This is a genomic window from Ruegeria sp. AN6, assembly GCF_056540425.1.
In genome coordinates this window covers 110629-337483 of sequence record NZ_JBQFWR010000003.1, presented here as the reverse complement: position 1 = coordinate 337483, position 226855 = coordinate 110629, and the positions used below count along the sequence as shown (strand labels likewise).

Here is a 226855-nt window from a genome sequence, read left to right as displayed (position 1 = left end):
AGCTGCCTCCCATAGCAGAGCCAAGGCGAATTTATCGAGTTTGGGTTGCAACGCGGGGTGCAGCCGAATCAGGAAATGACGAAGAAATACACCACTGAATAGCGGTGTTTCAAATCTGGATTATCAGCCAACCTATTTCCGAAAAAAGCTGACCTGTTCACTGCGGCGAGATATATGGTGATCGAAGTTGCTGACGGGCTCACGGATAGGACCACGGCCGTAAACCAGATGTGACAGGCCGAGTTCACCTGCTTCAAGATCATCGGTGAGGGTGGTATTGGCTGAGCTCGATCCCGGATGATCGCATCTATTAGATCATTTTCTGCAAGCTCCGCATAACCATGCGAGAGGGCGAAGTCACTCACTCATCCTGACAACGCACACCGGGGCAAAATCTAGCGATGGAACCGGACCAATAAAAAAACGAGCCTCGCCAGAACTCAACAGTTTGCCTGGTGACTAAGAAAGTCAGTTCGACTCTTTCGTCAATTCCCATAATATCGAGCACAACCACGAGAGCCTTATTAATATATACCCGACGATATCTACTTCGGGCGCGATAAAGTCCCCATCAGAGAAAGGTACAAAATTAAGAAACCAACAATTCAGCAACGCCGCTTGCTACATCAAAAACAAGCGTGCATTCAAACACACAAACACATCAAGTGGGGCACTCCTGCGAACAAAGGCTCAGAAGAGCCGAGCCAATCATGAGCGCACGCCCGTCTTTGAATTGGTTGTTGAGATCAAACAAAGCCAATATGCGTACCAAGGCGAACTTACAGGAGACAAGCTTTGCTTGAACAATTTATACACGACTTCAAGCGAAGCTCCCCGCTAATTCGAATATCGATCATAGCTTTGTTCCCTCTCTACCTGCTGTACAGGCTGCACCGATATCGGCGAGACATTAGGCGCAACCGCATCAACACTTCTTTCAGCGTGCAGCGGATGGGTGACATCAGCGGTACTCTGCGTGATGTGAAACAAGAGCCCATTGATCCAAAACTGGAATCTGAGATCAACGATTTGGCGGATACATTCGCGCTCTGTCGGATTGTCGGCAACGATCTCGAGCCAAGGCACAAGGTTGGCCAAAGCCTCTCAAATGTGCGCTTTATTTTAGACAATGAACCAGAATTCGAGGGCGTAAAAAAGTTATGGTTGCTCAACAGGATATTTAACGCGGAGACTGAAGCAAAGATTATCAGCTTGCTTGAGGAACGAGGGCAGACCTATCGACGTATCGCCTTCGATCCAGAAGAATATCAGTCTATCGGTTACAGCTTCGATACGTTCAAACAGCCTGATATGTTCTACGACGGACATCTTGAAATAGATTCAACCAGTACGCGCACGACGCAGGCGGTTATGCAGGCTTACCGCGCCCGCAATAACTATGTGATGCACAACAACGGTGCACGAAATGCAGCTCTCGAATTTTGTCTGGAATTCGGCAAGTGGGCGCTTCCATTTGATGGGAATTGCTTCCTTACGTCCTCAGGATGGGCACAGCTGCATTCGAACATCTTAGAGGCCCGGGACAAGCGATATTTTGTTGTTCCAATGGCAAGGATCACCAACAATCAAGATTTGCTGGAACCTAACAATACCTTTTCTGCGGAGGAAGAGCCCCAATTGGTTTTTCGATGCGATGCACCATTGAGGTTCAACGAGGACCTTCCCTATGGTCGTCGTCCAAAGGTTGAGCTTTTCATGCATCTTGGTATCGAGGGTCCGTGGACGCGATGGCCTGTGGAAGATTACGACATCCCGCCACGCCGAGTTCACCCCGATGGTCATCGGGTCGGGCAAGCCGGTTGGGTCGCGCGGCTGGCGTCAGGAAAAGCCCACCTTGAACAGGCTGATCGGAAGGCATTTGTTAACCGTGGTCTCGCACGCGCTGCTGCGATCCGTTCGACTTTGGACATGTTGTCGGCGCGCCCAATCCGTGCGGCGTTTGCGCAAGACCAATCCCTAACTTATTACCTGACCACGGCTGATCCGGCGCAGTCAGAAGATTGGGCAGCTGTTCGGGAAGCCGCACAGCAGGCTTTAGACCGAGGGCCATTTTCGGTTACGCAAAAACCCGAGCCCGGCCCCTCTGGCGATCTTCGCGACTATTTCCATCCGGCGCCATATTGGTGGCCGAACCCAAATTCGAAAGATGGTTTGCCCTATATCAGGCGCGATGGTGAACGACTGCCTGGCACTGAACTTTATGAACCAGAGAGTGGCCGCTTCGACCGAACACGTCTGCAACGCGTCTTCGACGACACCACAGCCCTTGCATTAGCGAGTACATTACAAGACGCCGATCCGAGCTTCCACGCACACGCGTGCTCAATTCTGAGGACGTGGTTCCTGGACGCTGAAACTGGCATGAAGCCCAACCTTTCTTATGCGCAGGTTCGGCTGGGTCACCAGGGTAACATGGGGGCTGCCCATGGGGTTATAGAAACCAAAGATTTTTATTTTCTTCTTGATGCGGTTCGGCTTCTTAGAGATTCGCACATAACCGACCGCATGAAAGAGTGGAGCGCGGAGTTCTTTGATTGGTTCACTGATAGTGTGCAAGGTCGCCAAGAATGCAGAGCAGCCAACAACCACGGGACATGCTATGACTTGCAGGCCGCCAGCCTTGCCGCATTTCTGGAAAAAGATGATTATCTGCAAGCCCTCGACTTACGAGCGCAAGCTCGAGCCATTTCTACGATCACCCCTGATGGAGATCAACCGCACGAATTGCAGCGCACACTGACGCAGCACTATTGGGCTTTCAATTTACAGAGTTGGGTTAACCTGTTCGACCTTCTTTCAACTGCAGGGCTGCGCCCTTGGCAGAGTGAAGCTGGCGAGAGGGTGCGGGTTGGACTACGCCGCATGTTGATGCTGTCAAAACAAAACTGGGAGCACCCCCAGATCAAGCCATTCGACAGCAATAGATTGCTACCTTTGAATGAGACACTGAAGAACCAAACAGGTGAGGATATCCTCGGGCGCGCGGAAAGTGATGGGCCTGTCAGTTTCTTTCCTCATGATGGGGTTGCCCCGTTCTGGCGTTTGACAAGGCTAGGGCGCTGAGAAAAAAGTAACTAGCGCATCCTCAAATGCTGCGTCAGGAAAGGCGCTTGCAGTATTGCCGACAGCTGCAATCTCGCCAAAGCGCGAAAGATCATCAAAAACTGCAGGATCGACCATATCACAAAGCGAGCGCGCACTTTTGTTGGCGGGCTAGTTTCAGATTATTAGGCGAATCTCAGTGTAACTCATGCTTGCTTCGTTTGAGTTATTCAGTGGTACCGATTAGCAGACATGGACCACAATTCAATCAATACGAAGAGGCAGAAACGGCTTTTACATCCAAACGATCGGGATCAAGGAGCCGGGTCACAGCTTAGCCTCAGATATTTAGCTTTGAGGCGAAATTCTTATCCATTAAGGTCGTTGCCTTTTAATCGCTGGGCTGTCCACTTTATGACTGCTCTGACTGACTTCTTTTTGATCCGTCTAATTTCGCTCTGCTCGCCCAGAGACATGCATATTCTTGCAACACGGCTGGCTCGTCTTTGTGCAGCGCCATTAAAGCGCAAGCTGCCCACATCGCTACGTCATATTCCGAATTGGAACGTTTCAGCCGGTATGCATTTACGGCTGCACTGTTTGGGGTTGATGGTTCGAACATCAGTTCCTGAGCCGATCACAAAAAAGCATATATTGTTAGAAAGCCGGAAAAAATCCCAATTGAGGCAACCGTGAAGTTTAGAGAGAAGTTTAACATCGGGTCTTCCAATCTAGAAAGTTTGGCAGGTGCCGTATAATCGTCGGCGACATAACATACTGTTAGTATGCCGGAATGTCTTTGAATGGATCGAAAACGCATCGTTAACATTGCGTTAACAATTCGCGCGATTTCGGAGCTTTGTAGGTTGTAATCGTGCAGATCTACTGATCTTCGTCCGCCTCAAGCGGACAGCGCCTTCGTTCGGATCGATGCAAATATTTGAGGAAATGCGCCAACAATCTGCTACTCGACGCATTTCAATGAGTAAAAAGTGTATGAAAAAACTTAACCCTATTAGACGCTTAAGGACGGTTAGAGGAACTCTCCATCAGTCACTGTGCTTGCAATATTCACTCGATGAAATCATAGCTCGATGTTGGCGTGACTCCTCGGGGAACTTGGCTAAAGCATCAATACAATGCGGTTCGTTGATGGGCGCAAACCCCTCCATCTCACTGGCCAGCCGTCAAAATCAATTCACATTGGCGAACATAATTCTCCAACAAAACCATTCACTGAATATCCCGACCGTAACGGGGCACCCCAAAGCGAGCGCTAGATATTTTTGAGGTGCCCGCCGCTCTTGTGGCTCAGAGTAGCATCTCGATTTTCGCCCCTGGAAACCGCGACGCCAGCGCGTTTGCTCCGCTATCCGGAGTCAGGCAAAGGGCGGTTGATAGCCCATCGGCAACAGCGGCCCGCGCCGCGGATACTGATACTGCGTGTTGCGTAACTTTGTGTCCTTTCGGGTTCAGGATATGGCCATGTTTGCCCTGTAACATCGTACCGCCGGGCGCTGAGGTTGCGATAGCTCGATCCTGAAGCCTGAGTCGTTTGGCCACCGTGCCATCGGGGGCGGCAAGCCCCACGCGCCATGGTTCGCTAGTGTGTGGCTGGCCAAGAGCGGCGACCTCACCCATATCCACCAATACATCGCGCAGATCGAAGGACCGGAGCAAAGCAGCAATCCGGTCGGTGATCGCACCTTGCGCAATCCCGTTCAACGTGATCGCCGAATGTCTGGGATATGGCAGGCGGATTTCATCTGAACCGACATGCACGTTGTTCCATCCGATTGTTGCGTGCGCGCGTTCCACACTTGGCTGCTCCGCTCCGCTGGCCAGCGCCAGCCACAGCGGCTGGATCGTCGGATCAAACGCCCCGCCCGAGGCTTCGTGAAGTGCGGAACACAGGCTCAGCACCTCCAGCAGCTCTGGCGCAGGTGCATTCAAGTGACCGGTGCGGTTCAACTGGCTGATCTGCGAATGTGGTCGGTAGAGGCTGAAGATATCCTCAAGCCGGTTCAATTCGGCCTCGACCGCAGCAAAGATCGGCGCGGCCTGTACACCCGTCAGGCCTACAAGCCGCAGGCTTGCAGGTGCGCCCAGCGCGATCCCGCGCCATTGGGTCGAACTGCTGGCGGCTGCGGGCATGGCGGCGCAGGCGGCTGAGATGGTCAGGAAGCGACGGCGGGTCAAAACGGTCATGCGGGGGTCTCCAGAATCAAGTCCAGATCGACGGGTCCAAGGACTTCGGCATCGGGGATCTCGGGCAGGGGCAAAGCGGACCCGCCATAGCGCAGGATAAACGCTTCGGCCTCGTCGAGTTCCGCAAATGGGACGACCTCGCGCGCGCCCATGCCTCCGGCGACATCTGCGCCAACGACAAAGGTCGCGCCATCGGCTGCGATCCAGTTGGAGATGCCCGGCTGCCCCCAGCTGGGGGCGACCCCCATGTCGCTGACGTAAACAGCGGTGATCTTGGCATCGCGTTCGGGGCTTTTTAGATAGGCCAGCATGTCGCGCACCTGCGCAAAGAACAAAGGCGCAGGATAGCCTTCCAGATGAATCTGACCTTTCGGCCCGCCGTGTTCGGCGATGTTCATCTGGCAGAAATAGCTTAGCGCATCGGGGGTCAGATCAACCGGGTCGGGGGCCTCGGCCACCTCTTCCTTGCAGGCCGCCAGCGCGACCAATGCAATCAGGGCGAGGCGTTTCATGGCTCGACCCTCCGGAATGCGATCCGGGCGAGTGCAAAGCCTATCACCGGCCAGATCAACAGTGAGACGGGTGCAGCCCAGACTGGCAGCGCCTGCGCCGCCCCGGTCATGCCGGATGCCATAGCGACGCCTTCGGTCGCGGCGATGTTCCATAGTCGGAAAGCGTCGGCCGGGTTGGCCACCATCACCCATGGAAAGACGGATTGGGTGAAAGTGCCGCCCTTGTCCATGACCACGGCCCCCAACAGGCCCAGATCATAGAGGACGACAAAAACCAGCCAGAGCCCAGCCGACAGACCCGCTGCCGCCGTGGCCCCCTTTGCCAGGGCGGACAACAGGTATCCAAGCGCCAGAAAGACAGCGCCCAGCAGGATGGATGTGAGGATGAGGCGGACCAGCGCCATCAGGCTCTCTGGCCCCGCGCCGCCAAAGAAGGCGGCCACTGCGCCTGCGGTGCCGAAACCGATGGTCATGGCAAAGGCCAGCGCGGCGAGGTGGGCGGTGAACTTGCCCAACAGGATTTCTCCGCGCCCGGCCGGGTAAGACAGCAGCAGCGAAAGGCTGCCGCGATCCACGTCGCCGGCGATGGCGTCAAAGGCAATCATCAGCGCCAGCAGCGGCGCAAGATAAACCGACAGCGTGGTCATCGACGCGACCGAGACGGTCAGCATGTCGACGCCCAAAGTGCCAGTAGGCGCGCTGCCCGCAAAGGTCAGCGCCAAAGCGAACAAAACCATGATCAGAGTTGCGACCAGCAGCCAGCGGTTGCGGCGCAGGATCAGCATCTCAGTCCGAGTGATGGCGAGGAAGCGAATCATTGCAAATCCTCCTGCGCGTAGTGGCGATAGAGATCTTCCAGCTTGGGCGGGGTCATTTCCACATCCGCGACCGCATCGCCCAGTCCAGCGATCCGGCGCAGGGCCTCCATCTTGTCTTCGGGTGTGCAGAGCAATTCAACAGATGCCCCATTGATCCGGCTGCCGCCCAGTTCAGCGGCCAGCACATCCGGATTGGCGCTTGCGCGTACCTTCAAGCGGATCGGTAGACCCGCCAGAGCCGACAGATTGTTCAGGGTGTCGTCGGCGACCATCTGACCCTTGCGCATGATGGCGATCCGGTCGGTGCGCGCCTCGACCTCGGTCAGCGCGTGTGAGGCAATCAGAACGGCGGTGCCTTGGGCAGCCAGTTCGTCGATTATGGCGTACAGGTCCTGCCGAGAAATCGGGTCCAGCCCGCTTGTCGGTTCATCCAGCAAGGCCACTTTCGGTTGGCCCAACAGCACCTGCGCCAGACCCAGACGTTGCCGCATGCCTTTGGAATAGGTGCCGATCCGACGGTCGAGAGCGTCGCTCAGACCAACGCGCTTCAACAGGCCGGGCACATCGGCTCTTGCGCCTGAAAGCTGAGCAAACAGGGTCAACTGCTCACGCCCGGTTAGCGCGGGATGAAATGACACCGCCTCGGGCAGATAGGCCGTCTCGCGCCGTGCCTGAGCACTACCGGGGGTGGCGTCCCCGATCCGAATGGCTCCGCCATGGATCGGCGTCAGGCCGAGGATGGATTTGATCAGGGTCGACTTGCCCGCGCCGTTATGGCCCAGCAGCGCAACGCGCTGACCGGGGGCCAGAGACAGGGTGATATCGTCAAGAACGCGGGTTTTCCCACGGTCCTTGAGAACATGGTCGATTGACAGGGCCTTATCCGTCATGAGGCACCTTTTTCATAGCTGGGGGTTCAGGGGCTTGCATCAATGGGTTGCTGTCCATCACGCCCCCCGGCAAAAGCGCCGGGAAGGCTGATTGCGACCAGCGCACCAGTTGCACGGCAGGGGAGCCGAGCAACAATTTGGCTGAGGGTTGGGTCCACAGCACATGGTCCATACTGTCATTGGGGCGATAGGGGGCATCGGCAATGCCGTTGCCATCCACATCATAGGCGGCGAAATCGGACCAGTAATTTCCGCGCCCGTCTTCGGACCACTCGACCCATTTGGTCGAGACATATTTCACCTGCGTCCGGTTTCCGATGAATGAGTTGCCAACGATACGGTTGCGCTCGGATCCGGCAGTAAAGTGGATGCCGATGCCGCATCCCTGGAACCAGTTGTCGGTGAATTCGTTCTTGTTGGAGTTATAGAGGAAGGTGCATTTTTCCTTGGCACCTTTCACCACGTTTCCGGTGATGGTGCTCTTGTTGGCGTAGTTCAGCATCACTCCGTGTTCGCGGTCGCCGATCGAGACGTTATTGGCCACGGTCACATTGGTGGTGAACATCACCGCATAGCCCAGATCATTGCCGATCGAGACGTTGTCGCTGACCACCGAATTGTCGGCATACATGTAGTGCACGGCAAAGCGCAGATCGCGGAACAGGTTGTTGGTGAAGGTGTTCTTCTTGGACGAGTTCACAAAGATCCCGTCACGCCCATACCGGATGTTATTGCCATCAACCACTGCGCCGGGGGCATTCCAGACATAGACGCCATTGCCGCGGTCGTTCATCCGTTGGTCCAAACGTCCTTCGATCCGGTTGCCACGCACGATGCTGTCTTTGGCCCCGTGAATGTCGACGCCGTAGAGGTTGCCTAGCAGCACGTTATCCTCGACCACGGGCGCCTTAGCCGTTTTGGTCAGCTGGATACCACTGTCGATACCCTCATGGCTTGAACCGGAACCGATAACTGTCAGACCACGCACAGTCACGCCCGGCCCGGTCACGGTGATGACGCTGCCGTTTCCTTGCCCGTCTATTGTGGCCTGACCCAGCCCGTCGAGGGTTACGGGCCGGTCCAGAACCAGTGTTTCGGTGTAGACACCGGGGCTCAGGCGGAGGGTGTCCCCATCCGCCGCCTGCGCCAGTGTTTCTTTGATGGCCCCCGCCCGGTTGGGCACATCCCAGTCCGCCGCCCAAAGGGGCGAGCCGAGCAGGAGCGGTATGAGCAGGGGCCAACGCATGGGTTATGCTCCCTGCGGCTCGACGAGCATCCGGCCGCGCATTTCCATGTGCAGCGCGTGGCAGAACCACTGGCAATAGAACCAGTGCACGCCCGGACGGTCAGCGGTGAAGGTGATCGACGCGGTTGCCATTGGCCCGATCTCGAAGGCGATGCCGTAATTGCCCAGGCAGAAGCCGTGGGTCACGTCGTCCACGTCATCCAGGTTGGTGACAAAGATTGTTACCTCGTCACCCTGTTTGACGGTGAACTTCTCAAGGCTGAAGGTCGGCGCCTGCGAGGTCATGTAGACCCGCACCTTGTTGCCATCCCGGATGGGCTCTTCTGCGCCTTCTTCCAGATCGACGCCATCGGCTTCGGCCTGTTTGCGGGCGTCTTCCCAAGTGACGTCGTTGCGGTCCCATACGTTGACCGGGTTGACGATGTCGCTGCGAACGATGATCGAGTCATGCGGTTCGGCAAAGGTCGGCCCGTCGTGAACCACCTTCATCTCGTCGGAAGAGATGTCGATCAGCTGTTCGTTTTCAGGCTTCAGCGGACCAACATTCAGGAAGCGGTCTTTCGAGAACTTGTTCATCGAAATCAGCCACTTGCCGTCGGCATCCTTGGTCTCACCCATCGATGTCGAGTTGTGACCCGGCTGATAATGCACATCGACCTTCGAGATGATCGGATCGACATCCTCACCCGCATAGGCGCGGATCGCCTTGTCCATGTTCCACTTCACGATCTGGCTGTCGAGGAACAGCGTGGTGAACGCGTTGCCCTGACCGTCATACGCGGTGTGAAGTGGGCCAAGACCCAACTGCGGCTCACCCACGATGCAGGACCGCGGATCGGCATCGCTTTCGAACAGGGCGTCCAGCTTGGTCACATCCATGATCGACACGGTCGGCGACAGCTTACCGTTGATGCAGACGTGCTTGCCGTCAGGCGCGGTGTTGATGCCGTGGGGCGAGTTCGGGATCGGGATGTAGCGGGTGTAATTCTTGTTCTGACCCTTACGTCCATCCAGAACCTTGACGCCTTTCAGCTCCTGATAGTCACCGGCTTCGATGCCTTTTTCGATTTCCGCGAGGTTGAAGACAACGACGTGATCCAGCTCGTTCTCGGTCATCTCGGCCAGGTTCATACCCATTTCCGAGTTGTACGAGGTCGAATAGGCGTATTTGCCCTGATAGTCGCAGTCGGTATTGTCGAGGTTACCCGAAACGATCACCTGCCACGCAACTTCCATGGTGTCACCGTCCAGCGCGGTGAAGATGTTCACGTATTGCGACGGATCGTCCAGCACGGTGCCATCATTGACCAGTGGCGTTTCATCTTCGCCATTGGCAAAGACATAGCCGGTGCGCGGGAATTTCTGCGGACGCAGACCGTGGATCGCTTTGGCATTCGGGATCTCGGTGATCTTGTCGCATTTCATCACATCGCAGCGCACACGGGCGACACGGGTGTTGGCCTTGTCGTTCATGAACAGATAACGGCCGTCATAAGTGCCGTCGGTGAACGACATATGCGGGTGGTGCAGGTCGCCGTTGTCATAGGTTTTCATGCCGCGCTTGGCGAGGAATTCCTTGGTTTCCGGCAGCAGACCATCGGTCATGATCTTCAGCGACTCGTTGGTCTGGCCCCAGCCGGTTGCCGAGCAGCGGTTGAAGACCGGCACCCGCATCAGCTCGCGCATGGACGGGAAGCCCAGGATGCGCAATTCACCGGTCTGACCCGAAGACCAGAAGCCGTAATACTCGTCCAGCTCACCGGGCTCCAGGTTGGCATTGGCCGCAGCGCTGGCCTGTTTTGCGGTCATCAGGGTCGAACCCAGACCGGTTCCGGCCAGCACCGCGCCGGTGGCGGTTGCCCCCAGCATCCCGCGGCGGGTGATATTCAGTTTGTTGTCTTGTTCCGACATGATCGTTCCTCCTTTTTAGGAAACGGATTGCGGTTTGGCGTTCGGATGGTTCGCCGGTGGTTGCCCGAGGGGGGTCTTGAGGTTGACCGACCCTGTCTTGGCCCGCCGCTTAAGCTGGCGGATAACGACGGGACATTTGTCCTCGGACTGGTAGAGCACCTGACAATGCAGGCAGGTGACGCACTCGTTCGGGTTGATCTCACCGGTTGGGTGGATTGCCTGAACGGGGCATTCGTTGGCGCAGGTCTGACAAGGGCTGCCGCATTCCTTGTAGCGGCGCAGCCAGTCGAACATGCGAATTCGGGCGGGGATCGCCAACGCTCCGCCCAGCGGGCAGAGGTAGCGGCAATAGAACCGTTCGATGAACAGCCCGATCCCCAGCAGGGTCAGCGCAAAGACCACAAAGGGCCAGTCGCGCATGAACTTCAGAATGATCGCGGTCTTGAAGGGCTCGATCTCGGCATAGGTCTCAGCCAGCGGGATCGAGACAAAGCTGAGCCCGAAGAGACCAAGGAAGATCATGTATTTCGCAGGCCATAGGCGTTCGTTCAGTCCCCATGGCAGCGTCCATTGTGGCACTTTCAGCGCGCGCGCGATCTTGTTGGTCAGTTCCTGCAGCGCACCAAACGGGCACAGCCAGCCGCAATAGGCCCCGCGCCCCCAGAACAGCAGGGCGGCGGCCACGGCAAACCACTGGATGAAGACCAGTGGATCCAGCAGGAAGGCATCCCAGCTGAAACCGGTGCGCAAGCTGCCCGCCAGAGCCATCAGGTTCACCACGCTCAGCTGCGCATTGGCGTACCAGCCGATAAAGAACAGCGTCAGGGTCAGATATCCGATGCGGAACCAGTAAAAGACCCGGGCGTTCATCGTGGCGTGGAACTGGAAGAAGAAGGTTGCGGTCAGCACCAACAACATGACGCCCAGACCGGCAATCTCGACCGTGCGATCCTTCCAGATGCGTTTCCACAAGGCGGCTTTTGCTGCGGCTTCGCCAGTGGCGTCATCCACAACAATGGGGGCTGCGACCGGCAACAGATATTGCTCGGGCAGCTTGTAGCCCAGATCGAAGGTCAGGAAGGTTTTTTCGACCGCACCCACGGCCCGTTGCACCAGCAATTGCAGGCGGAACGGCTCGGCGGGGTTGAACTCGGCTTCGGCGGGGATCTTGAAGATATCCAGCTCGGTGAAACTGGGCGCATCCGGGGCGGCAACCCGGCCAAGGCGCTCTTGTTGCTTGTCGAAGAACCGCACCGAATTGTCGCCCTGAATAAGCTGAATCCGGTCGAAGATTCCGCCGCGTACGTAGCCTGAACCCTTGAAGCTGTAGGACCCGCGCCCCAGCACCAGAATGGCCTGTTCGCCCTCGTCCAGCCATTCGACAAGGTTCTGATATTCGGCCTCGCCCAACAGTGATTTGCCGATCGATGGAACCGAGACCAGCGCCACGTGCATGTCGATGAATGTGTCATCCGGCTCGCCCGGTTCAGGGCGTTTGATGGCGCGCTGATCGCCAGTGGCTTCAAAAGCCGCGTTGACCTGACCGACATCCAGTGTCAGCCGCCGGATCGAGCCGTCGCCCGAAAGCGTTGCCCAGTCATATACAGCGTCCTTTGCCATATCGACTTCGCGTTTCGGCCCGTCTGCCTGTAGCGGAGACAATCCGCCCAGCCCCAGCGCACGCGCCACCTTGATCCCACCACGCACGAGGCTGTCATCGATCACCATGATCGTCACTGTCGCGCCCGAGATAATGTCGAGGTCATGCCCCTCGCCACCGGTTTCGGCCTCAACCTTCAGGTCCAGACCGGCATAGCCTTCGGTCAGCTCAACCATCCTCGAGTTCGGGATGCCGATCAGAACGATGGGTTCCGAGTGTTTGACCAGTTGCACACCGGTCAGCACCGCTTCGTCATCGATGGCGGCAACCACATGGATCGGTTTGCCGGAATATCCGGTGGTGCCCACGAAGTCAGAAGTCAGGAAGGCCCAAGCGACGGTTTCGCCGCCCTTCAGGACGGGGGCAACCGGAATGTCATCACCTACGGGCCCGAAGGCATCAGCACCGGGGGCCAGATCGGCGGGTTCGATATCGGGCAGGAAGCTGGCAAGGCTGTCGGCTTGGGCGCTGATCGCCATCAGGCAGGACAGGGCAAGGGCCAGCAGGAAATGGATTGGGCGACTTACGACCACGGCGCACCTCCGATACTTAGGGTAGACGCCATGGACACGCGCGGGGCGCGTTCAGTTGTTTTTTGGGTCGGGCACGGGGGTCCCCGGGTTTCGGGCCACAGCCGATCCGAGTTGTACAACACGGAAGATTTGCTGTTTTGAACCTGTACAACACGGAAGATTCCGATTTGCGGCACTTGCGCCAGCTCGGGCACGGGTGCCGCGCTGGTGACAGCGCACAGCGCGCAATTGGCGCATTTCGGGCAGTACGCGGTCGGGTCTTCGGTGTCCTCCTCAAGGTCAACCGCAACCCAGACCGCGCCGCCTTCCGAGCAGATCTCCACCCAGACACTTTTACCGGGACTCGCCAGCGCCGGTCCAAAGGTCTGCAACAAAAGAAGGAGCATGCCCGCCAACCCAACTGCCGCGCGAACCGCACGGGCAGGGAGATTGTGCAAAGGGACGAGGGCAGGCATGGAGACTCCGACTCGGGAAGCTATGCTGCGTGTTCTAGGGGATTCTCTCGGCGCGATACTTGACTTAGGTCAGGTTCTGGAAACTTTCGATTTTAACATTTGAAATCAACCATCTGCCTCATCCATCAACCCTCGCACCCAACGCCCCGCCAACCACGCGGCAGGTATGCCCAATGGGATCGACCACAGGATCGCGGGTACCGGCCCGATGGCACCAAATCCAGCGCTGTGCAGGATCAGCCCGGCCAGAAACAGGTTGATGGCCACGGTCAGAGCCGTGGCCGGGTAAAGCAGCATGGCTAGCTTCCAGACCGGCCATTTATCCTCAGTGGCTGGTGCCTTCCGAGAAGGTGATTTTGTTCCAGACATTGTACTTCCCAGACGGTTTGCGCATCGGCAGGCGGCGGACCTCTTCCAGCGTCTGCGCGTCATAAACGATCACCGCGCCGTCATCTTCCCAGATTGAAACCAGCGCGTGGCTGCCATCCTTGGTGAACTCAACATGCGCCACGGTCTTGCCTGGCGCAGGGCGTAAAGTTTTTACGATTTCAAGGCTTTGCTTATCGATCACATGCATGGCGTCCTTGTTCGGCCCAAAAAACACATCGGCCCAGACGTAAGGCGAATTCTCATGGCTGCGCATGAAAAAGCCGGGCCCTTCGGTCTTGATCCGCTTGACGGTTTCCCATGTCTCCATGTCGATCACCGAGACCGTGCCATCGGTCAGATGCGGCGTCGCCATCACGGTGGAGTCGCCATGTTTCCAGGTAATTCCCGAACCTAGGTGAGGCATCCCAGGCAGGTCCAGATCAGCCACTTTGTGACCGATAACCAGATCGATCACCTGCCCGCCCTTGCCATCGCGCGAGGCGCCCATGACGTATTCATAGCTCTGGTCAAAGAAGAAATCGTCCAGATAGTCCGGCGTGGTAATCTTGCGCACCGGGAAGGGATCGGGGTTCTTGAACTGACCCTCGATGCGGAAGTCATGCCCCAAACCGGATTGCGGTGGGTTCGCCCCGTAGAATACTTCCCAAATCTCGGGCACGTCTTTCAGCGCGAGAACGAAGCTCTCGCGGGGCGGTGCTTGATAGACCGCCGAGACGCGGCTGGGTTTTCCTTTTTTGCTTTTTACATCAATGACTTTCGCTACAGACAGGTCTTCGGTCGACAGCAGTGTCAGAGAGTTCGGCAGATAGTTTGCCACGGCCACCCATTTGCCATCCCCTGACATGGCGATGTTGCGGCTGTTCAGACCCGCACGCACGCGGCCTACCTGTTTCAGCGCCCAGATGTCATATTTCTGCACCCAGCCATCGCGGGACATGATGAAGACGTACCGCCCGTCCGGGCTGAACTTCGGCCCGCCATGCACTGCAAAAGGTGTCTCGAACCGGTCCAGAACCTCGAAGGCATCCCCATCCAGAACGCTGACATGGTGATCGCCGGTCTCAACGGCCAGAGTGATGTTCATCGGGTCGCTGTTCCAAACAGGCGCGCCCACAGGCGCGTAATCCTCGTCTAGAGTACGGCTGGCCATGATATCGGCCTCGCCCCATTCGGGGTTGGTCTCCAGCGGAGATTTCAGCCAACCCGCCAGTTCCTCGATCTGCAGCGCATCCAGTTCATGCGAAAACGCAGGCATCTGTGTCGCGATACGCCCCTCGGCGATCACAGCGGCCACACGCGGCCCTCGCATCCGTTTCAGCGTTTCGGGAATAAGCGCCGGACCGACCCCACCCAGACGGTTCTCGCCATGGCATGAGGCGCAATGCTCGGCGTAATCCGACGGCGCATCGGCCCATGCGGTGCCCGCCAGCAGTAGCGAGCAGAAAGCGCCAATTTTCAGAGTGTCAAAAGAACTGATGCGCCGGATCATGGCTTTTCCCCCGGAACGGCGTGACCTGCAGGCGCTCGCCCGCGCCATTCACGCCGATTTCTTCGTTCGACAGATAGCAGGCCGGATCTTCGGCCCACGGATCACCAGTAAGCTGCAGCGCCCGGATGCGGGTGTTTCCGCCGCAGACGTCCTTTAACTGGCAGGCCCCGCAACGCCCTTTCAAAGGACGCGGACGGGTGCGCAGCATGGCCAGCATCGGGTCGTCACCGGTCCAAAGTTCTGAGAACGATTTGGTCTTCACATTGCCGACCGTGTAATCGGACCAATAAGTGTCGGGATGCACGCGGCCCAGATTGTCGATATTGGCCACGCCCAGCCCGCTGGAGTTCCCGCCCCACGTGGTCAGATGCTCGCGCACATGGGCGGCTTTGTCATCGTCGAAATGCGCCCGGACCCAGTTCAGGAAATACCCCGCATCGGCGTCGTTGTTGCCGGTTACGATATCCAGAGGGCGACCGCCAGACGCAGCCTCCCACGCACGTTCCAGCAGCAGGTCCAGACCCTTACGGGTGCGCAGGTGCTCGGCATCTTCGCCTCGGTTTTTGTCGCCGCGCCCGGCGTAGACGAGGTGAGACAGATAGAACTTGTCGACTCCCTCATCATCGCACAGCTGCAGCAGGTCAGGCAGGTGATGTTGCGTGCCTTCGGTCAGGCAGAACCGCAGGCCCACCTTGATGCCGCGTTTCTTGCATTCGCGCACACCGCGCAGGGCGTCGGCAAAGGCGCCCTCGACACCTCGGAACCAGTCATTCGTGGCCCCGATTCCGTCTAGCGAGATTCCGACATAGTTGAAGCCCACGTCCGCAATCATGTCGGCAGTTTCGTCGTAAATCCGTGTGCCGTTGGTCGACAGTGCCAGCATCGGCACCAGACCGCGCGCACGTTTGGCGATGTCGAAGAAATCGAACCGATCCAATGGTTCCCCACCCGAGAGGATCAGGGCCGGGACGCGGAACTGGCCCAGATCCTCAAGGGTTACCATGGCTTGCTCGTGGCTGAGCTCACCCGGGAACGCGACATCCGCCGAGACGGTATAGCAATGGCGGCATTTCAGATTGCAACGCCGCGTCAAGTTCCAGATCACCACCGGTTTCACCGGGCCGGGGCGGCGTTTGCGCACTGGGGTCGGATTCACGAGCTGGTGCATGTATTCGGTCAGGCGAAACATATCTCAGCCTTTCTTTTTCAGGCGCAGCCCGGTCTTTTTCAGGATGCGCGTGGAATAGAGGATATCTTTGGCCCGGCAGGCATCGCCAAGGATTGCCGTGATCTGGGCGCGCTTGTCCTCGACCTCTTGCGCGTCCGATCCGTGAACCATGGCAAACAGATTGTAGGGCCAGTCGGGCAGGGCGCGCGGGCGTTCATAGCAATGGGTGACGAAGGGTAGCGCACCAATCTGAGCGCCCAATTCAGCGACGCCGTTATCGTCGACATCCCACACAGTCATGCCGTTCGAGGTCATCCCCAGTTTATAGTGGTTGGGGGCGGCCGCGATGCGGCGGATGACGCCACGCGACTTCATATCGGCCAGACGGGACATCAGAATCTCTTCATCCAAGCCCAACCCTTCGGCCGCCTGCGCGTAGGCGGCTGGCACAAGGGGCAGGCCGCCTTGCAGCGCCTCGATGATCTCTCTGTCTTTTGCGTCGATCATGCCGCCACCCGGAAGCCGATGAAGAATTCCTGAAGTTTGGGGAATTGCAGGACCGCGATCCCGGTTTCCCGTTCGATAGCCTCGGCTGTGGCTGCGATCCCTTCGGGTGTTTCGGTCGCCAGAACGAACCACATGTTCAGCCGATGCGTGCGTTCATAATTATGGGCAACCTCGGGATGCGCATTGACTTTGGTCAGGACGTTTTCGAAATCCTGTGAGGGCACGGCCATGGCGCACAGACAGAAGGCTCCACCCATCGCAGCAGCGTCAAAGAAGGGACCAAAGCGGGTGATTACGCGCGCGTCCTTCATCCGTGCGAGACGGGTCAATAGGTCGGACTCTGCAATCCCCAATTCCTCGGCAATTGCAGCGTAAGGATGCGCTGTCAGCGGCAGGTCATCCTGCATCCGGTTCAGAATCGCGCGGTCTGTTTCGTCGAGCGTCATGCGGCGGCCTCCTTCGGTTGGATCAATGCACCGGTCTGTTTGAAACAGCGGGTCGAGAACAGTACTTTGCGCTGCGCGCCAAATAGTTCGGGCAGGGCGGCGGCCCCGGCCAAAACCTCCATTGCCTCAGGGCGCGAACGCGCATGGATCATGGAATAGAGGCGATAGGGCCAGATATCCTCGACAGGGTTGCGCTCATAGCACAGTGTCACACCGGGATGCGCTGCCAGTGCCGGGCCAGCGCTGCTGACCTGCTCGGCCGGCATATCCCAGACCACCATTGCATTGGCGGACCAGCCTAAAGCGCGGTGGCGTACAATGACGCCCAGGCGAGAGACGATCCCGGCCCGGTGCAAGGCGGCTACGCGATCCATCACGTCGTCTGTGTCGCGGTTCAGGGCCCGGGCCAGCGCAGCATAAGGATCAGAGACCAGCGACAGGCCAGAACTGAGGGCCTGCAACAGGGGTCGGTCGCCCTCTCGCATGGCTGAACGATCCACTTTCCGCGGGCCAGGAGCATTGCGGGTCTCGCCCGACATACGAAAGCCCAGATCAATGTTGAACGGCCGCACCAGCCGCAAATCCAGAACCCGCAGCCCCGAGCGCTGCGAGATCCGGGCGAGGGTGTCGTTCACATGTGCCCGGTCCGGGCCGGTGGCCACGAACCAAAGGTTCCAGTCATCCTCGCGCTGGTAATTGTGGTTCACACCAGGTTCCGCATCAATCAGCGCCGCGACCTCTTCCAGTCGTTCTTCCGGAGCCGCCACAGCCGCCAGCGTACTGGCCGACACCGCCCCGGGTGCAATCGTCGCGCCAACCCGCGTTATGCGTCCGGTTTTGCGCATCCGCGCAAGACGGTCGAGCACTTCTGCCTCTTCCAGCCCAAGCGCGTTGGCCAGAACCTGAAACGGGCGTTCTACGATGGGAAAATCACGCTGGAAATCGTCCAGAAGACGGCGGTCGATCGGGTCGGTGATATGCTGCATGTCAAAGCCCCGTTCTGTGCGCACGCGCGGTGAAGAAAATGCCCGAGGGGCTGTCGGCCTCAATCTCGCGCAGCTTTTCAAAGGTCTGGGTGTCGTAGACCATGACTTTGTTGGCATCGCGGACGCTGATCCAGACCTCGTGACCGCGTGGGGTGAATTCCATATGCAGCACGGCGGGCCCCGGTTTGAACTCGTGGATGATTTCTTTGCTCACTGAATCAATGACCTGAATTGTATCGTTCAGCGGGTGCGCAAAGTTCACCCAAACCTGTCTTCCGTCGGGGCGGGCCATGGCAAAGACCGGCTGGCCGTGGGTCTGCGTGCGCCCGGTCTCGGTTAGGGTGTCGGAATCGATCCAAAGAACCTCATGATGGCCGACAGCCGGCAGCACGAATTCGCGCCCGGTCAGCGCCCAGCCTTCGAGATGGGGCATCTTGTAGACCGGCATTTCTTCTTGTCCGCGACCATAGTCAGGCAGCACGCGGATGGGTTCGGGATTGTCGGACCACAGGTCCAGCGCGGTCAGTCCATCCTCACCGAACAGGCCGGTGATATAGGTGCGACCATTGGCGGTGATCAGCGCGTCATAGGGGTTTTTGCCCATGTCAGCGATCTTGGTGATTGCGGGGTCACCCTTGGCGAAATCGGCGATCCAGGTCTCGCCCGTATCCCACATGGTAAAGACAAATCGGCGACCCGGTGCGTCGACCAGACCGATGGTTTTGCTGTCGGTGGGAATGTCGGCGACCATCTCAAGCGTGTCCGCATCAAAGACCCGTACCCCGCCGGGCTCATAGTTCGACACCGCGACCAGTTTGCCGTCATCCGAGATTGCGCCGCCGATGGCGTTGCCCGCCTGGACCACGCGGTTCACGATCTGGCGGGTGACGATATCGACCTTAGTCAGCCCTCCATCGCGCCCGAAGACATAGGCAAAGCGTTCATCGGGGGAATAGACCAATGAGGCATGGGAGAGATCGCCAAGCCCTTCGATCCGGGCCAGCGCGGCGCGGTCGGATTGATCCACCAGCAGGACCGAGCCTTTTGCCCGTTCGATCACAAGGCCGAGGTCTCCGGTCGCGGTGGGCTCAGCCTGCGCTGTTGTCATCAGCAGGGTGGCGGCAAGGGTGAGGATGAGCTGTTTCATTGTGCCTCCTGTGCCAGCAGATAACGCGCGATCCATTCAGCCTCTTCTTCGCTGATCAAAGGCCGCCATGGGGGCATCGCGGTGTCGGGGATACCATCGAGTATTACGCCGGTCAGAATGTCCGCGTCGTAGTGCTCCAGTGTCTCGGATCTCAGATCAGGGCCGAGACCGCCTTTCAGCGATAGTCCATGGCACGAGCCGCAGTCCTGATGGACAAGACGTTTTAGCGCGTTGGGGTCAAGAGTGTCGGCGGCGAAGGCGGATGTGGCCACAAGCACAGCCGTTGTCAGTACAGCGCGCGCGGTCCAACCTGGACCCTTGGCAGCACCATCGGGCAGCGACCGACTGCCCCCTGATCGCCTGGAACCAAACTTAGCCATGCGCCTGCTCCAGAAGTTCAGCCACGGGCCGTTCTGCGTATAGCGAGACGACCTTGCCGATGATGAACAGCGTGGGTGCTTTCAGATCAGCGTCGCGCACATCCGCTGCCAATCGATCCAGCCGGGATACCATGCGGCGTTCATCCGGTGTGGTCGCTTTGCCCACTGCCAGAACCGGAGTCGAGCCGGGCAGGTTTTCGGTCATCAGACCCATGGCGATCTGGCCGATATTGGCGACGCCCATATAGACAACCAGCGTCGAATCCGGGTCGGCCAGACGTTTCCAATCCAGATCCAGCACCTTGTCGGCCTGCCGATGCCCAGTGACATATTGCACCGAGGTCGCCAGCCCGCGATGGGTCAGCGGCACGCCGGTGGAACAGGACGCCCCCTGTGCGGCGGTGATGCCCGGCGCATATTCGACCGGGATGCCGTTGGCCATCAGATGCGCCGCCTCTTCCGATCCACGCCCGAAGATCATCGGGTCGCCGCCTTTCAGCCGCGCAACGGTGTGACCGGCGCTTGCTTCTTCGACCAGGATTTCGTTGATGCGATCCTGCGGCACTGTATGGCATTTGGGGGCCTTTCCCACCGGGATCAGCCGTGCGCTCTCGGCATGCAAGTTGAGGATATCGGCCGAGACCAGACGGTCATAAACAACCACATCCGCCTCTTGCAGCATCCGCAGTGCGCGCAGGGTCATCAGTTCAGGGTCACCAGGGCCTGAGCCAATCAGAAAAACCTTACCGCTCATGTGCAAACTCGCTTGGTCTGAATGTCTTCGGAGCCCGGAATTCCTGCGCGATCAGGGGACGTTGCTGGGTGAGCCGGGCGTGTCATGCGGCCAGACTGGCGAAATCGAAAAGGAACCTCCTTGACTAAAGTTAAGGAGCGCAGGAATTGATCCCGCGCTCCTCTCTCTCATGCCTGTATGGTGCCTCGGCTCAGGGTTCGACGGTGATCATGCCGATCATGTTCTGCGTCTCCCAATGGGGTCCGCACAAATACTCCTGCGGGCCGGGGGTGAGGAAGGTCAGTTCAACCGTTTCCTCAGGAAACAGCCTGTCGCTTTCGGGTTCGCTGCCATCTTTCAGCAGGACCGAGTGGCTGGTGCGTTTGTCCACATTGACCCAGCGCACCGTGGTGCCTGCTTTCACGGTCAGCTCGACGGGGCAGAAGGTGTATTTGTACATCAGCACCACTTCCGCATCCTCAACGGAGGATGAGGGCTGACCAAACAGCTCGGCATAACGCTCTTCGGCTTCAGCGCACAGCTCGGCGGTCTCATCCGCCCAGGCAGGTGCGGCCAGAAACAGCAAAGCGGGAAGAAGGTGTTGGGGTTTCATCGTCCAAGTCTCCTCTTCTAAGCGGAAGGGGCCGGTTTGCCCGGCCCCTGTTCTTTATTGTTTGACCACGTTGATGAAGGCGCTGTCGTCATCCAGTGCCAGGCTGGTATCCAGCGTCACGTGGTGGAACCGTGCGGCGGCAAAGTCATCGTGGATGGCAAAGCCGACTGTGTAGGTCTGACCGACCTCCAGCGGCACGTCACCAGGCGCGCCCGAGTTCAGTGGGCGGGTGAAGACCACGGTCCACATGCCCGCGTCGAGGCTGGCCGAGGCGGCGATTTCGCCGTCATTAACCACGCGCTGTTCCAGCAGATAACCGTTGGTGGCGCTGCCGTCTGCATAGACGCGCATCAGGTCCAGATAGGTGCCGTCGGCCAGATACTGCTCGATCTGCTCAGCGGCTTGCAGTTTGTCCCAGCCACCCAGCGCCTTGCCACGACGGCCCTTGATCTCGACCTCGGTCCGGCTTTCGCTGATGTACTTGGTCACCGTGTCCTGCGTGTTCAACCGACCCGAGACATCGCCATTTGCGGCAATCGCCTCGGCACCCGGATCAAAGGGCATATAGCTGTTGTCGGCGTGGCACGACGCCCAACACCCCACCTGTTCGCCCAGTTCGATCCCTGTGCCGGTGATCATCATGGCAACCTTGATCTGGTTGTCAGGGTCCATTTTGCCACCATCAACGAAAGGTGCGGGATTGTGCCCGGCATCCGGCCACTGCAGTCGGACATAGAGGTTCTGATCATCATGTGCGGCCTGTACGGTCGCATCGATCACGCCCCGTTTGCCGGGGATCGGCGTCGGCTCAAGCTCACCACCTGCGACGATTTTGTTGCCGATGGTATCCAGCTCTTTGGCGTGACAGGTCGTGCACTGATCACCTCCTTTAGTCAGCGGCCGTGCGCCACCGTGGAATTTGCCATTCTGCACCCATTCAAACGAAGCTTGACCGGGGTAGAACAGCTTGAGATCTGCGGCGGCCACAGCGTTCCAATCGATATCCGACCCGACATCGCTGCCAACTCCACCACCTGAAGGCGCTGCGGCCTCTTCGCCGCCGGCTTTGGCGCGCTCTTCGGCCACCGCCGCATCCACAGCCGCGGCAATCTGAGCCTGCATGGCTTCATGCTGTGCCTGTTTGGCAGCTTTTTCGGCCTCAGCTTCGGCAGCTTCTTTGGCTTCGATCCGTTCCAGGCTGGCCAGGTATTCCGGCGGTATCTCGCGGATAAAGGACGGGTTCGGGGCCTCAAGCTTTTCCAGATACTCCTCGTCAGCCCGATCCCGGGCGTCCGAGTGTGCAATCCCTTTGTGACAGTCGATACAGGTTTGCCCGACGGTCATCGCATTCAGGTGCTGCTGACGCGCACGGGGTTTTTGGAACTCGGGCATCATCGACTCGAAGTCATGGCAGTTGCGACACTCACGCGAGTCGGTGGATTTCATCCGCTCCCATTCGTTCATCGCCAGGTGCACGCGTTTGGCTTCGAATTTTTCGCGTGTGTTGATGGTGCCGACCATCTTGCCGTACAGTTCTTTCGACGCCTTGATCTTGCGGATGATCTTATGCGTCCAGTCCTTGGGCACGTGGCAGTCGGAACAGACAGCACCTACGCCTGAACGGTTCACGTCGTGGATCGTGCCCGTGTATTCCTCATAGACGAAATCGCGCATCTCGTGGCACGAGATACAGAAATCCTTGGTGTTGGTGGCTTCCATGGCGGTGTTGAACCCGCCCCAGAAGATGATGCCGCCGACAAAAGCTGCGGCAATACCGGCCACGGGCATTCCCCACAGGAAATACCGGCGCCAGATCGGTTTTTTCTTATCCGGTTCGGAGGTCATATCCGGGCTCCGTTTTGGCTTTCTTATCTGGCCTTTGATGGCAGGCCGGTGAGTTTGGCTGATGGGTCAAACGAGGAAAGGGCGGGCGAGGGGCCCGCCCTTTCCGGTGTTGGTTCTCAAACCGTCAGGTGACGTGGTTCGAACGGTTGTAGACGTTGAACTTACCGGTCGGAGCATAAAGCCCTTCGATGCGACCAATTTCTTCAAGCGTCTTGGCGTCGAAGATCACGATCTGACCATTGGGTTCTTTCGAATCCGACAGGTTCCATTTGGAAACCCAGACCTCGGTCCCATCCGCGTTGAATTCGAAGTGAACAGCAGCGCTGCCTTCGTCTTCGGTGATCTGGATGGTTTTCACGATCTCACCGGTCTCTTTCGAGATGACCTGAACAGACTGCTGAATTTCCGGCTCGGGGTGTTTGGTCTGGTCGGCCCAGATGTAGTCCGAGTTCGGGTGGGTACGGACAAACAGGCCGGGGCCGTCTGTTTCCACTTCGTAGCAGGTTTTCCAGGCCTGATCCGGATGACCTTCGGGGTCGTTACCCCAGACCGTTACGGTACCAACACCAAGGTGGGTTGTACCAGCCACCGGACCACAGTTCGGATCGACCCAGTTGGCGCCCGGTCCCGGGTGCGGCAGGGCTGCAGTGTCGATCATCGCTTCCAGCTTGTGGGTCTCGGTGTCGACGACGACCATCTTGTTCGACGCGTTCGCGGCGATCTGGAAGTACCGGCCTGTCGGGTCGAAGAACCCGTCATGCAGGAACTTGGCCGAGTTGATCTTGTCGATCCGCAGGTTGTCCAGGTCGGTATAATCGACCTGCCACAGCTGGCCGAGCTCTTTCACGGCAACGATCCAGGTGGGTTCGTTCGGCGTGGTGTAGATCGCGGCTACGCGGGCTTCTTCCACATACTCGCCGTCTACGTTGGTACCACGTGTAGAAACGACTTTGACCGGTTCCATGGTCTGCGCGTCAACGATCGCGAAATGCGGCGGCCAGTAGCCGCCACCGATGACGTATTTACCGTCGCCGGAAACGGCAACGTCGCGTGCGTCATAGGCGATTTTGACTTCGGAAACCAACATGTTCTCTGGCTTCTGCCAGAGGTCGATCTTGGTCATCTTGCCGTCGCGGCCCATCGTGTACCAGAAGCGGCCGGGATGCTCAGGCTCAGTGATCGAGTGGTGCTCAGACGCTTTCAGAACGTGTACGGCATAACCAGTCGGGATGTGAGTCAGCACTTCTTTGGTGTCGCCGTCGATAACAGCCACTTTGCCCACGTCACGTTCGATGACGACGAAGAAGTTTTCCCAGTTGCGGCCATGCAGCGGCTCGGTTGGATAGTCGGCCTCTTCCACATAGACCTTGCGGGTCTCCTTCATCTGCTCCAGCGACATTTCCGGCGGCTTGGGGGCCTCCATCATGATGTATGTCGCCATATCCTTGATTTCCTGCTCGGTCATAATGTCCGAGAAGTTGTTCATCCCGCCTTCGGTTCCCCAGGCGATGATCTTTTCAAGGCGCTCCTGACCCAGCTGAAGCGTACCGCCTTCTGTGACGGTGCCGTCTGCTGCAGTTTTTTTCCAGTGTGGTTCCAGGTTCTTACCGGTCGCACCTTTGCGCAGAACGCCGTGACAACCTGCGCATTGTTCAAAATAGAGCTGCTTGGACGACTCAAATGCTTCGTCGCTCAACGTTGGCTCTTCGGCAAATGCTGGCGCGGCGACAGAGCCCAGCAGCATTGCCAAACCGACCCCAAAGGCGCGGCCGGTCTTATCGTAGCTGATTCCAAGTGACATGATCACTCTCCATTTGCGTGGTGAGGCAGGTTGCAGCCTGAAACATTGGCGCCGATCACTCCTTGACGAAAGTCAACGGAAGGGTCGCAAACTGGAAAATGAAGGTCCTGATTAGCCTTTAAATTATGAGAAAAACCTATGTTTTAGGGTCATGTTTCTCCGGGTGCTTGATTTCGGTTAAGTCCGGCGCGGGTCGGTTTTGCTAGACCGAATCCAACAGCCACTAAGGCCGAGGAGAGCAGGCATGCCGGCAATGATCGCGCGGGTACTGGGTGAAGGATTTCGCGTCTTTTTTCTGTCAGCGGGGCTATTCGGTCTATTCGCGGGTGGTGCTTGGGGTGTGTGGCTCACGACTCAGACCGGGTTGGTCGATTACAAAAATCCGACCTATGCCATGAGCCCACCCATGTGGCATGCGCATGAGATGATATTTGGATATGCCACGGCTGCCCTTGGAGGATTTTTACTCACAGCGGTGCCAAACTGGACGGGTACGCCGGAAGCAAGGGTACAGTTTGTTGTTATCGCCGCGGGTATCTGGTTGGCCGGACGGATCGCGATGTGGTTCTCCGGGGCTCTGCCGCCAGGTCCGGTCGCTGTCTTCGATCTGGCCTTTGTACCGATTCTGGCGGCAAAGATCGCAAGCCAACTGATCCGACGCCCCAAGCCGCAGAACATGATCTTTCTGTTGTTGCTCAGCTATTTCTGGATTGCCAATCTGCTGACCCATCTTGATTGGATGGGCATTACCGGCGGTACACTGGACATAGGATTGCGTGTAGGATTGCTGACGCTGTGCAGTATGATCGCGATACTTGGTGGACGTATAACGCCAGCTTTCACCCGGAATGCGATGAAGCGCGCGGGCGAGCCGGAAGCCGCGTGGCCGGTATCGGTAGCTGCATTAGACAAAGCCAGTATGGGATTGGCGCTGCTACTACCGCTCAGCGTTTTTCTCTTCGGATTGGGTAAGATAGCGGGTGGCATGGCGGTAGCGGTTGGCATAACCCAAATCCTGCGCATGTCACGGTGGCGCGCGCGCTGGGCCATACGTCAACCGATCTTGGTTGCCCTGCATCTGGGTCTGGGAATGCTGGCACTGGGGCTGGTTTTGTGGGGGGTGGCGGTTCTGGGTATCGGCAGCGAAATCGGCGCGTTGCACGTTCTGGGAATCGGTTGTGTCGGAGGCATGACCCTAGCCGTGATGAGTCGGGCTGCTTTGGGCCATAGCGGCCGCGCACTTGTTGCCCCGCCACCTATGGCAGTCGCCTACGGTCTTATGGCTTCGTCCGCTATTTTGCGCTGGGTTGGTTCAGTGACCGACCAGGGGTATCTGGTCATGATGTTGGTTTCTGACGGTCTGTGGATAAGCGCTATCGTTCTTTACCTGATCACGATGTGGCCTGCTTTGACAGGGCCACGTATTGCTTCCTGACTGTAGGCGCGCCGATGAATCCGTATCAAGACGGTCGGATCAAGGCCCTGTCGTTTTTTTTGTGCCGTCGTAGCAATGAGTGGATTTTTCTTCCCTGCCTGGGAATCTGGCGCGCAGCCACAGGTTGATGATCCTGCGAGGCCAGTTCAGGGAAAAGCGCAACAATTTCAGCCAGTGCTTCCGGGTGTATAGCCTTTAGCGCCTGCTGCCCGGTGAATAGGCTTTCGGATGGCGCACCTTCGGCCAACACGATCTCATGCCGGTCGAAGAGTATGTGATAGTAGACGGCATTCTGAGCGTCCTCTTCGACAGTAATTCCCGGGATGCCAACAAGCTTGTGGGCTGGGACTAGGACTTCTTCGCTGTCGAACATGCGAATCGCGATGTTCGAACGGATCAGCATGCGGTGCTGGGGTGAGACCAAAAGATCACGACGTGGCAGGCCGCTGCCCAGACTACCGGCAGCGATCCGGATAGGGCGTAATCTGGGTTTGTGAGCTAGTTCAGACGCATCAAGCGTTCGCGATCCAATCCAACGAATAACTTGGGGACCGTGATCCAAGGTGACGACTTTGTCACCAGTGGATAGTGTTTCGATCGCGCGAGGTCCGGTTGGAGCATCTATCAGCGTGCCAGCGCAGAAGCAGGGAACAACGGTATCTACGTCAATATTCGCGCCGTTGTCGACAACCGAGCCAACAGTCAGGGTGGTGTTGAGCGGGGGAATATCACCGATAAAACCAATGAAATAACCTTGTTCAGCCGTTGGAAAATCGAAATCCCCATCGCCATTTTCATCCCAGTCCATCACACCAATCTGATAGGTGTTGACGCCATCATTCACTTCGATTGTGTAGTCCCAGATAAACACCTCTCCCAAGTAGGTCTGGGTCGGGTCGTTCGGGGATTCATTGACGATATTGTCGCCTTCAATAACCGACCCATCCGCACCATCGTCAATCGTGATCTGGCTATATTGGGATATCTGAAACGTGGCCCCAAGCGTCGCGAAGGTCGCGGTGTTGTCTGTCATCGTCGTGTCGGTACGAAAGGCACCGTAGATATTAATTGGCATTGATATTATCCGCCTGGCTTGAGTAGACCACAGGCCGAAGGGAAAACCCCGACCGACAAAGAATTCTGCAAGAGACTGACCACCCTAAATGCAGTTTTCAAGGTTATTATTCGATTAAAAATATCGGTTTAATGAGGGGATTCTGCCGTTGTTTGGTCAAGATAGTTCGTTGTTGGCCTCTGATGACCAAAGATTTGGAATGGGGAACGCTCATCCTCTGCAGTCTTGACTTTCGTTAAGGCAGCTCCACTACCCACGCGGCATTGTCTCCATACTAGCTAATCTGCGCAAAGGAGAGCGCAATGCGAGAAGTCATGACAAAGAGCATGGCTCGCAACATATTCTATGGCGGGTCACTGTTCTTCATCCTCATCTTTCTGGCCCTGTCGGCCCATTCGCACTTGTATATCGTCAACTCCGAGAATTCGGCAAAGCTTGATGAAAGTGTGGTCCGGGGCAAGCATGTCTGGGAAAAACACGCCTGCATCAACTGTCATACTATCATGGGTGAAGGTGCCTACTATGCGCCGGAAGTCGCGAATGTGATGACCCGTTGGGGTGTGCTGGACGACCCGGAATCAGCCTTTGAAGCACTTAAGGGCTGGATGGAAGCACAACCGACCGGCATTCCCGGTCGTCGACAGATGCCCAATTTCAACCTCAGCGACGAAGAGATCCGTGATCTGGCGAACTTCCTGATCTGGACCGACAATATCGACGCTCAGGGCTGGCCGCCCAACGAGGCAGGCTGAGAAAGGGAACGGAGCAATGAAATACGAATCCCAAAAAATAGCCTATGCCTACTTTGCGGTAGCTATGGCTTTGTTCGCGATACAGGTGATCGGCGGCCTTCTGGCCGGTTTCATCTATGTATTCCCGAACTTCCTGAGTGAGCTTCTGCCGTTCAACATCGTGCGGATGCTTCACACCAACTCTTTGATCGTCTGGCTGATCCTTGGCTTTTTTGGAGCGACCTACTTCCTGATCCCAGAAGAGGCGGAACGTGAAATCCATTCACCCAAGCTGGCTTATCTTCAGCTGATCATTCTTGTGGTCGGCACGCTGGGCGTGGTCGTGACCTATGTCTTCAACCTATTCGAAGGCAACTGGCTGCTGGGCAAAGAGGGGCGCGAGTTCCTTGAGCAACCCAAATGGGTCAAGATGGGTATTGTCGTGGCCGCGTTGATCTTCCTTTACAATGTGTCGATGACCGTTCTGAAGGGCAAGAAGACTGCCATCACCAACATCCTGTTGTTGGGTCTGTGGGGTCTGGCACTGCTGTTCCTGTTTGCCTTCTACAACCCGGGCAACCTGTCGCTCGACAAACAGTACTGGTGGTATGTCGTCCACCTGTGGGTTGAAGGTGTGTGGGAGCTGATCATGGCCTCGATCCTGGCCTACCTGATGCTCAAGCTGACCGGCGTTGACCGTGAGATCGTCGAGAAATGGCTATATGTCATCGTTGCCGCTGCCCTGTTCTCGGGCATCCTCGGTACAGGTCACCACTATTACTGGATCGGTACCCCCGGGTATTGGCAGTGGATCGGGTCGATCTTCTCAAGCCTCGAGGTGATCCCGTTCTTCGCAATGATGGCCTTTGCGTTCGTCATGGTCTGGAAGGGCCGCCGTGACCACCCCAACAAGGCCGCGCTGTTGTGGTCGCTGGGTTGTGCCACATTGGCCTTCTTCGGTGCCGGTGTCTGGGGCTTCCTGCACACACTGCATGGGGTGAACTACTATACCCACGGCACGCAGATCACCGCAGCGCACGGTCACCTGGCCTTCTATGGTGCCTATGTCTGCCTCAACCTGGCGATCTTCAGCTATGCGATGCCGATCCTCAAGAACCGTGATCCCTATAATCAGGTTCTGAACATGGGCTCGTTCTGGCTGATGACCAGCGGCATGGTCTTCATGACATTCGTCCTGACTTTCGGTGGTACCGTGCAGACTCACATGCAACGTGTGGTCGGTGACTACTTCATGGACGTTCAGGACCAGATTGCGATCTTCTACTGGATGCGTCTCGGCTCAGGTGTGGTCGTGGTCCTTGGCGCGCTGCTGTTCATCTACTCGATCTGGGTTCCCCGGAAAGAGGTCATTGAACCTGGCGCAGCTGAAACCCCTGCGGAGTGATGGATATGGACGGCTCCATGAAACTGAACGAGGGGGCGGCAAACGCCCCCTTCTACCTCGCCCAAGGTGATGAGTGCGATGTGTTCACCGCCGCTTACAACAACGACCTGCCGGTTCTGCTGAAAGGCCCGACAGGCTGCGGCAAGACCCGTTTCGTGGCCCACATGGCCGCAAAACTTGGCCGCCCGCTGTACACCGTGGCCTGCCACGATGACCTTGCCGCTGCCGACCTGATTGGCCGCTACCTGTTGAAAGGTGGAGAAACCGTCTGGGTCGATGGCCCCCTGACCCGTGCGGTGCGCGAAGGTGCGATCTGCTATCTCGATGAGGTGGTTGAGGCCCGCAAAGACGTGACCGTCGTGCTGCACCCGCTGACCGACGACCGGCGCATTCTGCCGATCGACCGCACCGGCGAAGAACTTGAGGCCGCCCCCGGATTCATGCTGGTGGCCTCATATAACCCCGGATACCAGAATATCCTGAAAACCCTGAAACCCTCGACCCGGCAGCGGTTTATTTCGCTGGAATTCGACTTCCCATCGCCTGAGATGGAAGCCGAAGTCGTCGCGCAGGAAAGCGGGCTGGCGCTGGAGCGCTGCAAGCCCCTGATCCGGTTGGCGAACAAGCTGCGTGGGCTCAAGGGTCAGGACCTTGAGGAAGGCGTTTCCACCCGTCTGGTTGTCTATGCCGCGACGTTGATCGCACAGGGCATGTCAACCGACCGCGCCATCCTTGCCGCTATGATTGAACCTCTGACTGATGACGAGGACATCAAACGCGGGCTCCTCGATCTTGTCACGGCTGTCTTTGGGTGAGGCCGGCCGATGGTCAGGATCGATTTTGAGCCATGGGAACCCGAAGAAACGATCGGGAAACTGTGGCACACCCTTGCCAGCCGCCTTGATGCACCAGAGGTGCATGATGGAGCCGCGGTCGACCTCTCTGAGGTCGCAGGGCGGCTGGCCGTCCTCTTCCGAGGGCTTGGGGGTAGTCCGGGCGTTGAATTGCGCCCGGTCTCACCCGAGGTTTCACGTCACCGTCTAAGCTGGCGCCGCAAGCTGGCAACCGAGGCCGAGCTAATGCCGCGCGCCTCGTTCGATGGCGAAGTTCTGCGCCTGCCGGACCGGCTGGCAGTTTTCCCCGCGCGCGAAGCCAATGGCGCGCTTTTTGTCTGGCTGGCCGCTGCTGCCGCCCATGCCGGAACCCGGATTGATGAAGATGACCCTCTGCGCGCTGACCTGCGCGCGTTGATCGCCGCGCAGAGCATGGTCGAGGCTACTTTGGACGACGCCCCCGGCCTGCGCCCACTTTACACCGAGCTTTGCAAGGGTGTTCTGCATCACCGCGATATCCCCGGCCTGCCTCCTGTGGAGGCCGCGGTCGAGGAACTGGTTCGTTACATGCTGGGCGATCCCGCACCCCTGTCAGAGCGGGCCGAGCAGCTTCTGACCTTGGATGATGATCTGACCGCCCCACGTGGATATCAGCATCTCCGCCCTGTTCCCCTGTGGCCCGAACTGCGCGCCGTCGGATTTTCCGAACACAACGAGGTCGAAAACCCCGATACCGAAGGTCCACCTGAGGAATCAGGGGAGAAAACCCACCGCGCCCGCCGCCGTAAATCGGATCAGGCCAACCGCAGTGACAGTTTCATCCTGCACAAGTTCGAGGCGATCCTCAGCTGGGCCGAGTTCCTGAACATCAACCGGCGCATCGATGATGACGATCCCGATAACGCCAAGAAAGCCGCCGACGATCAGGAAGAAATCGGTTTGGGGCAGATCTCCAAAGCCCCGCCGACCAAGTTGAAACTGCATCTGGACCTTGCGCCCGAGGACGTGAATCGCGAGCGTCTTTCAGGCCGCATCCTCTATCCTGAATGGGACGTGCGCACGGGGCAGTACTTGCCGGATCACGTCAACGTCTTGCTGTCGGATGCCGATATCCGCGAAGACTCGGCTGAATTCGGCAAAGACCCGGCCACCGCCCGCCGCATCCGCGCCGTAAAACGCCAGTTCGAGGCGCTGCGCCCGGGCCGCGTCATGACCCGGGGCCATCTGGACGGCGATCAACTGGATATCGAGGCTGCCGTGCGGGCCGAAACCGACCGCCGCGCCAGCGGAGAAGGCAATGAACGCGTCTGGATGCAATCCCGCCCCGAAGCCCGCGATCTGGCCGTTTCGATTCTACTGGATGTCAGCCGCTCGACCGAAAGCGCCGTGACAGGCCGTGCCGTGATCGACATCGAACGCGAGGCACTGGCCGCGCTGGCCTGGGGTCTGAACGCCTGCGGTGACGATTTTGCCATTCACGCTTTCAGCTCACTGAAACGCCAACGCGTCTTCGTGCAGCGCTGCAAACGGTTCGATGAGCCGATGGGCAGATTGGTAGAACAGCGCATCGCGTCCCTGCGTCCGGGCCACTATACAAGGCTGGGTGCGGCGATCCGCCATTGCTCGGCGGATCTTGCCAGTCAATCGCGCAAACGCCGGTTGTTGCTGGTGATCACCGATGGCAAACCCAACGATCTGGACCATTACGAAGGCCGTCACGGCATCGAAGACACACGCCAAGCCATCCGCGAGGCGCGCCGCGCCGGGCAATCGGTCTTTGGCGTTACCATCGACAAAACCGGTAAAAGCTGGTTCCCGCGCATGTTCGGCCAAGGCGGATTCGCGGTCATCCCCGATCCGCACCGCCTGACTATGGCCCTGCCGCAAATCTACCGCCAACTGGTCGGCGCATGAGTGATACCTCTTTGATCGACGAGCTTCCGGGCGAGTTGTTGATGTGGGTTCTGATCTTCTCGGAACTGCTGGTATTCGGCGCTGGCCTGATTGCCTTCATGGGCGTTCGGCTGACCGATCCGGCCGGGTTCGCCGAAGCACAATCGCATCTTTATCGTACCGGAGCGGCGCTCAATACGGCGGTGCTGGTGACCTCAGGCTATCTGGCGGCGCAAGCGCTGCACTGGCGGCAGATCGCGCGTCGGCTCGCCGCCCGTCTGGCACTGATCGCCGCCGCCGCGCTGGGCGTTGTGTTCCTGATCATCAAGGGCGCGGAATACGCCGGCAAAGCAGCACAGGGGATCACCTACGAAACCCACCCGTTCTTCCTGTTCTACTACCTGCTAACCGGCTTCCACGCCGCTCATGTGTTGGCAGGCGTCGGCATCCTGCTGCTGGTCGCCTGGCGCGATGACCCCCGCAACATCGAGGCAGGTGCGCAGTTCTGGCACATGGTCGATCTGGTCTGGATCCTGCTTTTCCCCGTGATCTACCTGTTGGGATAATACGGATGCCCGCAGCTTCATCTTTTCCTAAATACGCCCGCCGGAGACTCCCGAATGCGCTCACACGCGCATGGCTAACCCTTCTGATGCTCAGCGTCGCATCTGCACTGCTGACTGTGCTGCCCATCCCGCCGGCCGTCCTAGCCGGCGGCATTCTGATCCTCGCACTGGCGAAATGCCGCGTCATCCTGGCTCGTTATCTTGATCTCGCAAACAGCCCGGCCTGGCTGCGGGGATTCACCATGGTGACTACAGGATTTGCCATCATCATCTTCGCCCTCTACCTGATCTGACCAAAAAAACGCCGCCTCCGAAGAGACGGCGAAGTGTCACGCTAGGGGGCGCTTCGTTGTTACTGGGCCGCCATCGGCATCCGGGCGATCTGACAGCGTTGCCAGAGGGTAGACAGCGCGCCGACAAGATGGTCGATATCCTCATCCGTATGGACGGGCGACGGCGTGATCCGCAGCCGCTCGGTCCCTTTTGGCACGGTCGGATAGTTGATCGGCTGAATGTAGATGCCGAACTCTTCCAGCAGCGTGTCCGAGATGAACTTGCACTTCACCGGATCGCCGACCATCACTGGGATGATATGGCTGGGGTTGGGGATATGAGGGATACCTTCCGCATCCAAACGGGCCCGAACCTGCGACACACGGGCTTTCTGCAGGTCGCGTTCAGCATTCGATTGTTTCAGATGCCGGATCGAGGCTGCAGCTCCAGCTGCGATAGAAGGCGGCAGGGCGGTGGTAAAAATGAAGCCGCTGGCGAAGCTGCGCACGAAATCGCACAGCGCAGCTGAGGCAGCGATGTACCCTCCCACCACACCGAACGCTTTGCCCAGCGTACCTTCGATCACCGTCAGGCGACCCATCAGTCCTTCGCGTTCAGCAATGCCACCGCCGCGCGGGCCGTAAAGACCAACCGCATGAACCTCATCCAGATAGGTCATCGCTCCGTATTTATCGGCCAGATCGCAGATCTCTTTGATGGGGGCGATGTCTCCGTCCATCGAATAGACCGACTCGAACGCGATCATCTTGGGTGCATCTGGATCAGCGGCGGCCAGCTTGGCCTCAAGATCTTCCAGATCGTTGTGTTTCCAGATCACCTTCTGCGCTCGCGAGTGGCGGATGCCCTCGATCATCGAGGCGTGGTTCAGGGCATCCGAGAATACGATCAGGCCAGGGATCTTTGCGGCGAGGGTGCCAAGAGCTGCCCAATTCGAAACATACCCGGAAGTAAACAGAAGCGCGGATTCCTTTCCGTGCAAATCCGCCAGTTCGGCCTCAAGCAGCACGTGATCATGCGTGGTGCCTGATATGTTCCGCGTGCCGCCTGCCCCCGCGCCGCAGCGATCCAATGCGTCATGCATCGCGCCGATCACCGAGGGGTGCTGACCCATGCCGAGATAGTCGTTCGAGCACCAGATCCGCACATTCCGCTGGACCGAGCCATCCGTCTGGCGTGCGTTCGGAAAAGAACCACAACGACGTTGCAAGTCTATGAAAACACGATAATTCCCTTCTTCCCGAAGGTCATTGAGGCTTTGGCTGAAATAACGCTCGTAGTCCATGTTACGTGCTCCCCGGAATACTGGCTTTGGGCCGAGAATAGGGCAGCGAACCAACCCGCAACATGACAATAGTCAAGTTTACGCAACATAAAACTATGGTGCACAACTGCCGGCTCTGGCATAGCGTGGGGCAAGGATGGACCAACCGGGCGCGCGCGCCGGCAGGAAGTAACAGGGGTATTCTCTTGTCTCACGAAGCACAAAAAGCGATCGCACGTCAGTCGCTGCTGCTGCGCAGTTTACCGGAACAGCATGTGGAAACTTTGCTGAGCCACGCGATCTGGCGTCAGTATGACCGCGGTGAGACAATATTTCTGCAGGAGGAAACGGCGCAGGCGATCCACGTCGTACTGGCGGGGTGGGTTAAGCTGTTCCGTATGACACCTACCGGTGCCGAGGCCGTTGTGAGCGTCTTTACCCGTGGCGACAGTTTTGGTGAGGCCGTGGCGCTGCGCAACGTGCCCTATCCGGTCTCGGCCGAGGCCGTTTCGGCCTGTGATGTCATGCACATTCCCAGCCCAATCCTGATTTCGCTGATGAAGGAAGACCCCGAGATCGGGATCTCGATTCTGGCCGCGACCTTCACCCATCTGCACTCGCTGGTGGCGCAGCTGGAACAGCTCAAGGCGCAGACCGGCGCACAGCGAGTGGCCGAGTTTTTGCTGAACCTCTGTGACACTGATGCGGGTGAGTGCGAAGTATCGCTGCCTTATGACAAGATGCTGATCGCGGGTCGTCTGGGTATGAAACCCGAAAGCCTGAGCCGGGCGTTTTCAAGGCTTAAGGCGGTGGGGGTAAAGATCAACCGCAACCACGCTGTGATATCGGATATAGCATTGCTGCGGGATTATGCCGAAAGTGATCCGGCGGAAAACTGGGGTCGGTAACCCGGCATTGCTGCCGGGTTGACCTCTTCAGACTGTCGCGCCCTTGCGGCGAATGGCGGTGCCAAGGGTACCGGCACAGACGCCAACGATGATCGCGATGATTAGCGCCATGGCTCCGACATGGGAAAATTGCCACCCGGCAAAAAGCAGTGGTGCGATCAGGCCTACCAGACCGCCCAATAGGGCCCCCAACCAATATTGGCGGGTCATCATGCCCAGTGCCAGACCCAGAATGCCGGGTAGGCCCAATACGTTGCCGCCGATGGTTCCAAGTATTTCTAACATCTCTGTCCCACCTTAATCCGAGCTTTTGTTCAGGAACGCGCGGATGTCGTCTCCTGAAGCGGCTGCGTGTTCCTGCAGAACCTCGCCGTCTATCTCTTTCGCAATCTTTTCATACGTTTCCAGATAGTTGGGTGGGAGGCTGTGCGCGATACCCTGGTGGCAGTCGATACAGGTCATGCCGTTATCGATCGCGCGCTGGTGTTCATTGGCGGCCCGGGTCTCCTGAATCGTGAAGTCCATATAGTCGAAGTTGTGACAGTTACGGCATTCCCGGCTGTCGGATGCTTTCATCTTCTTCCAAACGGCCGTCGCCATAGCGAGACGATGATCCTCATACTTCTCGGGCGTGCTGATCGTGCCTGCCAGTTCGTGGTAGACATCCTTCACGGCCATGATCTTGGCTTTGATCTTATGATTCCACTCGTCCGGGACGTGGCAGTCCGAACAGATCGCCCGCACGCCCGAATGGTTGTTATAGTGGATGGTCTCGCGGTATTCGCCGAGATTGACCTCCATCGTGTGACACGAGGTGCAGAACTCTTCTGTATTCGTCAGTTCCAGCGTCCAGTGGAACCCACCCCAGAACAGGATGCCTGCCAGAAATCCGGCAAGCAGGGTGAAACCAACGCTGAGGACGGCGATCGGGCTCCAGAACCAGGTCCAGAGGCGCCGGATGAGCCTTTGTTTTTCTTGGGAGTCGGACATGTCGCGCTCTCCTTTTCGACCTGAGTTTAGTTTCCGGAGGAAGGTTCAAAAGTGTTGTCGACCAGCGGCAGCGCATCGGCCTGCGGCACGTGGCACTGGTTGCAGAAATACCGAGTGCCTGCGATCTGATCCAACTCACGGCCTTCGCGGTCCAGATAGTGGGTCATCGACAGCGTTGGCGCATTGCGCTCACCGGCTTTGGTCCAGTCGTGGCACGACAGACACTGATTGGTACGCAGGTCGATCTGGTACTGTTCGATCGAGTGCGGGATCAGCGGTGGCTGCTGGCGATAGTTGCGCTGCATGCGGCCTTCGACAGTGCGATGCACCTGATCCACAATGGCGGGTTCATCCACTTCGACACCGCGCAGGCTGTTGACCCCGGCAGATTGTGCAAGGGCCAGGCCACCGAGGAGCAGCGGCGGGATCAGGGCAAGGCCCACTAGGATCGGCTTTTTCATCTTCTCACTCCTTCAAAAAGGTCTTGAGGCGCGCGGCTGAGGCGCGGCGGTTGGTTCCGGTGGTGCGACGGTCAGGGCGTCGAACCGATGGGTGAATTTGAAAACGTCTTCGGCGCAGATATCGATGCAACGGCCGCAATTGGTGCAGTCGGGCGACAGGATCAACGGGGTGTCTTTGCCTTTTAGCGCAGGAGAGATCACGTGGTTTTCCGGGCAGACCGCGTAGCAATCCATGCAGTCGTCGCAAGCGGAGCGGTTGGCGGCGCTGACCCGCAGCATCGCTTTGCTGCCGATCAATCCATAGAACGCGCCTACGGGGCAGACATGGCCGCACCATCCGTGGCGCGATACCAGCAGGTCGAATAGGAAGATCGCGGCGACCATCGCCCAGACAAATCCCATGCCAAAGATCAGCCCGCGATGCAGCATGGTGATCGGGTTGACCAGCTCCCACGCGATGGCTCCGGTCAGGCCGGACACGATCAGTACAGTGACCATGATCCACAGACGAGTGCCACGTTTGGGTTGCCAGCCTTTTTGCAGGCCCAGCTTGCGGTGCAGCCAATGCGCGCTGTCGGTTACGGGGTTGATCGGGCAGACCCACGAGCAATAGACGCGACCTCCGATCAACGCGTAAGCAACCAGGACGATGGCGGCACCGATGGCGGCGGTCAGCTCGGGCCAGTGCCCGGCGATCAGGCTTTGCAGAAAAACAAACGGATCGGTCAGGGGCAGCACGCCCAGCGTCAGCGACCCGGCCAGAGTGCCCTGCACGATCCAGATCCCGAACCATGGGCCCAGCAGAAACAGCACCAGAAAGAACAGCTGACTGGCGCGGCGCAGCAGCAGGTATTTATGGGCACTCAACCAACCTTTGCTAGCGATGGCCTCTTGCCCCAGTGGCATATTTGTGCGGGCGGTCATTGGGTGACCTCCGGCAACTTGAAGCTGGGCTCAAACCCGCCCGGTGCGACAAGGTTATCGGTGCCCGGTCCCGGCAAGCGGTCTGGCAGGTCGATAATGCCTTCGACGACGGGCGCGCCTTTGGCTTCTTTCTCTTCCCAGCCCTTGCGATAGTGATCTGCGCTGCTGCCCCGGGCCAATCGGGTGGGAAGAACTTTGATCGCAGCTTCGGGCAGAACGCAGCTTTTCTCGCAAACGCCACATCCGGTGCAATGATCGGCATGAACGGTTGGAATGAAGATCGCATGGCTGCCTGAGCGGGCGTTGTGTTCGGTTTCCAGAGTGATGGCGTCGTCGATGATGGGGCAGACGCGGTAACAGACGTCGCAACGCAGGCCGAGAAAGTTCAGGCAGTTCTCCTGATCGACCAGAACGGCCACGCCCATCTTGGCGTCGTCTATGTTGTCCAATCCAGGGTCCAGCGCCCCGGTGGGGCAGGCCGCGACACAGGGGATGTCGTCACACATCTCACAAGGCACATCACGGGCGGTGAAATACGGCGTGCCGGTGGCCACCGCATCAACACCCAGTTCGGCCAGTTTCAGCGTGTCATAGGGACATTCCCGCACGCACAAACCGCAGCGGATACAGGCTGATAGAAAGTCTTTTTCCGGCAAGGCACCGGGAGGTCGCAATGCTTCGGCCGGCAACGCCCGTGCGTCCCGCGCCAGCCAGGCCAACAGGGACCCGGCTGCGACGCAGCCACCCGCTGCGCGCGCCGAGTCCTGAAGGAACCGGCGCCGCTGCGGCGAAAGGGGTGTGCCAACACGAGACATGGGGACGACCTTTGCCTTACCAGCCTTTTACGCGCGCTCGACCTTACAGGCGCATTTCTTGAAGTCGGTCTCTTTCGACAGCGGGCAGGTCGCGTCCAAGGTCAGCTTGTTGGTTAGCTGGCCCTCATCGAACCAAGGCATGAAGACAAGACCGCGCGGAACTTTGTTCCGGCCGCGGGTTTCGACCCGGCTGTTGACCTCCCCGCGGCGGGTAGACAGAACGATCTCCTGCCCGCGCCGCAGACCACGCTCGCGCGCATCGTCCGGGTGCATGTAGACAACGGCGGCGGGATAGGCGCGGTGCAGTTCGGGCACGCGGCGGGTCATCGAACCTGAGTGCCAGTGTTCCAGCACCCGGCCCGTGCAGAGCCACAGGTTGAACTCTTCATCCGGTACCTCGGGGGCGGGCTCGTATGGTGCAAAGATGATCTTGGCCTTGCCATCCTTATGGCCATAGAACTTCACATCCGCACCTTCGGGCACGTAAGGATCATAGCCTTCACGGAAGCGATAAAGCGTCTCTTTGCCGTCCACGACCGGCCAGCGCAAGCCGCGGGCCTGATGGTAAGTTTCGAACGGTGCCAGATCGTGCGCATGGCCGCGACCGAAATTGGCATACTCCTCGAACAGGCCCTTCTGCACGTAGAAGCCAAAGTGCTCAGATTCGTCGTTGTCGAACCCTTCCGCGGTTTCAGACAGCGGGAACTGGTCGATCGTGCCATTGGCAAACAGCACGTCATACATGGTTTTGCCGCGATGTTCGGGCATGGTGGCCAGTAGTTCCTCGCCCCAAACTTCTTCAACGGTGAAGCGTTTGGAGAACTCCATCAGCTGCCAGAGGTCCGATTTCGCCTCACCCGGAGCCTTGACCTGTTGCCGCCAGAATTGCGTGCGACGCTCGGCGTTGCCATAGGCACCTTCCTTCTCGACCCACATGGCGGTGGGCAAGATCAGGTCAGCGGACAGAGCCGTTACGGTCGGGTAGGGATCGGATACGGCAATGAAGTTTTCCGGGTTGCGATAACCGGGATAGCCCTCTTCGTTGATGTTTGGTGCGGCCTGCATGTTGTTGGTGCACTGCACCCAATAAGCATTCAAATCACCGTCCTTCAGCTTGCGGTGCTGCAATACGGCGTGGAAGCCGGGTTTGGGCGGGATGGTGCCTGCAGGAATTTTCCACGCAGTTTCGCAGATCTCGCGGTGCTTGTCGTTTGCCACGACCATATCGGCGGGCAGACGGTGCGCGAAGGTTCCGACCTCACGTGCTGTACCACAGGCCGAGGGCTGACCGGTAAGCGAGAAGGGCGAATTGCCGGGCTCTGAAATCTTACCGACCAGCAGGTGCACGTTGTACATCAGTGAGTTCACCCACGATCCGCGGGTGTGCTGGTTGAAGCCCATGGTCCACAGGCTCATCACCTTGCGGTTTGGATCTGCATATTGCTGGGCCAGACGCTCGAGCTGAGATGCAGGAACGCCGGAAAGTTCCGATGTGTATTCCAGCGTGTATTCCGAAACCGCCTCGGCATATTCCTCGAAACTGATCGGTTCCAATTTGCCTGAGTTCGGGTTTTCAGCCTCTTGCTGCAGCGGGTTGTTGTCACGCAGGCCATAGCCGATATCGGTGGCGGTCTTGGTGATGTTCACATGGTTCTTGACGAAGTCTTCGTTCACAGCGCCGTTCTGGATGATGTAATTGGCGATGTAGTTCAGGATCGCCAGATCGGTTTGTGGTGCGAAGACCATGCCGTTATCGGCCAGCTCGAACGAGCGGTGTTCATAAGTCGACAGCACATGCACTTCGGATCCCGGTTTGGTCAGACGCGTGTCGGTCAGGCGTGACCACAGGATGGGGTGCATCTCGGCCATGTTCGAACCCCAGAGCACGAACGTATCGGCATGCTCAAAATCGTCATAGCAACCCATAGGCTCATCAATGCCAAATGTACGCATGAAGCCGACAACCGCCGAGGCCATGCAGTGGCGCGCGTTGGGATCGATGTTGTTGGACCGGAAACCAGCTTTCATCATCTTGGCAGCGGCATAACCTTCCCAAACGGTCCACTGGCCCGAGCCGAACATGCCAACGCTGGTTGGCCCTTTCTCGGCAAGGGCCTCTTTCCACTTGGCGGCCATGACGTCGAAGGCTTCGTCCCAGCTGACGGGCTCGAATTCACCGTTCTTGTCGTATTCGCCGTTGGTTTTGCGCAGCATCGGCGTGGTCAGTCGGTCTTTGCCGTACATGATCTTGGACAGGAAATAGCCCTTGATGCAGTTCAGGCCGCGGTTCACGGGCGCGTCCGGGTCGCCCTGCGTGGCAACCACGCGCCCGTCTTTGGTGCCGACCAAGACTGAGCATCCGGTGCCACAGAACCGGCAGGCGGCTTTGTCCCAGCGAATATCAGGGTTTCCGGCCTGAGCGTTGGCTTGTCCGGTTGCAAGCGGCAGACCCGCTGCCGAGGCTGTCGCAGCGGCGGCGGTTGATTTCAAAAAGGTCCGGCGGGATTCAGAGATGGTCATGACATGGGTCTCCGGCTTTAGATCTGGCGAGAAGCGTTAAGGTGCGGACGGGTCTCCGCGAGGTCTTCGAAATGGTGATAAGTCAGGGTCAGAGAGATCACACCCGGGATCTGATGCAGATCCATGATCGTCTCGGACGCCAGTTTTTCCGGCGTATCCTCGACCACAACAACAATGCGGCCATCCTCGGATGCCGCGTGAACCTCTGCCCCGTTTGTACCTGCAATCGTGGCTTGTGCACTCTGCGTGGTTTCAGGGGTTACATGGACGAGGCATCCACAGATGTTCATAAGGCGACCTCCTGCGTGGGCGGGGTGTGGCGTTCAAAGCTGACGGAACCGGCGGGGCAGGCGCTAGCGCAGGCGCCGCAGCCGTTGCAGGTATCGGTGTCGAGTACGGGTTCGGCGCGGCCACCGGTCTGCAATTGAAAGCGGATTGCACGGTGGTCGCAGACATCCTGACAGACCCGACAGCTGACGCCGTTCATCGACAGGCACGTGGCAGCAACTTTGGCGCGCCAGGGCCAGTCGGCGATATGTTCGGGGTTCAATGCTCCGGTTGGGCAGGCATTGGCGCAATCGCCGCAAAATGTGCAGGGGCTTGCATCCAGTTGGACGACGGGGAAGCCTTGTGTGTCGAACTTGATTATGTCTTCAGGACATGCCTCGCGGCATTCGTCGCATTGCGTGCACAGCTCAAGGAACTCGGCTGCATCTGCCCCAGGCGGGCGGATGGAGTTTTGATCATTGCGCAGCACTTTTCCCTTAAGAAATGCACGGCGGCTGGCTAGCTTGTTCATTCGCTTGCGACCTTATGCATAGAGGGCAAGGAGCAGCCTCAACCCGAGTCGGGTTCTAGTGTAACCCGAACATCAGGATATTGACCTATGTCATTTTCAAAGCTGTTATTTCCCCGCAGAGGCAAAAAAACATGTGCAAGAAATGCACAATTTCAGATGTGTCTATGAAACTTAAATCACGACCACGCGTTTGCGCCAAATGAATTCGCCGATTCAGGCGCGTTTTTCACCAATCGTCGTGACGCCCAGAATCGACAGCACTTTGGCCTCGATCTGCTCTGCATTCATACCAGCGACCGCGTACATATCCGCTGGGTTTGCCTGATCGATGAAGATATCCGGCAACACCATCGAGCGATACTTCAACCCTTCGTCGAACACGCCCTCATCGGCCAAAAGCTGCGCAACATGACTGCCGAAACCGCCAACTGCGCCTTCCTCGATCGTGATCAGCGCCTCGTGGTTCGCGGCCAGATCAAGGATCAAATCCCGATCCAGAGGCTTGGCAAAGCGCGCATCGGCGATGGTGGGGGCGATCCCGCGCGCGGAAAGCGCCTCGGCCGCCTTCTGCACCTCGGCCAGCCGCGTCCCGAAGGACAGCAGTGCTACACGCGCACCTTTTTGGATTATGCGGCCTTTGCCGATCTCCAACACTTCACCGCGCTCGGGCAAGTCAACGCCCACCCCTTCGCCGCGAGGATAGCGGAAGGCGATCGGACCATCATCATAAGCGACGGCAGTGGCAACCATGTGTATCAACTCAGCCTCATCCGCGGCGGCCATGACAACCATGCCCGGAAGGTTGGCCAAGTAAGCAATATCAAACGATCCCGCATGGGTTGCGCCATCGGCTCCGACCAATCCAGCACGGTCGACGGCAAAGCGCACCGGCAAGCGTTGGATGGCTACGTCATGTACCACCTGATCGTAGCCACGCTGTAGGAAAGTGGAATACATTGTACAGAACGGCTTCATCCCGCCGGCGGCCAGCGCAGCCGAGAAGGTCACGCCATGCTGCTCGGCAATTGCCACGTCGAAACAGCGCGACGGATAGCGCTCGGCAAACAGGTTCAGCCCGGTCCCGTCCGGCATTGCGGCGGTGACCGCGACGATCTTGTCATCCCGCGCCGCTTCCTCGACCAGAGTCTTACCAAAGACCGAGGTATAGGACGGCGCGTTGGATGGGGCTTTCTTCTGCTCGCCCGTCACCACATCGAACTTAGCGGTTGCGTGACCCTTGTCGCGTGCCTGTTCGGCAGGGGCATAACCCTTGCCCTTTTTGGTCAATACGTGGATCAGGATCGGACCTGTCGCTTTGGCCTTGACCGCACGCAATACCGGCAACAACTGGTCCAGATCATGCCCGTCGATGGGGCCGAGGTATGAAAAGCCTAATTCCTCAAACAAGGTCCCGCCCATGGCCATGCCCTTCAACATGTCCTTGGCGCGCTTGGCCCCTTCACGGAAGGGTTCCGGTAGCAACGACACCGCGCCTTTGGCGGCCGCTTTCAGATCGTGAAACGGCTCTTCCGCATAAATGCGCGATAGGTAGTTGGACAGAGCACCCACGGGTGGCGCAATGCTCATCTCGTTGTCGTTCAGGATCACGATCAGGCGTTTCTTCAGATGCCCTGCATTGTTCATCGCCTCAAATGCCATGCCCGCAGACATCGAGCCATCGCCGATCACGGCAATCGCATCGCCGAGGCCTTCGGGCGTCACACCGCCCAGATCACGGGCCACGGCAAACCCCAGCGCGGCGCTGATCGAAGTGCTGGAATGGGCCGCGCCAAACGGGTCATAAGGGCTTTCGCTGCGTTTGGTGAACCCGCTCAGGCCATTTTTCATACGCAGGGTACGAATCCGATCGCGGCGCTCGGTCAGAATCTTGTGCGGATAGCACTGATGACCGACGTCCCAGATGATCTTGTCTCTCGGAGTATCGAACACAGCGTGAAGCGCCGTGGTCAGCTCAACCACGCCCAGACCCGCGCCCAAATGCCCGCCGGTAACCGATACTGCAGAGATCGTCTCGGCCCGCAATTCATGTGCGACCTGATGCAGTTGCGCATCCGTGAATTGCTTGAGGTCCGCAGGGCGGTTCACAAGGTCCAACAAGGGCGTATTCGGGCGGTCAGACATTTGGCGTTCCTGGCTTAGCTGTCCCGGGCAATAACGAAGCGGGCAGCCTGCTTCAAGGTTTCTGCCGCGGGGCCATATTCATCCAACGCAGCACAAGCCTGATCCACAAGCTCAGCGGCACGGGATTTAGCCGCATCCAGACCAAGAAGCGAGACAAAGGTCGCCTTGCCCGCCTCTGCATCCTTCTGCAAGCGCTTTCCTGCCTTTTCGGCATCTCCTTCAACATCCATGATGTCATCCGCGATCTGAAAGGCAAGCCCAAGCGCCTGGGCATATTGGCGCAAGGGGGCAGGATCGGCCTGCGCCAACCGCGCGCCTGCACAGGCGGACCATTCGATCAACGCGCCGGTCTTGCCCACTTGCAGTTGCGTAATCTCATCCAGTGTCAGTGGCTCTGCTGCCGTCTCCGCCGCAATATCCAGCGCCTGACCCAGAACCATACCCTGCGCGCCGCTCGCTTTTGCCAGTGTTAGAGCCAGTTCGGCGCGCATTTCAGCATTTCCGACCTCTGGCCGCACGCAAAGCTCAAACGCAAGTGTCTGCAGCGCATCCCCGGCCAGAACGGCTGTCCCTTCATCCCATTTCACATGGACTGTGGGGCGTCCTCGCCGCAGGTCATCATCATCCATGCAGGGCAGGTCGTCATGTACCAGAGAGTATGCATGCAGCGCTTCGATCCCCGTCGCCGGCCAGATCGCCCGAGCCGCATCGACGCCAAGTAACCGCGCGCTTTCCAGTACCAGAAACCCTCGCAGACGCTTGCCGCCCGCGGTGGCATAGGCCATCGCCTGTGTCACATCCAGATCGTCCAACTTCCCCAGAACCAGATCGAAATGGTCTTGAATCAGCGCGGCATCCTGTGCCAGCTTTTCACGAAACATTTACTGACCTTCGACAGGCGTCGTCCCGGTTGGCTGGCCATCTGCGTCCAAAGTGATCGCGGCCACCTTTTCCTCGGCGCGTTTCAGCTCATCCTCACAGCGTTTCTTCAACGCCGCACCCCGCTCATACAAAGCGATCGACTGATCCAGCGCCACATCCCCGCGTTCCAGCTGGCCCACCACGGCCTCAAGCTCTTTCATCGCCTGTTCAAAGGTCATCTGTTCGACTGGGGTATCGGTCATTGTGCTGCCTTCATCAATTCTTCCACATGGGCGCGTGTCGCCTCGGCCAATGCGTTCAGATCATACCCGCCTTCCAGAGTCGAGACGATACGCCCATCACACACTTCATCAGCAATCTTGCACAGCTCCGCCGTGATCCAGGCGAAATCACCCGTGGACCAGTTAAGATTTGCCAACGGATCATCCTGATGGGCATCAAACCCGGCGGAGACAATAATTAGTTCCGGCTTGAATGCGCGCAGTCGTGGAAAAGCTTGCACCTCATAAGCGGCTCGCATCTCCGCTCCGCCTGTGCCCGGTGCCAAAGGAATATTCAAAACCGTCTCATAAGCGCCGGTTTCGTCAGTACGGCCAGAGCCGGGCCATAACGGCATCTGCTGACTGGTGATCACCAGCACGCGCTTTTCGTCCCACAGCAAATCCTGCGTGCCATTGCCATGATGAACATCAAAATCCACCACTGCCACGCGGTTCAACCCGTGATGATCCAGCGCATGCTTTGCAGCTAACGCGGCATTGCCAAACAGGCAGAACCCCATGGCCGTTTCCGTCTCGGCATGGTGGCCTGGCGGTCGTATCGCACAGAACGCATTCGGTGCTTCACCGCCCAGTACCAGATCGACTGCTCGCACCACCGCACCTGCCGCGCGATAGGCCGCATCAACAGATCCTGGAGACATGAATGTATCCCCATCAATCTGCTTGAAACCATCCGAGGGCCTATGGTCGAGAATATCATTGATATGGTTCTGAGGATGCACCCTCAACAGATCATCATCCGCCGCCAATGGCGCAGTCACACGCTGAAGATCCAGACCCTCAAGCGCATGCAGGATATGCTCCAACCGCGCCACCCGCTCTGGATGCCCCTCCGGCGTCACATGGTTCAGGCAATCTGCGTGGGTCAGCAAAGCGGTTTTCATCAGGATTCCATCTTCATCTGGCTAAAAATATCCTCGCCCAAGGCCTAAAAACGCCGCGCGGCGGCTCATCAGTCCGGCGCCAGCATATAGCCCGCACCGCGCACAGTTTGCAGATACCGAGGCTGTTTCGGATCCTGCTCCAGCTTCCGACGCAAGCGGGTGATCTGCACGTCCACCGCACGTTCCTGCGCCTGTCCCTTGTCGCGCCCCAGGTCCTCGACCAGCTTGGCACGGCTAATCGGTTCGCCGGGCTGGGCCGAGAATATCTTCATCAACTGGCTTTCCGTTGCAGTCAGGCGCACCGGATCTTCGCCCTGCCACATCTCACCCCGCTCGATATCGTAGCGAATTGGTCCAAGATGCAGAATCTTGGCCACCGCGTCCTGCGCGGGCGTTTCCGGCATCCGGCGCAGAATGGCATTGATCCTAAGCAGCAACTCTTTGGGTTCGAACGGCTTGGACAGATAGTCATCAGCTCCGGCTTCCAAACCAGCAATCCGATGCTCGGTTTCGCCCTTTGCCGTCAGCAACAGGATCGGGGTGGAATGCGTTTCGCGCAAGGCCCGTGTCAGGCTGACGCCATCCTCACCGGGCATCATCACATCCAGCACAATCATATCAAAATCCAACCCTGACAACACCCGCCGCGCATGGGCCGCGTCGCGCGCAGAAGTCACTAAGAACCCGCTGCGCATCAGGAATTGCTTGAGCAGGTCACGAATGCGCTCGTCATCATCGACGATAAGAAGATGGGCGTCCATTTCGCTCATGAAGTCGTATCCCGCAGTTTTGTATATGCACGACGCATATCAGCATCCATCATCGCTTCAAGCACTTTGCGAAACCCGGCCACTGCTTCGGGGCCCGCATCCTTGTAGGCCGCGCGCATCCGGGCGCGCTGGGCGTCGGAGAGTTTGGCCTCTAACGCCTTCCCCTTATCCGTCAGAAATAGGTGGCGTTCACGTTTGTCCACTGTTCCGACTCGGCTTTCGACCAGACCATCTTCGATGAGGCTACGCAGAACGCGGTTCAGCGATTGTTTGGTAACACCCAATATGGCCAGCAGATTGTTGACCGTCGTTCCCGGCGCTCGGTTGATGAAGTGGATGGCCCGGTGATGCGCCCGACCATAGGCCAATTCTGTCAGGATACGGTCAGGGTCCGCGGTAAAGCCGCGATAGGCAAAGAACATGGCCTCGATACCCTGCCTCAGTTGCTCATCTGTCAGAAACAACAGGCTTTCTCCGCCAAAGACCGGGGCGGGACGGATGTCGGACATGTTGGACCTCATTCGCAATATGATCTGACTTTATGTCAGCCTTATTGACATTCCAAGTGCGCACAGGTATCGAATCGCAGTTTTTGCGCAACATTATGTCCGATGCGGACCTAAACGGCGCAACATTCGGAAATCTAGCCCGGCTCAGGAGGTTTCGCATGGCGGGATATGACGATCGCGACGGTGTCATCTGGATGGATGGCGAACTTGTGCCCTGGCGCGAAGCGAATGTGCACATTCTGTCCCACGCGATGCACTATGCGTCCTCCGTGTTTGAGGGTGAGCGCGCCTATAACGGCAAGATCTTCAAAAGCCGCGAACATTCGGAACGCCTGATCGCCTCGGCTGAGGCGCTGGATATGCCGATGCCTTACTCGGTTGATGAGATCGAGGCGGCAAAGGAAGAGGCGCTGAAAGCCAGCGGTCTTCAGGATGCTTATATCCGAGCTCTGGTCTGGCGTGGCTCTGGTGAGGATATGGGTGTCGCTTCCGCCAAGAACCCCGTTCGGATGGCCATCGCTGTTTGGCCTTGGGGTGCGTATTACGGTGATGCCAAGATGCAAGGTGCCAAGCTGGACATCGCCGAGTGGAAACGACCCAGCCCGGAAACCATTCCGGTACATGCCAAGGCAGCGGGTCTTTACATGATCTGCACCATTTCAAAGCATAAGGCCGAGGCCAAAGGCTGCTCGGACGCTTTGTTCATGGATTACAACGGCAACGTGGCAGAAGCGACGGGTGCCAACGTCTTCTTCGTGAAAGACGGAGAAGTGCACACCCCGCTGGCCGATTGCTTCCTGAACGGCATCACCCGTCAGACGGTGATCCAGATGCTGAAAGACAAGGGCGTCACTGTCCACGAACGCCGCATCAGACCCGAAGAAATGGCAGATTTCGAACAGTGCTGGCTGACAGGTACAGCAGCCGAAGTCACGCCGGTCGGGCAAATCGGTGACTATACGTTTGAAGTAGGCGATCTGACCTGCGAAATCGCCGAAGACTACGAAAAGCTGGTCCGCGCGTAAGTTAATACCGCTTTGAACCCCCGCTCAGGCGGGGGTTTTGATCGCAGGTCGTGCAAATTTTTGTGCAGATCGTCCCGAGATATGGACGCCTGCGTGTGAGACCGTATTCTTGATCTATGTTGGATCTTCTCAGCGATATTCTCACCCGCCTGTCTCTTCGTGGCACGTTTTACTTTCGCACATCCTTTACCCCTCCGTTCGGGATACAGGTGCCGAGCTACGAGAACGTGGCCCGCTTTCACTTTGTTCAGCGCGGTGAGCTTAAGGTTTACCTGTCTGCAACTGGCGAGACGCTGCGGTTGCGGCAGGGCGACCTGATCTTGATCCCACATGGCGCGTCACACGCGCTGCTGTGCAACGAGGTCAAACCCTATGACGCTCTGCCACTTGAGCAGGTGTTGGATCAGTCCGGCTACACGGGCGACGGTGTGCTGGTCTATGGCGGGGCGGAAGAAGAACGCGATACGCAACTGATCTGCGGTCATTTCTCGTTTACGGGACCCGCCGGTCGGAAAGGGACTGGGCATATGCTGATCGATCGGCTGCCACCCTATATTCTGATCGAGAATTACGGGGAGGACGCTGGCACCTGGATTGAGGCGACCCTGCGCATGATCGGATCAGAGGTGTCCGGCGCACGCATTGGCGGCGATTTAATTGCTTTGAAACTGTCTGAAGTGCTGTTTGCGCAAGCAATACGGGCCTATCTGGAACACCAAAGCCCGGATGAGGCCGCGCTGGCCGGGTTTGCCGACCCGCGCATCTCGCGGGCGCTGACGGCATTTCATCAGTCCCCCGCACAGGAGTGGAGTGTTGCCTCACTCGCGCGCGAGGCAGCGATGTCGCGCACCGCGTTTGCCCAGCTTTTTGCCCAGAAGATGGGAACAACTCCGATACAATATCTGACAGATTGGCGGATGCAGATAGCCTGTCATGGGTTGACCGAAAACCGCTGGAATGTTGCGGATGCGGCTGCCGAGGTGGGATATGCCTCTGAGGCCGCGTTTTCGCGCGTGTTCAAGAAGCAGCTTGGCGTATCTCCCGCCGCCTATCGGGCACTGCACTGATCGTTCTTGTATTTCGAACGATCTGCAAGGTTTATCAAACGACCAAGTATACTCCGTTCGGATCGCTGCTCCTATCCTTTAGCCATCACTGATTAAGGAAAGGAAGTTGAAATGTCCCTGCGTTTTGTCACCCGCTCTGTCCATGCGTATCTCGACTACCCGGTTGCGATTGCGCTGATGGTGTTGCCCTTTGTTCTAGGGCTTGGTCAGTCCAACCCCATGGCGCTCTGGCTGTCCGTGGTTACAGGCGTGGCCGCCTTCGTATTGACCGTTCTGACAGATCATCATCTCGGAATCTGGAGGGTGCTGTCCTACAAGTTCCACCTCGCCGTAGATCTTCTTGTTGGTATTACCTTTCTGATGGCGCCCAGCCTGCTTGGATTTTCCGGCATTGACGCCCTGTTCTACTGGGTGAACGGTGCCGCTGTTGTCGCGGTCATATCGCTTAGTGCGCCCGAAAAAGGTGTTGTTGTCTGACCGAATACCAAATCTGTAAATCATTGATGGGCTGTGCGGATTTCTGCGTGGCCCTCTTCCTTTTTTGGCTCTAATAAGGCGATTTGCCCAAATTGAGCTGGCGATGATGTAATCGAATTTAAGGCTTGAAATTTCCGATAAAAACAATCAGATATAATGCAACGCCAGATTTTGATATCAAGCTCCAGGTTCTGGGGCGATCTGTAGGCTCAGCTTGTGCAGATGTGAAGGCCTGCCATCGCCCCGGAAACGACCACAAAGAGGCTGCGATTGCGCGAACGTTTCGAAGAATTGATGGGCGATCCCTGTTGCGCGTCATGTGATTGCGATGCGCTGACCTCAGATGTCGCCGCTTATCTTGATCACAAGACCTGTGATGCCGAACGTTGTCGCAAGCTCGAGGAACACCCCGTCGTGACACCTGAGCCTGTCAGGCGCGCATCACTGCGCGCGCTGAATGAAGGGGAAGTGCGGGTTTAGAAATCCACACCCCGCTGGGCTTTGATACCGGCCTGAAACGGGTGCTTCTCTTCGGTCATCTCGGTCACTAGATCCGCATATTCGCGCAAAGCTTGGGGTGCATCCCGGCCTGTCAGGAATACGCTGGTTTTGTCCGAACGGGCCTTAAGACCGTCAATAACGGTCTCTACTGAAAGGTATTCGTAGCGCAGCGCGATATTGATCTCGTCCAAAACAACAAGATCATAGTCGCCGCTTTTCATCAGATCACACGCCTTGCCAAAGGCTGCCGTCGCGGCAGCAATGTCACGTTCGCGGTCTTGCGTATCCCAGGTGAAGCCTTCGCCCATTGTGTGCCAGGTGACCAGATCACGCTCTTCAAAGAACCTGCGCTCACCCGTCTTCCATTTGCCTTTGATGAACTGAACCACAGCCACTTTCTGACCCCAACCCAAGGCGCGAATTACTACACCAAATGCGGCCGAGGACTTGCCCTTGCCCTTGCCGGTGTTGATCAGCACCAATCCCCGACCGGGATCAACCGCTTCCGAGACTTTTTTGCGGTGCTTCGCCTGCACTTCTTGCATCTTTTCTTTGTGGTTTTGTGCGTCGCTCATCGGGAAACCTCATGGGAATGTCGCGCCCCAACCTAGGGGAAGTTTGCAAAAGGTAAAGTCACGCTTTGGGGTCGGTTACAGATCGCGCCTTGGTCCGATCGAGTCCAAGTTGGCGTTCGCGCAGGATAACCACAACGTTGCCTGCAATCACCAGCGCCGCACCACCCAGCATCACCAAGGTAGGAAGCTCATCAAACCAGATATAACCGATGATGATGGCAAACAGCATCGTCGTATAATCGTAAGGCGCTAACATCGAGGCTTGGCCGAACTTGTACGAGGATGTCACGAGAATCTGCGCCACTCCACCGATCAAGCCCATTGTCACCAGCAATGCGGCTTGTTCCCAGCTTGGGACAACCCAGCCCCAAAACACCGATAGGCTTGAAAGCAAAGTTGCCGTGAGCGAAAAGTAGAACACAATCGCAGCTGGATGATCCACCTGCACAAGTTGCCGAATGTGTATCTGAACAAATGCGCGCGCGACGGTAGCCGCCAATACACAGAGTGCGCCGATCATTGCGGCGGATTCAGCGGTACCCGAGCCCAGGCGCGGCCAGATCATGATCAGAACGCCGACAAGACCAAGCGCAACGGCGCCGATCCGGATCATTCGTATCCGTTCGCCCAACATGATTGCGGCCAGGATCAGCGTGAAGATAGGGGTGGCATAGCCGATGGCCGTGACCTCGGGCAAAGGCAGTAGGCTAAGTCCGGTAAAGGTCAACCCCATGGCCGACGTGCCCAATACACCGCGCCAGAAATGGCCCATGGGCTTCTTTACGATGAAACCTTGCGTCAGCTCTCCGCGCCATGACAACCAAGCAATGATGACCGGAATGGCGAAGAGCGAGCGGAAAAACACCATTTCGCCCGGAGGGAAATCATCCGACAGCGCCTTGACCAAGGCGGACATTACTGTGAACAGCACCAGCGCACTGAGTTTCAGCGCCACGGCTAATGCCGGACGATGCGATGTTAAGGATTTCGCCATGGCGCGAACCTGCGCTTTCGCGCGCAAAAGATCAACGATGGGATTGTACCAATCAGACAGATTTCCAGTTGATTGGGATTGGGTGGCCGATTTCTTCCGAGAGTATCTCAAGAAACCCGAGCATTTGAGTAACCCGCTTGTGCGCTAAATCCCGTCCGCCATCAGTCACCATTTCATCTGGCAGATTCAGCAGCTTGGTCTTCCAATGGTCAATTGCAAATCTCTGGTCATCCAAGTCGCGGTCTTCGGCGAAGGGATCGGCGATATCATACAACGCCCGCCCCAATGCTCCCGACACGGCGAAGGTGCGGGCAATCCCGATCGCGCCAAGTGCGTCCAGTCGATCCGCGTCCCGCAGGATACATGCCTCGGGCGATTCAGGAGGGATGTTGGCGGAGTAGCTGTGCGCAGCAATGGCATGTTGCGTGGCGCAAATTTCCGACGCCGTAAAGTCAAGTTCGGCAAGAATAGGCTCTGATTCAGTGGCCGATTGTTGCGACGCCAGATGCCGGTTGGGATCGTCCTTGGGCAGATTGACCAGATCGTGCAGATAACAGGCGGCAAGCAATACACGCTGGTTGGTGCGCTGGTCAGCAATAGCCTGAGCGATTAACCAAACCCGATCCAGATGCCCCAGATCATGCGCCGGATCGGTCAGCATTCGCTGCGTGACGACCGCCCGAAGCGCCGCGCGATGATCAGCCAATCCGCCCACGGTTCTCGCCGATCTGGCCACGATGCAGAAGCAGGTGATCGAGGATTACACAGGCCATCATCGCTTCTCCTACTGGTACGGCACGGATACCAACGCAGGGATCGTGGCGTCCTTTGGTAATGATCTCGGTCTCTTCACCGGATTTGGTGATGGTTTTGCGAGTGGTCAGGATCGACGAGGTCGGCTTGACCGCAAACCGCACGACGACGTCCTGTCCGGTGGAAATGCCGCCCAAAATGCCGCCTGCATGGTTCGAGCTGTATTGCGGGCCGTTCTGACCCATAAAGATTTCATCAGCGTTGGCTTCGCCGGTCAGTTCTGCAGCCGCCATACCCTCGCCAATCTCGACGCCTTTTACCGCGTTGATCGACATCATCGCGGCAGCAAGATCAGTGTCTAACTTTGCGTATATTGGTGCGCCCAGCCCCGCGGGGACACCACGTGCCACGACCTCGACCACTGCGCCGACCGAGTTTCCGGACTTGCGCAGATCATCGAGATAGACCGCCCAATCCTCGGCAGATTTAGCGTCCGGCGTCCAGAACGGGTTTTGTTCGATTTGCGACCAGTCGAAATTTCCACGATCGATTTTGTGCGGGCCGATCTGCGTCATATAACCAGTGATCTGCACATTCGGGGCGATCTGCTTGATCGCCTCGCGCGCCAACCCTCCAGCGGCGACACGCGAAGCCGTTTCCCGGGCCGAGCTGCGTCCGCCACCGCGATAATCGCGAATACCGTATTTCTGCCAGTAAGTAATATCAGCGTGACCAGGGCGGAACTTGTCCATGATGTCGCCGTAGTCTTTCGAGCGCTGATCGGTGTTCTCGATCATCAATTGTACAGGCGTGCCGGTGGTCTGGCCTTCGAAAACACCGGACAGGATTTTGACCTGATCGGGCTCGCGTCGCTGGGTCGTAAACTTGTTCTGCCCTGGTTTGCGCTTGTCCAGCCAGTGCTGGATCATAGTCTCATTGATTTGCACACCCGGTGGGCAGCCGTCGACGGTGGCCCCCAATGCAGGCCCGTGACTTTCACCCCAGGTGGTGACTCGGAAGAGGTGTCCAAAGCTGTTCATCGACATGGGGCGTGCTCCTTTGCGGAACGTGATTAGCGGGCGCGGGGCTTGGCCTCAAGCGGATTTGCGGTCGAGGGTGACCCCGACCGCTTGCTGTCAGGCTGCAGCAGCGATGTGCGCGCGGGTCTCGGTGACCTTTAGGGCCGCCTGTGCGGCTTCGCGCCCTTTTTGCACAAAGTGCTCGCGGTAGATGGCATTGTGATGATCGGTTTCCTGATATTGATGCGGCGTCAGCGAGACCGACAGCACTGCGACACCGGTGTCCATACCGGCGCGCATCAAACCATCAACCACGGCCTGGGCAACAAAATCGTGCCGGTAGATGCCCCCATCCACCACGAAGGCTGCACAGGCTATGGCCGCGTATTGACCGGTTTGAGCCAGATCGCGCGCAATCAAGGGCATTTCAAACGCGCCGGGGACGTCAAATATATCGACCTGTTCGGCGGGGATGAGTTGCAAGAACCCATCAAGGGCGCGATCCACGATATCAGAATGCCAATTGGCTTTGACCAAAGCATAGCGGGTGTGTGTCATCATGATCTCCTTAGCAAACAGACACTTCACCCAAGGCGATCACGAGCAGACGCACCGTTTCAGCGGTGCGTTCTACACGTTCTCTTTCATCCGGACTGTAACCGTCGGCTCTGGCCTCTCACCAGATCTGCTGACACCCCGAAGGTCGGGGCCGCTCGCGGGCTTACGGGTCATGCCCGCATACCGCCGGTGGGGAATTTCGCCCCGCCCTGAGAACGAGGTGGACCTTGCCAATTCGATACTGGTTCTGCAAGAGAAATTGGACGGAGGACCTAAATGCATCCTAACCCTGCCTTTCGCAACGAAGCGCGTGCGCGTCATATCGATTTTGCCCGAGAGCGCGCCTTTGGCGTTCTGGCGGTCTCGACACAAGAAGCTCCGTTGCTGAGCCACGTTCCATTCCTGCTGAGCGAAGATGCCGGATGGGCGGATCTGCATCTGTTGCGGTCAAACTCGATCGTGCGTGCATTGAAGCAGCCACAATCTGCGCGGATCGCCGTTTCAGGGCCTGATGGGTATATCTCGCCTGATTGGTATGGCGTCGATGATCAGGTCCCGACCTGGAACTATGTTGCGGTGCATCTGACCGGCGTGCTTGAGATGCGCCCCGTGGAAGAGTTGCGAGGCCTGCTGGATCGACAGGCTGCTGATTTCGAGAATCGCCTTTTGCCTAAGCCTCCATGGCTGGCGTCGAAGATGACACCAGATGCGCTGGATCGGATGATGCGGATGATCGTGCCATGCCGACTGACGGTCTCGGACTTAGATGGCACTTGGAAACTTAACCAGAACAAGCCCGACGTTGCGCGCCAACGCGCCGCTGATCACGTCCAATCTGCTGGGATTGGGGCTGAGGTCGGGACATTGGCCTCGCTTATGCGCGAGGCCAAAATTTAAAAATCACCTAGTTTACTGAGTAGTGAAGGTGGCGAGATAGGCAGCTATGTGATCCGCTCCTTTCTTAAGCTTCACGCTCATATTCGGGCGGGCGGTTTCATCATTCAGATATTCTTTGATGAAGTTGATCGGGTCTTGTGAATAGGCGGCGATGTTTTCTTCGGTCCATATCAGCCCTTCTTGCCCGGCGCGTATCATGTCATCGGTAAACATGCCAATGGGCAGACGCTCGCTTCCGTACAGATAATCGCTTTCGGTTCCGGCCACGCGACCAACTACGCCATAGAGATTCGGCCCCGTGATGCCGCCTTTAACCAAAACATCGCCATCCTTGATGATCGCGTGGCAGGATGAGCATCGGTTATAGAGTTGTTTGCCTTTTGCGGGGTCTCCGGCTGCAATAGCTTGTGCTGTACTCAGAATCGTAAATAGAACCGCGGTTGCTGCAATCTTTGGCATTGGAATTCTCCGGCTGCTTGGTGATTTCCTTCGGCCTTTCACGTATTCCCGCAATGAGTGCAATCGGAATTCGATATTCTGCTATATCTTTGAAATATCTATTTTAAATTAATAATTTAATCTCATCATGTTCGCGTTAATTTGGAAAATATCGTGGCAAAACTCTGGCAAATTCAGTGTCATTTCGACGATCTTGAAAGGGAGTGAAGGTGGATAAACCCGGATGCGCCAATCCGCAGGCCAGCCCCGAATCACACCACATGACCACTGGGCCTAGTGGCTGCCCAGAAGACTAAAATCTGCATTTGATATTGAAATTTTACCCTTTCACCGTGAAATGATTGCTTAGATGCGGCGTATTGCGCGTTTAAGAGCGCTGGACGAACTCTATTCTCCCCGATAGATACCCCCTTTAAGACGCCGCAGTTCATGCGGTGCGCGAGCTATATGCCCGTTCGCGGGCGCCAGACAATTCGGAGATAACCTCGTGTCCCACGCTGAAGACCACGAAGGCACCCGCAGAGATTTTCTGTACTACGTCGCTGGCGGCGCAGGTGTCGTTGCGACGGGGGCTGCCGTTTGGCCCCTGGTAAATCAAATGAATCCCTCGGCAGACGTTCAGGCGCTGTCCTCGATCCGTGTTGACGTCAGCGGGGTTGAGACTGGCACGCAGCTGACTGTGAAGTGGTTGGGCAAACCTGTTTTCATCCGCCACCGAACTGGTGCCGAGATCCAGGAAGCCAAAGAGCAGGACGCCGAAGGCGTGGATGCTCTGCCTGATCCGCTGGCGCGTAACTTCAATATTGCAGCCGATGCACCGGCAACCGACGCCAACCGCGTTATGCCGTCGCCAGAAGGCGAAGCGCCGGGCGCATGGATCGTTCAGATGGGCGTCTGTACTCACCTTGGATGTGTGCCGCTGGGCGATGCCGGTGATTTCGGCGGCTGGTTCTGCCCCTGCCACGGTTCGCACTACGATCTGGCCGGCCGTATCCGTAAGGGCCCCGCGCCCGAGAACCTGCCTGTCCCGCCCGCTGAATGGGTGGACAACAGCACAATCAAACTCGGCTAAGGGAGACCCAACTTATGTCCGGAATTCCCCACGATCATTACGAGCCGAAGACAAGCGGCGAAAAGTGGCTGAACAGCCGCCTGCCGATTGTCGGCCTGCTGTATGATACCCTGATGATCCCGACCCCAAAGAACCTGAACTGGATGTGGATTTGGGGTATCGTTCTGACGTTCTGTCTGGCGCTGCAAATCGTCACCGGTATCGTTCTGGTGATGCACTATACCCCGCATGTCGATCTGGCCTTTGCCAGCATCGAACACATCATGCGCAACGTGAATGGCGGCTATATGCTGCGGTATCTGCACATGAATGGCGCCTCGTTGTTCTTTGTCGCGGTTTACATTCACATCTTCCGTGGCCTGTTCTACGGCTCGTACAAAGCCCCGCGTGAGATCACGTGGATCATCGGCATGCTGATCTACCTGATGATGATGGGCACTGCCTTCATGGGCTACGTTCTGCCCTGGGGTCAGATGTCCTTCTGGGGTGCGACTGTGATCACTGGCCTGTTTGGCGCGATCCCGTTTGTGGGTGACGCGATTCAGACCTGGCTGCTGGGCGGACCTGCGGTGGACAACGCCACTCTGAACCGTTTCTTCTCGCTGCACTACCTGCTGCCTTTCGTTATCGCAGCGCTGGTCATCGTGCATATCTGGGCCTTCCACACCACTGGCAACAACAACCCTACGGGTGTTGAAGTGCGCCGTGGTTCGAAAGCCGAGGCCGAGAAAGACACGCTGCCGTTCTGGCCCTATTTCGTGATCAAGGATCTGTTCGCGCTGGCGGTTATTCTTGTCGTGTTCTGGGCCATCGTTGGCTACATGCCGAACTATCTGGGCCACCCGGATAACTACATCGAAGCCAACCCGCTGGTCACACCTGCGCACATCGTTCCTGAATGGTACTTCCTGCCGTTCTACGCGATCCTGCGTGCCTTCACCGGCGAGGTCTGGGTCGTTCAGTTTGCCAGCTTCATCACCGGCGGCATCATCGACGCCAAGTTCTTTGGTGTTCTGGCGATGTTCGGTGCGATCCTGGCAATGGCCCTGGCACCTTGGCTGGACACATCGACCGTGCGTTCGGGCAAATACCGTCCGATGTTCAAATGGTGGTTCTACCTGCTGGTCATCGACTTCTTTGCCCTGATGTGGCTGGGGGCGATGCCCGCGGAAGAACCCTATGCGACCTTCTCGCTGATCGCGTCCGCCTACTGGTTCGCATATTTCTTCGTGATCCTGCCGATCCTTGGCGTGATCGAGAAACCTCTGGCACAGCCGGAAACCATCGAAGAAGACTTCAACGCGCATTATGGCAAGGCTGACGCCGACGCCACGCCGGCCGAGTAAGAAGAGGGACCGGAAACATGTTCAAGAAACTTGCAATCGGTGCCGCGTTCGCTCTGGCCCTTGCGCCCGCCTCGACCTTTGCGGCAGGTGGTGGTGAGCAGCACATCGAAGACTTCGACTTCTCGTTCGAGGGACCGTTTGGAACCTGGGATCAGAACCAGCTTCAGCGCGGTCTGCAGATCTATACTGAGGTCTGCGCGGCCTGCCATGGTCTGCAATACATACCGCTGCGGACGCTTGAGGATCTGGGATACTCGGAAGAACAGGTCATCACCTATGCGGCCGATAATTTCGAAGTGTTCGATCCCGAGCTGGACGATTTCCGCCCAGCAATCCCGACCGACCACTTCCCGGCCAATACTGGCGTTGGCGCACCGGACCTGAGCTTGATGGCGAAGGCCCGTGCCGGATTCCATGGCCCATACGGCCTGGGGATTAACCAACTGGTCAAAGGCATGGGTGGTGCGGAATATATCGCATCATTGCTTGATGGCTATACCGGCGAAGAGAAGGAAGAGGCGGGCACGGTTCTTTATGAGAACAAGGCCTTCCCGGGTGGCTGGATCTCGATGGCACCGCCATTGGCCGAGGATCAGGTTGAATTCGCGGATGGCCATCCAGCAACGGTCGAAGCCATGTCGGAAGACGTTGCGGCCTTCCTGATGTGGACCGCTGAGCCAAAGATGATGGACCGCAAGAATGCCGGGTTCGTCGGTGTTCTGTTCCTGACGGTTCTGTCTGTGTTGCTTTATCTGGTGAACAAGCGTCTGTGGGCACCCCACAAGGGCAAGATCCGCAAGGACTAATATCCAACCGGATTGTCTATTCAAGGACCCCCGCACCTTTCGGTTGCGGGGTTTCTTCTTTGGTGCCTACTGGAATTCAGGCCACGAGTTCCCAGATAGCGAATACAGAAATTCCGAAGGAGCTTATCGATGGCAGACAAAATCGAAGCCACACGTAAACAGATTGTCATTCAGCATTGGGATGGCAGCAAGAAATACATGATGGCCCCGAATGAGTATGTCGGAGTTGTTGTGGGCAAAGAGGCCACCGACGGAGAATACATAATCTCGGACGGCGTTATGGCTCCAGGAGGCGCGGTGCCCGATCATTACCATAAATGGGAGGATCAGACGTTTCACATTCTTCAAGGCACGGTTGATGCGAAGATTGGTGACACGTGGGTCAGCGCCGGCGCAGGGGATACCATTCACTGCCCGCGCGGAGTTTCTCATTACATGAAAAACAATAGCGATCAGACTGTGCGTATGATCAGCTACATTTTCCCCGGCGACCGCGCCGAAGCGTTCATGGCCGAAACCTCCCGGCAGAACGAGGGTGGCGAACAGGACTTTGAGTTGATCGAGCGGGAATTCGGTGTCGTCTATCTTTGACTGACCTGAGTACAGGGTTGGGCCTGCAACTGCATACCTGATGTGCCTGTGATCACCCCGCGCACGATCTGCCCTTCAATTTGAGGCTGGGAAAAAGTGACTTCAGTAAACTGTTCGGTCCGACCCATATTAGGGTTTTCCATCAGTATGTTGTGATACCTTCCAACCTGTTCTGAAAGATGCTTAGCAACCTTGGCATCCCCGGCAGCACGTAAGCGGGCGGCCCGCTCCTTGATTACGTTTCCGTTCACCTGCTGTGGGATGCGAGCAGCGGGAGTTCCTTCGCGTTTTGAATATGGAAACACATGCAGCCAGGTCAGGTCGCAGTCGTTGACCAATTTTAGAGAATTCTCGAAATGGTCTTCGGACTCTGTCGGGAAGCCTGCGATGATATCGGCCCCAAATGTCATATCCGGGCGCAACTTACGAGCCTCTTCTGTAAAGCGGATGGCATCATCGCGCAGGTGGCGACGTTTCATGCGCTTCAGGATCAGATCATCACCATGCTGTAGCGACAGATGCAGATGCGGCATCAGGCGCGGTTCGGTCGCAATGGCTTGCATCAGATTCTCGTCCACCTCGATCGAGTCGATCGAACTGATCCGCAGGCGCTGAAGGTCCGGCACCAGTTTCAGGATGCGCATGACCAGATCACCAAGCTTGGGTTGCGCAGGCAGGTCCGCGCCCCATGAGGTCAGGTCAACTCCGGTCAGGACAACTTCGTTATAGCCCCTATCGACCAGCCGCTTGATCTGGTCTACCACGACGCCAGCAGGGACGCTGCGAGAGTTTCCGCGGCCATAGGGGATGATGCAGAAAGTACACCGATGGTCGCACCCGTTCTGGACCTGTACGTAGGCGCGTGAGCGGGTGCCAAAACCATCGATCAGATGGCCCGCCGTTTCGGTGACAGACATGATGTCATCTACCTGCACGGCTTCGGTCTGACCGATGAAATCAGCAGCCATTCCTTTCCAGGTTTCGGGCCGCATCTTTTCGGTGTTTCCGATTACCGCGTCGACCTCATCCATGCGCGCGAATGTCTCGGGCTCAGTCTGCGCGGCACAGCCGGTGACAATCAGGCGAGCGTCGGGATTTTCCCGCCGCAGCTTGCGAATTTCCTGCCGCGCCTTGCGCACGGCCTCAGCTGTCACCGCACAAGTGTTTACGATCACCGCATCGCTAAGGCCCGCCTGCTGTGACAGCTCTTTCATCGCCTCGGTCTCGTAGGCGTTCAGGCGGCAACCCAGTGTACTGAACTTGGGCGGGTTCATTCCAGAGACCTCAGAAATTCCGGCGTGAGCGTACCCGAAAAAACGTGGACTGTTGGCCCCGTCATCCAGACGCCATCATCGCGCCAGTCGATCCATATAGTCCCACCGTCAAGATCAACTTGTACCTGGCGCCCGGTAAGTCCACGCCGGGCCGCTGCGACGGCAGTGGCACAGGATGATGACCCCGAAGCCAAGGTGATCCCAACGCCGCGCTCCCAGACGCGCATGCGGATTTTGTCTGGCCCTGCGATCTGCGCTACCTGCACGTTGGTACGTTCAGGATAGAGCGGATGGTGTTCATAACGCGCACCGAAATCTTCGAGAGGGATCGCCTCCGCATCGTCGACAAAGAAAGTGCAATGCGGATTACCCATTCCGGTTGCTGTTGGTCCCCCTTCGATGGGGAGTTCAAGCGTGTCCATTTCTTCGGTCAGGGGAATCTCATTCCAAAGAAGCTGAGGTTGGCCCATGTTGACCGATGTCAGGCCATTTCCTGCGTCCCGTGCCTGCAGAATGCCGCGTTCTGTCGTGAGAGTCAGATCCGATCTGCCGGTTTCATCCAGCAAGAATCTGGCAATACATCGCGTTGCGTTTCCACAGGCTGCCGAGGTCGACCCATCGGCGTTGTAGAACACCAGATGCGCATCTGCATTTCCGCTTTCGATCACCGCGAGCTGGTCGAAACCCACGCCAAACTGCCGATGCCCAATTCCCCTGGCCATCTTGGGTGTGATCGGAATCGTATGCGCGCGCGCATCCACAACGACAAAGTCATTGCCCAGCCCGTGCATCTTCATAATGGGCAATCCGGTATCGTTTAGGGTTTGCATTGCGGGCATATAACCCCGGCGACAAAATGAATCCAGCCTGTCCTAAAGATTCCACAAAATAGGGGTTGACCCCCCAGCGCCACCTGCCTAATTAGGCCGCCTATCGGGGCGCTGGACTGACATCAGACAAAAGCGTGCCGAGGTGCAAATTAAGGTCTTGAACCCGGTTGGGTAAATACCTTACAGAGCGCCACGGATCATCGAGATCCAACAAAAGAGTGGGCCGTTAGCTCAGTTGGTAGAGCAACTGACTTTTAATCAGTGGGTCGCAGGTTCGAATCCTGCACGGCTCACCACTGTTTTCAAAGACTTACGAGGCGATCTCATGCCTAACACTCGCTTCGGGTAAGCGTAGGGTAAGCGTAGATGCCGATTTTTCCCTTTACATTCGCCCGAGGGTTGCATGACTCTGCAGACAAGGGAGGAACTGATGGGACACATCAGGCTTGGCACTTTGCCTCGGTCCAGGAAGTGGCGCGAGGTCGTTGATCTGATCGCAACCGATGCGTCAGTCGAAGAGATCGCCGAGGCCGCAGCGGATGCATCTGAGAGCGATCTCGCACGGGCGAGTCGTGACCCCAGGTTTCAGTTTGTAAGTGATCTCCTCGTGAGGCTGCCTTTGCTTGCAAGGGCTCCGGGCTTCGAAGACGCTTTGGCTGACTTGGGCATTACGACGTCGGAACTCGGTTCAGTGACCGGCTTGCTGGCCGGTTTGGATCGTGCCATTGATGGCAGGAGCTTCGATCTCCGAAGTTCCTCAGATGCAGGAGAATTGGCGAAGGCCGCGCTCTTGGAAAGCCTTTCCGTTCAGCTGCACGACCGGTTGCCATCCCTGTTTGAACCGACACCACAAGAAATTCGCCAAGCACTCGCGAGTTTCGCCTCGGGCGATGCTTTTGCAAGACTCGCGCGGGATTTCTTTGCTCGGCTGACATACCGCTCTCTAGACTACTATCTGAGCCGGGAACTCGCCAATCACACCGGCGAGGATCGACGCTTTTCCACCGATGCACAGCGAGTGGCATTTCAACAAGCCCTCGCCCAGCACACATTTGAAGTGTCTAGAATTGTCGAAGAATATGCGGGCGGCTGGTATGGCAAAACCGTCTGGCAGAAGCAGGCGCTTGATCGCGATGCAATAGACAAGTTCACAGCTTACGCGTTCAAAAAGATGCGCTCGGAGTTTGGGCGCCGTCGCGCCGTTGCCTGAAGTTGAAGTCAGATGGTTGCCGCCCCTGACAAAAAGCGGCGGTGATGAAGTCCTGCGTCTCAACATTGCTGGCCGCGAAGTCGCAATGACGCTACGGATTGGACAATTGAACCGTCAATTGGTCGAGGGATTGCAGGATCGTGCGCTCGATTTGCTGGAGATTGCCGCACTTGTCTATTGCGCGGACGCGGCAGTCAGCCGTGGTGGTTTGGCGGATCAGAAGATGGGTGAGAAGTGGCACAGACGGTTCGTAGCCACCATGCCGGTACGCGATCTGGATTTCTGGCAACGGGAGAGCGTAATACAGGTTCTAGAAGAAACGTTGATGTTTCTATCCGGCGACCGCTTTGAATTTTCTTTTTCGACCAAAGACGAACCGGATGCAGAGCGATCGCGCTTCTTCAAATTCGGCCGAAATAGTTCATGGAAGCCCCACCGTGTCTTGATGTTTTCCGGCGGGCTCGATTCCTTTGCGGGCGCTGTGGAAGAAATCGTGGAACAGAAGCATCGGGTTGCTTTGGTCAGTCATGCCTCGTCCACGAAAATAGCGCCGGTCCAGAAACGGCTGATCTCAGCGCTGAGCAAACGGTACGGACCGGAAAAGTGCCGTCACATTCCCATGACCGCCCAGTTGAAGTGCCGATCGACTGCGGAAAGAACGCATCGCACACGCTCATTCTTGTTCGCGGTACTTGGGTCGATCACTGCAAAGGCCTTCGGACTGGACCGCTTGTCGTTTCATGAAAACGGCGTTGTGAGCCTCAACTTGCCGCCGGTTGGCAGTGTCATTGGAACGCGGGCGACGAGAACGACCCATCCTAAGGCACTCAACCTGTTGACCGGTTTTCTGCGGCTTGTTTTCGAGAACGATATGCGCGTCGACAATCCCTACTTCGCGCGCACTAAAGCTGAAGTCGTGGAGCGCATCTCCCAACTTGGGATGGCAGATCAAATTGTCGAGACGCGCAGTTGCGCGGATGTGCATAATCAAACCAATCAATACTTCCATTGCGGTCGCTGTTCGCAGTGTATCGATCGGCGTTTTGCGATGCTCTCAATAGGGCTTGAACGTTTTGACCCTGAAGATGCGTATCGCGTGGACTTGATGTCGGACGCTCGACCGAACGGCATCGACCGGGAGATGGCGTTGTCCTATGTGCGCAATGCAGTATTGTTTGAAAACGCCACGCCAGATGCACTGATCCGAAATTTCCCCGTTGTGTTGGATGCGGTCAATCACCTCGACAATCCGCCGGACACAGCCATGTCGATGATCGCAGATTTGCTGAACCGTCATGGAAAGGCTGTCACATCGGTGATGCGTCAAACTCTTGAAAGCAAGTCACCCGGCGAGTTCCCTGAACAGAGTTTGCCAAGTCTATATGGTGCGATGCAGAGCGGCTTAACCTTACCGGCAGTGCCTGCTGCGTCAGTTGAAAAAAACGAGAAAGAGCAACCACCGCTGACCATAGAAATCGACAAAACCTCACGTTTGGTTTTGATCGGCGAACATATTGAGCTTAAGAAAAACACCACAGTGGATCTGTTGATCGTTTTGGCTGAAGAGTGGCTCCGTGCAGCAGGCAAAGGTCTCGAACCTTTGGAGTATCCCTGCTTAAAGTCTGGCGACCTCGTCGAAAAATTAGGCGTTGAAACCGACGAAGTCGTTAGGCGGAGAATACTGACCGCGCGAAGAACGATTGCAAAGAGATTCGAGTCCGCTGGTCTGTCAGTTGATAAGCCCCAAGAGTTGATCGAAAATCTCTCTTGGAACGGATACCGGCTTGCTCCCGAGCGCGTGGTCGTTCGGGTGCGTCACCGGAGCTGATCATTCATCAATAACCGCGTCCTCGTCTGGCAATGGTCCACGGCGGCGAAACCGCCCCATCAGTTCGACCTGACGGCCAGGTGAAACAGAACCATAGGAGCGGAACGTCGTCATCACGTCGTCGTGTCCCATGTTCTGCGACCAGGCTTAATAGTCCTCTGGTGTCCTGCAGTGAAGTTTTGCCAGCTCTGCGATCGTATCTCGCACGCGGTGCGGCGAAAATGGTGGCAGCCCGGCGTTAACGAAAGCTTGCTTGAAGATCCTGGCCGCAGACGACGGGCCGGCCCACGGCTCGCGCGCGATACCTACTGCCTCAAACCGTCTGGACGGGCCAACAGCTACGCGCGTCTTTGGGAACAGAGGATCCGTGTCCGAGAAAAGATGGTCCTGACGAAGCTCCGTGATCCAGTCTCGCAGAATCCTTTCGACATCATCACCGAAGGGAAAGAAACTGGTCGTGAAAGACTTTCCAAACTTTGTATCCACGGAACGGCCGTCAAACTGCACGCATTTATTGGCTGGATCGACATGACCCAGCCGCAGGGTGATGGCGGCACCTTCGCGTGATCCGGTCAAGAAAAGGAAAGCGATCAGGGCGCGGTCACGGTGCTGGATCACTGTTTCTGCAGGCATGATGGACAACAGGTGGTTTACTTGTTCAGGGGACGGATGCGGCTTCCACAGGGTGCTTCGACGGGCTTGTTCCGATTTGCGATCCGGCGTGAGATAGGCAATGTCTGCGCGCGAGATCCTGGACTTGTACCCCGGTTGGTCCGCCATCCAGTCAAAAAGCTTCATGACATCGCGCAACACTCCGTTGATCGTAGCTGCCGACAGTGGCGCGCCTGTTCGTTCATTGCGCAGACCTTGCAGATGGCGTTTGAACGCGCGCGCCCTTTCTAAATGGAACGCCCTGTAGTCCTTACCTTTGAGCCATTTATCATAGATGGCAATCGATGCTGCGGCTTTGTCGATCGAAGATTGCGACAGCCCCTTTGCGTCCTTCAGCCAGACAAGGTGTTTGCGCTTGATGCGCAGGTTATCCGAGGTGTGTTTTGGCATGGGTCTCGGGCTCCTCTTTCAAGGTCACTTTTAAATGGGGTTCGGTACAGGACACTAATCTTGGGGAGGCTTGTTGAAGTGTGACCTCCAGTTTGGCCTGAATGGCTTCCAGATCTGAACGGCGAATGATCTTGTTCATGACCGCACCACACGTCGGACAGAGGGCTGTTAGGCGGCCGCTGGAAGCTGTTTCCTGAACATAATCCGCAATCTTGCCGTCAGGTTCACGCGGACCTCTGCAGCTGAGGCAGTAGCAGTGATGCAATGCCAACTTGTACCGCGCCTTGCGTTGTCTTTGTCCGAGGAAGTCCTTGAGCACATGTCCTTCGATCAACCAGGGCTTGCTGCTGGTATCAGCCGCAAGTCCGTTGTTCCCAATCCAGCGAATGACGGTCTGGCGATGACAGCCTAAAACGTCCGCCACCTCCCAGACTGTGTAGACAAGGTGCGATTTGACTTTGTGTGAGGGGAAGGACTTTGCCATTACACACCCTCCCCGGAAATCGGTCCGCATGTATTCTGGCAGACCTGCGCCTCCTCAAAGGCTTCGATCACTCCTTCATCGTATAAAACGCGCGCGCCGATCTTCAAAAACCTGGGGCCCTTTCCGAGCCAGCGCCACTGCTCCAGCGTCCGCGGCGACATGTGCCACCGCTCCGCCAGCTGATCTTGTGTCAACTTGGGCATATCAACCTCAATTGCTCACTGCGGCACGAGGAAGTTCGGTCCGCCTCTGTTGAACAAAGTGAGGGTTCGGATCTCTAAAATCTGTGGCCGCCGCCAATAAAGGCGTGACACATGCCAGGGCTAAGTTATTGATATTATGTGGCTTGAATCAGAAAGGTGTGACCCATCCGCAAAATGCGTGACCTTGCCACCCAAATCCCAGGGATTCAGCGGCTGCAAATGACCCGAAAGCTGACGTTAATCAAAAATGCTTGGAAGACGGCTTCGAGCCCGAAGCAGACTCTAGTTCACGACACCCGACCAACTCACGTTCAATAATTTGTCCGCGATCCGAGATGGTCTGCAAGCTGATCAAAAACCAACCTAATCCTTCGCGCTGTTTGTAACTCAGAGTGTGTGGCCAACCAGATAGGAAATTTGAATGGCTCGCGTTCAGGCAGAACACGCTCCACACCGGGTGTAAGGGCCACCACATCGTCTGACATAACACCAATGCCGAAGCCTTGGCGCACAAGCTCCCATGACACTATCCCGCTCTGCGATCCAATCCGAAAATTCTTGCGGGTTACTTCGATGTCAGCCGGATTGAGAAATCCAATCATCGTGTCAACATCGCCAAAGCCGACGAAATCCAGCTTAGCAAGTTCATCTTCATTTCGTGGTCGCCCAACCTGTTCGAGGTATGAAGGGGCAGCGTAAAAATGTGCCGTCGCTTCTGCCACGAGCTTTGCAATCAGGTCCGGCTGTGTCGGGCGCACATGCCGAATTGCGATATCTGCCTCGCGCCGCCGTATGTCTCGTATGTCATTTGCTGCGACAACGTCGATCTCAAGCCGCGGTGCCGCGAGCCTGATCTGTTTGAGAATAGGCGGTAGCTGATAGGCTGACATCACGTCGGAAGCAGTGATCCTGACTTGCCCTTCAACTGCTTGTGACTGGCTTGTTGCGGTCAGAGAAATTCTGTTCGCGACATTTGCCATTTCACTGACATGCACCAAAAGCTCAGCACCGGCTGTTGTCAGATTAAGCGACTTGCCAACCCTTTCAAACAAGGTGACGCCAAGCGCCTTTTCCAGCGCGGCGACTTGACGACCGACGGTTGGCTGGGTCTGCTCAAGAACGCGCGCCGCGGCGGAAAACGAGCCTTCTTCTGCCGTTGCAAGAAAGGACCGAGCCTGGTTCCAATCGAAATTGATAGCCTTCCAATTCATGCATTAATGCATAACAGTTCTGCAATATCTGGCAATTTAATAAATCGGCGTTTTAAGATATTGGCTGCGGTGACACCAAAGGAAAAGAGAAACGATATGGCTGCATCGCCCAAAGATGCCGCATTTTGGAGCAAGATTTCGCGCAAATATGCGGCTGATCCTATTCGAAATATGGAAGGATATCTGAACACGCTCGAACGTACAAAGTCCTACCTGAAAGCCGAAGACAGCGTGCTGGAAATCGGGTGTGGGACGGGGTCAACCGCGTTGCTACTGGCACCACATGTGGCTCAAGTCACTGCCTCCGATCTCGCACCGGGGATGATCGAAATCGCCAACGAAAAACTCGCTGAAGAAGAGCTGGAGAATGTAACGTTCAAAGTGGCCGAGGTTCTGCAGCACGATCCTAACGACGGTTCTTACGACGCTGTCCTCGCACATAATCTACTGCACCTTGTGCCCGATATGGGCCATGCACTCGAACACATTGCGACCCTTACAAAACCCGGTGGGGTATTCATTTCCAAGACCGTTTGCGCTCCAGAGAGTGGAGGGTTCAAATATGGCATAATCAGCCGAATAGCGATCCCGGTTATGCAGGTGCTCGGGAAAGCTCCGTTCGTAAATTTTGTATCCGTAGCTGAACTCCAGCACGCCATTGAACTTGCGGGCTTCGATATCGTCGAAACAGCGGATCAAGCCGGGTTATTGCCGAGCCGGTACATTGTCGCGAGAAAGCTGTGAAACAGTATTTGCGCCATAATTACTTTTCATGCAAGGGACAGCTCGGGCCATCAAATGAGTATAATGATGAAAGATGGGATTTCATTTGCACGCCTTTCGGAAATCGATCCGAATGACATTACGGTTCATATGTCCGACCCCCGGGGAGCAGAGCATATGTCGCTTTTGACGTTCAAATGGAGTGTTGACGTCGCAAGAGAGTTTATCGCCAAGAAGGAAGGTTACTGGGTACGGGACGGTCTTGGACATTGGGCGTTTTTTCTGGCAGTCGGTATGTTGGTTGGGGGGCTTTCAAAAAGAAGATGACGAATGGGATTTTGGGTTGGTTTTACGGCCCGACGCCTTTGGCCTTGGGAAACGGATTTCCAAAATGGCAATCGACTTTGCGATTGCTGACAAACGTATCACCTTTGTCACGTTTCTGCTGCCACCAAGTAGAAAAAATCTGGGCGCGCTCCGGAAACTCGGTGCCAAACACATCGGCGAGATCGAATGCGAAGATGCTCAGTTTCTCAAGTTTCGGCTGGATACGGAGTGAATTCCGTCAAATCTGTCGGGTGTCAGCTTCGAGCGCATCGAAGACGCTCTCGAAATGTCATCGCATGACCGCATCGAGCCCAGGACGGACAGCTGAAGCAGCATTACTTCGCCAAGTCTCCTACGATGCCTACGGCATCAACAACAGTTGAGAGGTCATCCGTAACTTCCAAAATTTCATCATTGACGCGAATATAGCGATTTCCTTTTCCCGGTGGTTTCAATTTCCATTTCGACAGGTCGCTGATGTTTGAGTAGTTTAGGTCGCTGGGAAGCTTTGCACCGCGCGTGTACCTCTTGATTTGCCCTGGCGGCACCGCCTTTTTACCCTTGCTTGGCTTGCCGTCCACTTGCACTTTCTTGTCTTTGGACTTGCCGCCCTTGTCTTTGGCTAACGCTAAATCAACCCCGCCAATTGATAATGCCAGAGCAAGAACCCAAACAAATCCAGTACTAACTCTCATATTCATTCCCTTCACTCAAACCATACCCAGACGCTCATGCTGGCTACTAGAAAGATTAACCCCTGATAAAGTCTTCAAAGATGGAAACGCAGGTTACCACTTCTTAAGTAACAGCCATATGTTACATCAGGACCGATAAGTAGCGTGCGACCGATGCGTCTTTAAGGCAATAGACCAAAATACAAGTCCAAAAAACGAACGCGCTTGCTGGCTGAACAATCCTACTAAAGTTCGACAGGGAGCCATTCCCTTTAACACCGTGGGCCACGGCGCTACTGCCACTTAGCGAAGGGAACAGGTCCCTTTTGTTTTGCTTAACCATGTTTAACTCATAAAAACTTACTACAGGGTTCATATTTTACCCTACATTAACCCATTGTTAACATCAGAGTATTTTGTGTTTTTTCGCGCATTTGCAGCAATTTTCGAAGACAATGTTGTTGAATGTTTCGATATTGTAGAGCCAGAACTGATCACCCCCCATTGAATTGGTCCGCACCTATAGTTGGGAAACGGAGGATCAAAGATGGGGACCAAGCGAACGAGCGCATTCGGACTGTTGCAACTTTTCGAACTGCGTCGCCAAAGCCAGCTTCGTCCGCATAGCGGTCCCTCAGACAGATCGTAGCGAAAGACCGCACCGAGCCCAAAGTGGTCGTTAATTAGAATTGTGCGTGAAGCTCCGCAGCGAAAGACTGTTAAGAGCGCGAAGTGGTCATGCGCTGTTTAGTAAGCTGTGTGGTATTGCTCGTCTATGAAACGTCGCATAATCGCAGTTCTTGACGCCGATATAGGCAACCCTTTTGTTATTGTTGGGTCAGGGTCGACCGGCTCGCGGCGAGTGTTGGGCAGCCTTATCATGGTTGTTTAGCGGCAATGACGTTGGGACAGGTCTGGCGATCAACCCACTGCTTCAATTTCTGCGCCAGTTTCGCCGGCCAGCAATCGACCAAGGTGAAACAAGATCAAGGGGTCGTCTTCGCACTCGGCCAAAAGCGCCGCAAAGGATTGGCGCGCTTTGGGGTCACTCGCCTCTAGCAGCTCATACGCCGCCTTGTAATCTCTCACTTGATCGGTGTCGACAAGCGCCTCTGACAAGGGTTCATAGCAGGTCACCGCTTGCGTTTTGCCTTTCAGCAAGAGTCTTCCAATTGGTCGGCCAGAGAAGTTGTCGATCCCCTTGGCAACACTTTCCGAAGTGCAGATGCGCGTCCCTATCGTCTTGTTGGCCTGTTCCAGCCTTGCCGCAGTGTTCACAGCATCGCCATACGCTGTATAGTCGAAATAGCTCTTGCCGCCGAAATTGCCAATGATCGCATCGCCGCTGTTCACACCTATGCGCGTGTCTCCCAACGCGATGCCGCGATCCAGTAGTTTCTTCTGAAAACCTTGGGCAAATTCGTCGAGCGCCAAGGCGCAGGCCACCGCGTGCGCGGCATGTTCCGGGTCGTCAACTGGCGCACCGAATATTACTTGGATGGCGTCGCCTATGATTTTCATGACTGTTCCGCCGTGCGAAAAGATTGTTCGGGTCATGCCATCTAGGTATTCGTTGAGAATTTCGACGATCAGGTCGGAATCCGAGCTTTCTACCAGCTGAGTGAAATCGGCCAGATCAGTAAATAGAAAGGTTGCTACGCGGCGCTCGCCCTTGGCCTCTATTGCCTCTGGATCACGCGACAACGTCTCAACCACCGTAGGAGAGAAATACCGTGACAGCGTCAATCTCGCTTGCTCAGCTTTATCACGGGCCGTGCGCAATTGGCGGAGCAACTCAAGGTGTTCCAGCGTCTTGGCAATGGTCCGGTCGAGATCTTCGAACTCGATCGGTTTGGTCACGAAATCAAAAGCCCCGCGGTTCATAGCCGCGCGGATATTGTTCATGTCGCCGTAGGCGGAAACCATAACAGTTTGCAGATCAGTTTCCATCTCGCTCAACCGGTCAAGCAAAGTGAGACCATCCATCCTGGGCATGTTTATGTCGGAAAGGACGATATCTATTTTAGGGTTCTCTTCGAGAACTTCGAGGGCGTGTTTGCCGTCATGAGCAAACAATAGATCGAGTTCCCCTTCGCGTACGCGACGCCGAAACTTTTGCGAAATCAACGCTTCAAGGTCGGGCTCGTCATCGACAACAAGAATGCGAGGCGGCGTCACGTCGTATCTCCGACAAATTGTGAGAGCCGCTCTTTCAGTTCAACAAAATCGACGGGCTTGGTCAGGAACTGTTCCGCTCCCAGTTCCCGGACTTTCGCCTCGGTCGCTGCATCACCATAGGCGGTGATCATCATAACCGGTAATTCAGGCCAGCGAGCGCGTAGCTCCTGCAAAAGCTCGATTCCTGACATCCCGGGCATGTTGATGTCCGAAAGCACCAACATCACTTCTTCTTTCGAATGACTTATTGCGTCCAAGGCCGACTCGCCAGACCCGGCAAACCCAAAACTGTAGACTCCTTTTCGTATCTCCCGCCGAAAATTTTGTTGAATCAGGTCTTGTGCGTCGGGTTCGTCATCTACCATCAGAATTTGTCCTGTCATGCTAGGTCCCCCTGAGAATGAACCGGGACCGAAACGACAAAAATTGTGTGATCCCCTGGCTTACTGTCCACAGTCAAAGTTCCACCATGCTGCTTGACGATGGTATCATAGCTCAACGAAAGGCCGAGCCCTGTGCCTTCACCCGCGGGTTTTGTGGTGTAAAATGGTAGAAATATTTTCTCCCTCATTTCTTCTGGAATGCCCGTACCATTATCGCGAATAGTGACGTTGACGCGGTCACCATTGGCTCGCGTCGATAGCCAGATCGTCGGTGAAAAGTCACTTTCTTCCGCGTCTTTACGTTTGTTGGCCGCATACATGCCGTTGCTGATGAGGTTAAGAAAAACACGCATCAAATCCTGCGGATAGCAATCGATTTGGCCAACGTCGGGATCAATGTCGGCTCGTATTTCGACATTGAAACTGGAATCCTCCGCCCGAGCACCGTGATAGGCAAGGTTCAGCGCTTCTTCTGCGATTGGGTTTAGTGCAACACGTTGCAACTCGCTTGGCCCCTCACGGGAATGCAGAAGCATGTTTTTAACGATGCTGTCAGCACGTTGACCGTGTTGGTTTATCTTGCCTAAGTTGCCGCGTACTGTCTGCCATAGGTCCTTAGCTTCCTCGCGATCCTCTTCCTCCAGAGCCGCGATCGGGTCTTCTAATATCTCGTGCAACTCTTCCAACAACTCGCCAGACAATTTGGCAAAGTTGTTGACGAAATTCAGCGGGTTCTTGATCTCGTGGGCAATGCCGGCAGTAAGTTGGCCTAGGCTGGCCATCTTCTCGGACTGGATGAGCCGTTCTTGGGCTTGCCGCAGATCGTTGAGGGCTTGTTCAGCCGCATCACGCGCTTTGGAAATCTCTGCTTCACGCCGTTTTAGTTCGGTGATATCGAAATAGGTCAGCATGCGACCGCCATCCGGCAGGTCCACACATTGGAAACTCAACGTCATGCCATCAGCCCGACACAACTCGCCCGGTGGCATGTTTCCTGCCCGTATTGCCTCGACCCGCATGGACAGCCAGTCATCCCAGTCCTTCGGCGCAACATCATAGACTCCTGTGCCCTTGTTGTACTCTATCAGTTCCTGCATTGTTGGGCGCTGGTCGATGAATTTCTGATCGATGTTCCAAATTCGCGCAAATGCCCGATTTATTATACGCGCACGTAAATCCGGTCCCATGAACAGAATTCCATAGTCGACGTGATCGATGACCGCGTTAAATTCTGCCAGTGCCGCTTTCAGTGCTTCGTCAGCGAGTTTGCGGTCCGTAATGTCAGTGTAAGTTGCAACTAGGCCGCCACCTTGGATAGGGTTGCCGATAATCTCAATCACCGTACCATCAGGACGAATACGCTCAAATTTGTGCGGTAAGAATTTTGCGGCCAGTTCCACCCGCTCGCGCACTTGAGTATCAATGTCGCCCGGCCCATATTCCCCTCGTTCAGCATTGAACCGAAATGCCTCTTCCATTGTGAATCCGGGGCGAAAGCGTTCGCGAGGAAACTCCATGAGGTCGAGGAATTTCGAATTCAACGCAATTGTGCGCAGCTCTTTATCCACCAGCGTAATCCCCTGGCCCATGTTCTCCATTGTTAACTCGAGGATCGCTGATTGTTGTTCGATCTCCAGCTGTTTGGTCTTCAGTTCGGTAATGTCGGTATAGATCGAGACGATGCCACCATCCGAAGTGCGGTGATCCGTAATCTGCAGCCAGTACCCGGCGACTAGCTGTTCGCGTGGTTCGCCCGAGGCTTTCTTGCGTTTTTCGGCAATTCTCTCAAGATACCCTTCTACTTCTCCTTCGGAAAGTGGAAATAGGCCGCGCTTGATGCCGGCACCGATGATCTCTTCGAATTTCACGCCGGGTACGACCTTGTCGGCGAGTTCGCTCATGTAGGTGCGGTAGCGCTCATTACATACAACCAGCCGATCCTCGGCATCCCACAATGCAAAACCAGACGAAATCGCTTCAATTGCGTCTTCAAACCGCTGCCGTGCGGCCTGCGCATCTGCCTCCCTGCGTTTGAATTCGGTTATGTCGTTGTAAACCATGATGCGGCCACCATCAGGCAGGCGACGTTCGTTGAGCATGATCCACACACCGTTGCCCAACTCTAGTTCCCAGTTCGCCTTTGGCTTCTCCCAAGCGACGCGGCGGGCAGCGATCCAACCGTCAACGCCGTCTGGATGTTCGGTAAACATCCCAAGCTCATAGCCGTTGCGGATCATGTCGAAGAATTCGCGGCCCTCATAAATTAGGTTGCTCAAATCGGCGCCGCCAGCGGCGTCGCTGAAGATCTGGACGTAGCGGTCGTTGAATAACTCGACGCGATTTTCAGGTCCCACCAAAAGCAAACCATCGGCGATCGTTTCAATTGCTCCGAGTAGCCGACCTTCAATTCGGGCAATTCGTTCCCGTGCATCCCGGATTTCAGTTATGTCGCGCACGGCACCGACAAGCCGGACGACCCGGCCTTCGGCGTTTCGCACACCAACGCCTCGGTCGTGAACCCAACGGTAACCGCCATCACGCGCCCTCTGCCGGTAGTCACATTCAACAGCATCAGTCTCGCCCTTGAAATGGTTAACGATTGCCTTGACATAAGCGTCGTAATCATCCGGGTGGATCTGCTCGGCCCATCGTGCCGAAGACGAATTGGCCTCGTCCAAACTGAGTAGATCGTTCAGGTCAGCAGAGACAAACAGAACATCATTGGTCACGTCCCAATCATAAATTCCATCGCTGGTAGCTTGAGTGACCAACTGGTATCGTTCCTCACTTGCGGCAAGGGCTGCATCCCGTTCAATCTTGGGTGTAATGTCCCGAATTGCGGCCACCATACGCGTCGCGTAGCCGTTAGTGTCGCGAATCGAGGTGCCGTGATCCGATACCCAGCGCCACTTTCCGCTAGCTACTTTGAGTCGGTACTCACATTCCCATCGTTTCTTCTCGCCGGATATATGCGCCTCCAACTCTGACAAGTAAGAGGGCAAATCGTCGGGATGAATAATGTCTTGCCATACCCACGTTCTCTCCCCCTTAGGACCGGTCTCAAGCCCTAGGAAAGTCTCAAGTCGTGGGGACGCATAAAACTGGTCGTCGGTAATGTGCCAATCGTAGATTGCCTCTTCCGCAGCGTCTGAAACAAGCGCGTAGCGCTCCTCACTTTCTCGCAATGCTCTTTCTGCTTTTCGTTCGGCGGTGCGGTCCTGATAGGTGACCATCGTTCCTCCAGAGGCCGTTCTGCGATAGCTGATCGCTAGAATCTGCCCGTCTGCCATCTCATGCTCGAGCGCGCGCTCACCAGAGGCACCAATCTCATTCATTCGATCGGCCACTAGCCGATCAGTTTTGCCCGCGCCAAAATCTCCGCGTTCGGCGTTGAAATGCAGCAAATCTTCTAGACTAACACCACGGCGGCAGAGCTCTTGTGGGTAGCGTCGCATCTCGCGAAATGCGGGGTTGCAGTAAACCAGTCGGAGTGCGTCATCGAATATGCCGACACCAACATCCAGAAGCGCTATACCTTCTTCGTACCTGTCTGCTTGGCTTTTCTGGTCAGCGCCATTCATATCGCGTTCCCCCCCCTGGAGAAGAATGACTGAGTCAAAGAGTTGAGTCAAAAAACAACCGTAGAAGCTTGGTTTTAGAGAACACGAGCTATTGTAGAAAGTTCTTGCAATTCAAAGGGTGACGTAGCTTGCCGCTCCAGAGCTTACCAAGCCGACCAACCCGTTCCACCAGCCTTTAGGTCACGTGCGTTAGACGGAAACAGGTGCGGCGCGCATGCGGACAGCCTCGGCACTCCAGCTGAACTCGGTTATTATGCCTGATGATCCTTCGTTGCCATCAAAACCTCAGAGACAGGCATGACATGCCGCCATCCAACTTGGCGCAATCGGTGTTGTCGATTTGGACGACCTCATACCCAGCCTTGTCCAAAACATCTGCAGTGCGCGGGAAACCGGCCGCCATGAGCACCAGATTGTTGAAACGTATTGCATTGGCGGACGCTTCTTCACCGTCGGCAACATGCAGAACCCGGTAACCTTTAAAGCACCCGGACGCATCCAATCGCTTGGTTGAAAGGATGGTCTCGGCATCCATCAGCGAACAATCTGTCTTGAAATGCAACACGCCTTCAGGCGTAAATACCTCGCGCAAAGCATGGCCCCACTCATTGGCGATTTCCGCCAGCTCGGCCACTCCTGCAGCGTCGGTTCGATCCGAGCGGCCGACCAGAATCTCCTTTCCGGTCACCAGGATGTCGCCTCCTTCGATATGGCCGGGACCTTTGATCTCGCGGACGTCGTTGTAACAGGCACGGATCGTCGACGATATCTCTGCCACCTCGCCTAGGCGGGAGGGCGCGCCAGGTCGCATCAGTATAGCACCTTGCGGTAGGCACAGCGCAGTGTCCTCGACGAACTGGGCGTCCGGGTACGCTTCAAGTGGATCAAGCTCGATGACTTCTGCTCCGGTGCTAAGCAGAGCGCTTACATAGGCCGCATGCGCCGCCAGCATACCGTCCAGGCTAGGATTGCCGATGTCCTCGGCACGCAGGCCTTCTGCAATAGTCGAGGCGGGCTTGCGAGTTATGGCACGGGTAAATTCAAAGGTGGGATTTCGCATGAGTCACTCCTGATCCGGACGGCGCCCGGCAATATCAATTTCCAGAATCGAGGGGCCATTTTGGGCATTGGCTTCCGTCAATGCAGCTGCAACAGCTATTGGGTTTTGCCGAACGCGCTTGTAGGGGACGCCAAACGCGGCAGCGGTGGCCGCAAAGTCAGGTGGGGTTGGGTCGCAACCGATCACCTCGACGCCCACGTCTTCCATGGAAGTAGCGATCTCGCCATAGCCATGATTGTTCCAAAGAACAAAGGTAATGCGTAGATTTTGGTCCACTGCGGTCATGATCTCGGGCAGTGAGAATTGGGCACCTCCGTCTCCAGCGATGCAAATCACTGACGCCTCAGGGTCGGCAATCGCGGCACCGATGGCGGCCGGAATACCATAGCCAAGCGCTCCGTATCCAGTGGCCGCATTGAACCAACCGCCGGGACGGTCGTGGTCATAGTAGAGGTTGCCCGCATAGATCGGCTGAGTAGAGTCTCCTACAATAAACGCATTCGGGACTGCTGCGCGTATGGCCGCCAGAATCCCGACTTGAGCGCGGTAGTCCGAACCTATCTCTTCGAACGCCGCAGCGCGGGTTCTTTTCGCGCGATCCATTCCATCTCGCTGGTTGGATTTTCCGGGCAATGCCGACAGCAAAGACGAAATAGCCTGATCGGTGTCACCCTCTATGGCTATTGCGGCTTCGTGAAGGGTCAGTTGATCCGGGCAAATATCCACTCGTATGAGCCCCGACATAGATGCCATACCTCCCGTGGCATACATATCATAGTCCGTTGGGCCCAACTCGGTTCCCAAGGCGAGGACGCAATCGGCATCTTCGATCAATGTCCGGACCGCTTTTAAGCTCGGACTAGCGGGGACAGTCAGTGGGTGTCCATGCATCAAACCGCGCGCATTTACGGTTTGTACGACAGGTGCATCGAGCCACTCTGCCAGAGTTTGTAGATCTTCTCTGGTCATTTTCGCTCCGCCACCGGCCAAGATGACGACTTTTCGCGCGGCCGACAGCCGGTCAACAGCTTGTTGGACTAAGTCACTGTCCAGTGCCTGATGAGGATGATCTTTCGAAGGCAGTGCGCTTTCAGCGGCTAACCCTGCTATATCCAATGGGATTTGGATATGGGTGGGGCCCGGGCGTCCAGCGGAATAGGGTGCAAACGAGCGATCCAATGCAGCTGTCAGATCACCGGGCTGGTCCACATGTTCGGACACCAGCGCAACAGTCTTGGCGAGCGTGTGTTGGTTGGGCAGTTCATGCAAGTGTCCAAGACCCTTGTTTAGCGTGCTCTTCTCGTTGACGCCGGAAACCACCAGCATCGGAACGGAATCCGCCCGGGCCTGCGCCATCGGCGTCAGTGTATTTGTAAGGCCGGGTCCTGTAATCACAAAGGCAACGCCCGGCTTGCCTGAGACACGCGCATAGCCGTCAGCCATAAAACCTGCACCTTGCTCGTGCCTTGGGGTCACATGCTGAATGCCCGAGGCAGCAAGACCGCGGTAGAGCTCAACGGTGTGCACGCCGGGAATGCCAAACACACAAGACACGCCCCTTTGCTTCAACTCGGCGACCAGTGCCTCGCCCACTGTTTGGTTGGTCATGCGACATTCCGTTTGTTGAGGTTTGCATGGGCGACGATACGGTCTAGCGCAGTCGCGAAATGGCTGTCGTCGATGGTGAGGGCGACCCGAACCCAGTCCTTGAGGCTTTCACCAAAGGCAGAGCCAGGCATCACCGAAACGCCGTATTCCAGTAGGTCCCAGGCATAGGCGTCACCATTCATTCCGATGCCCGACACCTTGACCAGTGCGAACATGCCGGCATCCGGTTGGTGGACGGTCAGTGGCGTTTCACTATGAAGACGGTGCTCCAGAACAGAGGCACGGGCTGAAAAACGGGACGCCATACCTGCAGCAACCGAAGATCCGTCTCGCACAGCTTTTTCAGTCATGTCTGCGATGAAGGGCTGGTTGCCAAACAGCATCGTTTCCGAAACCGGCAGCAACGCTGTGCAAAACGCGGCGGGACCTACGCACCAACCGCTGCGAAACCCAGGGGCCGCGTGAGATTTGGAAATCGACGAGACCGCGATGACCCTATCGACCAGTTCAGGCTCCGAAAGCGGGGAAACAAATTTTACCCCTTCAAACACCAGATGCTCATACACTTCGTCTGAGATGATCCAGAGGTCGTGCTTGATCGCAAGTTCGCCGATTTGCCGCACTTCTTCCGCAGTCAGGATTGCACCCGTAGGATTGTGCGGAGTTGTCAGAAGTATGGCGCGGCTGCGCGATGTGATACGGGCGGCGATGTCCTTGGCCTGCAATCGAAAGCCGTTTTCCGGGCGGAGCGGCACCGTTACTGGCTCGGCGCCGGATGCTCGGATAACGCCCTCGTATGTGGCATACATCGGGTCACCGACCAACACTTCGGAACCTGCTTCGGCAACGCCTTGCATCACCGTAAAAAGCGCGGTCTGCGTGCCGGGAAAACAGAGAATGTTCTCAGGCAAAAACTGCCGCCCGCGGCTTTGGGTGTACGATTCGGCTAAGGCTTCGCAAAGCCTGGCCTCTCCGCGGCCGTTGGAATATCCTGTACGGCCCGATTGCATCGCCAATGCTGCAGCGTCGCAGAGTTCTGACGGCGTTCGTACGTCTGGTTCGCCGATCGTCATTTCCACCAGATCTGCGCCTGCTTCGACCATTGCTCGCGCCTTCAGGTGTACTTCCCACTTGCCGCCGCCCAATCCGGCCAGCCGTTCGGTAATTGCTGTCAGCCTCATTGGGGCTCGCTCTCCTGTGTTAGATCCACATCGATAATGGCGGAAACGGATTGCAGCCCTATTTCCACCAGCTCACCTTGCTCAAAAGCATCGGGTAATGCGCCGCCCTCCAGCCACAGGCCGTCGATGACCGCATTGCAAGCAATAGCCAATTGCCGCAACTGGACAGGGGCTGCCGAGCGGTTCGCTTCTTTCAGCGAGGCAGCGATCAGCCCTTCAAGCTGGTCCCGAAAGTAAGCGTATGTCCGTTCGTGCGTCGCCTTCATCTGCTGGTCCTGCTGCACCTTGTTCAGAAAACTGGCCCAAAGAGCGATAGCGCGGGGGTCGACAACTGGGGGCATCAACGACGCCTTCACGAAAGTTGCTAATCTGGCTTGGGCACTGGCCGCAGCATCGTTTGCAGGTGCGAATGTTTGATCGGTCATCGTGTTCATGTGGTGCTCATACGCGGCGACGATCAGCTCCTCCTTCGAGTTGAAATAATGTCGGATCAGCCCCTGCGTAACATCTGCGCGGTCTGCGATTCCCCGGACAGTGGCACCACGCACGCCTTGTTCGGCCACCAAATCAAGCGTCGCGAGAATCAGTGCATGCTGCCGGGATTCGGCCGACTCACGCTTAAATTTCTTGCGGTCTTCGCTCACGATCGGTCCTTTTTTGCGGATGCCATAATTATACACTTGCATAATTACTGTGCTCGCGGCTTACTGCAATCAGAAAGTTGGGGTCAAAGAAAAATGGACACAGCCGCCACTGACGCAGTTGTTCAATTACCGGATACGCGCCGAGAGGCGATCCAAGTTGAAGATTTGCACAAGTCTTTTGGAAATCTCGAGGTGCTGAAAGGCGTGGACCTCACCGCGCACCAAGGTGATGTCGTGGCGATCATTGGTGGTTCGGGGTCTGGAAAATCGACCATGCTACGGTGCATCAACTTCCTTGAGACACCGACCTCCGGCAAAATCATAATCGGTGGCGAGGAAGTGGCGATGCGGGCAGATGGCAGCCCGGCGAGCCAGAAGCAGATCGAGCGAATTCGGGCAAAACTGGCGATGGTGTTCCAACAGTTCAACCTATGGACCCACCGAACGCTTTTGGAGAATGTGATCGAGGTTCCGGTACATGTGTTGAAGGTACCAAAACCCGAGGCGATCGAACGAGCGCGCGAATTGCTGGTCAGAGTAGGTTTGGGCGGTAAAGAGGACACGTTTCCCGCTTATCTGTCCGGTGGCCAACAGCAGAGGGCAGCTATCGCCCGAGCGCTAGCGGTAGATCCTTCTGCCATGCTCTTTGACGAACCAACATCCGCTCTGGATCCAGAACTTGTGGGCGAAGTGCTGACGGTGATCCGCGATCTGGCTGCCGAAGGGCGTACTATGCTATTGGTCACCCATGAGATGAAGTTCGCGCGCGAAGTGGCGAACCATGTCGTCTACCTCTACCAAGGGCGTATTGAAGAGCAGGGACCACCTGCAGACCTCTTTGGAAATCCGCAATCAGAACGACTGAAGCAATTCCTCAGATCAGTCGGATAGCACCAATAAACTTAATAAAACCAACCGGGAGAACCCTAATGAAATTGAAAGCACTTTTGACTGCAGCGACTGCCGCAGCCGTCCTAACTGCAAGCGCGGCCGCAGCTGAACAAGTTAAGATCGGCATCGCCGCCGAACCTTATCCTCCATTTGCGTCACCGGACAGCTCGGGCAATTGGGTCGGATGGGAGATCGAGGTGATCAATGCCGTCTGCGCCGCAGCCGAGCTTGACTGCGTAATCACCCCTGTTGCCTGGGACGGTATCATTCCGTCGCTGACAGGCCAGCAGATCGACGCGATCATGGCTTCGATGTCGATCACCGAAGAGCGGCTGAAAACTATCGACTTCAGCGACGCGTATTACAACACACCCGCAGTGATCGTGGCTGACAAGTCGATGGATATCGAGCCCACCGCAGAGTCCCTTGCTGGTAAGATCATCGGGATCCAAGCCTCGACCATCCACCAGGCCTATGCCCAGGAATACTTCAAAGATTCAGAGCTAAAAGTCTATCAGACTCAGGATGAGGCCAACCAAGACCTTTTCGCGGGTCGCATCGATGCTACTCAGGCGGACAGCATTGCCATGGCGGATTTTGTGAATTCGGACAATGGCAGCTGTTGCGAAATCAAAGGTGCTGTCGCGGATGATCCGGCAATCTTGGGCCGTGGCGTCGGTGCAGGCGTGCGCAAGGGCGACACCGAACTTCTTGAAGCGCTTAACAAGGGGATCGCAGCGATCCTTGCCGATGGGACCCACGAGAAAATCACCGCGGGTTATTTCACCACCAGCATCTACTAAGGCGTTGCTGTGACCGGACTGTTAGAGACACTGGGCCTTGGCACCAGCATGGAGTTGCTGTCGCTGTCCAGTTGGGGTGGCAACCTGTTGCGCGGGCTTGCCAATTCCCTGCAAATCGCCTTCGGCGCATTTGGAATGGGGCTGGTTATCGGGCTGTTCGGTGCCTACGGAAAACTCTACGGCGGGAAGGTCACGCGTGACCTTCTTGCCATCTATACGACTGTGATCAGGGCTGTGCCTGAACTGGTGCTGATCCTGATCCTTTATTATGTCGGCAGTGATATCATCAACAAAATCTCTGAGGCGGTCGGAGGCGGCCGGGTTGAGATCAACGGTGTCGCCGCCGGTATTTGGGTGCTGGGCGTTGTACAAGGGGCCTATGCCACCGAGGTTCTGCGTGGAGCCATAAAGGCGGTGCCCGTCGGGCAGATCGAGGCGGCGAAGTCCTATGGAATGCCCGCCTTCATGATCATGCGTCGGGTGACCATACCAGCAATGATGGGCTTTGCAGTGCCCGGGCTGGCCAATCTGTGGCTTATCGCCACCAAAGACACGGCCTTGCTTGCTGTCGTCGGGTTCAGTGAGTTGACGCTGGAAACACGGCAAGCGGCTAGCAGTACCCGTGCTTATTTCACCTTCTTTTTGGCTGCAGGCTTCTTATACCTGATGGTCACCCTTTTTTCAGGGGTCGTTTTTGCGCGCATCGAGAAATGGGCGTGGCGTGGTCAACCTTCGTTGAAGGGGGACTCGGCATGATCACCGTGAAAGCCCTTATGCAACCGCACCGTATCGTCATGATGCTGCTTTTTGCAGCGTTGGTGATCTGGTCTGCGTTCTCGCTGCGTTGGGATTGGATTCCAAAATATGCCCCTTTGGCGTTGCAGGGTCTCTGGACAACAACCTGGCTCTTGGTGGTCACAACCGTATTAGGCTTTCTAATGGCTGTGCCTCTGGGATTGGCGCAGGCGGTGGGCCCATGGTACTTGGCCATGCCCGCCCGCGTGTTCTGCACGATAATTCGAGGCACACCACTGCTGTTGCAGATCTGGTTGCTATACTACGGGCTTGGTTCGTTATTTCCGCAGTTTCCCTGGATACGGTCGTCTGAGCTTTGGCCCTACCTGCGTCAGGCTTGGCCCTACGCCGTCCTAGCGCTGACACTGTCCTTTGCAGGATACGAGGGCGAGGTTATGCGTGGCGCGTTCTCAGGTGTGGCAAAGGGCCAGTTGGAGGCTGCAAAATCTTTCGGGATGCCACGTTTCACAATGTTCCGCCGGGTCTGGCTGCCCCAAGCCGTACGTAATGTTCTGCCAACTTTAGGTGGAGAAACCATCTTGCAACTCAAAGCAACGCCACTCGTAGCAACGATCACAGTGGTCGAGATATATGCGGTTTCGTCCCGAGTTCGAGCAGACACATTTATTGTCTATGAGCCCCTGCTATTGCTGGCATTGGTTTACATGGTCATTGCCGGTTTGATTGCATTGGCCTTCCGACGATTTGAGGAAGTTTGAAATATTGGCAGTAGTGCTTACGTATGGTCGATAGGTGCATTGGGTCAGAAATGCTTGATGTTTGGGTCAGATATGAATGACGTGATGTACTCATTTCTTGAGGTTTTGGCCATCGATTAAGTCAAAGATCTGTGACGTTCCACAATTATCGTGATCAACCACCCTAGCCACCTGGATGGTGTCGCTCTGATGGACGTGGTGTCCGACGCCAAGTGGATCACCTTCGCCGCTAAAAAGGAACTTTGCGACGCGGTTATCCTACGCCACGGGTTCAAGGGTGCAGGGCTGGTGAAGATTGACCGGAAAAGTGGCAATGTGGCGATCGAAACACTCACTGCTGCCGTTCAAGCCATGCCCGCGCGCCGTTCTGTCGTGCTTTTCCCAGAGGGTAAGCGCACTAACTCCGAAAGCCTCGGCAAGTTCAAGTCAGGAGCTATTATAGTCGCGCGAACCACCGGCCGAACAATACGACCCATCGTAATTCACGCATCCGACAGACGCATGCCGCGCGGCAAACACTTGCCCAAAAGCGGAACGATCCGGGTCGAGGTATTGCCGTCATTTAAATGCGATCACTCCGCTTCAGTGGACGAAGATGTCGCTCACCTGCGAAGCGCCATGATGGCCGTTTTCGACGCCGGATTGTGTAGGTAGGTATGTGGTTCTTCGTTGCTCCTGCGACTACAATAGCAAGACAAAGGTCCGCTCTGGGCTCGAAGCAGGCGTTCGCAGCAGTTGGCATGAAGGACTGAATTGCGGACAGAGCAGACATCGAGCGATGAGCAAATTGCATAGGACATGACGCCTGTATACGGCACCACCGCAAGGCGAATGACATTGAAGCTGGTCTTGAGGTGCTTAATTGGCGATTTTTATTTCATAGAGTAAATGCTGCGAAAGCCCCTGCCCGCCGCAACTCTAGTTCTTCTGGAAAGACCCCACCTTACGTCATTTACAAATTAATATATTCATTTTATTGATTGTTAATGGATCGAAATGAGTTTTCACGACGCAGATTCTTGTATGGCGCCACGTGTATCGCAGCGCTTGGAGTTCAATCCAAGATCGGGTGGGCAGAGTTACAACTCGGTGCTTCGGCTCGGATTACAACCATGTCAGATGGGTACCTGTCATTGCCTTCGGAAATGGTCTTTAGCGCCATGCCGAAGGAAGAGCTCAGGCAGCTTTTGGATAACTACAAGGTGGACGCGACCAAGTACGAGCCAGAGTGCAACGTGGCAATTTATCAAGATGATCAAAACTCCGTGCTGTTCGATGTGGGAGCCGGGCCAGATTTCATGCCCACTTCTGGTAAGCTTCTGGAGGCTCTTGAAACAACCGACCTGTCGCCCGAAGACATCTCGCACGTGATCTTCACCCATGCGCACCCGGATCACATTTGGGGCGTTTTGGATGATTTCGGCGACCTTCTGTTCCCCAACGCCACGCATCACTTTGGCCGTAATGAGTGGGATTATTGGTGGAACCCCTCAACGGTGGATACCATTGGAGAAGATCGCGCTGCGTTCGCAGTAGGCGCAAAACGGCGTATGGAAGCAATTGAGGATCAGGTCGCGTTCTTTGACGACGGGCAAGAGATCCTTCCCGGTATTGCCGCACGCGCGAGCTTTGGACACACTCCCGGTCACATGGCGTTTGAAATTCGCAGCGGGGGTGAATCCGTGATGATTGTCGGCGACGCGCTGGGAAATCCACACGTAGCTTTTGAACGCCCCGACTGGCACAGCGGCACGGATCAGGATCCGCAGGCGGCGGCAGCAACTCGGAATTCACTGCTGGATCAGATTTCACACGAGCAAATGAAAATAATTGGTTTCCACCTGCCGAATGGTGGAATCGGCCGGATCGAGAAGACTGGGTCTGCTTATAAGTTCATTGGAAAACAATAATGATGCGATCGCTGGCGATTTTCTTGGCCCTAGCCACACCAGCTTGGGCAAGCGAGGATATTGCAGACCAATACCCGCAAAGTGTGCTGTATTCCAAACCGGTCGAGTACATCCCCGGGGTCTATTCCGCCATTGGCGCAACCGCCCCGCCGACCTACGAGAACTCTGGTCACAACAACAACCTCAGCTTCATAGTTACCGGAGATGGCGTGATCGTCATAAACGGCGGCGCGGCTTATGTGCTTGCCGAAGCGCTTCACCAGGAAATTCAGGCAATCACGGATCAGCCGGTTAAGTTTGTCTTCAACGAGAATGGTCAGGGGCACGCGATGCTTGGCAACGCCTACTGGTCAGAGCTCGGTATTCCGATCATCGCCCATTCGGATGCTGCGGCTGAATTCGAGGAATACGGCCCACAGATCCTTGAAGGAATGCAGCGGTACAACCAGGACAAGGCGGAAAGAACCTTCCTGGCAGGCCCAACCGAGACATTCGAGGATGAATACGTGGTTGAAATGGGTGATTTCCGGATTGAGGCCAAATATCTCGGGCCGGCCCATAGTCCCGGCGATATCTCGATTTGGCTGCCGAACCAAAGCCTTGTTATCGCGGGTGATATGGCATTTCACGAGCGAATGCTGCCGATCTTTCAAGAGACCTATACAGCGGATTGGCTTGAAACATGGGACAACGAGTTCGAAGCTTTGGGAGCCAAATATGTCATCCCCGGACATGGTCATCCGACGAACATGGATCAGGTGCGCCGTTATACACGCGACTACCTGGTCTACCTGCGCGGCAAGATCCAAGAGCACATGGATGCCGGCGGCGATCTGGCAGAGGCTTACTATGTCGATCAGTCACCGTATGCGCATTTGGACACGTTTGAGGAACTGGCGACGAAAAATGCCGGGCGGGTATTTGAGCAAATGGAATTCGAATAACTCAGGACGTTTGAGGAACAGGAATTCGGCGCATTAACCTATGCGTGCTGATCGCTCCAACCCACATGAAGAAAACGGCAAGCCAAGCCGTCAATGACAGGGCGGACCCTCCTGAAAGCCCTGCACCCACGGCGCAACCTCCGGCCAGCATGGCTCCAAACCCCATGAGGACAGCTCCAACAAGGTAGCGCTCCATCAGAGCATCCGGACCAAAACGTTCGATCTTCCACTCCCCTGCAGTTAGGGCCGAGCCTGCGGCACCAATTGCCACGCCTGGAACAAGGCCGATACCGAAGGACAACACGACGTTTCGCTCGGCAACCAACGCCATCAGTGTATCCGTAGCCGGTCCGGTGAACGTGACTGACGAAACAGGCACGACTTCAAATGATGCTTGCGCGATGGCATATGTCATTAACCAGCCAAGCGCCACTGCCACGCCAACTCCTGCGGCTGTTACGATCCTGATTGGCGCGACTCTCCGGTGGAATGCGAATGCAATTGCCGACACCAATCCCAATACTGCAACGGCTGTATAAGCCACTGGCGAAAATCCAAGTATTTCTGAAAGATCTCTCGAGGCGCCCCCTGAGACAGTCCAGATCCCGGAAAGCAATTCGCGGGCGGGACTAAGAACGCCCGTGTAAGCAGCCTGAGCCACTAAGGTTAAAACCAATCCTGTAATCAGGGCGCGCAGATTTCCGCAGGAGGCCAATACCAACAGGCGAGATGCACACCCACGCGCCAGAACCATACCAACGCCGAACATCGCTCCGCCAATTATTGCGCCGCTGAGACTGCCCGTCGACGCAATCGCGCGTGTCTCGGAAAGGTCTAACCACTCAAACGCGACAAACGCCTGCACTAAGGTGAGCGTTGCGGTGAAGGCGATTAGCCAGACAGCCAGGCGAGGACCAAGCTCGCCTTTGGCGACTTCGATGGTCGACGCTCTCAAACAAAAGTGAGACTTCTGGGCCGTCACGCCGAACAAGATACCGACAAGCGCACCGGCAAATGCCAAAGCGCCAGGGTCTCCCAACAAATCGATGAGTCTTTCCATCAACAGAGACTCTCACTTGGTTGCTTGCGCGTCCTTTTCTTCGGTCAAGTTGTCATTGAGCGGCCGTTGGCCTGCGCGCCAATTGGCATTGTGTCCATAACTCACCCAAGGCAGACACCAGTCGATCCACGTCGTCGGTGGAATGCACTGGGGAAGGTGTAATCCGTAGACGTTCCGTTCCCTTGGGGACGGTTGGATAATTGATCGGCTGGATGTAAATTCCATAGTCACGCATCAGCACGTCAGAGATGAAGCGACACTTGACCGGATCGCCGACCATGACCGGAATTATGTGACTTGGGTTCGGTGTATGCGGAATGCCCAGATCGTCCAGCCTGTCTCGCACCTCGCGCACGCGCTGCTGGTGTAGATGTCGTTCCGAATGGCTTTGCTTCAGGTGCCGAACCGAAGCAGCAGCTCCTGCGGCCACGGCGGGAGGCAATGCAGTGGTAAAGATAAAACCACTGGCAAAGGATCGGACAAAATCCACCAGCTCTTTCGACGCCGCGATGTATCCACCAACTACGCCGAACGCCTTGCCCAATGTCCCCTCAATGACGGTTAGCCGATCCATCAGGCCTTCGCGCTCAGCTATGCCTCCGCCGCGCAGCCCATAAAGCCCAACCGCGTGAACCTCATCCAAATAGGTCATCGCGCCATAGCGATCCGCCAGATCACAGATCTCGGCAATTGGTGCAATGTCGCCATCCATGGAATAGACGCTCTCAAACGCAATGAGCTTCGGTGCATTGGCAGGCAATTCAGCAAGGTGCCTTTCAAGGTCCGCCACGTCGTTGTGTTTCCAGATACGCTTCTGGCACCGACTGTGGCGAATGCCCTCGATCATCGAGGCATGGTTCAACTCGTCAGAAAGGACTGTGATGCCAGGAATGCGAGACGCCAAAGTTCCCAAGGCAGCCCAGTTCGAGACGTACCCGGAGGTGAACAGCAAAGCAGCATCTTTTCGGTGCAAGTCAGCAAGTTCTCGTTCCAGCAAAACATGCTCGTGGGTCGTTCCAGAGATATTCCGCGTTCCGCCTGCCCCGGCACCACACTCATCGATCACCTTGTGCATTGCTGCAATAACACTGGGGTGCTGACCCATCCCCAGATAATCATTAGAGCACCATACAGTGACTTTCTCGGGACCATTTTCCGCGTAGCTACGCGCTGTCGGGAACGCGCCACACTGCCTTTCGAGATCCGCAAAGACCCGGTAGTTCCCTTCCTCTTGAAGCTGGTCGAGTTGATCACGAAAAAACCGCTGGTAGTTCATTTCAGTTCCCAACGGCTTCTTCTACGATCCCGGACAACAGGGTCTGAACCTTTTGCATTGGTCCATCAGGATAGCTTCGGTATCCAACCATCACACCATTGTCGTCTTCGGCTACAAAAATCCCATAGGGGCAGAAGCCAATATTCATTGGGTCGGCTTCCATGACCTCGCGCGAAATTTTTGCCGAGCAGAAAATGAAGATATCCGCGGCCGTAAATATTTGCTTGTCGCTGCCAACATCTGCGCCTGTTCGATTCAGCATTTCCCCAACATGGCTCACATAGTCGATGACCAGTCCCTGTCCCACAATCGCGGACTCGACTGCAAATGTCGCGTCATCAAAACTACCGTCGAAGGGGGTAGTGATGATCTCTTCTGCAAGCCCTTGGCTCGCCAGAACAGTGGAAAACGCGGCTGCGGCGATAAAGTGTTTCATGGTTTTGGTCCTCCTCCTGAACCGCATTTTCTCAGATTGATCAGAGGAGTCTTTGACACCGGTCAAAGCCCCCGATTGCCTCAACCAAACATGTCCGACGTGATACCGGCGTACCAACCCAGCGACTCTTCGTAAGTTGCTTTTCTCAAATCGGCATCTTCACCGGTTTGACTGATAAAGCCATCGACTTTCGCGATCTTTTCTGGCGTCGCCTCATAGGTTGCGCCAACCTTAACGCCATCATCGGTATCGATCAGCGACCAGCATGTGTTCGAGAACTTGGCCGGGAATACTTTGGATCCGGTCAACGCACCTCGTACCGTATTCGCACATACTTTTGCCTGACTGTTTGCCGAAAAACCGGATTTCGGCATGTCACCCTGCTGGCTGGCATCACCAAGAACGTAGATATCCGGATCGGCCTTGGAGGACATGTCCGCAGCGTTTACTGGTGCCCAGTTGCCGTCGATTACTCCCGCCATTTCCGCAATGCGACCTGCTTTCATCGCTGGGATCACATTGCAGACATCGACCTTTGTCTCTTCGCCGTCGATAGTCACCGTCATTGCATCCGGATTCACGGATACATTGCCACCGCCGAAATCTTCGCCGATCCAGTCGACCATTCCTTCGTAATTGTTTCCCCAGCCTTCTTGGAACAAAGCCATTTTTGAGAATTTCGGCTTCGGATCGGCGACAATGATCTTTGCTGTTGGGTTGTTTGCCTTCAGCACGTGCGCCACCATCGAAACCCGCTCATACGGCCCGGGCGGGCAACGGTACGGGTTAGGAGGAGCGACCATCGCGAAGGTACCGCCTTCGGGCATCGCCATGATCTGCGCTTTCAAAAGCTCTGTCTGAGAACCAGCTTTGTAAGCATGCGGCATCTTATTTTGGGCCGAGAGGTCCCAGCCCTCTACCGCACCATCAACAAAGTCGATACCCGGGCTAAGGATCAGCTTGTCATAAGGAACCGATCCGCCACCTGCCAAGGACACCGTCTTAGCGTCGCGGTCGACCCCAGTGGCCCAATCATGCACGACGTTGATACCGTAGTTCGCGGCAAGCGTGCCATAGCTGTGGGCGATGTCTGATAGCTCCTGAAAACCTCCTAAATAAAGGTTTGAGAAGAAACAGGTGTAGTAGGTCCGAGACGGCTCGATCAGCGTTACATCAATCTCACCTTTGCTGTCCTTCGCTATGTAACGCGCGGCAGTCGCACCGCCCGCACCTCCGCCGACAACCAATACGCGGGGCTTGCCTTGAGCCAGCACCATCGGAGCGGATAGACCCGCGGCCGCTACCCCGGCGGCTCCAAGAAATACTCGTCTATTGAGTGTCATCGCGTTTCCTCCCCTTAGACATGGTCACTCTGGATTATTGAAGTATGCTGCCAAAGCCGCGATTTCGTCATTGCTTAGCCGTCCGGCTATCATTTGCATGACCGGATGTGGCCGCTGTTTGTCTCTGTAAGCGTGCATGGCGACTACGAAGTCTTCGTTAGGCCAATACACAATCGAGGGAATGCCCTCATCGCCACCTTCGATCTGGTGACACGTTGTGCATTCGCTGCTGAGATATGCGCCGTACTCAGGATCTCCTTGAATCGCGAGAATCGCGGGATCGATAGAATGATCCGTGCCTTTCGCGGTTGGATCCGCTTCCGGGATATCTCGGGGATTGTCTGAAAACCCCCGCAAATACGCGATCACGTTGGCTCGGTCTTCCGGATCTTTCAAACCGCGAAAACTCATCCTCGTACCTGACGCAAATGAGCGTGGGTTTTCGATGTAGGCGGACAGAGTGTCAGCGTGCCATTCCAGACCCGAGTTGCCCGCGCGCTCAAGACTCTTGGAATAGTTAAATCCATCGAGACCTGCGGCCTTCCGCCCAAAGACACCATTCAGATGCGGACCAATTGTGTTTTCGGCTCGTTCTCCGACCTGATGACAGCCTATGCATTTGGCAAACACCACTTTCCCTGCGTCAGCATCACCAAGGTCTTCTGCTGCGTCGATCGATGAAGCAATTGCCCCAAAAAACGTGGCAAAGATCAATGCGTTCGGCCAACGCATCATCAACTTCCAAACGTCTTGAGATAGATGATCAAAGCTTGGATATCGTCCTGTTTCTTAAGGCCTGCAAAAGACATCCGTGTGCCTTTCATGTATTCCTTGGGCTTCGTCAGAAAAGCCGCCATTTCTTCTTCGGTCCAGACGAGACCAGCCTCGGCCGCGGCTTTCATGGCCTTGGAGTATTTGAACCCTTCAACCGACCCTGCGTTGGCCCCGATAACCCCGTTCAGCGCCGGACCCGTACTGTCCTTTGCACCGTCACCAACCTGATGGCAGGATTTACATTTCTTGAAGACCTTCTCACCGGCTGCGAACAGTTCCGTAGTCTGGTCAGCCTCGTCGATTTCTTGAACAGCCGGTGTTGCAGCGGCTTCTTCCTCTGGCTTTGGCGCTGCGGCCGGAATGAACGAAGGCCCTTCCGCCGTGAACGTCGGCAACTCGTCCGCGCTGGCTTCGTTCATGACCGAATTCGAACCGCCTTCTGGTGGCGTCTCAACCAGAAATACAGAGCGCATAGTAACCGCGGCCTCTGTTCTGCAGTTCTCCATGCAAGGCTCTTTTCGCCATTCTGCGTACTCAGTCTCAGGTCGCGTATCGACGACAAACCCATCCTTGTTGTACATCTCGAATTCAGCGAAGTTTTTATTGCTGAGAACGAAATCGTCATCCACCAGGTCATTGGAATAAAGGATATAGGCGACGATTGCGTAGGTCTCATCCGCCGTAAGTGTACCCGCTTCACCAAATGGCATTGAGCGGGAAATATAGTCCCAAGCGGTCGACAAATGCGGCCAATAAGACCCGACGGTTTTCACAGGATCTTCGTCGGCGAGCGTGTCGAAGCCGCCGGCCAGAACAGGCCAATTGTCGGCGCCTTCGGCAAACTCTCCGTGACAGGACGCACACCGGTCGACAAACACTTCTTCTCCGGTCCAGACATCGCCTGATCCAACCGGCAAGCCACGCCCGTCGGGCAAGATGTCGACGTCCCACGCCGCGATCTCTTCCTCCAATGCAGGACGTCCAAGCCCAAAAGTACCATCGCGACTCGGCGCCGGTGCAGTTAGGTTCGCACCATTCGCAACCCGTTCCGCAGCGGCCGATTGGATTTCCTCGACTTTGGTCTCAAGTTCAGCTGCTCGCCTGGCCTCCGCTTGCGCATTTTCCAGAGCTGATGCTGCATGCGCTTCAACCTGACCTATCCGGGTTTCCAAAGTGTCTATCTTCGACTGACCGTAGTTCCGATTGGCAAATACCAACGCTGCCGCAAGCACCAAGGCTATGCCACCAAATACGGGCAGGAAAACATGACTAAGAGGCTTCGACATTCTCTGCGATACCTTCTGCGCTCACGTACCAAGTCTGGATACAGTTGTTGTGGTAGACCGAGTTTTCTCCGCGTTTTTCGCGCAGTTGGTCTTTGGTCGGCTGCACATAGCCAGTCTCGTCTATCGCCCGGGCCTGTAACAACATTGGTGCTCCGTCCCAGTTCGTATCGAGATAGAAACGCGTCAAAGCCTTGCTGTCGCCCTGCTTGCCAAGGCGCGTAGTCTCCCAGGTGATTCCACCGTCCTTGGACACATCGACCCGCGTAATTTGTCCGTGGCCTGACCATGCAAGCCCGGAAATGACCAAGGGTCCCGGTCCGTGTTTGATCGGCATTTGCGGGCTGGGCGATGTAATGACGGATTTTGCATCCATCACCCAAGTCCATTTCTGGGCTGCGCCATCGGCGTAGACGTCGGTGTACTTTGATGTTTCTTCCCGGCTTTCGACCGCCATATCGACGACTTCGATGCGGCGCAGCCACTTGACCCACATGTTGCCTTCCCAGCCAGGAACAACCAGTCGCACGGGATATCCGTGCTCCATTCGCAGCGCTTCACCATTTGCCTTGAAAGCCACCAACACATCATCCAGTGCTTTTTCCATCGGGATAGAGCGGCCATTGGATGACGCGTCTGCGCCTTCAACATAGACCCATTTGTCTGGTGAGATATCAGCGCCTGCTTCCTGCAATAGCGACCGCAGCGGAACACCCGTGTATTCCATGTTGTGAATCATGCCGTGCGTAAATTGGACGCCATTGAGTTGAGAACCAGCCCACTCCATACCGGTGTTTGCCGCACATTCGCAGAAGTACACATGGATTTCGCGCGGGAAACGCTCAATGTCTTCATAAGTAAACACAAGCGGGCGATCTACCAGCCCGTTGATCATCAGGCGATAATCCTCTTTGCGCAGCTCAATCGCGCCCGAATGATGACGCTCAAAAGCGCATCCTTGCGGAGTGATCGTGCCATCAAGCGCGTGGATCGGCGTGAAGTTGATCGACGAAATCGGAGAAGCGGTCAGCCATTCCACGTTGCGCCGAACGACATGGGATTCAAAGCTGATCGGAATGCCATAAGGTGACTCATCTACACCGGCACCCGTGTAAGACGCCCAATCCTGAAGCTCTGTTATCAGTGGGTCGGGCGTGTCTGCCGCTGCCGCACCCGCAACTGACCCTGCGGCGACCGCAGCACTGCCTTTCAGGAAAGCCCGACGGGACGGTTTGAACGCGTCATCCATATCGCTTAGGTCTCCATTGGTTTCTTAAGCGCCGACAACATCGACACTGATGTTCTCTTGCACCGTTACGGTGCCAAGATTGCGAATGTGGCTTTCGACGACATCCCAGATCGGCGGGCCTTCAGTGCCTTCGTTGACACTGGCCCAACCAGCCACGACGTAGGTTTTCGATGGATCAATCGCTTCACTCGTTTTGAGCAGGGTCATTTCGCTGATCCGCTGCCCTTGTGGTTTGGTCACATCGATGCGGTAGCCAAGCCCACCGACGCGGACCATATCGCCGCCCTGCTGGTAGTAGGGGTCGGGATTGAACAGGTTGTCACCGACATCCTCGAGGATCACATGGATGAATTCGCCTGTCATTTCTGTGCGATAGGCATTGGGATACGACATCGATGTGACGTTCCAAATGTCCTCGCGCGTGATATCCTGCCCAGGCAGTATTGACGGCCCCCAACGGACGCCGGGCGACATCGCGATGTCTGCCTCACGCTCATTGATCAGAGCATCGCAAATCAGGTCATCCCAGGTGCCGTTAAAGTTGCCACGGCGGTAGAGCAACGAATCCGTTTTGCCAATCACCTCACTCAGCGCAGCCTCGTACGGCGCGCGCTGATCATTTATCAGAGCAGTGATCGCAGGATCAGGAGCGATGACGTCAGAGAAGATCGGGATCAGCTTGTGCTTCAGCCCCATCATCTGCCCGTCCCTCACGTCGAGATCGACGCGGCTAACGAATTTTCCGTTCGAGCCAGACGCAATGATATGCGTTTTACCGACCAGAACCGGCTCGGGTAGCGCGTCATGTGTGTGACCGCTTAGGATCACGTCGATCCCTTGCACCTGACCTGCCATCTTCTTATCCACGTCAAAGCCATTATGGCTGAGGACGACGACGACATCGGCACCGGCATCGCGAACCTCGTCCACCATTGCCTGCATGTTTTCATCCCGGATACCGAATGAATATTCTGGGAACATCCAGCCTGGGTTCGCGATGGGCATGTAAGGAAACGCTTGCCCGATAACAGCAACCTTTGCACCGCCCCGATCAAAAAACTTGTAGGGTTGGAACAATTCTGCAGGTTCGTCCCACTCGGCATCAAAGATGTTTTGACCCAAGGCCGCAAAAGGCAAACTTTCGACGATTTCGTTAACCCTGTCGCTGCCCAACGTGAACTCCCAATGGAAGGTCATAGCATCGGGTTTTAGCGCGTTCATGACATTGACCATGTCCTGACCGGCCGTCTGATAGCAGGTGTATGAACCGTGCCAGGTATCGCCCCCATCCAATAAAAGGGCATCAGGACGGTCAGCACGAATGGCGTTGATGACAGTTGAGACCCGGTCCAATCCACCAACCCGACCGTAGGTCTTGGCCAGCGCAGAGAAATCATTGTAGGTCAGCGCATAGGCCGACGGGCTTCCATCTTCGATCCCGTACACCTTGCGGAAAGCCGCCCCCGTGACATGCGGCATCTGCCCTCGCGCATCGCCAATACCAAGGTTTATCTCGGGTTCACGGAAATAGATCGGCTTGAGTTGCGCGTGGATGTCGGTGACATGGATTAGGCTGATATTGCCGAAGGTCTCGAACTCCAGCAATTGATCCTGCGTTAGGCTTTGCTGCGCGGCAAGCTTGGCCCATTTGCCAAACCCGGACGCCCCGTACAGAGCCGAAGCCGCCATTGAAACCTGCAAGAAGTCACGTCGAGAAATCATCTATCAGCTTTCCTATAACACATATAAATGTGTGAATGTTATATGCATGAAAAACCCGCGCAGGACAACGCTCGCGCGGCTCGTTCGTTATTGACGTACAGCAGGAGTTTCGACTGAAAGCCCGTTGCCACGCGAGGCCACATAGAGCTCAAGCGCGCGAAACTCGTCCGATCCTTCGGCAAAAGTTTCCGCCCGCGTATCGCGAATACAGCCGCGGAAACGATTGTGGCGCGAGATCAGCTTGGCCTGTTTCAGACGATACGTCGGGAACCCGTTGATCATACCTTGGCTCAGGTGGTCGGCGCGGATCATGTTGCCCCAGTTGTCTTCATGACAATTGGCACAGCTCAACTCCAGCTGACCATAGCGGGTATAATACATCTCCTTGCCCTGCTCCCAAAATGGGGCGGCATCGCCATCAATCGCTACGTTCATAGGCAACCCGCGTGATTGCAGACCGATCAAAGCGACCATGCCCTGCATGTCACCCCCGGACCATTTCCAGGCATCGGCTTCCATGCGGTCCGTGCGGCACTTGTTGATCAGATCTTCCATGACGACCAACTTACCAGTTTCGGCATCCACCTTCGGCATGGACGCCTGCAATCCCTTGAAGCTTTCCACCCCATCGTGGCAAGAGGCACAGCTCTCGCCAGCGGCACCATCAACGGTCCCGAAGAGATCGGCGGCCTGATCGACGAAGATCATTGCGGGGTTGTCGAAGTCATCAAGTTGAAGCGCTTGCGTTTCATCCGTGCGAAAATGCCATCCCGAGTAGATCGTGTCCAAATTTCCCAGATGTGCCGGAGCTTCAGTGACCGAGGTCATGTCCAACTCATCATTGATCACCAAATTGTCTTCGTCCGGTCCAGCCATCGCTGCAGCCGGGAAAACCAGAATTGCCGCGATCGCCGTAAGTGCCTTGGTATTCATTGCGTTCCTCCCTTGGTGGATCAGCGCCAACTCCTCCTACCAGCGCTGATCTGCCTTAGTGTTCGAGCCGTCAGGCGATCTCGATCGTTTTTTTCTCATCGTAAACAGAGCCGTCATCATCGTACCAAGTGAAGACAAACTCACCGGCGTCGGGCACAGTCGCTTCGAACTGGAAGTACGGGTTGGTCGAAATCGCCGGCTCCATCGTCACATCCACCACCATTTCTCCATTAAACTCGCAGGTGAAACGGTTGATGATCGAACGCGGGATGACGTTGCCTTCTTTGTCCTTACGCTGGCCGCTTTCCATCTTGTGGCTGATCAGTGTCTTGATCGTTATGGTTTCACCAGCAGCGGCTGTCTTTGGAACCTTGACGCGGGGTTTCACACCGGATGCCATTGGTTAATCTCCTGTTCTTCAGGGTGCGTGGCGATCAGCCGCCGCAGCCGCCGATTGTCACTTTTACGGTCGCGGACGCTTTGGCAAAGCTGCCATCTGCCATCTTCGCCACGGCAATGACGTCCTGCGTTCCGGCAAGACGGATGCGAGTTGATGCGGCTTGTTCAGCCGCCAATGGGCCGAAATTGAATGTCGCGACGCCCGGTTCGGGGTTGCCTGCAGCCACGATCAGAATTGCAGCGGCACCCGGGGCACTCACTTCGATAGGTACAGTATTTCCGTTTTCTGCGATTTCCGGTGCAGTCAACGTAACACCGCCATCAGCCACATCTGCCCCGCCTGTAAATGCCGCAATGGCATCTTCAGCAGCTGCATTTGCCCGAAGCGGCATAATTGTCAGGAACGCGGCGCCCAGCCCAAGGGCCAGTGTCTCGCGGCGAGAGAGTTCCATTTTCAATCTCCTTTGATTCTTCGAAAATCTGCGCCTGAAAGCGCAGCTATTCTTCCTTCAGAGTCGCAAGAAACGCGACCACGTCCTCAATTTCTTGTGCTGTCAGGATCGACGTCAAAGGCGCGGTTGGGGCTTTTCCGGTATAGGCGTCGCCCGGGCGGATATAACCGTCATCCTTGTAGAACGCAGGCATCACCGTGCCTTCGAACGTCATCTTGGCATTTGCGACCAATCCGCGAAGTTCTGCTTCGGTCCAACGATCACCGGCGCCATCCAGCATCGGACCAACTTCGCCATGGAACGGGATGTCAGCCAAAGCCGAAACCGCGTGGCACGCAACGCAGTTGCCTTTTGACTTGTCCCCAACGATAAGCGCGCCATTCGCCGCGTCGCCAGCAGCACCGGTCAACGAAGCCTCAATGGCACCATAGTCGTCATAGGTTACGTCTTGCGGGTCTGTTTCTGCCGCAATTGCGGCAACGCCTGTCATTGCGCAGACCAATGTTAAGAGTCTCAGCTTCATGATCCCTCCCATTTGCTAACGCGCCGACGGCGCCTTGCGACCCAAAGCCTTGTGTACCGTAGTCGACGAGTACCGCTTGTCGCAACATTAAATTCATAATAATGAATTTTTTTATTTATAATGGCAGCGCTCAATCCTGAGAAACATTGTTTCGCTCTTGAATGCGCCGCGCATGATAGCGTTGGAAATCTTCACCATTTTCAAGCTCATATCGTTTTTCCTCGACCCAGGTGAAAAGGTCTAAGGTTGTTCCTTTTGAGAACGCTCCGGGCATAACAGCGACCGCAGCATCGATGGCTGTAGCGTCCTCTGGCACCTCTTCCGGCAGGAATACGAGCGTCGGGGTGAACAGAATCCCCCATTTTCGCATCAGCGCTCTTTGCTCATTCTCTTCACCGTCAAAGTCGATGGCCGCGGTGCTGCCATGCAAATCCAGTTGGACGACAAAGAAATTCTCTTCGATGAACGCTGCGAGGTCAGGCTGGGGGAACACTTCTTCATGCATTTTCTTGCAATAGATGCAGCCTTGTTGCTCAATGAATAAAACCAACCGCTTGTCTTGGCTTGACGCCTCTTCAAGATCCTCACGAAGGTCTTTGAAGGTGTCGCGCATCCACGGCGTTTTATGCAAACCGTCGTCGCCCAGTTCAGCGGCGGAAACTGCCCCGCCGATCAGACAAGCGATCAATACTGACAAAACTCGATTCATGTCTTCCTCCCGAGTTATCCAATGGCTACAAGCCAAGGCATATGGTCGAGCATCCATTGTGCGATGTGATTGATGGAGTTGGTTGCAATGAGGATGCCGAAGAGCACCAGAAAGCCACCCATTGCCATTTCGATGAGGGGCAAGTGCTTTCTGAACCGTGCCATCCACTGCATGAAGGGGCGGACCAGGAAGGCCGCCAGAACAAACGGTGCGGTCATTCCAACACCGTAGACGAATAGAAGCACCGCTCCACGCCAGGCCGTTTCGGTTCCGGCCGCTGTGAACAGGATCGCAGCGAGCACCGGCCCAACACAGGGGGTCCAGCCAAAAGCAAACGCCAATCCAAGAACATATGCTCCAACAAGGCTCACATCTGATGTATCACCAACATCCGCACGAAATTGGCGATACAGGAACCCGATGCGGATAATCCCCAAGAAATGCATGCCCATCACAATGATGATGGCCGCAGCGATCCAACGCAGGATGTCGAAATACTCTCGTACCAGCTGCCCGAATATCGAAGCCGTCGCACCTAGCGCCATGAAGATCGTTATGATCCCGGCTGCAAATGCTATCGCAGAAAGCGTTGCCTTGCGACGAACGCCGCCGGGAATTGTAGAACCCGCCGATATTTGATCAATCCCGACGCCGGCCAGATAGCTAAGATAAAACGGCACGATAGGTAGGATGCAGGGCGACAGGAACGACAATAGCCCTGCGACTAAAGCACCCGCAAATGTAATGTCGAGCATGGTCAAACCCGTCCTGGCGCGCTATCATTCACACATTCAAAATAATAAAGATATATCGCTGCGGTCAATCGGAGCTTGAGATGCGCCACCTAATTCTACTCTTGAGTGCAATCACGTTGTTTGTTTCTCCCGTGGTCTCACGGGCAGAAATGACTCTTCTGATGGCCGAAGAAGATGGGTGTATATGGTGTGCACGTTGGGACACCGACATCTCGGAGATCTACCCCAAGACACCGGAAGGACATGCCGCTCCACTCCAACGCATCGATATCCACGCGGCTATGCCTGAAGGCATCGCATTGGAGCGGCCTCTCTACTACACGCCAACCTTTGTTCTGCTGGACGATGGCCAAGAGGTCGGCCGGATCGAAGGCTATCCCGGCGAAGATTTTTTCTGGGGGTTGCTGGGCGTTTTGCTACGTGACGCTGGGGTGTCGATTGAGACCTCTGGATAAACTGGGGCGCATTACATAAACTGTTATGAATGCGTGAAGCTATGAAAGCGAGGCGAACTTGTTGGACAAATCTTCGAAACTGCCTGTGTTCTCAAAAGACATGTGCGCCGAAGACATGGACAGAATGATGGAAAATGCTCAGACGGCGTCAAGTTTCCTCAAGGCAATCAGCCATGAAGGGCGCCTGATGATCCTGTGCTACCTGTCCTCGGGCGAAAAATCTGTCACGCAGATGGAAGAAATGCTCTCGGCACGTCAGGCTGCCGTGTCTCAGCAACTATCCCGCTTGCGCTTTGAGGGCTTGGTCAAAACGCGACGCGAGGGGAAAACGATCTACTACAGACTGGCGGATGATAGATCGACACAGATTCTGGAAGTCGTCTACGATCTATTCTGCAGGGAGAAGTAGAAGTCACCAAAAGTAGCCGCCAGCTTTGGGAGGAGACTGGCAATGTTCGAAGCATTGGGAGACGCCAACACCGTTGCCCTGATCGGTTTGATCGGTGGCATTGTTTTAGGCTTGGCCGCACGCATTGGTCGTTTCTGCACGTTGGGTGCAATCGAAGACTACCTTTACGCAGATGATGACCGGCGGCTGCGCATGTGGGCAATTGCGATCGGCGTAGCAATTGTAGGCAGCCACTCAGCTATGGCTTTAGCGTGGCTGGACCCTGTTGGAACAAGGTATCTTGCACAGACCTGGAACCCACTTGGATCGATCGTGGGTGGTCTCATGTTCGGTTACGGAATGGCCATCAGCGGAAACTGTGGCTATGGCGCGCTGGCAAGGCTTGGAGGCGGCGACCTTCGATCATTCGTCATCGTTTTGATTATGGGTCTGTCTGCTTACGTTGTCATGTCCGGGCCCCTTGCATATTTGCGCGTATGGGTCTTCCCCGAGGAAATGGATATTGAAGGCCCACAGAGCATTAGCTTCCTTGCCGAACAGCTGACCTCTATCCCAGCTTGGCTCATTGGCGCAGTCATCGGCATTGCGTTGGTGATTTTCGCCTTGGCAAACCGGCGCTTCCGCCGCGCTCCCGCACAGGTATTTTGGGGATCTGTAGTTGGGCTGGCGATCGTATCAGGGTGGCTCGGCACGAATTGGGTTGCGACGCACGGTTTCGATGGTGAACCGGTTCAAACCCATACCTTCGCCGCACCACTTGGCGACACGTTATTCTACCTCATGACAGCGTCCGGAAACACTTTGTCCTTTGCGGTCGGATCAGTCTCCGGCGTTCTCATTGGCGCATTTTTGGGGTCCTGGTCCAAAGGTCATTTCCGATGGGAAGCATGCGAAGATCCACGCGAACTCAAGCGTCAAATGCTCGGGGCGGCGATTATGGGGCCAGGTGCGATCATCGCGGTCGGTTGCAGCGTCGGACAAGGTATTTCTGCCTTCTCACTTTTGGCCTACAGCGCGCCTGTAACATTCGCTGCCATCTTCGCCGGTGCGGCGCTTGGCTTGAAACAACTCGTGTATGGGCTGTCCTTCATAACTGAGCGTTGAGGTCACGGTTCAAACAAGAATTCACGTGTGAAGGACGGTTTCGGCGGTTCCCTTTTTTTTAGAAAACGATTGCCTTTGATGGCACATATCGGCACGAGGTGTTCATTAATCAGATACGCTCATGCGTTCGCCATGCGAACCAAAGCGCTCATTCTGATCACGTTCACAACCAAGCTGATCTTAGTCACTCGCTCGCTTCTGCAATAATCGTTGTCCACGCATCGTGCTGGGACAAGAAAACCCTGCCGTTCAGACCGTCGACAATATGAGACCGTTTGAGTCTGTCCATAACAGGACCCTTGACTTCGGACAGATGTAGGCCGACGCCAAGCTCCCTAAGGCGGTGATTGATCGCCTCGAGAGTTTCCAGCGCTGAGTAGTCCACTTCGTTAACGGCGGAGAACATCAAAACAACATGTTTGACCTTCGTCCGATCGGCAAGGCGACTGAAGATCAGTTCTTCCAGAAAGCCGGCGTTTACAAAGTAAAGACTCTCGTCGATGCGCAGCGTTAGCACCGTAGGTGCGGTTTCGACATCGTGGCGCTGGACATTTCGAAAGTGCTCTGTCCCGGGCACGCGGCCCACTTCCGCAACATGCGGTCGAGACGTCTTGTACAAATGCAAAAGTATTGAAATCGCCACTCCAGACGCGACGCCGACTTCGACACCCAGACCGATCGTCAGCAAAACCGTTGCTGATACCGCGATGAAGTCGGCACGGGAATAGTCCCATGTTCTGCGAAATATTGAAAAATCCACGAGGCTCAGAACCGCCACAATGATTGTAGCGGCCAACGTGGCGTTTGGCAGGAAATACACCAATGGTGTCAACGCCAAGGCGGCGATTGCGAGGCCAAGCGCAGTATAGGCGCCAGCAGCTGGAGTTTCAGCGCCAGCATCGAAATTGACGACTGATCGCGCAAATCCCCCCGTGACCGGGTAGCCTCCGGTGAACGCTGCGCCTATGTTGGCTGCGCCCAGTCCAATGAGTTCCTGGTCCGGATCAATCCGTTGACGTTTCTTGGCTGCCAAAGTTTGCGCGACTGAGACGGATTCGACAAAGCCAATCACTGAAATCAGGACCGCCGGAACCAACAGCGCTGCAAGCAAGTCGGGCGCAAATACTGGCAATGTAAGCGGCGGCAGGCTTTGCGGGACTTCCCCAACGATTTTCACACCCATTTCGACAAGATCTAGTGCCCAAACAGTAACCGTAGTGGCAACTACGGCGGCAACAGGTCCCGCCTTCGTTAGAATATCGGCAAGCGCCGCCGGAGCACCCAACCTCAATAACCCGGGTTTTAACCATTGGCGGGCCCAAAAAAGGAAGGCTGTCGCACTGAGGCCGATAACGAGCGTAACCCAATTCACCTCGTGCAAGTGCGCTGCAATCGATGCGACAATCTCGAGCAATGTATGTCCGTGCGCATTCACACCCAAAATGTGCTTGAGTTGGCTGGCAGCGATCAAGATCCCAGATGCTGTGATAAACCCTGCAATTACCGGATGGCTCAAAAAATTAGCCAGGAAGCCTAGCCGCAAGAACCCCAAAAGCAACAGGAAACCGCCAGAAATAAATGCGAGGGTTAGTGCCGCAACCGCGTAACCTGCCGTGCCTTGTTCTGCAACCTGACCGACCGCCGACGCTGTTAATAGTGAGACAACGGCAACCGGGCCAACCGCTAAGGCGCGACTGGTTCCAAATATTGCGTAAAGAAGAATTGGCGCGATGGATGCATACAGCCCTGCTTCTGGAGGCAATCCAGCCAAGAGCGCGTAGGCCAAGGATTGGGGTATCAGCATGATGGTGACGATCACCGCCGCCATCAGATCGTTAGAAAGCTCTGCCCATCCATAGCCGCGAGCCCAACTCAGAACCGGCAGATATTGCGCCGTCCGCATCCTTACCTCCCGCTACGCCGCAGTGTCTCGTCGTGCGTGCCACAGCGTTGCAGCGCGCTGACCGCTTCGGCAGTAGCCAAGGACAGGCTCGGACAGCTCTGCCAACGCCTCAGAAAATGCAATGTGGTTCGCTTCTGTTGCGCCGGAGGGTTTAACCGGCACATAGCGAGCTTGCAGACCTTGCGCCTTGGCGCATTCTTGGATCTGGCTAAAAGTAGGCTGCTCCTTTTGTTCGCCGTCAGGACGCACACAGATTAGCGAGCGAAATCCAAGCGTTTTGACTTCCGCCAAGTCATCGGTCTCCAATTGACCGCAAGTACTGAAGTCGTAGGAAATTTGGGTGATTTCCATCGCTCTCATCCTTTCAAAATCAGAGTTTGTTGACCGGAACCTTGAGCATGGGGTTGCCGTCCACGTCCGTTGGCACTTCACCCGCGCGCATATTTACTTGAAGAGATGGGATGATCAGCTTCGGCATTGCCAGCAGAGCATCTCGTTCTACTCGGAACTTGACGAACTCTTCTTTTGATTTGCCACCACCAACGTGGATATTGTGGGCTTTCTCATTGCCGACAGTTGTTTCCCAGGCGATGTCGCGCCCGTTTGGTCCGTAGTCATGGCACATGAAAAGTCGTGTTTCGTCCGGCAAGCTCAGGACTCTTTGAATGCTATCGTAAAGCATTGCTGCATCGCCGCCGGGAAAATCTGCGCGCGCTGATCCCCCATCCGGCATGAACAAAGTATCGCCCACAAAAGCCGCATCTCCTGCGACATGTACCATGCAAGCCGGCGTATGGCCGGGGGTGTACATTGTGAACACCAGCATATTGCCAACCGTGTACGTATCGCCGTCTTCGAAAAGCTGATCGAACTGGCTGCCATCACGCTGGAACTCGGTACCTTCATTGAAGACCTTCCCAAACGTGTCCTGCACGATCATGATTTTTGAACCAATGCCGATTTTTCCCCCAAGCTTTTGTTGGATATACGGCGCTGCACTCAAATGATCGGCGTGAACATGGGTCTCAATGATCCATTCCAAATTCAGATCTTGGCTTACGATTTGGTGGACGAGCTCGTCTGCGTGATCGTGAGTGATGCACCCCGCCGCGTAGTCAATGTCCATTACGCTATCGACAATGGCACATGAGTTCGAGGTGGGATCCTTCACAATATAGCTGATGGTGTTCGTCGCCTCATCGAAGAAGGCCTGAACGTCCGGCTTGATGTTCATGTTCACGGGATACGTCATCTGATTGTACTCCAGAGAGGTTCAGGGAAATCGGTGACTACGCCGGCGACTTACCAGGACGCGCAAAAAGGAGCCTGCGCAGTACAAACCCGGCAAGAACGGCAACCAGAAAGAGAACAACTTCCCAACGCCCAGTACCAAGTGCCGGTATAGCAGCGCCGGGGCAGAAGCCTGCAATTCCCCAACCGACGCCGAAGAGAGCCGAACCACCAACCAATCGCTTGTCTACGGCCGTCGCGTTTGGGATCTGAAAACGCCCACCAAAGAGCGGCGTTTTTTGCCGCCAGGCAAGTCTGTAGCCGAAGAACGTGACTAGGAGCGCACCACCCATAACAAAGGCGAGGCTAGGATCCCACGTCCCGGCAATATCAAAGAAATTCAAAACTTTGGTCGGATCCATCATGCCCGAAACAGCGATACCAACGCCAAAGATCAGGCCAGTAAACAAAGCAAAAACAAGTTTCATTGCTTCATACTCCAAAGACATGACGGATCAGGAAGACTGTGATTGCAGCTGTGGCCATGAAGGTCGGCACTGCCACCAAAGAGCGAACAGACAGCCGAGATAGTCCGCAAACACCATGCCCTGACGTGCAGCCAGATCCGAGACTGGCGCCCAGACCGACGATCACACCGCCGATCACGATCATAATCGGGCTGACAGGTACCGTAAGTTCAGGCATTGCACCGGTCGCAGCATAGATCAGGCCCGGTGCGAGCATCATTCCCACAACCAAGGCTGTTCGCCAGGCGAATTCCTCGCGGTTTTCTGGGAATGTTAAGCCAGACAATATGCCCGTTGCACCCATGATACGTCCCAGTCCGAGCATCAAAAGCACGGATCCAAGTCCAATTGCGAGCCCGCCTCCAAATGAGGCGATCGGCGCAAACGCGGTTTCCATCAGGCGTCTCCGGTTGTTCATGTTGCAACCTGATTACCGGCCGGCACCTTACTCTTCAGTGACAATGTCACTTAACGCAAAGAATTCATGCGCTGTTCGCCAAACGCTCCAATTGAGGTTTGTTCTGGAGGGTGATCCGCCCCCTCGTCTGAAGGATAAGTCCTCGCTTTTGAAAATCATTCAGTATGCGTGAAACGACCTCACGCGCTGTCCCTAATTCGTTTGCCAAAGCCTGATGCGTCGCCTGGATTTCGGAATGGCCTTCTCCTAACGCCAATAGGCGCTCTGCCAGTCGAACGTCCATTCTACCAAAGGCGACATCGTCGACCACGCGCAGAAGATCAATCAACCGACGAGAATAAGCCGAGAAAACGAAACCGCGAAAACTGTCCTCTTCAGCAGCCAGCCTATCAAAAGAAGTTTTTGGTAATGTGATAGCCGTAACGTCGGTCTCGGCAATACCCTCAGCATTATAAGCTTCCTCGGACAGCATGCAGGCGGTGGTCAGCACGCAGCTCTCTCCAGCTTCAACGCGATACAGCACGATTTCTCGCCCGGCATCAGAACTTTGAGAAACGCGTATGCGGCCAGCATGCAAAAACATCAGACTGTCCGGGATGTTGTCGGGTCCAAAAACTTGCTGACCCTGCTTGTATGAAACCACGCGTGCTTCATGTAGAAGCTTATCCCTGACCCGCCGAGGTAGATTTCTCGTGCCAAGAAAGCTTTCGGTCCAATCTCCGACAATTGTCTTCAATTTATGTCCTATGCGCTTTGCGTTCGGTTCACTGGTTCCCCAAAAAGATGCGGTGGCACGCGATCTGGATCAATGGCTCTCTTCGTTTTTCTAACCAGCTAGATCCGAGCATCGCCCAACATTGGCCAGCCCGACTGGCTATTAACGCACGGCTCAGCGCTTTGGCCGCTTCGGGCTCTGAGCGGAAGATGAACCGGAGATTTCGAATGTCAGCTGTGTGGCCGATCAAAACTATTTAGTTAAGGCAAACATTAGCTTCCGACCGAAGTCGCAGGTAAGAAATGTTTGCCAAGCGCTGAGACTGGTCATCTCAATGTCTATTTTCAGTGAGCTTCATGCCTATGCTATAGACTCGCCGAAGACGTTGCCAATTGCATTGGCCGCAGCCAGTGCCGGATCGCTGTCAACATGCGCGTAACGTGCGGTTGTTTGAGTTTGTGTATGCCCTAGCAAGCGCCCAATAATAGGAAGGGCAACGCCTTGCCCCACAACGATGCTGGCGGCGGCGTGGCGAAGATCATGTATTCTGATGTCTTTCAGATCCGCGGCTTTTCAGATCATTTTCCAAGGCTTCGACAAGTTAACCAATGGCGAGTCCTGTTTTTGCCGGGGAACATGTGAGCCGAATCCGGAGCGCGCGTAGTTACTTTCTGTGAGTCTAGAATTTTAATAGCTCGGTCTCCCAAAAAAGTGGTTTCGCACCAGTTTTACTATCGGGCAGAAAGATGACCCGACGCCCCCAATCGATCCAATCCCATTCGCAGGTGGCGATTTCGTTCCTTCGCGTACCTGTCTGCAATAGGACCCTGATTAGGTTGGCTACATCCGGCCAAATTGTGCCGTCGTCTACCAGATCGCGCAGCGCCTTCCCGAGCCGTTCGAGTTCAGGACCGGACAAGTAACGTTCCCGTGACTGTTCTCCAAACTTCTTAACAAATCGGCACAGATTAGTTCCTTGCTCCCGCCATTCCCAAGGTTCGCACTTGTTCATCAACGACGACAATAAGGCCAGCATTCGATTATGCCCATTTTTGTTCACCATCGCTTCGGTTTCGGCGCAATGTTAGGCCAAGTCCAAACACGCTTACATCGCCCAGAACTGAGATTGCACGATGCGCGATTGCTGCACCCAGACCGGCTCCCTGGTCGATGAAGAGCCCAAGGCCGAGCGCGATGATCCCGTCCCGAATGCCGATGCCACCGGGTGCCCCTGGCATCAAAAACCCTGCAACCCAGGCGGTGGTAAAGATCGCCATGCATTGCCACATACTGGCACCGCCCTCGGGGTAGATCGCCAGCGCAACACACCAGAGTGATACGCCCAGCATCAAGAAGTTGAAGCTATGCAGCGACAGCACGATTATACATTTCAAAAAAGAGAGTTGTGGTTTCCCTGCCTTGTGCCAGGTCACGATCTGACCAATCGCGATACAGGCCAGAAACCCAAAGAAAATTACCACCATCTGTCCATCGAGCCAGGTTTCTGGAAGGTCTGCCGTTATCGCAGCGACCAACTCAGGCATGGTCAGCAGCAGAATCCCGACGATCATGACACCGCTGGTGAGCAGGAAACCAACCTCGAGCAGGAGCGAAGACGCTATAATAGCGGATGGCACCCCGTCGGCCCGCGCAAGCGCGAAGCGCCCCAGAAGATGGGCCACGTTTCCGGGGATGTATTTCCCGATCTGCGATACCAGAAGCTGGCTTTCGGCGCGGGCGCGCGGCAGGTACACATCATGAATGCTCAGCGTCACCCGCCAGGCCACCGCGCCGACGAACTGCGACAGAACGTAGAGGATGAACCCACCTGCATAAGCAAACCGGGCGCTACCCGATCCAAGGTCGAGCACCGTAATCTCCCCCGCATGGCGCACCAGAATAACTCCGATGAAAACCAGGGCGGCGACAGTTCCGATATAGCGCAGGACTGTGGCCATCTCTTTAGATCTTGCGCGCAACTACAAGAAATCCGTTTCCGAGTTCGGTTTTCACAAACGGACGCTGTAACTGGCAAAACACCCGCATTGCTGCCACCGCGGGTATCGAGGAAAACAAAGGCCAGAAGCGACTTTCAACAGAACGGTCGCTGCCGCTTTCGTCTGTAAGATCGTTCAGTGTTTTACCTATCTTAGCATTGGTTTTCAGCATCTTTCCATAGGCCCGAGCACGCCAGTGCTCCATGATATTGGCCAACGGAAAGCCGTAGCATTCGACGGTTTCGACGGTGTAGCCAGCGTCCTGAATTGAACGTATCAGAAGCTCTTTGGTGTAACGCCGAACATGACCGGCCCAAACATCCGCCGCGTTCCAGCGGGACGGGTGCGCAGGTGTAGACAAAATCAGTCGCCCACCTGGCTTCAGATAGGTTTGCCATTCTCTCATGGCCTCAATGTCTTGCTCAAGATGCTCAATCACTTCAAATGACATGATCAGATCGAACGAGCTTTTCCAATCCGGATCGAGCTCGGGCACGAGCGTCATCGGGCCGGCTGGAGTATTGAGCGCCCCTGCCAGTTTCAGGGCCTGCCGTGAACGATCCACGCCATAGGCTTCGAAACCCTGTGCCGCCAACTCGGACAGCAGCGCAGCCGGTCCACATCCGATGTCCAGAACCCTGCAAGGCGCCAGATTTCGGACGTGCCGCATAACCCGGTCGCGCCTCAACAGATAGCGCGGTGCGGGCACCCAGTTGGCATGCGGCAACGCCGGGCCGAAATGCTTGTGCCGGGTGGCAGAACCGCAATGCCCGGCAGGAGTAAGCGTCGTATCTGTCATATCGTTCACAATTCTATCCGGCTTGAAGGGTGTAGCGAAACAAGTATCGGCAAAGGACCTGGGCGATCTCGGGCGGTTGCGCCATGTCCAACCTGTCCGCCGGCAGCGCCGGATAACCCTCGGCCCGCAAGTCGGCGATGGCGTTCAGCAGCGCCTCGGGATCGGAATGCTGGATCAGTTTCAAACCCGGTGTGTCACTGCCGAAGGTTTCCGTCATGGCAGGTGAGTGCCGGGTGATGACCGAACGGCCCGACATCAGCGCCTGGTAAACCTTGTTCGGCACCACCGACGCGGCCTTGCCGGAGGCGCCAAAAATGCCCAGGCAGATATCGGTGCGCGAGATCGCCTCGGTCAGTTCTTCATACGGAACCCAATCCTGCCAGGAGATGTGATCATGTGCGGTCCCCTCCAATGCAGTGTCGAGCAATTTGCGTTCCTGCCCGGTGCCGATCAGATGCCAGTCGATCTCGCGGCCTCGCTCCGAAGTCGCGGCGGTCAGTATCGTCTCAAGCCCGTGTAGCGGGATAAGCTGGCCATAGAACAGCACCCGCGTGGCGCCGTCATGGAGCGCAGGTGCCGGTAGGCGCCGGAAAGACCCCGGCTCACCTCCGACCGGCACCGCACCCAACCTGTGTTTGGGCAAATTGAAAATCCTCGCAATGTGCCCGGCATGCGCCTTTGTGTCGAGCAAGACACGGTGCGCGGCTCGGCAGGCCAGCCATTCGGTGGCCCAGAGCATCCACGCTGCCGGTGTTTTAGCCGTGACGATGCGACGATCATTGATGACGGTGTCGTAGAGCGAAAGGAACATGTCCCAGGTTATCTGTTGCCGCCGCAACCGGGCAAATGGCCACAGCGCCAACGTATCTAGAGCCCCGAGATAAGGTACGAGCACTGCATCGTGTTGGGGTGCACGCAGATAGCGCAGGATCAAAAGTGGATAGGCTAGCAATGCGCGGAGTAACACTCTGATCATCACCGCCAGGTTCAGCTGGCTTTTATCAGCGTGCTGCGGCCAAATTTCGGCGTGGATCTCGATCACCTCTACGCCAAGATCTTGCAGCCCTGCGCGCAGAATTCGAGTGCGCGGTTTGCTGAGGTCGTAGGTGCCCCAAAAGACTACCCGCCTGTCACAAAGTTCGGGCACCGCCGGAGCGGCGCGTGCCGCCGGGGGGGTGGGGGACATATCGGTGTTCATAGGGACAACATCCGGAAGCCGACATAAACATCATTGTCCAGGCTTCCCGGAGCCACCGGAGCCACGCCGGTATCCCAGATCAGCCTGACCGTAACGCCTTCCGGTCCGGAGATTTCCACTGGTTCCGTCCCCACGTTGAGCACGTCGCCAGACTCAACGACACTTGAATTGATCTGTATTGGTTTACTGGCTTCTACCCGATAATTTCCGGAGAACGGGAGAGCGAGCCAGTCGGGTCCGCTGGTGAGTGTAACCGCCCCCCCGGCAAGCCAGATCGATCCCGAATAATGTACGTATGACTCGCGCAGTATTGCGTGGTCCTCAGGCAGCAGGACCGGCGCGATGCCGTCCGACAACATTGGATCCATCGTCTGCGCCAGCGCGGTTTTGTTGGCGATTAGCAAGGGCGGTTGATGCTCCGCGATGATCCCGTCAAAGACAGGATGGTTTGCTGTCCGATAGCGCGCGACTCCCCAACCTGACATGAAGAACCCAGGATTTGGGAAAGTCGCGATCATGTGGCTATCGTCGATATAGGCTACCGGTTCAGGGAAAAGGCGATGTATCTCCGCAATGGTGGCGTGCTGGGTGTCTGCGCGATCAGGCAGGGTCCAGACTACCTGAACACAGAACCCCGCCAGCATCACCATAACAAGCTGTGCCAGACGACGCGATGACCCCAACTGCTGTGCTCCGATCGCTACCGCTACCATCAGGAGTGGCACGGCGAAGGGGAAAAAATAGACAAAGGCATTGCGATAGATCACCACCGAAAGGAGCGGTGCAGCGAAGAGCATCAGCAAGAGAACCCGCCGAGCGTTCCATCCGGCGCTCAACCCGATCCCCACGAGAATGATCTGTGGGAAGCTGAACATCACCCAGCTGAGAATCTCCGTCGCTCGCGGAAATATCCCGCTATTCAACAGTGTGGTGTTCAGCGCATCCTTCGCATTATTCGCGGCTTCATTGCCCTCGGCGACACTTATACCAGACGCGTGCCAGAGGTAGAGCAAAGCACATATGCCGCCTGCCAAAAAACCCGCAATGATGATCCGCATTACCACCGCGCGATTTTCAATCCTCCACACCAATACCGCCAGAAACGCAGGCAGGTAGAGCGCCGATTTGATCGTGACCAGAACCGCCAAGGCACTCATTAGCGCCGCAGCCATCACTTGCCAGACTGACAGGCGCGTGGTCAGCAGAATCGCAATCGAAGAGGTCAGCAGCGCTGCAGCGATCGGATCGGCCCGGAAACTGGCACCGTGGGCCAGCACGAAGCCCGAGGTCAGGAAACCCAGAGCAGCAATATCGGCAAAACGCCGATCAGTGAAATGTCGGGCGACGCGGTGAACCGAAAATGTGGTCAGACCGAGACAGGCAACCATCACAAGCCGGGCTGCAAAGATCTGTTCCATCTCATGGCCCGGTAGCGCATCGAGCCATGTGAAGCCATGGACGAAGAAGGTCTGCATCGGCCGGTCCAGTCGACCATCGAGAAAGGCATGGACATGAGACAGAAAATAGAATTCGTCCCAGTTCACATTGTGAGTATAGGCCAGCACCAAAATCAGCGCGAGGACAACGGCAATGCTGGCACGCACGACGCCTTCTAGGGTGATAACTCCCGCTAGACTGTTGATCATCTGACCGTCAATTACCGTGTTATCCATTCTCGACCGCCCTAGCCGGGTCGAGGGTGATTACCTGGGTTGGTTTACGAGGTGTACGCAGTAATTCGCGGGCACGTATGTCTTCCAGCAGACTGCGGTTGGCGGCGATGAGATCGGCTAGGATACCAACTGCAAACAGGATTGTGGCCATCGCTAGCAACACGCCGGACAGAACCAGCGACTGCACATGGCCGGCGCCCCCGTCGGTTGCGTAATAAAAAAGAAACCGACCCACACCAAATATGCCCGGCAGGGCAAAGATTGCCGAAAGCGTCAAGAAAAACCGCAGCGGCGCGTAGATCACAAAGACTCTCAGGATAGTTCGAGCTGAGCGGGTGACATATTCGGGGATACCCCTGAATAGACGGGACGGGCGTGTCACCTTGTTGACCCGGACCGGCACTGAGGTCATCGGGATATGCTTGCGGCCTGCCTGAATGATCGTTTCCAGTGTATAAGTATAGGTGTTGACCACACAAAGCCTGGCGGCGGCATCGCGGGAATAGGCGCGAAACCCGCTGGGCGCATCGGGGATTTCCGACTTGCTGGCCAAGCGTACGACCCAACTGCCTAGCCGTTGCAAAGCCTTCTTCAACGGGGAGAAGCTTTCGATCTCGGTGATCGGGCGGGCACCGACTACAATCTGAGCCTGACGTTTTAGAATCGGATCGATCAGGGCCGGGATATCATCCGCGCAATACTGGTTGTCGGCGTCGGTATTGACTATCACATCGGCACCCAATGAAAGCGCATATTCGATCCCGGCGCTGAATGCGCGGGCGAGGCCGACATGGCTGCTCATCTTCAGGACGTGATCGGCCTTGGCACCCCAGGCGACGTCGACTGTTCGGTCGGTAGAGCCGTCGTCGACAACCAGCACTTCAACATCGCTGATGCCAGGAATGGACCGGGGAATAGCCGCAATCGCGTCTGCAAGTGTTTCCTCCTCGTTAAGCGCTGGTATTTGAACGATAAGTTTCATGCTCAAAGCTACATTATTAGTTTTAAGGTCAGAGTTATCGTTAGCATTAGGACGAAATTATGTCCAAAAAGGGTAATTGTTGCGTAGTCAGAAACGATTGTCGAACCTCATTGAAGCAAATTGTGTCAAGACCCTGTAGTACGACGGTTATGATACTGCGCAGCGAAAGGGTAGTTTGAATTTCACGCTGCAAACTGGCTTTCTATGGTCGCCACGGCGACAAAACAGAACTGCAGCAAGGATCATACTGGATACGTGAGAGCTTTCCGCTAGAGCATTAGCTGCACCTTTGATCCAAAGTCCGCTTCCTGTGGATTGTGTTGAAAAACTCCGTTCTACAATCGCGTTGGTGTGCTTCCCGATTACTTTCGGTGCGTGCCAGTCATCTGCTTCCTCCTATAATCTTTAATCAAATGGCTCGGGTGGTAGAGGATTGCTGAGGTATTGTCAGCAATTAGTTAAGGATGTCGCAAAATTGCTCTGGCTACCTGCTATCAGAATCGTTCGCCTCCAGGTATCACAATTGACATTGATTTAAGCTTTAAGGTGTTACCATGACGACTGTACGCGCCCCGACTGAATACCGCGCGCCTTGCGAGAGATCGAGTACCTATGGGGATCGGAACCAGATACCGAGGAAGGCAAGCAGCTTGCGGAGTACTTGTCAGCAATAGAGCAATACGAGCGGCTGAACACCACAGAACCAGTGATGCAGGGATTGTGAAGCTCAGACGCGAAATGGGGGCGTGTGGGCGAGAGAAAGGGCTCAAGCGATAAAAGCGGTGCAGTGGTGCAACAGGTCAAGCTTCAAGTACCGTTCATGCCCTCAACCATAAGTAATATGCATAGATAGTTGAGCGGATTGACGCCTTGAGCAAGGCAGGCTTCCGCCACGTAAATCATGATGTTCTTTTCGGTCATCGACGGTTGCCCTAAATCCAATGTGAGACTTGCTTGGGGGCAAAACATGAAACTAAGTGCGATTGAAGTCGTCTGTATACTATTGGCGAGCGCAGCGGCAGTAGCGGGTTTTTTAGGAGCGGCAAACGCACTGATTACAGCTATCTGAGCAGATGCCCGGATGCTGTGCAGCTAATTTACTGAACGGGCATTGATATTGCTGGGGTTGTGGGCCTGCCATTTGTCAGGCCAATGCTCGCTCCATTTCACGCGCCAGAGCCATCAGGCGATTACGCTCAGCCCACAGCGCCTTAGCGCCCTCTGATTGCCGCCTACGGCCCTCGGCAGTCTAAACGCCATATCCAACATCTGAGTGGGCTTCACGATCCAGTTCTGCAGGGCATACAGCTCTGCCGAGTCGTCCGCACATTCAGCAAGCTTAGCAAAACAGGGGGAACGTTTGGTGAGCTTTTTGATGTTTGGCGACGAGACTAACGGCAGTTGTGCGGACGAAGCAGCCATCGAATGCGCGATCAACCAATGCTTCGACACAAGCTAGAGCTATTCCGCCAGAACTCTCCCTTCGAGCTTTTGAGCGATTGGAGACAACCCGAATTTTCTTGAAAACTCTCGGCTAAATTGCGTCGGGCTTTCGTAGCCCACCTCGTATGCAGCGGCTGCGACGGATAGGCCGTTAGACGACAACAACCTTCTGGCTTCCAGAAGGCGAAGATCCTTTTGGTACTGCAACGGTGTGGTGGCGGTCACGGATTTGAAATGCTCATGGAACGCAGAAAGACTCATTCCGCACTCCGATGCCAACTCGGTAACCGCGATGTTTGTTTTGAAGTTGTTGCGAATGATGGCAATCGTTTTCGAGATCCGGTTGGCCGGGCTGCCTTGGAGCAATAATTGCCGCAACGTGCCACCGTGCTCAGCGCGTAAAAGTCTGAAATGGATCTCTTTTAACGCCAGAGGAGCGAGTGCACGTGCTTCCACCGGGTCTTTGGATAGTCGGAATAAACGGTCCATTGCGTCTATTAGTGCAGTATCGGATGCCGCTACATTCAAAGAGCGTATGTTGTGGTCCGCTTCATCTACGCCGCCGATTTCATCATAGAGGCTACGAGCGAGCGCAAGGTCGAGCCGCAACGCAAGCGCCGCATAGGGGGCGTCAGGGCTTGCCTTGATCACAGCTGCTTCCACTGGAACTGCGTGGCTAACGATCAAGGCGTCGCCGGCTCCGTAGCGAACCACACGGTCGCGCATGTAAGCTTCCTTGGCCCCTTGAAGTACCAGGCACATGATCGGTTCATAAAACGATGCCGCGCATTCCGTGGTTTCGACGTTCGCGATTGCGTAAAGTCCATCAACGCCTGTTTCACATCCCGTGCCAAGGCTCCCAGCATTTTCAACATGACTGAAAACATCTTTGATCAGAGTTTCTGGCACCATTAGGGCATCTCCTTTGCTCAAGAATTATAGGCTCCTAGCAACTATGTTGAACACAAAAGGCTATGCGACCGGAGAAATAGGCAGATCATTTGGACGATCGGGCACGGCGCTCATTGGCTACGATGCTATCTGGGAGGAATATAAGATGAGGAATCCTCTCGCATGACCCAGACCATTTTGATTACCGGTGCTTCGTCCGGCATAGGCAAGGAAACCGCAAAGTTGTTCGCCGACCGCGGATGGAACGTAATTGCGACAATGCGTACACCGGAGAAGGAGGAGGATCTGACGGGAAAAGACAACATTCTCGTCACACGACTCGATGTGACGGATGCTGCGTCAATCGAAGCAGCTGTGGCGGCCGGGATGGATAAATTCAACAAGATCGACGTGTTGATGAACAACGCAGGATACGGCGCATATGGTCCGCTTGAGGCGTTTCCAATGGACCGCGTCCGCCGGCAGTTCGACACCAATGTAATCGGGTTGCTGGAAACGACCAAGGCCCTACTGCCGCATATGCGTGCCAATCGGTCAGGCACGGTCGTCAATATCTCTTCGATTGGTGGCCAGATGACCTTTCCGCTTGGGACGTTGTATCACGGTACGAAGTTTGCCGTGGAAGGCATTTCCGAAGCCCTGCACTACGAGCTTGAGGCTGCGGGCGTCAAAGTGAAGCTTATTGAACCTGGAATGATCGCGACCGAATTTGGTGGACGGTCGTTTGACTTCGTCAACGATGAAGAAATGACCGAGTACCAGCCAGTAGTTCAAGCTTTGTTTGCTGCCTGGGGTAGCGAGGAAATGAGGTCAGGGGCGTCTCCGCCGAGTGTTGTGGCTGACGTCATCTGGGCCTCTGTGACCGATGGCACAAACACTCTGCGCTACCGCGCCGGCGCGGATGCGGTTGAGCTTCTGAATAGCCGAAAAGCCCTGGATGACGAGGCCTTTATCGGTGGGATGAAAACACAACTAGGTTTGCAATCCAGTTGAGGGCACCGGTCTCGTGACGACTAGTCCAGTCTACACAAAGAAGGATGACCATACCGATTGGGGCTCAAAATAACTCGCAATAAGAGCGCAGGATCCGGTGACTACAAGAACGGCCTGACTGAGAGACAGCGAAGTTTTCAAACGCGAACAGTCCACCGACGAAAAGGAAGATAGATAGCCATGGCAATATCACTAAAACTGAATGGCCAGATGCGAACGGTCGAGGCCGAACCCGGAACGCCGCTGCTTTGGGTGATCCGGGACGAACTCAAGCTGACTGGAACAAAATTCGGATGTGGCGTTGCCTCTTGTGGAGCATGTACCGTGCATATGGACGGTCAGCCAGTGCGCTCCTGCCAGACATTTATTGAGGATGTTGAGGACGCTGAGATCACCACAATCGAGGATATGGAAAATCACAAGGTCGGAACAGCCGTGCAACAAGCCTGGCTCGAGTTAGATGTTGTGCAATGTGGCTACTGCCAGTCCGGTCAGATCATGAACGCCGTTGGTCTTTTGCGCGAGAACGCCAATCCGACCCCCGAAGAAGTCGACTATTACATGTATGGCAACGCGTGCCGCTGCGCGACCTACCAACGCATCCGTGCAGGTGTTCTGCGCGCGGCTGAGATTTTGGAGGCTTGAAAGACATGACTGCAAATATTTCCCGCAGGGGATTCCTCCAAACCGCCGCGGCAGCCACGACCGTCCTCTATGTCGGAGCAAAGGCAGATGGTGCTGCAGCCGCATCGGGACGCGCCGATGCAATTTTGAACCCGTTTGTAAAGATCGACAGCGACGGCAACGTAGTCGCCATCATCAAGCACTTCGAAAAGGGGCAAGGTCCAGCCACCGGTTTGTCGACCTTGATTGCCGAGGAACTGGGCGTGACTATGGACCAGATCGGGTTCGAATTCGCGCCCTCGAACCCCGAAGTCTACAACAACCTGTTGTTTGGCCCGTTCCAAGGCACGGGCGGCTCAACGGCTATGGCCAATTCCTGGATGCAGTACCGCACGGCAGGCGCCAATGCGCGCGAGATGTTGATCAAAGCGGCCGCTGAGGTGTGGGGAGTAGACGCCGCGACGTTGGACATTCAGGCAGGCCTGGTCATTGGCGGCGGGAAATCCGCGCCACTGGGCGACTTCGTTGCCGTGGCGGCAGACATTCCCCCGTCAGAAAGCCCGCGCCTGCGCGATCCCTCCGAATGGAAGATCATTGGCAGCGACGCCACACGCCGCGTTGACAGCCCCATCAAAGTGAACGGCCAAGCCAAATTCGGAATGGACGTGCACTTGCCCAACCAGATGGTTGTCATGATCAAGCGCACGCCTCAGCGTGGTGGCCTGGTCGCGGGCTTCGACGACAGCGCTGCGAAAGAGGTTACGGGCTTCATCATGGCGATGCCCTTGCCCACTAACCACGGAGTCGCTGTTTATGCAGAGAACACCTGGGCCGCCATTCAGGCGCGGAACGCGGTTGAAGTGGACTGGGACATGTCTGGGGCAGAGACACGCTCTTCGGCTGAGATCCGGGACGAGGTGATGGCCGCACTTGATGCCGCGCCCGTCTACAACGTCAACAAAGTAGATCGGGGCACGGTCAGCGCTTCGGTTGATAACGCGGCGACCATTGTCGAAAAGACGTTTTACTTCCCGCTACTGGCCCATGCGCCGATGGAGCCGCTGAACTGTACCATTGAGCAGACGGCCGAAGGTGACATCGTCCTGCATGATGGTGCGCAAATGCCGACGGGTCCACATATGGCTTATCAGCAGATATTCCAATTGCCGCCGGAAAAGATCCACATCAATACTATGCTGACCGGAGGCTCCTTCGGGCGCCGTGCAACCCCTGACGCCGACTATCAGGTCGAAGCGGCATTGGCCTTTGTGATGACAGATCGCTCGCGGCCTGTGAAACTGGTCTGGGATCGAGAGGATGACATCCGCGGCGGATACTACCGGCCTGCAACGGGTCACAAGGTGCGAGTCGGTCTGGACGCCGAGGGCAATATCGCAGCCTGGGAGCATCAGGTCGCCGGTCAGTCGATTATGAAAGGCACTCCCTTCGAGTCGTTCACTGTTCAGGACGGCATTGACCACTCTACGGTCGAAGGCCTTGCAGACAGTCCTTACACCATTCCGAACATATCGGTGGGCCTGACGGATGTTAAAAAGGCCACGACGGTTCTGTGGTGGCGCTCTGTGGGTCACACGCACACAGCATATGTGATGGAAGTGATGATGGACATGGCCGCCAAGGCTGTGGGCCGCGACCCGGTCGAATTCCGCCTGGCGTATCTTGAGGGCGGAGGCGACGACGCTGTACGTAAGGCAGGCGTACTGAAACTGGTTGCTGAGAAAGGCAATTGGGGCCAGCCAGCCGTCGGTAATGTCCAAGGGATCGCCGTTCACAAATCCTTTGGCTCTTACGTGGCAGAGATAGTAGAGATTTCCGGCAGCCTAGATGACGGTATTCAGATCGAAAAGGTCACCGCAGCCGTGGATTGCGGCATCGCTGTCAACCCGGACATCGTTCGTGCCCAAACGGAAGGGGCGATCGGTTACGGAATTGGCCACGCAATGCGCGAGCAGATTACACTTGACGGTGGAACGGTGGAACAGTTCAATTTCCCCGACTACGAACCGCTGCGGATCTCCGACATCAAGAGCATAGTGATGCACATTGTGCCTTCGGCCGAGGCTCCAACAGGGATTGGAGAGCCTGGGACACCTCCAGCAGCGCCTGCCCTAGCCAATGCTGTTGCGCAGCTTGACGTGCGTATTTCAGAATTGCCGATGAGGGACAACGGCGTGTCGTTCGCCTGACCATGGAAGCGCACCACGGATGTTCCATCTGTGGTGCGGCAAAACCCATAGCAAAAAGAATTCCGTCGTCTGCTTTCGTCACTAAGTCCTTTTGTGATGCATCAGCTTCGGGCTCAGAGCCGACATCCGACTAAACCGGAGTGATGACTTAGAATTCGTCACCTTCTGACAGTTGGCCTGCCTACCCCCCATTTATAGCGGGCTGAATATGGCGGGCCACATGTGGTATACTGCGCTGGCCTCCCAAATTGGGAGCAGGGGAAGAACCCACCGTCTCACAAATGATTGAGAGTGAAGGTGGTGAGGGGCTGGATGAGGGGGTCTTAGCCAGCCCCTCTCTCTTGAGGGGGTATACGGAGTGGTAGTGTTGTTCCGTTGAACTCAATCTACCTTGTTGGTGCCTTGTCCGAAATTGGGGGATTCCCGTAGACCCCTTATTTTCTGATCCCAGACACAATTCAAACACGCTGTACCGATACCAAGCAGGAGCGGCGTGCCTTGATGGAGATTGGCGATTTCTATGAGGGGGTACGCGTTCGGCGCGCCGTACCTTTTGAAACGAAGATAAAACTGTTTGTGCAAACCAGCCATCGACACGAATTTAGTCAAAAAAGCTGGTCCGAAACGTGCAATCTAGCTTAGCCTTACAGGTACGGATATCTGACAACGCATACCATGCCAATTTCGAGGAAGCGGCCCAATGTTTAACAGAACTCTCTGCATGGGGATCACCTTTGCCTTGTTCGCTACGACCGGTCTAAAGCCAACAACCGCGAATGCCAGTGATGCTGGAGACGTTATCGCAGGTGTCGCACTCGGGGTTTTAGGGGCATCCATTGCGCGGTATCACCACCATCATGGGTCGCATTATCAGAAGCACCCAAGTCTTTCTCCAGAGGAAAACGCAGTCGGGCTTTGTATGCACCGAACGCATGCCGCAATGACTAATCAGGGCTACTACGCCGTGGATTCCCAACGTACACTCTCGTACACGACAAATGCAGACGGGATTGATTTAATTGATTTGGAAGTCGCGAGATCCAGCGATAGTACCGATGCCCGCTCCTACATAAAAGCTCACTGCGCAATTCAAAACGATGCCGTGGTCAATTTCAGGTACTCAAATTACTGAGTAAAGTTACGGGCAAACATAAGATGCTACGCCTGTTGTTATCCATGGCACTTCTGCTCCCCTCGGCTCTCATGGCCGACAAATTGGCTACAAACGAGCTGAATGCGTTTCGCGGCGGTCAAGGTGTTCCAGCACTAGGTTACAACCCAAAGTTGGAGCAAGCCGCCAAGTCGCATGCCGATGACATGGTGAAGAGTGGGTTCTTTTCGCATACCGGCTCTAACGGGTCTGACGTGGGCGAACGGGTGCGCAAAACAGGCTACAACTGGTGTTTCGTGGCTGAAAACATTGCCAAGGGACAAAACGGTTTGGACGCTGTGATGGCAGCATGGTCGAAATCACCGGGACATCGAGCTAACCTGCTTTCTCGCAAAGCCAAGGAGTTCGCGCTTTATGAAGCGGCTGATCGTACTTGGGTTATGGTTTTAGCCGCACCCTGCAGGTAGATTTGCGCCATTCTCGACGCCGCAAAACGCCACCAGCTTTAATCCTCAGATGACTTCCAATGAAACGCAATAACTTTGGTATCATCCGACAATCCATTTTCATGCCAAACCTCTTCGACATGGGCATCCAGTTGCTCTTCCGTCTATCCCGGCTCCACCCAGGTGTAGTGTACCTTCGGTTCTGCTAAGATGATGAGAGAAAACCGTTGCGACGGTGTTTATGTTTACTGCTAGGCTCTGCGACATTGACTAGCTCTGGACCATCGAAGTGGGACTTTTGCGCCGCTACTACCATTCTTTGGAATCAATAGATCGACGTTGATTGCGACAAACCAATCCGTTGGAACAATCGCAGAGGAGCAACGATTTTTATTGCGATTTGTAGCGATCAAACTTCAAAGCTCACGCCGACTGTAAACGATGTGTTCTCCCATTTGATCGTATTTGCCAAGCAACGCCGCGATATGATGAACTACATGGAGTTCGAGTGACCAAAACGCGCGTTGAAAGACCGTTTCGTACTTTGTGAAAGTGCAACTCAGTTGATCTACCGTTAGCCAAGATGGCAAGGGTGCTGCATTCAACTGCTGTCCGAAAGCCGCCAGACTTCCTGTTCACCAAATCCTCGGATCGTTCTGACCCCAATATTTTCAAGATCGAATTGGTCCTTCAGGACATGTGCGACTTCGCCCTGAACACTGATTTCCATCGGCTCGGAGAATTCCTGCAACCGTGAAGCGAGGTTCACGGCAGGTCCAAATATGTCGTAAACATACTTCTGAATTCCGACGACCGAGCCGACAACCGAACCCGAAGACAGACCAACCCGGCAATGCCATTGATGCGGATGGCTCAGATTGCGCCGGTTCAGATAGCGCACAAATCGGATGGCTGTGTTGGCGATTGCCTTGGCGTGATCCGGTGTCGGATCAGGCAATCCCGCCACAGTGATATACGCGTCTCCGATCGTTTTGATGCGTTCGCAACCGAATTGCTCACCTATACGATCAAACGCGCTGTATATGTCGTTCAGTTCAGTGACGGTCACGCTGGGGTCCTGCGAGGCGACCATTTCCGTAAAGCCCACAAAATCCAGCATCAGAACAGAGACAGGGTTGTACAGCTGTGGCGTCACCACACCAAAGGTTTTGTATTCTTCATAGACCGAACGAGGCATGATGTTGAGAAGCAGTTTCTCCACCTGCTCTTTTTCGCGTTTGATCTCTCTTGTGTTGCGCTCGACCATCATCGAATAGGAATCGATCATAGATTCCAACTCCTTGATCCGCGTGATGTTCTGACAGACAAGAACCAGGACGTCGTCTTTGGTGGAAGTGAAATCGAGTGCGATGATCAGCGTCCTGCGTTTCTTTTTGAACTTGATCTCCGATGCGTATCGCCCGTTATCCTCAAGGGCAGTCTGCATGGCCTCGGCATCCAGATCAGGAAAAAGCTCCTGCAACTGATTTGGCTCTGCTTCGTTGCTGAACCAGTCGTCAAACGTGTCATTGCGAAAATTGAAACGCAATGATTTACGATCCAGTAGCGCGACCCCTACGCCGATTGCGCGCAGGAGCTGTTCATTAATGGCTTCTATCTTCATGGGTCACCCGACAATCAATGGGCGGCGTTTGGCGAACTCTGCGACAACTGCCTCGACATCCTCGTCGGCCAGACCGTGATCAATCAAGGTCGCACGCAGCACCACCTCAAGCTCATCAAAATGAGCGTCGTTGATATCGAGATGTGAGTGTAGCTGTTTTAGCTGTTTGTCCGTATAAGACGCTGGTCCGCCAAGCAGGGAAGCAATGAATTTAGTCTGGTGATCAACCATCCGGGACATATCGACCTCGTCGAAGAATGGCCCGATGTCATCGTTATCAAGAAGGGTATCGTAGAAGGAGAGGACGATCTTGCTAACCTGCGAAAATCCCCCGTACTTCTCATAGAGCGTGCGTTCAGCCATACCAAAACCCTTTCAAAATAGTACGAATAGGGAAGCGCTCCCATTGTCAAAGACTACAAATTCTACACAGTTCAATTCAAGTCTGCCGCCGTCGCTGCATTCTGACGCCATTCGGGGCTCTGCCGAAGGGCGCCATGGTCCTAAAATCTATGTCAGCGGCGTTCGACGATAATCTCGGCATACTCGGAAGAAATGCACAGTGAATCGTTGGTCGAGATGTCGAACCTTTTGATCAGCGCCATCATGTCATTGCGCAATGATGTCTGACCTTCGGCATCCAACGCTTCGAATGCTTTTTGCATCGGGCCGTAGAACGTGCGGAAATATTCCATGAAATGCTCGGCTGACCGGTAGCGGAACATGAAGTTCCTGCGCCGAAACGATTTCACCGCGCACCGAGTGCCGAAATTCTGATCGATCCAGTCCCGGTTTCCCCACATCGCCGGAGAGTTCACGCCCGCAGGCGGCGTCACATGCTTGCCAATCGTTTTAAACAGTTGCCCGATAAAGCTTTCCGGGGTCCAGTTGGCCATGCCGATTTTTCCACCTGCCTTAACGACCCGCTGAAGTTCGGCAGCGGATTGTTTTTGATTAGGTGTAAACATTACCCCGAATGTGGACACTACCGCGTCGAATGACTGATCATCAAAGGGCAGGTTCTCGGCGTCTGCGACCTTGTAGTTTACGAACAGACCCTCGGCTTGGGCACGCTTGCCGCTGGCTTCCAGCAGGCTTTCGACATAATCGGTTGAGGTTACGTCGCAAAAGCGTCTGGCAAAGGCCAGTGTTGCGTTGCCGTTGCCCGCTGCCACATCAAGGATCGTTGAGTCTGCGCGCATGTCCATTGCTTCAGCAAGCTCTTCACCGGTTATCTGCAGCGTGACCCCGACTTTGCTGTAATCTCCGGCACCCCACGCTGCGTTCTGTTTGGCTTTGATTGCCGTGTAATCTGTTGTGGGTGCGATGGTTGATTGAATACCCATGATTGATGTCCTCCGGGTGTTGTGCTGACCCTAGATCAGCGGTTTCAAAATAGCCGCATCTTCTGAATGCGTTTGAGTTATGCAGCTTCGAGATCAGGCCAGCTGAAATCGGCGATCGGCCGCTCGGCATTGGCAACATGCTCGAAGATTCTTGAATTGACCCATTCCGGCTGGAAGATTGGCGCCATGTGTCCAAGCTCGGGCAACAATGCGATACGTGCATTGGGCAACGTCTTGGCGATGGCCACGGCGACATTCTGAGCGATCTCAGGGGATTCCAGACCGGTCATCACCAGGGCTGGCATCTCGAGATTGGCCAGATCCTTTAACGTCCAGCTCTCGGCAAACCCATTGGCAAAATCCGTCATGACTGAGGAAATCAGGCCCGCAAATTTCTTTTTGGCCTTGTCGGGCAGGTCGTCCCAAAAACCGTCTCCGTTCCAGAAATCAAGGAAATGCTGCATTCCTGCGGCCGCATCACCCTCGGCAGCAGCGCCAGATACCAACCCAGACAAAAGCTTGATCTTTTGAAACAAGCGACGTCCTTTGTTGTTCCCATGAGCCAGAAAATGAAACGCGGCCGGTTCATAGACAGTCAGGCTTTTGACCAGATCAGGGCGCATCAGGGCGATTTTGATCGCGATGCCGCCACCGTTCGAGTGACCGACCAAATGAACCGCGCTGCCCAGCTTTTCGATTTCCCTGATTATGGAGGCCGCCGAAATTGCCGCCCCCTTTTGGCTGTGATCGCTCGCCAATGGTGCACGACCATAGCCGGGCAGATCAAAGGCATGAACATCAAAGCGACCGTCAAGATCGGCTTCCAGTTGGCTCCACTGAGCGCTGCTGGATGCGGAGGAATGCAATGCGACAATCGGTGCATTGCTTGCTTCGGTAGACCTAAATGAAATCGTCATCGTACTTACTCACTTGCGTTTGAGATGAGCAATAACTGACGGTTCATTGTTTCATTGAAATTTCCGAAATAGGCGCAAAGTGTTTCAGTTGTTGCTCTGTGAAGCAGGTCACACAACGCGCTATCTGTCTCTGAAACATGGGAAATTACGGCCGGAATTTGCGCCACCCCGACCGGTTTGAAACAATTGAAACATTAGATGCTGATTTTGAAATGGCGCTGAAACAATGATACCGTAGAAAAATAGGATGACGATGGACATGGCGAACGATTTTCAGGAAATCGAGAAGGCAAGGGACCTTCTGCGCGATGCAATCGAGTCTCTTAAGGAAGGGTTCGCCCTTTATGATGACGACCGTCGCCTGCTCATGTTCAACCAGCGCTATGCCGAGATGAACAAGGGTGTCGCGGACCTGTTAAAGCCCGGACTGGACTGGGAAATCCTGATGCGCGAAACAGCGCGGCGCGGGATTTATGCTGACGCCATCGGCAATGAAGAACAGTGGGTCTCGGACCGATTGGCCAACGGGATCGAGTTCATTCAGGATTATGAACTGGCCGAAACGGACGGTCGAACTTATCTGGTGTCGGTCCATCCCACCAATCTTGGCGGCTTTGTTGTTACGCGCGAGGATATTACAGATCGCAAGCAGGCCGAGGCTGAAGAACGCGACGGAGACCTTCTGATCAGGAAGGTCCTGGATGCCAGTTCTGCAGTCGTGACGATGGCGCGCATTGGCGATGGCCAGATCCTGTATCGCACACCCGCCGCCCTTCAGATGTTTGGCGCCTCCAAGTTCGCGCGGGAGCATTACGCCAAGCCTGAGGAGCGCGCGGATTTTGTGACCTTGCTGTTGGCGGATGGTCATGTCGAAAACTTCAAGCTCGATTTGTGCAATGCCAATGGAAAGATTTTTCCGGCCTCAATTTCTTCGCAACTGATCGATTACAAAGGCGAAGAAGTAATCGTTACCAGCATTATTGATCTTACGGTTCAGCAGGAAGCCGATGCTTTGATCAGGCAGGTGATGGAAGCGTATCCCGCCGCGATCAACATGACGCATGCAGAGACAGGTGAGGTCCTGTTTGCAACGCCGGAAATAAAGGCTCTGTTTGGTCCTGCCCGCAGTTCCAAATCTTACTATGCTGATCCGACAGAACGTCAGCGATACCTGAAAGACCTTCGCGAAGCGGGATCTCTCAAAGATCGGCGGATGGAGTTTGTTGATGCAAATGGAAGAAAGTTTTGGGCTGCAGATTCTTCCCGCCTGATCGAATTCAATGGCGAAGAAGTCATCGTCTCGAACACACGAGATCTGACAGATGAACTGGCGATTGAAGAAGAACTCGCAAAGCAACGCGAGATGCTTTTCCAGAATGAGAAGATGTCAGCGCTTGGCGAACTTCTTGCTGGCGTGGCCCATGAGCTAAACAATCCGCTTTCCGTGGTTGTTGGGCATTCTCTCATGCTCAAGGACGAAATTACCGACCCCGATCTGACCGCCAGAATCGAGAAGATCAGCAATGCGGCCGAGCGCTGCGCGAAAATCGTTAAAACATTCCTGGCAATGGCACGTCAGCAACCCAGCAATATCGAGGATGTCGATGTTGCCGGGCTGATCGCGACTGCGGCGGATGTCGTTGGGTATGGCACGCCATCAGATGGAATCCGCGTCGTGCAGAATATTCCTGCTGATTTGCCACCGGTTGCCGCGGATGCCGATCAGATCACCCAAGTTATCATCAATCTGATTATTAATGCTGAACAGGCCATGAGGTCATCTGAGCGCGGTGACCTGATCGAGCTTTCAGCGCGGCCGAAGTTTGATTCAGGCATGGTCGAGTTGACGGTAAAGGACAATGGCCCGGGAATCCCCAAGGCTATTCGTGCCCGAATCTTTGAACCGTTCTTCACCACCAAGGAAGTTGGGGAAGGCACCGGTATTGGTCTCGCGTTTTGCCACAGGATCATACTGTCTCATGGCGGTCAGATCCGGCTTGATCAGAGCGACAGTACTGGCACCTGTATGCGGATCTTGCTGCCTATCGGGGCACAGAGCGAGTTTATGGAAGATGAGCCGAAAGATTCAATTTCTTCTTCACTGTCTTTGAAGGCGTTGGTGGTGGATGATGAAGTTGAAGTTGGTGAGCTGCACGCAGAGATTCTGAGAAGAGAAGGTTTTGACGTCGATTTCGTCTCATCCGGTGAGGAAGCATTGCGCAATCTTCGCTCACAAAACTATGACGTATTCCTGAGTGACTTGAATATGCCGGGTGTTGATGGACGAAAGATCTATCAGGCTCTGGTTGCCGAATTTCCGCACATGCTGAACAGATCGGCCTATGTGACCGGGGATACGATGGGGCACGCTTCGCAAGCATTGCTTGGTGAATCCGGCTTGCCTCATCTCGAGAAACCCGTTTCGCCTTTGGAACTCAGAACCCTCGTTGGCAATTTGCTTGCCGAGGGGAAGGAAGCAACCGATGGATGAAAAGAGAACGCATATCCTGGTGTGCGATGACGAAGTCGATGTGCGTGAAATGCTTCAGGAGTATCTGGGCAAGCGTGGATATGAGGTTTCGGCAGCATCCGGCGGAGATGAGCTGAGGCAGATACTTTCTGCGAACGGGGTCGACGTCATTGTCATGGATATCAACATGCCAAAGGAAGATGGCCTTTCAATACTTCGATCCTTGCGCCCTGAGAACACTACACCGGTTATCATGTTGACTGCAGCAGGCGACGTTATCGATCGCATCGTCGGATTGGAGATGGGCGCAGATGATTATCTGGGCAAACCAGTTGACCTGAGGGAACTCGAAGCCCGGATCAAGGCGATACTCCGGCGCGAAGCAATACATGAAACGGCGACCAAGGAAGCCCCCGACATCAACGGAGCACCATTTGGCGATTTTACATTGGATAAAGACGCGGCCAAACTTCTGGCCTCTGATGGTTCCGAAGTTCAGCTGACCGCTATGGAATACAACCTGATCAAGGTATTCGCCGAAAACAAGGGACGCGTTCTGAACCGCGACCAGCTGCTTGAACAGGCCCATGATCGATCCTGGGATCCATTTGATCGCAGTATCGACATCAGGATTTCCCGTCTTCGCCGAAAACTTGAATCCAACCCGGAAAAGCCCGAGATCATCAGAACTGTGCGAGGCATCGGATATCTGTATGACCCAAAGTGAAGGCACGTTTTGACGAGCTGATTGCTAGCTTTAACGGGGATAATCGCCAAAGAAACGAATTGGCTGCGTGCAGAACCCTTCCGTAATCGTTACGAAGTTTGCCCAAGAGCCGTTCTGTGGTCCATTGTAGCGATACGCCAGTCTTAGAAAGGACACGCACTGGTAAGTCGACCACTCTGGGGCAATCAATATGCTATCAATCTCCGAACTACCCGAGATAGACTTTTCATCGGAAGCGTATCAGAAGCGACCGTTTCAAACCCTTGCTGAGCATGCACGGAAATGGCGCATCGCCCGTAGTAAACGCGGCGTGGAAATTTTGGACTATGACATTTGCAGGAACATGATCCTGGATCGTCGATTTGGCACAGGACATCCAAAGTTGATGCATCTGTTGGGCCTGCCGGAAGGACGTGCTTTAAGTTACAAACGTGAGTCTATATCCTTTTACAACCGCGGTGATAAACGGCGCAAATTACGACAGCCGATAGCGCGCCTGATGAGCCCGCACGCCTCTGAGGCATTCCGGCAAGACATTAAGGATGTTGTCGTTGACATCATTTCTGACATCCCGACGCATACCAGAGTCGACCTGATCGAGGCACTTTGTGATCCTACGCCATCTCGGGTTTATTGTTATTGGGTCGGCGCCGACAAAGACGACGCGCCTTATATCGCCAAGACGTCACACACAGTTCAGCAAGTTCATACGCGAGATCCGGAAAAGACGCCGGAAATTGTCGATGCGTTTGAAAGCCTGCTTGATTATGCGGACGCACGGATTACTGCCGCGCGCGAAGCCCCTTCTGACAACCTGATTTCGGATTTGGTCCGGGCAGCAGACGCCGGTGAGTTTACGGATGACGATCTTCGGAATTGGGTTATCAAACTGGCAGAGGCGAATACCGACAACTCCTCACATCAAATCGCAGGCACCATTATCGAACTGGCCTCACGCCCCGCTATCTGGCAAAGGCTGCGCGAAGATCCTGACGCAATTCCGATTGCCGTGAACGAAGTTATGCGTATCCACCCACGGTCAATCTCAACCTCTCGCGAAGCACTGGAGGACGTAGAAATCGGTGGCGTGCAAATCACCAAGGGCACACCGGTCTTTGCAAATATCGGGGCTGCCCATTGGGATGAGCGCTATTACCCGGAACCTGAAAAATTCTCTCTCGAACGTGCTGGGCAGCCAGCTCATCTGAATTTCGGGGGTGGTGTATTCTCTTGCCTAGGGCGCTACGCGATCACAATCGAGGTTGAAGAAGTTGTCCGATATATGACTCAATCCTTTCCGCGTATCCGGTTGGATAAGGCAGAATTCAGTCATTCACCGATGTTCACAAATGTGACCGATCTACATGCGACACTTGCTCCTTTGAGCTGATCAATGCGCATTTCAAAGAATTGAAAAACATACTCCCAAGGTTGTTGTCAGCCGATACCACATCCGCCAAGGTGCACATTCTACTCATCAAATGCAGGGGCACCCATGTTGCAACTCTCAGAGCGAAAAGAATTTGCGGTTATGACTTGCCGGGAAGCGGGAAAAGTCGCGGCCGAGTATTTTGCAAATCGGGATGCGCTGCTGGTCGACCAAAAGGGCGCTCAGGACTGGGTGAGTGAGGCAGATCGGAACGTTGAAACCTTTATTCGCGACAAGATCAGGGATGCTTGGCCCGAAGATGGAGTCTTCGGTGAGGAGCACGGTGCAAGCAAAGGGACCAGCGGGTTTGATTGGGTGATCGACCCAATCGACGGGACGACAAATTTTGTTAACGGAATTCCGGCCTGGACCATCGTTCTGGCTGGTGTGTCAAATGCGCAGACCCAGATTGGCGTCATCCATGATCCAAATGTCGACGAAAGCTATGTCGCCGTCCGGGGTGGAGGCGCAACGCTGAATAACGCCCCGATGCGGGTAGCTTCAGGCGTCGCGCTGGAGGAAGGAACAGTAGCAGTTGGATATTCGAACCGCATCGAAGCCCGCCACGTTGTTCCGATTATCGCAGATCTGATCGAACATGGAGCGATGTTTCACCGAAACGCCAGCGGCGCTCTGTCATTGGCCTATGTGGCTGCGGGTCGGCTGCTGGGCTATGTCGAAGAGCATATGAACGCATGGGACTGCCTGGCCGGTCAGTTGATGATCGCGGAAGCTGGCGGCAGGATCGAAGATCAGGATGCCGATGCCATGATCCGCAATGGCGGCCGGGTGATTGCAGGTACACCGGATGTGTTCGACACATTGCGCGAGATAGCCGAGCGTGCATGGAAGACCTGAGCGACTAGTCGAGCGAGCACCACCCGCTCAACGGTTTAAGCGTCTTTAGATCGGCCTGCCAATAGTGGCCTTGCGCGGGTTGATCGTATCTCCGGTCAATCTGACGGCCCGATAAGATGCACCATAGCAGAGTACCGACAGCCCCGTGCGTAACAATGGCAAGGTCGTTGCCATCTTGTTTTTCAACAATCGAAATCGTTGCCCGATGAATGCGTTGTTGAGCCTCTATTGCCGTTTCCCAACCGTGAAAACTGGTAGCCGGGTGGTCAAAGAAAGCATCAGCAGCGGCTTCAAAAGCATCGCCCGGCAGAAAACCGGTGGTGCTGCGGTCATTTTCGCCAAGGTCAGCATTTAGATATACCGGCAGGTCTCGGGGCGTCGCTAGAATCTCAGCCGTATCGCGGGCCTTTTGCTCGGTGCTGGTCCAGATTTGAGAGACCTCCGAGAAGATCTCGGCATTCGCAAACGCGGAAGCGCGGTGACGACCTGTTTCACTAAGCCCCCAATCCGTTACAGGAATGTTGGGGTCGATTACGACCTCGGGATGCGTGATGATCAGAAGCTTGGGCATTTATTCGGGCAAAAGCACGGGTCCCTTCTCGGCAAAACCCATCCGAATTTCTGCACCGGGTTCAAGCGGTGCATCCACATCGTCATGCACCGCGAAGACCTGACCGAACGCTCCGGTCAGAGTGTACTCCATGCGAACACCAACATAGGTTGCCTTGGCGACGGTGGCGGCGATGCCCTGCTCGGCGCCGATCACCAGACGCGAGGGTCGGATGGCGACAGTTGCGGGCCCCTGAGGCATATCGCGAGATGACAGCGTGTGGCGGTAGCCCTCGATCTCGATCGTGGCCATATTTCCTTCGACAGAGATGATCTGACAAGCCAGCAAGTTGGCTTCGCCAATAAAATCCGCAACGAAGCGATCATTGGGTGCATCGTAGAGCTGGCGTGGCGTACCGATCTGCGCGATGGCGGCATTCCGCATCACGACAATTTCGTCTGATACCGCCAAGGCCTCTTCCTGATCATGTGTCACATAGACGACCGTCAGGCCAAGGTCCTGTTGGATGGCCCTGATATCCTCGCGCACCTGGCGGCGCAGTTTCGCGTCGAGATTAGACAGAGGTTCGTCAAATAGCAGCACCTGTGGCTCTAACACCAAAGCCCGCGCAACTGCGACGCGCTGCTGCTGTCCGCCAGACAACTCGGATGGCAAACGGCTATCAAAACCTTTCAGGCCAACCAACTCCAAACCGTCCAGAGCGCGGCTGCGGGCCTCGTCTTTGGCAAAGCCCGAGAACGTGAGGCCATACATAACATTCTCAAGCACACTCATATGGGGAAACAGCGCGTAGGACTGGAACACCATCGACACGTCCCGGTCCGTTGCGGGCAGTTTGGTCACGTCGCGATCCCCGATGGTGATCTTGCCCGAGGTTGCCATCTCAAGCCCTGCGATCATCCTCAGCGTCGTCGTCTTGCCACAGCCTGAAGGGCCCAGCAGCGTGACCAGCTTTCCAGCTTCGACATGCAAGTTGATATTGTCGACGGCAACGACATCCTTGCCGAACATCTTTGTCACGGACTCGAACCGAACCGGCGCGGCTTTGGATTGCAGGCTCATGTCAAACTCTCCTAAACATTGGTCCGCGACTGCGTCATTCGCCGCCCGATCTTGGTCCGACCCACGATCAGCTGCATCAAGGCAACCACTGACAGCATCACAAAGATCAGCGTGGTGGAATAGGCAATGGCGAGACCATAGTCGTTATTCTCGACCCGCCCGATGATATAGCTGGTTGCCATGTCATATTCCGCGCTGACCAGAAAAATCACAGCCGAAATCGCCGTCATGGCTCGCACGAAACTGTAAACAAGCGCCGCCAGAATTGCCGGGCGCAACAGCGGCAGGATGATCCGGCGGAAAGTCTGCCAGGAATTTGCACCAAGGGTCAGCGAGGACTCATCCAGACTGCGATCCAATTGCGACATGCTGGCAATGCCTGCCCGGACACCCACTGGCATGTTGCGGAAGATGAAGCTGACAACAAGGATGACTCCAGTGCCCGTGATCTCGATCGGTGGTACGTTGAAGGCTAGAATGTAGCTGACGCCAATCACGGTGCCGGGGATGGCAAAGGATAGCATGGTGCCGAACTCAAAAGCGTCTTTTCCCGCGAAACTCTGCCGGGTCAGAAGGTAGGCCGTCACGAGCCCCACGGCAGCCGTCAGTGGAGCAGCAATTGCGGCGATGGTGATAGTCGTCCAGAAACTGTCCCATGCGGCTCCTGTCCAGCGAATACCCTCTGCTTCAAACCGAACCGAGAACGCAGTGACGTAGTGTTTGAACGTGAGGGAATTATTGACCCCCCACAACTCGACCACGCTGCCGTATACGATCATGGCATAAACGACGATGGTAAATACGGCCCAGCCAAGGGCGACCGACAGCACCGGGATGGAAAGGCCGGTTGGCATCAATGGATGTACGCCTGCGTCGCCCTTGCCGGTGACAGTGGTGTAACTCTTTTTACCAAGCCAAGCCCGCTGCGCGTAAAATGCAGAAAGCGTGAAGAACAACAACACCATAGCCAGAACCGCGGCGCGGCCCTGATCGTATTGTGCACCAACAATTGCAAAGAAAATCTCGGTCGACAGCACATCAAAATTGCCACCCAGCACAAGTGGGTTTCCGAAATCGGCCATGCTTTCGATAAAGCCCAAAAGGAAAGCATTGGCGAGGCCCGGGCGCATCAGCGGCAGGGACACAGTTTTGAACGTCTGCCATCTGTTCGCGCGCAATGTCTGGGCCGCTTCTTCCATCGAAGGAGACACCCCTTCAACGACGCCAATCAGCACAAGGAAGGCGATGGGTGTAAATGCCAAAGTCTGAGCAATCAGAACTCCCGGCATGCCATACAGCCAGCGCGTGGGTTGTGTGCCGAATAGCTCAGCAAAGAACTGCGTGACCGAGCCCGAAAGGCCAAACAGCAGGATCAGCGCTAGACCGATCACAAAGGGTGGCGTGATGATCGGCAGAACCGTCAGTGCGCGCAATGCGCGCTTGTAGCGAAAGCCCGAGCGGGTCACGACAAGCGCAAAGCAGAGGCCAAGTGCCGTGGTGATGAAACCAACCAAAATGGCGAGGAATAGTGAGTTCCAGGCCGCCCCGCATCGCGCACCCCAGAAACATCCCAGCCCCCAAAGCCGGTCGTCAAAGAACTTCGAGAAGAAAACCGCGATGGAGTACGCGCCATCCTCCGTCACAAAGGCCGCAAACAACATCTTGGCGATGGGAAAGAATACAAACGCGGTGACGATGGTGATCACACCACCGATGGCGCTGACCACGAAGACGTCTCCGTTAATCGCCCCACGTGCAGCGACACCCTGGGTCAGAAGGAACAGAAAACTCGACGCGCAGATCATCGCGCCATAGCCCATGCCGAATTGCCGATCCCCGAGTTCTCCGAACACAGACTCCAGCCAATCGAAATTGTAGCCTCGGATTCCGATGCTAAAGCCTTGTGCGATCAGCCAGCCGAAGCCCAGCGCCCCTGACAGGATCAGAATGCGCGCATAGAGCGGATCTGATTTGGCGCGCCTTAGTACCGAAAGCGGCAACAGTAGAGCGATAAGAAGCGGCGCAAGCCACAGCTTTTCACCCTGCCCGATCAGAAAGGCTGCTGGAGCATAATCTTCGTCGAAAGGGTAGCCTTCCAGAAGCCACTCGAACGACCACAGGCCACCGTCAACCATGTACCACGGCAGCAGGCAGAATCCGACCCACCCGGCGATGACCCAGAAGATCAGAACCGGATGGGTCGTATTTGTCGTGTCGTCAGTCATTTACTGCGGTAGTACCGAAACCTCTTCGTCCCATTTCTGCAGCAAGCGCTTGCGCTCATCCGACGAGCCGTATTTCTTGAAGTCATAGTCGATCAGCTTGATCTGGCTCATGTCCGGAGCGCTTTCGGACGTTTCAGCACCCTTGTTGGATGGCACCTGGAAGGCATTGACCTGAAGGGCGAGGTTCTGTGCTTCGGGCGACAACGCCCAGTCATAAAACTTCTTGGCCTCTTCTTCGTTGCGAGCTCCGTCGATGATCGACATCGAACCGATCTCGTAACCGGTCCCCTCGCACGGTGCGACGACTTTGATCGGGAAGCCCGACACGGCCTGCTTAACCGCGTCATGCATAAAGACAATACCGATGGTATTTTCGCCGCGTCCCGCAGCCTTGATCGGGGCCGAGCCCGATTTGGTGTATTGGTTGATGTTCGAATGCAGGCCTTTCATGAAGTCAAAGCCCTCATCCTCGCCAAAAATCTGCACCATTGAGGCAAGTGTCGTGTAGGCCGTACCTGACGAATTTGGGTTCGCCATCTGAACATGACCCTTGTATTCGGGCTTCAAAAGATCCTTCCAGCACGCCGGTTCGGGCAGGTTGTTTGCGGCGACAAGATCGGCATTGTAGCCGTAACCAAGCGCACCGGAATAGATGCCGATGGTTCTGTTACCGGCACTTTCAGCCTGAGAAATCGCCCAGTCATGAAGCTGATCGCGCATGGGCGAGACGTATTCCATTGTCAGACCCTCTTCTGCGGCCTGAAGATGCGGATCACCGGTGCCACCCCACCAGACATCGCCCTTAGGGTTGGAGCTTTCAGCACGAATCTGAGCAAATGTCTCACCCGAGGATTTACGTGTCATGTTGACGTCGATGCCGGTCGCATCTTCAAAGCTGCGCGCCATCAGCTGGCACCAATCCTCTTGAGCAGAGCAATAAAGAGTCAGCTTGTCTGCTTGGGCCGCTGACATTGAAGCAGCAAGGGCGATTAGCGAGCCCAATGCGGTAGACGTAAATCTCTTCATTATTTTCTCTCCCTGTTTGGTTCATTGCGTCCGGTTTTCCCGGTGTATTATGTGCTTTTTCCTTCAGACTTTCGTTGTTCCTCGAACGTGGCCATCGCGCATTTTGTATATCCGTTCAATTACCGTTCTCCGCGATGCCAACCAGCCAATCCATACATTGATCCGGGACTTCGAAAGAGGCAATGTTTTCCGAAGTCTCACAACAATATGAGGGTTTTGCAACAGAAATAGTTGCAAAACGCCCGAAACACCACAAAAGTGAATATGAAGCCGAGTCGGGTTGCCGGATGTCCAAAACAGAAACACGCGGGATGAGGTCTGAAAAAAGTCAGGCTCGGGTTAAAAAATCCGATCGCCGTCGAGAGATCCTGCTTGAACTGAAGTTGCGCCCGCATGTCCGGATCAGTGAACTGGCGCAGCGGTTCAATGTGTCGGCAGAAACCGTGCGCCGGGATTTCGATGCCTTGTCAGAAGACGGACTGATCGCACGCGCACATGGCGGGGCATCTGCGCCCACACAGGGACGATATCCAAGTCTTGATGAACGGACCAATGCGCGTACGGAGGAGCGTGAACGAATTGGAAGATGTGCGGCCGCGCTGATTCAGGATGGCGATACGGTGATGATTGATTCCGGTTCGACCACGGTTGAGATGGCGCGCGCGCTTTCTTATCAGGGAACTGAGTGCACGGTGATAACAAACTCAATCCCCGTAGCGATGACACTCGGCCATTCGCCCACCCAGGTTCTCCTGTGCCCAGGCGAGTATCTTGCCGAGGAATCGGCCATTATCGGCACTGATACGCTCGAATACCTGTCCCGTTTCAATGTCGATCAATGCATGATCGGGGCATCCGGAATTTCGGCCGAGGGCCCGTCTGAGACCGTGCAGGGGTTTGCTGCGGTCAAACAAAAGATGTTGGCGCGATCAGCTAAACGGCATTTGCTGATTGGTTCAGAAAAATTCGGGCGCAAAGGCCTGTCGCAGGTAGGTGATCTTGATGGGCTGGATTCCATCATTACCGACACAAAGCCGAAAGGTGATTTGCTGGGCTCTATCAATGCAGCTGGCGTTGCCATTCTTATCGGAGAATCCATTTCAAAGAACGACTAACTGTGGACAGTGACGGCCACGCATAACTGGGAGGAATAATATGAATATTGACGTCAAATTACTGATCGGAGCATCAGCATTTGCACTTTTGTCGTTGGGCGGGGCTGCGTCGGCTCAGGATTGTCCGCGCGGTGATCTGGATGAACGGTTCTGCGATGCCGACGGTGATCTGATCGCGGACATCCCCACCGATCCTTCCGAACAGATCGATCCCGACACATTGATCTTCGCCTACACTCCGGTCGAGGACCCAGCCGTTTACAAAACCGCGTGGTCGGACTTTCTTGACCATTTGAAAGCTGAAACCGGTAAAGATGTTGTCTTTTTCCCGGTTCAGAACAACGCCGCCCAGATCGAGGCGATGCGGTCTGGACGCCTGCATATCGCGGGTTTCAACACTGGTTCGAACCCGCTGGCGGTGAACTGCGCCGGGTTCCGTCCTTTCACGATCATGGCCTCAAAAGATGGTAACTTCGGGTATGAAATGGAGATCATTACCTATCCAGGCTCTGGCATCGAAAAGGTCGAGGACATCAAGGGCAAGCAACTGGCCTTTACTTCACCCACTTCGAACTCGGGTTTCAAGGCACCGTCGGCTATTCTGAAAAGCGACTTTGATCTGTTGCCCGAACGTGATTTCGAACCAGTCTATTCCGGCAAACATGACAACTCGATCCTCGGTGTGGCCAACAAGGACTATCTGGCTGCTTCGATCGCAAACTCGGTCAAATCGCGGATGATCTCGCGAGATGTGATCAACGAAGACGACGTCATCACGATCTACAAGTCGCAGACTTTCCCGACGACGGGCTTTGGCACCGTGTACAACCTGACTCCGGAACTGCAGGAGAAAATCCGCAACGCTTTCTTTAGCTTTGAATGGGACGGCACGACGCTCGAGGCTGAGTTCTCAAAATCGAACGAAGGCCAGTTCCTCGAAATGACCTATCAGGAATTCTGGGACGTGATCCGCAAGATTGATGCGGCAAACGGCGTTTCCTACGCCTGCCAATAATCCGATTCTATAATGACGGGCCCCTCCGGGCCCGTCTCAACCCTTACAGGGGTATTAAATGCTGCGGCTTCAAGAGCTTACTAAAACTTATAAAACCGGAGATAAGGCCCTAAAGGCGATCAATCTTGAGGTGCCCAAGGGACAGGTGCTTGCTTTGATCGGGCCATCCGGTGCAGGCAAATCCACGATGATCCGCTGCATCAACCGACTGGTTGAGCCGACAAGTGGCGCTGTCATGCTAGATGATACCGACCTGACCAAACTTGGCTCAGGCGGGTTGCGCAAAGCGCGACGCGAAATGGGTATGATCTTTCAAGAATATGCGCTCGTTGAACGCCTGACGGTTATGGAAAACGTCCTGTCAGGGCGGTTGGGATATGTCGGCTTTTGGCGCAGCTTCCTGCGGCGATACCCTCAATCTGATGTCGATGAAGCCTTTCGTCTGCTAGATCGGGTAGGACTGCTGCATATGGCAGACAAACGCGCCGATGAACTGTCGGGCGGTCAGCGTCAGAGGGTCGGCATCTGCCGCGCTCTGATTCAGAACCCCAAACTTTTGCTGGTGGACGAGCCAACTGCCTCTTTGGACCCCAAAACCAGCCGTCAGATCATGCGGTTGATTACCGAGCTTTGTCAGGAACGCGGATTGGCAGCGATCATCAACATTCACGATGTGGCGCTTGCGCAGATGTTCGTGCCGCGCGTCGTGGGTCTTCGGTTTGGCGAGATCGTATATGACGGCCTCCCCACCGGTCTTACCCCCGACAAACTAACCGAAATCTACGGTGAAGAAGACTGGGAAGCCACGATTGAAAAAGTGGACGAAGACGAAGAGATCGAGGCCGCAGAATGAGCCACACCGAACTTGATGACGTTCTTGGCAAGGGGTGGCGTAAACCGCCGTTTGTTAAGAACGCGATGCTCCGCTGGGCTCTGATTGTAGGTTTTGTCGCCTACCTGATTGCCGCCATTCTGACCATCGAGGTCGATTGGGGTCGGGTTTATGAAGGGCTGGATCGCGGCTGGGCCTTTGTGCTCGCCTTCACCAGCCCCGATTTTATATCACGCTGGAGCGATATCTGGAGCGGTTTGCTGGAAAGCATTGTCATGACTGTTGCGGCGTCTGTTGTGGGCATCCTGATTTCGATTCCGATCGGGCTGGGTGCTGCACGCAACATCGCTCCTCTGCCCATCTACGTCATCTGCCGCGGCATTGTCGCCATCAGCCGTGCCTTGCAAGAGATCATTGTAGCGATCCTGTTGGTTGCGATCTTTGGCTTTGGTCCGCTGGCAGGTTTCCTAACGCTTTCATTCGCCACCATCGGGTTTCTGTCGAAACTTCTGGCTGAAGATATCGAGGCCATGGACAAAGTGCAGGCTGAAGCCATCAAAGCCTCGGGCGCACGCTGGATGCAGTGGATCAATTACGGCGTGCAGCCGCAGGTCATGCCGCGACTGGTTGGTCTTTCAATGTACCGGATCGATATCAATTTCCGCGAAAGCGCCATTTTAGGGCTTGTGGGTGCGGGCGGCATCGGAGCGACGCTGAACACAGCCTTCGATCGCTACGAATACGACACCGCTGCCGCCATACTGATCCTGATTATCGGGATCGTCATGGCGCTCGAGTACCTCTCGGGTATCATTCGCGCGAGGGTACAGTAATGCCGGTTCTGGAACAGGAAGGTACGCAGATTTGGCGCAGGCGAACGACCGGACAAAGCCTTGTTCGCTGGTTTGGCTGGCTTTTGGGCGTCGCAGTTTTTGTCTATTGCTGGCAGATCATCTCGGCGTCGACGACTTGGTTCTTTGTCTGGGATGCACCGCGCATCGCAAATGACATTTGGACCCGTGCAACACCACCAAAATGGGACTATATCACGCAATTGGGGCGTCCGATCTGGGACACGCTGAATATTGCCACGCTCGGCACGATCATCGCCCTGTTTCTTGCCGTACCAGTCGCTTTTCTGGCTGCGCGCAATACCACACCCTCGGCCGTTTTCATCCGGCCTATCGCGCTGCTGATTATCGTTTCAACCCGTTCGATCAACTCGTTGATCTGGGCCCTCCTGCTGATCGCAATCATCGGTCCAGGGGTTTTCGCAGGCGTTATCGCAATCGCGATCCGGTCTATCGGGTTTTGCGCCAAGCTGCTTTATGAAGCCATAGAAGAAATCGACCACACTCAGGTCGAGGCCATAACGGCCACCGGCGCATCGCGCTGGCAGATCATGGCTTATGGCATCGTCCCACAAATTCTGCCCGCCTTTGCAGGCATCGCCGTTTTTCGCTGGGATATCAACATCCGCGAATCCACGGTTCTTGGCCTGGTCGGAGCGGGGGGTATCGGACTGCAACTATCGGCTTCGCTCAATGTCCTGGCATGGCCGCAAGTCAGCCTGATCCTGATTGTCATCCTGATTGCCGTGATGATCAGCGAATGGGTCTCTGCCAAAGTGCGGGGGGCGATCATTTGAGCCAAATCTCGATTGAAGAGGCGTTCGATGCGTACGAAGCTGCGCGGCATCGTCTGCCCTCTGCTGCCGCTACTGGCCAGTCCTTTCGTCGGGTGGAAACACTTGAAGATGTAGCCGATGAGTTTGACGTCTTCCTTTTGGATGCGTTCGGAGTTCTTAACATTGGTGAAACCGCTATCCCCGGCACGCCTGAACGGGTCGCAAATCTAAAGGCCATGGGAAAGCGCGTTCTTGTGGTTTCAAATGCTGCCGGGTTCCCTCATGCGGCATTGATCGAGAAATACACTCGGCTTGGCTATGATTTTGCTTCGCAGGATGTCATCACCAGCCGCGCAACGCTGCTTGCAAATCTTGATTTGCAACGCGAGCTGCACTGGGGGTTGATGGCAACACCAAGCACGGGCCTTCGCGATCTGGAAGGTTTGAACCTGACCTATCTGGAAGAAGATCCAACACCCTATGATGCGGTCGACGGATTTTTGATGATTGGGTCTGCGGCCTGGACCGAAGCGCGGCAGGCTTTGTTGGAGTCTGCGCTGTCAAAGCGGCAGCGACCTGTATTGGTCGGCAACCCGGATATTGTTGCCCCCCGAGAAAGTGGCTTTTCAGTTGAACCTGGCCTGTTCGCACATCGTCTCGCCGACCGAACAGGTGTGGTCCCAGAATTCTTCGGAAAGCCGTTCGGCAACATTTTTGATCTGGCATTCAAACGGCTGGGATCCATCGACAAATCCCGCGTTCTCATGGTCGGCGACAGCTTGCATACAGATATTTTGGGCGCAAATGCAGCAGGGATCGCGTCGGCTTTGGTCTCAGGTTACGGTTTTTTTGCTGGACACGATATTGAAACAGCAATCGACAAGGCCGATATCGTTCCGGACATCATCGTAAGCCGTCCTTGAAACTGGCCGAAACCCCATCGAATGCTATCCATAGGACCGCTAAGACATACCAAACCAAGAGCTGGTCAGAGGCCTATTCGCAAAAATAGAACCTGACCAGCAATTGGTGGGTTATGCGTGCCGCTACAACGTATTGGAAGACGCTCTACTGCGTTTTCAATACTGCCCTAGAATAGCTGCAAGTCCTTCGCGCCACTTTGAATTTCGGCGAAGTTCGGCATGTTCTGCACAACCACAGGAGCCGGAGCGGTGCCCGGCATCGCGACTGTTGGTTTCGCAACAGCCGCTTTACCAAAGGCGGGTTTCTCCAGCTCTCCTCGGATATCGCGCAGCAACGTTTTGTGATCTGGCATTGATTTGAGGATCTGCGCGAGGTCCATTTTCGCACCTTTCCACCACTGGAACCAAATCGGTTTCTTCAACGGCCGAATGCGATCGCGTATGCCCGTGCCATAGCCGGTATCATAAACCTGCTTGCCCAAAAGGACGGTCTGATAAACGCGGAAGTTGAACAGCGTTGCAAACTCGATATCGTGTTCCATCGGCAGACGGTGCTGCCACAGCTCTAAGTTCTCAGCCAACCGATCCGGGATTTTCATCTCGGTGCGGGCGTCGATCCAGTATTGATCATCGGTGCGGTTGCCCAATCGGTAGTGCAGACAGATGAAATCTAGAACTTCGTCGTAGAGCTTGTTCATCTGACGGTTATACCGATTGCGCAGCGCTGGCTCGATATCGCGTGTCGGCAAATGCTCAGCGAACCAGCGTATTGCATGATCGATCATATGGATTGCGGTACTTTCAAGCGGTTCTATGAAGCCACCGGACAGACCGATCGCAAGACAGTTCTTGACCCACGCATTGCGTACGCGGCCGACGCGCATCGGGATCACGCGGGGTGTCAGACCCTTGCCGCTATCACCCAGCCACTCCAGATATTCATCCGCCGCTTGATCATCGGTACGATGCGCCGATGAATACACATAGCCCGTGCCCACGCGATTGTAGAGTGGCACCCGCCACGTCCAACCTGCACCAAGCGCCGTCGACCGCGTGACGCTTTCGATCTTCTCCGGATCGGGATGTTCGATCTGCAATGCCATGGCGCGATCGTTGGGCAGGTATTCGGAATAATCCATAAATGGCTCGCCCAGCGCCTGATTGATGATCAACCCGCGGAAGCCGGTGCAATCAATGACCATCTCGATGTCATGGCGGCCCTTGCGCTCTAACATCAAATGACTGACGTTACCGTGTTCATCCAGCTCGACCGATTGAACTTCGTCCTGAATATGTTCAACGCCACGCTTGGTGCAGACTTTGGTCAACATACCCGCAAATTTCACGGCATCCAGATGATAGGCATAGCCAAACCGCTGCTCGAATTCGGGCGCACCTAAGGGCCGCGCCCCTTTGCACAGGCGAGCAAGATCATCATGCGGCGAGATCGATTGCGTAAAATCCCGATCGCCATTGCCAAATCGTAGGAAATACTCGGCTGCTTCCAACCCTTCCAGCAATTGACCATGCGCAAACGGGTTTACATAATCAATGCGATTGCCCTTTGCGTCGTTGTTCCAGTTACAGAACTTCACACCCAGCTTGAATGACGCGTTGGTTTCGCGGAAAAAATCCCTCTCGGCAATACCCGCCTGGCGGAGCGTGACCGGCATACGCGGTACAGTCGCTTCCCCAACGCCCACGGTTGAGATATTGGGGCTCTCGATCAGGCAAATACGCGGACGATCCTTAGGCGCCGAAGTGCGTGAAAACACCATGTCCAAGATCAGCGCGGTCATCCAACCGGCTGTACCACCCCCAACGATGGTGATTTTGCGCAAACGATTATTCATGTTTATTTGTCCCTGTTGGCTCGAGGGGAATTTGCAGCTGCTTCTTGTTTTGTACTGATGTATATTTGGCAGCGTTCCCCGTTGGCTTGGGGGAAACATAACAGCTTTCCTGCGTACAGCCAGAGTCTATGGCAATTCGTTCGACCTGCACATCCACTGATCTGGTGCCAGATCCCTAAAATGCCTAAAAATATTTTTGTTAAGAGACGTTCATTTTGTTTGATTGCACTTAGGAAATTCAAGCGTAGTCGCCCAAAGTTTTGCGAGATAATTGCAAACATGGGTTATTCTGCTGTTAGCCCGATTAGATTTGCAAGCTCCACTGGTGAGCTTTGCCATGTCTCCCAGTTGATATTTCGGAATTACCGCAATGAATTAATAGCTTGTAACACGAGAAGGGCCGCCCAACGAACCCGTTTATTTGAATTTACTGGAACCAAAGTGGCCATCCCTTCAAGGTCTTGTAGGCAGTTTGAGATCAGCTTTGGTTCCGCGCCGGGTCTCCTATGGCGTGATCCAGCACGTTGATCCGGGCCGACTGGATTTAGCATCAATCCTCTTTTCTTTCTGTAGCTTAGAGGGCCGCTCGAGGTTTGCTGCATGGAGCCCTTGAGTTGCTCAGGAGAAGCAGTCTGGGTGGCACGGTTGAGATTGGCGTAGACGGCAGAATGTCCAGACGACGCTTTACGGTGATTTCAGGCGATCACCTACTGGCAAATGGATAGTCGGACTGGCGACGTTCATTCTCCAATTCCCGCTATTGCTCGCGAAGGACTTCATTACCCCGATATTGTATCTGGTATTGGAAGACTGACTTAAACAGGCCGTTCAGTTCACACGCCTGACTATTGTCCTTGGATCAACGGGGGACGAAAAATCGCCGTAAGTTTTTTTGTCGAAAGAACCTTCATTGCCCCGTTATCTAGCATGACAGCCGCCAACATCCGTCACAGACAGTTGTTCTCGTTCCGCTGCGCTCGCAGCATCTTCGCACCCGAACGTTCATCCCGCCAAACTTGGCTCTGTATCTGCAAATGATCGCAACACTGGCTCCAAGGCGTGCCGCGTGCTCGAAGCGAGTAACCAGGTATTTCGCTTTTCCCAATGTCCGAAAAATTTAATCTTTCAGACACATTCCGGACATCTCATGCAGATACTAAACAGTTACGGCGCGCTTGGAGGATGTCTGATGATTTCTTGAGGGGGTACGAGTGCAGCGCGTCGTACCTTATCCCTCATTTCAGTGTGTGAGGCATTACGCGAGCTTCACAACCGATCCCTGCTTCAAGGAAGTGTCTGCCGCATCTGCCAGTTCCTGCGCCCGTAACCCGTCAACGATACCCGGAGAGGGAGAGGATGCGCGAGACACCGCATCAACGAAGTGTCCCATTTCTGCCCGATAGGCACTTTCATATCGCTCAAGGAAGAAATGTTGCGCGGGAGCTTTCTGAAACCCGGCAGGTGTCGCAATCTCGACCGCATTTTCCAGCATGTTTTCAGCCCGCAACATGCCCTTCTCACCATGAACTTCAATGCGTTGATCATAGCCATAGCTTGCCCGGCGCGAGTTTGAAATCTGGCAAATCTTGCCGCTCGCCGTGGTCAGGGTGACAGCAGCGGTATCGACATCTCCGGCCTTGCCGATCTCGGGGTCGACCAGTGATGAGCCAACCGCGTAGATGCTGATTGGTTCTTCACCCAGCAGGAAGCGCGCCATATCCAGATCGTGGATCATCATATCGCGGAACAGCCCACCCGAGCTTTCGATATAGCTGATTGGTGGCGGCGAGGGGTCGCGGGACAAGATGGTGACAATCTCGACGTTGCCGATTTCGCCGTTGGCGATGCGGGACTGGATATTGGCAAAGCTGGGATCAAAGCGGCGGTTGAAGGCCGTCATGAATGGCACGCCGGTGGCTTCGACAACTTTGATGCAGTTGCGGATGCGGCTTGCGGACATATCAACTGGCTTTTCGCAGAAGATCGCTTTGCCAGCATTCGCGGCTTTGTGGATCAGATCGTAGTGGGTATCGGTCGGGGTGCCGATGACCACAGCGTCAACATCCGCACTTTCAATCAGATCTTCCGCCGACAGGGCCTGTGCACCGGTATTGTCGGCCAGCATCTGAGCCGGCTCCGCAAACGCATCTGCCACCGCGCTGACTCGCGCGCCATCAATCTGCCCGATCGAGCGCGCATGAACTTGCCCGATCCGTCCGCAGCCCAGTAAGCCGATATTCAGCATCTCATGCCCCTTTGAACGCTTTCAGAACCCGGCGGGTCGCTTCGACAACCGGTTCATGTGTCTGTTTCAGGATTTGAACGCGGTCGAACCTGTCCGGGTCGGCATTCACGGCAGTACGCAAGGCATTACCAAATGCCATCCGCAATTCGGTCCCGATGTTGAATTTGCAGATTTTCGACCCGCGCGCCAGAGCAGTACGCTGCGCGACGGGCACGCCCGAACCGCCATGGATCACCAGCGGTATCTCGGTAACGGCTTCGATAGCGCGGATGCGGGCCTCGTCCAAGCCACCTTCTTTATTCTGCTGTAGATGGACGTTGCCGACCGAGATGGCCATCGCGTCCACGCCGGTCTCGCGGGCGAATTGTGCGGCCTCATCCGGATCGGTGCCGTCCGAGCCCTCGCCGCCGGAATAGCCAACAAAGCCGATTTCTCCTTCGCAGGAAACACCGGCGGCATGCGCCATTTCGGTAATCGCTGCGGTCTCGGCAATGTTCTGCACCAATGGTTTGCGCGAGCCGTCGAACATGACCGAGGTGAAGCCACTGTCGATGGCGATGCGGCAGTCTTCATGGGTGTAGCCGTGATCCAGATGGGCCACGACAGGTACGCTTGCCCCCTCGGCCAAATGGCGGAACATCTTGCCCAGAACCGGCAGCGGCGTGTGTTCGCGGCAGGATGGCCCGGCTTGTAAGATGATGGGCACACCTTCGGCCTCGGCGGCAGCCACGTAGGCGCGCATATCCTCCCAGCCCAGCGTCACCAGTCCGGCCACGGCATAGCCGTCGCGCAGGGCGGGTTGCAGCACGTCCGATAATGTCACAAGGCTCATTTGAACTTGGCCACCATGTCCATGATTCCGGGGATGGTGTGCAGTTGGGCTGCATGGGTCGGCTGGAAATACTGCTTGAGCGAGCGCTGACTGAGGCCACCGAGGATGGTGAAATAGTACATCTCGTACCCCGGCAAAACTGCGCAGGGGTGATAGCCTTTGTCGATCATGATCGTTGAACCATCCATGATGTGATAGGCATCGCCCGGCTTGTTATCCTCACGCTGTAGCATCTGAATGCCCGAGCCATAGTTGGGCCGGAAGCGGAAATTATAGGTCTCGTCATGGCGGGTCTCGATCATCCCGCCTTCGTCGTCTGGGCGGTCGGTGTCGTGCTTGTGGCTGGGGAAGCCAGACCAGCCGCCCTGACCCACGGTGTAAAGCTCGGACACCAACAGGCGGCCCACCTTGTCGTGGTGGTTTGCGCCAAGAATGTGTTTGATCTTGCGGTGCGTTTTGGTGTCGTCAGAACCGTATTGAACCAGATCCAGCTCGGGCACGCGGACATCAAAAGGCTCAAGCACGCGGTCGAACTTCGCGCCCGCGATGAAGGTCTCGGTCTTGTCCGTCACGCAAGTGACACGAACTTTGGCACCGACGGGTACATAGACACCTTCGGGGTCGCCATCCCAGACGTCGATGGTGCGGTTGCCGAGGTTGGTATAAATCGCGCCGTCCACATCCACATCCACAGTGCCAGTGGCAGGCACAATGCAAGTCTCATAGCCAGGTACCGCGTATTCGAACACTTCGCCCTTTTTTAGTTTGACGATGTTGAAATAGTTCAGCGGCACCAGATCATTGTCGGCATCGACAATAGGTTTGTTCTGGTTGTCATGGGGCGCGATATGCATCTGCGTCTCCTTTCAGGTATCCGTGGGGCCCGGGTGTCGGGCCAGAAATTCGTCCAGTTCAGGCGTTGTCGGCATGGCCCCGGCACAACCGGGTTTCGACACGACAATGGACGCGCAGGCCGAGCCGCGCAGCACCGCGTCACGCAAGTCATGCCCCGCGGCGATTGAGGCCAGCAGACCGGCCAAGAAGCTATCGCCTGCACCATTGGGTTTCACGGCGGTGACCGGGTAAATGCCGGTGCGGATCTCTTGCCCGTCGGTCAGGGTGATGGCCCCTTCATGGCCCATCTTGTAGACCACCATCTTGCCGTTGGCAGCCAGTTCGCGGGCTTTGTCCAGGCCCTTTTCAATGCCGCCCGCCATAAAGCCGAATTCTTCGTCGTTGCCGACGATTAGATCACTTTCGTTCCCAGCGCGGGTCAGAACATCTGAGGCCACCTGTGCCGAGGGCCAACTATAGGGACGATAATCAATGTCGAAGATCACTGGTAAACCAGCGGCGCGCGCGTTTTCAAACGCGCGATACGTAGCCGAGCGTGAAGGCTCTGCCGCAAACACTGTGCCTGCCGTGATCAAGGCAGAAAACGAGGTATAATCCACCGCATCCATATCAGCTTCGGTCACCTGAAAATCGGCGGCGCCGTTGCGGTAGATGACATTCTGAAAGTCTTCGATGCAGCTTTCGTAGACTGCCAAGGACGTACGCGCCTCGCCGCCCACAGCACGGACATATCGCGTTTCAACGCCATAATCCTGCAGCCGGTTCACACAGAACCGGCCGACTGCATCATCTGATACGGATGTAACCAGCGCGGCTTGACCGCCAAGCTTGACCAGCCCCGCGCAGATATTGGCGCTAGAGCCGCCCAGATCGGCATGGAACGTATCCGCATCAACGCTTTTGGTGCCGATGGGACCGGCAAACAAATCCATGCCCGCGCGTCCGAACACGGCAAAGCGGTTGCCTTTTATGCCTTTGATTAGTGTCACTTGCGCCCCTCGGTATTGCCTGCCCGCGCAGCGTCAAGCACCTCGGGGTAGGGATAATTCAGACCCAGTAATTGCCGCATGTCAGGGCTTGCTTGATCGAGGAAGTCTTGTGGCAGCGCAGCAGGCATATCTTCCATCGGTTTGACCCATTTGGGCAGGTACTGGATCAGGATCGCACTGCGGTCGTGATCTGCGTTGTTTGGCATCGCGCAATGCCATGTCACGCCATAGAACAGAGCGACATCACCGGGCTCACCGGTCATCTGCTCGCATTTGTCGAAGAACTTGTCTTCAGGTGTGGGATACCGCAGCTCTTTCTGCGATCCGGGCACATAGCCGGTCGCGCCGCTTTCCTTAGTGAACGGGTCCAGCAAAACCGAGACCTGCGCGTTCATCGGAAATGACCCATTCAGACCCATGGGATGCGTTTCGGGGCTGTGAAAATCCCAATAGGGATAGTCGACATGCGGCTCTTGCCCCGGACCGCCCGGTAGGATGCGGTTGGCGGCGATCGAGCCCATGATGAACTCGGTCCCCAGAAACTTGCGGAGGATCTTCATCAAAACCGGGTGGGCGGCCATGCGGGAAAACACGTCACCCTTCGCCAAAAGGTTCCACACACGGCGTTGAAGGTTTAGCTTGCCATCTTCTTCAGCTGCACCCTGAAAGTGGGTCACTTTCTCGGCCGCCGCCTCGGAATGCTCCATGACGATCGCGCGGGCTTCGGCGATTTCCTCGGGTGTGAACAGGCCTGAGATGGCTACGGCTCCGCCGCCATTCAGCAGCTCATCGACAATGACGTCAGGATCGGCTGTCTCTGCTGTAAACCGTTTCATCAGATACCCTTACGCTGCTTTTCACGAGTGGTTTCCCATTCAACATGGGCATTGCGCACGTTTTCATCGGCCGAGGTATGAGGGGTTCCAACCTCCCACCAGGCATGGCCTTCGGTTGTCCAACCTTCATAGGCGTCCACATCCATCACGATCACATAGGTCTTGTCGCTGGCTTTGGCGCGTTTGAACGCTTCGGCCAGCTCCGCTGGGTTCGCCACCTTCTCGGACGTCGCTCCCATCGCGGTGGCATGGGCCGTGAAATCAACCCCAAAGGGTTCCGGGATGGTCGGGCAATCTTCCAGCAGGTTGTTGAAGCTTTCGTTGCCTGTGTTGTTCTGAAGCTTGTTGATGACTGCAAAGCCGCCATTGTCCAGCACCAGAACAATCATCTTTTTACGGCTCAGGACCGAGGAATAGATGTCTGAATTCAACATCATGTACGAGCCGTCACCGCAGAAGGTGATGGTGTCTTTCTCAGGCTCGCGCTCGGATTGGGCAATGCGCGCACCCCAGGCGCCTGCGATCTCATAGCCCATGCAGGAAAAGCCGAACTCGACATCGACGGTACCGATATCCAGAGTGCGCCAGTTGGCTGTAACCTCGGCGGGCAATCCCCCAGCAGCGGCGACCACGCGGTCGCGCGTGTCGCACAGTTCGTTCACAACGCCGATGGCCTGGGCGTAGGAATTCGGACGGTTTCCGTAGGAGACATTCTCGGTCACATAGGCATCCCACTTGTGCCGCTCTTCCTGAGCCAACGAGACCCATTCAGCAGGAGCGGTATAGTAAACTGCCTGTGTTAGAGAGTTCAAAGATAGCTTGGCATCACCAACAACCGGCAAAGACATGTGCTTGCCCGCATCATGCCGCGCTGCGTTGATCGAGATGAACTGAGCGTCCTTGGCAAAGGCGGTCCACGATCCGGTTGTGAAATCCTGTAGCCGCGTGCCGACTGCGACGATCACATCGGCCTTTTCTGCAATCGCATTGGCACTGTCTGAACCCGTCACGCCAATCGGGCCGATATTCAGCGGATGGGTTGCCAGCATGTTGGCGCGGCCTGCGATGGTTTCGACGACCGGGATCTGGTGCTTCTCGGCAAACTCAGTCAGTTCGGTGACAGCTTTGGAATACTGAACGCCGCCACCTGCGATGATCATCGGGCGTTTCGCGCCTGCCAGCGCGGCAACCGCATCAGCGATCTCATCCGCATCGGGCGATTGGCGACGAATGCGGTGGACTTTCTTTTCAAAGAACTTCACCGGGTAGTCGTAGGTCCAACCCTGCACGTCTTGCGGCAACCCGAGGAAAGCAGGCCCGCAATCGCCCGGGTCCAGCATCGTCGCAATGGCGGCGGGCAGAGATTGAATGACCTGTGCCGGATGCGTGATACGATCCCAATAGCGGCTGACCGGCTTGAAGGCGTCGTTCACGCCGAAGGTCGGGTCATAGTAGTTCTCCATCTGCTGCAGAACCGGGTCAGGCAAGCGGGTGATGAAAGTATCCCCGCACAGCATCAGCATCGGCAAGCGATTGGCATGGGCAAGCCCGGCGGCGGTCAGCAGATTCGCAGTACCGGGCCCCGCGCTGGCGGTGCAGAACATGAATCGCTGACGCAGCCATTGTTTGGCATAGCCTGCGGCCGCGAATCCCATGCTCTGTTCATTCTGCCCACGATAGAGTGGCAACTCATCCCGCACGGTATTCAGGGCCTCTCCCAGGCAGGTCACGTTGCCATGGCCGAAAATCCCGAAACCCCCGCCACATAAACGATATTCCTGTCCGTCGATCTCGATAAATTGGTTCGACAGCCAGCGAATGATCGCCTGCGCCGTTGTCAGGTAAACAGTGTCATGTTGCGCGGACATGTCTGCGGGCTCCTTTAGGAAAATTGAGGTGCAATGCCGAATGCAGCTTGCGAGAGTCCTATTCTCACGATACAAGTTTTGCAACCGGTTGCAAATGGTTTTCAAGAAAAAGCGGAGGAGGGCGTCGGAATGGCAGATATCGGCATTGGCATTCTGGGCGGCGGGTATATGGGTAAGGCCCATGCGGTCGCCATGTCTTCGGTCGGGGCAGTGTTCAACACCGCTTTGCGCCCGCGACTTGAGATGGTGTGCGCATCCTCTCAAGAAAGTGCTGAGCGTTATCGTCAGTATTATGGATTCGCGCGTTCGACAGATAGCTGGCGCGAGCTTGTGAGTGATCCAAAGGTCGAGGCGGTCGTGATCGCTACCCCTCAGGAAACGCATCGTGAGATTGCTCTGGCAGCCTTTGCGCTGGGTAAGCCGGTTTTATGCGAGAAACCCCTGGGTGCATCGATGGAAGATGGCGATGCCATGGTGGCTGCGGCAGAGGCCTCAGGTTTGACCAACATGGTCGGGTTCAACTATATACGCACACCCGCCAGCCAACATGCCCGTCAGTTGATCGCCAATGGTGAGATCGGTGACGTCACATGGTTTCGCGGTGAGCATACCGAAGATTTTTATGCTGACCCGCAGGCACCGGCGACCTGGCGCACATCTGGAATGTCCAACGGGACGATGGGCGATCTGGCGCCACACATGATAAACGCGGCGCTAGCCCTAATTGGGCCAATCGAGCGCGTGATGGCCGAGGTCGAAACGGTTCATAAAACCCGCCCGGGTGGTGAAGTGGATAACGACGATCACGCCCAGATGATGGTACGCTTCGCGAACGGAGCGATGGGATCGATGTATTTCAGCCGCATCGCGACCGGGCGCAAGATGGGATACGCCTACGAGATCAGCGGCACCAAGGGTGCGATCCGGTTTGATCAGGAGGATCAGAACGCATTGTGGCTCTACCGCATGGAAGGCGCCGAGTCTGAACGCGGCTTCCGCAAAATCCTGACCGGCCCCGCCCATCCGGACTATGAGCCGTTCTGTCAGGGCCCTGGCCATGGCACGGGCTATCAGGATCAGATCATCATCGAAGCGCGTGATTTCCTACGCGCGATCGAGACAGGCAAGCCGGTTTGGCCGACCTTCCGTGACGGGCATGAGGTCAACCGGATCGTTGCTGCGGCGCTGGCGTCGTCGGCGGATGAAAACTGGAAAAACATCGAAGATTTCTGAGCATCGGAGACAAGACAAGATGAGCATCAGAATTGGTAATGCGCCCTGTTCCTGGGGCGTGGAATTCGCGCAGGACCCGCGCAATCCGCATTGGAAAACCGTTCTCAGCGACTGTGCCGAGGCTGGGTACAAGGGCATCGAACTGGGCCCAGTGGGCTTTATGCCTGAAGACCCAGCAGTTCTGGCCGATGCGCTTGCCGAGCATGATCTGGAATTGATCGGGGGCGTGGTGTTCCGCAACTATCATGACCCCAACGCGTGGGAGGATGTGCTGGATGCCACTCATCGTACCGCCCGCGCGTTGAAGGCGCATGGGGCGCAGCATCTGGTGTTGATCGATGCGATCTCACCCCGTCGCGCACCAACCGCAGGTCGCGCCGATGAAGCCGAGCAGATGGATAAGGCCGAGTGGACGGCATATCGCGACCGGATCGCCGAAAGCGCACGCATTGGCGCGGAAGAATACGGGCTGACGGTGGGCATGCACGCCCATGCGGCAGGTTTCATGGACTTTGAGCCGGAACTCATTCGATTGCTGGATGAAGTCGATGAGAACCTTCTGAAAATCTGCTTCGACACCGGGCATCATTCTTATGCCGGGTTTGATCCGGTTGGCTTCATGCAGCGCTACGTTGATCGGATCTCGTATATGCACTTCAAGGATATTTCGCCAACCGTGAAGGCGGATGTCATCGCCAACCGGACGGGCTTTTACGATGCCTGCGGGCAGGGGATTTTCTGCAATCTGGGTGAAGGCGACGTGGACTTCCCATCGGTCCGTCAGGTGCTGCTGGATGCAGGCTTCACCGGGTGGTGCACGGTTGAACAGGACTGCGATCCTACACTCGATCCTGATCCAGTCGGCGACGCGCGGAAGAACCGCGAATACCTCGAATCCATTGGTTTCAATTGAGGAGGCCAAGACGATGACCAAGCTGAAATGGGGCATGATTGGCGGCGGCGAAGGCAGCCAGATCGGACCGGCGCACCGCTTGGGCGCGCTGGCGGACGGGCATTTCGAATTCGCTGCTGGGGCGCTGGATCACCGGCCCGATGTTGGTCGCGAATACGCGCAAAGGTTGGGCATCGCGGCAGACCGTGCCTATGGCGATTGGACCGAGATGTTGGCAGGTGAGCGCGGACGCGAAGATCGGATCGATCTGGTCACCGTGGCCACGCCCAATGCCACGCATTTTGAGATCACCAAGGCATTCCTTGAGGCCGGGTTCAATGTGCTTTGCGAAAAACCCATGACCATGACCGTGGAGGAGGGCGAAGAGATCGTCAAAGTTGCCGAGAAATCCGGCAAGATTTGCGCGGTAAACTATTGCTATTCGGCCTATCCGATGGTGCGTCAGGCCCGTGCGATGGTGCGCGCCGGTGAGATTGGAAAGGTCCGTCTTGTCGTCACTAATTTCAGCCATGGCCATCATGGGGATGCCACTGATGCCGACAATCCGCGCGTCCGCTGGCGCTATGATCCGGCGATGGCGGGCGTGTCCGGGCAGTTCGCCGATTGTGGAATCCATGCAATGCATATGGCTGGTTTTATCGCCGATGATGAGGTTGAGACTCTGTCGGCGGATTTCGCATCCACCATTGGTAGCCGCGAACTGGAAGATGACGCCATGGTCAATTTCAGGACGCAAAAAGGCGCGGTCGGTCGGCTGTGGACATCGTCTGTCGCCATCGGTCGGCAGCACGGGTTCGACATTCAGGTGTTTGGGGAAACAGGCGGCTTGCGCTGGGCGTCCGAGCAGCCAAATCAGTTGATCTATACGCCTGTTGGCGGTCGCATGCAGATCATCGAAAAAGGTGAGGGCGGTTTGCACGAAGAGGCTCAGCGCCTAAGCCGCGTGGCGATTGCGCATCCCGAAGGGTTCCCTCTGGCTGTTGCCAATATCTATTGCGATCTGGCGGATGCCATATCCGGAGAAACCCGTGACGGTCTGCCGAATGCCGCGGACGGCGTTCGGTCGATGGCTGCGGTGCATACTGCGGTCGAATCCGCAAAACAGGGCAGTGCATGGATGGATGCGCGCCCACCGATGTTCCGTTAATTTTAAGGGACGGGGCGCAACGTGCCCCGTTCCACCACCGAGCAGGGAAAGATGCGCGCTTCAGGGTATCGGTCAGGCTCGTTCAAGGTCGCCACCATCAACTCGATCGAGGAACTGACGATCTGGCGGATTGGCTGATGGATGGTGGTGAGGTCGATATTCTCCCACCGCGCCATTTCCATGTCGTTCAAGCCAATGATGCCGATATCCTCGGGCACGTTTAGGCCGCTATCCAGAATCGCGGACAACACCCCGATGGACAATACGTCATCACCGCAAAAATAGGCATCAGCCCGTTCAGATTTCAAAAGGCTCAGCATTTCCTGACGACCTGCGTCGAATGAGTAGGCCTCGGCAAATGAGCAGGTCACAGTGATCTGAGGGTGCAGCGACATTTCTGACATGAAGCCCGCATGGCGATCTTGTGTAGAAGTTGCGGCTTCGGGTCCGCCAAGGAAGGCCACCTTTCCATATCCGCGTGCAACAAGTTCGCGCGCCGCCATGCGCCCGCATTCCACGTTGTCGATGCCCACAACATGAACCTGGGGTGACGAAGAGGACCTGCCGAAACTGTGAACCACTGGTACACCTGCATCGCGAAACGCTTTGGCAAAACCAGGTGGCAACGTCGAGGATGCCACCACGACGCCATCAACCGAATACTGCCGCAGCATACGAACCGAGTTTGCCGGATCTACCTCATCGGTTAGGTTCACCAGCAACGGGCGCAGGCCGCGGTCCTGCAGGCCGCGGGTAAAAAGGTCGAAGACTTCAAGAAAAATAGGGTTGTGAAAGTTGTTCGAGACCAGTCCGATCAGTTTTGTACGTCCTGTTGTCAGCGAGGATGCCAGGGCGTTTGGGCTGTATCCCAGCTCACGCGCGGCCTTCTCAACCTTGCGACGCATTTTGTCGGAAACCGAGGCTCCATCGGTGAAAGTGCGCGACACAGCGGACCGGGAAACCCCCGCGCGTTCTGCAACCTCTTTCAATGTGACAGCCATATTCCGCCTGACCTTTCTAAGTTTTTAGCAGCCCTTTTACCCGTATTCTCTGGCAGATACAGTATGAAACACTTCCAATATGTTTTGCAACCGGTTGCAAAAAGATATCAGATATGTTCTAAATCGAGTCGGAGAGGTTCGGAGAAAAAACCTCGTTCCGGGAAAACGATATGTTTTGGGAGGACATTATGACATCACTGACGAAGAAGCTGGCACTGGCCGCTGTCGTCGCAGCGACGCCTTTGATCGCAGCCACGAGCGCTGCGGCTGAGGGTGAGAAATACATTCTGGTTAGCCACGCCCCTGATAGCGACAGCTGGTGGAATACCATCAAGAATGGTATCGCGCTTGCGGGCGACCAGATGGGTGTCGAGGTTGAATATCGCAACCCGCCTACCGGCGACCTTGCCGATATGGCGCGGATTATCGATCAGGCCGCGGCCTCGGGACCGAATGGGATCATTACCACGCTGGCGGACTATGACGTGTTGAGTGGTCCAATCAAATCGGCCGTGGATTCGGGTGTAGACGTGATCATCATGAATACCGGCACCCCGGATCAAGCACGTGAAGTTGGCGCGCTGATGTATGTTGGTCAGCCCGAATATGACGCCGGATTCGCCGCAGGCCAGCGGGCCAAAGGCGACGGAATCGGCTCATTCCTGTGCGTGAACCACTATATCGTGCAACCCTCCAGCCAGGAACGCTGCCAGGGTTTTGCAGACGGTCTGGGGATCGAACTGGGCGATCAGATGATTGACGCCGGTCAGGACCCTGCCGAAATCAAAAACCGCGTGCTGGCCTATCTATCGGCGAATCCGGATACGGATGCCGTGCTGACGCTTGGCCCGACCTCGGCTGATCCGACTATCCTGGCCCTGGAAGAAAACGGCATGGCTGGTGACATCTATTTCGGCACCTTCGATTTGGGTGGTGAAATCGTCAAAGGCATCAAGTCCGGCGTGATCCAGTGGGGTATCGACCAGCAACCCTTCCTGCAGGCATATCTGCCGGTTGTTGTCATGGCAAACTACCACCGCTACGGCGTTCTGCCAGGCAACAACATCAACTCGGGCCCCGGTTTCGTAACTGCAGACGGTCTGAGCAAAATCGAAGAATTCGCTGGCGAATACCGCTAATTCTTTAAACGCGGGCACCCTGAGCATGGGGTGCCCGTTTTGACTTTCAGACGCAAAATCACTGCATAACTCGGAGGGGCGTTCTTATGAGCGAGTCTGCTCAAAATACGGCTGTAACCGACGAACGGATCAAAGAGATTTCTCCGCTGCGCAAGGCGCTGATCCGGCCGGAACTTGGCGGGATGGTCGGCACGGTCGCTGTGTTCACCTTTTTCCTGCTCTTTGCTTTCGACAGCGGGATGTTTAACGCACAGGGCATGATGAACTGGTCGGTTGTATCAGCGCAGTTCATGATCATTGCCGTGGGTGCTTGTCTTCTGATGATCGCCGGTGAGTTTGACCTGTCAGTCGGTTCGATGATCGGCTTTTCAGGGATGATGATCGCAATCTTTTCGGTCACACTGGCCTGGCCGGTCTGGATGGCCATCATCGTTACCTTCGCCATGGCATTGGCAATTGGGGCGCTGAATGGTTGGATCGTGATCCGTACTGGGCTTCCCAGCTTCATTGTCACCCTGGCCTTCTTGTTTATCCTGCGTGGTTTCACAATCTTCCTGCCACAGGTGATCGAACGCAAAACCATCATTGGTGGTGTAAAGGACGCGGCCGAGGGTGATTGGCTGGCGCCAATCTTTGGCGGCAAAATCCTGCAAGGTTTCTTTCAGTGGATGGGGGACGCCGGGATCATCGCCGTGTTCGAACGTGGCACGCGTCAGGGTCAGCCCGTCGTGGATGGGGTTCCGATGCTGATTGTCTGGGCGATCGTGTTGATCATCTTTGGCCATGTGTTGCTGACCAAAACCAAATTCGGAAACTGGATTTTCGCATCGGGTGGTGATGCTGAGGCGGCCCGTAACTCGGGTGTTCCCGTGAACCGGGTCAAAATCCTGATGTTCATGTTCACCGCCTTCTGCGCCACGATCTTCGCCGTCTGTCAGGTCATGGAGTTCGGATCTGCTGGTGCCGATCGGGGTCTGCTGAAAGAGTTCGAAGCGATCATTGCCGTTGTCATCGGTGGCGCGCTTCTGACCGGAGGCTACGGTTCGGTTCTGGGTGCTGCGCTTGGCGCGTTGATCTTTGGCGTCGTGCAGCAGGGCTTGTTCTTTGCCGGAGTCGAAAGCTCACTGTTCCGGGTGTTCTTGGGGGTGATCCTGCTGGGGGCCGTGATCCTTAATACCTATATTCGCCGCATCATCACAGGGGAGCGTTGATATGAATCCCGAACATGCACCCATCATCCAGATGAAGAACATCGAAAAGCACTTCGGCAGCGTGATCGCACTGGCAGGTGTCTCGGTGGATGTGTTCCCCGGTGAATGTCATTGTCTTCTTGGCGATAACGGCGCGGGTAAGTCGACCTTCATCAAGACTATGTCCGGGGTACACCAGCCCACGCATGGCGAGATTCTGTTTGAAGGCCACCCCATGCATTTCGCGGACCCGCGCGATGCGATCGAAGCCGGGATCGCGACAGTGCACCAGCATCTGGCGATGATCCCTCTGATGTCGGTTTCTCGCAATTTCTTCATGGGCAACGAGCCGGTCAAGAAGGTCGGTCCTATCCAGCTTTTCGATCATGACTATGCCAACAAGGTCACGATGGAAGAAATGAAGAAGATGGGCATCAACCTACGTGGACCCGATCAAGCGGTTGGCACGTTATCGGGTGGTGAACGCCAAACTGTTGCCATTGCGCGTGCTGTGCATTTCGGGGCTAAGGTGTTGATCTTGGACGAACCGACTTCGGCCCTTGGTGTGCGCCAAACGGCCAACGTGCTGGCGACGATCGACAAAGTGCGCAAGCAGGGCATTGCCGTTGTCTTCATCACCCATAACGTTCGTCATGCATTGGCAGTGGGTGACCGATTCACGGTTCTAAACCGTGGCCAGACGCTAGGTACGGCGCAGCGTGGCCAGATCACCCCTGAAGAGCTGCAGGACCTGATGGCCGGTGGTCAGGAAATGGTCGAGCTGGAAGGCAGCTTGGGCGGAACTGTTTGAGCTTATTACACCCCGCTGGCTGTACTGGCGGGGTGGCTACTTTTTCTCAAAGAACAAAATGACCTCACCCAACCTCACGCCATATCGTGAGACATAGGCTCGGTTCAGTAGCCGGTCATCGGACAAGAGCCACATCCAGTCATCGAAATTAACCCGCATAGTGCCGTCTTTAACCGGCAGATCGATTTTGTATTTCCAGTTAAACGTATCGCCTCGCTCAACCCCGCTGGCAGTGCCCAGCACACCGGGCGCGGTGCCGGTCCAAGTGTCTTCGCCGGTTTTGGTCAGAGTCCAAATCCGTTGCTCGGTGGCGCCATCGTCGTAGACGAAATCCTCAACAAGCGTCAGGGTCTCACCGTCCCACTTGCCGTCAATATCGACCGTGAAGCGACGAGGGACGTTGCCCAGCAAATCCTGAAACTGGCCGTAGGCGACGGTCTTACCTTCAAAGAATTCCTCAAGGTTCAACTGGCGATCTGACAGGAACGTGTTAGGGACGCGGGGTTTACCCGCGCAGGCGGCAAGCGTCGCCAGCCCCGCGAGGGCGACGATCGCAACAAGAGTGCGGCGGGTGATCATTGCAAAATCCGCAGATCAGAGTCTGAATCATGCACATTTGCGCCATGCAGATGGGTCGACTTGACCTCGGGGGCCGGGCGCATCGTGGCGACCAACTCGGCAACCTTGATCCCGAATTTGCGCATCTCGGAACGGTTCATGATCACCCCATTTTCAGTCAGGTACATCCAGTCCGTCACATCCAGTGTGTGCCCGCCCGCATCTTCGGGCAGGATGATGCGATAGGTCAGCTTGACGGTTGCGCCCGAGATCACCCCTTTGCCCTCGCCCACAATATCATCCGCCGTTGCGGTGAAGGTGTTTCCGGTGCCCAGCGTCAGATGCCATTTGCGGGTCATCTGTTTGCCATTGGAATAAGTGAAATACTCGGACAACGTGCCGGTGTTGCCCTCCCATTCACCGACCATTCGCGCGACAAAACTGTTCGACATCTTGCCGTTCGGGCCATAGATCAGCCCTTCTGACAGGATCTCTCCATTCAGGTTCTTCTTCAGCGAAAACTCAGGCCCGGTCCCGCTGTAGTCGGACGGTGATTGCGACCGGAAGCTGAGGAAACGGTTCTTCACAGCGAACACCGCAAATATGGCGAGAAGACAGAACAGGAGCGTTTTCATTTGGCAGAGACCTCTGTCGGGAGCGTCAGGACCAAGCTAAACGCTCCGAGTTTAAGAATGCAGGGCAGGACAGCATAGGCGAGGGTGAGTGTGTTCAAAGCCTCAGCCGAATTGGCCTGACCGGGTGTAAAGCCGCTGCGTTCAAGCAGCGGCAGAGTGAAAAAGGCAGCCAGCGCGAGCCCAAGCTTGCCTGCGAAGGACCAGATGCCGAACGCGGCTGACGCGTTCAACCCGGCGCGGGTTAGAACGACCGAGAACATGGCTGGCAGGACAACCATATCTGCCCCAAGTGCCGCGCCGGATGCGAAGCAGATGATCGCGAAACCGGCCAGATTGCCGGGGGCCAGAAGCGCGGCCCCGACAAAACCGAGAATGGCCAGCGGCATGGCAATCATCAGAGTCTGTTTCGGGCGAATCCTGTTGCTGAGCATTGCCCAGAACGGCACGCTGAGTCCCGCGCTGAGGAAGAACAAGATCAACAAAGGCGCCGCTTTGCCTGGCAGTTGCAGCCGGTCCTCGACAAAGAACAGGAAAAGGGTTGAGGTGATCGCAACGGGCAGGCTGTTAACCAACGCCAGAGCGAGTAGACGCAAAGCACCGGCCTGTCCAAGGCCCGCGAAGGACAGTTCGTGTCCAGTGATTGGCGTGCGTCGCCACATTGGCAATGTCACCGCCAATGTCACCACGGACAGAATGCCGAGGAACAGACCAAAGGCCGGATATCCCTGCGCGCCAGCACCAAAGGCTACGAACAGGGCGGGTGCGGCGGCGGCGATAATTACGCCGGTCAGTTGCCCACCTTCTCGGAAGGCAGCCAGTGTCATCAGCTCTTTCGGATTGGCTTGCTTGGCAAGCGTCGCGCTACGTCCGTAGAGCAATATGGTCCCAAGGCTGTAGGCTGAAAACAAAAGGATCAAAATCGACACTAATACAGGGATACTGGCCCCTTCCGGCAGTCCGAAAAGTAATGGAAACCCGACCGCCAGACCCAGCGCAGCGACCGTGGCGAACAGGGTTTGCCCGCCCGGCCAGCGATCAATCGCCCAGCCGATCAGCGGGTCCTGCACCAGATCGACTAGCCGGATGACCAGCAGAACGGTCCCGATCACACTTAGCCCGATACCAAGATTTACGGCCGCAAACCGCGGAAGATGGATGTAAAGCGGAATACCCGCCGCAGCCAGCATCAACGCGTAGAGGCTGACCCGCGGATACAGCATCAGTTGCCTCGCAATGTCCGGGTGAATGAAGCCGACCGGGTGTTGTCGCCCAAAAAGATCGACATGAAGCTGCGTTTGATGCCCGGATAGGACATGGTGCAAACTTTGCGCCCGTTCAGCCAGAACCCAACCTTGTTTGGCCCTTGCGATATTGCAAGATAGCGATCGCCTTTGCTGACGGCGTCGAAACAGACCTCAAGTTGGCTGCGCACGGGGGCGGCACGTCCGATCCGCTTCATCTCGTCCAATGTGGAGTTCACCAGAGCCTTTTTGGACAGGTTTCGGCGATAGCGCAGTTCAAGCCCGAAATCCTGGCTCCAGTTCAGAGGCGTGCCGCCTGGGGTGAACAGCTGCGCATCGTATATCGGGAATCCCAAATAGCGGAACGTCGCTGAGCCGCGTAACTCAGCATCGTTTAGGGCACCAAAAACGGGTGACGCTGCCAGTCCTCCGGGGGCTAGCAGCATCAGCGACACCAACGTCGCAGTTAGATTAGGCCGAGGCAGGAACGGCGATTTCTTTTTCAGAGATATCATTGTCAGCTCCGATTATCTGCGGGGTGCCAGTTATGCGCTCAACCACGTGCATGGCACTGGCGATCCCGTCTTCGTGAAAGCCATGCCGGTTATAGGCACCAGCAAACCAGGTTCGGTTCTGTCCCTGCATCTGACGAATCTGCCCTTGAGCACGCAAGGCGGCTTTGTCGAATACCGGGTGGGCGAATTCGACCTCGTCATAGATTTTGTCCGCAGGAATGTCTGATGCAGCGTTCAGTGTCACGAACAGCGGATCACTGTCGGGGATGTTCTGTAGCCGGTTCATCCAATATGTGACCCCAACATTGCCTTTTTGCGACCGGTAGGTCCAACTGGACCAGCAGGCACGCCGCCGTGGCATCTGGCGGGGATCACAGTGAAGTATGGCTTTGTTCGGCTGATACTTGATCGCACCGAGAGCATGTTTTTCCGCCTTTGTCGCCGCATCACCTAAAATGGCGAGGGACTGGTCTGAATGGGTGGCCATAATGATCTCATCAAACAAATCAGTCTCGCCACCTGCATGTACGGTGACGCCCAGATCATGCCGTTCAATCCCTTGTACGGGTGAAGCTAGACGAATATCGCTGTCTCGCTTGCGCAAAGCTGCCTCGATCCGACGGACATATTCGATGCTGCCGCCTTTCACGGTGTACCACTGATGCTGATTGGCGCGGCCGGAAGCCAGCAGCGCATGGTTACGGAAGAACTGGACCAGAGAGCGGGCGGGGAATTGATCGACAAACTCAACCGGTGTTGACCAGATCGCGCCGCACATCGGCATCAGGTAATTGTGGCGAAACCAGTGGCCGAGGCGCAACTGATCCACCAGCTCTCCGATCGTGGTGTCATCGTCCTGCGCGGCTTCGGGAGCTTCTTTTCCAAAGCGCAGGATGTCGGCGATCATCTTGTAATAGGCTGGACGCGCAAGATTGCGTTTCTGCGCCGTCAGTGTGCGCAGGTTGTTCAGCCCGTATTCGATGCGGCCATTGTCGATGGTGGCGCCAAAGCTCATTTCGCTTTTTGTGACGGGCACGTTCAATTCATCGAATAATCGCGTCAGATAAGGGTAGGTGACGTAGTTAAAGACGATAAAACCGGTATCGACCGGCTGATCACCATTCTTACCGGCCATTACCGTACGGGCATGGCCACCAAGTCGAGGTTCAGCCTCGAACACGGTGACATCGTGATTTTCAGAAAGGTAATAAGCTGCGGAGAGACCTGAAATGCCTGCACCAATAACTGCGATTTTCTTGCGTACGCACCGGGTTTCGTCGAACATTCCATCCTCGTTATTCGGCTTTTACAATAGGATACGCAGGGAATGGTGTACTGGATCAACCGGGGTAGAAGTTTTTTTCCATCGCACTACGTGATGATGACTGCCCTATGCTCAGAACACTACGCGTGATCCAAAATAATCATCGCGCCGTAGTGAACTTAGCGGTGCGAAAAAGGCCCTGAAATGAGCAAATTTGACGGAAAGACCTATTGGATCATTGGTGCCAGCGAAGGGCTAGGCAAAGCGCTGGCCGAGGCGCTTAGCCGTCAAGGGGCGCGTCTTATCTTGTCGGCGCGCAATGCATCACGACTAGCCGAGATTTGTGAGAAGTTGCCCAATACACGTGCTGTCCCATTTGATGTGACCGATCTTGATGCTGTCTGCCGTGCTGTGGTTGAGGTCGGCGCATTTGATGGGCTTGTCTACAATGCGGGCACCTATGATCCGATCAATACTGCCGATTGGAATACCGAAGCCGCCTTGGCGATCAGTGACGTTAATTATTCCGGCGCATTGCGTGTTCTGGGCGAAACGGTGCCTGACTTAATTCAGAAGGGAAATGGAGACATCACCCTGATCGGATCGCTAGCCGGGTATCATGGGCTTCCCAATGCGATCTCTTACGGCTCCAGCAAAGCTGCCCTGATCTCGCTGGCCGAGACGATGCGCCATGATTTGGCAGGTACAGGCGTCACTGTCCGGATCGTCAATCCGGGATTCATCAAAACCCGTCTAACAAACAAGAACAGTTTTGACATGCCCATGATAATGACGCCCGAAGATGCTGCTGATCGGGTGGTCCGGGCGATGTCCCACCGCCGATTCCGTACCGATTTTCCGGCCCCATTTTCTTGGATTATCCGCCTGATCGACTACTTGCCTGACATTCTGGTCTATCGGGGCAAGTGATTTCATCCGCAGACAAGTGTTTGAATGGTGCCTGAGCCATTCACATAGACGTTTAGCCGATCGATGCGATAATCCTGAGTGGCGATATCATCCGGGCCTAGAACGCGTGACCGTTCGGGAAGTTGCGCCTGTATGGTTGAGACCGGCTGGCCGATTGCATCAGCAAAAGGTTCACCCTTACAGAAGGCCAAATCGACAGCCACATCTTCCGCTGCAAGCGTTTCATTTTGCGGAACAGAGCCCTCGGTACAAGCGGCTAATAGGATCAGGATCGGAAAAAAACGGTACATTGGCGCAGGACTTTCTGGTGGTGTCGTTTCTGAAATATCAAAGATTTAGCCAACCTGTCACGAAAGTGCAGTTGAAAAAACCCTGCAATTGACGCAGGGTCGGGCAAAACAGACAGGGAGATATGCACCATGCGAACCCGTGCAGCCGTTGCCGTTCAGGCAGGCAAACCTTTGGAAGTGATGGACGTGAACCTTGAAGGCCCCAAAGCGGGTGAGGTTCTGGTCGAGATCAAGGCGACAGGCATCTGTCACACCGATGAATTCACCCTGTCTGGGGCGGATCCTGAGGGCCTGTTTCCCGCCATTCTGGGCCACGAAGGTGCCGGTGTGGTGGTCGAGGTTGGTCCGGGCGTGACCAGCCTAAAGCCGGGTGACCACGTCATTCCGCTTTACACTCCTGAATGTCGTGAGTGTGAATACTGCCTGCACCCAAAGACCAATTTGTGCCAGGCAATCCGTGAGACGCAGGGCCAAGGTCTCATGCCCGATGGCACTTCGCGTTTTTCGACGCTGGATGGTGATCCGATCCTGCACTACATGGGTTGCTCGACCTTCTCGAACCACACGGTTCTTCCGGAAATCGCGCTGGCCAAAGTGCGCGAGGACGCGCCTTTCGACAAGATTTGCTATATCGGTTGCGGTGTGACCACCGGTATCGGCGCGGTGATCAACACAGCCAAGGTAGAAATCGGCAGCCGTGCCATCGTGTTCGGTTTGGGCGGTATCGGCCTGAACGTCATTCAGGGCCTTCGCCTAGCCGGAGCCGATCAGATCGTCGGTGTCGACCTCAACCCGGCCAAGGTGGAAATGGCCACCAAGTTCGGCATGACTGATTTCGTCAATCCGTCCGAAGTTGAAGGCGATCTGGTGCCTTATCTGGTTAACCTAACCAAGGGCGGCGCGGACTATACCTTTGACGCCACCGGTAATGTAGGCGTGATGCGCGCTGCACTTGAGTCGGCCCACAAAGGCTGGGGTGAATCGATCATCATCGGCGTGGCGCCTGCAGGTGCCGAAATCTCGACCCGTCCGTTCCAACTAGTCACCGGTCGTTCTTGGCGTGGTACCGCATTTGGCGGCGCGCGTGGCCGGACCGACGTTCCGAAGATCGTCGATTGGTACATGGACGGAAAAATCGAGATTGATCCAATGATCACACACACCATGGGTCTGGACGATATTAATCATGGTTTTGACCTGATGCATAAGGGCGAGAGTATCCGATCAGTCGTAGTTTATTGATTAAGAATAGATAATTGCTGAGGGTGGGCTTTTGCCCGCCCTTTTTTTGTGCCTACATTCCTCTTTATGAATTAAATTTTGAGTTGAGGGATTAAGGTGGCAACTAGAACTACGGACCGTCTGGCGGTTCTGATTGATGCGGACAACGTACCCGCAAAACATTCTGCAGAGATATTTGAAGAAATCGCCACATTAGGCGAGGCTGGATTAAGACGAGTTTACGGTGACTTTTCTAATGGTTCGTCTCAAGGATGGGACGGTAAAACCTTGGCGGAATATGCCATCGTTCCCCATCAGCAATTTGCCAATACGTCCAAAAAGAACTCCAGTGATATCGCGCTGGTCATTGATGCTATGGATATTCTGCACTCTGGACGGTTCGGCGGGTTTGTTTTGGTATCTTCGGACAGCGATTTCACGCGCCTTGCCAGTCGTATTCGTGAGCAAGGGTTGGATGTTTTTGGCATTGGCGAAAATAAAGCGCCCAGGGCGTTTGTAGCGGCTTGCAACAGGTTTATTTACATCGAAAACATTGAAGCAAGCGCACCCCATGAAGAAAGAGACGATGCTCTGAAATCGAAGCGCGAATTGAACCATGCGTTTCAGTTGATTAGGAACGTCATGCGTAATTTTGATGAGCCAGAAGGTTGGCTAAAATTGGGATTGGTGGGCAGCCAGCTCAACAAAATCTATACTGATTTTGATCCCAGGACCTATGGATTCTCGAAGCTAAGTGAATTGGTTCGTGCCACTGGTAAGTTTGATGAGAAAGGCACAAACGGTGACTTCAAGATCAGATTAAAGGCCGGAAGATGATCTGCCTTTGGGCATTAGGTGATTGATCTCAAATTGGTTTACTCCCCAGGTCGTGTCGCGCCAGTATCCGACCGAGGCGATCTGACCCGCAACACCGGCGTATTGGCCGAAGTCGTGTTCGTCCGGCTTTCACGCCAAACCACAAAAACGCCAGAAGCGATGATGATGCTTGCGCCGACCGCGACCCAGATGTCGGGGTGTTCGTCAAAGAATATCACGCCGAAAATCGTAGCCCAGATGATTTGGCTATACTGGCTGGGGGCAACGGCGCCAGCCGGAGCGGCTCGGTAGGCGAGGATAATCAGGTGCTGTGCAATCACTGAGAGCACGCCGACTAATGCCATCATCGCCAGATGCAGCAGTGAGGGTGGTTGATACACTGCTGGTTGGGCGATGCTCATGACCACAATGGCGAGCAGCATCGGGTAGAGGATCAGAACGGCCGAACGCTCTTGATTGCCGATCTTGCGGACCAAAACCGATGCGAACGCGCTGCAGAAGGCTGCGGCCAGAGCGGCCAGATGGCCCATCGTAATATCGGTTGCGCCGGGGCGCAGAACGATCAGGACACCGATCAGGCCGACGCCGACTGCAGCCCATCTCAGGCCGCGGACCACTTCGCCAAGAATTGGGATCGAGAGGACGGTAACGATCAGAGGGAAGGAAAACAGCAGCGAATAGACCTCGGCCAACGGCAGGACCGAAAAGGCGTAGAACGCGCAGGACATCGCAGTGACCATCAGCGCGGATCGCAGCAACACCAGCCACGGGTGGTGCGGCAAGAAGTTGCCAGTTGTTCTGTCAGCCAGAATAGTCACTGCCATCGGAACGAACGAAAACAAAGTGGCAAAGAAAATAATCTGCAATACCGAATAGGTACCGCCCAACACTTTGATGAACACATCATGGGTGGCAAAGACGGCAAAGCCCAGGAACGCAAAGGCTAGCCCACGAAGGGTGGAGTTCTGAGCGCTCATATCAGAGGCCTCAATCACGGAAGAATTCGTTTGGAGTGTTTGTTGGTTGCTTAGACTCAATTTGCCGCGACGGGTAGTCCTAATTTTACCGCTAACATCTCTTGGCAAGCTGCATTGCAAAATTTGCAATGCGCAGGAAACGGGTCGAACCAGCGGTAAGCGATGGTCATGATTTCTCAAAATCAAGGAGATACATCATGTACAGGATTTCAGCGTTACCGACCGAACAGGTTCAAGCCTACCGTTTCGGCGGGCCTGATGGTTATGGAAACCCGCCAGAGCGCGCAATTTCTGACGATGGGGGAAATCCTTGCCGTCATTGCTTGAAATACATACCAGAGGGCAAAGAGATGCTAGTACTAGCGCATAGGCCCTTTGCGGAAACTCAGCCCTATGCGGAAACCGGCCCGATCTTTCTATGTGCCGAACCTTGCGCGCGCCACGAGGATGAAGATGGGGTTCCCGAAACGCTGACCAGCTCGCCGAACTACTTGATCAAAGGGTATGGATCGGACGATCGTATCGTCTATGGTACCGGCATCATTGCGCCTCAAGCACAGTTTCAGGAAGCGGTCGCGAACATATTTGACCGTGCCGACGTTGCATACATCCATGTCCGATCAGCGCTGAACAACTGCTATCACGCGCGGATTGATCGTGCCTAAAGCTTGACGCGATGCATCCCGCGACGCGGTTGGTTCGGGTCGTCGACTGGCAGGTCGTCGGCCCGGCTGGACGTGAGAGCGAGGAACACATCCTCAAGATCGGCCTCTTCGGTTCGCACATCCTGAATGCGGATACCGGCCTGACGTACTGCCTCCAGTACCTGCTCAGCCGTGGTCAGATTGCTGTGATACTGTAGCACAAGATCGCCATTCTCACGTTGTGCCGCAGTCACGTTTTCTGCCGTTGGAAGAGCCTGAATAGGGCGATCCGGCACAATCACCATTGTCCTGCTGTCCATGCGGCCCAACAGATTGGCGGTGCTGTCCTGCGCGATCTTTTCGCCGTGATTGATGATGGCGATCTCATCACACATCTCCTGCGCTTCTTCCAAGTAATGCGTGGTCAGGATGATGGTCATGCCCTGTTCGTTCAGCTTGCGCACATTGGCCCACAGCATCTGCCGTAGTTCGATATCCACGCCCGCGGTCGGCTCGTCCAACACCAGAATCTTCGGATGATGCACCAACGCCTTTGCAAGCAGCAGACGCCGCCGCATGCCTCCCGACAGCGTGCGGGCATAGGCCTCGGCCTTGTCGGCAAGCCCTACGAGGTCGAGGATTTGGTCGCTGCGCCGGTCTGCCTTGGGAATACCGTACAGTCCGGCCTGAACCTCCAATGCGCCGCGCGGTGTGAAAAACGGATCCAGGTTCAATTCTTGCGGCATCACGCCAATGGCGGCGCGGGATTGGCGCGGGTTCCGATCCTGATCAAAGCCCCAGATCGAGACGCTGCCCGAGGTTTTGACCACCAGCCCCGCCAGAATGTTGATCAGAGTCGATTTACCGGCGCCGTTCGGGCCAAGCAGGCCGAACACTGATCCCCGGGGCACTGTCAGATCGATACCTTTCAGCGCCTGTTTCTCGGGCTGACCCTTGCTGCCGCGATAGGTCTTGCGCAGCGCGTTGATTGTGATTGCCGCATCGGCCATGTGGCCCTTGCCCCCGGATTGCTCATCGCTCATAAACGCACCTAATACATGCCCGCGAGGCCGACAACCAAAGAAGGATCGCCAGCCGTGACCATCGAAGCGCCTGAAACCAAGATTGTCGACACAACCCGCGTCGCCTGCGATGGCGGAGAGGGTGCACTGGGCCATCCGCGTGTCTGGCTGCAGATCCCTGAAGACACCGGCTGGGTCGAGTGCCCTTATTGCGATTGCAAGTACGTGCTGCGCGGAGCGGTCTCTGGCCAGGGCGCTTAAGGGCGGCCAGGAAGGCGTGCGGTCGTAATTGGCGAGGATAGATGATGCTGTTCACAGCCAAAACGATTGACCTTTCCGAGAGCCAGCCAATTGCCAACGGGACCGTTCGCAGTGTCTTTGATTTTCCCGGACAACCCGACCTTCTGATCAAGGTTTTCACCCGATCTCAAGACCGCGTTTCGCACAGGCTTGGCAAGCGACTCGTGTGGAGACTTTTCCCCGAGGCGCAATATCGCAGCACCCTGAAAGAACTGGAATGCGAGCTTCGCGTGTCGCTGAAACTCGGGGCGGATATTGAACACTCCCCCTTGTCCAGAATGTTGGGCGTGGTTCAGACCACGCGCGGGGCGGGCGTGGTTGTGGAGCGCATCGCAGGCCTTGATGGCGGGCTTGCGCCCAAGCTTAGTGAAGTTTGTCGCGGCGGGTTGGACGCCACGGCGTTGGAGGCACTGAATGTTTTTGTCGGGCAGATGTTCGACCTTCATATTGTCGCGCGCGACATTAAACGCTCGAATATTGTCTACGGGACGCGGGGCGCCGGCCCAGCCTGTTTTCTGATCGACGGATATGGGGAGCGGAACCTCATCCCGCTGCGCAGTCTGTCCCAACGTCTGAATGATCGCTCACTGAACAAACAGTTTGCGATGATTGCGCAAAAAGCAGGTTTGACCTGGAATGCGGACCAGCGCGCTTTTTCAAATAGCTGAGACCAGACTTCTGGCGTAATAGGTCGGAACGAATTGGCCAAGCGGCCTCGTCTTTCGTTCAGCCCTTCTGTACAACTTGGCGCAACCCAGCGCAGGAGCCTCACATGACTAGCACCCAATTCGGAAAAGGCTGCCATCTGCATCTCATTGATGGATCAGCTTTTATCTTCCGCGCCTATCATGCGCTGCCGCCTTTGATGCGGAAATCGGATGGGTTGCCGATTGGGGCCGTGTCGGGATTCTGCAATATGCTGCAGAAATATGTCGAAGGAAATTCCGGTCCTGATGCGCCGACTCATGTGGCGGTGATCTTTGACAAAGGCTCGCACACGTTCCGGAATGATCTGTACGACTTGTACAAAGCCAACCGTGAGGCGATGCCCGAGGATTTGCGCCCGCAGATGCCGCTGACCCGAGAGGCAACGAAGGCCTTCAATATCGCCTGCAAAGAGCTTGAGGGGTACGAGGCCGATGACATCATCGCCACCCTCGCCGTTCAGGCGCGTGAGGCCGGTGGGCGGGTGACCATTGTCAGCTCTGACAAGGATCTCATGCAGCTGGTGGGCGGCGGTGTTGAGATGCTGGATGCGATGAAGAACAAGCGCATTGATCGCGATGGAGTCGTCGAGAAGTTCGGCGTCGGGCCCGAACGAGTTGTGGATGTGCAGGCTTTGGCAGGGGATTCAGTGGATAACGTGCCGGGTGCCCCGGGCATTGGCGTTAAAACGGCCGCGCTGCTGATCAATGAATATGGCGATCTGGAAACCCTGCTGGATCGCGCGGAAGAGATCAAACAGCCCAAGCGTCGTCAGACCCTGATCGAAAAGCGCGACCAGATCGAGCTGTCGAAGAAGCTGGTGCAGTTGGACGAAAACACCCCACTAGATTTCACGCTGGATGAATTGGAGGTGAAAGATCCCGATGCAGAGACCCTGCTGGGTTTTCTCGCTGAGATGGAGTTCCGCACCCTCACCAAGCGCATCGCCGACAAGCTGGGGGCCGAAGCCCCGGTGATCGCAGATGCCCCTGCGCCTGTTGAAGCGGAAGAGGCCGAGGCCCTTCCGTTTGACGCCTCGAAATACGAATGCGTGCGCGATGCTGCTGCTTTGCAGAAATGGATCGATCAGGCCTATGAGCGTGGCTGGATCGTGGTAGATACAGAGACCACCGGCCTGAATGAAATGATCGCCGATCTGGTGGGTATCTCTCTATGTGTAGAGGCCGGTGAGGCCTGCTACATCCCGTTGACCCATCGCGAAAGCGCGACCGATGATCTGTTTGGCTCCGACGCGATGGCCGATGGACAGATGCCGATGGATGAGGCTTTAAACCTGCTGAAACCGATGTTTGAGGATCCATCGATCCTGAAGATCGGACAGAACATGAAATACGACGCCAAGATCTTTAAGCGATACGGCGTCGACGTCGCCCCCATCGATGACACGATGCTGATGTCTTACGCCATGCACGGCGGTGAGCATGGGCATGGTATGGATACGCTGTCGGAACGCTATCTGAGCCACACGCCGATCCCGATCAAGCCATTGCTGGGGTCCGGCAAGTCGGCGATCACCTTCGACAAGGTTCCGATTGACGAGGCTACGGCCTATGCCGCCGAAGACGCGGACATCACGCTGCGCCTGTGGAAGCTGTTCAAGCCTCAACTGCATCAGGTGCAGGTGACCACGGTATACGAAACCCTCGAACGTCCATTGGTACCGGTTCTCAAAGAAATGGAGATGCACGGCATCAAGGTCGACCGCGATGTTCTCAGCCGGATGTCAAACGCATTTGCGCAGAAAATGGCCGGGTTAGAGGCTGAAATTCACGAATTGGCTGGTGAGAGCTTTAACGTTGGTTCGCCTGCGCAGCTGGGCGAGATCCTGTTCGACAAGATGGGGCTTGAGGGCGGCAAGAAGGGCAAAACCGGGAAATATTCGACTGGGGCCGATATCCTGGAGGATCTTGCCACCGAACATGAACTTCCCCGTCGGGTGTTGGACTGGAGGCAGCTCTCCAAGCTGAAATCAACCTATACCGACGCGCTGCAAACACATATCAATCCGGATACGGGCCGTGTGCATACGTCTTATTCGATCACCGGGGCGAACACGGGCCGTCTGGCCTCAACTGATCCCAACCTACAGAACATCCCTGTACGGACGGAAGAAGGGCGTCGCATTCGTGAGGCGTTTATTGCCGAACCGGGCAATGTGATGGTCAGTTTGGACTACAGCCAGATCGAGCTGAGGATATTGGCTCATATTGCGGATATTTCGACCCTGAAGCAGGCGTTTTCGGATGGTTTGGATATTCATGCCATGACCGCATCCGAGATGTTTGATGTGCCGTTGGATGAGATGACGCCTGATATCCGCCGTCAGGCAAAGGCGATCAACTTTGGTGTGATCTATGGTATCTCGGGTTTTGGCCTGGCCCGTAATCTGCGCATACCGCGCGCCGAGGCGCAGGGGTTCATTGACCGCTATTTCGAACGTTTCCCAGGCATTCGGACCTATATGGACGAAACTGTCGCATTCGCCAAAGAGCATGGCTATGTGCAGACTCTGTTCGGGCGGAAGATCCATACGCCAGAAATAAACGCAAAAGGCCCGCATGCAGGCTTCTCAAGAAGGGCCGCGATTAACGCTCCAATTCAGGGTACGGCAGCGGACGTGATCCGCCGCGCGATGGTGCGGATGCCTGATGCGATCAACGGATTGCCCGCCAAAATGTTGCTGCAGGTTCATGACGAACTGTTGTTCGAGGTGGCTGAGGATGCCGTGGATCAAACGGTCTCAATCGCGCGCGATGTGATGGAGGGGGCTTCAGACCCGGCTGTCAAACTGGACGTTAAACTGTCTGTAGACGCCGGTCAGGGTGCAAACTGGGCCGAAGCGCACTAAGGGCGGCGCTGCTTATCAGGCCCTCTTTGCAGCGGGTCAGGCCTCGGGCCTGACCAGGCGCGCGATTAGTCGTTTTACGGATGGTCCCAGCGTCAGGATTACTGTGAAGGCGATTGGCCAGCAAAATGCCCATGAACCCATCCAATCCGCGAAAGTCGACGGGCCGAAGCCAATAGCCTTGACCGTTGCGATACCCGTGACGACGCAAGACATCAGGCCCGACATGATCAGGGCGAACAAAGCATTGGCAAATCGGGCGGGGATCATGAGTGCTGTCCTTGGGTGTCGACGTTTTAATTGCGACATTTCAGGAAGAAAATCCAGCCTTCTTCATGGCTTTACTGACGTAACCAGATCAAAGTGTCTTCGGTTCGCCGAGTTGTGGGCGTGTATTCGGCGCTGACCCAACCCTGATAATCTGATTGATCCATCGCCTTGAACAGGGCTGCGAAATCCATTTCACCTCGTCCGGGTTCCGAGCGATCTGGCGCGGCCCCTATCTGGGCGTGGAAAACCCGAGCCTTGAAGCGGTCCCAGATTGTAAGTGCGTCGCCGTGGATCATTTGCGCGTGAAAGCTGTCATATTGCAGGCCAACATTTGGCCGTACAACGTGATCGAGAACGTCTGCGGCAAGCTCATAGTCATTCAGGAAGTAGTCAGGTTGTGAAACGGGATTGAGCGGCTCGATCGTGAACATTTGGTCGGGCGCGAAATCTGCGGCCCATTGCAGGTTTTCAACAAAGCACGCAAGTGCTTCTTCTCCCGAGGCGTATCCCGCCATTACATGGATATATTGAGGCTTTAGAACTTTAGCATAGCGCAGAACGCGCCGGATGTCGGATTGAAATCGGGCTGTGCCACCGGGAACGGCCGCATATCCCGGCTCGCCACCAGCATAGTTTGGCGGTGGAGCGTTGATCAGCACCAGTTCAAGCCCGTTCGCCAATAGCGCCCTGCGGGTTTCCTTGGCGGCCAGATCGTAAGGAAACAGAATTTCAACCGCCGTAAACCCGGCCTGTGCGGCGGCTGAAAACCGGTCGAGATAGGGCAACTCTGTAAATAACAGCGAAAGATTGGCGGCAAATTTGGGCATCGGGTGCGCGGTCTCCTGAGCGTCTGAGCATATCGACCAAGTTAGGCGGCTAAAAGAGTCGGAAAACGACAGTTTGTCGAAAATCGGCCAGATCAATGGCTTCGAATCAGAAAACCTTTGGTTCAAGCGGTGCCTCGGTGCAGGGGGCTGCGTCAACAAAAGGTCTGAATACGATGGCAATGAGCCCTGAACCCGCGCGCGGGAACACCCTTGCTGTATCCGACAACAGTCAAGCCGCGTTTACCGGGAACACGTTAGCGGTGGCATCAATGTTGACCTGGGCTGCGGGTTTTCCAGCCGCCGAAGTTTTGCTGCAAACCTGGCCGCCAATAGCGCTGTTTGCGGCGCGTATGATGCTTGCGGTTCTGGTTATGGTGCCGATCTGGATACTGTTGAATGGGCCAGCGCGCGTTCTGCGCGCCCGCTGGGGGCATGCTTTTTTTGTTGGCGGCTTGGGGATTGGAACAGGGATGTTCCTAATCTTGGTCGCGCAAAAGCTGACCGACCCGGTCACGGTTGCAATCATCGCTTCTTGCGCACCTCTGATCGCGACGCTGTTGGAACTGGCAGCAGGGACACGACGATTGCGGTGGAAATTTGCGATAGGTATGGGAATTTCGATCATAGGCGGATTGATTGCGACCAGCGCGGTCGCGCCTGCGCAGTTGGGGATCGGTGCGGTTTGCGCAGTGGTGTCGACCGCGCTGTTTTGTTGGGCCAGCATGGCAACGGCGCGCGATTTCCCCGAGCTCAGCCAGCTGGGCCGTTGCACAATAACGCTTGTCGGAGGGTTGCTGACCGCGGTCGTACTGTTGCCGGTAGCCGGTTTTCTGGGGTTTGAAGTCATGCCCACACGGTCGGTCGACGCAGCACAGATGGGAATGTTGGTTTTCTATGCACTGTTCTCACTGGGCCTGAGCCAATTTTTCTTCATCGCATCTGTTGGGAAATTGGGAGTGGCGCTGGCCTCATTCCATATCAACATCGCGCCATTTTACGTGATGGTGATCATGATGGCGTTGGGAGAAGAGTGGAACTGGACCCGTGCGCTGGGTGCAGCGATAGTGGCGCTGGCGGTGGTGTTGGCACAAGACCGAAAGCCGCGACCGGTTCAATCTTCAAGTGCAGCAGAGGCGATCAGCGGAAAAAACTGACCTTCAGACCAGACACCGAACCAACCGTCATGATGGTTGCCGATCTCAACCAATCGGTAAAAGCTCTTGCGATCGATGCGCGCCTCCAGGTTGTCGCGAACCAATATGTAAGGTGACGGCTCATCTGTTTCCGCATCAAATACAATGCGGATTGGGTGATTGGGCCCGGCAGTGGCTGTATCGCCCACCTGCGTGGTAAACGTCAGGCGCTGGGCGTAACCCTCACCATCCTGATCGAAATCGACGGCGATGAACGGCGCATCCTCGACGGTGATTCCCACCTTTTCGACCGGGGTAACCAGAAAATATTTGCCCTCTTCTTTCTTAAGAATTGAGGAAAATAGCTTCACAAGCTCGAACCGGTTGATGGGTGACCCTAGATAACTCCAAGAGCAATCTTTTGCGATCCGGATGTCCAGATCGCCGCAAAACGGAGGATTCCAGAGGTGAACGGGCGGTAAACCCCGTGTTTTGGCCGCTTTGACCGAAGCCGCCAGGCCGTCTGGTGAAGGGGTCACGGGTTTTTGTCCGCTCATTGCTTTTGCCATTTCCTCTCAGCGCGATACACTTCAATCATAACAGTCCACGGAAGGGAACCTCATGTCCGAACCTGCCGACCTCGTGTCCGAGATCGAAGCGCTGGAAAACAAGCTGCAAGAGGCCAAAGCCTCGATCACCCGCCGCTTTATCGGGCAGGAAAAGGTCGTCGATCTGACCTTGACCGCCTTGTTGTGCGGCGGTCACGCGTTGTTGATCGGATTGCCGGGGCTTGGCAAGACACGGCTGGTCGAGACGCTGTCGACGGTCATGGGCCTTCATGGCAATCGCATCCAGTTCACCCCGGACCTTATGCCAGCGGATATTCTGGGATCCGAAGTATTGGACACAGCCGAGGATGGCAGCCGCCATTTCCGGTTCATTTCCGGCCCGATCTTCTGCCAGCTGCTGATGGCGGATGAGATCAACCGCGCTAGCCCGCGGACCCAATCAGCGCTGCTGCAGGCGATGCAGGAACGCACGGTGACCGTTGCTGGAGAGGATAGGGACTTGGGCGTGCCATTCCATGTGCTGGCCACGCAGAACCCGATTGAGCAGGAGGGGACCTACCCGCTGCCCGAAGCTCAGCTGGACCGTTTCCTTGTGCAGGTTGATGTGGAATATCCGGATCGCCAGACCGAACGCGACATTCTGCTGGCCACAACCGGTGTCGAAGAAGCAGAGGCGCATCAGATTTTCACTAAGGAAGAATTACTGGCCGCACAGGTTCTGTTGCGCCGGATGCCGGTTGGAGAGTCGGTTGTCGAACTGATCCTCGATCTGGTCCGTGCCTTCCGCCCGGATGAGGCAGGCGCGTCCGAGCGGGTGAGGGAAACCGTCGCTTGGGGCCCCGGCCCGCGTGCTGCGCAGGCGCTGATGATGACCGTACGTGCCAATGCGATGCTGGAAGGTCGACTGGCCCCCAATGCCGAGGATGTGCTGACCATGGCGCGTCCGGTTCTCAGCCACCGCATGGCGCTGAACTTTGCAGCCCGAGCACGGGGCGACAGCCTGTCTGACCTGATCGAGTCCACCGCTGCCGGTCTGGTCCGCACCGAGGCTGCGGCGTGAACGCCGCCCAGACCCTACGCGAACGATCCGAGGCCGAGGCGTCCCGGCTGCCGCCCCTTTTGGCGCGCGCCGAACATCTGGCCGGAACCGTGTTATTGGGAGATCACGGGCGCAGACGCTCGGGTCTGGGGGATGATTTCTGGCAATACCGTCCAGCGCAAATCGGCGACAGTCGCCGGATGATTGACCATAGGCGCTCGGCCCGTGGCGACCAGCAGTTTGTGCGCGAACGTGAGTGGCAGATTGCGCAGTCGATCATGCTTTGGGTCGATCAGGGTGCGTCGATGCGGTTTGCTTCAGACAAGACCTTGCCAACCAAGATCGACCGCGCCCGCCTGCTGGGGCTCGCAACGGCCATCCTGCTGGTGCGTGGCGGTGAACGCGTTGGTTTGACGGGAACAACCCTGCCCCCACGCAGGGGCAATGCACAGATCATAAGATTGGCGCAGGCTTGGTCTGAGGATTCGCAAACCGATTATGCTCCACCCGAACACCGCGCGATGATTCCGCATGCGCGCGCAGTGTTTATCTCGGATTTCCTGGGACCGCTGGATGAGGTTGAGTTGGCGCTTACCAAAGCAGCCGACCGAGGTGTTCGCGGCGTTCTAATGCAGCTTCTGGATCCCAGCGAGGAGTCTTTTCCCTATTCCGGGCGCACCATCTTTGAAAGCGTCGGCGGCACTGCCCGGCATGAGACTTTGAAAGCTGCAGACCTACGAGATCGCTATCTGGATCGCCTTGCACGGCGTAAAGACGCATTGACGCATCTTTGCCGCGCGACCGGCTGGCAGATGGGGCTACACCATACGGGTGACAGTGCACAATCGGCTCTATTGTGGCTCTATCGCGCCTTGGATGGGAGTGCGCAATGACAGTTCTGGCGGGCATTGGCTTTACCGCGCCTTGGGTGCTGCTGGGGCTTTTGACCCTGCCGATCCTTTGGTTGATCCTGCGCGCTGTCCCACCAGCGCCAATCCGTCGCCTGTTCCCGGCTGTGACGTTGTTGTTGGGCCTGAAGGATGACGAAAGTGTCTCGGACCGCACGCCGTGGTGGCTGTTGCTGCTCAGAATGCTGGCGGCTGCGGCAATCATCATCGGGCTGGCAGGGCCGGTACTAAATCCCTCGCGCGATGAAACCGGATCCGGGCCGTTGCTGCTGGTGCTGGATGCCAGCTGGGCAGGTGCGACGCGCTGGTCATCGACGCTGGATCAGATCGATGCACAACTGACCGAAGCCGGCCGTGCTGGTCGCCCGGTCTCGATCTTACGCCTGACCGAACCTGAGCCCCCTGTGTTTCAGGCCGCCGAAGCTTGGCGCGGGCGATTGCCAGGTCTTACACCGATGCCTTGGCAACCTACCGAAGCACAGATTCCCCAGACTTTGGCAGCACTGGAGCAGGTAGAAGGTGGTTTTGACACCCACTGGTTCTCCGATCAGTTGGCGTTTGAGGGTCATGATCGTCTGGTTTCGGCCCTGCAGGGGCGGGGCGAAGTGATCGTTTATCAATCCCCCGCCTCCGCGACCGCGATCCTGCCTGCAACGTATCAGGACGGAGCGATCCAGCTTCGCGTTCTACGTGCCAATCCGGGCCCAGCCGAAAGCGTTACTGTGCTGGCGCAAGGGCGCGATCCAGCGGGCGCGATGCGCGTGCTGCAATCCACGTCACTGGAGTTTGAAAGCGGCTCTACACAGGCGCAAATCGAATTCGCGCTGCCCTCGGAATTGCGCGCTCGAATTACACGGTTCGAGCTTCAGGACCAGCGCTCTGCCGGCGCGGTGACTTTGACAGATGACAGCCTGAGGCGGCGCGAAGTGGCGCTGATTGCGGGCACGTTGAACCGTGAAGGGTTAGAGCTGCTTTCACCGCTCCACTATCTGACACAGGTGTTGATCCCAACCGCTGATTTTGTTGAAGGAGGTTTGACTGAAGTCCTCCCCGCCAACCCGGATGTGATCGTGCTGGCGGATGTGGCGAAGCTTTCTGATTCAGAACAGGCTGAGGTCATTGAGTGGGTTGTACAAGGCGGCCTTCTGCTGCGCTTTGCTGGACCGCGTATGGCCGCAAGCGATCTGGGTCGAGATGAGGAAGATGATTTGCTGCCGGTGCGTCTGCGTAGCGGTGGCCGTTCCGTCGGCGGCGCGATGAGTTGGGGCGAGGCCAAGGGTTTAGCGCCGTTCTCAGAAAACTCGCCATTCTACGGGCTAACCATACCCGAGGATGTCACGGTAACAACTCAGGTGATGGCACAACCAGACCCTAATCTGGCCGATCGGGTGATTGCGTCACTCTCCGATGGTACGCCTTTGGTTACCCGCAAACCCTTAGGATTGGGGCAGGTGGTGCTGTTCCATGTTACGGCGGATGCAGAATGGTCAAGTCTGCCGCTGTCTGGGCTATTTGTGGAGATGTTGGACCGGCTGGCCGTCGCTTCTGCCGCCAAATCTCGGCAAGAGGCGCAGATGCAGGGAACAGTGTGGGAGCCGGTTCAGATACTGGATGGTTTTGGTACTCTGACCGATGCCGGAACATTGGCCGGCGTGGATGGGGTCGAGCTGGTCTCGGGCCAGATCGGACCAGACTTGCGCCCGGGCCTTTATGAAAGCGGCAAGCAGAAACTTGCACGGAATGTGTTGGCCGAGGATGCGGTGCTGACGCCAGCCGTTTGGCCTGCCGATGTCCCGATCCGGGGGCAGGATATCACAACAGAGACGCCGTTGGCGGGTCTGTTGCTTAGCCTTTCGCTTGTGCTGTTGACGATTGACGTGATCGCGTCATTGGCTCTTTCCGGACGTTTGGGTCTGGCGCGCGCGGCAGCCGTGATGCTGGGCGCATTGCTGCTTGTTCCGGATGCGCAGGCGCAGACGCCGGATGATACCGATTTCGCGCTGAATGCGACGCAGGAACTCGTACTGGCGCATGTCCTGACGGGCGATGCGCAAGTAGATGATATCGCGCTGGCTGGGCTGCGCGGGCTCGTGCAAACGCTGCATTATCGCACCTCGGTCGAGCCTGCTGATCCCATCGGGGTCGATCTGGAACGCGATGAGCTTGCGTTCTTTCCACTGCTTTATTGGCCGATCACAACCGATCAGCCGCAACCTTCGGCCGAGGCCTATGCCAAGCTCAACGCCTATCTGCGATCAGGCGGGATGATCCTGTTTGACACGCGCGACGCCGACATCGCTGGCTTCGGGGCGTCAAGCCCCAATGGGCGCAAGCTGCAGCAATTGGCTGCGCCGCTAAATATTCCCTCATTAGAGCCGGTTCCGCGTGATCATGTTCTCACTCGCGCCTTTTATCTGCTGCAGGATTTCCCCGGTCGCTATTCCGGCACCGAAGTCTGGGTCGAAGCCGCGCCGCCGAATGCCGAGCAGATCGAGGGGATGCCGTTCCGCAATCTCAATGACAACGTGACTCCGGTAGTGATCGGGGGCAATGACTGGGCCGGGGCCTGGGCGGTGGATCGCAACGGTCAGTCCCTGTTGCCTGTGGGTCGCGGCTATGCTGGCGAACGGCAACGTGAACTGGCCCATCGCTTTGGCGTTAATCTGGTGATGCATGTACTGACCGGAAACTACAAATCCGATCAGGTCCACGTGCCCGCCCTTTTGGATAGGTTGGGGCAATGACCGGTACCGTCATCTTTGATCCGCTGATCCCATGGCCCGTCTTGGCCGTTGTCGCCGCCATCGCGCTTGCCGGGGTAGTGCTGGCGCTCTGGCGTGGCTTGTCGGGTTGGGCGTTGCGTGGCTTGGCTGCTTTGGTTGTCCTCTCCGCACTTAGCGGCCCAGTTTATCAGGTCGAGGATCGCGCGCCGCTGACGGATATCGTGCTGATGATCGAAGATGAAAGCGCCAGCCAAACCCTGTCGGATCGTGCCGAACAGACCATTCTGGCCGCAAACGAGCTTGCGGCTGAAATCGAAGCCCGCGACAATACCGAGCTACGCCGCATTCGGGTTGGTGACGGCGACGGGGATGAGGGCACGCAGGTCATGGCCGCTCTGAACGCGGCCCTCGCCGAAGAACCCCGGGCGCGGATTGCAGGCATCATCGTGGTCTCAGACGGTATAGTACACGACGCAGACCAAGCTCCTGACCTACCTGCGCCGATGCACTTGTTACAGACAGGGCGTGCGAGTGATTGGGATCGTCGGCTGATCGTGCGCAATGCACCTGCATTCGCCATAATTGGAGAGCCTGTAACGCTTACCCTGCGCGTCGAGGATACCGGCGTAGCGCCTGTCGGTGTCACAAACGCCCCGCTTGAGATCTCAGTCGACGGTGCTGAGCCTGAGCGCTTCACCATTCCCATCGGTGTGGACGTAGAGTTGCCGATTACCTTGCCGCATGGTGGGCGAAACGTCATCCAGTTCTCGGTTTCGCAGGCCGAAGGCGAGTTGACCGAACGCAACAACACCGCCCTTATCCAGATGAACGGCGTGCGGGATCGTCTGCGCGTCTTGCTGGTATCCGGCGAGCCGCATCCCGGCGGGCGCACGTGGCGCAACCTGCTGAAATCCGACAGCTCGGTTGATCTGGTCCATTTCACCATCCTGCGGCCACCGGAAAAGCAGGATGGCGTACCTGTTGATGAACTCTCGTTGATTGCCTTTCCAACGCGTGAGCTGTTTCTGGAAAAGATCAATGACTTCGACCTGATCATCTTTGACCGCTATAAGCGGCGCGGCATCCTGCCTGCGATCTATCTGGACAACGTGGGCGACTATATCGTCAATGGTGGGGCGGTGCTGGTTGCTGCGGGCCCCGATTTTGCCACCGCGGACAGCCTTTTCCGCTCTCCGCTTGGGCCAGTCCTGCCTGCAAAACCCAGCGCACGGGTCTATGAGGAACGGTATGTGCCTATGGTTACCGATCTGGGCCAGCGTCACCCGGTGACTACCGACCTGGGCGATTCTGAAACATGGGGCGCATGGCTGCGCCAGATCGATGTCAGCCAGCTATCCGGCGACATGCTCATGACCGGCGTGGATGACCGTCCGTTGCTGGTGCTAGATCGCGTGGGCGAAGGGCGTGTGGCGCTGATGGCCTCTGATCACGCTTGGCTGTGGAGCCGCGGTTTTGAGGGCGGTGGCCCTCAGTTGGAGCTACTCCGCAGGCTGGCCCACTGGATGATGAAAGAACCCGAGCTTGAAGAAGAGGCGCTGTGGGCCGAAGCGAATGGCCAGTCGATGCGTATCATCCGCCAGACGCTGGAGGATGAGGTTGGCCCCGTCACCGTCACCCGCCCTAACGGCGACACCTTGGATATCACGCTGAACGAGGTCTCGCCTGGTCGGTTTGAGGCGCAGTATTTCGGCCCCGAAATTGGCCTTTACCGTCTGGAAGAGGGTGAGCATTCCGCCGTGATTGGTCTTGGCCCTGCCGCACCCAAGGAATTCGAGCGCACGATCGCAACCGGTGAAATCCTAAGCCCGGTTCTGGCCAGCCTGCGCGGGGGTACGATTCGGGTGGAAGAGGGCCTGCCCTCAATCCGGAACGTCCGTGTGGGCCGACCGGCAGCAGGACGGGGCTGGATTGGGCTGACACCGCGCGACGCCTACGAAACCCGCGATGTTACACAGGCCGGGTTGCTTCCCCCCTGGCTGGTGTTGCTGCTGGCCGGTGGGTTCCTCTTGGCCGGTTGGTTGCGCGAGGGGCGTCGCTAGCGCGGCTTAAGCATTTTTTCACGCTCTCCCGCGATGCTCTGAGCAGATTATCGCGGGAAAATTTTACATGAATCTTGCTGAGAAACTGGCGCGGGAACGGCGCGCGTGATTGGCTGCTGAGCGCCTGTTGCATCTGAAACAGGCCGAGCTCTCTGCCGCCAACCGCAAACTGGGGCGTCATGCCATCGCTCTGACACGTCAGATCGATGAGACTCAGGCCGAGGTTGCGACCGTCCGCGACGAAAACGAAAAGGTCAAATCCGATCTGACCGTGGCCAATGCCAAGATCGAAGTCGCTGAACGCCGTCTGTGGCACTCGATTCAGACCATCCCTGACGGGTTTGCCTTTTTCGACGACAACAACACATTGATCGTTGCCAACGCCGCTTACCTAAGCGTTTTCGATGGGCTGGAAGAGGTCGTGCCGGGGATTACCTATCCGCGTATTCTTGAAATTCTGACCCTTGAGGGGATCGTGGATATCGGCGCGGAAAAGATCGCGGACTGGCAGGCCCGTATGCTCGCACGCTGGGCGCAACCGCACCCCGAACCCGAGGTGATCCAGCTGTGGAACGGCCAATATATCCGGTTGATCGATCAGCGGGGCCACGGCGGCGACGTGCTGAGCCTTGCGCTGAACATCACCGCCTCGGTCCGGCATGAGGCCGAGCTGAACGCCGCGCGTGAAAGGGCCGAGTCTGCCAACCGCGCCAAATCCGCCTTTCTGGCCAATATGAGACATGAGATTCACACGCCGATGAACGGGATCGTTGGCATGACCGAACTGCTGACCGAAACCCCGATGAACGAAGAACAAAGGCTCTATGTCAGCACAATTCGTTATTCGGGCGAGTCGCTGCTGGCCATCATCAACGATGTTCTCGACTATTCAAAGATCGAGGCCGACAAGTTGACGCTGCACCCCGAGCAGTTCGATCTTGAACGTTGTATCCTAGAGGTCGCTATGCTGTTGCAGCCTAGCGTACGAGACAAAGGACTGACCTTGTTATTGGATTATGACCTGTTCCTGCCGACGCTTTTTGTAGGTGATCCGAGGCGGATTCGTCAGATTCTGACCAACCTCGTGGGGAACGCGGTGAAGTTTACCGCACAAGGCCATGTATTGATCCGTGTGACAGGCGTACCAGACATGACCACAGAAAGCTGCGATATCCACGTAACCATCGAGGATACGGGCATCGGGATTGAGGCTGACAAGGTCCCGCACATCTTTGGTGAATTCAATCAGGTCGAGGATGCCCAGAACCGCCAGTTCGAAGGCACGGGTCTGGGGCTGGCGATCACCAAGCGTCTGATCTCGATGATGGGCGGTGCGGTTTGGGTCGAAAGCGATACGGGCAAAGGATCTTGCTTCGGATTCCGCATATCGTTGCCCACTGCTGAAGGTCCGCAACCTATTCCACCCGATTTGGCGGGGCAATTGAAGCGTGTTTTGGTGGTCGAAGATATGGCCGTCAACCGTGCCATCCTGACCAAGCAATTAGACCGCCTCGGGTCTCAGGCGCTGACCTGTTCGACGGGGGCAGAGGCGTTATGAGTAATGGATGATTCAATTGATCTGGTCTTGTGCGATCACGATCTGCCGAACATGGACGGGTTGGAGCTTGCCACCACTCTGCGTGACAAAGGATTGGACGATCTGCCAATCGTGGTGATGTCGGCCAATCCCGGTGTGATCCACGCCGATCCGGCCCATCGGCTCATTAACGGTGTTTTACAGAAACCTATCCCGCGCGCCGAGTAGTATTCTCGGCTGATGGCGATGGGTGCGCCTGTATTCAAGCCGGATCGCAGCGACGACTGCGCCTCTAATCTCGAGACTAATGCACAAGTTCCGCAGGAGCAGAGGCTGATGCGGGTTCTGGCAGCCGAAGACAATCGAACCAATCAGCTGATCCTTCGAAAGATGACCAAGGACCTGAACATCGATTTGAAATTCGTCTCCAACGGGTTGGAGGCGGTCGAAACCTTCGCCAGCTTTGATCCGGATCTGATCTTCATGGATATCTCGATGCCGAAGATGGATGGCAAAGATGCGACAGGTGAAATCCGGCGACGCGAGATCGGAACAGATCGCCATGTTCCCATCGTGGCCCTGACGGCCCATGCCATGACAGGGGATGACCAGGGGATACTGGCGGCGGGGCTTGACTATTACCTGACCAAACCGTTGCACAAAAAACTGATCCACAAGATGATACTGGAACATCGGCCTGCTGAGGCTCGTGCGGTCGGTGCAGGCAGTGAAGGCACAGCATAGGATCGATTGATGTCAGATGAGCGCGGTTTTCGCCCCCGAGGATTGGGTGAGATTGCAATTCGCTGCGCCGATATTGCGGCAATGGTGCAATTCTATGAGAAGGTGATCGGGTTGCAGCGGCTGCAAGGCGACCATAACAGCGCCATCACCTTTTTTCGGATCGCCGAAGGGTTCGGCGGGCATACACAGGTGCTGGCCCTGTTTCACCAATCAGTTGGCTCTGAGCGTGGACCAGAGCAGACTGGCGAGACAGTGCCGGTAACAGGGGGCGCTTCGGCCCTGCACCATATCGCGCTGTCGGTGCCCTTTGCTGAGCAGGACGCGGTCATGCGCTGGTACGACCAAATCGGGCAGCCCTATCGGGTTGAGCATTTCGGCTGGATCGGCTGGCGCGGCATCTTCACTCAAGACCCCGAGGGGAACACGGTGGAACTTGTGGCTTACGATCCTTCGATGCTTGATCAGGCCTGATAGGGGCGTACAAACACGGGTTTGTCGTCTTCCGACAGATCGGCCCGGTATTCGTACCCGCCGCTATCAAAATCCAGCAGGCCTTTGGGGTCGGTCAGTCGATGTTGAATGATGTACCGGGCCATCGAACCACGCGCCTTCTTTGCAAAGAAGCTGACAATCTTGGGGGTGCCGCCCTTGTCCTCCATGAACACCGGGGTCACAACGGGCAGCTTCAGCGCTTTCAGGTCGACTGCGCTGAAATATTCCTGGCTGGCGCAGTTCACCAGAACTTTGCTGCCAGCCTCAGCAGCTTGGGCGTTCAGCGCCTTGCTCAGCTGATCGCGCCAGTATTCATAAAGGTTTTTGCCACGTCGGGTTTTCAGTTTGCTGCCCATCTCAAGCCGATAGGCCTGAATGGCATCCAGTGGGCGCAATACACCATAAAGCCCAGATAGGATGCGCAAATGATCTTGTGCCCAGGCCATTTCGTCGGCGTCCAGCGATGCGGCCTCAAGCCCCTGATAGGTATCGCCTGCAAAGGCCAAAGCGGCAGGGCGCGTTGCATCTGCTTCCGGCGCGTCTGAAAATACCCGGTACCTGTCCCGATTCAGGCGGGCCAAGTCGTCGCTCAGGTCCATCAGCTTTTTCAGATCGCCCAAGGTCAGGTTGCGGGCGGTCTTCGACAAGCGGATCGCGTCATCCTGAAAATCGGGTTGGGTGACTTCGACGTTTCGTTCTACCCAATCCAGCCGCTTGGCCGGGGAAATCACTACCAGCATGTCCGCCCTCGTTTCTCGCCTGCTCAGGCGTATCTAGCCCGCCTGTTGCAGCACGTCCAGAAACGCCGCACCAAACCTTTCGTGACGACGGTCGCCCAAAACTTGCTCCATCGCTCGTGGATCATCCGGGCGCAGCTGCGCCACCTTCGCCAGTTGTGATGCGGTACAGCTGAGCGGCTTGTCAATCCCATCGCGGCCACGCGACAATTGTGATTGAACCTCAAGTAACTGATCGTAAATGTCGCCCTGATTGCGGCCGGCAAGTTTGCGCCTTGCTGGGTGCAGCTCTTCCACCGTGCCAGTCAGCACTTCAAGGAAGGTTGCACCGTAGCGTTCCAGCTTTTTCGCCCCGATACCGCTGATCCGGGCCATATCGTCCAGATTTGCAGGTCGGGTTTCCGCCATCTCGATCAGGGTGCGATCTGGGAAGATGACGTAGGCCGGAACCCGCGCGGCCTCGGCCAATGCGCGACGTTTGGCCTTGAGCGCCGAGAGCAGCGGTGCGTCTTCCTCGGACACCATCGCTTTGACTGCGGGACGACGGGTGGCTTTGCGGATCGTGTCTTTACGTAGGTCAATTTGCGCCTCACCCTTCAGGATTGGTTTGGCGGATTCGGTCATACGCAAGGCACCGTGGCGCTCGGGGTCGGGACGGACCAGATCGTGGCCCATCATCTGCCGGAAGATCGCCTGCCATTGCGGGCGCGACCAGTCTTTACCGATGCCGTAGGTTGACAGGTTGTCGTGCCGACGTGCTCGGATTTTGTCGGTCTCATTGGCCAACAGGATGTCGATCAGATGACCCGCGCCGAACCATTCTTCTGTACGCAGAATAGCGGACAGGGCCATGCGAACCGGCGTGGTGCCATCGAACACTTCAGGAGGACTGTCGCAAAGATCGCATTTGCCGCAAGGTTCGATCTGTTCTCCGAAATATCCCAGCAGGGTCTGGCGGCGGCATTTTAGGGCTTCGGCCAATCCAAGCAACGCATTCAGGCGTGCATGATCCGCCATCCGCCGTTCAGGTGGGGCCAGCCCTTCGTCGATCTGCGACCGGCGCAGTCGGATATCGTCAGGGCCAAACAACGTAAGGGTTTCGGCAGGACCACCATCGCGCCCGGCACGGCCGATTTCCTGATAGTAAGCTTCGATCGATTTAGGCAGGTCCGCATGAGCAACCCAGCGGATGTCGGGCTTATCGATGCCCATGCCAAACGCGACAGTGGCGACGACGATCAGCCCATCCTCGCGCGCAAAGCGGGTCTCGACGATGCGGCGATCTTCGGCCTCCATCCCGCCGTGGTAGTGACAAGCCGAATGCCCTTCGGCGCGAAGCGCTTGTGCCAACACTTCGGTTTTGTTTCGGGTGCCACAATAGACGATGCCGGATTGGTTCTTGCGGGCGGCTGCGAAGTCGAGGATTTGTTTGCGCGGTCCATCCTTGACGGCAAAGGCAGGATGGATATTGGGTCTGTCAAACCCGCGCAGGAATTTACGCGGCTCAACACCGTCGAACAGCTTTTCGACGATCTCTTCCTGCGTTTCCGCATCCGCTGTCGCTGTAAATGCGGCGAGGGGCACGCTCAAAGCGCGACGCAGCTCTCCGATCCGCAGGTAATCAGGGCGAAAATCATGGCCCCATTGGCTAACACAATGCGCCTCGTCCACGGCAATCAGATTGACGTTGATCCGACGTAGCATTCCCAGTGCAGACCCTGCAGCCAGCCGTTCCGGCGCCATATAAAGCAGCTTGAGTCGACCACCCTCTATAGCATCCCAAACGGCATCAGTTTCCTCAGATGTATTGCCCGAGGTGAGCGCGCCTGCCTCGACACCGGCCTCTTGCAGCCCACGTACCTGATCGCGCATCAGGGCGATGAGCGGAGATATCACCACAGTTACCCCGTCGCGCAACAGTGCAGGCAATTGAAAACAAAGGGATTTACCACCACCCGTGGGCATGATAGCCAGCACGTTTTCGCCCGCGGTCACGGCATCGACAATCTCTTCCTGCCCGGGGCGGAAGTCGTCGAATCCAAAGACGTCTCGCAACAAGGGTGCGGAGTCGAACATGCGCCGGAGGGTCCTGTATTAAGGTTTGTCTGCTCTTAAGACAGGACCATCACATACTAAGATTCGGTGAACAAGAGGTCAGTAGAAATAGACCGCATTGTTGATCAGGATGATCCGCAGGGCATAGACTCCGATCAGCACGACAAGAGGCGTCAGATCCAGACCGCCCATGTTGGGCAGGATGCGACGGATGGGGCTATAAATCGGTTCTAATATCCGGTTCAGCCCATACCAGATTTGCGCCACCAGTTGCTGGTGCAGGTTAAGAACCTGAAAGTTGATCAGCCAACTCATGATCACATGGGCAAGAATGATGAACCAGACAATGTCTAGTATCAAAAGCAGGATTTGGATCAGCGACAGCATGGGCACTCCGTTCGTCAATTGCCCAGAGACCTAAGCGCGCCTGCGCCAAAGAGCAAGTCTGCAGCAACACAACGCTTGCGAATTACCACAAAGCCCCCTCTTATGAATTCAACAAGAACAGGGGCAGAAATGGCGGAAATTTCCAAGCGCAAGCGCATCTGGGGCTGGTGGTTTTTCGACTGGGCTTCGCAGCCCTATCACACCTTGCTGGTGACCTTTGTATTTGGCCCATATTTTGTAAGTGTTGCTGCACAGTATTACCTGACATCAGGTCTGGTGGAGGAGGCTGCCAAGGCGCAGGCGCAGGTTGTCTGGGCGAACGGCATGACCATTATCGGGCTGATCATTGCCTTTGGTGCGCCATTGTTGGGCGCCATGGCAGATGTCTCAGGACGGCGTATCCCTTGGATATTTGGATTTTCGCTGATGTACGCGGTGGGATCCGCGGCGCTTTGGTACACGATGCCTGATGGCTCGAATATGTGGCTGATGATTTCGGCCTTTGGGCTGGGCTTTGTGGGGGCCGAATATGCGCTCATCTTCATCAATTCTCAGCTGCCTGATTTGGGGGATGACAGTGAGGTCGGTGAGATCTCGGGATCAGGTTTTGCGTTTGGCTATTTCGGAGGACTGCTGTCGCTGGCGATTATGCTGGCACTGTTCGTCGAGCAGCCCAATGGCAAAACCCTGATCGGGATAGACCCGATGTTCGGTCTGGATGCGGCAACGCAGGAAGGTACTCGGTTTGTCGGGCCCTTCACAGCCGGGTGGTTCGTCCTGTTCATGTTGCCTTATTTTCTTTGGGTCAGGGACGACCCGAATACTGATAAACAAGGCAGCGTGGGCGAAGCCTTGCGGTTGCTGGGAAAATCCGTCGCTGCCTTGCGTCATCGGGTGAGCCTGGCGACATATCTTGGGTCATCGATGTTTTACCGCGACGCTCTGAACGGGCTATATACGTTTGGTGGAACATACGCTGCACTGGTCCTGGAATGGGATATCGTTAAGATCGGTGTGTTCGGGATCGTCAGCGTGCTGGCTTCGGCCATCTTCGCATGGGTCGGCGGCAAGATGGATCGGAAATACGGCCCTAAACCGGTGATACTGGTCGCCATTTGGGTTTTGATCTTTGTCTGCTTGACGGTTGTGTCGATGGATCGAACACAGATCTACGGAATTTCATTGCCCGAAGGCTCTGGCCTGCCGGATATGGCGTTTTTCGGATGCGGAATTCTGATCGGCGGTATGGGAGGTATCCTGCAATCGGCCAGCCGATCAATGATGGTGCGCCATACTGATCCCGCCACCCCGGTTGAAAGTTTTGGGCTTTATGGGCTTTCGGGTCGGGCAACGGCCTTTGCAGCGCCGCTTTTGATCGGAATAGCAACGGCAGTGACCGGTAGTGCAAGACTGGGGGTGTCACCGATCATTCTGTTGTTTATTCTAGGACTAGTCCTGATGCGCTGGGTGAAACCGGAAGGGGATCAGAGCAGATGATTTTATTACGTTTTTTAGCTGTCTTAACGGTGATGACACTTGCAGGCGCGGCAGGGGCGCAACCGCTGGCCAAGCAATTGTTCGGGGCTCAGAAGGTGGGGTCTCAGCAAAAATCAGCGGCTTTCGGCAGTTATTCGCGCGGGTGCGCTGCAGGGTCGGTGCAATTGCCCGAAACTGGGCCAACATGGCAGGCGATGCGCCTGTCGCGCAATCGTAACTGGGGGCATCCGCAGGCGATCGACTATGTTCAGGATCTCAGTCGGTTTGCAGCCAAGCAACCGGGGTGGAATGGTCTCTATATTGGCGATATCAGCCAACCACGGGGCGGGCCAATGACCTCTGGCCATCGCTCTCACCAATTAGGGCTGGATATCGATATTTGGATGCTGCCGGGTGACAACATGCGCCTTAGCCGTAAAGCGCGTGAGAATATCTCGTCAATATCCTTACGCCGCGCGAACGGCGCCTATGTGAACGGCAACTGGACCAAGCAGCATCATGCGGTGTTGCGCGAAGCCGCCAAGGACAAGCGCGTTGCCCGGATCTTTGTGTTCCCTGGTGCCAAGGTGCAGATGTGCAATGACGAGAAGGGCAACAAAGCCTATCTGCGCAAGATTCGACCGTGGTGGGGGCATCACTATCATTTTCATGTGCGTCTGAAATGCCCAAGGGGATCGAAAGGCTGCGTCAATCAGGATCCACCTCCCAAGGGCGATGGCTGTGCAGAAGCGGAACAATGGGTCCGCAATATCCTCAACCCGCCTCCACCCGACCCAAATGCGCCTCCACCAAAGAAACGACGAGAATACCGTCTGGCTGACTTGCCCCAGCAATGTACCGCTGTTTTGCAAGCCAACTGATATTAGCGCTGCTGCTAACAGGGCAGGTTTGGGCAGTCGAGCTAAAGCGGGCTTCGTTGCTGGATACTTACGTCTGGCGCAACACTTCTGATTGGTTTGGTGGATTTTCGGCGATTCACATCGCAGAAGGCGGCGAACGTTTGATCGCGATCAGTGACCGGTCAAGGCTGATCACAGCGCGGGTCAATCGGGACGGTGATAAGATCATCGGTATCGAAATTCTCGGGCAATGGCCAATCCTGTCCAGCAACGGGCGCGTCCTGAAGGGACGGGCAGGGGATTCCGAAGGGATTGCGGTTGCCTCGGATGAAAGTATCTACATCTCGTTCGAAGGTGTTCACCGCATCGCACATTATATGGCGCACAACACAAATACACGGGTTCTGCCGCGTCCACGAGAGTTTCTGAATTTGGACCGCAACGGGTCATTCGAAGCGCTGGCGATCGACAATCTGGGACGGCTTTATACACTGACTGAAAAAAGCAGAACCCTTCGCGGGGATATCCCGATCTATCGGTGGGATGGCAGCCGCTGGTCAACGCCCTTTGTTCTGCCCGCGCGCGGAAAGTTCCTACCAGTTGCCGCTGAATTCGGTCCTGACGGGAGGTTTTATGTACTTGAGCGTGCCGTTGCATTCATTGGCTTTCGAACGCGCCTGCGTCGATGGGAGATTGTCAACGATGCCCCTCAGTCCGAAGAAGTGTTACTTGAAACCGGCTCCGGACTTCACGACAACCTCGAAGGATTGTCGATCTGGCGCGACGGTCAGATGCGTTTGCGCGCTACGATGATCTCGGACGACAATTTTCTGGCACTGCAACGGACAGAAGTGGTTGAATACCTGTTGCCCGATTGACAGGTCGTTATCAAAGGTCTAAACGCACGGCCTGCCTTGGGATGAGCCTGGGGCCAAGTCGCCGCTACCTTGTCAAAACGGGCATCTGAAAATGCAACGCAGCTTTATTCCCGGCATCATTGCCATGGCCGCCATTGTCGTGGCCTCAAACATCCTGGTCCAGTTCCTCATCTTTGATGGGCTGTTGACCTGGGGTGCTTTCACTTATCCGCTGGCCTTCCTGGTCACGGACATCATGAATCGCGTCTATGGCGTAGGTCCAGCCCGCAAGGTCGTGTTTGCCGGCTTTGTCACCGGTATCATCTGCTCGCTGATCGGTAGCCAGATCATGCTGCAGGGTGACGGCTTCACCTATGCCGCCGTACCGCTGCGGATTGCCGTTGCCTCGGGAACCGCGTTCCTGATCGCACAACTAACCGATGTCACCGTGTTCAATTCACTGCGTGGCGGACGCTGGTGGCGCGCACCGCTGGTCTCGACGCTGGTTGGGTCTGCACTGGACACCGCGCTGTTCTTCACCATCGCCTTCTCGGCTTCGGTCACCTTCTTTGGTGCCAATGCTGACGCCGCGATCAGTTGGGCGTGGGAACCTGTGCCATTCATGCAGTCTGGCCCGATGGCGCCGCTCTGGGTGACACTGGCTTTTGCTGATTGGCTTGTGAAACTGTCACTGGCTTTGATCGCGTTGATTCCGTTCAAAGTGATCGTTGCCCGCTTGACCGCTGCACAGCCTGCGTAAAAAAGTTCTTTGAGATTGGCACAAGTTGTGTCACGCTCCTTTCTAACCGCAACAGATAGAAAAGGAGGTGATCCAGTGTCGAGAAAGAGATTGGAGAGAGGTGTCGGAACAACCGGGGGGATCGCCTGTTAAGGCAGCCCTTGGCGGAGCGCTCGCTCCGGCTGGTCGATTGATCTAACCGACCCCACCTCCTGAACTTTCGAAGGGCCGTCCCACCGGGGCGGCCCTTTCTGTTTTTACCTGTGCCTAGTATGGTCTGACCCATGTTGCGCATCAACGACGATATCACCCTGCAAGACTGGGAAATGACGGAAAGCTTTGTGCGGTCTTCTGGTCCGGGTGGGCAGAACGTGAACAAGGTATCGACAGCGGTTGAATTGCGGTTCGAAGCAGCGCGCTCACCCTCCTTGCCCGACCCGGTCAAAAATCGATTGAAACGTATAGCTGGGCGGCGATGGACTAAAGACGGAGCGATTGTCATCCAATGCGAAGAAACCCGTTCCCAGGCCCGCAACCGCGAGATTGCGCGCGCCCGGCTGGGGGAACTGATTGCCCGCGCCTTGGTCAAACCCAAGCGTAGGATTGCAACGAAACCGACCTATGGCTCGGTCAAGCGTCGATTGGCAGCCAAAAAAGCACGCGGCGATGTAAAGGCGCTACGGGGCAAAGTGTCCGAAGAATGAACTGGCATCTTGGCTCTTGGTTGATAGTCTGACCCACAATAAGGGCAGGAGGGCAACAACATGAGGCTGGAGGGTAAAACCGCAATCGTGACCGGTGGTGCATCCGGGTTCGGTGCGGGAATTGTGCAAAAGTTCCTTTCTGAAGGTGCCCGCGTTATGATTGCCGATATCAATGGCGATGCCGCCCGCGATATGGCCGCTGCATTGGGCCAGGATGCCATTTCTCAGCAAGTTGACGTCTCGGATGTGGACGCCGTTCAGGCCATGGCTGATGTCGTACACAGTGTTTTCGGATCGCTTGATGTTCTGGTGAACAATGCGGGCGTGACTCATATGCCAACGCCACTGGAAGACGTCAGTGAAGCTGACTTCGACAGGGTTTTTGCAGTGAACATGAAATCTGTCTACCTGACAGCGCGCGCCTTTGTGCCGGGCATGAAGGCGCGCGGTATGGGCGCGATCCTGAACGTGGCCTCAACAGCAGGTCTGTCGCCGCGCCCCAATCTGAACTGGTATAACGCGTCCAAAGGTTGGATGATCACGGCAACAAAAACGATGGCGGTGGAACTCGCCCCATCGGGCGTGCGCGTCAATGCGATCTGTCCGGTGGCAGGAGAAACGCCTCTTCTGAAATCCTTCATGGGCGAAGACACACCGGAAATTCGCGCCAAGTTCCTCTCGACCATCCCGCTGGGCCGCTTTTCGACCCCTGAAGACATGGCCAACGCCGCCTGTTTCCTGTGCTCGGACGAGGCCAGCATGATCACGGGCACCGCGCTTGAGGTGGATGGAGGCCGATGCATCTGATCCGCTCTTCATCTGGCCATAAATATCTCCACCGGAGGCAGCGCGCCGCGGCGCGCTTATCTGCCCAACATCAGAGGTTTCGATGACACCCGGCCCCAAAAACCTGATCACCGATGTCCCGGGCCTGAAGGTCGGCAATGCGCAGGACGAGGCGTTGAAATCGGGCGCGACTGTCTTGACTGCGGATCACCCTTTCACGGCTTCGGTGCATGTCATGGGTGGGGCGCCGGGCACGCGTGAAACCGATCTCTTGGCGGCCGACAAATCCGTTGACCGGGTTGATGCGATTGCGCTTTCCGGTGGATCGGCCTTTGGGCTGGATGCCTGTTCGGGTGTATCCGATGCCTTGCGCGCAGAGGGGCGCGGTTATGTAGCTGGTTCGGCGATCGTCCCGATAGTGCCGGGGGCGATTCTGTTCGATTTGCTTAATGGCGGAGATAAGGACTGGGTCGAAAACCCCTATCGCGCGCTGGGGAATGCCGCATATCTGAACGCCTCACCAGAATTTGAACTGGGGACTGCCGGGGCCGGAACCGGCGCATTGACGGCAATGCATAAGGGAGGACTGGGCTCGGCCTCGCTAGTACTTGAGGATGGAACAACTGTTGGTGCACTGGTTGCAGCAAACCCGCTGGGCAGTGTGAGTACGCCCGGAGATCGCCATTTTTGGGCGGCACCATTCGAGATCGGTTCCGAGTTTGGCGGGCATGGTCCGGATCCGGCCTCGGATCTTGGCCGCATCCACACCAGCCGCAAGGCGGAGGCTATGAAACCAGTCCAGCCAGATCGGACAAACACAACCATTGCTATCGTTGCAACCGATGCTGCACTGACCAAACCGCAATGCCAGCGAATGGCGGTGGCTGCCCATGATGGCATCGCCCGCGCCATTGTTCCCGCGCACACGCCCGGCGATGGAGATCTTGTATTTGGCCTCAGCACAGCTGCCCGTGAAGTTGAGGCCGAAGCAATGGCGATGATCGGCCACGCGGCCTCAATCTGTCTGGCGCGGGCGATTGCGCGCGCGGTCTATTTGGCGTCACCCAGTGCAGGCGATCTTCTACCCTGCTGGTCTGCCGTACATGACTTAAGTTAAGGACGAACTAGTATCTGCTGTGACACAGTGCCCTCGCGCGGCAATCTGCGCGTTGACTCTCTGCTGCGCCAAAGGTCCTTTCTGTGCAGCCAATTCGTATCGGAGCAAAAGCTATGAATCGTATCCTTGCCACCGCAATTGCTGGTCTGCTGGCCCTTCCCGCCTATGCTGAAGGTGACGCCGAAGCTGGCAAGAAAGCCTTTAACAAATGCAAATCCTGTCACCTGATCGCTGATCCCGCCGGTGAAGTGATCGTCAAAGGCGGCAAGACCGGACCGAACCTCTATGGTGTTGCGGGTCGTACCGCCGGCACTGTCGAAGGGTTCAAATACGGCGACAGCATTGTCGAAGCGGGTGAAAACGGCTTGGTCTGGGATGAAGAGACTTTTGTTTCTTACGCCCAGGACCCCAAAGCGTTTCTTAAAGACTATCTGGGTGAAACCTCGGCCAAGTCAAAAATGACCTTTAAACTGAAAAAGGGCGCTGAAGACGTTTACGCTTATATCGTGAGCGTTTCGGGCGAATAACTAGGTTCGTCTAGTTCATGTATAAAAGTGCAAAAGGCCGCAGCCCCTGCGGCCTTTCGTGCGGTTGAATGATGCCTCCATCGGCGTCACTTTGGAGAAAAACCGGTATGACTTTGAGCACCGGGATTCGCCAACAGGAGACGACAGATGGGAATCATGATCCCGGCCTGGGTTGAAGGCGAACTGACCCCCGTTGACAAGCTTGAGGCACACGAGAAAGGCCTCAAGCACAAGGCCGTGTCGGTCTTCGTTGTGCGCGGAACTGAGATATTGCTGCAGCGCAGGGCGATGGGCAAATATCACACGCCGGGTCTTTGGGCGAATACCTGCTGCACACATCCAGATTGGGAAGAAAGCGCCTCGCATTGCGCGGTACGTCGTTTGCGCGAGGAGCTGGGGATTACCGGACTATATCCTGAGTATCGCCACAAGCTTGAATATCACGCCGACGTTGGCAACGGCATGGTTGAGAACGAGGTGGTCGATGTCTTTCTGGCGCACGTGCGTGGACCATTGAAAATAGAGCCTAATCCTGACGAAGTGATGGATATTCGTTGGGTCGACTATCACGATCTGCTGGCTGAGGTGAAACGGCACCCGGACCGTTTTACGCCATGGCTCAAGATTTATCTGCACAACCACGCGGATACGATCTTTGGGCCTGACTTGATTATCTCAGCCAAATCGTAACGCTGTCTTGCAAGGCGCTCGCAAGCGGAATACATCAACGCGTCATGGCCAAGCAGAAGCAGAAAACTGACTCGAATTACAAAGTGATCGCCGAAAACCGGCGTGCGCGCTTCGATTACGCGATCGAAGACGATATCGAGTGCGGCATTGTTCTGGAAGGGTCCGAGGTCAAATCTCTGCGCGCAAGCGGGTCGAACATTGCTGAAAGCTATGCGTCAGTCGATGGCGGAGAGTTGTGGCTGATAAACAGCTATATTGCGCCATACGAGCAGGCCAAGGTTTTCAAGCACGAAGAGCGCCGCCGCCGTAAGCTGCTGGTGTCGCGCAAAGAGTTGGCAAACCTGTGGAACGCGACTCAGCGCAAGGGTATGACGCTGGTGCCGTTGGTGCTGTACTTCAACCACAAAGGCCGGGCGAAGCTGAAGATCGGCATCGCCAAGGGTAAGAAGCTACACGATAAGCGCGAAACACAGGCCAAGCGCGACTGGTCACGCCAGAAACAGCGTCTGATGAAGGACCACAGCTAGAACGCCATGGTAGCCTGAACGGCCCGCTGCCAGCGCGCATAGGCCGCGTCTCGGTCGGCCTCGGCCTTCTGGGGTTCAAACCGACAGTCAAGATCCCAGGTTTCGGCGAATCCTGCCTGATCCGGGTAGACACCTGCTTTCATTCCCGCCAGCCATGCGGCACCCAGCGCGGTGGTTTCCTGCATCACCGGGCGGTCAACGGGCGCGCCCAGAATGTCCGAAAGCCCCTGCATGGCCCAGTCCGATGCGCTCATCCCGCCATCGACGCGCAGGATCACGTCAGCCTCGGCCCCCCAATCGCCCTGCATTGCGTGCCATAGGTCGCGGGTTTGGAACGCGATGCTTTCCAACGTGGCGCGCGTGATTTCGGCGCGGCCGGAATTGCGGGTCAGGCCAAAGATTGCGCCGCGGCAATCGGGTTTCCAATAGGGCGCACCGAGCCCGGTAAAGGCAGGCACAAGGACAACATGTTGGTTTGGATCAGCTTGCGCGGCCAGTTCACCGCTTTGCGGTGCGGCTTCGATGATTTGCAACGCATCGCGCAGCCATTGCACTGCCGCACCGGCGATGAAGATCGAGCCCTCAAGCGCATAAGTTTTCTGCCCGTCCAGCTGATAGGCAATGGTGGTCAGCAGGCGGTTCTTCGATTCAACCGGCTGCGCACCGGTATTGAGCAGCGCGAAACATCCCGTGCCGTAGGTGGATTTCATCATGCCCGGCTGGAAACAGGCCTGCCCGATGGTGGCAGCCTGTTGATCCCCTGCCACGCCGAGAATCGGGATTTCACTACCAAACAGGGATGTTGATCCGAAATCTGCGGCACAATCCCGCACATCGGGCAACAAGGCTTGGGGGATGTCCAGCAAGTCACAAATCTCGCTGCTCCATTCCCCTTTATGTATGTCGAACAGCAATGTACGGGCCGCATTGGTGGCGTCGGTGGCGTGCACACGTCCTTCAGTAAGGCGCCAGATCAGGAAGGTATCGATAGTGCCGAACAGCAGCTCTCCCGCGGCGGCGCGGTCGCGCGCGCCTGGCACAGTATCCAGAAGCCATTTGACCTTTGTGCCCGAGAAATAAGGGTCCAGCAGCAGCCCCGTCTGGGCGGTCACGTCATCTTCGCACCCCGCTTTGCGAAGACGTTCGCAAATTTCAGCAGTGCGCCGGTCTTGCCAGACAATCGCGTTGTGAATCGGGACACCGGTGGCGCGATCCCAGATAACTGTGGTTTCGCGTTGATTGGTGATCCCAATTCCGGCGATCTGGCTGGCGGCAACACCCGTGGTTTCCAACACCTCCCGGCAAACGGTCAGGACGCTGTCCCAGATTTCTTCGGCCTCATGTTCGACCCAGCCTTCCTGCGGGAAATGCTGCGTAAACTCGTGCTGCGCAGTGCCGACGCGCTGCATTTGCGCGTCAAACAGGATCGCACGAGACGATGTGGTGCCCTGATCGATTGCCAGAATATAGGTCATGCCTGCGCCCCTCCCGCATTGGTTTTGCGGGACTTTAGCGCAAACAATGCCAAACGTGCCAGAGGGGAAATCAGACCTTTGACACCGGCAGATTATCGATCAGCCGCACGCTTTCAAGCATGGTCGCCGCGAACAAGCGCGCCGGGCGGTCGGCGTGGGTTAGCGGGTCCAGCGTATCGGCACAGCGGAGTTGCAGATATTCCACCTCAGCGAAACCGGCGGCCAGCAGTTCAGCCTGGGCTTGCGTCACCAGCGAGTTGAACGCCTCACCATTCTCCAGAGCCTGAACAAGTGCGCGCATGATGCGATGTTTTTTAGCCGCAATTACCAACCCCCGATCTGACAGTCTCTGGTTGCGCGAAGACATGGCAAGACCCGAGGGCTCTCGTACCGTCGGGCAACCAATCACCTTGATCGGAATATCCAGATCGCCGGCCATCCGTCGGACGATCATAAGCTGCTGATAGTCTTTTTCCCCAAAATAGGCTCGATCCGCCTGCGTTTGCAGGAACAGTTTGGCGACAACGGTCGCCACGCCATCGAAATGACCCGGGCGGAATTCACCCTCCATTGTGTCAGTCAGGCCCGAGACCGAGACTGTGGTGGCGAATCCCTCGGGATAGATCTCCTGAGGGTCGGGTACGTAAATCGCATCAACGTCATAAGGGGCCAGCTTTTCCGCGTCTTCCTGTTCGGTGTGTGGATAGTTGGCAAGGTCTTCTGGGTTGTTGAACTGTTTGGGGTTCACGAAGATTGTCACGACCACCCGGTCGCAATCCGCCTTGGCGGCTTCGGCCAGTGACAGATGTCCTTGATGCAGCGCGCCCATGGTCGGAACGACTCCGATCACTTCGCCCTTTTGGCGCCATTCACGCGTCGGTGCACGCAAATCCGCCAGACGACGCAGAACAGGCGCGGTCATGACTTGGACCCTTTTGAAGGGGTCTGATCTGCAAAGACATGTTCGTCTGCCGGAAAGCTGCGAGCTCGAACCTCGGCTGCGTATTCTGCAATTGCTGCTTCGGCCAACGGGCCAAGATCGGCATAGCGTTTGACGAATTTTGGTTTGAAAGCAGTGAAAAAGCCCAGCATGTCGTCTACCACCAGAATTTGCCCATCACACCCGGCCGAAGCACCAATGCCGATGGTGGGGATCGCAATCTGGGACGTGATCCGGTCAGCCAAGCTTTGCGGAACCTTCTCTAACACGACGGAAAACGCACCGGCCTCGGCAACGGCACAGGCGTCGGCCAGTACGGCATCGGCCTGTTTGTCGCGCCCCTGTACCTTGTAGCCGCCCAGCGTGTTGATTGATTGCGGTGTCAAACCGATATGCGCCATCACCGGGATGCCGCGTTTGACGAGAAACCGAATGGTTTCGGCCATCTCCACGCCGCCTTCCAGCTTGACCGCGCCTGCACCGGTTTCGGACATTAAACGGGCCGCGTTGCGGAAGGCCTGCGCCGGGTCGTGTTCGTAACTGGCGAAGGGCATGTCGATCACCATCATGGCTCTGTCCAGCCCTCGGGCGACGGCCTGACCGTGCATGATCATCATGTCCATTGTGACCCCGAGGGTCGAGGTCAACCCGTGCAGCACCATGCCGACGCTGTCACCGACCAGAACAAAGTCGCAATGCGCATCCATCAACCGCGCCATCGGCGTCGTGTAGGCAGTCAGCGAGACCAGAGGTTCAGTGCCTTTCCGGGCGCGGATATCCTCGGCGTTCGGGGCTTTCCTGTGGGCGGTGGCACTCATGATCACTCCTCGCAGGGTTCATGTTGCAGTGCGGCATAGCAGATGCGGCAGATGCAAAGAAACCCCGGTTGCGCCAACAATCCCTTGATTGACCCGGGGTTTCTGGCAGGATCGGTCTCAGAACGATCCGTAGTCAGCGGAATAGTCGTATAATGTGGGGAGAGATTTTCATGACAAAGCAGCGCTTTCGCTCATTCGCATCGGCCTTGGCCCTAGGTGCCAGCCTGTTTGCCACGCAGGTTCTGGCTAAATCCGACATCACCATCGCCATGCAGCTAGAGCCGCCGCATCTGGACCCAACCAGCGCCGCCGCTCAGGCAATCGATTCGGTTGTCTACACCAACATCTTCGAAGGTCTGACCCGCTTTATGGGCGATGGATCGGTTGTTCCCGGGTTGGCTGAAAGTTGGGAGATTTCGGATGACGGCACCGTCTATACATTCAAACTGCGCGATGGCGTGACTTTTCATGACGGCACTACGATGGATGCCGAGGACGTCAAATTCAGCCTCGACCGGGCGACTGCGGAAGACAGCGCCAATGCACAAAAGGCTCTGTTTGCTGGGATTGAGACTGTCGAAGTTGTAGATCCTCTGACCGTTCAGGTGACGTTGAAGGAACCGAACGGTAATTTCCTCTTCAACCTTGCCTGGGGTGACGCGGTCATCGTTGCGCCGGAAAGTATCGAGAATATTAAGACCAACCCGGTTGGCACGGGTGCGTTCACCTTTGCCGATTGGGTGCAAGGGGACAGCATCACCCTGAATCGAAATCCCGACTATTGGGGCGATCAGCCCGCGTTAGAGACTGCAACGTTCAAATTTATTTCGGACCCGACCGCCGCCTTCGCCGCCATGATGGCCGAGGATGTGGACGTGTTCGACAACTTCCCTGCGCCCGAGAACCTGCCTCAGTTCGAGGCCGATCCGCGCTTTCAGGTCCTTGTCGGCTCGACTGAGGGTGAGACAATCCTATCGACCAACAACAAACAAGAACCCTTTGACGATATACTCGTGCGGCAGGCCCTAGCCCTTGCCACCGATCGGCAAGCCATCATCGACGGCGCTATGTTCGGTTATGGCACACCCATCGGCACCCATTTCGCGCCGCACAACCCGGCTTATGTCGATCTGACTGGTAATTCGGCCTACGACCCTGAGAAAGCTAAGGCTCTTCTTGCCGAGGCCGGATATCCCGACGGGTTCGAGACCACGCTGCACCTGCCACCGCCCTCTTACGCTCGGCGCGGGGGTGAGATCATCGCTGCTCAGCTGGCCGAGATTGGCATCAAAGCCGAGATCATCAATGTGGAATGGGCGCAATGGCTGGAAAGCGTGTTCAAAGGCAAGGAGTTCGGCCTGACCATCGTCAGCCACACCGAGCCTATGGATATCGGTATCTATGCGCGTCCTGACTATTACTTCCAATATGACAGCACCGATTTTCAGGCTTTGATGGACACTCTGAATTCCACCACCGACCCTGATGAACGTACTCGTCTGTTGGGGGAGGCGCAGCGCCTGATCGCAACCGATTACGTTAACGGGTATCTGTTTCAGCTTGCCAAGCTCGGGGTTGCCAAGGCGGGTGTTCAGGGTCTTTGGGAAAACGCGCCCACCGCAGCCATCGACCTGACTGCCATCAGCTGGGACGAATAGACCCTAGGGAGGTCCGTGCATGGTCAAGTCAATCTTCGTCGCTCTTACCCTCGCGGCGCAGATCGCTATTACACCTGTTGCGCGGGCCGACTCATCGCTTGGCCAGGCGGTTGAGTTGTGGCTGCAAGGCGACGATGAGCAGGCCCTGCCCATGCTGGCAGAGCTTGCCGCTGAAGGTGACGTAGAAGCGCGCCTGTTACTGGGTCGGATCGAAACATCGGACCTTGGGCCGTCGCCATATCGTCATTCGCTGGGACCCAAACAGTCGCGAAAGCTTTTTCGCAAGAAAGATTGGTCGGCCTTTGGGCAGTCGTGGTTAACGGTCGAGGCACGCGCTGGAAACGAGTTGGCGCAAACTTTACTCCAGGCCAAGCATCCGAACCCCGATCTTGACCTGATCGCAAAACTTAACGCGCTTGGTGAGCATCAGGCCACGGATTATCCAACGCGCATCGTGGCTTTGTATGGTAACGCCAGCATGCGTGAGACGCTGCAGGCCAACGATCAAGTCATGCAGGCCTTGAAACCCTACTTGGCCTATCTGTCACAAACTCCAGAACCACGCGGAGACGGGCTGGCCGCATTGCGCCACATTCAACCTGATCCGGTCGACGCAAGCTCGGACCAGGCGCTGGGTATGGCGGGTCTTCTGGCGCTTGGGTTGGGGTACGGCGATATCTCCCCGGATAACCCGTGGCGTCAATCGGTAGAGAGCTGGCTGATGTCTTCGGAAGCAACACACCCCATCGCGGAACTTTGCAATCAGCAATGTGCCGATGACGCACCGGCCTGCGCTTTTGCGTTTTTGGCACTGACAGGGGGGTACTTCGAGGTCATCCGTATCGACAGCCCGCTTGAAACGGTGATCCCGCAAAATGAATTTCTGGATAGCCCACGCGCCCGGCTGATGGTCCTACGTCGCGCGGCGCTGGCTCGCACTGAAACCAATCTTGGATGGCTGTCAGAGACCGAGCCCGCCGCCAGTCTCTCGGCCTGTGCGATCAAACTGGTCAACGACGAACGACAGGCCTACGAGTAGGTGCTGGACCCGCGCAATCCAGACACTTAACCTGTTACCAATGCTACGTTATGCCCTCAAACGCCTGCTGTCGCTGATCCTGAGTCTGGCCGTCGCCTCGGTTGTCATCTTCGCGGTGATCGAGATTGCGCCCGGTGATCCGGCGTCGTTCATGCTGGGTGTGAACGCGCAGGCAGACACTTTGGCCGCCCTGCGGGCTGAATTGGGTCTCGATGTCTCCAAAGTCGAGCGGTATTTCAACTGGGTCGGCGGGATGCTGGTTGGGGATTTCGGCACATCCTACACTTATCGCACGCCGGTGTCGCAGATGATTACGGATCGACTATGGGTGTCGTTGCCGCTGGCGTTGTACGCACTGACCCTGTCCACGCTTATTGCGTTTCCCGCTGGTATCTATGCAGCGGCACGGCGTGGCAAACCGGGTGACCTGGCTGTAATGGGCGCAACGCAGCTCGGGATAGCAGTGCCGAACTTCTGGTTTGCAATGATGCTGGTGCTGATCTTTGCGATCAATCTGCGCTGGTTCAATGCCGGCGGGTTCGCGGGTTGGGAAAACGGCGTCTGGACCGGCCTGCATTCTCTGACCCTGCCTGCGATCGCCCTAGCCCTGCCACAGGCGGCTATTCTTGCGCGGGTCATGCGATCGGCATTGCTGGACATTCTGGCCGAGGATTTTATGCGTACTGCCCGCGCCAAGGGCCTGTCACGCCGTCAGGCACTGTGGCGACACGGGGTGCGGAATGCTCTGATTCCTGTGCTGACGATCATCGGGCTCCAATTTTCCTTCCTGCTGGCAGGCTCAATCATCATCGAACAGGTTTTCTATCTGCCAGGCCTCGGACGGCTGGTGTTTCAGGCGATTTCTGCACGTGACCTGATCGTAGTGGAATCGGTCGTCATGTTGCTGGTCTTCGCCGTCATCATGGTGAACTTTTTGGTCGATCTGGCCTATGCCGCCGTCGATCCAAGACTGAGGAGCAGGACATGAGCCGCAACCTGATCCTTGGTGCCGCACTGTCTTCACTGGTGCTTTTGGCAGCGCTCGTATCGTTTGTCTGGACGCCATATGACCATGCCGCGCTCAATATTTCGGCAAAGCTGCAACCGCCAAACGCGCAACACTGGTTCGGCACCGATCATTTCGGGCGCGACATGTTCTCGATGATCATGGTCGGCGCTCGTACCTCGATTGCGGTAGCATTGGTGGCCGTCGGGATCGGCATGGCGCTGGGCGTCCCCTTGGGCCTGACCGCTGCCGCGCGCAAAGGATCGTGGCTGGACGAAGTCATCATGCGCGGCAACGATCTGGTCTTTGCATTCCCCTCTCTTGTCATCGCCATTCTGATCACCGCTGTCTTTGGTGCCGGGGCCATCAACGCGATCATCGCCATTGGTATCTTCAACATCCCTGTCTTTGCGCGCATCACCCGAGGTGCGGCCCTGTCGCTGTGGGAGCGCGAGTTCATCCTCGCCGCCCGCGTGTCAGGCAAAGGGGCGGCACGCATATCGGCTGAACACATCCTGCCCAATGTCGCCAATCTGCTGATCGTTCAGGGAACGATTCAATTCTCTCTGGGTATTCTGGCCGAGGCCGGGCTGTCTTATGTCGGCCTGGGCGCGCAACCGCCCACACCAAGCTGGGGCAGAATGCTGGCCGACGCGCAGACTATGGTCAGTTTTGCCCCGCATTTGGCTCTGATTCCGGGTTTGGCGATCATCGTGACGGTTCTAGGTCTGAACCTTCTGGGTGATGGCTTGCGCGACTGGTTGGACCCTCGGATACGGGTGGCCCGCGCATGAGCCTTTTGCAGATCAAGAACCTCTCAGTAGCCATCCATGGCACACCGATTTTAAAGCAGATTAACCTGTCAATTGTCCCTGGGCAGATCGTGGCTGTGACCGGTGAAAGCGGTTCGGGAAAATCCATGACCGCCCTTGCCGTGATGCAGTTGCTGCCCAGCGGGGCTGATGCGGAAGGGGTGCTGCAGCTTGACGGTCAGAACCTGCTGAATCAGTCAGAAGCAGAGATGTGCGCCCTGCGGGGTGCCGCGATCGGAATGGTTTTCCAAGAACCGATGACTGCCTTGAACCCGGTCAAGACAATTGGCGATCAGGTGATGGAGACCATCCTGATCCACAAGACCATGCCCCCCGCCCAGGCGCGCGAACGGGCCGAAGAGGTTTTGGCGCGGGTCGGATTGCCCACCGACCGGTTCCCTATGACACGCTTTCCGCACGAGCTGTCGGGTGGACAGCGTCAGCGTGTGGTGATCGCCATGGCGATTGCGTTGCGCCCCCGGTTACTGATCGCTGATGAGCCGACAACGGCGCTGGACGTGACGACGCAGGCACAAATCCTCGACTTGCTCAAAGGACTGGTGACGGAATACGGCATGGGTCTGCTGATGATCACCCATGATTTGGCAGTGGTTGCTGGCATGGCGGATCAGATCGTGGTTATGCGGCATGGCGAGGTGGTTGAAACCGGCGCAACTGAACATCTGCTACGCCATATGCAACACCCCTATACCCGCATGCTGTTCGAGGCTTCGGGGCATCAGGTCAACCTGCCGGTAGCCCCAGAGCCACGGCCATTGCTGGAAGTCGACAATGTGGTTCGGGACTACCGCCTGCCCAGAAAGCATTTGTTCGATGCACCTGGCCATCACCGGGCCGTCGATCAGATTAGCTTTACGCTGAGCCGAGGGGAACGATTGGGGTTGGTTGGTGAGTCTGGCTGTGGAAAATCGACCCTAACACGGGCGATATTGGGTCTCGAAGAGGTACAACAAGGCCGAATATCTCTAGATGGTCAGCCTGTATTTACAGGCCATAAACCCAATCTTGCAGTACGTCGCAAAATGCAGGTGGTGTTTCAGGACCCCTACGGCAGTTTCAATCCGCGCCACAGGGTTGCGCGCCTGATCACCGAGCCGTTTCACCTACTCGAAACCCCGCCAGACGGGTCCGAACGGCAGGATCGCATTGCCGAAATGCTTACTGCGGTTGGCCTCAGCCGGGATGACTCAAGCAGGTATATCCACGAGTTTTCGGGCGGGCAACGCCAACGGATCGCCATCGCCCGTGCGCTGATCATCCAGCCCGAGTTGATCCTGTTCGATGAGGCTGTCTCGGCCCTCGATGTTTCGGTTCGCGCCCAGATCCTCGACCTTCTTGTCGAGCTTTGTGAGGCTTACGATCTGACCTATCTGTTTATCAGCCACGATCTGAGCGTGGTTCGTACCATAACCGACCGCGTGTTGGTGATGCAGGCCGGCAAGATTGTCGAGCAGGGTGAAACCGAGCAGGTCTTTATCCAGCCACAGCACCCCTACACGCGAACGCTAATTGATGCAGCGCCCAGTCTGCCAGAGATCGGACAGGGGGCTGCATGATCCAAAAGTACTTTATTAGAGCCTGTTTTAGGAGTTTCTGATGTCTATTCCCCTCTGGTTCGATCCCAGCCTGTGTCTGATTGGTGGTGAATGGAAAACACCTGCGTCAGGGCAATGCTTGACGCTTGTTAATCCTTCGGACGGCTCTGAAATCTGCCAGATCGCAAGGGGTAACGAACGCGATATAGATGCTGCAGTGCAGGCCGCCCGTTCTGCGCGCGATGACGAATGGGGTCGCGTGACCGCGCTGGAAAGGGGGCGTGTTCTCACCCGGTTGGGGCAACTGGTTCTGGAACGGGTCGATGATCTGGCACAGCTTGAGGCGATGGATGTCGGCAAACCGCTGACCCAGGCGCGGGCGGATGCCGTTGCCTTGGCGCGGTATTGCGAGTTTTACGGCGGTGCTGCTGATAAAGTGATGGGCGAGACCATTCCCTACCTTGATGGCTACACCGTTTACACGCTGCGCGAACCGCATGGTGTGACCGGCCATATCGTGCCGTGGAACTATCCGATGCAGATCATTGGCCGCTCGGTCGGGGCGGCGCTGGCGATGGGCAACGCCTGCGTTCTGAAACCGGCGGAAGAAGCCTGCCTGACCGCATTGGCCTTTGCGCACCTTGCGTTGGAGGCTGGCCTGCCACCCGGCGCTCTGAACGTTGTGCCGGGACTGGGGGCCCAAGCAGGCGCGGCGCTATCAGCACACTCAGATATCGATCATATCTCCTTCACCGGGTCGGTCGCGACGGGAGCACTTGTGCAGCAAGCGGCTGGTCGAAATGTTGTCCCGGTGACGCTGGAATTGGGCGGCAAGTCGCCGCAACTGGTCTTCGATGATGCCGATCTGGATGCCGCGCTGCCGTTTCTGGTGAATGCGGGCATTCAGAATGCGGGCCAAACCTGCTCGGCCTCATCTCGCATTTTGGTTCAGCGGGGCGTTTATGAGCAGGTCAAGTCTCGCATGGCCGACGCATATAGCGAGCTATCCGTGGGACCGGCGATGAACGATCCACGCGTCGGGCCGTTGATCTCGGAACGGCAAAAACAGATCGTAAACGGTTTTCTTGAGAAGGGTGCGGATTTGACCATCGCCGGACAGGGACGAATCGTGGAAAACGCCCCAGAAAATGGGGCTTATGTCCTGCCTACGCTCTTTGCTGACGTCCCTTCTGACCATGTGCTTGCGCGCGACGAAATATTTGGTCCGGTTCAGGTTTTGATACCGTTTGAAACTGAGGGAGAGGCTCTAAGCATAGCGAATAGCACCGACTATGGCCTTGTCGCCAGCGTCTGGACGCGGGATGGGGCGCGCCAGATGCGACTGGCCAAGGGGCTGCAGTCGGGGCAAGTCTTCATCAACAACTATGGTGCGGGCGGCGGTGTTGAGCTGCCTTTTGGAGGTGTCGGTAAATCCGGCCACGGCCGCGAAAAAGGGTTCGAGGCGCTGTACGGGTTCTCACAGCTCAAGACGGTTGCCGCCTATCACGGCTAAACGATCACCTCGATCGCTTTCTGCGCTCCGACGCCAAAAACCCGCTTGTACCGCTCAATCTGATCTGTTGGCCCCATTGCTTTTTCCGGGTTGTCAGACAGCTTCACGGTTGGTTTGCCATTGGCGGACACTGCCTTACAGACCAACGAGAAGGGGGCCAGGGCGTCATTTGGAACAAGCCCGCGAAAATCGTTGGTCAGCAGAGTGCCCCAGCCAAACGACACGTTAGTCTGATCAGCAAACTGGGCGTGCAGTTCGCGAATTTTGTCCACGTCCAATCCGTCCGAGAAGATAATGCGTTTCTGAGTGGGGTCTTCACCTCGAGATTTCCACCAATCAATTGCAATTTCGGCCCCGGTTGCAGGATCGCCGCTATCGATACGTATTCCTGTCCAGCCTGCCAGCCAGTCGGGCGCGCGGTCTAAAAACCCTTTGGTGCCATAGGTATCAGGTAGAATAATACGCAGATTACCGTCATGTTCTTCATGCCAGTCGCTAAGCACATCATATGGCGCTTGGGCGAGCGCAGCGTCATCTTTAGCCAGAGCCGAATAGACCATTGGTAATTCATGTGCATTGGTGCCGATAGCCTCTACTTCGCGGCGCATCGCAATCAGGCAGTTGGACGTACCGGTGAAAGATGGTCCCAAACCTTCGATCATCGCCTGCACGCACCAGTCCTGCCACAGAAACGAATGCCGCCGTCGTGTGCCGAAATCCGCAATCCCCAGCCCCTCAATGTTGCGAAGCTGGGCGATTTTTTCCCAAACGCGTGTCATTGCGCGGGCATACAGCACCTGAAGCTCGAACCGGCGCATCCCGTTTAGAACTGCGCGCGAGCGGAGCTCCATCAGCACAGCCAATGCTGGGATTTCCCACAACATGACCTCGTGCCACTTGCCTTCGAAGGTCAGTTCATACTGATCGCCTTTGCGTTCCAGATGATAAGGCGGCAGACGCAGATTTTCGAACCACTCCATGAAATCAGGACGGAACATCTGGCGTTTGCCATAGAACGTATTGCCGCGCAGCCAGGTGCTTTCACCCCGGCTGAGACTGAGGGAACGGATATGATCCAGCTGTTCACGCAACTCACCTTCATCGATCAATTTGGCCAATGGAACGTGATTCGACCGGTTAATGAGCGAAAAAACCACGTCTGTTTGGGGCTTATTACGAAACACTGACTGGCACATCAGCAGTTTGTAGAAGTCTGTGTCTATTAATGACCGCACAATTGGGTCAATCTTCCATTTGTGATTGTAGACCCGCGTCGCGATGTCGACCATGGGGACCTCCTGCGATTTCCGTTGTTAGATCAATCAGCGCGCTGATTGGCAAGAGTCGCTGGATTGGTAACAATGCCCATGACAAGTCACATTGCGGGCATATTATGAGTGTCCTTCACGCTTTAGTGAGGGGGTGGGGATGGTTGAGAGGTTGAATTTGGTGAATGAGTCTCGAGTACGACTTTGACATAGTGGCGATTGCTCCGGATGAGGTTGATCCGGAACATGGATACACAGCGGTAACAGGGCGACCCCCGGTGCGCGCGCAGTTCAGGAATATCAAGACTGCAGATGCCTTGCGGGCAGCTTCGCCTAAAATACGTCGCATATTTCTGGAATCTGGCTTCAGTCTGGATACGGTGAGTGACAATCAGTCCACCGGATATTACCGGCCCGAGGATTCCGAGAATCGCGTCGTAATTCTGAAACGGCTTTTTGCAAACATTCGGAACATGGGTGTTCAGGGCGAATATTGCGGCGAGTTTGATTTTCATCACTTCCTGGCGCACATCAGGGCAGCTAAGCCCGGTCATGTTCTCCGCCCGGCACCTGCGCGACCTGTACAATCCCAAAGCCCCGAGCCGGTACGTCCGGAACGGCGCACCCTGGTTGGGCGATTGGGATTTGCGTTGGGGCTTGCTGTGATTTTGTTTGTGTTGCTGAAGCTCCTGGCGGAGTACGGCGCAGCGAATTGATCGTTAGGCCAATTTGACACCCGCTTCGCGCATTGATTTCTCGGCGGATGATAATGATCCATCCATATCTATCGCACGGCACAGACCGGTTCTGATAGTAACGTCAAATCCAAGACGTGCCGCATCTACCGCCGAATAATGGACGCAGAAATCTGTCGCCAGTCCAACCATCGTCAACAGTCCGATCCCGCGCGTCTCAAGATAGCCTTTCAGACCAGTCGGAGTGGAATGATCATTTTCGAAGAATGCCGAATAACTGTCGATATCGCGGCGAAAGCCTTTTCGGATGATCAGGTCGCCATCGGTACGCAGGTCCGGGTGAAAGGCCGCGCCATCCGAGCCTTGAACGCAGTGATCAGGCCACAGGACTTGAGCGCCGTAGGGCATCTGGATCATTTCGAACGGGGATTTGTCGTCATGTGAGCTGGCGAAAGACGAATGCCCCGCCGGATGCCAATCTTGCGTCAGGATCACCGCATCGAAATCGTCCATGATCGCGTTGATCGGAGCGACGATTTCATCGCCACCCGCAACGGCGAGTGCGCCTCCCGGGCAGAAATCATTCTGAACATCGATAACGAGCAGCGCGTGGGACATGTTGGTCTCCTTCAGTTACATAATCGGTATGGCGCGCAGCAGGGATCGTCAATGCTGTCTCTTGTGTGTTTTCATCAGGCGCATTAGATCGCGCACATGTACACAATCGCTGCCCTATACCATTTCACACGCTTCCCTGATCCTGACGCGTTGCGCCCTGCCTTGCACGAGCTTTGCCGCGCTCAATCGGTGAAAGGAACCCTGTTGCTGGCGCACGAGGGGATCAACGGCACCATAGCCGGCCCCCGCGCTGGGATTGATGCGGTGCTGGCGCATATCCGCGCGCTTCCGGGTTGCAACAATCTGGAATGGAAAGAGGCAACCTCAGACCACCCACCCTTTGGTAAGATGAAGGTGCGTCTGAAAAAAGAGATCGTGACGATGGGGCAGCCCGATGTCGACCCACGTGCCAGTGTCGGAAACTATGTTGAGCCCGAGGACTGGAACGATCTGATCCGCTCGGACGATGTGGTGGTGATCGATACGCGCAATGACTACGAAGTTGCAATCGGCACGTTTGAAGGCGCAATAGATCCAAACACGGCAAGTTTTCGCGATTTCCCAGCATGGTGGGAAGAAAACAAAGAGCGATTTCACAACAAGCGTGTCGCCATGTTCTGCACCGGCGGAATTCGATGTGAGAAGTCCACTAATTATCTGCTGGGGCAGGGCGTCGAGGATGTCTACCACCTGAAAGGTGGCATCCTGCGCTATCTCGAGGAGATGCCACGCGAAGACAGCACGTGGCAGGGTGAGTGTTTTGTCTTCGACAATCGCGTTTCAGTTGGTCATGGGCTGGTCGAAGGCCCACACAAGCTTTGCCATGGCTGCCGCCGCCCAATCCTGCCTGAAGATGTAAAGCGCCCTGAATACGAACATGGTGTATCTTGCCATCGATGTGTTGATGAGACGTCCGAACAGGACAAGGCACGGTTTCGCGAGCGGCAGAGACAAATCCAGCTGGCCCGCGCGCGAGGTGAGGAACATCTGGGGTCAGATTGAATTCATCTTGCAGGCTATGCCGAAAAACGGATGATGCCTTTGGGCCTGCCTGATGGAGCGGATATGACTCACGAACCCAGAACCCTGGAAGAATGGAAATCCACCCTATTGGCAGCCTTAGGGCTGGTTCTGGCCAGTTTCCTCGCTTGGTACGGTTTGTCGCGTCTGAATGAAACCACCGCAGGTGACACGATCGGTACGATTGCATCGATTGGGCTGGTGGTCTGGATGGTTTCGCAATCCTACTACTACATAACCCAGGTGAAATCCCCGCGCAGAATGCTGTTTTTGATGGGGGTGTCCTTCATTCAGGTTGTGCCGTTCCTATTTGCCGCCGTCTACGGCGCCTTCGGGTATGAGGATCATTGTGTTGTCGGCGCCAACGGACCGGCAGATATTCTGTATTTTTCGTACGTCACTTTCACCACGGTCGGATATGGCGACATGTCCCCGACCGGCCTGTGCCGTGGGTTGGCCGTGGCCGAGGCGGTTACGGGCTATATCCTGTTGGGCATGTTTGTAGCCGCAGCCGTGGCGCTATACGCGCGCAACCACAGCAAGTAGACCAGCTTATTTGTTGTGATCGATCCATCGAGACATCAATTGTCTGTCGCGGAAACACTCGGATGGGATCGGACGCCGTTTAGTGCGCGAAATACGCTCCGCAAACGCGACTTGCTTGCCCGTTGGGTAGTTTGCGAAAGGCGACGGGTCATGCGGCTTATGGGCCGATATCCAGTCTGACAATGATTTACGGTCGTGTTGCGCCTCGACAGGAATCTCAAGCGCGGACTTTTGTGCAATCGCGCGGGCATAGCGCATCTGCCGATCTGTCACAGGCAACAGGTAATAATCGTTTGACGTGCCGCCAAGTGCGGCTTTTCGCATGTTCTGGGCCATCGGGGTTATCCTCTGACTATGTGGAACATAAATAGAACATTAACCTTTCGTTTCAAGAGAAGGCCATTTGGATTCGGCGAGAACCTGCCAATCACTGGTTTTATTGACTAGTCAATCAATAAAAGCTAAGTCTGTCAGCAACACACACCTCCCCTTGCACAGGGGTGATCTGAAAAGAGAAGGATTCGGCATGAAATTTCAGCCCAAGGCCAGCCATTTCATCAACGGCGAATATGTTGAAGATACCAGAGGCACCCCAATCGACATTATTTATCCAGCCACCGGTGAAGTTATTGCGCGGTTGCATTCTGCAACACCTGAAGTCGTAGAACAGGCTCTAAACAGTGCAAAATCGGCTCAGGCAAGCTGGGCCGCCATGTCGGGCACGGAACGGGGCCGGGTCCTACGGCGTGCGTCAGACATCATGCGGGATCGCAATCGGGCGCTTTCAATTCTCGAAACCCACGACACCGGCAAGCCACTGCAGGAAACACTTGTGGCAGATGCGACAAGCGGCGCAGATGCTTTGGAATATTTTGGTAGCTTGGCAGGGTCTCTGACCGGCGAACATATCCCACTGGGGGGTGGAGATTTCGTTTATACGATCCGCGAGGCATTGGGTGTCTGTGTCGGCATTGGTGCGTGGAACTACCCGACCCAGATCGCCTGTTGGAAAGGTGCCCCAGCGCTGGCCTGCGGCAATGCGATGGTCTTCAAACCGTCTGAAACCACACCATTGTCAGCTTTGAAGGTGGCCGAAATCTTGATCGAGGCGGGCGCGCCAAAAGGTATCTACAACGTGGTGCAAGGCTATGGAGATGTCGGGGCCAGCCTGGTTACCGATCCGCGTGTAGCCAAGGTCTCGTTGACTGGGTCGGTTCCAACGGGCCGCAAGGTCTATGCGGCGGCAGCCGATGGCATGAAACACGTCACCATGGAGCTGGGCGGGAAGTCCCCGATGATCGTTTTCGACGATGCAGATCTCGACAATGCGGTCTCGGGTGCGATCTTGGGCAATTTCTATTCTTCGGGGCAGGTATGTTCCAACGGCACTCGCGTCTTTGTACAAAAGGGTATCAAGGAAGCATTTCTTTCGCGTTTGTCCGATCGTCTGGCCACTGCGAAAATTGGTGATCCGCTGGATGAGGAGGTCAATTTTGGCCCGATGGTCAGCGAAAACCAGATGAATATTGCGCTGGGCTATGTCGAAAAAGGTAAAGCCGAGGGTGCGAGGTTGGTCTACGGCGGCGACAGGATCGCAGGTGACGGGTTCTACATGCAGCCCACAGTTTTTGCCGACGTCACCGACGATATGACAATCGCACGAGAAGAGATTTTTGGACCTGTGATGTCGGTGCTGGATTTTGAAACCGAAGAAGAGGTGCTGGCGCGTGCCAATGATACCGAATTCGGTCTGGCTGCCGGTGTCTTCACCAATGACCTGACCCGCGCCCATAGAATTGTGGCGGGGTTCGAAGCTGGCACTTGCTATATCAACACCTATAACCTCGCCCCGGTTGAGGCCCCGTTCGGTGGGTCCAAGATGTCGGGCGTGGGGCGCGAGAACTCGAAACTGGCGATCAACCACTTCAGCGAGATGAAGACTGTGTATGTTTCGATGAACGATGTCGAGGCCCCTTACTGATCAAAACCGGTCATTCAGACTCTGTTCCCGACATTTCGCGTCGGGAACAGAGCATAACCTGACATTTGGCTGTGGCTGACTTTCCTGAGAGCACTAGGTTCGCAGACAGGAGATCAGACCATGAAGACCCACGCTCAGGCCGTCGTGATCGGAGGAGGATTGGTTGGCTGCTCAATCCTCTATCATTTGGCCAAGCTTGGTTGGACCGATGTGGTTCTGTTGGAACGTGATGAGCTGACCTCGGGATCAACTTGGCATGCGGCAGCGAACATCCACGGCCTGCATGACAACAACAACATCACCCGCATCCAGCACTATACGATGAACCTGTACAAAGAGCTGGAGAAGGAAACCGGGCAGGGCTGCGGGGTTTTCCAATCTGGTTCGTTGTATCTGGCGCAAACCGAAGATCGCGAACATCAGCTACGACTGCAGGAGGCGAAAGCCCGGTTCTATGGTTTGAACTTTTATGAGATCAGCCGCGAACAGGCGAGTGAACTTCACCCGTTGGCGCAGTTTGACGACATCCGTTGCATCATGTTCGAACCCGATGGTGGCAATGTCGATCCGTCCGGGGTTACCCACGCCTACGCTTCGGGTGCGCGCGCAATGGGGGCCACAATTGAGCGGTTTTGCCCTGTAATAGGGACTGAACAGCAACCCGATGGCTCTTGGATCGTGCGCACGGATAAGGGGGTCATTCACACTCGATGGGTTGTGAATGCGGGGGGCCTGTGGGGGCGCGAAGTGGCTGCAATGGCGGGCATCGAACTGCCACTGCAACCGACCGAGCATCAGTATTTCGTCACTGAAGCCATCGACGAAGTGGCTAATCTTGGGCGCCGCCTACCCTCGATCGCTGACCGGGACGGAGAATATTACTTCCGCCAGGAAGGCAACGGCCTTCTGATCGGCGCCTACGAGAAAGACATGCGGTTTTGGGCCGAAAACGGCACGCCGCTGGATTTTGCCCATGACCTGTTCCCAGACGATCTGGACCGGATCATGGAAAATGTCATCCGCGCCACAGAACGGGTACCGGTCGCTGCCACGGCGGGCGTCAAACGGGTGATCAACGGGCCGATGATCTGGTCTCCTGATTCAAACGCAATCTGGGGCCCAGTGCCCGAGCTGCAGAACTATTTCTGCTGCACCGGCATCATTCCGGGCTTCTCGCAATCGGGCGGGCTGGGTCTGCTGTCTGCGCAATGGATGATAGAAGGCGAGCCGCAATACGACATGTTTGCCTGGGATCTAGCCCGGTTCGGCGACTGGGCCGACAAGGCCTTTACTAAGGCGCGGGTCGAGGACGTCTATACCCACCGTTTCGCCATCCATTTCCCCAATGAGGAGCGCAGCGCGGGACGCCCCGCGCGTGTCCGCCCCGCCTATAAAATGCAAAAGGATATGGGCGCTGTCTTTGGCCTGAACTGCGGCTGGGAACATCCGCTGTGGTTTGCCGATCAGCCCGGTGTACAAGAAACCAATGGGTTCACCCGTCAGAACTGGTGGGAACCGGTGGGCCGCGAGGTACAGATGCTGCGCGATCATGTGGGTGTGATCGACATCTCGAACTTCGCCAATTACGTCGTGAAAGGCCCAGGTGCTTATAACTGGCTGGATCGTCTGGTGGCCAACAAGGTCCCGACCGAGGTTGGTCGTTCGTGCCTGACGCCCCTGATTTCGGTTCGCGGCGGCGTGGCTGGTGACTTTACCATCACCAAGGCAGCTGATGAAGAGTATATGATGATCGGCTCGGGTATGGCCGAGCGTTATCATCAGCGGTTTTTCAACATGATCGGCTTGCCCGAAGGCACCACGCTCGAGGTCGCCACCGATCGCATCGCAGGCTTCAACGTGGCTGGGCCCAAGTCGCGCGAATTGTTACAGCGGCTGACCAATGCAGACCTTTCAAACGACGCGTTCCGCTTTATGCGCTCGCGCACCATCGAGGTGGTGGGCATAAATTGCCTGGCCATCCGTGTCAGCTTTACTGGCGATCTGGGGTGGGAGTTGCATTGCGCGGAATCAGATCAAACCAGACTCTATTCAGCGCTATTAGAGGCTGCAATAGACCTGAGCGGTGGCCCGGTTGGCGGTCGCGCACTGGGATCTTTGCGCATCGAAAAGGGGTATGGCTCGTGGGGGCGAGAGTATTCTCAGGAATACTGGCCACAAGAGGTTGGCCTGTCAGGTCTGATCAAGCTGGACAAAGAATTTCTGCACAAAGATGCTTATCTACGGGTCAAGGATAACACCCTGCGCGAGGTGCTCTCGATATTCGAGGTCGATGCGGACAAAGCCGACGCCACTGGCGGCGAACCGATCTTCACCCCCGACGGTATCCCGGTGGGCCGGGTAACTTCCGGCGCATATGGGTATTCGGTCGGCAAATCCCTGGCCCTGGGTTACGCCAACCCCAAAGCCGCAAAACCCGGAGACACGGTCGACATCTTCATTCTTGGAAAACCACACAAAGCTAAATTCCTTTCAAAGCCACCGTTCGACCCCGCCGGAAATAGATTACGCGATACGAAAGCCGTTGCGGAGCCAGTGAAATGACCAACGTTTTTGACCGGGTTGCCGAGTTTGCTCTGAACGGTACCGCCGAAGACATTCCCGACACAGCCCGCGAGACAGCTGCGTATTTGTTGCTGGATACGATGGGTGTTCTGATCGCTGCAGGATCGATACAGGCCGGTGGGATCGCCCGGGATACCGCAGCGTTGCTTTTTGCAAGTTCAGAGCCTGATTTTAGCGCTCGGATGCTGTTCGACGGGCGGCGCGCCAGTCTTGCAGGTGCAGCTTATGCAACTGCCAGCCAAACCGATAATCTGGATGCCCATGACGGGTTCAATCCCGTCAAAGGCCACATCGGAGTTGCCATTGTTCCGGCGCTTGCTGCGTTGGCCGAACAATGCCCGGATCTGTCGGGTCGTGAGGCTCTGGCGGCTATGATCATCGGGTATGAAATCGCGGGTCGGGCTGGCCTGACCCTACACGCAACGGTCAGTGACTATCACACTTCCGGTGCCTGGAATGCGTTGGGCGTGGCTGCTTTGGCGGCGCGTTTACGCCGTCATACCCCAGATCAACTGCGACAGGCGTTGGGGATTGCGGAATTCCACGGGCCACGCAGCCAAATGATGCGCGAGATTGCAAATCCAACAATGTTGCACGACGGTTCCGGTTGGGGTGCCCTGGTGGGGCTGTCATCTGCCATCCTGGCCGAGCGCGGATTTACCGGAGCACCTGCAATCACGATCGAGGCGAAAGAGGCTGTTCCATTCTGGGACGATCTTGGCCGGGTCTGGCAAGTTGAGCAGCAATATATCAAACCGTATCCAATCTGCCGTTGGGCACATGCATCAATTGACGGTGTTCGGATGCTGATGCAGGAACATAAGCTGACATATCAACAGATCGCAGCCATCCGCATCAACAGCTTTAAAGAAGCAGCTTGTCTGTATTCTGACCACCCTCTGACTACCTCACAGGCTCAATACTCGTTGGCATTTGCTGTAGCGGTTCAGGCAGTTCACGGTCGCATTGGTGTAGAACATATCTCGGGCAAAGGCCTGTCTGATCCAACGGTCGCAGAGATTACAAAGCTGATTAAGGTCAAAGAGAGCCCGCGTCACTCTGCCCGTTTCCCAGCAGGACGATGGGCAGATGTCGAGATCGAAACCTTGGACGGATCTGTTTATCATTCAGGTGATATCAACGCGCGCGGTGGTCAGGAAAATCCCCTGAGCAAACAGGAGATCACCGATAAATTCACCGAATTTGCAGCGCCAGCTGTGGGGCGCAATCGGGCCGCCCAGATCCTTGCGGCCACATTGAAGTTGACCCAACCCGGGTCAAGCTTTTCCAATCTGTCTGCCCTGATATACGACCCACCCGCACGTTGATACGGCGCCACGCCGAATTAAATAAATGATCGAGATTCGCCATGTTAGAGACTGATTTAAGGTGTTAGGCGAATGACCAACTCTGAAACAGCATAACCACTGGGCACTGCGGGTCCGGTCAATTCAATCCGCCTGTTTGCACGATTTCAAGCATATCTGAAATTTGCGCGCGGGCATTGGCGCTCTCCTTCAAAAGCGTTTTGGCATCTGCCAGAGGTTTGTCAGATTGCCGTTCAATCGGTTGATCTAACGATATTCTGATCCGATTTAGATCGCTGAAGGCATTCGAATCCTTGGCATCAATCTCATTCGTGCCCGCCAACCAGAATAGGCGGTCGGCAGCCTCGATCTGACCAGTTTCTCTAAACAATTCCGCCGCGGCGTAGAAGTTTTGCACCCGCGCCAAAGCTTGAGCCCGCAATACTCGCGCGTCGTCTGAGGGATCTTCAGACAATTCCAGCAAAGCTTGGCGAGGATGGTCGCTTAGTAGAGCTGAACGTGCCCTAATCCGGGCACGCTCGATAGCATGGTTCTGATCGCCCGATGGGTCTGTCCATTCCCGGGCAGCGTTCGAAAATCCAAGCTTGACCAACCTATGCGCCACCGATGTGGCCGTATCCACGCTCAGGGTAATGCGAGTTTTCTCCTTCAGTCCGATTATGTAGCGCAGGAAGGTGATGTCATCCGCCCGCTCAGCAAGCAGTTGCAGCACCTGATCTCGCGTGCGGCGCCAATCCTTATCGTCAGGTGCATTTTGGATACGATGCATGGCACCATCGAACTCCTGCGACATCGACAACGCGAGCACATGAGCGCGCGCCATCATGGGCCCGAGTTCGGAGTTTCTGAGTTCACGTGCGTAACCTGCCGCTAAATCGAGATCTTTGGGTGGTATCGAACCCCGATCGGCCCATCTTTTTTCGATCAACCGCGCCAGCGCCAGAGGTGCTTCCTCAGAAGCACTTGGGGTGGCTATGACTTCAGTCAAGTGAGCATTCGCAGTATCTGCATTGCCTTCGGCATCGGCGATCGTGGCCTTGGTCAGGGTCACGTCGGCCGTTTCAGCTGTCATCACTCGGTCTACCGAACGCAAAATACGCCGCGCTGCTTCCAGCCGCCCGGCTGTTGCCAGCAAGTCTGCCAGAGTCGACCCGAGTTGCCGCCTAAGGTGTTCGGGAAGCCGGTTGAATGCTTGCTCGATTATGTTCAGCTGTGCCTCCGGTGCCAGTTTCTCCTCGGTCAGAAGTGCCCATAGCGCTGCAGCGCTTTCGCAGCTTTGTTGACCCGCGAATGAGTGCGGTTCAGACGCAGTCAAACCATCGAGAGTAGACGCCATCGCCGAAACACGTTGTTGCTCTGCCGTCGTTCCTGGCAGCAGATTTAACACCTGCAGCGCTTCGGCTCCGAATCCATAATATGTGTACAGCTTGGCCAGATTCAGGGCCTTTTCCTGATCGAGTCGATCAAACTCCTGGAATAGCCCCTTTCGCAGTTGCGCTACCTGCACCACAAATTATTCGGGGCCTGCCCAGGAGTCGAACTCCAGTTCAGCATCGGTGATGCATTCAAATTTGGCATCGAATTCTGGAAGTGCCAGACTTTCGAGACCCCGGGCGTCGTCCAGAACTGAAGACAATCGTAAATTGGGCGCTTTTGCGTCTGAGGTTCTCAAAGGTCCAAAACGAGCGGATTGTCTGCGCCCAATACCAGCAAGTGTGAGGTCAATAACCTCACGATCTGCGCTTTGTAATATGCGGGATATCAGCTCGTCCTCAAAGTTTTGATGACTCATTTGCAACAAGGGCAACGTCAGCGCAGTTGCAGGGATGTGTACTGGAGGCGGAGCTTGCTTTGCGATGTCCGGGTGAAGGTCTGTCACCACGTCGATTTTTGGAACCGCAACCGGAATGAATTTACCGGGCGAGATGTCCACGACCACCATAGTTTGTTGATGCAGAAATGCGGTGGCGACACATTCACATCCAAAGACCATCTTCAGAGCTCCACCTGAACTAGCCTGAGTTAGAGACTGAAGTCTTTTGCTGGTCAGCCGGTCAAATACGGTTCCGGTATCGAATGTGGCGCCTTTGATAGCAATATTCAGATCAGCACCGCGTTCGTTTGGAGTCATAACCCAATCGGTGCCGGCAGGCACTTGTATCACCAGACGGGTGTATCCATCGTGTTCGCCCGAGCGAACACGCAGCACCTGCGCTGACACACTGGTGCCAAGGGCCAGTAAAACTAATGTGAAAGCCCGTATCATGCAGCCGCCTGTTTGATTTCTTTCAAGGCCTCTTCAAGCTCTGAAAAATTGGGACGGTTGTGGGTTGGCGTGTTTTGGCGTCCGACCTCGATGCACATCGCAGCGTTGTGATTGTGCAGATTCGCGACCAGAACCTCCTTGATGAGTTGATAAAAATGGTTGTCTTCTTCAACTACAGCTTTCAGTTTTCCAGCAAACGGACCGACCAAACCATAGGCAAGAAAAACGCCCAGAAAAGTGCCGACCAACGCGCCGCCGATGAGCTTTCCCAGCACCTCTGGGGGCTGGTCGATCGAACCCATGGTTTTGATAACGCCTAGAACCGCAGCTACGATACCAAGGGCGGGCAGGCCGTCGGCAACGGTTTGCAAGGCATGGCTCGAGTGCATGGCATGATGGAAATTTGCCTCCATCCGTTTTTCAAGTACCTCTTCGACTTGATGCGGGTCGTCATAGTTCATCGCGGCTGAACGCATGGTGTCGCAGATCAGGTCCACGGCTTCTTTGTCGGCTTTGATCTTGGGATAAGCTGAGAAAAGCGACGAGTTTTCAGGCTCTTCGATGTGTTGCTCGGCCTCAACCGGGTTTGCGCGCGCGATCCGGATCAACGAGAACAACAGGCAAAGCAGATCACGATAATCTTCGGGCTTCCACTTCGCGCCTTTGAACACTTTGCCAATATCTTTCGCGGTGTGTTTGACCCCACCCATGTCGTTACTGATCATAAAAGCACCAATCGCGGCGCCTCCGATCATCATCATTTCATACGGCAATGACTTCATGATAATCGCCATCTTGCCGCCAGCGGCGAGATATCCGCCAAAAATCATGACGAAGATAACAGCAATTCCGATGAGTCCGATCATAAGTGATCTCCGGCGTTAAGGTGGGAGAAGTGGTTGCCCATCAGCATTATTCCTGTGGGGCGCGGGCGTTGCGCCCAGCCATTATGACGCTGATACCATAGGCGGCCTCGGGGCTGAGACCGGCCATCACATTGGCGGCAGCCTCCGGTGGCATGCGTGACAGGAATCCGGCGGCGAATACTGCATCCATCGTTTCGAACAAGGCCGCGGCATTCTTTGGTTTCATGCTTTGGTAAACATCAGTCAGTTGCGTCAGGTCGCTTTCGGCGGCCGTTTCGGCAATAGCGACGGTCTCACGCAGCGACTCTTCGGCTTCCTGCAGCATGGCCAACCGGGCTTCAATGGCCTGATCTGCGATGTCCAGCGCATGTTCTCGATCGACAATCGTGCTTTCCCGCTGATTCAGTTCGACTTCGCGGCGTAGCAGTTCTGCTAGCAAAACTTGCAGATCCGCGGCGCTGGTCTCAATGCGCTCCGACTTGATTTGCTCTGCCAAGGCCGGATCAGTCCCACGCGCCACCGCAGGCCCAGCCTCAAGCCCGATCCGAATGATGGCGGACCCGATCATCAGCAAGGAGATGACGGTCAGAACTCCTCCGCGCGGGCGCTGGTCAGAATTCTTTTTTCTTTGGCGGATCATTGGCCCGACCCGCTTGACGCTGCAGCATGCCGAAAGAACATCAAGCCCTCGGGCTTTGTTACGGGTTTTAGGGATATGGGCTCAGAATTTTCAGGAACAGTTTCTTCGACAGCGTCCACGTCAGATTTTTCCTGCGCGTGCTCTTCGGGCTGCTCAGGGCTTGGTTGGTCTTCCTGTACGACATCGTGCATCGAGGCCATCATCAGTTCCAGGCGCTGCGCTACCGACTCCGCCCGTTCAGTCAAAGTCTGTAGGGCAACCCCGGACTCGTCGGAAGACTGACGGGCGCTATCGAGCGATTTTCGCAGCTCTTCCGCTTGGGCCGAAAGAACGGAAACCGCACCACCCACGCCCTTTTCAAGATCAGTAAATCGACGCAAACGTCGCGCCAAAATGAAACAGTACAGCCCTGCCCCAAGCGCACCTGCAACCAGCAGAATATCGGCAATCAGTTCCACCTTCGCCTCCTAATTCAATACAAATTCTGTCACCAGAACGTCGCGCACAAGGCCGTCACCTACGACAATTCCTATACGTCGCAGCAGGTGCCCACGGATGCGCACCAAGGCGAGTGAATCTTCAAGGTCGTTCAGCTCGACCGCGCGTAGATAACTGTTCAGAACATCCATGATTCGCGGCTGCATCTTTTCAACCTCGGCGGCGTAGCCCGCGTTCACCTCGAGTTGAGCATGGAACTTGAGATGCCGTGAATCGCCTGCATTGACCGAAACGATCACCGGCGGCAGATCAACAAAGCTCACGTCTGGCAACGCCGTCGCTGGCCTTTTATTGCTATTGCTATCTTCTTCTTTTGCTTCGGCACCGCTACCAATTGGCAGTAAGCCAGAGGCGGTTATGAAATAGCCACCAACACCGCCTGCCACGGCCAGAATCATCCCAAGAATCAGGCCCTTTTTTCCTGATTTTTTAGGGGTTTCCACTTCGTCAGCTGTTGCGTCGGTCATGCCGTCCTCATGAATCTGTTCGGCAACTGTCATAACCCCGCAGGGACTAACCGATTGTTAAAGGCAATCGTCCAAACAGGGGTTGAGCCGAGCAGAATGTCGGTGAGTCGGAGGTGAGTGTGCAGCAGATCGGAACTGTCTGGGCAAGTTTGGACAAGCGCAAACAAATTTTCGCGGCCGGTGCGGTAGTGCTGGTGTTTCTGGGCGTGCTTGCGATGTCACGGATTGCGACGGCACCGTCGATGACGCTGTTATATTCAGGTCTCGAAAGCGGTGCGGCGGGTGATATCGTGCGATCGCTGGATCAGCGCGGTGTTGCGTATGAAATCCGGGGTGGTTCGATCTATGTACCGGGCTCGCAACGGGATGAGTTGCGCATGACGCTGGCCAGTGAAGGACTGCCAGCAAACGGCAACCGCGGATACGAGTTGCTGGACTCACTCAGTGGATTTGGCACGACGTCGCAGATGTTTGACGCTGCTTATTGGCGGGCAAAAGAGGGCGAGTTGGCCCGCACGATTGTCGGCAGCTCACATGTCAGCCAGGCACGCGTACACATCGCCAACGGTTCGGCCAACCCGTTTCAACGTAGTGTTGCGCCGACCGCTTCGGTATATTTGGTGCCATCGGGTGCGCAGATCACAGGAGATCAGGCCAAGGCGATCCGGTTTCTGGTGGCGTCAGCTGTCAGCGGGCTTGCACCAGAAAACGTCACCGTAATCGATTCGAACGGCGCTGTGATCGGAGCACAGGAATCAACCGTGGCCGCTGATACTGCAGACGACAAAGCACGCCAGTTGCGGGAAAAAGTTCTTCGACTTGTCGAAGCACGCGTCGGGGCCGTTAATGCCGTGGTCGAGGTCAGCGTGGATACGGTGACCGAAACCGAGTCGATCCGTGAGCGCCGCTTCGATCCTAAAGGTCGCGTAGCGATCAGTACGGATGTTGAAGAACGGTCTGACAGTGCGCGAAATCAGTCTGCAGACGTGACCGTGGCGTCAAATCTGCCGGATGGGGATGGCGCTGGCGGAGACGAATCCAATTCAAATGCCACCCAGACCCGCGAGCGGGTGAATTATGAGGTTTCCGAGACCGAACTCGAGGTTCACCGAGCGCCGGGTGCCATCAAACGTCTGACCGTCGCAGTGCTGGTTAACGGTGCCCGAACGGTTGATACAGAAGGCGTCGAACGATTTGAACCCATTCCGCAGCCAGAGCTTGACGCGTTGGAGGAACTTGTTTCCTCAGCCGTAGGTTATGATGCCGAACGCGGTGACGTCATTACCCTTAAATCGCTTGATCTACCTGTTGTTGAGCCGCAGGGTACATTGGTGTCGTCGTCGGTCTGGCAGAAGATTCATCTTGATGCCATGTCGCTGGTTCAGATGTTCGTTTTGGCACTGGTATCCCTTGTTTTGGGTCTGTTTGTCATACGACCCATTTTGACAAAATCTGCTGCACCTGCGTTGCTACCGGCAGGCATACCGCCGGAAGCGGACCCTGCAACTTACTTGACGGGAGAGATCGCAAATGGTCATGCGCAAGAGTTCACATCACGTCCTGAGGCCGCTCAGGCAAATGTTCCGGTAATAGCCAGCACCCATGATGAAGACCCCGTCGACCGATTGCGTGCCATGATCGGTGACAAACAGGAAGAGACGGTTGAGATTCTGCGAAGCTGGCTTGAAGAAGGTGAGGAGAGGGTGTGATGTCTATCGCTCATCTCTTTGAGGATTTTACCGCCCCAACAGCTGGTGTCGCTGTTCATCTGGTGGATGAAGAGGCACTCGAAGAACAACGCCTTGCGGCCTTTGAGCAAGGCTATGGTGCCGGTTGGGAAGATGCGGTGCAGGCGCAGGAACAGGGTCGGGCGCAACTGAGTTCTGACTTGTCTGCAGCGCTAGCAGACCTGTCGTTTACCTATCAGGAGGCGTTAACCCGGATGACATTGTCGCTGGAACCGATGTTTCAGAGCCTGATACAGGTGGTTTTTCCCGAAACCGTCGAACTGGGCTTTCCCGCCAGATTGACTGAACAGCTTTGTGAGATGGCTCGGGATCAGATCGGGCAGCCGATGCTACTTACCTTTCCGGAAGGTGCCGCCGATCAGGTTCAGGCGGTTCTCCCACAAGATTTCACGCCTTTGCCGAAAGTTGTCGAGGACCCTTCTCTGCAGGCGGGACAGGCGCGTTTGCAAGTGGGCACCGCCTATCGAGAGGTGGATTGTGCCGCGTTGCTCGCGTCCATTGCCGCATCTTTCGACGCCTATCTATTTGAAGCAAAAGAGGCTCTGTCAAATGAGTGATCCCCAAGCTCCGAAATCCGAAAAGCCAAATCCGTTCGAAGCGGTTCCGATCGAAGTCACAGTTTCGGCTGGTCGGGCGCGACCTTTGATCCGTGATCTGCTGAACATGGGCGAAAACGCTGTTCTGGCGCTGGACAAACGCATTGAAGACCCCGTCGACCTGTATGTCGGGGACCAATTGGTCGCACGCGGGCTGCTGGAGGAAATGGAAGGAGATCAGGCTGGGCAGCTGGCTGTGCGGCTGACAGAGATCTCGGATCTGCAAAACGGGATCGGATGATGCGCCATCTGATCTGGCTGGCAATTCTGCTGGTCGTCCCCACCAGCGGCATGGCGCAGGAGTTGTCGCTGTCTATGGGCGAAGATGGATCGATTTCGGCCCGGACGATTCAGCTGATCTTGCTGATCACGGTGCTCAGCATGGCACCGGGTCTGGCGATCATGATCACCTGTTTTCCATTTCTGATCACCGTATTGGCGATACTGCGGCAAGGGATTGGGTTGCAGCAATCGCCGCCCAACATGCTGATTGTCAGTCTGGCGCTGTTTCTGACCTATTTTATCATGGAGCCGGTTTTCACCGAAGCGTGGGAAGTCGGCATCCAGCCAATGGTCGAGGAAACAATAGACGTGGAGCCCGCGCTGGAACGCGCGCTGGTGCCGTTTCGCAGCTTTATGGCGGCGCGTCTGGATGTCGATACGTTCCAGGCGATGGCAACATTGCGACCAGATGGCGCGGATTCGCAGCTGTCACCCGAGGCACCTCTGTCCGTTCTGATGCCTTCATTCATGCTGTCCGAGATTGCGCGGGCATTTCAGATCGGGTTTCTGATATTTTTGCCGTTCCTGATCATCGATCTGGTTGTTGCGGCGGTCCTTATGTCGATGGGTATGATGATGGTGCCTCCGGCTACGGTTTCCCTGCCGTTCAAACTGGCATTTTTCGTGATTGCAGATGGTTGGACTTTGATCGCAAGCGCGCTGGTACGCAGCTATTCGCCCTGATCTATTGCCGGGTGATCTGCAGGCAAGCGCGCAAGCCTTGGTCTCCGGCCTCAAAGCTCAGCGTTCCGCCATGTTGCTCGGCAACGGTGCGTGCGATGGTCAGGCCAAGCCCAAAGCCATCTGACGAACCGGTGTTTGACCCACGCTGGAACGGGGCCAGCAATGCCTCGATATCATCAACCGACAAATCGGTGCCTTTATCTTCGACAATAATCGTGGCGGATTGAGCATTGGTTTCCAGCTCAACCTCGGCCCGGCGCCCATATTTCAAGGCGTTGTCGATCAGATTTGACAGCGCCCGCCTCAACGAGATTGGTCGACCCATCACCAGAATGCGCCGTGTCTCAGGCAGCGATCCGTGCCCCCGGCGCGACATGAACAATGACGGCGCACCTTCGACAGCGACAGGTTCAATCGCTTTCAAAGATACGGGCAAGTTCATATCCTGATAGTCGGCGACCAGTGACTCGACCAGTGAGGTCAACGAGATCTGCCGCGGTTCCTCGACACTGAGCTCGGACCTTGTATAGGTTAGTACACTTTCGATCATGCCGGTCATCTGATCCACGTCTGCTTCGAGCTTCTCGCGCAATTCGGCATCGTCGATCAGGGCGGCACGCAGCCGGACACGCGTTGCCGGCGTACCCAGATCGTGGCTAACACCCGACAGCACAATGGCGCGTTTCTCAAGCTGCGCTCGTTCAGCCTCAAGGTGATCATTCACCGCAGCCACGATATCGCGCAGCTCTTCCGGCCCGTCCGCAGTATAACTTTGTGGCCCACCGCGGCGTTTGCGGTCACCAAGTGCCTGTGCAAAGCGCGTGAAGCTGTCCGAGACATTACCGACAGAGGTCAGCAACGCGGCCAGCGCGACGATACCCAGCAATATCGCGGGCAGGCGCAGATCAATCGGAGCTGCCTTACACCCCCAGATTTCAGTGCCATCAATCTGTTGCCAGACACCACGTCCAAATTGCGCGATCAGGATCGGTTCGCTGCAATAGGTCGCAAGCAGGCGCGTCAGATTGCCCATCTTCTCGGGCCCGGTCTGATCGTTGCCCGAAACGATATCAGAGACCGGATAGACCAGACGATCGGACAATACCGCCAGCGTCAGTTCGCGTCCACTCAGAGGTGCTGAACTGTCGGTCAGGATCGACAGGTTGGTGACAAAGCGGCGATCAGAAAAGCCGGGCATTTGTTGGAATTCTCCCCTATCGGCAAGTGCGGCGGCCTTGGCAGGCAAGGGATTGATCAGCAAGCCGGGTGGCGGTGCCATCCCCGTCCGCAAATCCTCGTATACGGTGAATCCCGCAACAAATGCCTGAGTTTGGAAACGGTTCCAAGCCTGTGCAGAGTTGAACCACAATGCGGTTGCCAACAGCCCTGCAGCGAAGGCTGACAGCGTCCAAACCCAACCAAAGCTGCGCAGGCGCAATGTCATGCGTCCTCATCTACCGATATGTCGGCGGTAAATATGTACCCAACCCCACGCTCAGTGCGCAGCATCTGAGGCTCTTTCGGATTAGCCTCAATTTTAGAGCGCAGTCGCCCAACCAGCATATCGATGGCGCGGCCTTGCGCCTCGGGCTTGTCAGCCTCGCCGGTGACATCCAGTGCGGTGGCGATCTCATCCCGGGTTAGCGGGATGTGTGGATTTGCTAGCAAGACTTTCAGCAGGGCGGTCTCGCGCTGAGAAAGCGAGACTAAATAGCCGTCGGGCGAATGTACCTCGTCCCGTTTGCCGTCAAAGACCCAGCCGTCAAAGTGAAATGTACGGGTACGGCGGCGATAAGCCAGCGAAGGGGTGCGTTGCGCGCGCTGCATCACAGCACGGACGCGGGCCAGCAGAAGCTGCGGGTTGAACGGCTTGGCAATGTAGTCATCCGCGCCAACTTCATATCCCGCCATGCGCTGGTGATCTGCCGACAAAGCAGAGACTAGAATGATCGGTACATCTTGCTCGGTGCGCAATCTAGCGCAAATTTCCACACCGTTCTCGTCGCCTAGCATCACGTCCAACAGGATCAGGTCGATCCGGCCTGAAGTCAGATGCGTGCGTATTTCACTTTCCGAACTGGCAGGCAGCGCTATATACCCGTTCTGCTGAAAGAACTGGGTCATCATCGAACGCATCTCAGAATCGTCGTCCACCACCAGGAGCCGGGGAATACCCACTCTGATCCTCCTCTCAAACTTCCTCCGCCGCCGCCAATTGTAACGAATGGAAACGGATTCAAGCCCAAAGTAACACGCGGTAACAAAAGCGGTGAAAATTTCCGCCTTGTCAGGATATTGCTCTGCATTCTGCGTTGCCATGCGGCATTCTGTTAGCGCTATATCGAGCATCGCCGCCCATTGGGTGGCACCGAATTCTCAGGGAGGAGAACAAATATGAAGCGTTTTGCATTTGTCACTGTGTCGACCTTTGCCATTGCGGCCGGGTCGTCGGTAGTGGCCGAACCGCAGGCAGAAGTCCTGCACTGGTGGACATCCGGCGGTGAAGCGAAATCGGTCGCTGTTCTGCAGGAGGAGTTTGCCTCGAACGGTGGCACATGGACTGATATGCCGGTCGCAGGTGGCGGCGGTGATGCGGCCATGACCGCGTTGCGGGCCCGTGTTCTGGCAGGTAACGCGCCGACAGCCGTTCAGCTGAAAGGCCCTGCCATTCAGGAATGGTATGAAGAAGGCGTACTGGCCGATATCTCAGCCGTGGCTGAAGCCGAAGGCTGGGCAGATGTCCTGCCAGCGTCGATCGCGGGCCATATGAAGTGTGAAGGGACCTGGTGCGCGGCTCCGGTGAACGTTCACCGTGTTGACTGGATCTGGGCCAACGCGGACGTTCTGGCCGCAAACGGTATCGAAATGCCCAGCACTTGGGATGAATTCAATGCCGCTGCCGAAAAGCTGCAGGCCGCCGGTGTGATCCCGCTGGCTCATGGCGGTCAGGCATGGCAGGACGCCACCGTGTTCGAAGCAGTTGTGCTTGGCGTTGGTGGACCTGAGTTCTACCAGAAAGCACTGGTTGATCTGGATCCCGAAGCGTTGACCTCGGACACCATGGTGCAGGCGTTTGATCAGATGCGTACCCTGCGCGGATACGTGGACGAGAACTTCTCGGGCCGCGACTGGAACCTCGCCACCGCAATGGTGATGAACGGCGAAGCTGCGTTCCAGATCATGGGTGACTGGGCCAAGGGTGAATTCCTGGCGGCTGGCAAAAAGCCCGGCGAAGATTTCCTGTGCGCCTCGACCCCGGGCGACGGGTATCTGTACAACGTCGACAGCTTTGCCATGTTTGACGTGGAAGGCGACGACAAGAAAGCCGGTCAGGACCTGCTCGCCAAGCTGATCGTTGCACCGAACTTCCAGAAAGTGTTCAACCTGAACAAAGGCTCGATCCCTGCGCGGACCGATGTTGGTCTGGAAGATTTTGACATCTGTGCCAACCTGTCGGCCGAAGACATGGGCTCGACATCTGCCGCAGGTTCGCTGCTGCCGTCTTACGCCCATGGCATGGCGCTGCGCGGGTCGCAGTCCGGTGCGATCACCGATGTTGTGACTGCACATTTCAACTCGGATATGTCCTCGGCTGACGCGGT

222 protein-coding genes, 1 tRNA gene, 1 pseudogene and 1 riboswitch (1 of these 225 cut by a window edge) are annotated in these 226855 nt (G+C 56.1%); of the genes and pseudogenes, 96 read left to right on the top strand and 128 right to left on the bottom strand.

The window, feature by feature from the left end; all coding sequences use genetic code 11:
- Positions 1–951 precede the first annotated feature (951 nt).
- Positions 952–3084: an alginate lyase family protein gene (locus ACR0MQ_RS08060; protein ID WP_480607220.1), complete on the top strand. Its 2133-nt coding sequence runs from the start codon at positions 952–954 to the stop codon at positions 3082–3084.
- A gap of 1290 nt (positions 3085–4374) precedes the next feature.
- Here the strand turns inward: ACR0MQ_RS08060 and ACR0MQ_RS08055 are convergent.
- The 20 genes from ACR0MQ_RS08055 to ACR0MQ_RS07960 all read right to left on the bottom strand — a co-directional run bounded on the left by ACR0MQ_RS08055 (position 4375) and on the right by ACR0MQ_RS07960 (position 24801).
- Complete coding sequence (locus tag ACR0MQ_RS08055; protein WP_480607217.1) at positions 4375–5271, bottom strand: FAD:protein FMN transferase; 897 nt, start codon at positions 5269–5271, stop codon at positions 4375–4377.
- Complete coding sequence (locus ACR0MQ_RS08050) at positions 5268–5783, bottom strand: nitrous oxide reductase accessory protein NosL (protein ID WP_170542348.1); 516 nt, start codon at positions 5781–5783, stop codon at positions 5268–5270. The genes ACR0MQ_RS08055 and ACR0MQ_RS08050 overlap by 4 nt, the downstream gene beginning before the upstream one ends.
- Complete coding sequence (locus ACR0MQ_RS08045) at positions 5780–6601, bottom strand: ABC transporter permease (protein ID WP_170542347.1); 822 nt, start codon at positions 6599–6601, stop codon at positions 5780–5782. The genes ACR0MQ_RS08050 and ACR0MQ_RS08045 overlap by 4 nt, the downstream gene beginning before the upstream one ends.
- On the bottom strand, positions 6598–7491 hold the full coding sequence (locus ACR0MQ_RS08040; protein WP_480607214.1) for an ABC transporter ATP-binding protein: 894 nt from the start codon (positions 7489–7491) through the stop codon (positions 6598–6600). Before ACR0MQ_RS08040 ends, ACR0MQ_RS08045 begins: the two co-directional genes overlap by 4 nt.
- Positions 7481–8737, bottom strand: coding sequence for a nitrous oxide reductase family maturation protein NosD (locus ACR0MQ_RS08035; RefSeq protein WP_480607212.1), 1257 nt, complete (start codon positions 8735–8737; stop codon positions 7481–7483). The genes ACR0MQ_RS08040 and ACR0MQ_RS08035 overlap by 11 nt, the downstream gene beginning before the upstream one ends.
- Positions 8738–8740: 3 nt before the next feature.
- Positions 8741–10648 carry a TAT-dependent nitrous-oxide reductase gene (nosZ, locus tag ACR0MQ_RS08030; RefSeq protein ID WP_480607208.1) on the bottom strand — a complete coding sequence of 636 codons (1908 nt, stop codon included), beginning with the start codon at positions 10646–10648 and terminating at the stop codon, positions 8741–8743.
- A gap of 15 nt (positions 10649–10663) precedes the next feature.
- Positions 10664–12787 (bottom strand): 4Fe-4S binding protein, encoded by a 2124-nt coding sequence (locus ACR0MQ_RS08025; protein ID WP_480607320.1) that lies wholly within the window; start codon positions 12785–12787, stop codon positions 10664–10666.
- Positions 12788–12831: 44 nt separating this feature from the next.
- Positions 12832–13296, bottom strand: coding sequence for a DUF2946 family protein (locus tag ACR0MQ_RS08020; RefSeq protein WP_480607205.1), 465 nt, complete (start codon positions 13294–13296; stop codon positions 12832–12834).
- Positions 13297–13401: 105 nt separating this feature from the next.
- Complete coding sequence (locus tag ACR0MQ_RS08015; RefSeq protein ID WP_480422720.1) at positions 13402–13593, bottom strand: hypothetical protein; 192 nt, start codon at positions 13591–13593, stop codon at positions 13402–13404.
- A gap of 28 nt (positions 13594–13621) precedes the next feature.
- Positions 13622–15175 (bottom strand): cytochrome D1 domain-containing protein, encoded by a 1554-nt coding sequence (locus tag ACR0MQ_RS08010; RefSeq protein WP_480607202.1) that lies wholly within the window; start codon positions 15173–15175, stop codon positions 13622–13624.
- Positions 15150–16364, bottom strand: a complete 1215-nt coding sequence (gene nirJ / locus ACR0MQ_RS08005; RefSeq protein ID WP_480607199.1) for a heme d1 biosynthesis radical SAM protein NirJ — start codon at positions 16362–16364, stop codon at positions 15150–15152. The genes ACR0MQ_RS08010 and nirJ overlap by 26 nt, the downstream gene beginning before the upstream one ends.
- A gap of 3 nt (positions 16365–16367) precedes the next feature.
- Positions 16368–16850: a siroheme decarboxylase subunit beta gene (ahbB, locus tag ACR0MQ_RS08000; RefSeq protein ID WP_480607196.1), complete on the bottom strand. Its 483-nt coding sequence runs from the start codon at positions 16848–16850 to the stop codon at positions 16368–16370.
- Positions 16847–17296: an Lrp/AsnC family transcriptional regulator gene (locus ACR0MQ_RS07995; protein ID WP_480607193.1), complete on the bottom strand. Its 450-nt coding sequence runs from the start codon at positions 17294–17296 to the stop codon at positions 16847–16849. Before ACR0MQ_RS07995 ends, ahbB (ACR0MQ_RS08000) begins: the two co-directional genes overlap by 4 nt.
- Positions 17293–18282 carry a siroheme decarboxylase subunit beta gene (gene ahbB / locus ACR0MQ_RS07990; RefSeq protein WP_480607191.1) on the bottom strand — a complete coding sequence of 330 codons (990 nt, stop codon included), beginning with the start codon at positions 18280–18282 and terminating at the stop codon, positions 17293–17295. Before ahbB (ACR0MQ_RS07990) ends, ACR0MQ_RS07995 begins: the two co-directional genes overlap by 4 nt.
- 1 nt (position 18283) lies before the next feature.
- Positions 18284–19429 carry a cytochrome D1 domain-containing protein gene (locus ACR0MQ_RS07985; protein ID WP_480607188.1) on the bottom strand — a complete coding sequence of 382 codons (1146 nt, stop codon included), beginning with the start codon at positions 19427–19429 and terminating at the stop codon, positions 18284–18286.
- Positions 19426–19809: a c-type cytochrome gene (locus ACR0MQ_RS07980; protein ID WP_480607185.1), complete on the bottom strand. Its 384-nt coding sequence runs from the start codon at positions 19807–19809 to the stop codon at positions 19426–19428. Before ACR0MQ_RS07980 ends, ACR0MQ_RS07985 begins: the two co-directional genes overlap by 4 nt.
- Positions 19802–20563 (bottom strand): uroporphyrinogen-III C-methyltransferase, encoded by a 762-nt coding sequence (cobA, locus tag ACR0MQ_RS07975; RefSeq protein ID WP_480607182.1) that lies wholly within the window; start codon positions 20561–20563, stop codon positions 19802–19804. Before cobA ends, ACR0MQ_RS07980 begins: the two co-directional genes overlap by 8 nt.
- A gap of 190 nt (positions 20564–20753) precedes the next feature.
- On the bottom strand, positions 20754–21155 hold the full coding sequence (locus ACR0MQ_RS07970; RefSeq protein ID WP_010443104.1) for a cupredoxin domain-containing protein: 402 nt from the start codon (positions 21153–21155) through the stop codon (positions 20754–20756).
- A 54-nt stretch (positions 21156–21209) separates the two neighbouring features.
- Positions 21210–23000, bottom strand: coding sequence for a NapC/NirT family cytochrome c (locus ACR0MQ_RS07965; RefSeq protein ID WP_480607179.1), 1791 nt, complete (start codon positions 22998–23000; stop codon positions 21210–21212).
- A gap of 124 nt (positions 23001–23124) precedes the next feature.
- Complete coding sequence (locus tag ACR0MQ_RS07960; RefSeq protein WP_010443106.1) at positions 23125–24801, bottom strand: cytochrome D1 domain-containing protein; 1677 nt, start codon at positions 24799–24801, stop codon at positions 23125–23127.
- Between the two features lie 244 nt (positions 24802–25045).
- Between ACR0MQ_RS07960 and ACR0MQ_RS07955 the strand changes: the two genes are divergently transcribed.
- The gene (locus ACR0MQ_RS07955) at positions 25046–26236 is read left to right on the top strand and encodes an NnrS family protein (protein WP_480607175.1); all 1191 of its coding nucleotides are present in this window, start codon (positions 25046–25048) and stop codon (positions 26234–26236) included.
- A gap of 25 nt (positions 26237–26261) precedes the next feature.
- Here the strand turns inward: ACR0MQ_RS07955 and ACR0MQ_RS07950 are convergent, their stop codons facing one another.
- Positions 26262–27311, bottom strand: coding sequence for a Hint domain-containing protein (locus tag ACR0MQ_RS07950; RefSeq protein WP_170773384.1), 1050 nt, complete (start codon positions 27309–27311; stop codon positions 26262–26264).
- Between the two features lie 302 nt (positions 27312–27613).
- Here ACR0MQ_RS07950 and ACR0MQ_RS07945 point away from each other — a divergent pair, with 302 nt between their 5' ends.
- From ACR0MQ_RS07945 to ACR0MQ_RS07920, 6 genes are read left to right on the top strand one after another with little or no spacing between them, the layout of a single operon-like run.
- Entirely contained in the window at positions 27614–28063 is a 450-nt protein-coding gene (locus ACR0MQ_RS07945) for a c-type cytochrome (RefSeq protein ID WP_010443109.1), read from the top strand.
- 16 nt (positions 28064–28079) lie between these two features.
- Complete coding sequence (locus ACR0MQ_RS07940; RefSeq protein WP_480607172.1) at positions 28080–29447, top strand: cbb3-type cytochrome c oxidase subunit I; 1368 nt, start codon at positions 28080–28082, stop codon at positions 29445–29447.
- A gap of 5 nt (positions 29448–29452) precedes the next feature.
- Entirely contained in the window at positions 29453–30262 is an 810-nt protein-coding gene (locus ACR0MQ_RS07935; RefSeq protein ID WP_170587458.1) for a CbbQ/NirQ/NorQ/GpvN family protein, read from the top strand.
- Between the two features lie 9 nt (positions 30263–30271).
- On the top strand, positions 30272–32194 hold the full coding sequence (locus tag ACR0MQ_RS07930; protein WP_480607169.1) for a nitric oxide reductase activation protein NorD: 1923 nt from the start codon (positions 30272–30274) through the stop codon (positions 32192–32194).
- Entirely contained in the window at positions 32191–32739 is a 549-nt protein-coding gene (locus ACR0MQ_RS07925; RefSeq protein ID WP_480607166.1) for a cytochrome c oxidase subunit 3, read from the top strand. The genes ACR0MQ_RS07930 and ACR0MQ_RS07925 overlap by 4 nt, the downstream gene beginning before the upstream one ends.
- Positions 32740–32744: 5 nt before the next feature.
- On the top strand, positions 32745–33032 hold the full coding sequence (locus ACR0MQ_RS07920; RefSeq protein ID WP_037321969.1) for a cytochrome C oxidase subunit IV family protein: 288 nt from the start codon (positions 32745–32747) through the stop codon (positions 33030–33032).
- Between the two features lie 59 nt (positions 33033–33091).
- Here the strand turns inward: ACR0MQ_RS07920 and hemA (ACR0MQ_RS07915) are convergent, their stop codons facing one another.
- Complete coding sequence (gene hemA, locus ACR0MQ_RS07915) at positions 33092–34315, bottom strand: 5-aminolevulinate synthase (protein WP_480607161.1); 1224 nt, start codon at positions 34313–34315, stop codon at positions 33092–33094.
- Positions 34316–34500: 185 nt separating this feature from the next.
- Here hemA (ACR0MQ_RS07915) and ACR0MQ_RS07910 point away from each other — a divergent pair, with 185 nt between their 5' ends.
- Positions 34501–35202: a Crp/Fnr family transcriptional regulator gene (locus ACR0MQ_RS07910; protein WP_010443116.1), complete on the top strand. Its 702-nt coding sequence runs from the start codon at positions 34501–34503 to the stop codon at positions 35200–35202.
- Positions 35203–35229: 27 nt separating this feature from the next.
- Here the strand turns inward: ACR0MQ_RS07910 and ACR0MQ_RS07905 are convergent, their stop codons facing one another.
- From ACR0MQ_RS07905 to ACR0MQ_RS07840, 14 genes are all read right to left on the bottom strand, one after another.
- Positions 35230–35487, bottom strand: coding sequence for a hypothetical protein (locus tag ACR0MQ_RS07905; protein ID WP_010443117.1), 258 nt, complete (start codon positions 35485–35487; stop codon positions 35230–35232).
- Positions 35488–35499: 12 nt separating this feature from the next.
- Positions 35500–36192 carry a NapC/NirT family cytochrome c gene (locus tag ACR0MQ_RS07900; protein WP_480607158.1) on the bottom strand — a complete coding sequence of 231 codons (693 nt, stop codon included), beginning with the start codon at positions 36190–36192 and terminating at the stop codon, positions 35500–35502.
- A gap of 26 nt (positions 36193–36218) precedes the next feature.
- Positions 36219–36653 carry a nitrate reductase cytochrome c-type subunit gene (locus ACR0MQ_RS07895; RefSeq protein WP_010443119.1) on the bottom strand — a complete coding sequence of 145 codons (435 nt, stop codon included), beginning with the start codon at positions 36651–36653 and terminating at the stop codon, positions 36219–36221.
- Positions 36654–36665: 12 nt separating this feature from the next.
- Positions 36666–37577, bottom strand: a complete 912-nt coding sequence (gene napH, locus ACR0MQ_RS07890) for a quinol dehydrogenase ferredoxin subunit NapH (protein ID WP_480607154.1) — start codon at positions 37575–37577, stop codon at positions 36666–36668.
- Positions 37574–38392, bottom strand: coding sequence for a ferredoxin-type protein NapG (gene napG, locus ACR0MQ_RS07885; protein ID WP_170773374.1), 819 nt, complete (start codon positions 38390–38392; stop codon positions 37574–37576). Before napG ends, napH begins: the two co-directional genes overlap by 4 nt.
- A gap of 27 nt (positions 38393–38419) precedes the next feature.
- Positions 38420–40912 (bottom strand): nitrate reductase catalytic subunit NapA, encoded by a 2493-nt coding sequence (gene napA / locus ACR0MQ_RS07880; protein WP_170773372.1) that lies wholly within the window; start codon positions 40910–40912, stop codon positions 38420–38422.
- A gap of 17 nt (positions 40913–40929) precedes the next feature.
- Positions 40930–41202 (bottom strand): chaperone NapD, encoded by a 273-nt coding sequence (locus tag ACR0MQ_RS07875; RefSeq protein WP_170471362.1) that lies wholly within the window; start codon positions 41200–41202, stop codon positions 40930–40932.
- Positions 41199–41711 (bottom strand): ferredoxin-type protein NapF, encoded by a 513-nt coding sequence (gene napF, locus ACR0MQ_RS07870; RefSeq protein WP_170773351.1) that lies wholly within the window; start codon positions 41709–41711, stop codon positions 41199–41201. Before napF ends, ACR0MQ_RS07875 begins: the two co-directional genes overlap by 4 nt.
- Before the next feature lie 213 nt (positions 41712–41924).
- Positions 41925–43853 (bottom strand): 1-deoxy-D-xylulose-5-phosphate synthase, encoded by a 1929-nt coding sequence (gene dxs, locus ACR0MQ_RS07865; protein ID WP_480607149.1) that lies wholly within the window; start codon positions 43851–43853, stop codon positions 41925–41927.
- 14 nt (positions 43854–43867) lie between these two features.
- Complete coding sequence (locus ACR0MQ_RS07860) at positions 43868–44734, bottom strand: polyprenyl synthetase family protein (RefSeq protein ID WP_480607146.1); 867 nt, start codon at positions 44732–44734, stop codon at positions 43868–43870.
- On the bottom strand, positions 44735–44977 hold the full coding sequence (locus ACR0MQ_RS07855) for an exodeoxyribonuclease VII small subunit (protein ID WP_010443127.1): 243 nt from the start codon (positions 44975–44977) through the stop codon (positions 44735–44737).
- Positions 44974–45900 carry a histone deacetylase family protein gene (locus ACR0MQ_RS07850; RefSeq protein WP_480607143.1) on the bottom strand — a complete coding sequence of 309 codons (927 nt, stop codon included), beginning with the start codon at positions 45898–45900 and terminating at the stop codon, positions 44974–44976. Before ACR0MQ_RS07850 ends, ACR0MQ_RS07855 begins: the two co-directional genes overlap by 4 nt.
- Before the next feature lie 68 nt (positions 45901–45968).
- Entirely contained in the window at positions 45969–46670 is a 702-nt protein-coding gene (locus tag ACR0MQ_RS07845; RefSeq protein WP_170773342.1) for a response regulator, read from the bottom strand.
- Positions 46667–47179, bottom strand: coding sequence for a MarR family winged helix-turn-helix transcriptional regulator (locus ACR0MQ_RS07840; RefSeq protein ID WP_010443130.1), 513 nt, complete (start codon positions 47177–47179; stop codon positions 46667–46669). Before ACR0MQ_RS07840 ends, ACR0MQ_RS07845 begins: the two co-directional genes overlap by 4 nt.
- A 158-nt stretch (positions 47180–47337) precedes the next feature.
- Here ACR0MQ_RS07840 and ACR0MQ_RS07835 point away from each other — a divergent pair, with 158 nt between their 5' ends.
- The 4 genes from ACR0MQ_RS07835 (at position 47338) to ACR0MQ_RS07820 (ending at position 50228) form a co-directional block, all read left to right on the top strand.
- Positions 47338–48204 carry a branched-chain amino acid aminotransferase gene (locus ACR0MQ_RS07835; RefSeq protein ID WP_480607139.1) on the top strand — a complete coding sequence of 289 codons (867 nt, stop codon included), beginning with the start codon at positions 47338–47340 and terminating at the stop codon, positions 48202–48204.
- A gap of 116 nt (positions 48205–48320) precedes the next feature.
- Positions 48321–49271 carry an AraC family transcriptional regulator gene (locus ACR0MQ_RS07830; protein WP_480607136.1) on the top strand — a complete coding sequence of 317 codons (951 nt, stop codon included), beginning with the start codon at positions 48321–48323 and terminating at the stop codon, positions 49269–49271.
- Between the two features lie 111 nt (positions 49272–49382).
- Entirely contained in the window at positions 49383–49748 is a 366-nt protein-coding gene (locus ACR0MQ_RS07825; RefSeq protein WP_170773338.1) for an SPW repeat domain-containing protein, read from the top strand.
- A 270-nt stretch (positions 49749–50018) separates the two neighbouring features.
- Positions 50019–50228 (top strand): hypothetical protein, encoded by a 210-nt coding sequence (locus tag ACR0MQ_RS07820; protein WP_010443134.1) that lies wholly within the window; start codon positions 50019–50021, stop codon positions 50226–50228.
- Here the strand turns inward: ACR0MQ_RS07820 and cobO are convergent.
- The 5 genes from cobO to ACR0MQ_RS07795 form a co-directional block, all read right to left on the bottom strand.
- On the bottom strand, positions 50225–50824 hold the full coding sequence (gene cobO, locus ACR0MQ_RS07815; RefSeq protein WP_010443135.1) for a cob(I)yrinic acid a,c-diamide adenosyltransferase: 600 nt from the start codon (positions 50822–50824) through the stop codon (positions 50225–50227). The two genes, ACR0MQ_RS07820 and cobO, sit on opposite strands and share 4 nt — an antisense overlap.
- A gap of 58 nt (positions 50825–50882) precedes the next feature.
- Positions 50883–51818: a DMT family transporter gene (locus ACR0MQ_RS07810; protein ID WP_170773335.1), complete on the bottom strand. Its 936-nt coding sequence runs from the start codon at positions 51816–51818 to the stop codon at positions 50883–50885.
- A 52-nt stretch (positions 51819–51870) separates the two neighbouring features.
- Complete coding sequence (locus ACR0MQ_RS07805) at positions 51871–52533, bottom strand: HD domain-containing protein (RefSeq protein ID WP_170773333.1); 663 nt, start codon at positions 52531–52533, stop codon at positions 51871–51873.
- Complete coding sequence (aroC, locus tag ACR0MQ_RS07800) at positions 52517–53617, bottom strand: chorismate synthase (protein WP_170773331.1); 1101 nt, start codon at positions 53615–53617, stop codon at positions 52517–52519. The genes ACR0MQ_RS07805 and aroC overlap by 17 nt, the downstream gene beginning before the upstream one ends.
- A gap of 90 nt (positions 53618–53707) precedes the next feature.
- On the bottom strand, positions 53708–54148 hold the full coding sequence (locus ACR0MQ_RS07795; protein ID WP_170773329.1) for a 6,7-dimethyl-8-ribityllumazine synthase: 441 nt from the start codon (positions 54146–54148) through the stop codon (positions 53708–53710).
- Positions 54149–54222: 74 nt separating this feature from the next.
- Positions 54223–54369, bottom strand: a riboswitch (FMN riboswitch).
- A gap of 55 nt (positions 54370–54424) precedes the next feature.
- Between ACR0MQ_RS07795 and ACR0MQ_RS07790 the strand changes: the two genes are divergently transcribed.
- Positions 54425–55045 carry an FMN-binding negative transcriptional regulator gene (locus ACR0MQ_RS07790; protein WP_480607128.1) on the top strand — a complete coding sequence of 207 codons (621 nt, stop codon included), beginning with the start codon at positions 54425–54427 and terminating at the stop codon, positions 55043–55045.
- A gap of 12 nt (positions 55046–55057) precedes the next feature.
- Here ACR0MQ_RS07790 and ACR0MQ_RS07785 read toward each other — a convergent pair whose 3' ends face one another.
- Positions 55058–55504, bottom strand: coding sequence for a c-type cytochrome (locus tag ACR0MQ_RS07785; RefSeq protein WP_170773325.1), 447 nt, complete (start codon positions 55502–55504; stop codon positions 55058–55060).
- A gap of 487 nt (positions 55505–55991) precedes the next feature.
- On the opposite strand from ACR0MQ_RS07785, the gene petA reads away from it, so the two are divergent.
- From petA to ACR0MQ_RS07765, 4 genes are all read left to right on the top strand, one after another.
- Complete coding sequence (petA, locus tag ACR0MQ_RS07780) at positions 55992–56576, top strand: ubiquinol-cytochrome c reductase iron-sulfur subunit (protein WP_010443142.1); 585 nt, start codon at positions 55992–55994, stop codon at positions 56574–56576.
- Between the two features lie 14 nt (positions 56577–56590).
- The gene (gene petB, locus ACR0MQ_RS07775; protein WP_010443143.1) at positions 56591–57922 is read left to right on the top strand and encodes a cytochrome b; all 1332 of its coding nucleotides are present in this window, start codon (positions 56591–56593) and stop codon (positions 57920–57922) included.
- A 17-nt stretch (positions 57923–57939) separates the two neighbouring features.
- Positions 57940–58728 carry a cytochrome c1 gene (locus ACR0MQ_RS07770; RefSeq protein ID WP_170542273.1) on the top strand — a complete coding sequence of 263 codons (789 nt, stop codon included), beginning with the start codon at positions 57940–57942 and terminating at the stop codon, positions 58726–58728.
- Between the two features lie 129 nt (positions 58729–58857).
- Positions 58858–59319 carry a cupin domain-containing protein gene (locus ACR0MQ_RS07765; protein WP_170773323.1) on the top strand — a complete coding sequence of 154 codons (462 nt, stop codon included), beginning with the start codon at positions 58858–58860 and terminating at the stop codon, positions 59317–59319.
- Here ACR0MQ_RS07765 and mtaB read toward each other — a convergent pair.
- Together mtaB and dapF are read right to left on the bottom strand one after the other, a co-directional pair.
- Complete coding sequence (mtaB, locus tag ACR0MQ_RS07760; RefSeq protein WP_480607122.1) at positions 59310–60593, bottom strand: tRNA (N(6)-L-threonylcarbamoyladenosine(37)-C(2))-methylthiotransferase MtaB; 1284 nt, start codon at positions 60591–60593, stop codon at positions 59310–59312. The genes ACR0MQ_RS07765 and mtaB overlap by 10 nt on opposite strands.
- The gene (gene dapF / locus ACR0MQ_RS07755; protein ID WP_170773320.1) at positions 60590–61432 is read right to left on the bottom strand and encodes a diaminopimelate epimerase; all 843 of its coding nucleotides are present in this window, start codon (positions 61430–61432) and stop codon (positions 60590–60592) included. The genes mtaB and dapF overlap by 4 nt, the downstream gene beginning before the upstream one ends.
- A 211-nt stretch (positions 61433–61643) precedes the next feature.
- Here dapF and ACR0MQ_RS07750 point away from each other — a divergent pair.
- From ACR0MQ_RS07750 to ACR0MQ_RS07740, 3 genes are all read left to right on the top strand, one after another.
- Positions 61644–61719 (top strand) — tRNA-Lys (locus ACR0MQ_RS07750).
- 134 nt (positions 61720–61853) lie between these two features.
- Positions 61854–62633 (top strand): hypothetical protein, encoded by a 780-nt coding sequence (locus ACR0MQ_RS07745; RefSeq protein ID WP_480607120.1) that lies wholly within the window; start codon positions 61854–61856, stop codon positions 62631–62633.
- On the top strand, positions 62626–64461 hold the full coding sequence (locus ACR0MQ_RS07740; protein WP_480607117.1) for a 7-cyano-7-deazaguanine synthase: 1836 nt from the start codon (positions 62626–62628) through the stop codon (positions 64459–64461). Before ACR0MQ_RS07745 ends, ACR0MQ_RS07740 begins: the two co-directional genes overlap by 8 nt.
- On the opposite strand, the gene ACR0MQ_RS07735 is transcribed toward ACR0MQ_RS07740, so the two are convergent.
- The 5 genes from ACR0MQ_RS07735 to ACR0MQ_RS07715 all read right to left on the bottom strand — a co-directional run bounded on the left by ACR0MQ_RS07735 (position 64462) and on the right by ACR0MQ_RS07715 (position 67421).
- Positions 64462–64593, bottom strand: a complete 132-nt coding sequence (locus ACR0MQ_RS07735) for a hypothetical protein (RefSeq protein WP_480607114.1) — start codon at positions 64591–64593, stop codon at positions 64462–64464.
- A gap of 15 nt (positions 64594–64608) precedes the next feature.
- Positions 64609–65523, bottom strand: a complete 915-nt coding sequence (locus ACR0MQ_RS07730; protein WP_480607111.1) for a tyrosine-type recombinase/integrase — start codon at positions 65521–65523, stop codon at positions 64609–64611.
- Positions 65501–66007 carry a helix-turn-helix domain-containing protein gene (locus ACR0MQ_RS07725; RefSeq protein ID WP_480607108.1) on the bottom strand — a complete coding sequence of 169 codons (507 nt, stop codon included), beginning with the start codon at positions 66005–66007 and terminating at the stop codon, positions 65501–65503. Before ACR0MQ_RS07725 ends, ACR0MQ_RS07730 begins: the two co-directional genes overlap by 23 nt.
- The gene (locus ACR0MQ_RS07720) at positions 66007–66210 is read right to left on the bottom strand and encodes a helix-turn-helix domain-containing protein (protein ID WP_058272705.1); all 204 of its coding nucleotides are present in this window, start codon (positions 66208–66210) and stop codon (positions 66007–66009) included. The genes ACR0MQ_RS07725 and ACR0MQ_RS07720 overlap by 1 nt, the downstream gene beginning before the upstream one ends.
- A gap of 311 nt (positions 66211–66521) precedes the next feature.
- A complete protein-coding gene (locus ACR0MQ_RS07715; RefSeq protein WP_480607105.1) occupies positions 66522–67421 on the bottom strand; it encodes a LysR family transcriptional regulator in 900 nt (299 codons plus the stop codon).
- A 96-nt stretch (positions 67422–67517) separates the two neighbouring features.
- Between ACR0MQ_RS07715 and ACR0MQ_RS07710 the strand changes: the two genes are divergently transcribed.
- The 3 genes from ACR0MQ_RS07710 to ACR0MQ_RS07700 all read left to right on the top strand — a co-directional run bounded on the left by ACR0MQ_RS07710 (position 67518) and on the right by ACR0MQ_RS07700 (position 68703).
- A complete protein-coding gene (locus ACR0MQ_RS07710) occupies positions 67518–68165 on the top strand; it encodes a class I SAM-dependent methyltransferase (protein WP_480607102.1) in 648 nt (215 codons plus the stop codon).
- A 66-nt stretch (positions 68166–68231) separates the two neighbouring features.
- Entirely contained in the window at positions 68232–68471 is a 240-nt protein-coding gene (locus ACR0MQ_RS07705; RefSeq protein ID WP_480607099.1) for a hypothetical protein, read from the top strand.
- Positions 68472–68535: 64 nt separating this feature from the next.
- Positions 68536–68703 carry a hypothetical protein gene (locus tag ACR0MQ_RS07700; RefSeq protein ID WP_260022776.1) on the top strand — a complete coding sequence of 56 codons (168 nt, stop codon included), beginning with the start codon at positions 68536–68538 and terminating at the stop codon, positions 68701–68703.
- 103 nt (positions 68704–68806) lie between these two features.
- Here the strand turns inward: ACR0MQ_RS07700 and ACR0MQ_RS07695 are convergent, their stop codons facing one another.
- The 8 genes from ACR0MQ_RS07695 to ACR0MQ_RS07660 all read right to left on the bottom strand — a co-directional run bounded on the left by ACR0MQ_RS07695 (position 68807) and on the right by ACR0MQ_RS07660 (position 79780).
- Positions 68807–69172: a hypothetical protein gene (locus tag ACR0MQ_RS07695; protein WP_170775045.1), complete on the bottom strand. Its 366-nt coding sequence runs from the start codon at positions 69170–69172 to the stop codon at positions 68807–68809.
- A gap of 894 nt (positions 69173–70066) precedes the next feature.
- A complete protein-coding gene (locus tag ACR0MQ_RS07690) occupies positions 70067–71323 on the bottom strand; it encodes an adenylate/guanylate cyclase domain-containing protein (protein ID WP_480607096.1) in 1257 nt (418 codons plus the stop codon).
- On the bottom strand, positions 71320–71706 hold the full coding sequence (locus ACR0MQ_RS07685) for a response regulator (RefSeq protein WP_480607093.1): 387 nt from the start codon (positions 71704–71706) through the stop codon (positions 71320–71322). The genes ACR0MQ_RS07690 and ACR0MQ_RS07685 overlap by 4 nt, the downstream gene beginning before the upstream one ends.
- Positions 71703–75287, bottom strand: a complete 3585-nt coding sequence (locus tag ACR0MQ_RS07680) for a PAS-domain containing protein (protein ID WP_480607090.1) — start codon at positions 75285–75287, stop codon at positions 71703–71705. The genes ACR0MQ_RS07685 and ACR0MQ_RS07680 overlap by 4 nt, the downstream gene beginning before the upstream one ends.
- Before the next feature lie 277 nt (positions 75288–75564).
- The gene (locus ACR0MQ_RS07675; protein WP_480607087.1) at positions 75565–76347 is read right to left on the bottom strand and encodes an arginine deiminase family protein; all 783 of its coding nucleotides are present in this window, start codon (positions 76345–76347) and stop codon (positions 75565–75567) included.
- A gap of 3 nt (positions 76348–76350) precedes the next feature.
- Positions 76351–77955: a 5-guanidino-2-oxopentanoate decarboxylase gene (locus ACR0MQ_RS07670; protein WP_480607085.1), complete on the bottom strand. Its 1605-nt coding sequence runs from the start codon at positions 77953–77955 to the stop codon at positions 76351–76353.
- Positions 77952–79136: a pyridoxal phosphate-dependent aminotransferase gene (locus ACR0MQ_RS07665; RefSeq protein ID WP_480607082.1), complete on the bottom strand. Its 1185-nt coding sequence runs from the start codon at positions 79134–79136 to the stop codon at positions 77952–77954. Before ACR0MQ_RS07665 ends, ACR0MQ_RS07670 begins: the two co-directional genes overlap by 4 nt.
- The gene (locus tag ACR0MQ_RS07660) at positions 79133–79780 is read right to left on the bottom strand and encodes a TetR/AcrR family transcriptional regulator (RefSeq protein WP_480607079.1); all 648 of its coding nucleotides are present in this window, start codon (positions 79778–79780) and stop codon (positions 79133–79135) included. The genes ACR0MQ_RS07665 and ACR0MQ_RS07660 overlap by 4 nt, the downstream gene beginning before the upstream one ends.
- A 93-nt stretch (positions 79781–79873) precedes the next feature.
- Between ACR0MQ_RS07660 and ACR0MQ_RS07655 the strand changes: the two genes are divergently transcribed.
- The 7 genes from ACR0MQ_RS07655 (at position 79874) to ACR0MQ_RS07625 (ending at position 85842) form a co-directional block, all read left to right on the top strand.
- Positions 79874–80671 (top strand): ATP-binding cassette domain-containing protein, encoded by a 798-nt coding sequence (locus ACR0MQ_RS07655; protein ID WP_170477817.1) that lies wholly within the window; start codon positions 79874–79876, stop codon positions 80669–80671.
- A 38-nt stretch (positions 80672–80709) separates the two neighbouring features.
- Complete coding sequence (locus ACR0MQ_RS07650) at positions 80710–81474, top strand: transporter substrate-binding domain-containing protein (protein ID WP_170477822.1); 765 nt, start codon at positions 80710–80712, stop codon at positions 81472–81474.
- A 9-nt stretch (positions 81475–81483) separates the two neighbouring features.
- On the top strand, positions 81484–82230 hold the full coding sequence (locus tag ACR0MQ_RS07645) for an ABC transporter permease (RefSeq protein ID WP_480607075.1): 747 nt from the start codon (positions 81484–81486) through the stop codon (positions 82228–82230).
- The gene (locus tag ACR0MQ_RS07640; protein ID WP_480607072.1) at positions 82227–82988 is read left to right on the top strand and encodes an ABC transporter permease; all 762 of its coding nucleotides are present in this window, start codon (positions 82227–82229) and stop codon (positions 82986–82988) included. The genes ACR0MQ_RS07645 and ACR0MQ_RS07640 overlap by 4 nt, the downstream gene beginning before the upstream one ends.
- Positions 82989–83138: 150 nt before the next feature.
- Positions 83139–83642 (top strand): lysophospholipid acyltransferase family protein, encoded by a 504-nt coding sequence (locus ACR0MQ_RS07635; protein ID WP_480607069.1) that lies wholly within the window; start codon positions 83139–83141, stop codon positions 83640–83642.
- Positions 83643–84100: 458 nt separating this feature from the next.
- Positions 84101–84898 carry an MBL fold metallo-hydrolase gene (locus ACR0MQ_RS07630; RefSeq protein ID WP_480607067.1) on the top strand — a complete coding sequence of 266 codons (798 nt, stop codon included), beginning with the start codon at positions 84101–84103 and terminating at the stop codon, positions 84896–84898.
- Positions 84899–84900: 2 nt separating this feature from the next.
- On the top strand, positions 84901–85842 hold the full coding sequence (locus tag ACR0MQ_RS07625; RefSeq protein ID WP_480607318.1) for an MBL fold metallo-hydrolase: 942 nt from the start codon (positions 84901–84903) through the stop codon (positions 85840–85842).
- Between the two features lies 1 nt (position 85843).
- Here the strand turns inward: ACR0MQ_RS07625 and ACR0MQ_RS07620 are convergent, their stop codons facing one another.
- The 14 genes from ACR0MQ_RS07620 to ACR0MQ_RS07555 all read right to left on the bottom strand — a co-directional run bounded on the left by ACR0MQ_RS07620 (position 85844) and on the right by ACR0MQ_RS07555 (position 98756).
- Entirely contained in the window at positions 85844–86902 is a 1059-nt protein-coding gene (locus tag ACR0MQ_RS07620) for a YeeE/YedE family protein (RefSeq protein WP_480607065.1), read from the bottom strand.
- A gap of 52 nt (positions 86903–86954) precedes the next feature.
- Positions 86955–88178 carry a 5-aminolevulinate synthase gene (gene hemA / locus ACR0MQ_RS07615; protein ID WP_480607063.1) on the bottom strand — a complete coding sequence of 408 codons (1224 nt, stop codon included), beginning with the start codon at positions 88176–88178 and terminating at the stop codon, positions 86955–86957.
- Position 88179: 1 nt separating this feature from the next.
- Positions 88180–88614 carry a DUF302 domain-containing protein gene (locus ACR0MQ_RS07610; protein WP_170542854.1) on the bottom strand — a complete coding sequence of 145 codons (435 nt, stop codon included), beginning with the start codon at positions 88612–88614 and terminating at the stop codon, positions 88180–88182.
- A gap of 80 nt (positions 88615–88694) precedes the next feature.
- Entirely contained in the window at positions 88695–89957 is a 1263-nt protein-coding gene (locus ACR0MQ_RS07605; RefSeq protein WP_480607060.1) for an FCSD flavin-binding domain-containing protein, read from the bottom strand.
- 24 nt (positions 89958–89981) lie between these two features.
- Positions 89982–90689 (bottom strand): c-type cytochrome, encoded by a 708-nt coding sequence (locus ACR0MQ_RS07600; RefSeq protein WP_170542850.1) that lies wholly within the window; start codon positions 90687–90689, stop codon positions 89982–89984.
- A gap of 2 nt (positions 90690–90691) precedes the next feature.
- Complete coding sequence (locus ACR0MQ_RS07595) at positions 90692–92017, bottom strand: c-type cytochrome (RefSeq protein WP_480607057.1); 1326 nt, start codon at positions 92015–92017, stop codon at positions 90692–90694.
- Positions 92001–93263 (bottom strand): sulfite dehydrogenase, encoded by a 1263-nt coding sequence (gene soxC / locus ACR0MQ_RS07590; protein WP_480607054.1) that lies wholly within the window; start codon positions 93261–93263, stop codon positions 92001–92003. Before soxC ends, ACR0MQ_RS07595 begins: the two co-directional genes overlap by 17 nt.
- A gap of 24 nt (positions 93264–93287) precedes the next feature.
- Positions 93288–94985: a thiosulfohydrolase SoxB gene (gene soxB, locus ACR0MQ_RS07585; RefSeq protein WP_480607051.1), complete on the bottom strand. Its 1698-nt coding sequence runs from the start codon at positions 94983–94985 to the stop codon at positions 93288–93290.
- Between the two features lie 87 nt (positions 94986–95072).
- The gene (gene soxA, locus ACR0MQ_RS07580) at positions 95073–95918 is read right to left on the bottom strand and encodes a sulfur oxidation c-type cytochrome SoxA (RefSeq protein ID WP_480607049.1); all 846 of its coding nucleotides are present in this window, start codon (positions 95916–95918) and stop codon (positions 95073–95075) included.
- A 70-nt stretch (positions 95919–95988) separates the two neighbouring features.
- Positions 95989–96318: a thiosulfate oxidation carrier complex protein SoxZ gene (soxZ, locus tag ACR0MQ_RS07575; protein ID WP_170542839.1), complete on the bottom strand. Its 330-nt coding sequence runs from the start codon at positions 96316–96318 to the stop codon at positions 95989–95991.
- A gap of 34 nt (positions 96319–96352) precedes the next feature.
- Positions 96353–96769, bottom strand: coding sequence for a thiosulfate oxidation carrier protein SoxY (soxY, locus tag ACR0MQ_RS07570; protein ID WP_058275041.1), 417 nt, complete (start codon positions 96767–96769; stop codon positions 96353–96355).
- Between the two features lie 46 nt (positions 96770–96815).
- Entirely contained in the window at positions 96816–97292 is a 477-nt protein-coding gene (gene soxX, locus ACR0MQ_RS07565; RefSeq protein ID WP_170353169.1) for a sulfur oxidation c-type cytochrome SoxX, read from the bottom strand.
- A 130-nt stretch (positions 97293–97422) separates the two neighbouring features.
- Complete coding sequence (locus ACR0MQ_RS07560; RefSeq protein ID WP_480607046.1) at positions 97423–98001, bottom strand: thioredoxin family protein; 579 nt, start codon at positions 97999–98001, stop codon at positions 97423–97425.
- Positions 98002–98015: 14 nt separating this feature from the next.
- On the bottom strand, positions 98016–98756 hold the full coding sequence (locus ACR0MQ_RS07555) for a cytochrome c biogenesis CcdA family protein (RefSeq protein ID WP_480607044.1): 741 nt from the start codon (positions 98754–98756) through the stop codon (positions 98016–98018).
- Positions 98757–98836: 80 nt separating this feature from the next.
- On the opposite strand from ACR0MQ_RS07555, the gene ACR0MQ_RS07550 reads away from it, so the two are divergent.
- The 3 genes from ACR0MQ_RS07550 (at position 98837) to ACR0MQ_RS07540 (ending at position 100724) form a co-directional block, all read left to right on the top strand.
- Positions 98837–99211 (top strand): thioredoxin domain-containing protein, encoded by a 375-nt coding sequence (locus tag ACR0MQ_RS07550; RefSeq protein WP_170542832.1) that lies wholly within the window; start codon positions 98837–98839, stop codon positions 99209–99211.
- 100 nt (positions 99212–99311) lie between these two features.
- Positions 99312–99620: an ArsR/SmtB family transcription factor gene (locus ACR0MQ_RS07545; protein WP_170543314.1), complete on the top strand. Its 309-nt coding sequence runs from the start codon at positions 99312–99314 to the stop codon at positions 99618–99620.
- Between the two features lie 42 nt (positions 99621–99662).
- The gene (locus ACR0MQ_RS07540; protein ID WP_480607041.1) at positions 99663–100724 is read left to right on the top strand and encodes a YeeE/YedE family protein; all 1062 of its coding nucleotides are present in this window, start codon (positions 99663–99665) and stop codon (positions 100722–100724) included.
- 184 nt (positions 100725–100908) lie between these two features.
- On the opposite strand, the gene ACR0MQ_RS07535 is transcribed toward ACR0MQ_RS07540, so the two are convergent.
- The 13 genes from ACR0MQ_RS07535 to ACR0MQ_RS07475 all read right to left on the bottom strand — a co-directional run bounded on the left by ACR0MQ_RS07535 (position 100909) and on the right by ACR0MQ_RS07475 (position 114521).
- Positions 100909–102627 carry a SulP family inorganic anion transporter gene (locus ACR0MQ_RS07535; RefSeq protein WP_480607038.1) on the bottom strand — a complete coding sequence of 573 codons (1719 nt, stop codon included), beginning with the start codon at positions 102625–102627 and terminating at the stop codon, positions 100909–100911.
- Between the two features lie 12 nt (positions 102628–102639).
- On the bottom strand, positions 102640–102978 hold the full coding sequence (locus tag ACR0MQ_RS07530; protein ID WP_480607035.1) for a protein tyrosine phosphatase family protein: 339 nt from the start codon (positions 102976–102978) through the stop codon (positions 102640–102642).
- 19 nt (positions 102979–102997) lie between these two features.
- Complete coding sequence (locus ACR0MQ_RS07525; RefSeq protein WP_480607032.1) at positions 102998–103879, bottom strand: MBL fold metallo-hydrolase; 882 nt, start codon at positions 103877–103879, stop codon at positions 102998–103000.
- 37 nt (positions 103880–103916) lie between these two features.
- The gene (locus ACR0MQ_RS07520) at positions 103917–104345 is read right to left on the bottom strand and encodes a DUF6691 family protein (protein WP_480607029.1); all 429 of its coding nucleotides are present in this window, start codon (positions 104343–104345) and stop codon (positions 103917–103919) included.
- 4 nt (positions 104346–104349) lie between these two features.
- Entirely contained in the window at positions 104350–104781 is a 432-nt protein-coding gene (locus ACR0MQ_RS07515; RefSeq protein ID WP_170542822.1) for a YeeE/YedE thiosulfate transporter family protein, read from the bottom strand.
- A gap of 85 nt (positions 104782–104866) precedes the next feature.
- Positions 104867–105529: a Crp/Fnr family transcriptional regulator gene (locus ACR0MQ_RS07510; RefSeq protein ID WP_480607317.1), complete on the bottom strand. Its 663-nt coding sequence runs from the start codon at positions 105527–105529 to the stop codon at positions 104867–104869.
- A gap of 348 nt (positions 105530–105877) precedes the next feature.
- A complete protein-coding gene (locus tag ACR0MQ_RS07505) occupies positions 105878–106027 on the bottom strand; it encodes a hypothetical protein (RefSeq protein ID WP_480607026.1) in 150 nt (49 codons plus the stop codon).
- A 530-nt stretch (positions 106028–106557) separates the two neighbouring features.
- A complete protein-coding gene (locus tag ACR0MQ_RS07500; RefSeq protein ID WP_170774522.1) occupies positions 106558–107475 on the bottom strand; it encodes a lysylphosphatidylglycerol synthase domain-containing protein in 918 nt (305 codons plus the stop codon).
- 4 nt (positions 107476–107479) lie between these two features.
- Positions 107480–108313 carry a class I SAM-dependent methyltransferase gene (locus ACR0MQ_RS07495; protein ID WP_480607314.1) on the bottom strand — a complete coding sequence of 278 codons (834 nt, stop codon included), beginning with the start codon at positions 108311–108313 and terminating at the stop codon, positions 107480–107482.
- 13 nt (positions 108314–108326) lie between these two features.
- A complete protein-coding gene (locus tag ACR0MQ_RS07490) occupies positions 108327–109499 on the bottom strand; it encodes a glycosyltransferase (RefSeq protein WP_480607023.1) in 1173 nt (390 codons plus the stop codon).
- A gap of 8 nt (positions 109500–109507) precedes the next feature.
- The gene (locus ACR0MQ_RS07485; protein ID WP_170777047.1) at positions 109508–111184 is read right to left on the bottom strand and encodes a glycosyltransferase family protein; all 1677 of its coding nucleotides are present in this window, start codon (positions 111182–111184) and stop codon (positions 109508–109510) included.
- Positions 111177–112166: a glycosyltransferase family 2 protein gene (locus ACR0MQ_RS07480; protein ID WP_170774530.1), complete on the bottom strand. Its 990-nt coding sequence runs from the start codon at positions 112164–112166 to the stop codon at positions 111177–111179. Before ACR0MQ_RS07480 ends, ACR0MQ_RS07485 begins: the two co-directional genes overlap by 8 nt.
- Before the next feature lie 1461 nt (positions 112167–113627).
- On the bottom strand, positions 113628–114521 hold the full coding sequence (locus ACR0MQ_RS07475) for an AraC family transcriptional regulator (protein WP_480607020.1): 894 nt from the start codon (positions 114519–114521) through the stop codon (positions 113628–113630).
- A gap of 162 nt (positions 114522–114683) precedes the next feature.
- Between ACR0MQ_RS07475 and ACR0MQ_RS07470 the strand changes: the two genes are divergently transcribed.
- From ACR0MQ_RS07470 to ACR0MQ_RS07450, 5 genes are all read left to right on the top strand, one after another.
- On the top strand, positions 114684–115514 hold the full coding sequence (locus ACR0MQ_RS07470; protein WP_480607017.1) for an SDR family oxidoreductase: 831 nt from the start codon (positions 114684–114686) through the stop codon (positions 115512–115514).
- Positions 115515–115694: 180 nt separating this feature from the next.
- Positions 115695–116159 carry a (2Fe-2S)-binding protein gene (locus tag ACR0MQ_RS07465; RefSeq protein ID WP_170774535.1) on the top strand — a complete coding sequence of 155 codons (465 nt, stop codon included), beginning with the start codon at positions 115695–115697 and terminating at the stop codon, positions 116157–116159.
- Positions 116160–116164: 5 nt separating this feature from the next.
- Positions 116165–118345, top strand: coding sequence for a xanthine dehydrogenase family protein molybdopterin-binding subunit (locus tag ACR0MQ_RS07460; RefSeq protein ID WP_480607014.1), 2181 nt, complete (start codon positions 116165–116167; stop codon positions 118343–118345).
- A 700-nt stretch (positions 118346–119045) separates the two neighbouring features.
- On the top strand, positions 119046–119477 hold the full coding sequence (locus ACR0MQ_RS07455) for a hypothetical protein (RefSeq protein ID WP_480607011.1): 432 nt from the start codon (positions 119046–119048) through the stop codon (positions 119475–119477).
- Between the two features lie 44 nt (positions 119478–119521).
- On the top strand, positions 119522–119923 hold the full coding sequence (locus tag ACR0MQ_RS07450) for a CAP domain-containing protein (protein WP_480607008.1): 402 nt from the start codon (positions 119522–119524) through the stop codon (positions 119921–119923).
- 580 nt (positions 119924–120503) lie between these two features.
- Here the strand turns inward: ACR0MQ_RS07450 and ACR0MQ_RS07445 are convergent.
- The 4 genes from ACR0MQ_RS07445 to ACR0MQ_RS07430 all read right to left on the bottom strand — a co-directional run bounded on the left by ACR0MQ_RS07445 (position 120504) and on the right by ACR0MQ_RS07430 (position 123789).
- Positions 120504–121526, bottom strand: a complete 1023-nt coding sequence (locus tag ACR0MQ_RS07445) for an adenylate/guanylate cyclase domain-containing protein (RefSeq protein WP_170774543.1) — start codon at positions 121524–121526, stop codon at positions 120504–120506.
- A gap of 3 nt (positions 121527–121529) precedes the next feature.
- The gene (locus ACR0MQ_RS07440; protein WP_170471441.1) at positions 121530–121889 is read right to left on the bottom strand and encodes a group I truncated hemoglobin; all 360 of its coding nucleotides are present in this window, start codon (positions 121887–121889) and stop codon (positions 121530–121532) included.
- 152 nt (positions 121890–122041) lie between these two features.
- Positions 122042–122872: a class I SAM-dependent methyltransferase gene (locus ACR0MQ_RS07435; RefSeq protein WP_480607004.1), complete on the bottom strand. Its 831-nt coding sequence runs from the start codon at positions 122870–122872 to the stop codon at positions 122042–122044.
- A 77-nt stretch (positions 122873–122949) separates the two neighbouring features.
- Complete coding sequence (locus ACR0MQ_RS07430) at positions 122950–123789, bottom strand: alpha/beta fold hydrolase (protein WP_480607001.1); 840 nt, start codon at positions 123787–123789, stop codon at positions 122950–122952.
- A gap of 259 nt (positions 123790–124048) precedes the next feature.
- On the opposite strand from ACR0MQ_RS07430, the gene ACR0MQ_RS07425 reads away from it, so the two are divergent.
- The 4 genes from ACR0MQ_RS07425 to ACR0MQ_RS07410 all read left to right on the top strand — a co-directional run bounded on the left by ACR0MQ_RS07425 (position 124049) and on the right by ACR0MQ_RS07410 (position 129273).
- Positions 124049–126280, top strand: a complete 2232-nt coding sequence (locus ACR0MQ_RS07425) for an ATP-binding protein (protein ID WP_480606998.1) — start codon at positions 124049–124051, stop codon at positions 126278–126280.
- A complete protein-coding gene (locus ACR0MQ_RS07420; RefSeq protein ID WP_170774551.1) occupies positions 126273–126986 on the top strand; it encodes a response regulator in 714 nt (237 codons plus the stop codon). The genes ACR0MQ_RS07425 and ACR0MQ_RS07420 overlap by 8 nt, the downstream gene beginning before the upstream one ends.
- 499 nt (positions 126987–127485) lie before the next feature.
- Positions 127486–128376 (top strand): cytochrome P450, encoded by an 891-nt coding sequence (locus ACR0MQ_RS07415; protein WP_170774553.1) that lies wholly within the window; start codon positions 127486–127488, stop codon positions 128374–128376.
- 105 nt (positions 128377–128481) lie between these two features.
- Positions 128482–129273, top strand: coding sequence for an inositol monophosphatase family protein (locus ACR0MQ_RS07410; protein WP_170774555.1), 792 nt, complete (start codon positions 128482–128484; stop codon positions 129271–129273).
- A gap of 4 nt (positions 129274–129277) precedes the next feature.
- Here ACR0MQ_RS07410 and ACR0MQ_RS07405 read toward each other — a convergent pair whose 3' ends face one another.
- From ACR0MQ_RS07405 to ACR0MQ_RS07390, 4 genes are read right to left on the bottom strand one after another with little or no spacing between them, the layout of a single operon-like run.
- Complete coding sequence (locus tag ACR0MQ_RS07405; RefSeq protein ID WP_480606994.1) at positions 129278–129844, bottom strand: histidine phosphatase family protein; 567 nt, start codon at positions 129842–129844, stop codon at positions 129278–129280.
- Positions 129845–130906, bottom strand: a complete 1062-nt coding sequence (locus ACR0MQ_RS07400) for an ABC transporter ATP-binding protein (RefSeq protein WP_170774559.1) — start codon at positions 130904–130906, stop codon at positions 129845–129847. It lies immediately after the preceding gene.
- A gap of 11 nt (positions 130907–130917) precedes the next feature.
- Positions 130918–133131 carry an ABC transporter permease gene (locus ACR0MQ_RS07395; RefSeq protein ID WP_170774561.1) on the bottom strand — a complete coding sequence of 738 codons (2214 nt, stop codon included), beginning with the start codon at positions 133129–133131 and terminating at the stop codon, positions 130918–130920.
- Positions 133132–134157 (bottom strand): ABC transporter substrate-binding protein, encoded by a 1026-nt coding sequence (locus ACR0MQ_RS07390; RefSeq protein ID WP_010438296.1) that lies wholly within the window; start codon positions 134155–134157, stop codon positions 133132–133134. It lies immediately after the preceding gene.
- Positions 134158–134444: 287 nt separating this feature from the next.
- Here ACR0MQ_RS07390 and ACR0MQ_RS07385 point away from each other — a divergent pair, with 287 nt between their 5' ends.
- Genes ACR0MQ_RS07385 through ACR0MQ_RS07360 form a run of 6 tightly spaced genes read left to right on the top strand, consistent with a single transcriptional unit; the run spans position 134445 to position 139669 of the window.
- On the top strand, positions 134445–135272 hold the full coding sequence (locus ACR0MQ_RS07385; protein WP_319545622.1) for a DeoR/GlpR family DNA-binding transcription regulator: 828 nt from the start codon (positions 134445–134447) through the stop codon (positions 135270–135272).
- A 40-nt stretch (positions 135273–135312) separates the two neighbouring features.
- Positions 135313–136287, top strand: a complete 975-nt coding sequence (gene phnD, locus ACR0MQ_RS07380; RefSeq protein ID WP_170471462.1) for a phosphate/phosphite/phosphonate ABC transporter substrate-binding protein — start codon at positions 135313–135315, stop codon at positions 136285–136287.
- A gap of 58 nt (positions 136288–136345) precedes the next feature.
- Entirely contained in the window at positions 136346–137140 is a 795-nt protein-coding gene (gene phnC / locus ACR0MQ_RS07375; protein ID WP_170774565.1) for a phosphonate ABC transporter ATP-binding protein, read from the top strand.
- A complete protein-coding gene (gene phnE / locus ACR0MQ_RS07370; RefSeq protein WP_170774567.1) occupies positions 137137–137952 on the top strand; it encodes a phosphonate ABC transporter, permease protein PhnE in 816 nt (271 codons plus the stop codon). Before phnC ends, phnE (ACR0MQ_RS07370) begins: the two co-directional genes overlap by 4 nt.
- A complete protein-coding gene (gene phnE, locus ACR0MQ_RS07365; RefSeq protein ID WP_170774569.1) occupies positions 137952–138767 on the top strand; it encodes a phosphonate ABC transporter, permease protein PhnE in 816 nt (271 codons plus the stop codon). The genes phnE (ACR0MQ_RS07370) and phnE (ACR0MQ_RS07365) overlap by 1 nt, the downstream gene beginning before the upstream one ends.
- Positions 138731–139669 (top strand): TIGR01459 family HAD-type hydrolase, encoded by a 939-nt coding sequence (locus ACR0MQ_RS07360; RefSeq protein WP_480606988.1) that lies wholly within the window; start codon positions 138731–138733, stop codon positions 139667–139669. The genes phnE (ACR0MQ_RS07365) and ACR0MQ_RS07360 overlap by 37 nt, the downstream gene beginning before the upstream one ends.
- A gap of 167 nt (positions 139670–139836) precedes the next feature.
- Here the strand turns inward: ACR0MQ_RS07360 and ACR0MQ_RS07355 are convergent, their stop codons facing one another.
- From ACR0MQ_RS07355 to iolD, 7 genes are all read right to left on the bottom strand, one after another.
- A complete protein-coding gene (locus ACR0MQ_RS07355) occupies positions 139837–141522 on the bottom strand; it encodes a tryptophan halogenase family protein (protein ID WP_170471469.1) in 1686 nt (561 codons plus the stop codon).
- Positions 141523–142777: 1255 nt separating this feature from the next.
- Positions 142778–143767 carry an inositol 2-dehydrogenase gene (gene iolG / locus ACR0MQ_RS07350; RefSeq protein ID WP_170774574.1) on the bottom strand — a complete coding sequence of 330 codons (990 nt, stop codon included), beginning with the start codon at positions 143765–143767 and terminating at the stop codon, positions 142778–142780.
- Position 143768: 1 nt separating this feature from the next.
- Complete coding sequence (locus tag ACR0MQ_RS07345) at positions 143769–144599, bottom strand: class II fructose-bisphosphate aldolase (RefSeq protein WP_170774576.1); 831 nt, start codon at positions 144597–144599, stop codon at positions 143769–143771.
- A complete protein-coding gene (locus ACR0MQ_RS07340) occupies positions 144596–145453 on the bottom strand; it encodes a 5-deoxy-glucuronate isomerase (protein ID WP_170774577.1) in 858 nt (285 codons plus the stop codon). The genes ACR0MQ_RS07345 and ACR0MQ_RS07340 overlap by 4 nt, the downstream gene beginning before the upstream one ends.
- 12 nt (positions 145454–145465) lie before the next feature.
- On the bottom strand, positions 145466–146443 hold the full coding sequence (iolC, locus tag ACR0MQ_RS07335; protein WP_170774579.1) for a 5-dehydro-2-deoxygluconokinase: 978 nt from the start codon (positions 146441–146443) through the stop codon (positions 145466–145468).
- A complete protein-coding gene (locus ACR0MQ_RS07330; RefSeq protein ID WP_170774582.1) occupies positions 146440–147279 on the bottom strand; it encodes a phytanoyl-CoA dioxygenase family protein in 840 nt (279 codons plus the stop codon). Before ACR0MQ_RS07330 ends, iolC begins: the two co-directional genes overlap by 4 nt.
- Positions 147279–149147: a 3D-(3,5/4)-trihydroxycyclohexane-1,2-dione acylhydrolase (decyclizing) gene (iolD, locus tag ACR0MQ_RS07325; RefSeq protein WP_480606984.1), complete on the bottom strand. Its 1869-nt coding sequence runs from the start codon at positions 149145–149147 to the stop codon at positions 147279–147281. The genes ACR0MQ_RS07330 and iolD overlap by 1 nt, the downstream gene beginning before the upstream one ends.
- Positions 149148–149276: 129 nt before the next feature.
- Between iolD and ACR0MQ_RS07320 the strand changes: the two genes are divergently transcribed.
- The 3 genes from ACR0MQ_RS07320 to ACR0MQ_RS07310 are packed head-to-tail and all read left to right on the top strand — an operon-like array spanning position 149277 to position 152440.
- A complete protein-coding gene (locus ACR0MQ_RS07320; RefSeq protein WP_480606981.1) occupies positions 149277–150380 on the top strand; it encodes a Gfo/Idh/MocA family protein in 1104 nt (367 codons plus the stop codon).
- Between the two features lie 19 nt (positions 150381–150399).
- Complete coding sequence (locus ACR0MQ_RS07315) at positions 150400–151293, top strand: TIM barrel protein (protein WP_170471485.1); 894 nt, start codon at positions 150400–150402, stop codon at positions 151291–151293.
- Between the two features lie 13 nt (positions 151294–151306).
- On the top strand, positions 151307–152440 hold the full coding sequence (locus ACR0MQ_RS07310; protein ID WP_319545610.1) for a Gfo/Idh/MocA family protein: 1134 nt from the start codon (positions 151307–151309) through the stop codon (positions 152438–152440).
- 2 nt (positions 152441–152442) lie between these two features.
- On the opposite strand, the gene ACR0MQ_RS07305 is transcribed toward ACR0MQ_RS07310, so the two are convergent.
- Positions 152443–153441, bottom strand: a complete 999-nt coding sequence (locus ACR0MQ_RS07305) for a LacI family DNA-binding transcriptional regulator (protein ID WP_170703551.1) — start codon at positions 153439–153441, stop codon at positions 152443–152445.
- Between the two features lie 188 nt (positions 153442–153629).
- Here ACR0MQ_RS07305 and ACR0MQ_RS07300 point away from each other — a divergent pair, with 188 nt between their 5' ends.
- From ACR0MQ_RS07300 to ACR0MQ_RS07290, 3 genes are all read left to right on the top strand, one after another.
- Entirely contained in the window at positions 153630–154580 is a 951-nt protein-coding gene (locus ACR0MQ_RS07300; RefSeq protein ID WP_029621694.1) for a sugar ABC transporter substrate-binding protein, read from the top strand.
- 86 nt (positions 154581–154666) lie between these two features.
- Complete coding sequence (locus tag ACR0MQ_RS07295) at positions 154667–155791, top strand: ABC transporter permease (RefSeq protein WP_010438354.1); 1125 nt, start codon at positions 154667–154669, stop codon at positions 155789–155791.
- Between the two features lies 1 nt (position 155792).
- Complete coding sequence (locus ACR0MQ_RS07290; RefSeq protein ID WP_010438358.1) at positions 155793–156581, top strand: ATP-binding cassette domain-containing protein; 789 nt, start codon at positions 155793–155795, stop codon at positions 156579–156581.
- A gap of 36 nt (positions 156582–156617) precedes the next feature.
- Here ACR0MQ_RS07290 and ACR0MQ_RS07285 read toward each other — a convergent pair whose 3' ends face one another.
- From ACR0MQ_RS07285 to ACR0MQ_RS07265, 5 genes are read right to left on the bottom strand one after another with little or no spacing between them, the layout of a single operon-like run.
- Positions 156618–157160 (bottom strand): DUF3833 domain-containing protein, encoded by a 543-nt coding sequence (locus ACR0MQ_RS07285; RefSeq protein ID WP_170774592.1) that lies wholly within the window; start codon positions 157158–157160, stop codon positions 156618–156620.
- Positions 157157–157774, bottom strand: a complete 618-nt coding sequence (locus ACR0MQ_RS07280; RefSeq protein WP_170774594.1) for a DUF3833 domain-containing protein — start codon at positions 157772–157774, stop codon at positions 157157–157159. Before ACR0MQ_RS07280 ends, ACR0MQ_RS07285 begins: the two co-directional genes overlap by 4 nt.
- Positions 157771–158994, bottom strand: coding sequence for an MFS transporter (locus ACR0MQ_RS07275; RefSeq protein WP_480606975.1), 1224 nt, complete (start codon positions 158992–158994; stop codon positions 157771–157773). Before ACR0MQ_RS07275 ends, ACR0MQ_RS07280 begins: the two co-directional genes overlap by 4 nt.
- The gene (locus ACR0MQ_RS07270) at positions 158994–159530 is read right to left on the bottom strand and encodes a hypothetical protein (RefSeq protein WP_170774598.1); all 537 of its coding nucleotides are present in this window, start codon (positions 159528–159530) and stop codon (positions 158994–158996) included. The genes ACR0MQ_RS07275 and ACR0MQ_RS07270 overlap by 1 nt, the downstream gene beginning before the upstream one ends.
- Positions 159487–160815 carry an NAD(P)/FAD-dependent oxidoreductase gene (locus tag ACR0MQ_RS07265; RefSeq protein WP_480606972.1) on the bottom strand — a complete coding sequence of 443 codons (1329 nt, stop codon included), beginning with the start codon at positions 160813–160815 and terminating at the stop codon, positions 159487–159489. Before ACR0MQ_RS07265 ends, ACR0MQ_RS07270 begins: the two co-directional genes overlap by 44 nt.
- Before the next feature lie 183 nt (positions 160816–160998).
- On the opposite strand from ACR0MQ_RS07265, the gene ACR0MQ_RS07260 reads away from it, so the two are divergent.
- Positions 160999–161724 carry an SDR family NAD(P)-dependent oxidoreductase gene (locus ACR0MQ_RS07260; protein ID WP_170780233.1) on the top strand — a complete coding sequence of 242 codons (726 nt, stop codon included), beginning with the start codon at positions 160999–161001 and terminating at the stop codon, positions 161722–161724.
- Positions 161725–161726: 2 nt separating this feature from the next.
- Here ACR0MQ_RS07260 and ACR0MQ_RS07255 read toward each other — a convergent pair whose 3' ends face one another.
- Entirely contained in the window at positions 161727–162014 is a 288-nt protein-coding gene (locus ACR0MQ_RS07255; protein WP_480606969.1) for an I78 family peptidase inhibitor, read from the bottom strand.
- A 129-nt stretch (positions 162015–162143) separates the two neighbouring features.
- Here ACR0MQ_RS07255 and ACR0MQ_RS07250 point away from each other — a divergent pair, with 129 nt between their 5' ends.
- On the top strand, positions 162144–163256 hold the full coding sequence (locus tag ACR0MQ_RS07250) for an S-(hydroxymethyl)glutathione dehydrogenase/class III alcohol dehydrogenase (RefSeq protein WP_010438374.1): 1113 nt from the start codon (positions 162144–162146) through the stop codon (positions 163254–163256).
- Between the two features lie 96 nt (positions 163257–163352).
- Entirely contained in the window at positions 163353–164072 is a 720-nt protein-coding gene (locus ACR0MQ_RS07245; RefSeq protein WP_170774609.1) for an NYN domain-containing protein, read from the top strand.
- A 38-nt stretch (positions 164073–164110) separates the two neighbouring features.
- On the opposite strand, the gene ACR0MQ_RS07240 is transcribed toward ACR0MQ_RS07245, so the two are convergent.
- Positions 164111–165049 (bottom strand): DMT family transporter, encoded by a 939-nt coding sequence (locus tag ACR0MQ_RS07240; RefSeq protein ID WP_480606966.1) that lies wholly within the window; start codon positions 165047–165049, stop codon positions 164111–164113.
- Between the two features lie 197 nt (positions 165050–165246).
- Between ACR0MQ_RS07240 and ACR0MQ_RS07235 the strand changes: the two genes are divergently transcribed.
- The gene (locus ACR0MQ_RS07235) at positions 165247–165714 is read left to right on the top strand and encodes a DUF1203 domain-containing protein (RefSeq protein WP_480606963.1); all 468 of its coding nucleotides are present in this window, start codon (positions 165247–165249) and stop codon (positions 165712–165714) included.
- Here the strand turns inward: ACR0MQ_RS07235 and ACR0MQ_RS07230 are convergent.
- Positions 165711–166703 carry an ABC transporter ATP-binding protein gene (locus ACR0MQ_RS07230; protein ID WP_170774783.1) on the bottom strand — a complete coding sequence of 331 codons (993 nt, stop codon included), beginning with the start codon at positions 166701–166703 and terminating at the stop codon, positions 165711–165713. The genes ACR0MQ_RS07235 and ACR0MQ_RS07230 overlap by 4 nt on opposite strands.
- An 87-nt stretch (positions 166704–166790) precedes the next feature.
- On the opposite strand from ACR0MQ_RS07230, the gene ACR0MQ_RS07225 reads away from it, so the two are divergent.
- The 3 genes from ACR0MQ_RS07225 (at position 166791) to polA (ending at position 170589) form a co-directional block, all read left to right on the top strand.
- On the top strand, positions 166791–166976 hold the full coding sequence (locus ACR0MQ_RS07225) for a zinc-finger domain-containing protein (RefSeq protein ID WP_170774615.1): 186 nt from the start codon (positions 166791–166793) through the stop codon (positions 166974–166976).
- 44 nt (positions 166977–167020) lie between these two features.
- Positions 167021–167683 carry a YrbL family protein gene (locus ACR0MQ_RS07220; RefSeq protein WP_170774785.1) on the top strand — a complete coding sequence of 221 codons (663 nt, stop codon included), beginning with the start codon at positions 167021–167023 and terminating at the stop codon, positions 167681–167683.
- 104 nt (positions 167684–167787) lie between these two features.
- The gene (polA, locus tag ACR0MQ_RS07215; protein ID WP_480606959.1) at positions 167788–170589 is read left to right on the top strand and encodes a DNA polymerase I; all 2802 of its coding nucleotides are present in this window, start codon (positions 167788–167790) and stop codon (positions 170587–170589) included.
- A 36-nt stretch (positions 170590–170625) separates the two neighbouring features.
- Here polA and ACR0MQ_RS07210 read toward each other — a convergent pair whose 3' ends face one another.
- Both ACR0MQ_RS07210 and ACR0MQ_RS07205 read right to left on the bottom strand, forming a co-directional pair.
- Positions 170626–170856, bottom strand: a complete 231-nt coding sequence (locus ACR0MQ_RS07210) for a DUF2798 domain-containing protein (RefSeq protein WP_010438389.1) — start codon at positions 170854–170856, stop codon at positions 170626–170628.
- A 71-nt stretch (positions 170857–170927) separates the two neighbouring features.
- A complete protein-coding gene (locus tag ACR0MQ_RS07205) occupies positions 170928–171683 on the bottom strand; it encodes a TIM barrel protein (protein ID WP_170774620.1) in 756 nt (251 codons plus the stop codon).
- A gap of 95 nt (positions 171684–171778) precedes the next feature.
- Here ACR0MQ_RS07205 and ACR0MQ_RS07200 point away from each other — a divergent pair, with 95 nt between their 5' ends.
- Entirely contained in the window at positions 171779–172837 is a 1059-nt protein-coding gene (locus ACR0MQ_RS07200; protein WP_480606954.1) for a DMT family transporter, read from the top strand.
- On the opposite strand, the gene ACR0MQ_RS07195 is transcribed toward ACR0MQ_RS07200, so the two are convergent.
- A complete protein-coding gene (locus ACR0MQ_RS07195) occupies positions 172795–173373 on the bottom strand; it encodes a DUF1285 domain-containing protein (protein WP_480606951.1) in 579 nt (192 codons plus the stop codon). The genes ACR0MQ_RS07200 and ACR0MQ_RS07195 overlap by 43 nt on opposite strands.
- A 64-nt stretch (positions 173374–173437) precedes the next feature.
- Here ACR0MQ_RS07195 and ACR0MQ_RS07190 point away from each other — a divergent pair, with 64 nt between their 5' ends.
- From ACR0MQ_RS07190 to ACR0MQ_RS07165, 6 genes and pseudogenes are all read left to right on the top strand, one after another.
- On the top strand, positions 173438–174445 hold the full coding sequence (locus tag ACR0MQ_RS07190; RefSeq protein ID WP_170774624.1) for an AAA family ATPase: 1008 nt from the start codon (positions 173438–173440) through the stop codon (positions 174443–174445).
- Positions 174442–175317 carry a DUF58 domain-containing protein gene (locus ACR0MQ_RS07185; protein ID WP_170471527.1) on the top strand — a complete coding sequence of 292 codons (876 nt, stop codon included), beginning with the start codon at positions 174442–174444 and terminating at the stop codon, positions 175315–175317. The genes ACR0MQ_RS07190 and ACR0MQ_RS07185 overlap by 4 nt, the downstream gene beginning before the upstream one ends.
- Positions 175314–178076 carry a DUF4159 domain-containing protein gene (locus ACR0MQ_RS07180; RefSeq protein ID WP_480606947.1) on the top strand — a complete coding sequence of 921 codons (2763 nt, stop codon included), beginning with the start codon at positions 175314–175316 and terminating at the stop codon, positions 178074–178076. Before ACR0MQ_RS07185 ends, ACR0MQ_RS07180 begins: the two co-directional genes overlap by 4 nt.
- Positions 178073–180115 (top strand): hypothetical protein, encoded by a 2043-nt coding sequence (locus ACR0MQ_RS07175; RefSeq protein WP_480606944.1) that lies wholly within the window; start codon positions 178073–178075, stop codon positions 180113–180115. The genes ACR0MQ_RS07180 and ACR0MQ_RS07175 overlap by 4 nt, the downstream gene beginning before the upstream one ends.
- 109 nt (positions 180116–180224) lie before the next feature.
- A pseudogene (locus ACR0MQ_RS07170) lies at positions 180225–182396 on the top strand (response regulator).
- A 9-nt stretch (positions 182397–182405) separates the two neighbouring features.
- A complete protein-coding gene (locus tag ACR0MQ_RS07165; protein WP_170774629.1) occupies positions 182406–182867 on the top strand; it encodes a VOC family protein in 462 nt (153 codons plus the stop codon).
- Here the strand turns inward: ACR0MQ_RS07165 and yaaA are convergent.
- The 3 genes from yaaA to ACR0MQ_RS07150 all read right to left on the bottom strand — a co-directional run bounded on the left by yaaA (position 182858) and on the right by ACR0MQ_RS07150 (position 186067).
- Positions 182858–183628, bottom strand: a complete 771-nt coding sequence (yaaA, locus tag ACR0MQ_RS07160; RefSeq protein ID WP_170774630.1) for a peroxide stress protein YaaA — start codon at positions 183626–183628, stop codon at positions 182858–182860. The two genes, ACR0MQ_RS07165 and yaaA, sit on opposite strands and share 10 nt — an antisense overlap.
- 33 nt (positions 183629–183661) lie before the next feature.
- Entirely contained in the window at positions 183662–185701 is a 2040-nt protein-coding gene (recQ, locus tag ACR0MQ_RS07155) for a DNA helicase RecQ (protein WP_480606940.1), read from the bottom strand.
- Between the two features lie 78 nt (positions 185702–185779).
- Positions 185780–186067, bottom strand: coding sequence for a YggT family protein (locus ACR0MQ_RS07150; protein ID WP_010438415.1), 288 nt, complete (start codon positions 186065–186067; stop codon positions 185780–185782).
- A 102-nt stretch (positions 186068–186169) separates the two neighbouring features.
- Here ACR0MQ_RS07150 and ACR0MQ_RS07145 point away from each other — a divergent pair, with 102 nt between their 5' ends.
- The 10 genes from ACR0MQ_RS07145 to smpB all read left to right on the top strand — a co-directional run bounded on the left by ACR0MQ_RS07145 (position 186170) and on the right by smpB (position 194350).
- Positions 186170–187564 carry an MFS transporter gene (locus tag ACR0MQ_RS07145; protein WP_480606937.1) on the top strand — a complete coding sequence of 465 codons (1395 nt, stop codon included), beginning with the start codon at positions 186170–186172 and terminating at the stop codon, positions 187562–187564.
- Positions 187561–188424, top strand: coding sequence for a penicillin-insensitive murein endopeptidase (gene mepA, locus ACR0MQ_RS07140; protein ID WP_010438417.1), 864 nt, complete (start codon positions 187561–187563; stop codon positions 188422–188424). Before ACR0MQ_RS07145 ends, mepA begins: the two co-directional genes overlap by 4 nt.
- The gene (locus tag ACR0MQ_RS07135; RefSeq protein WP_480606933.1) at positions 188397–189281 is read left to right on the top strand and encodes an esterase-like activity of phytase family protein; all 885 of its coding nucleotides are present in this window, start codon (positions 188397–188399) and stop codon (positions 189279–189281) included. The genes mepA and ACR0MQ_RS07135 overlap by 28 nt, the downstream gene beginning before the upstream one ends.
- Before the next feature lie 91 nt (positions 189282–189372).
- Complete coding sequence (locus tag ACR0MQ_RS07130; RefSeq protein ID WP_480606930.1) at positions 189373–190020, top strand: queuosine precursor transporter; 648 nt, start codon at positions 189373–189375, stop codon at positions 190018–190020.
- Positions 190021–190283: 263 nt separating this feature from the next.
- Positions 190284–190703, top strand: a complete 420-nt coding sequence (gene arfB / locus ACR0MQ_RS07125) for an alternative ribosome rescue aminoacyl-tRNA hydrolase ArfB (RefSeq protein WP_170471545.1) — start codon at positions 190284–190286, stop codon at positions 190701–190703.
- A gap of 60 nt (positions 190704–190763) precedes the next feature.
- A complete protein-coding gene (locus tag ACR0MQ_RS07120; protein WP_170774644.1) occupies positions 190764–191510 on the top strand; it encodes an SDR family oxidoreductase in 747 nt (248 codons plus the stop codon).
- An 82-nt stretch (positions 191511–191592) separates the two neighbouring features.
- Positions 191593–192606, top strand: coding sequence for a P1 family peptidase (locus tag ACR0MQ_RS07115; RefSeq protein WP_170774646.1), 1014 nt, complete (start codon positions 191593–191595; stop codon positions 192604–192606).
- Between the two features lie 113 nt (positions 192607–192719).
- On the top strand, positions 192720–193133 hold the full coding sequence (locus tag ACR0MQ_RS07110) for a c-type cytochrome (RefSeq protein ID WP_010438429.1): 414 nt from the start codon (positions 192720–192722) through the stop codon (positions 193131–193133).
- 147 nt (positions 193134–193280) lie between these two features.
- On the top strand, positions 193281–193823 hold the full coding sequence (idi, locus tag ACR0MQ_RS07105) for an isopentenyl-diphosphate Delta-isomerase (protein WP_010438432.1): 543 nt from the start codon (positions 193281–193283) through the stop codon (positions 193821–193823).
- Positions 193824–193867: 44 nt separating this feature from the next.
- Positions 193868–194350: an SsrA-binding protein SmpB gene (smpB, locus tag ACR0MQ_RS07100; protein WP_010438434.1), complete on the top strand. Its 483-nt coding sequence runs from the start codon at positions 193868–193870 to the stop codon at positions 194348–194350.
- Here the strand turns inward: smpB and glpK are convergent.
- The 3 genes from glpK to panB form a co-directional block, all read right to left on the bottom strand.
- On the bottom strand, positions 194347–195825 hold the full coding sequence (glpK, locus tag ACR0MQ_RS07095) for a glycerol kinase GlpK (protein WP_170774650.1): 1479 nt from the start codon (positions 195823–195825) through the stop codon (positions 194347–194349). The two genes, smpB and glpK, sit on opposite strands and share 4 nt — an antisense overlap.
- Before the next feature lie 70 nt (positions 195826–195895).
- The gene (gene panC / locus ACR0MQ_RS07090) at positions 195896–196747 is read right to left on the bottom strand and encodes a pantoate--beta-alanine ligase (protein ID WP_480606925.1); all 852 of its coding nucleotides are present in this window, start codon (positions 196745–196747) and stop codon (positions 195896–195898) included.
- Positions 196744–197583 (bottom strand): 3-methyl-2-oxobutanoate hydroxymethyltransferase, encoded by an 840-nt coding sequence (panB, locus tag ACR0MQ_RS07085; RefSeq protein WP_170774654.1) that lies wholly within the window; start codon positions 197581–197583, stop codon positions 196744–196746. The genes panC and panB overlap by 4 nt, the downstream gene beginning before the upstream one ends.
- Before the next feature lie 170 nt (positions 197584–197753).
- Here panB and ACR0MQ_RS07080 point away from each other — a divergent pair, with 170 nt between their 5' ends.
- The 6 genes from ACR0MQ_RS07080 to ACR0MQ_RS07055 are packed head-to-tail and all read left to right on the top strand — an operon-like array spanning position 197754 to position 205167.
- Positions 197754–199241: an ABC transporter substrate-binding protein gene (locus ACR0MQ_RS07080; RefSeq protein WP_480606922.1), complete on the top strand. Its 1488-nt coding sequence runs from the start codon at positions 197754–197756 to the stop codon at positions 199239–199241.
- A 19-nt stretch (positions 199242–199260) separates the two neighbouring features.
- A complete protein-coding gene (locus tag ACR0MQ_RS07075) occupies positions 199261–200280 on the top strand; it encodes a hypothetical protein (RefSeq protein WP_480606919.1) in 1020 nt (339 codons plus the stop codon).
- Between the two features lie 40 nt (positions 200281–200320).
- Positions 200321–201268, top strand: a complete 948-nt coding sequence (locus tag ACR0MQ_RS07070; RefSeq protein ID WP_170471567.1) for an ABC transporter permease — start codon at positions 200321–200323, stop codon at positions 201266–201268.
- Positions 201265–202080, top strand: a complete 816-nt coding sequence (locus tag ACR0MQ_RS07065; RefSeq protein WP_480606916.1) for an ABC transporter permease — start codon at positions 201265–201267, stop codon at positions 202078–202080. Before ACR0MQ_RS07070 ends, ACR0MQ_RS07065 begins: the two co-directional genes overlap by 4 nt.
- Complete coding sequence (locus ACR0MQ_RS07060) at positions 202077–203675, top strand: ABC transporter ATP-binding protein (protein WP_480606913.1); 1599 nt, start codon at positions 202077–202079, stop codon at positions 203673–203675. Before ACR0MQ_RS07065 ends, ACR0MQ_RS07060 begins: the two co-directional genes overlap by 4 nt.
- A 40-nt stretch (positions 203676–203715) precedes the next feature.
- Positions 203716–205167 carry an aldehyde dehydrogenase family protein gene (locus ACR0MQ_RS07055; RefSeq protein WP_480606910.1) on the top strand — a complete coding sequence of 484 codons (1452 nt, stop codon included), beginning with the start codon at positions 203716–203718 and terminating at the stop codon, positions 205165–205167.
- Here ACR0MQ_RS07055 and pncB read toward each other — a convergent pair.
- Entirely contained in the window at positions 205164–206456 is a 1293-nt protein-coding gene (gene pncB / locus ACR0MQ_RS07050) for a nicotinate phosphoribosyltransferase (protein WP_170774669.1), read from the bottom strand. The two genes, ACR0MQ_RS07055 and pncB, sit on opposite strands and share 4 nt — an antisense overlap.
- A 164-nt stretch (positions 206457–206620) precedes the next feature.
- On the opposite strand from pncB, the gene ACR0MQ_RS07045 reads away from it, so the two are divergent.
- Entirely contained in the window at positions 206621–207151 is a 531-nt protein-coding gene (locus ACR0MQ_RS07045; RefSeq protein ID WP_170774671.1) for a hypothetical protein, read from the top strand.
- A 3-nt stretch (positions 207152–207154) separates the two neighbouring features.
- Here the strand turns inward: ACR0MQ_RS07045 and pncA are convergent, their stop codons facing one another.
- Entirely contained in the window at positions 207155–207748 is a 594-nt protein-coding gene (gene pncA / locus ACR0MQ_RS07040; protein WP_170774673.1) for a bifunctional nicotinamidase/pyrazinamidase, read from the bottom strand.
- A gap of 96 nt (positions 207749–207844) precedes the next feature.
- Here pncA and trhO point away from each other — a divergent pair, with 96 nt between their 5' ends.
- Together trhO and ACR0MQ_RS07030 are read left to right on the top strand one after the other, a co-directional pair.
- Complete coding sequence (trhO, locus tag ACR0MQ_RS07035; RefSeq protein WP_480606905.1) at positions 207845–208750, top strand: oxygen-dependent tRNA uridine(34) hydroxylase TrhO; 906 nt, start codon at positions 207845–207847, stop codon at positions 208748–208750.
- Positions 208751–208813: 63 nt separating this feature from the next.
- Positions 208814–209314 (top strand): potassium channel family protein, encoded by a 501-nt coding sequence (locus tag ACR0MQ_RS07030; RefSeq protein ID WP_170471584.1) that lies wholly within the window; start codon positions 208814–208816, stop codon positions 209312–209314.
- Between the two features lie 6 nt (positions 209315–209320).
- On the opposite strand, the gene ACR0MQ_RS07025 is transcribed toward ACR0MQ_RS07030, so the two are convergent.
- Entirely contained in the window at positions 209321–209650 is a 330-nt protein-coding gene (locus ACR0MQ_RS07025; protein ID WP_170471586.1) for a hypothetical protein, read from the bottom strand.
- A 190-nt stretch (positions 209651–209840) separates the two neighbouring features.
- Here ACR0MQ_RS07025 and betB point away from each other — a divergent pair, with 190 nt between their 5' ends.
- The 3 genes from betB (at position 209841) to ACR0MQ_RS07010 (ending at position 215206) form a co-directional block, all read left to right on the top strand.
- Positions 209841–211295: a betaine-aldehyde dehydrogenase gene (betB, locus tag ACR0MQ_RS07020; protein ID WP_480606902.1), complete on the top strand. Its 1455-nt coding sequence runs from the start codon at positions 209841–209843 to the stop codon at positions 211293–211295.
- A gap of 120 nt (positions 211296–211415) precedes the next feature.
- A complete protein-coding gene (locus ACR0MQ_RS07015) occupies positions 211416–213857 on the top strand; it encodes a GcvT family protein (protein ID WP_480606899.1) in 2442 nt (813 codons plus the stop codon).
- Complete coding sequence (locus ACR0MQ_RS07010; RefSeq protein ID WP_480606896.1) at positions 213854–215206, top strand: MmgE/PrpD family protein; 1353 nt, start codon at positions 213854–213856, stop codon at positions 215204–215206. Before ACR0MQ_RS07015 ends, ACR0MQ_RS07010 begins: the two co-directional genes overlap by 4 nt.
- 118 nt (positions 215207–215324) lie before the next feature.
- On the opposite strand, the gene ACR0MQ_RS07005 is transcribed toward ACR0MQ_RS07010, so the two are convergent.
- The 6 genes from ACR0MQ_RS07005 to ACR0MQ_RS06980 are packed head-to-tail and all read right to left on the bottom strand — an operon-like array spanning position 215325 to position 219943.
- Positions 215325–216713 (bottom strand): hypothetical protein, encoded by a 1389-nt coding sequence (locus ACR0MQ_RS07005; protein WP_480606894.1) that lies wholly within the window; start codon positions 216711–216713, stop codon positions 215325–215327.
- A 6-nt stretch (positions 216714–216719) separates the two neighbouring features.
- Positions 216720–217472, bottom strand: a complete 753-nt coding sequence (locus tag ACR0MQ_RS07000) for a hypothetical protein (RefSeq protein ID WP_480606891.1) — start codon at positions 217470–217472, stop codon at positions 216720–216722.
- The gene (motA, locus tag ACR0MQ_RS06995) at positions 217469–218338 is read right to left on the bottom strand and encodes a flagellar motor stator protein MotA (RefSeq protein WP_480606889.1); all 870 of its coding nucleotides are present in this window, start codon (positions 218336–218338) and stop codon (positions 217469–217471) included. Before motA ends, ACR0MQ_RS07000 begins: the two co-directional genes overlap by 4 nt.
- A 46-nt stretch (positions 218339–218384) precedes the next feature.
- The gene (locus ACR0MQ_RS06990; protein WP_170774685.1) at positions 218385–218978 is read right to left on the bottom strand and encodes a MotE family protein; all 594 of its coding nucleotides are present in this window, start codon (positions 218976–218978) and stop codon (positions 218385–218387) included.
- A complete protein-coding gene (locus ACR0MQ_RS06985) occupies positions 218975–219436 on the bottom strand; it encodes a hypothetical protein (protein ID WP_319545562.1) in 462 nt (153 codons plus the stop codon). Before ACR0MQ_RS06985 ends, ACR0MQ_RS06990 begins: the two co-directional genes overlap by 4 nt.
- A 9-nt stretch (positions 219437–219445) precedes the next feature.
- Positions 219446–219943 carry a flagellar basal body-associated FliL family protein gene (locus ACR0MQ_RS06980; protein ID WP_170774690.1) on the bottom strand — a complete coding sequence of 166 codons (498 nt, stop codon included), beginning with the start codon at positions 219941–219943 and terminating at the stop codon, positions 219446–219448.
- 119 nt (positions 219944–220062) lie between these two features.
- Between ACR0MQ_RS06980 and fliF the strand changes: the two genes are divergently transcribed.
- Genes fliF through fliP form a run of 4 tightly spaced genes read left to right on the top strand, consistent with a single transcriptional unit; the run spans position 220063 to position 223253 of the window.
- The gene (gene fliF, locus ACR0MQ_RS06975) at positions 220063–221652 is read left to right on the top strand and encodes a flagellar basal-body MS-ring/collar protein FliF (protein ID WP_480606885.1); all 1590 of its coding nucleotides are present in this window, start codon (positions 220063–220065) and stop codon (positions 221650–221652) included.
- Positions 221652–222248, top strand: coding sequence for an ABC transporter ATP-binding protein (locus tag ACR0MQ_RS06970; RefSeq protein ID WP_480606883.1), 597 nt, complete (start codon positions 221652–221654; stop codon positions 222246–222248). The genes fliF and ACR0MQ_RS06970 overlap by 1 nt, the downstream gene beginning before the upstream one ends.
- Positions 222241–222528 carry a FliM/FliN family flagellar motor switch protein gene (locus tag ACR0MQ_RS06965; protein WP_480606880.1) on the top strand — a complete coding sequence of 96 codons (288 nt, stop codon included), beginning with the start codon at positions 222241–222243 and terminating at the stop codon, positions 222526–222528. The genes ACR0MQ_RS06970 and ACR0MQ_RS06965 overlap by 8 nt, the downstream gene beginning before the upstream one ends.
- The gene (fliP, locus tag ACR0MQ_RS06960; protein ID WP_480606878.1) at positions 222525–223253 is read left to right on the top strand and encodes a flagellar type III secretion system pore protein FliP; all 729 of its coding nucleotides are present in this window, start codon (positions 222525–222527) and stop codon (positions 223251–223253) included. The genes ACR0MQ_RS06965 and fliP overlap by 4 nt, the downstream gene beginning before the upstream one ends.
- 1 nt (position 223254) lies before the next feature.
- Here fliP and ACR0MQ_RS06955 read toward each other — a convergent pair whose 3' ends face one another.
- A complete protein-coding gene (locus tag ACR0MQ_RS06955; RefSeq protein ID WP_480606875.1) occupies positions 223255–224697 on the bottom strand; it encodes a sensor histidine kinase in 1443 nt (480 codons plus the stop codon).
- Positions 224694–225431 (bottom strand): response regulator transcription factor, encoded by a 738-nt coding sequence (locus ACR0MQ_RS06950; protein WP_170541920.1) that lies wholly within the window; start codon positions 225429–225431, stop codon positions 224694–224696. Before ACR0MQ_RS06950 ends, ACR0MQ_RS06955 begins: the two co-directional genes overlap by 4 nt.
- Positions 225432–225647: 216 nt before the next feature.
- Here ACR0MQ_RS06950 and ACR0MQ_RS06945 point away from each other — a divergent pair, with 216 nt between their 5' ends.
- A protein-coding gene (locus ACR0MQ_RS06945) for an ABC transporter substrate-binding protein (protein ID WP_010438511.1) crosses the window boundary here: on the top strand, positions 225648–226855 show its 5' portion. Its footprint extends 37 nt past the window's final position; 1208 of the gene's 1245 nt are visible here — the first part of the coding sequence; it begins with the start codon at positions 225648–225650; its stop codon lies off the right edge, out of view.

Excerpts from the sequence above, each read along its gene's own strand:
- ACR0MQ_RS08060 (WP_480607220.1), top strand. The coding sequence starts at position 952 with ATGGGTGACATCAGCGGTACTCTGCGTGATGTGAAACAAGAGCCCATT.
- ACR0MQ_RS08055 (WP_480607217.1), bottom strand. The coding sequence starts at position 5,271 with ATGACCGTTTTGACCCGCCGTCGCTTCCTGACCATCTCAGCCGCCTGC.
- ACR0MQ_RS08050 (WP_170542348.1), bottom strand. The coding sequence starts at position 5,783 with ATGAAACGCCTCGCCCTGATTGCATTGGTCGCGCTGGCGGCCTGCAAG.
- ACR0MQ_RS08045 (WP_170542347.1), bottom strand. The coding sequence starts at position 6,601 with ATGATTCGCTTCCTCGCCATCACTCGGACTGAGATGCTGATCCTGCGC.
- ACR0MQ_RS08040 (WP_480607214.1), bottom strand. The coding sequence starts at position 7,491 with ATGACGGATAAGGCCCTGTCAATCGACCATGTTCTCAAGGACCGTGGG.
- ACR0MQ_RS08035 (WP_480607212.1), bottom strand. The coding sequence starts at position 8,737 with ATGCGTTGGCCCCTGCTCATACCGCTCCTGCTCGGCTCGCCCCTTTGG.
- nosZ (WP_480607208.1), bottom strand. The coding sequence starts at position 10,648 with ATGTCGGAACAAGACAACAAACTGAATATCACCCGCCGCGGGATGCTG.
- ACR0MQ_RS08025 (WP_480607320.1), bottom strand. The coding sequence starts at position 12,787 with ATGGCGATCAGCGCCCAAGCCGACAGCCTTGCCAGCTTCCTGCCCGAT.
- ACR0MQ_RS08020 (WP_480607205.1), bottom strand. The coding sequence starts at position 13,296 with ATGCCTGCCCTCGTCCCTTTGCACAATCTCCCTGCCCGTGCGGTTCGC.
- ACR0MQ_RS08015 (WP_480422720.1), bottom strand. The coding sequence starts at position 13,593 with ATGCTGCTTTACCCGGCCACGGCTCTGACCGTGGCCATCAACCTGTTT.
- ACR0MQ_RS08010 (WP_480607202.1), bottom strand. The coding sequence starts at position 15,175 with ATGATCCGGCGCATCAGTTCTTTTGACACTCTGAAAATTGGCGCTTTC.
- nirJ (WP_480607199.1), bottom strand. The coding sequence starts at position 16,364 with ATGTTTCGCCTGACCGAATACATGCACCAGCTCGTGAATCCGACCCCA.
- ahbB (WP_480607196.1), bottom strand. The coding sequence starts at position 16,850 with ATGATCGACGCAAAAGACAGAGAGATCATCGAGGCGCTGCAAGGCGGC.
- ACR0MQ_RS07995 (WP_480607193.1), bottom strand. The coding sequence starts at position 17,296 with ATGACGCTCGACGAAACAGACCGCGCGATTCTGAACCGGATGCAGGAT.
- ahbB (WP_480607191.1), bottom strand. The coding sequence starts at position 18,282 with ATGCAGCATATCACCGACCCGATCGACCGCCGTCTTCTGGACGATTTC.
- ACR0MQ_RS07985 (WP_480607188.1), bottom strand. The coding sequence starts at position 19,429 with ATGAAACAGCTCATCCTCACCCTTGCCGCCACCCTGCTGATGACAACA.
- ACR0MQ_RS07980 (WP_480607185.1), bottom strand. The coding sequence starts at position 19,809 with ATGGCTAAGTTTGGTTCCAGGCGATCAGGGGGCAGTCGGTCGCTGCCC.
- cobA (WP_480607182.1), bottom strand. The coding sequence starts at position 20,563 with ATGAGCGGTAAGGTTTTTCTGATTGGCTCAGGCCCTGGTGACCCTGAA.
- ACR0MQ_RS07970 (WP_010443104.1), bottom strand. The coding sequence starts at position 21,155 with ATGAAACCCCAACACCTTCTTCCCGCTTTGCTGTTTCTGGCCGCACCT.
- ACR0MQ_RS07965 (WP_480607179.1), bottom strand. The coding sequence starts at position 23,000 with ATGACCTCCGAACCGGATAAGAAAAAACCGATCTGGCGCCGGTATTTC.
- ACR0MQ_RS07960 (WP_010443106.1), bottom strand. The coding sequence starts at position 24,801 with ATGTCACTTGGAATCAGCTACGATAAGACCGGCCGCGCCTTTGGGGTC.
- ACR0MQ_RS07955 (WP_480607175.1), top strand. The coding sequence starts at position 25,046 with ATGCCGGCAATGATCGCGCGGGTACTGGGTGAAGGATTTCGCGTCTTT.
- ACR0MQ_RS07950 (WP_170773384.1), bottom strand. The coding sequence starts at position 27,311 with ATGCCAATTAATATCTACGGTGCCTTTCGTACCGACACGACGATGACA.
- ACR0MQ_RS07945 (WP_010443109.1), top strand. The coding sequence starts at position 27,614 with ATGCGAGAAGTCATGACAAAGAGCATGGCTCGCAACATATTCTATGGC.
- ACR0MQ_RS07940 (WP_480607172.1), top strand. The coding sequence starts at position 28,080 with ATGAAATACGAATCCCAAAAAATAGCCTATGCCTACTTTGCGGTAGCT.
- ACR0MQ_RS07935 (WP_170587458.1), top strand. The coding sequence starts at position 29,453 with ATGGACGGCTCCATGAAACTGAACGAGGGGGCGGCAAACGCCCCCTTC.
- ACR0MQ_RS07930 (WP_480607169.1), top strand. The coding sequence starts at position 30,272 with ATGGTCAGGATCGATTTTGAGCCATGGGAACCCGAAGAAACGATCGGG.
- ACR0MQ_RS07925 (WP_480607166.1), top strand. The coding sequence starts at position 32,191 with ATGAGTGATACCTCTTTGATCGACGAGCTTCCGGGCGAGTTGTTGATG.
- ACR0MQ_RS07920 (WP_037321969.1), top strand. The coding sequence starts at position 32,745 with ATGCCCGCAGCTTCATCTTTTCCTAAATACGCCCGCCGGAGACTCCCG.
- hemA (WP_480607161.1), bottom strand. The coding sequence starts at position 34,315 with ATGGACTACGAGCGTTATTTCAGCCAAAGCCTCAATGACCTTCGGGAA.
- ACR0MQ_RS07905 (WP_010443117.1), bottom strand. The coding sequence starts at position 35,487 with ATGTTAGAAATACTTGGAACCATCGGCGGCAACGTATTGGGCCTACCC.
- ACR0MQ_RS07900 (WP_480607158.1), bottom strand. The coding sequence starts at position 36,192 with ATGTCCGACTCCCAAGAAAAACAAAGGCTCATCCGGCGCCTCTGGACC.
- ACR0MQ_RS07895 (WP_010443119.1), bottom strand. The coding sequence starts at position 36,653 with ATGAAAAAGCCGATCCTAGTGGGCCTTGCCCTGATCCCGCCGCTGCTC.
- napH (WP_480607154.1), bottom strand. The coding sequence starts at position 37,577 with ATGACCGCCCGCACAAATATGCCACTGGGGCAAGAGGCCATCGCTAGC.
- napG (WP_170773374.1), bottom strand. The coding sequence starts at position 38,392 with ATGTCTCGTGTTGGCACACCCCTTTCGCCGCAGCGGCGCCGGTTCCTT.
- napA (WP_170773372.1), bottom strand. The coding sequence starts at position 40,912 with ATGACCATCTCTGAATCCCGCCGGACCTTTTTGAAATCAACCGCCGCC.
- ACR0MQ_RS07875 (WP_170471362.1), bottom strand. The coding sequence starts at position 41,202 with ATGAACATCTGTGGATGCCTCGTCCATGTAACCCCTGAAACCACGCAG.
- napF (WP_170773351.1), bottom strand. The coding sequence starts at position 41,711 with ATGAACAAGCTAGCCAGCCGCCGTGCATTTCTTAAGGGAAAAGTGCTG.
- dxs (WP_480607149.1), bottom strand. The coding sequence starts at position 43,853 with ATGTCTGACCGCCCGAATACGCCCTTGTTGGACCTTGTGAACCGCCCT.
- ACR0MQ_RS07860 (WP_480607146.1), bottom strand. The coding sequence starts at position 44,734 with ATGTTTCGTGAAAAGCTGGCACAGGATGCCGCGCTGATTCAAGACCAT.
- ACR0MQ_RS07855 (WP_010443127.1), bottom strand. The coding sequence starts at position 44,977 with ATGACCGATACCCCAGTCGAACAGATGACCTTTGAACAGGCGATGAAA.
- ACR0MQ_RS07850 (WP_480607143.1), bottom strand. The coding sequence starts at position 45,900 with ATGAAAACCGCTTTGCTGACCCACGCAGATTGCCTGAACCATGTGACG.
- ACR0MQ_RS07845 (WP_170773342.1), bottom strand. The coding sequence starts at position 46,670 with ATGAGCGAAATGGACGCCCATCTTCTTATCGTCGATGATGACGAGCGC.
- ACR0MQ_RS07840 (WP_010443130.1), bottom strand. The coding sequence starts at position 47,179 with ATGTCCGACATCCGTCCCGCCCCGGTCTTTGGCGGAGAAAGCCTGTTG.
- ACR0MQ_RS07835 (WP_480607139.1), top strand. The coding sequence starts at position 47,338 with ATGGCGGGATATGACGATCGCGACGGTGTCATCTGGATGGATGGCGAA.
- ACR0MQ_RS07830 (WP_480607136.1), top strand. The coding sequence starts at position 48,321 with ATGTTGGATCTTCTCAGCGATATTCTCACCCGCCTGTCTCTTCGTGGC.
- ACR0MQ_RS07825 (WP_170773338.1), top strand. The coding sequence starts at position 49,383 with ATGTCCCTGCGTTTTGTCACCCGCTCTGTCCATGCGTATCTCGACTAC.
- cobO (WP_010443135.1), bottom strand. The coding sequence starts at position 50,824 with ATGAGCGACGCACAAAACCACAAAGAAAAGATGCAAGAAGTGCAGGCG.
- ACR0MQ_RS07810 (WP_170773335.1), bottom strand. The coding sequence starts at position 51,818 with ATGGCGAAATCCTTAACATCGCATCGTCCGGCATTAGCCGTGGCGCTG.
- aroC (WP_170773331.1), bottom strand. The coding sequence starts at position 53,617 with ATGTCGATGAACAGCTTTGGACACCTCTTCCGAGTCACCACCTGGGGT.
- ACR0MQ_RS07795 (WP_170773329.1), bottom strand. The coding sequence starts at position 54,148 with ATGACACACACCCGCTATGCTTTGGTCAAAGCCAATTGGCATTCTGAT.
- ACR0MQ_RS07790 (WP_480607128.1), top strand. The coding sequence starts at position 54,425 with ATGCATCCTAACCCTGCCTTTCGCAACGAAGCGCGTGCGCGTCATATC.
- ACR0MQ_RS07785 (WP_170773325.1), bottom strand. The coding sequence starts at position 55,504 with ATGCCAAAGATTGCAGCAACCGCGGTTCTATTTACGATTCTGAGTACA.
- petB (WP_010443143.1), top strand. The coding sequence starts at position 56,591 with ATGTCCGGAATTCCCCACGATCATTACGAGCCGAAGACAAGCGGCGAA.
- ACR0MQ_RS07770 (WP_170542273.1), top strand. The coding sequence starts at position 57,940 with ATGTTCAAGAAACTTGCAATCGGTGCCGCGTTCGCTCTGGCCCTTGCG.
- ACR0MQ_RS07765 (WP_170773323.1), top strand. The coding sequence starts at position 58,858 with ATGGCAGACAAAATCGAAGCCACACGTAAACAGATTGTCATTCAGCAT.
- mtaB (WP_480607122.1), bottom strand. The coding sequence starts at position 60,593 with ATGAACCCGCCCAAGTTCAGTACACTGGGTTGCCGCCTGAACGCCTAC.
- dapF (WP_170773320.1), bottom strand. The coding sequence starts at position 61,432 with ATGCCCGCAATGCAAACCCTAAACGATACCGGATTGCCCATTATGAAG.
- ACR0MQ_RS07745 (WP_480607120.1), top strand. The coding sequence starts at position 61,854 with ATGGGACACATCAGGCTTGGCACTTTGCCTCGGTCCAGGAAGTGGCGC.
- ACR0MQ_RS07735 (WP_480607114.1), bottom strand. The coding sequence starts at position 64,593 with ATGGGACACGACGACGTGATGACGACGTTCCGCTCCTATGGTTCTGTT.
- ACR0MQ_RS07730 (WP_480607111.1), bottom strand. The coding sequence starts at position 65,523 with ATGCCAAAACACACCTCGGATAACCTGCGCATCAAGCGCAAACACCTT.
- ACR0MQ_RS07725 (WP_480607108.1), bottom strand. The coding sequence starts at position 66,007 with ATGGCAAAGTCCTTCCCCTCACACAAAGTCAAATCGCACCTTGTCTAC.
- ACR0MQ_RS07720 (WP_058272705.1), bottom strand. The coding sequence starts at position 66,210 with ATGCCCAAGTTGACACAAGATCAGCTGGCGGAGCGGTGGCACATGTCG.
- ACR0MQ_RS07715 (WP_480607105.1), bottom strand. The coding sequence starts at position 67,421 with ATGAATTGGAAGGCTATCAATTTCGATTGGAACCAGGCTCGGTCCTTT.
- ACR0MQ_RS07710 (WP_480607102.1), top strand. The coding sequence starts at position 67,518 with ATGGCTGCATCGCCCAAAGATGCCGCATTTTGGAGCAAGATTTCGCGC.
- ACR0MQ_RS07705 (WP_480607099.1), top strand. The coding sequence starts at position 68,232 with ATGAAAGATGGGATTTCATTTGCACGCCTTTCGGAAATCGATCCGAAT.
- ACR0MQ_RS07700 (WP_260022776.1), top strand. The coding sequence starts at position 68,536 with ATGGCAATCGACTTTGCGATTGCTGACAAACGTATCACCTTTGTCACG.
- ACR0MQ_RS07695 (WP_170775045.1), bottom strand. The coding sequence starts at position 69,172 with ATGAATATGAGAGTTAGTACTGGATTTGTTTGGGTTCTTGCTCTGGCA.
- ACR0MQ_RS07685 (WP_480607093.1), bottom strand. The coding sequence starts at position 71,706 with ATGACAGGACAAATTCTGATGGTAGATGACGAACCCGACGCACAAGAC.
- ACR0MQ_RS07680 (WP_480607090.1), bottom strand. The coding sequence starts at position 75,287 with ATGAATGGCGCTGACCAGAAAAGCCAAGCAGACAGGTACGAAGAAGGT.
- ACR0MQ_RS07675 (WP_480607087.1), bottom strand. The coding sequence starts at position 76,347 with ATGCGAAATCCCACCTTTGAATTTACCCGTGCCATAACTCGCAAGCCC.
- ACR0MQ_RS07670 (WP_480607085.1), bottom strand. The coding sequence starts at position 77,955 with ATGACCAACCAAACAGTGGGCGAGGCACTGGTCGCCGAGTTGAAGCAA.
- ACR0MQ_RS07665 (WP_480607082.1), bottom strand. The coding sequence starts at position 79,136 with ATGAGGCTGACAGCAATTACCGAACGGCTGGCCGGATTGGGCGGCGGC.
- ACR0MQ_RS07655 (WP_170477817.1), top strand. The coding sequence starts at position 79,874 with ATGGACACAGCCGCCACTGACGCAGTTGTTCAATTACCGGATACGCGC.
- ACR0MQ_RS07650 (WP_170477822.1), top strand. The coding sequence starts at position 80,710 with ATGAAATTGAAAGCACTTTTGACTGCAGCGACTGCCGCAGCCGTCCTA.
- ACR0MQ_RS07640 (WP_480607072.1), top strand. The coding sequence starts at position 82,227 with ATGATCACCGTGAAAGCCCTTATGCAACCGCACCGTATCGTCATGATG.
- ACR0MQ_RS07630 (WP_480607067.1), top strand. The coding sequence starts at position 84,101 with ATGTCAGATGGGTACCTGTCATTGCCTTCGGAAATGGTCTTTAGCGCC.
- ACR0MQ_RS07625 (WP_480607318.1), top strand. The coding sequence starts at position 84,901 with ATGCGATCGCTGGCGATTTTCTTGGCCCTAGCCACACCAGCTTGGGCA.
- ACR0MQ_RS07620 (WP_480607065.1), bottom strand. The coding sequence starts at position 86,902 with ATGGAAAGACTCATCGATTTGTTGGGAGACCCTGGCGCTTTGGCATTT.
- hemA (WP_480607063.1), bottom strand. The coding sequence starts at position 88,178 with ATGAACTACCAGCGGTTTTTTCGTGATCAACTCGACCAGCTTCAAGAG.
- ACR0MQ_RS07610 (WP_170542854.1), bottom strand. The coding sequence starts at position 88,614 with ATGAAACACTTTATCGCCGCAGCCGCGTTTTCCACTGTTCTGGCGAGC.
- ACR0MQ_RS07605 (WP_480607060.1), bottom strand. The coding sequence starts at position 89,957 with ATGACACTCAATAGACGAGTATTTCTTGGAGCCGCCGGGGTAGCGGCC.
- ACR0MQ_RS07600 (WP_170542850.1), bottom strand. The coding sequence starts at position 90,689 with ATGCGTTGGCCGAACGCATTGATCTTTGCCACGTTTTTTGGGGCAATT.
- ACR0MQ_RS07595 (WP_480607057.1), bottom strand. The coding sequence starts at position 92,017 with ATGTCGAAGCCTCTTAGTCATGTTTTCCTGCCCGTATTTGGTGGCATA.
- soxC (WP_480607054.1), bottom strand. The coding sequence starts at position 93,263 with ATGGATGACGCGTTCAAACCGTCCCGTCGGGCTTTCCTGAAAGGCAGT.
- soxB (WP_480607051.1), bottom strand. The coding sequence starts at position 94,985 with ATGATTTCTCGACGTGACTTCTTGCAGGTTTCAATGGCGGCTTCGGCT.
- soxA (WP_480607049.1), bottom strand. The coding sequence starts at position 95,918 with ATGAATACCAAGGCACTTACGGCGATCGCGGCAATTCTGGTTTTCCCG.
- soxZ (WP_170542839.1), bottom strand. The coding sequence starts at position 96,318 with ATGGCATCCGGTGTGAAACCCCGCGTCAAGGTTCCAAAGACAGCCGCT.
- soxY (WP_058275041.1), bottom strand. The coding sequence starts at position 96,769 with ATGGAACTCTCTCGCCGCGAGACACTGGCCCTTGGGCTGGGCGCCGCG.
- soxX (WP_170353169.1), bottom strand. The coding sequence starts at position 97,292 with ATGAAGCTGAGACTCTTAACATTGGTCTGCGCAATGACAGGCGTTGCC.
- ACR0MQ_RS07560 (WP_480607046.1), bottom strand. The coding sequence starts at position 98,001 with ATGAATCGAGTTTTGTCAGTATTGATCGCTTGTCTGATCGGCGGGGCA.
- ACR0MQ_RS07555 (WP_480607044.1), bottom strand. The coding sequence starts at position 98,756 with ATGCTCGACATTACATTTGCGGGTGCTTTAGTCGCAGGGCTATTGTCG.
- ACR0MQ_RS07550 (WP_170542832.1), top strand. The coding sequence starts at position 98,837 with ATGCGCCACCTAATTCTACTCTTGAGTGCAATCACGTTGTTTGTTTCT.
- ACR0MQ_RS07545 (WP_170543314.1), top strand. The coding sequence starts at position 99,312 with ATGTGCGCCGAAGACATGGACAGAATGATGGAAAATGCTCAGACGGCG.
- ACR0MQ_RS07540 (WP_480607041.1), top strand. The coding sequence starts at position 99,663 with ATGTTCGAAGCATTGGGAGACGCCAACACCGTTGCCCTGATCGGTTTG.
- ACR0MQ_RS07535 (WP_480607038.1), bottom strand. The coding sequence starts at position 102,627 with ATGCGGACGGCGCAATATCTGCCGGTTCTGAGTTGGGCTCGCGGCTAT.
- ACR0MQ_RS07530 (WP_480607035.1), bottom strand. The coding sequence starts at position 102,978 with ATGGAAATCACCCAAATTTCCTACGACTTCAGTACTTGCGGTCAATTG.
- ACR0MQ_RS07525 (WP_480607032.1), bottom strand. The coding sequence starts at position 103,879 with ATGACGTATCCCGTGAACATGAACATCAAGCCGGACGTTCAGGCCTTC.
- ACR0MQ_RS07520 (WP_480607029.1), bottom strand. The coding sequence starts at position 104,345 with ATGAAACTTGTTTTTGCTTTGTTTACTGGCCTGATCTTTGGCGTTGGT.
- ACR0MQ_RS07515 (WP_170542822.1), bottom strand. The coding sequence starts at position 104,781 with ATGGAAACCGCGTTTGCGCCGATCGCCTCATTTGGAGGCGGGCTCGCA.
- ACR0MQ_RS07500 (WP_170774522.1), bottom strand. The coding sequence starts at position 107,475 with ATGGCCACAGTCCTGCGCTATATCGGAACTGTCGCCGCCCTGGTTTTC.
- ACR0MQ_RS07495 (WP_480607314.1), bottom strand. The coding sequence starts at position 108,313 with ATGACAGATACGACGCTTACTCCTGCCGGGCATTGCGGTTCTGCCACC.
- ACR0MQ_RS07490 (WP_480607023.1), bottom strand. The coding sequence starts at position 109,499 with ATGTCCCCCACCCCCCCGGCGGCACGCGCCGCTCCGGCGGTGCCCGAA.
- ACR0MQ_RS07485 (WP_170777047.1), bottom strand. The coding sequence starts at position 111,184 with ATGGATAACACGGTAATTGACGGTCAGATGATCAACAGTCTAGCGGGA.
- ACR0MQ_RS07480 (WP_170774530.1), bottom strand. The coding sequence starts at position 112,166 with ATGAAACTTATCGTTCAAATACCAGCGCTTAACGAGGAGGAAACACTT.
- ACR0MQ_RS07475 (WP_480607020.1), bottom strand. The coding sequence starts at position 114,521 with ATGGTGCCAGAAACTCTGATCAAAGATGTTTTCAGTCATGTTGAAAAT.
- ACR0MQ_RS07470 (WP_480607017.1), top strand. The coding sequence starts at position 114,684 with ATGACCCAGACCATTTTGATTACCGGTGCTTCGTCCGGCATAGGCAAG.
- ACR0MQ_RS07465 (WP_170774535.1), top strand. The coding sequence starts at position 115,695 with ATGGCAATATCACTAAAACTGAATGGCCAGATGCGAACGGTCGAGGCC.
- ACR0MQ_RS07460 (WP_480607014.1), top strand. The coding sequence starts at position 116,165 with ATGACTGCAAATATTTCCCGCAGGGGATTCCTCCAAACCGCCGCGGCA.
- ACR0MQ_RS07455 (WP_480607011.1), top strand. The coding sequence starts at position 119,046 with ATGTTTAACAGAACTCTCTGCATGGGGATCACCTTTGCCTTGTTCGCT.
- ACR0MQ_RS07450 (WP_480607008.1), top strand. The coding sequence starts at position 119,522 with ATGGCACTTCTGCTCCCCTCGGCTCTCATGGCCGACAAATTGGCTACA.
- ACR0MQ_RS07445 (WP_170774543.1), bottom strand. The coding sequence starts at position 121,526 with ATGAAGATAGAAGCCATTAATGAACAGCTCCTGCGCGCAATCGGCGTA.
- ACR0MQ_RS07440 (WP_170471441.1), bottom strand. The coding sequence starts at position 121,889 with ATGGCTGAACGCACGCTCTATGAGAAGTACGGGGGATTTTCGCAGGTT.
- ACR0MQ_RS07435 (WP_480607004.1), bottom strand. The coding sequence starts at position 122,872 with ATGGGTATTCAATCAACCATCGCACCCACAACAGATTACACGGCAATC.
- ACR0MQ_RS07430 (WP_480607001.1), bottom strand. The coding sequence starts at position 123,789 with ATGACGATTTCATTTAGGTCTACCGAAGCAAGCAATGCACCGATTGTC.
- ACR0MQ_RS07425 (WP_480606998.1), top strand. The coding sequence starts at position 124,049 with ATGGCGAACGATTTTCAGGAAATCGAGAAGGCAAGGGACCTTCTGCGC.
- ACR0MQ_RS07420 (WP_170774551.1), top strand. The coding sequence starts at position 126,273 with ATGGATGAAAAGAGAACGCATATCCTGGTGTGCGATGACGAAGTCGAT.
- ACR0MQ_RS07415 (WP_170774553.1), top strand. The coding sequence starts at position 127,486 with ATGAGCCCGCACGCCTCTGAGGCATTCCGGCAAGACATTAAGGATGTT.
- ACR0MQ_RS07410 (WP_170774555.1), top strand. The coding sequence starts at position 128,482 with ATGTTGCAACTCTCAGAGCGAAAAGAATTTGCGGTTATGACTTGCCGG.
- ACR0MQ_RS07405 (WP_480606994.1), bottom strand. The coding sequence starts at position 129,844 with ATGCCCAAGCTTCTGATCATCACGCATCCCGAGGTCGTAATCGACCCC.
- ACR0MQ_RS07400 (WP_170774559.1), bottom strand. The coding sequence starts at position 130,906 with ATGAGCCTGCAATCCAAAGCCGCGCCGGTTCGGTTCGAGTCCGTGACA.
- ACR0MQ_RS07395 (WP_170774561.1), bottom strand. The coding sequence starts at position 133,131 with ATGACTGACGACACGACAAATACGACCCATCCGGTTCTGATCTTCTGG.
- ACR0MQ_RS07390 (WP_010438296.1), bottom strand. The coding sequence starts at position 134,157 with ATGAAGAGATTTACGTCTACCGCATTGGGCTCGCTAATCGCCCTTGCT.
- ACR0MQ_RS07385 (WP_319545622.1), top strand. The coding sequence starts at position 134,445 with ATGTCCAAAACAGAAACACGCGGGATGAGGTCTGAAAAAAGTCAGGCT.
- phnD (WP_170471462.1), top strand. The coding sequence starts at position 135,313 with ATGAATATTGACGTCAAATTACTGATCGGAGCATCAGCATTTGCACTT.
- phnC (WP_170774565.1), top strand. The coding sequence starts at position 136,346 with ATGCTGCGGCTTCAAGAGCTTACTAAAACTTATAAAACCGGAGATAAG.
- phnE (WP_170774567.1), top strand. The coding sequence starts at position 137,137 with ATGAGCCACACCGAACTTGATGACGTTCTTGGCAAGGGGTGGCGTAAA.
- phnE (WP_170774569.1), top strand. The coding sequence starts at position 137,952 with ATGCCGGTTCTGGAACAGGAAGGTACGCAGATTTGGCGCAGGCGAACG.
- ACR0MQ_RS07360 (WP_480606988.1), top strand. The coding sequence starts at position 138,731 with ATGGGTCTCTGCCAAAGTGCGGGGGGCGATCATTTGAGCCAAATCTCG.
- ACR0MQ_RS07355 (WP_170471469.1), bottom strand. The coding sequence starts at position 141,522 with ATGAATAATCGTTTGCGCAAAATCACCATCGTTGGGGGTGGTACAGCC.
- iolG (WP_170774574.1), bottom strand. The coding sequence starts at position 143,767 with ATGCTGAATATCGGCTTACTGGGCTGCGGACGGATCGGGCAAGTTCAT.
- ACR0MQ_RS07345 (WP_170774576.1), bottom strand. The coding sequence starts at position 144,599 with ATGAGCCTTGTGACATTATCGGACGTGCTGCAACCCGCCCTGCGCGAC.
- ACR0MQ_RS07340 (WP_170774577.1), bottom strand. The coding sequence starts at position 145,453 with ATGCATATCGCGCCCCATGACAACCAGAACAAACCTATTGTCGATGCC.
- ACR0MQ_RS07330 (WP_170774582.1), bottom strand. The coding sequence starts at position 147,279 with ATGAAACGGTTTACAGCAGAGACAGCCGATCCTGACGTCATTGTCGAT.
- iolD (WP_480606984.1), bottom strand. The coding sequence starts at position 149,147 with ATGTCCGCGCAACATGACACTGTTTACCTGACAACGGCGCAGGCGATC.
- ACR0MQ_RS07320 (WP_480606981.1), top strand. The coding sequence starts at position 149,277 with ATGGCAGATATCGGCATTGGCATTCTGGGCGGCGGGTATATGGGTAAG.
- ACR0MQ_RS07315 (WP_170471485.1), top strand. The coding sequence starts at position 150,400 with ATGAGCATCAGAATTGGTAATGCGCCCTGTTCCTGGGGCGTGGAATTC.
- ACR0MQ_RS07310 (WP_319545610.1), top strand. The coding sequence starts at position 151,307 with ATGACCAAGCTGAAATGGGGCATGATTGGCGGCGGCGAAGGCAGCCAG.
- ACR0MQ_RS07305 (WP_170703551.1), bottom strand. The coding sequence starts at position 153,441 with ATGGCTGTCACATTGAAAGAGGTTGCAGAACGCGCGGGGGTTTCCCGG.
- ACR0MQ_RS07300 (WP_029621694.1), top strand. The coding sequence starts at position 153,630 with ATGACATCACTGACGAAGAAGCTGGCACTGGCCGCTGTCGTCGCAGCG.
- ACR0MQ_RS07295 (WP_010438354.1), top strand. The coding sequence starts at position 154,667 with ATGAGCGAGTCTGCTCAAAATACGGCTGTAACCGACGAACGGATCAAA.
- ACR0MQ_RS07290 (WP_010438358.1), top strand. The coding sequence starts at position 155,793 with ATGAATCCCGAACATGCACCCATCATCCAGATGAAGAACATCGAAAAG.
- ACR0MQ_RS07285 (WP_170774592.1), bottom strand. The coding sequence starts at position 157,160 with ATGATCACCCGCCGCACTCTTGTTGCGATCGTCGCCCTCGCGGGGCTG.
- ACR0MQ_RS07280 (WP_170774594.1), bottom strand. The coding sequence starts at position 157,774 with ATGAAAACGCTCCTGTTCTGTCTTCTCGCCATATTTGCGGTGTTCGCT.
- ACR0MQ_RS07275 (WP_480606975.1), bottom strand. The coding sequence starts at position 158,994 with ATGCTGTATCCGCGGGTCAGCCTCTACGCGTTGATGCTGGCTGCGGCG.
- ACR0MQ_RS07270 (WP_170774598.1), bottom strand. The coding sequence starts at position 159,530 with ATGATATCTCTGAAAAAGAAATCGCCGTTCCTGCCTCGGCCTAATCTA.
- ACR0MQ_RS07265 (WP_480606972.1), bottom strand. The coding sequence starts at position 160,815 with ATGTTCGACGAAACCCGGTGCGTACGCAAGAAAATCGCAGTTATTGGT.
- ACR0MQ_RS07260 (WP_170780233.1), top strand. The coding sequence starts at position 160,999 with ATGAGCAAATTTGACGGAAAGACCTATTGGATCATTGGTGCCAGCGAA.
- ACR0MQ_RS07255 (WP_480606969.1), bottom strand. The coding sequence starts at position 162,014 with ATGTACCGTTTTTTTCCGATCCTGATCCTATTAGCCGCTTGTACCGAG.
- ACR0MQ_RS07250 (WP_010438374.1), top strand. The coding sequence starts at position 162,144 with ATGCGAACCCGTGCAGCCGTTGCCGTTCAGGCAGGCAAACCTTTGGAA.
- ACR0MQ_RS07240 (WP_480606966.1), bottom strand. The coding sequence starts at position 165,049 with ATGAGCGCTCAGAACTCCACCCTTCGTGGGCTAGCCTTTGCGTTCCTG.
- ACR0MQ_RS07235 (WP_480606963.1), top strand. The coding sequence starts at position 165,247 with ATGTACAGGATTTCAGCGTTACCGACCGAACAGGTTCAAGCCTACCGT.
- ACR0MQ_RS07230 (WP_170774783.1), bottom strand. The coding sequence starts at position 166,703 with ATGGCCGATGCGGCAATCACAATCAACGCGCTGCGCAAGACCTATCGC.
- ACR0MQ_RS07220 (WP_170774785.1), top strand. The coding sequence starts at position 167,021 with ATGCTGTTCACAGCCAAAACGATTGACCTTTCCGAGAGCCAGCCAATT.
- polA (WP_480606959.1), top strand. The coding sequence starts at position 167,788 with ATGACTAGCACCCAATTCGGAAAAGGCTGCCATCTGCATCTCATTGAT.
- ACR0MQ_RS07210 (WP_010438389.1), bottom strand. The coding sequence starts at position 170,856 with ATGATCCCCGCCCGATTTGCCAATGCTTTGTTCGCCCTGATCATGTCG.
- ACR0MQ_RS07205 (WP_170774620.1), bottom strand. The coding sequence starts at position 171,683 with ATGCCCAAATTTGCCGCCAATCTTTCGCTGTTATTTACAGAGTTGCCC.
- ACR0MQ_RS07200 (WP_480606954.1), top strand. The coding sequence starts at position 171,779 with ATGGCTTCGAATCAGAAAACCTTTGGTTCAAGCGGTGCCTCGGTGCAG.
- ACR0MQ_RS07195 (WP_480606951.1), bottom strand. The coding sequence starts at position 173,373 with ATGAGCGGACAAAAACCCGTGACCCCTTCACCAGACGGCCTGGCGGCT.
- ACR0MQ_RS07190 (WP_170774624.1), top strand. The coding sequence starts at position 173,438 with ATGTCCGAACCTGCCGACCTCGTGTCCGAGATCGAAGCGCTGGAAAAC.
- ACR0MQ_RS07180 (WP_480606947.1), top strand. The coding sequence starts at position 175,314 with ATGACAGTTCTGGCGGGCATTGGCTTTACCGCGCCTTGGGTGCTGCTG.
- ACR0MQ_RS07175 (WP_480606944.1), top strand. The coding sequence starts at position 178,073 with ATGACCGGTACCGTCATCTTTGATCCGCTGATCCCATGGCCCGTCTTG.
- ACR0MQ_RS07165 (WP_170774629.1), top strand. The coding sequence starts at position 182,406 with ATGTCAGATGAGCGCGGTTTTCGCCCCCGAGGATTGGGTGAGATTGCA.
- yaaA (WP_170774630.1), bottom strand. The coding sequence starts at position 183,628 with ATGCTGGTAGTGATTTCCCCGGCCAAGCGGCTGGATTGGGTAGAACGA.
- recQ (WP_480606940.1), bottom strand. The coding sequence starts at position 185,701 with ATGTTCGACTCCGCACCCTTGTTGCGAGACGTCTTTGGATTCGACGAC.
- ACR0MQ_RS07150 (WP_010438415.1), bottom strand. The coding sequence starts at position 186,067 with ATGCTGTCGCTGATCCAAATCCTGCTTTTGATACTAGACATTGTCTGG.
- ACR0MQ_RS07145 (WP_480606937.1), top strand. The coding sequence starts at position 186,170 with ATGAATTCAACAAGAACAGGGGCAGAAATGGCGGAAATTTCCAAGCGC.
- mepA (WP_010438417.1), top strand. The coding sequence starts at position 187,561 with ATGATTTTATTACGTTTTTTAGCTGTCTTAACGGTGATGACACTTGCA.
- ACR0MQ_RS07135 (WP_480606933.1), top strand. The coding sequence starts at position 188,397 with ATGTACCGCTGTTTTGCAAGCCAACTGATATTAGCGCTGCTGCTAACA.
- ACR0MQ_RS07130 (WP_480606930.1), top strand. The coding sequence starts at position 189,373 with ATGCAACGCAGCTTTATTCCCGGCATCATTGCCATGGCCGCCATTGTC.
- arfB (WP_170471545.1), top strand. The coding sequence starts at position 190,284 with ATGTTGCGCATCAACGACGATATCACCCTGCAAGACTGGGAAATGACG.
- ACR0MQ_RS07120 (WP_170774644.1), top strand. The coding sequence starts at position 190,764 with ATGAGGCTGGAGGGTAAAACCGCAATCGTGACCGGTGGTGCATCCGGG.
- ACR0MQ_RS07115 (WP_170774646.1), top strand. The coding sequence starts at position 191,593 with ATGACACCCGGCCCCAAAAACCTGATCACCGATGTCCCGGGCCTGAAG.
- ACR0MQ_RS07110 (WP_010438429.1), top strand. The coding sequence starts at position 192,720 with ATGAATCGTATCCTTGCCACCGCAATTGCTGGTCTGCTGGCCCTTCCC.
- idi (WP_010438432.1), top strand. The coding sequence starts at position 193,281 with ATGGGAATCATGATCCCGGCCTGGGTTGAAGGCGAACTGACCCCCGTT.
- smpB (WP_010438434.1), top strand. The coding sequence starts at position 193,868 with ATGGCCAAGCAGAAGCAGAAAACTGACTCGAATTACAAAGTGATCGCC.
- glpK (WP_170774650.1), bottom strand. The coding sequence starts at position 195,825 with ATGACCTATATTCTGGCAATCGATCAGGGCACCACATCGTCTCGTGCG.
- panC (WP_480606925.1), bottom strand. The coding sequence starts at position 196,747 with ATGACCGCGCCTGTTCTGCGTCGTCTGGCGGATTTGCGTGCACCGACG.
- panB (WP_170774654.1), bottom strand. The coding sequence starts at position 197,583 with ATGAGTGCCACCGCCCACAGGAAAGCCCCGAACGCCGAGGATATCCGC.
- ACR0MQ_RS07080 (WP_480606922.1), top strand. The coding sequence starts at position 197,754 with ATGACAAAGCAGCGCTTTCGCTCATTCGCATCGGCCTTGGCCCTAGGT.
- ACR0MQ_RS07075 (WP_480606919.1), top strand. The coding sequence starts at position 199,261 with ATGGTCAAGTCAATCTTCGTCGCTCTTACCCTCGCGGCGCAGATCGCT.
- ACR0MQ_RS07070 (WP_170471567.1), top strand. The coding sequence starts at position 200,321 with ATGCTACGTTATGCCCTCAAACGCCTGCTGTCGCTGATCCTGAGTCTG.
- ACR0MQ_RS07065 (WP_480606916.1), top strand. The coding sequence starts at position 201,265 with ATGAGCCGCAACCTGATCCTTGGTGCCGCACTGTCTTCACTGGTGCTT.
- ACR0MQ_RS07060 (WP_480606913.1), top strand. The coding sequence starts at position 202,077 with ATGAGCCTTTTGCAGATCAAGAACCTCTCAGTAGCCATCCATGGCACA.
- ACR0MQ_RS07055 (WP_480606910.1), top strand. The coding sequence starts at position 203,716 with ATGTCTATTCCCCTCTGGTTCGATCCCAGCCTGTGTCTGATTGGTGGT.
- pncB (WP_170774669.1), bottom strand. The coding sequence starts at position 206,456 with ATGGTCGACATCGCGACGCGGGTCTACAATCACAAATGGAAGATTGAC.
- ACR0MQ_RS07045 (WP_170774671.1), top strand. The coding sequence starts at position 206,621 with ATGAGTCTCGAGTACGACTTTGACATAGTGGCGATTGCTCCGGATGAG.
- pncA (WP_170774673.1), bottom strand. The coding sequence starts at position 207,748 with ATGTCCCACGCGCTGCTCGTTATCGATGTTCAGAATGATTTCTGCCCG.
- trhO (WP_480606905.1), top strand. The coding sequence starts at position 207,845 with ATGTACACAATCGCTGCCCTATACCATTTCACACGCTTCCCTGATCCT.
- ACR0MQ_RS07030 (WP_170471584.1), top strand. The coding sequence starts at position 208,814 with ATGACTCACGAACCCAGAACCCTGGAAGAATGGAAATCCACCCTATTG.
- ACR0MQ_RS07025 (WP_170471586.1), bottom strand. The coding sequence starts at position 209,650 with ATGGCCCAGAACATGCGAAAAGCCGCACTTGGCGGCACGTCAAACGAT.
- betB (WP_480606902.1), top strand. The coding sequence starts at position 209,841 with ATGAAATTTCAGCCCAAGGCCAGCCATTTCATCAACGGCGAATATGTT.
- ACR0MQ_RS07015 (WP_480606899.1), top strand. The coding sequence starts at position 211,416 with ATGAAGACCCACGCTCAGGCCGTCGTGATCGGAGGAGGATTGGTTGGC.
- ACR0MQ_RS07010 (WP_480606896.1), top strand. The coding sequence starts at position 213,854 with ATGACCAACGTTTTTGACCGGGTTGCCGAGTTTGCTCTGAACGGTACC.
- ACR0MQ_RS07000 (WP_480606891.1), bottom strand. The coding sequence starts at position 217,472 with ATGATACGGGCTTTCACATTAGTTTTACTGGCCCTTGGCACCAGTGTG.
- motA (WP_480606889.1), bottom strand. The coding sequence starts at position 218,338 with ATGATCGGACTCATCGGAATTGCTGTTATCTTCGTCATGATTTTTGGC.
- ACR0MQ_RS06990 (WP_170774685.1), bottom strand. The coding sequence starts at position 218,978 with ATGATCCGCCAAAGAAAAAAGAATTCTGACCAGCGCCCGCGCGGAGGA.
- ACR0MQ_RS06980 (WP_170774690.1), bottom strand. The coding sequence starts at position 219,943 with ATGACCGACGCAACAGCTGACGAAGTGGAAACCCCTAAAAAATCAGGA.
- ACR0MQ_RS06970 (WP_480606883.1), top strand. The coding sequence starts at position 221,652 with ATGTCTATCGCTCATCTCTTTGAGGATTTTACCGCCCCAACAGCTGGT.
- ACR0MQ_RS06965 (WP_480606880.1), top strand. The coding sequence starts at position 222,241 with ATGAGTGATCCCCAAGCTCCGAAATCCGAAAAGCCAAATCCGTTCGAA.
- fliP (WP_480606878.1), top strand. The coding sequence starts at position 222,525 with ATGATGCGCCATCTGATCTGGCTGGCAATTCTGCTGGTCGTCCCCACC.
- ACR0MQ_RS06955 (WP_480606875.1), bottom strand. The coding sequence starts at position 224,697 with ATGACATTGCGCCTGCGCAGCTTTGGTTGGGTTTGGACGCTGTCAGCC.